This window comes from Moritella sp. 24 (genome assembly GCF_018219155.1).
Lineage (GTDB): Bacteria > Pseudomonadota > Gammaproteobacteria > Enterobacterales > Moritellaceae > Moritella.
This window is the reverse complement of record NZ_CP056123.1, coordinates 1-230,686: the sequence shown is the minus strand read 5'-3', so window position 1 is coordinate 230,686 and position 230,686 is coordinate 1. Positions and strand designations below refer to the sequence as shown.

The following is a 230,686-nucleotide window of genomic DNA, read 5'->3' as shown; positions in this document are numbered from 1 at the left end:
CTGCAATGGACAATCCAAAACTTGATTAACCAGTTCCAGTAACACAGGTAACCAATCAATATCGTAACCTTCACGCTCTAATAATTGTAATATCTGCTCAGTTAATGCGTCTTCATCTACATTGGAAAAATCAATATGCTCAAATACAGTATGTAATAAAGTACCTGCCGCAGCGCCACGTGGAAAACTAAAGATATCCCAACTCATTTCCTGATCTTCATCTTTTTCGGTATTCACTTCAGCATCAAATCCCGGTAACTCCAGAGATGCATCATAACTAGAATGACGGTTCCCATGACTATGTCGTGATAATGCAGAATAACTTGTAACCCACCAGTTCTTACTGATCGGGTTAGTCATCCTTTTAGCTTGATAGGTAACAGCAGGTTCAACAATCGGTTGATAAGCAGGTACAGCAGCTAACGGTGGTTCAACAATAGCAACGCACGCTTGCTGCTCAGCTAATTTTTCAACACTGACTTTAAACTCTGTATCTTTGCACTCTTCACCTTGCTGTAATAAATAGCCCATCGCATTAAGGTGCATTTTATTATGAGAGTTCCCCATTTTAATCGCGCCTAGCCCTAACCATGTTGCATAAACACCACGGGTTAATGCAACATAGAGTAAACGTAAATCTTCCGCTAAACGCTCTTCATCCGCTTGATCTTTCGCTATTTCGAGTGCGTCAGAATCATCTAAATCGAGATGCACATAAGTATGACCATTTTTATGATAAAGCGGTGTTGATGCTTGCCTTGTAGCACAAATGAACGGCAGGAATACTAAGTTATATTCCAGACCTTTAGATTTATGGATAGTAACAACTTGCACTAAGTCAGCTTCACTTTCTAAACGCACTAATTGCTCTTGCGCATCGCCATTAGGGTTTTCAATTTTTTCACCAAACCAACGAAACAAGCTGTATTCACCATCAAGCTCTAAACTCGCTTCTTGCAATAGTTCACCTAAATGCAGTACATCAGTTAAACGTCGATCACCACCTTGTGCTGAAAGCATGATTGCGGCGATATTTTGTTTATTCAGTAACAATCTTAATGCCGGTAAGAAACCTTGCCACTGTAAGGTTTTTTGGTAGAGCTTAAATTCAGCAACCGTTTGCTCCCACACTTTTTCATCATTACTGAGTTGGTCTAGTTCGATTGCAGGTTTTTCAAAAATTGATGTGGCTAGTGCCGCACGTAATAATCCTTCATCTTCAGGATTCAATATTGCTGCGAAAATATGATATAACTCGCGCGCTTCACGACTGGCGAATACACTTTCACGATTCGACATATACACACTAGGAATGGATAAAGCATCAAGCTGATCACGCACTAATTTAGCTTCAGCACCAGTTCGCACAAGAACAGCAATATCACCAGCTTTTATCGGACGCCCCGATAGCATTGCATTACCTTGCTGTGCATCAGTCAATAAGGTCGCAATTTGGTTCGCTGTCGCCTTTGCATAAACTTGTTGATATCGACCCTTTGTGATATTTTTCTGGTCTTCTTCTTCATGTAGCCACAGTTGTAGCGCCGCCGGTTCATTACCATTTAATAATAACGGTTTGCTTTTACCATGTGAATCAACAGGCTGGAAACTAATGCTGTCTTCATAAATAAACGGCTTGTTCGCATGTTCAAATACACGGTTAACCGCACTCACCATTGAACTCGAAGAACGCCAGTTTTTAGCTAACGTATAATGAGCTTCTACATTTTCACGGGCTTGCATGTAAGTAAAAATATCTGCGCCACGAAAACTATAAATCGCTTGTTTCGGATCACCAATCATGAATAAGCCAGCACCATCTTGCTTGCCATAAATGGTATTAAAAATATCGTATTGTTGTTGATCGGTATCTTGGAATTCATCAATCATGGCGATTGGATATTGGCTTCGGATACATTCAGCTAAACTAACGGCTTGCTCACCTGTTAACGCCTCTGATAATCCAGACAATAAATCATCAAACGATAGCAGCTGTGACTGATTTTTGGTTTTCATTACGCGCGCACGCACATATTCAACAGCTTTAACGATGAAACAATCTTTAAGGGATAATGGTTTTTCTAATAAACGCTCAATATCATCAAATACTTGATGTTCAGGTGATACTTTACCCTTTTTAGTTTTAGTCGTTAACGCATGTTGAGAAAACTTAACCAGACAATCAGGCAAATCATTTTGTGTGGTTTCTGATTGCGACCATGTCAGCATTTCATTCAACCATTTCGACACACTCGCTGGACGATAACTATTACCGTTCAAATTACCTGCTTGAATCAATTCACAAAGATCACCGACATTTTTAAACCATAACTCTTTAACCTGCTGAATCGATGCCACTAACTTGTCGTAATCTTCAGTAATATCATCGCTACTTGTTTTAGCAATAAACTCAATATCGGTATTAGATAGGTACCCTGCAATGTCTCGTAATAGTGCTTGAGGTGATGACCAAAAACTATGTACCATATCGACCATTCCATCGTTATAACGATAAAAATGGCTACGCCAGAAATCAGCAACTGCATTAAATTTTAACTGTGATTCATCAGTAATGAATTCACTTTCAAATAATGCACCAGATTCAAATGCATTTTGCTTAAGCATGCGCTGACAAAAACCATGAATAGTATAAATAGCCGCTTCATCCATCTGCCTTTCAGCCGCTAATAATAATTTTGCACAACGTCCATAATCTTGCTTATGAGTATCTGCAAGTAGCAAACTTATTACGGGGTCATTACTATGACTAATACTAAATGCGATACGCGCTTGATGAATACGCGCGCGAATACGATCGCGTAACTCTGCCGTTGCAGCCTCCGTAAAGGTTACAACTAATATTTGCTCAACCGTGAGTAGTTGGCTTTCACCTTCTTTGTTATAAGCATTCTCACCGCCATGCCCTAAAAGTAAGCGCAGATATAAACTGGCGATGGTGAATGTTTTACCTGTACCAGCAGATGCTTCAATCAGACGTTCACCATATAGTGGAAACGTCATTGCATTTAGAATATTTACATCAGCCATTATTCAACATCCTCTAGGTAATCAAATATCGGAAATAGTGTGGTTTCAGAGGATGCTTTCATCAAGTCATAAACGTCATCATTTAAACGTGGAAAACTGCGCTGTAAGTAATCATCCGCATTTTCACCCATACGGTTATAACCACCTTCGAAATTTAACAATGCTTCAGCACGTAATTTATATTCATCAGGTTCAGAACTTGAACACATTGTTTTTGCCCAAACCCAGCCCGTTTTTGGAAATAGAGCAAAAGGCTGACAACAACCATCGTTATAAACTTCAAGTAATTGAAATAATAATTCTCGCGCACGAGATGACTCAACCACTTTAAGACTCTGTACGATGGGTTTACCCGCAGTTAAGTGAACCAAAGTCGTCGGCATCGGATTTTTAACGCTAATACAGAAGCACAAGTGCTCTAACCAAACTTGTAAATAGTCCTTACCATTGAACCCGCTTGGCTTATGTCGCACCAGACCACCGTTATATACTTGTTTTAGCCAACCAACCAATCGGCCTGATACCAGTGGAATATCAACTTCAATATCATCATTATTGTTTGTTAAGAGAGGAATGAGCACCTGAGCAAGTTGGCTCACCGTCGCCACTTCTTTGTTTAATGATATTTGTCCGAATCGACCAAGAGGAAGACTGCCAGAGGCAACTAACCGATCCGTCACTTGCTCAACATCGCCCCCCGCTAATTCAGTTTCTAGCAATTGTGCTTTAAGATGGTATTTTTCTAAATTATCGACATCAAAAGGCTCATCATCCAATACATCAAGACTTGCTTGGTTAAAGTAAACTTTCAAACGACGGTTAAAGAAATATTTGGTTGGGTGACGATAAAAGCGCAATAACTCCGCTAACTCAATTTCTTGAGTATCATCATTAACAATTAATGCGGGTAAGGGTTCACTTAAGAACTCTCTTAACTCAACGTCGGGCGCTAATGCGGGTAACCATTCTTTAGCAAAAGAAGTTGGCGACTCAGGATTGAAATAACGCGCATCAAAAGGTTGTAATGCATGATGAATAATTAAATGGTTAAGTAAACGCTCTGCAGATTCATCAGGTGAAAGATTTTCATCTCCCGTCATACAAAAACTTTGCTGACAATATTGTAATAACTCAGTAATCAATACCGACGGTAAACGTTCACTTTTATCACGAATACTGTTACCAATGTAGCTAATATATAGTTTACTTTGAGCCGAAATCAGTGCTTCTAAAAACAGATAACGGTCATCATCACGACGACTACGATCACCTTGTTTATGATCGTTGGCCATTAAATCAAATCCCATTGGAGGTATTGAACGAGGATAAACACCATCATTCATACCAAGTAAGCAAATAACTTTAAAGGGAATTGAACGCATTGGCATAAGCGTACAAAAGTTAACTTGCCCTGCGAGGAATTTTTGGCTTGAACCCACTTGTGATAATGAATTATTTAAATAATCACGTAAAACGAGCGGTGTGATCAACTTTTCGTAACTGGCACTTTTTAGCTGTTCATCAAGGTGAGAAAAGGCATCACGAATAATTTTTATCGATTGTTCATCATCGACATCAATTTTGTAAAAACTATCGATGAGTGTATTGGCTAACTTAATCCAATCAACAATCGACTTAGGGTCTTGCAATGCCGTAATGCTATCTAATAACGCTTCAATAAATTGAGCCAATTTACCCAGCAATTCGGCTTCAATACCCTGCACTTCTTGATACGGTAAAATACCTTGGTAAATGTCATCACCGCCATATGCATAACCTAACAGCATTCGATGTAAGCCAAACAACCAGGTATTTTGCTTCATACCTGGTAAATCAAAGCGTGTTGCATCATCCTCATCTAACCCCCAACGAATACCCGACTCATCAATCCACTGACGTAAGCGGTTAAATTCATCAGGTGTAATAGCAAAGCGAGCCAGCACTGCAGGTACTTCTAATAACGAAAGTAATTCAGAAACATTACAGCGTGATAAAGGTAGAGCTAGTAACTGTAAAAAGCTAAGTAGGATAGGGTTATCATATTGTGCACCACTATCAGAAACTGAAAATGGAATATAACGTTCATCATAACGGTCAATTGCGCCAAACACAGCTTGAATATAAGGACTGTAGCCATTCACATCTGGCATCATAATAACCACGTCACGTGGGTTTAAATCTGGGTTTTCCGCAAACATAGTAAGTAGATTATTATGTAGAACTTCCACTTCTCTCATCGGGCTGTGGCAGCTATGCAGCTCAAGTGAAGTATCGGAAATATTAACAGGCACTTTATAACTACTGTCACGCTCATTAGTATCATTTAGCGATATATTAAATTCAGCCATACTGCGATCGGACAAATCTAAAATATCACGCTGGATACTAGCCAATAAGCCTTCACTTTCCGGTTCAACAAATACATCTAATTCCTGACAGCCAAATCCAGTTAATAAAGCTAAGTTATCCCGGCCCAGTTTACCCATAGATGCTAATAATGGATTACCAACTTTAAACGCATCATCTTCATCAAATAATGCGCGAACTGTATCTTCATCATTCGCGCTAATTTTATTACTCATCCCCAATTTTTCATTATTGTGATTAAGCATCGTGCGTTGTTTTAGCAACCACTTAGGGTCAATAAGATCCCCCCAATATAACCGACACGGGTTCGATAACATGAAATGAACATCAGTATGTTTACCAAGCGTTTGCAGTGCATCTAAATAGCGCGGAGGCAGTGCTGAAACACCGAAAACAAATATGCGAGCAGGTAAAAGCGTCGCATCAAAATTCGGGTGATTAAGACGCGCAATAAATTGATCGTATAAGTTTGCACGATGATAATGAGATTGACCAAGCTCTTCTGTTTTTGTAACTAATGCGCGCCATAATAGCGGTTGCCAAGGATGTGTATCCGCATGAACATTTTCACCAGACTCCCAAGCAGCAACCCATACCGGTCTATACACTAAATATTGGTCAAAGGTATCCGATATTTTTTTACATAGTTGAAATAGGCGATAGTCATCGGAGTCGTCCGCTAAGTAATGCTTTAAAGATTCGAATTCAATTTGTTCCAATAAATCAGGCAGTATCAGCATTAACTTCCACGACATCGCTTCTTTATTAAAAGCACTTTTATCGGGAATATTAGGTAATACTTTCTGAAACATTTTCCAAATAAAAGAAGCAGGTAATGGAAAAGTAATATTTGCCGATATGCCCATCGACTTAGCTAATTCCATTTTCACCCATTGCGCCATACCCGGGCTTTGCACTAGAACTTGCTCTTCGACAAAAGGATCCGCAAGTGGGTCTTTAGCAATAAAGTGAGCCATAAGCTCTTTTAAAATATCTAACTGATTCGAATGATAAAGATTAAACACGGTAACTCCAGACTGATAACCTACTGGAATTGTGGAGCATACCAACTAACTATGCAATATAGAAAAAACAACATGTTGGTTTTTGCGACAGAAATAGATAAACACCTGCAGATACAAAGATCTTAGATTGTTAAGGCCTGCCATTATACGGCTCCAAATAAAAAACCAGCCGAAGGCTGATTTTTATTGTGTTACTTATCATCGAAATCAGTTCTATCACGTGATTTCACTGCATTTTAGACACAAAAAAGCCGATACCATCACTGATATCGGCTCTCTCTAATTTGGCGCTTGGCGATGCCCTACTCTCACATGGGGAAGCCCCACACTACCATCGGCGTTATTACGTTTCACTACTGAGTTCGGAATGGGATCAGGTGGTACCGTAACACTATGGTCACCAAGCAAATTCTATTTGCTTTCAACTTGAAACACATGGTTTCAATCTTTAAAATTTGAAAAGCTATAAATAAAGAAGTCTTTAAAACATAAAGTGTTCAATCTATTCTTAAGTCGATATTTCAATTAATCATACTTTAATTTGTATGGTTAAGCCTCACGGGTAATTAGTACAAGTTAGCTCAATGCCTCACAGCACTTACACACCTTGCCTATCAACGTTGTAGTCTCCAACGGCCCTTCAGGGGACTTAAAGTCCCAGTGAGAACTCATCTCGAGGCCTGCTTCCCGCTTAGATGCTTTCAGCGGTTATCAGTTCCGAACTTAGCTACCGGGCAATGCTATTGGCATAACAACCCGAACACCAGTGGTTCGTCCACTCCGGTCCTCTCGTACTAGGAGCAGCTCCTCTCAATTCTCAAACGCCCACGGCAGATAGGGACCGAACTGTCTCACGACGTTCTAAACCCAGCTCGCGTACCACTTTAAATGGCGAACAGCCATACCCTTGGGACCAACTTCAGCCCCAGGATGTGATGAGCCGACATCGAGGTGCCAAACACCGCCGTCGATATGAACTCTTGGGCGGTATCAGCCTGTTATCCCCGGAGTACCTTTTATCCGTTGAGCGATGGCCCTTCCATTCAGAACCACCGGATCACTAAGACCTACTTTCGTACCTGCTCGACGTGTCTGTCTCGCAGTTAAGCTGGCTTATGCCTTTGCACTAACCACATGATGTCCAACCATGTTTAGCCAACCTTCGTGCTCCTCCGTTACTCTTTGGGAGGAGACCGCCCCAGTCAAACTACCCACCAGACACTGTCCGCAACCCCGATAAGGGGCCTACGTTAGAACATCAAACGTACAAGGGTGGTATTTCAAGATAGACTCCACATCATCTAGCGACAATGTTTCACAGTCTCCCACCTATCCTACACATGTAGGTTCAATGTTCAGTGCCAAGCTATAGTAAAGGTTCACGGGGTCTTTCCGTCTAGCCGCGGGTACACTGCATCTTAACAGCGATTTCAATTTCACTGAGTCTCGGGTGGAGACAGCGTGGCCATCATTACGCCATTCGTGCAGGTCGGAACTTACCCGACAAGGAATTTCGCTACCTTAGGACCGTTATAGTTACGGCCGCCGTTTACCGGGGCTTCGATCATGAGCTTCGACCTAAGTCTAACCCAATCAATTAACCTTCCGGCACCGGGCAGGCGTCACACCGTATACGTCATCTTTCGATTTTGCACAGTGCTGTGTTTTTAATAAACAGTTGCAGCCACCATTTCTCTGCGACCAACAATAGCTTACGGAGCAAGTCCTTCACCATCATTGGCGTACCTTCTCCCGAAGTTACGGTACCATTTTGCCTAGTTCCTTCACCCGAGTTCTCTCAAGCGCCTTAGTATTCTCTACCTAACCACCTGTGTCGGTTTGGGGTACGATTCTCTTATATCTGAAGCTTAGAGGTTTTTCCTGGAAGCCGGGTATCAACTACTTCATCTCCGTAGAGACTCGTCATCAGTTCTCAGCCTTAATGTATTCCCGGATTTGCCTAAGAATACAGCCTACAACCTTAAACATGGACAACCATCGCCATGCTAGCCTAACCTTCTCCGTCACCCCATCGCAATATAAGTGAGTACTGGAATATTAACCAGTTTCCCATCGACTACGCCTTTCGGCCTCGCCTTAGGGGTCGACTCACCCTGCCCCGATTAACGTTGGACAGGAACCCTTGGTCTTTCGGCGTGGAGGTTTTTCACCCCCATTATCGTTACTCATGTCAACATTCGCACTTCTGATACCTCCAGCAAGCTTCTCAACTCACCTTCAACGGCTTACAGAACGCTCCTCTACCATGCAAGAACAAGTCTTGCATCCGTAGCTTCGGTGGTATGTTTAGCCCCGTTAAATCTTCCGCGCAGACCGACTCGACCAGTGAGCTATTACGCTTTCTTTAAAAGATGGCTGCTTCTAAGCCAACTTCCTGGCTGTCTGAGCCTTTCCACATCGTTTCCCACTTAACATACACTTTGGGACCTTAGCTGACGGTCTGGGTTGTTTCCCTTTCCACGACGGACGTTAGCACCCGCCGTGTGTCTCCCGCGATTGAACTTATTGGTATTCGGAGTTTGCAAAGGGTTGGTAAGTCGGGATGACCCCCTAGCCTTAACAGTGCTCTACCCCCAATAGTTAGACGCGAGGCGCTACCTAAATAGCTTTCGAGGAGAACCAGCTATCTCCCGGTTTGATTGGCCTTTCACCCCCAGCCACAAGTCATCCGCTAATTTTTCAACATTAGTCGGTTCGGTCCTCCAGTTGATGTTACTCAACCTTCAACCTGCCCATGGCTAGATCACCGGGTTTCGGGTCTAATCCCAGCAACTATTCGCGCAGTTAACACTCGGTTTCCCTACGGCTCCGCTATTCGCTTAACCTTGCTACTGAAATTAAGTCGTTGACCCATTATACAAAAGGTACGCAGTCACAGAACAAGTCTGCTCCCACTGCTTGTACGTATACGGTTTCAGGTTCTATTTCACTCCCCTCACAGGGGTTCTTTTCGCCTTTCCCTCACGGTACTGGTTCACTATCGGTCAGTCAGTAGTATTTAGCCTTGGAAGATGGTCCTCCCATATTCAAACAGCATATCACGTGTGCCGTCCTACTCGATTTCACAGTAAGGTCGTTTTCATGTACGGGACTATCACCCTGTATCGTGAAACTTTCCAGAATCTTCCACTAACTTCCAAACTGCTTAAGGGCTAGACCCCGTTCGCTCGCCGCTACTAAGGGTATCTCTATTGATTTCTTTTCCTCGGGGTACTTAGATGTTTCAGTTCTCCCGGTTCGCTTCGTAACGCTATGTATTCACGTTACGATACTCTACAAAGTAGAGTGGGTTCCCCCATTCGGAAATCTGTGGATTAACGCTTTTTATCAACTCCCCACAGCTTAACGCAGATTAACACGTCCTTCATCGCCTCTGACTGCCTAGGCATCCACCGTATACGCTTAGTCACTTAACCATACAATCTAAAGTCGACCGTACAATTGAAATAACTAGGTATTATCTAGTTTTTTTCGCCTCAAGAATACTCAAGAACACTATATTGTTATTGCCGAAGCAATAACGTGTTTTAAGAACTTCTTTATTTATTCAGCTTTCCAAATTTTTAAAGAGCAATTTGCTAAAAAGCAAAGATAAGTAGTAATACTTAGCTTTGATTTTTAATCAGAAAGAAAAGTGGTATCCCGTACGAGATTTGAACTCGTGTTACCGCCGTGAAAGGGCGGTGTCCTAGGCCTCTAGACGAACGGGACACAATTTACTTTCGACGTTTGGATTTCATCCCAAACGTTGTCTTTAACGTTTCTATTCAAGCAATTTGTGTGGGCACTTACAAAAATTAACAACTTTACGTAAGGAGGTGATCCAGCCCCAGGTTCCCCTAGGGCTACCTTGTTACGACTTCACCCCAGTCATGAACCACACCGTGGTCATCGCCCTCCCGAAGGTTAAGCTAATGACTTCTGGTGCAGCCCACTCCCATGGTGTGACGGGCGGTGTGTACAAGGCCCGGGAACGTATTCACCGTGACATTCTGATTCACGATTACTAGCGATTCCGACTTCATGGGGTCGAGTTGCAGACCCCAATCCGGACTACGACGCACTTTATGGGATTCGCTTACCATCGCTGGTTTGCAGCCCTTTGTATGCGCCATTGTAGCACGTGTGTAGCCCTACTCGTAAGGGCCATGATGACTTGACGTCGTCCCCACCTTCCTCCGGTTTATCACCGGCAGTCTCCTTAGAGTTCCCACCATTACGTGCTGGCAAATAAGGATAAGGGTTGCGCTCGTTGCGGGACTTAACCCAACATTTCACAACACGAGCTGACGACAGCCATGCAGCACCTGTCTCATAGTTCCCGAAGGCACCAATTCATCTCTGAAAAGTTCTATGGATGTCAAGAGTAGGTAAGGTTCTTCGCGTTGCATCGAATTAAACCACATGCTCCACCGCTTGTGCGGGCCCCCGTCAATTCATTTGAGTTTTAACCTTGCGGCCGTACTCCCCAGGCGGTCTACTTAATGCGTTAGCTTAAGAGCCCAGTTCTCAAGGAACCAAACTCCGAGTAGACATCGTTTACGGCGTGGACTACCGGGGTATCTAATCCCGTTTGCTACCCACGCTTTCGCATCTGAGCGTCAGTTACTTGCCAGGTGGCCGCCTTCGCCACTGGTATTCCTTCAGATCTCTACGCATTTCACCGCTACACCTGAAATTCTACCACCCTCTCAAGAACTCTAGTTTGCCAGTTCGAAATGCAGTTCCCAGGTTGAGCCCGGGGCTTTCACATCTCGCTTAACAAACCGCCTGCATGCGCTTTACGCCCAGTAATTCCGATTAACGCTTGCACCCTCCGTATTACCGCGGCTGCTGGCACGGAGTTAGCCGGTGCTTCTTCTGCGAGTAACGTCACAGTAAGCAGTTATTAACTACTTACCTTTCCTCCTCGCTGAAAGTACTTTACAACCCGAAGGCCTTCTTCATACACGCGGTATGGCTGCATCAGAGTTTCCTCCATTGTGCAATATTCCCCACTGCTGCCTCCCGTAGGAGTCTGGACCGTGTCTCAGTTCCAGTGTGGCTGATCATCCTCTCAGACCAGCTAGGGATCGTCGCCTTGGTGAGCTCTTACCTCACCAACAAGCTAATCCCACTTGGGCTCATCTAGTCGCGAGAGCTTTCAAGAAGAGGCCCCCTTTCACCCGTAGGTCGTATGCGGTATTAGCAGTCGTTTCCAACTGTTGTCCCCCTCGACTAGGCAGATTCCCAAGCATTACTCACCCGTCCGCCGCTCGACGCCAGAATAGCAAGCTATTCTTCGTTTCCGCTCGACTTGCATGTGTTAAGCCTACCGCCAGCGTTCAATCTGAGCCATGATCAAACTCTTCAATTAAAGTTTTTTGACTGATGCCTAAAATCATTACTGATAATAAGTATAAAGTCGGCTCAATGAATTCTGTACTTCAACAACAAACCGAAGTTTGTTGTTTATAAAACCAAATCTTTCGATTTAATTTAATGTTCATAATTACATTGATATAATTTTTGGTCATTATATCTCTGTAAGTACTCACACAGATTGCTTGAATAAATTGTTAAAGAGCATTGACCTTACGGTCTGATTGTGTGCATTTAGGCACTACAATTTTAAAATAACACTCATTGAATGTTATTTAAGAATTGTTGGCGGAGCGGACGGGACTCGAACCCGCGACCCCCGGCGTGACAGGCCGGTATTCTAACCAACTGAACTACCGCTCCGCACAATCTGTGCTGATAAATATCAGTCTTAATTTGGCGCTTGGCGATGCCCTACTCTCACATGGGGAAGCCCCACACTACCATCGGCGTTATTACGTTTCACTACTGAGTTCGGAATGGGATCAGGTGGTACCGTAACACTATGGTCACCAAGCAAATCTAGTTTGCTTTCAAGTTATATCTCTAAAATCTGAAAAGCTATAAATAAAGAAGTCTTTAAAACATAAAGTGTTCAATCTATTCTTAAGTCGATATTTCAATTAATCATACTTTAATTTGTATGGTTAAGCCTCACGGGTAATTAGTACAAGTTAGCTCAATGCCTCACAGCACTTACACACCTTGCCTATCAACGTTGTAGTCTCCAACGGCCCTTCAGGGGACTTAAAGTCCCAGTGAGAACTCATCTCGAGGCCTGCTTCCCGCTTAGATGCTTTCAGCGGTTATCAGTTCCGAACTTAGCTACCGGGCAATGCTATTGGCATAACAACCCGAACACCAGTGGTTCGTCCACTCCGGTCCTCTCGTACTAGGAGCAGCTCCTCTCAATTCTCAAACGCCCACGGCAGATAGGGACCGAACTGTCTCACGACGTTCTAAACCCAGCTCGCGTACCACTTTAAATGGCGAACAGCCATACCCTTGGGACCAACTTCAGCCCCAGGATGTGATGAGCCGACATCGAGGTGCCAAACACCGCCGTCGATATGAACTCTTGGGCGGTATCAGCCTGTTATCCCCGGAGTACCTTTTATCCGTTGAGCGATGGCCCTTCCATTCAGAACCACCGGATCACTAAGACCTACTTTCGTACCTGCTCGACGTGTCTGTCTCGCAGTTAAGCTGGCTTATGCCTTTGCACTAACCACATGATGTCCAACCATGTTTAGCCAACCTTCGTGCTCCTCCGTTACTCTTTGGGAGGAGACCGCCCCAGTCAAACTACCCACCAGACACTGTCCGCAATCCCGATAAGGGACCTACGTTAGAACATCAAACGTACAAGGGTGGTATTTCAAGATAGACTCCACATCATCTAGCGACAATGTTTCATAGTCTCCCACCTATCCTACACATGTAGGTTCAATGTTCAGTGCCAAGCTATAGTAAAGGTTCACGGGGTCTTTCCGTCTAGCCGCGGGTACACTGCATCTTAACAGCGATTTCAATTTCACTGAGTCTCGGGTGGAGACAGCGTGGCCATCATTACGCCATTCGTGCAGGTCGGAACTTACCCGACAAGGAATTTCGCTACCTTAGGACCGTTATAGTTACGGCCGCCGTTTACCGGGGCTTCGATCATGAGCTTCGACCTAAGTCTAACCCAATCAATTAACCTTCCGGCACCGGGCAGGCGTCACACCGTATACGTCATCTTTCGATTTTGCACAGTGCTGTGTTTTTAATAAACAGTTGCAGCCACCATTTCTCTGCGACCAACAATAGCTTACGGAGCAAGTCCTTCACCATCATTGGCGTACCTTCTCCCGAAGTTACGGTACCATTTTGCCTAGTTCCTTCACCCGAGTTCTCTCAAGCGCCTTAGTATTCTCTACCTAACCACCTGTGTCGGTTTGGGGTACGATTCTCTTATATCTGAAGCTTAGAGGTTTTTCCTGGAAGCCGGGTATCAACTACTTCATCTCCGTAGAGACTCGTCATCAGTTCTCAGCCTTAATGTATTCCCGGATTTGCCTAAGAATACAGCCTACAACCTTAAACATGGACAACCATCGCCATGCTAGCCTAACCTTCTCCGTCACCCCATCGCAATATAAGTGAGTACTGGAATATTAACCAGTTTCCCATCGACTACGCCTTTCGGCCTCGCCTTAGGGGTCGACTCACCCTGCCCCGATTAACGTTGGACAGGAACCCTTGGTCTTTCGGCGTGGAGGTTTTTCACCCCCATTATCGTTACTCATGTCAACATTCGCACTTCTGATACCTCCAGCAAGCTTCTCAACTCACCTTCAACGGCTTACAGAACGCTCCTCTACCATGCAAGAACAAGTCTTGCATCCGTAGCTTCGGTGGTATGTTTAGCCCCGTTAAATCTTCCGCGCAGACCGACTCGACCAGTGAGCTATTACGCTTTCTTTAAAAGATGGCTGCTTCTAAGCCAACTTCCTGGCTGTCTGAGCCTTTCCACATCGTTTCCCACTTAACATACACTTTGGGACCTTAGCTGACGGTCTGGGTTGTTTCCCTTTCCACGACGGACGTTAGCACCCGCCGTGTGTCTCCCGCGATTGAACTTATTGGTATTCGGAGTTTGCAAAGGGTTGGTAAGTCGGGATGACCCCCTAGCCTTAACAGTGCTCTACCCCCAATAGTTAGACGCGAGGCGCTACCTAAATAGCTTTCGAGGAGAACCAGCTATCTCCCGGTTTGATTGGCCTTTCACCCCCAGCCACAAGTCATCCGCTAATTTTTCAACATTAGTCGGTTCGGTCCTCCAGTTGATGTTACTCAACCTTCAACCTGCCCATGGCTAGATCACCGGGTTTCGGGTCTAATCCCAGCAACTATTCGCGCAGTTAACACTCGGTTTCCCTACGGCTCCGCTATTCGCTTAACCTTGCTACTGAAATTAAGTCGTTGACCCATTATACAAAAGGTACGCAGTCACAGAACAAGTCTGCTCCCACTGCTTGTACGTATACGGTTTCAGGTTCTATTTCACTCCCCTCACAGGGGTTCTTTTCGCCTTTCCCTCACGGTACTGGTTCACTATCGGTCAGTCAGTAGTATTTAGCCTTGGAAGATGGTCCTCCCATATTCAAACAGCATATCACGTGTGCCGTCCTACTCGATTTCACAGTAAGGTCGTTTTCATGTACGGGACTATCACCCTGTATCGTGAAACTTTCCAGAATCTTCCATTAACTTCCAAACTGCTTAAGGGCTAGACCCCGTTCGCTCGCCGCTACTAAGGGTATCTCTATTGATTTCTTTTCCTCGGGGTACTTAGATGTTTCAGTTCTCCCGGTTCGCTTCGTAACGCTATGTATTCACGTTACGATACTCTACAAAGTAGAGTGGGTTCCCCCATTCGGAAATCTGTGGATTAACGCTTTTTATCAACTCCCCACAGCTTAACGCAGATTAACACGTCCTTCATCGCCTCTGACTGCCTAGGCATCCACCGTATACGCTTAGTCACTTAACCATACAATCTAAAGTCGACCGTACAATTGAAATAACTAGGTATTATCTAGTTTTTTTCGCCTCAAGAATACTCAAGAACACTATATTGTTACGAACTTAATCGTAACGTGTTTTAAGAACTTCTTTATTTATTCAGCTTTCCAAATTTTTAAAGAGCATATGCTAAAAGCATAGTTTTCGTCTCTAACTCTGAATTTCAGAGTTAAAAAAACCAAAGTTAAGTCGCTTGCTATTCTAAGCAGATTTAACTTTGGTCTCTTCCTGAGAACATGATGTGGTGGAGCTATGCGGGATCGAACCGCAGACCTCCTGCGTGCAAGGCAGGCGCTCTCCCAGCTGAGCTATAGCCCCACATCATTGTGGCTAGTAAAATTGGTAGGACTGAGTAGATTTGAACTACCGACCTCACCCTTATCAGGGGCGCGCTCTAACCAACTGAGCTACAGTCCTACTGACATTTTACTATGTCTTTAATTTCTCTATTCAAGCAATTTGTGTGGGCACTTACAAAAATTAACAACTTTACGTAAGGAGGTGATCCAGCCCCAGGTTCCCCTAGGGCTACCTTGTTACGACTTCACCCCAGTCATGAACCACACCGTGGTCATCGCCCTCCCGAAGGTTAAGCTAATGACTTCTGGTGCAGCCCACTCCCATGGTGTGACGGGCGGTGTGTACAAGGCCCGGGAACGTATTCACCGTGACATTCTGATTCACGATTACTAGCGATTCCGACTTCATGGGGTCGAGTTGCAGACCCCAATCCGGACTACGACGCACTTTATGGGATTCGCTTACCATCGCTGGTTTGCAGCCCTTTGTATGCGCCATTGTAGCACGTGTGTAGCCCTACTCGTAAGGGCCATGATGACTTGACGTCGTCCCCACCTTCCTCCGGTTTATCACCGGCAGTCTCCTTAGAGTTCCCACCATTACGTGCTGGCAAATAAGGATAAGGGTTGCGCTCGTTGCGGGACTTAACCCAACATTTCACAACACGAGCTGACGACAGCCATGCAGCACCTGTCTCATAGTTCCCGAAGGCACCAATTCATCTCTGAAAAGTTCTATGGATGTCAAGAGTAGGTAAGGTTCTTCGCGTTGCATCGAATTAAACCACATGCTCCACCGCTTGTGCGGGCCCCCGTCAATTCATTTGAGTTTTAACCTTGCGGCCGTACTCCCCAGGCGGTCTACTTAATGCGTTAGCTTAAGAGCCCAGTTCTCAAGGAACCAAACTCCGAGTAGACATCGTTTACGGCGTGGACTACCGGGGTATCTAATCCCGTTTGCTACCCACGCTTTCGCATCTGAGCGTCAGTTACTTGCCAGGTGGCCGCCTTCGCCACTGGTATTCCTTCAGATCTCTACGCATTTCACCGCTACACCTGAAATTCTACCACCCTCTCAAGAACTCTAGTTTGCCAGTTCGAAATGCAGTTCCCAGGTTGAGCCCGGGGCTTTCACATCTCGCTTAACAAACCGCCTGCATGCGCTTTACGCCCAGTAATTCCGATTAACGCTTGCACCCTCCGTATTACCGCGGCTGCTGGCACGGAGTTAGCCGGTGCTTCTTCTGCGAGTAACGTCACAGTAAGCAGTTATTAACTACTTACCTTTCCTCCTCGCTGAAAGTACTTTACAACCCGAAGGCCTTCTTCATACACGCGGTATGGCTGCATCAGAGTTTCCTCCATTGTGCAATATTCCCCACTGCTGCCTCCCGTAGGAGTCTGGACCGTGTCTCAGTTCCAGTGTGGCTGATCATCCTCTCAGACCAGCTAGGGATCGTCGCCTTGGTGAGCTCTTACCTCACCAACAAGCTAATCCCACTTGGGCTCATCTAGTCGCGAGAGCTTTCAAGAAGAGGCCCCCTTTCACCCGTAGGTCGTATGCGGTATTAGCAGTCGTTTCCAACTGTTGTCCCCCTCGACTAGGCAGATTCCCAAGCATTACTCACCCGTCCGCCGCTCGACGCCAGAATAGCAAGCTATTCTTCGTTTCCGCTCGACTTGCATGTGTTAAGCCTACCGCCAGCGTTCAATCTGAGCCATGATCAAACTCTTCAATTAAAAGTTTTTTGACTGATGCCTAAAATCATTACTGATAATAAGTATCAAGTCGGCTCAATGAATTCTGTACTTCAACAACAAACTAAGTTTGTTGTTTATAAAACCAAATCTTTCGATTTAATTTAATGTTCATAATTACATTGATATAATTTTTGGTCATTATATCTCTGTAAGTACTCACACAGATTGCTTGAATAAATTGTTAAAGAACATTGACCTCAACGCTTTGCGTCGTAGTCAGGCTGCGTATTTTACACAAGCCAATTTTGAAGTCAAGCACATATTTGCACTTTATTTCAGGAAGTTTAATAAGTAACTTTCGATACTGATAAACACCTTTACTTAGCGGCTATTGCCGTGTCAGTGAGGTCGCATTATAGAGAACTAATCACTTCAAGCAAGGATTTTAATCTATTAACAACTAAAACCCCAAAAAAACCAGTTAAAAGTAGTAAAACACATCTTAATGTACGAAAAACAACCTACTTCGTATTATATTCATTATAAACGTACTGCATGCCAGCTTTATTAAACGCAACGACTTGATATGTATCTGTTGCGCCAGGGACATCCATACCAGGAGCACTCTGCGGCATACCGGGAGTTGCAATACCTTTCATTCTTTTGTTTTGAGCTAGGAGCTTTTTAATATCAGCAGCGGGAACATGCCCTTCAACGACAAAGCCATTAATTATAGCAGTATGACAAGAACGCAAATTCGTTGGAACTCCATACTGGTTTTTCACATCATTCATATATTCACTATTAATAACGTTCAATGTAAAACCTGCATCTTCCATTTGATCTACCCACTCAGTACAACAACCGCAGTATTGAGATTTATACACCGTCATCTCTTCTGCTATTGCAGCACTACCAACTAAAGTGAAAGTAATTAACGCCGGCTTGAGAAGTTTAGTTAAAAGTGTCATAAGAAATTCCTTACCTAAATAATGTGATGATAAACATTACAGTTAAGGTAAGGTCAATTGTGTTCCTGCTGATGTTGTGTAAGTAGGTTTTTATATTCACTTAAATATTGTCGACTCATATGAAGATAATTGAACTCATGCATAACACGATCATAAGCAAACGCTGTTTTTATTTGACTTCGGCTATGGATGAGGCTTTTAGCTATTGCTGACTGTAAGGCTGATGGATCTTTAGGTGGTACAATCCAGCCTCCATTATCATGCGATAGCATATGCGGCATGCCGCCAACATTAGTAACAACACAAGGCACTCTTGCTTGCATTGCTTCAAGTAAAGCAATTGGCGTTCCCTCTGTAATAGAAGGCATGATGAAAACATCAAAATGGCTAAAGTATCCAACGAGTGATTCAACAAAACCAAATAGTAAAACATGATTAGCCAAACCTAATTGAGTTATCTTCTCACGTAAACGATGTTCTTCACTTCCAGCTCCAAAGATAACAAGCACTGTATTCTGATCATTCTCAATTAATTTAGGTAAGGCATCTATAAGCGTATCAAAACTTTTTTCCACTGCAAGTCGGCCAACAGCCATCAATCTTGTTGTTTTATTTTGAAGAAATACCATTAAACGCTTTTCGATAGTACAACGAGGGGTATAGCCACCGATACCATTCTCAATGACAGTATATTTATCAGATGCTAATTCTTGGATACTTGATAGCCTTTCCATATTCTTGCTAACAAGAAAGATTTTATTTAACTTCTTTAATGATTGCTTATCTAGATATTGATACAGTGCCATCTTGCTAAATTTAGGTGCTGAAACATATCCATGCACAGTTGCACAATAGCATTTAAAACGATTCCGTTTGGACATTAAACCAAATAGTATATTGAACTTATAACCATGTGAATGAACAACATCAAAATCGTGTTTCTCTGCAAAATATTTTGTGTAACGACTAATACCAAGAGACTCCATTTTCTTCAACCGAATAGCATTAACCGTTATGCCATGCTGGCGACAAATAACTTCAAACTCTTTATCTCCTTGGCCTTTATAACCAAAGCTAAGTAATGCAGCTTCATGACCAAGCACTCTTAATCCAAGTATCAGCTCAATTAAAACTCTTTCAGCGCCATAAAAACCTCCACTTTCGATTACATGTAGAATTTTCATTGTAATTTCCCTATGTTAACTAACGCAGCGTCCCTTCCTGTTTTTAAAACTATTTAACTGTAATATTTTATGTAGATATATATCGCTAATTTTTTGCCAACCATATTCAGAAAATAACTGGTGTAAGATAAGAGGGGCTTCTTTTGTTCGATAACGATGAAGCCATTCATTTAATAAACTGTCGCCTCTAATATTCGGCTGTAAATTATCCATCAACCAAGTGGATATGTTACCTAATACAGGTGTTTTCGTATCTTCTATATGACGGCTAACTAACTTACGTGTTGATTCATATCTTCTAGTTCGAATACTGTATGTATTAATAATGTCGACAGGTCTCGTTAACACTTGGTGAGTTGAAATATGTATATGCTGAAAGTTATCATCAAGACTCGGTATTAATACTTTAGGAGCTTTCATTTTTTTTGCATGATTTTCACAGCTGTATTCATAGCCAGCTAAGATTAATTCATCCGATAACCAATCTGAGGTTAAATCGCATAACTCAGAACTGCACCGGAAACCCGTGACTCGTTGGCCACCGATTTGAGCGAGTAGATCTTTATATCGCTTAATATCATCGATAATTTTATATTGATTAAAGTGTAGGGATTCAGGGGGATTATAGTGTCGATAAGCAAGTTCATGCCCTTGCTCAACAATCTTTTTTAACATTGAAGGAAATTGGGTGACAGTCCAGCCGTAAACAAAAAATGTGGCCGTCACATGATGATCACTTAATAACAATAATAACTTATCTACTGCATATTCAATACGAGGAGAAAGCAAACCCCAATCACTTTCTTTGATGCTACGTTGAAATGCTGGGGCTTGAAAATAATCTTCCACATTAATTGTTAGCGCATTAATAATTGTCATCACGACCCCCTATCCGATTATCTATTCTATTATCATAAAGAATAGACCATCACATCGTTCTATCAGGGATTTGCTAAACATCTACGTAGATTTTTATGTTACGAGCCAAATTTTGATTTATCTAATGATAATAAAGGCTTAATTTATACGCTAACAGTGCTATGATTTATTGCTAATGACCTAATTCTCTTCACTAAAAGGTGCTGCTCATGGAATACAATACTTCTGAACTATGCGACATTTATGCTGATATGATTGATGTTGTTGAACCGATGTTTATGAATTTCGGTGGAAAGTCATCATTCGGTGGTCAAATAACTACAATTAAATGCTTCGAAAGTTTAGGACTGATTACTGAAACAGTTCAACAAGCCGGACTAGGCAGAGTTCTACTGATCGATGGTGGTGGTTCATTAAGAAGAGCATTGATTGATTCTGATATCGCCCAACTGGCATTCGAGAATGAATGGGAAGGTATTATTGTATACGGTAGTATTAGAGAAGTAGATCAGTTGGATAATATAAATATCGGTATTCAAAGCCTTGCTTCTATTCCAGTCGGTGCCGACGATAATAGAGCGGGAGAGTTAGATGTAGCGGTTAATTTCGGCGGTGTCACATTCTTGCCAGACGATCATGTTTATGCTGATAGCACTGGTATTATTCTATCTGCAGACGCGCTAGATATTGAATAAACCAACAAAACAAGAAACAGAGGTATAAATTAATCATACCTCTGTATCAAATTATGCTTCTTCTTCTAACTCTTCCAGTTCTTGTACTTCGTCCATTCTACCTAACAAAGAACGTAAACGGTCTTGCCATACATCTTGCTGGCTTTTAAGTTCTGAATTGTTTGCTAATAGTTGGTTGTTTTCTTCTTTTAGCTCTTCTAATTCCATTTGTAAAAGGGAAATGGTATCAACTGCTGTTTGAACTTTACTTTCTAATTTATCTAATACGTCAAAATTCATTTTTTCACCCATAATTTAAAAATTCAATATCGTGCTGAGAGGGCTTATCCCTTAGCTAGAAGAATACAACGCTAGTCAATCCACAACAAGTCTTATTAGTCAATTTATGATGCGCTCAGGCAGAATTAACTTTTTGTTTGTGAGCACTGACATTTATACATCAAATTGTTTGATTCATCGCTAGTGAAGGCATCTCAGAATCCGGCCTTCCAACAACTTTAGCAGGAACTCCCGCAACTGTCGTATGTGGAGGTACTGGATCGAGCACAACACTACCCGCTCCGACTTTTGCACCTTTACCAACTTCGATATTACCGAGTACTTTAGCACCAGCACCAATCATCACACCCGCTCTAATTTTTGGATGACGATCACCGCCTTCTTTACCCGTACCACCTAACGTAACACTTTGTAAAATAGAAACATCATCTTCTATAACAGCCGTTTCGCCAATGACGATGCCCGTTGCATGATCAAGCATAATGCCTTGACCAATTCTTGCCGCAGGGTGAATATCTACAGAAAACACGACCGATATTTGATTTTGTAAATAAATTGCTAATGCTTCACGTTTTTGATTCCACAGCCAGTGTGCAATTCGATACGACTGTAATGCGAGAAAACCTTTTAGATACAATAATGGTGTCGAAAAATATTCAACAGCAGGATCTCGCTCTTGTACAGCACATAAATCGGCAGCTACAGTATGTAAAATTGAAGGTTCGGATTTTAACGCTTCTTCAATCACTTCTCGTAATAAGATCGCAGGCATTGTCGCACTATCAAGCTTATTCGCTAATTGAAAACTCAATGAGCACTTTAAACTGTCGTGATTTAATATCGTTGAATGAAAAAAACTAGCTAGCATTGGTTCTTGCTCGACTAATAATTTAGCTTCATCCCTAATCCTAAGCCAAGACATTGAGAGTTTGTCTTCCATGTTCATTCCTTTACAACATTCAGATTTCACGTTTATATTCGTCATTTTTAGTCTTTACAATTGAGATTGGGTCTTGGTGAATAAGCACTTCCGTATTTGCAAATTCACGGAGTAAATTAGTTTCAACACTGTCGGCAATAGCATGAGCTTGAAATAAAGTTAGATGATCATCCAGTTCTATATGCAATTGAATAAAACGCATATAACCTGATTGCCGTGTTCTTAACTCATGCAACCCTAATACATTGTCGGTATTCGTCACAAGCGTTATTATTTTATCGATATCTTCTGCCGGTAACTCATGATCCAGTAATGTCTGAATCGATTCCATACCAATTTCATACGCACTGTATAATATGTAGCAGGATATCAATATTGTCGCTAATCCATCAACCCAATAAAACCCATAAGCAGATAAAGTCAGAGCAATAAGCACTGCAGCATTAAGCCATAAATCTGACTTATAATGTAATGAGTCTGCTTTAATAGCAACACTACCCGTTTTGCTCACGACATATGTTTGATAGCGAATTAAAATAAAAGTAACCAAGAGTGCAAAAATAGAGACTGCGATACCGAGCTCTGAACGCACAATTGGTTCTGGCTCTAATAATGCGCTAATACCATGTAACATTAGCAGGATAGATGAGCCAACAATTAACGCCGACTGAACCAACCCAGCCAAAGATTCTGCTTTACCGTGGCCAAAACGGTGTGAATCATCCGCTGGCTCTAAAGCATATCTAATAGCAAATAAATTGATAATAGATGCACCAATATCTAGAAATGAATCAGTTAATGATGCCAATATCGATGATGATCCAGTTGCAAACCAAACGAATAATTTACTGCATAATAAAATGACAGCTGTCGCAACTGAAGCATAACTGGCTCGTTTAACTAATTGTTCATGATCGGAATCTATCACTAAGGTTACCTTTTGCATTATCTTAAGTTTATTATAAACAGGCGATGTAGAAAAACAACGTGTAGTTATCTATATCTATCATGTGTAATTTAACGAAAATTAACACGATAAATAGATTCTGTTGTTCTTTGGGTATTACAGCTCTTATAGACGTGGATTATATTTTTACATTAGAGATTAAAACTATGTAAACAGCCATAAACACTAAGCTTAATACTGTTATATTATCATTATATTCATTCCGTATTATCATTTACTTATAAACAGATAAATGACGAAATATGATCGCTATCTTTTATTTATCATAGCCAATATATTCTATTATATTGCATAACCTTAGTTAAACGAATTGAACTAAGGGGTATAAGTTGAAGTTAATAAGCAGAAAATGTAAAACAAGGTAAATCTTCAAATTATTTACTGCTTAACCCAGTATCCTAATACGATAATAACAATTAACAGAGTACCTAATATGACTAAATTATTATTAATTGATGACGATAAAGAGTTGGCCGAATTACTCGCAGAGTTTTTGAGTCTCGAAGATTTCGATGTAGATATGGTACATGACGGTGAAGCTGGTTTAGCCGCAATCAGAAACAATCAATACGATATGGTCCTATTAGATGTCATGATGCCAAAATTAAATGGCTTTGAAGTACTTAAAAAGCTCAGAGTTGATAACAGTACGCCAGTGTTAATGCTAACAGCAAAAGGCGATGAAATTGATCGTGTACTCGGTCTAGAAATGGGTGCAGATGATTATTTGCCTAAACCATTTAGTGACCGTGAATTACTCGCGAGAATTAAAGCTGTATTACGCCGTATTGAGCCTGCTGTATCGACTAAAAACACAGAACTACTGACACACTTAGATATTGAAATAAACAGTAGAACCCAAGAAGCATGGTGTCAAAGCCTTCTTCTTGATTTAACCAGTACCGAACTTATGTTGCTAGAAGCGCTGATTTCATCGCCAGGTATTATATTAACCAAAGCAGATTTGAGTGAACAGGTTCTAGGTAAAAAATTGACGCCGTTCGACCGCAGTATTGATATGCATTTAAGTAATTTACGTAAGAAGCTACCAGAAAGAAAAGATGAAAAAATGCGAATTCGCACACTACGTGGTCGTGGATATATGTGGTTAGATACTTAATCCATTTTTCACTTTCTTATTATTCGTAAAATGAGGTTATTAACACGTGCTTAGTAGTAAATTAAGTCATCTGTTCGTTAAAATTTTCGTCTGGTTTTGGTGTATGTTATTACTCGTTGTTGCGGTGGTGATAGCCTTACCAACGCTCGACAGCCGAATAATGAAACAACTAGACCCACGTTCCGTCAATATCTTAAACAGTATTGCCCATAATATTGCGACCTCTGCGGAACGCTATCCTAATATTCCATTACAGGTGTTGATAACCCCTAAAGAAGCACAAACAAAACATTTTTATTTGGTGCGCGCTAACGGAGAGATAATCTCAAGTACAAAAGCGTCTAAAGCTATTCGTCGCTTTATCTTACAAAGCGAAGAATCATTGTCTCCAAAAGTAAAACAATATAAAAATTGGTTAATGACAGGGCCAATACCAGTCAATTTACGAGGAGAACCATTTCAGTTTTATGCTGCGCAGCAATTACCCGCAGAACATAACATTTGGTTAATTAACGTCTTAGACAGGCCGTTTTTATTATTATTTATTACTATGTTTGTCAGCATGCCACTATGTGCATCATTGGCATGGCATATTTCTAAGCCACTGCAAAATTTACAAAAAACCGCATCAGATATTACAGATGGTAATTTAGATGCCGTTGTTCCTGCGACAGAAAGACAAGATGAGATCGGTGAATTGGCGCGGAGTTTACGAACAATGATGTTTTCTATTCGTGAGCATATTTCGCTACAGCATCGTCTATTAAGTGATATATCTCATGAGTTAAGGTCGCCTTTAACACGTTTAAAAATGTCAGTGGCATTATCAAAACGTCGCTATGGGGAAACCAAAGAGATCGTTCGTATTGATAATGAATCAGAGCGCTTAGAAGAAATGATCGCCGCGCTGTTAAATTTATCTAAAACACAATTAAATGCGACAACTAAAGAATCTTTTAATCTTGATTCTCTATTACAGCCGATTTGTGATGATGCGATTTTTGAAGCTGAGCAATTAGAAAAAAACTTTAGTCATCAAGCTATTCCAGATTTGAATATTAAAGGTTTTCCTGCACTGTTTGGTAGTGCAATTGAAAATGTTATTCGCAACGCATTACGCTATGCAAGTAATCAGGTTAACCTTGCCGTAATCAGCGATATGGATAAGATTACATTTGTCATCACAGATGATGGACCAGGTGTTCCGGAAGATGAGATTGAACAAATATTTAAACCTTTTTATCGTGTATCACAAGCGCGAGACAGAGAATCAGGTGGTGCGGGATTAGGGCTAGCGATTACTGAAAATGCAATTCGCCAACATCATGGTGTAATAGTAGCAAGTAATAGAGAAGTACAGGGTTTGCAAATCGCTATTACTATACCGATGAGCTAAATACTAAATTTAATAGCATCAGCAAACAGAAGATAAGTCGTTTATTGTTTATCTTCTGTTTTATTTTCAATAACAACCTGTGGACGTAATGGATCTGTCGTATCTAATTCTGGAAACATCTTTTCTATTTGTCGACGCTGCTCAACCCGCGCTTTTTTCTTCTCATATATTTCTGTATCAAGATCATCAAAGAACATATTAATCAAAATATTTAAGCTAAAAGGTATCGCGCTTAATATAATCAAGCCTGTCACGATCAAAGTACTACGCTTTTTCATCACTTTTACCATTAGGTTGTTAAATTTGCTATTCTACGCAAAGTACCTACGTTATATAACCCTGAACTGAGACTTTATTATGTTACAAGTAGCACTATTTGAACCTGAGATCCCACCAAATACAGGTAATATCATTCGCCTTTGTGCCAACTCTGGTTTCAAATTACATTTAATCGAACCGCTTGGGTTTGAGTGGGATGATAAAAGGGTAAAACGTGCGGGACTGGATTACCATGAATTTGCAGACGTGAAACGTCATGCGAATTACCAAGCATTTTTAGACTGTGTTGGCGATGCACGTATTTTTGCATGCACAACAAAAGGCACTAAATATCATCACGAAGCAGAATACCAAGAAGGTGATGTCTTATTATTTGGTCCTGAAACACGTGGTCTACCGCCAGAAGTACTTGATACATTACCACAAGATCAAAAGGTAAGAATTCCAATGCTACCTGATAGTCGTAGTATGAATTTATCAAATGCCGTATCAGTATTCATCTATGAAAGCTGGCGTCAATTGGACTTTGCTGGTTCAAAGTAACATAAAAAAATCATAAAAAAGGGCAATAGAACTGTGTTCTATTGCCCTTTTATTGTCTTATTCAGACCCGTTATTTATAATCACTACTTAGCTAAATTAGCCGCATGAAAACGCATATGTTTTTCAATAAATGTAGCAATAAAATAGTAACTATGATCATAACCATCATGCATTTCTAGCGTGAGAGGATAACCTTTCTTTTCTGCAGCGGCTGTTAGCATATTAGGTTTAAGTTGTTCATCCAAAAATGAATCATCTTTCCCTTGTTCAACCATTGCTGGTACAAACGTTTCTGCTTTAGCCATAAGTAAACTTGCATCGTATTCTTGCCACGTTGCTTTATCTTTACCTAAATAGTTTTGCAGCGCTTTTTGTCCCCAAGGGCAATTGATCGGATTACTAATCGGGCTAAATGCCGTTACTGAGCGATAACGTTCAGGATTACGTAATGCCATCACTAATGCACCGTGACCACCCATTGAGTGGCCACTGATTACACGCTCTTGTGTAACAGGAAAGTTAGCTTCTATTAATGCAGGTAATTCATTAACCACATAGTCATACATTTGATAATGCGTGTTCCATGGCGCTTGTGTTGCATTCACATAGAATCCAGCACCGAGACCAAAGTCATACGCTTGGTTAACATCATCAGGTACACCTTCGCCACGCGGACTAGTATCAGGTGCCACGATAGCAATGCCTAGTTCTGCAGCAATACGCTGAGCACCGGCTTTTTGCATAAAGTTTTCATCAGTACATGTTAGGCCAGACAACCAATACATCACAGGTACTTTACGCATATTCGATGCTTGCGGTGGTAAATACACAGCAAAACGCATCTGACAGTTTAGTACACTCGACGCATGATTATATTGATGCTGCCAACCGCCAAACATTTTATTACTACTAACAACTTCTATAGACATGACAAACCTTTACTAGTCATCCCGTTACCGACTTTATTAAAAGTAAAATAACGGGATATATTTTAATTACTTATCGAAATGGATTACAGTACGGATACTTTCACCGCGGTGCATTAGATCAAATGATTCATTGATATCTTCTAAGCCCATAGTGTGTGTGATGAAATCGTTTAATGCGAATTCACCTTGTAAGTAACGTTCTACGTAATCAGGTAGCTCTGTGCGGCCTTTAACACCACCGAATGCACTGCCACGCCATACACGACCAGTTACTAATTGGAATGGACGTGTTGAGATCTCTTGACCTGCACCAGCAACACCAATTACAACTGATTCACCCCAACCTTTATGACAACATTCTAATGCAGAGCGCATTAAGTTAACGTTACCAATACATTCGAATGAGTAATCTACACCACCGTCAGTTAGTTCAACGATAACGTCTTGAATTGGCTTATCATAATCTTTTGGATTGATGAAGTCTGTTGCGCCAAGTTTTTTAGCAAGTTCGAATTTACTTTCGTTAATATCGATAGCAATGATACGACCAGCTTTAGCCATTGTTGCGCCGATAACAGCAGAAAGACCAATACCACCTAGACCGAAGATAGCAACAGTTGCGCCTTCTTCAACTTTAGCCGTATTCATTACAGCGCCCATACCCGTTGTTACACCACAACCAAGTAGACATACTTCTTCAAGCGGTGCTTCTTTGTTTACTTTTGCTAACGAGATTTCTGGTAATACAGTGTATTCAGAGAACGTTGAGCAACCCATGTAATGGAAGATTGGCTGACCGTCTTTATAGAAACGTGTAGTGCCATCTGGCATAAGGCCTTGACCTTGAGTCTCACGAATCTGTTGGCAAAGGTTTGTTTTACCAGACTTACAGAATTTACACTCACCACATTCTGGCGTGTATAAAGGAATAACGTGATCACCAACTTGAACACTTGTAACGCCTTCGCCGATTTGCTCAACGATACCGCCACCTTCGTGACCAAGAATCACAGGGAAGATACCTTCTGGATCATCACCCGATAATGTGAATGCATCGGTATGGCATACGCCAGAAGCGATAACCTTAACCAACACTTCACCTTTTCTCGGTAACATCACATCCACTTCTTCAACTGATAGTGGTTGGTTTGGACCCCAAGCAATAGCTGCTTTAGATTTAATAAATTTGTCAGTCATGTTCATCTCCATTGGGATAAAATTAATATGCCGTAATACCTATCTATGTATCCGACCAGTCATACTGTATGGCGCTCATTATATTCAATTGCTATACAATGATAATACCCTTAAAATACAAATTACTTTTACTCAGGTGTAACAATGAGGTTAAAAACAAAATATATTATGATAATTCCAGCTTTATTCCCTAACTATTCCTTTTTAAACTAACAAAGATATTATGAATAATAGCTAAATCTCTTCAGTATAGTTGATGACTCTTATTACGCAGATTTCCCCTTAAGAGAAGGTAATAAGAGCCAAGCAAGTGACAGACCACGGGCTAGCATGAAAGTATTCATCGCTAACCATAAAGCATGGTTCCCTAATCCACTGCTGATAAAATACGTAGGTAAAAATACGCAAATCACACAAAACAACATACTATTACGCATATCTTTTGCACGTGTAGCACCAATAAATACACCATCAAATACGAAACACCACACAGCAGTAAACGGTAATAGCACTAACCAAGGTAAATACTCAACAGCAATAGTGTTAACGGTATCAATATCTGTGATCATCAGCACCATTTTCTCGCCGAATATAAAAAAACCAGTTGAAAACACTACAGAAAATAAACCAGCCCAAATCAATGATGCAATAACAGATTGACGATAAATAATTGTATTTTTCGCACCTATTGCTTTACCGACCATCGCCTCTACCGCATAGGCAACACCATCTAACGCAAAAGAAATAAACATTAAAAAATTGAGTAATACTGCATTTGCTGCAATATATTCATCACCAAGACTTGCTCCTTTGAAGGTCATAAAAGCAAAAGTCAGTTGTAAGCACAACGAACGAATGAAGATGTCGCGATTTAATGATAACAAACCGAATAACTTACTCGATTCAAATAGGTGGCGACGAATGTCAGATTTTTTCGGTAACTCAAATTGATTGAATTGCTTAAATACGAGTAATAATCCAAATAATAATGCGGCATATTCAGCAATAACGGATGCAGCGGCTGCGCCTTCCACGCCCCATTCAAAATACACCACAAACAATACATCTAAACAAATATTAAACACGTTGGCGATAATCAGTAACAGCATCGGCGCTTTCATATTTTGTAATCCGATTAGCCAACCTAATATCGCAAAATTAAATAGCGCTGCAGGGATCCCCCACATTCGAATAGATAAGTATGCCTGCGCATTAAGCTGAACATTGTCACTCGCATTCGTCAGCATAAACGCGAGTTCGACAATATATTCCTTCGCTAATAGCAGGACAACCGACAAGCCAAAAGCGATTAATAACGCATGAGCAAGTGTCATTAAAATAGCAAGGCTGTCTTTCTTACCAAAGGCCTGCGCAGTTAACCCTGTCGTCGACATCCGTAAAAAGTTACACATCGACACAATAAACATCACAACCGTTGAGCCGAGGGCTACACCACCGAGGTACCATGCTTGTTCAAGATGTCCAATGACGATACTGTCAACTAGCCCCAATAGCGGGATACTAATATTTGACAAAATCATTGGTAATGCCAATGCAATTATTTTTCGGTGTACAGAGGCGGGAATAGATAACCACATAGACTCATTCAACTTTATTAAGGAGGGGATAAAAGTGTTTGAGTCTATCTAACTTCAATTATGAAGACAAAATATTATCGACTGAATAATCAAAACAATTCGATTTCGCCTTCATCCATAGAACCACTACTTATCGTCTTATTTTGAGCCTTCAGTGATTGCTGCTTTAGTTGGTCGGTCGCCACTTTCAGCTTATCTATAAACGAGTGCTGCACCTCATTATTTTCTTCTAATAACAGCTCACTACACGCAAGTAATACTTGTTTCAAGTTTTCAGCTTGATGTAAATTATGCTCTGATAACTGGTTAATAATATCTTCAACTTGTAAATTCCTTACTGAATCGTTAACACACGCTTTAGTATCAACAGATAGACTCATGAGATTATCTAGGTTTATTTCTAAGCTTTGTTCTAATTGCGAAAATTTAACGAGTTCTTGATGTAAGCGTGATTGAGTTTCAGCTGATTTTTCAGCATTACCTGTCGCTAACAGCTCGACCATTGATTTAGCTTCCACAAATGTGGCCATCGCTTGTGTGACTTGGCCTCTGATCTCATCATTAAATTTATTAGAGGTATCAGATAACAGCCTAATTTCTTGTGCAACCACCGCAAATCCACGCCCCATATTACCAGCTCGAGCAGCTTCAATTGCCGCATTTAGTGACAATAAGTTCGTCTGGCTTGCTATCTTTTTCGCATTATCAACGAGATCATTAATATTGACCATCTGACTTTCCATCACTGCAATTTTGTTTACGGCGTCATTACTTTGCGCCGTTATTTCTAACATTAAATCAGAGCAATTATTTAAAAATTGATGCGTTGATTTAATAAATATTTTTAAATCAATCGCATCTGGATCATCGTGCTCAATGCCTGTTAGTTCTGCGGCTTTATCTTTAGAAATACTTAATAATACGTTATATAACGATTCAGATTGTTCTGAAGACATTCTTAATAACTGATAAAAAGCGCTATTGAGCGTTGTAAATGATTCACTATTTATTTGCTGCGTTTTATTTAAATCATCTTTAATCTCATCGATATGTGGAGGGAGTTCTTGCTGGAGCATATTTATCAGCATCACTTTAGTGTGATTAAAATCGACAGGTTCGGGGGTATCATCAACCTTTTTCTCTATCGCTCGCGTTGCTGTCATGAACGAAATAAACATGATAATAAATGTCACCGCTGCAGCAACAGCAGCGACCCACTCCTGGGATATCAACATGAATATAAATGGAACAACCGCTACCCCTTGGAAAAAGCTAAATCGGATCATAAGATTTCCTCTTAATTTTATTAACTTTCTTCTGTACTAACGTCGCTAATTTCGGCGCTATCAACGGTAGACTTAAGATATCGATGGCTGCACCTAATTTGACAGCGGCACCCGGCATTCCCCAAACGACTGATGATGCTTCATCTTGAGCGATTGTTAATGCCCCGGTTTTACGCATCGTTAATAAACCTTCAGCTCCATCTTTACCCATTCCTGTCAGCATGACTCCAATGGCTTTATCACCATAAACTGCAGCAACAGATTCTAATAACACATCAACAGAAGGTTTATGTCGGTTAACGGCAGGGCCATCACACAATTGGCAAATAAAGCGAGTTCCCAATTTATGCACTTTTAAATGCTTATCTCCAGGTGCTATATATACATGATTCAGCTCAATAACTTGCTCGGAATTCACTTCAATAACAGTTAAACGACAATTGTCATTTAGCCTCTTCGCAAATGCACCACTAAAATGTTTAGGGATATGCTGAGTCACTACAATTGGAGGAAAAGGAGGGGTTAACGGTGTTAATAATTCTCTTAGCGCTTCAGTACCTCCTGTTGATGCTCCAATCGCAATTAATTTATCTTCTTGTACAGGTCGGCTGATGAGCTGAGGAAGTACAGGCTCACGTATACTTCGCAAATTTGCATTACTGGCGGACTTAACTTTAGCGCAAAGATCTTCCCCAAAATAACTCAATGACTGTGAACTGTTATCAGTGGGCTTAGCAATAAAATCAAATGCACCTAATTCTAACGCTTTTAATGTCACAGGCGCACCTTGCGACGTAAGGGTTGATACCATAACAACGGGCATTGGACGCAGTCGCATTAAATTATCCAAAAAGGAGAGCCCATTCATCCCTGGCATTTCAACATCAAGTGTTAATACGTCCGGCTGTAACTTTTTTATTTTTTCACGTGCCTCAAAGGGATCTATAGCACTACCAACAACATCAATTAACGGGTCTAAACTCAATAATGTCTCTAGTATTTTTCGCATTAATGCAGAGTCATCGACAACAAGCACTTTTATTTTCTGCATACAATAATTCCTATTACACCGTTAAATAACTAAGAGATAATAAGCTAACGTTGATAAACGGTCTGACCAACAAGCGTAAAATGCGTATTAAAACCTTGCAGACTTTCGGAATGGCCAATAAAAAGGTAACCACCCGGTTTTAGTAATGAGTAAAACCGTTTCACTAACGCCCTCTTCGTTTCATCATTAAAATAAATCAAAACATTACGACAAAATATCGCATCAAAACGTCCTGTCATTGGCCATACTGCAAGTAAATTAAGTTGTTTGAAGGCAATAAGCTGCCTTATTTTTGTATCCATCATGTACTGATGATATTTATCAATATCAGAACAATATTGAGAACGATAGGCCACAGGAATACCGGATAGATCATCATAAATGCCATGATGAGCGAGAGATAACACATCGCTATCTAAATCTGTCGCTAATATCTTTGCATCCCAATTCTGTAGTTTTCTTTCTATACTCATTGCTATGGAGTAAGGCTCTTGTCCAGTTGAACACCCTGCTGACCATATTCTCAATTTTTTATCTACGTTATGACGTTTAAAATGCGGCAAAGCCACTTTCTGTAAAAAATCAAAATGATGGTCCTCACGAAAAAAAGCGGTCAAATTAGTGGTGATGGCATTAATGAATTCACTCACTTCGCCACTGTAACTATCCTGTAATAACTGACAGTACGATACAAACCCGTTTAATCTGAGATGCCGTATTCTTTTCATGACTCGGCCATAAAGCATATCTCGCTTAGCCTCACTAATAACAATCCCAGATTGCTTAAAAGCAAGGTGCGTTAAATACTCAAATTCAGCATCTTTCATCCTCATGCTATTTAATTTATAGCCTTGAGTATTGCCAAAAATAAGGGGCACTGCGGCCTTAGTCATTAACGGCTATTGCATGTTCAGCTCTCTGTGTATTAATTTGTTCCATATTCTTGAACTGTTCCAAGTCTAATAATAAACTTGAGCTTAATAACACAACCATTTTATTGTTAATTGATACCAGACCTCTAATCACACTCGGCCCATCGCTTTGCCCTAACTGCGGAGGTAAATTGATATCGTGATGTGAGATCGTATGAACATCAGAAACAGCATCAACAACAAGTCCCATTACTTTTGATTTTCCTTCAACCAAGACCATTACGACGATCACCACGGTTGTCGCACTATATTCGATGTTGTTTAAACCAAACTTTTGCCGCAAATCAACAATTGGAACGATAGTGCCGCGTAAATTAATAACACCTTTAACATATTCCGGCATATTTGGAATTTCGGTACAAGGTTCCCAACCTCGAATTTCTTGCACGTCTAATATTTCCACGCCATATTCTTCGTCAGCCATAATGAAGGTCAAAAATTGAGTCGATTTTTCGCCTGTATCAATATCTGTTAATGTTCGATTATCCATACCTATTTCCTTCTATTAAGCTGCTACAGGTGATCGCTGACTTTGCTGTAGATATTGTTTACTGGTTATTCTCTTTATAATATCTGTAATATCTAGAATTAAAGCGACCGTTCCATTACCTAGGATTGTGGCTCCAGAAACACAGCCCACCTTCATAAAATTATCTTCTAGATTCTTGATTACGACTTGCTGTTGCGCAGCTAAATCATCCACTAATAAACCATATTTATTAGCGCCACTTTCGACCACAACTAATAGTCCATCACTGATTCGTTCAAGACTCGTTTCATGATTTAGCACTTGGTAAAGTCGAATAATTGGAATAAATTCATCTCGCAATTTAAATACTTCAGTTTGGTCTGCTAGTTTCGTCACCATGCCATCTTTTAACTGTAGGGATTCAATTATCGACATGATAGGTAAGACATACGTTTTATTGCCAATCTTAATTAATTGTCCATCCATAATAGAAAGTGTGAGCGGTAATCGGATCGAAAAGCAACTGCCCTCACCATCATTAGACTCAACCTGAATATCACCACCAAGCGACTCAATATTATTTTTTACTACATCCATTCCGACACCACGACCTGAGATATCACTGACAGTTTCAACGGTTGAAAATCCCGGAGCAAAAATAAGCTCATCGATTTGGCTATGATTGTAATGCTGGCCTTCTTTCGCTATGCCTTTTTCAATTGCTTTTGCATGGATTTTAGCGCGATTTAATCCTCGGCCATCATCTCGGATCTCGACAATTATTTCACCGCCTTGATGAAAAGCACTAATATCAAGACAAGCAACATCACTTTTACCTGTCAGCTTTCTTTCTTCAATTGTTTCAATACCATGATCTAAAGCGTTACGGACAAGATGCACAATCGGGTCAGAGAGTTTTTCCAGCATGATTTTATCCAATTCCGTTTCTTCCCCGTGCATACGAAGCAATACATTTTTACCTAATTGTTCACTTAGATCTCTGACCATTCGAGGTATCCGGTTAAAAGCAAATTGAATTGGTAGCATCCGAATTTTCATCACGCTATCTTGCATTTCACGGGTATGTTGAGATAACTGAATAAGACCCTTCTTTAAGGCTGGAAGTTTATCTGCAGAAAAGTCCTGCCCAAGTTCACCCAGCATCGCTTGAGTGATAACCAGCTCGCCGACCATATTAATTAAGGCATCAACTTTATCGATAGAGACTCGAATGGAACTTGTTTCTGTTGATTTGTTATTCGTTATTTTCTGGGGGGAAACTTGAGTACTTAGCACTGCTAAAGTAGATTCTTTATTATCTGCAGTAGGTACAATGTTCTGACATGATGCTGGGATTACAGCTTGTATTGCACTAGAGTGTGTAATAGTAATAGTAGAGTCATCCTCAACCCACTCAAATGCTTCTTTTATTTGTAATTCACTCACTTGACTAATTAATTCAAGATCCCAACTAACATAAATATCTTCGGGTAATACATCACTCCATCGTGGAATAGCCGTGAGTTTAGGCGTGACCTTAAGCTCTCCCATGTCTTGTAATTCAGCAAACATTAAACGCGGTTCGTTGCCTTGTTTCAGAATATCCTTGCCAGGGATAAAATTAATTAACCAATAACCGCCCTCTAAATGATTAATTATTGGTAACACGACTTCAGGCGTTATTTCTTCATTACTTGCTAATATTTGTTGCTGATATTCATCGACCTGTAAAAACGAATTGTATTGCAGCTTAAGTGCTTCAGCCTCCTCAGGTATCGACTCTGAATCACTCGCTAATCGTAATATCCACTCTCTTAAACAATCAACCGTTTTGAAAAAAAGGCGAATATGTCCATCGATAAGCGTTAATTTTCCTGCACGTAGATCATCTAATAATGCTTCAGCAACATGCGTAAATTCGGTTAACTGATTAAAACCAAACGTCCCTGCACCACCTTTAATTGAGTGAGCGACTCGAAAAATGGTGTTAATAACTTCACTATCAACAGCACCTGGATTTAATTTTAGAAGCTCAGTCTCCATCACCTCTAATCCTTCTACGCACTCTTCAATAAATACATGATGGAACTGTTTAAGATCGATATCCATGACTACCTCAACACTTTTTGAACGGTAGCAATAAGTTTTTCTGGATTAAAAGGTTTCACTATCCAGCCAGTCGCACCCGCAGATTTACCCGTCATTTTTATATCACTACCTGATTCAGTCGTTAACATTAAAATGGGGGTAAATTTATAAGTACTTTCATTACGTAAGTGGCGAATTAAACTAATGCCGTCCATGCGTGGCATATTAATATCAGAGATAATAAGGTCAAACTGCCCAGTTTTAGCTTTGGCTAATCCATCCACACCATCAACAGCCGCATCAACATGATAGCCAGCCTGCTTTAACGTGAATTGAACCATTTCGCGGATAGATAGCGAGTCATCTACAGCTAATATTCTCTTCATTAGAACACCTCATATTTATGCGTAATTAAAATAAGATTCGAATCCTAACGCTTTCACTACAGCCATAAATTTATCTGATGGTGATAAAAAAACGAGACTCGAATTATGTATCATTAGATGTTGAGCATAAGCATGAAATAGCTGACAAGACGCACTATCGATATGAGTAACACGATGCGCATCAAAAACTTGAGAATGAGAGTTAATAGGGAGTGTATCAAGCGTTACTTTAAGCAGCGCGATAGAGGTAATATCAATTTTCTCACCTAATTCCATGGCGATAGAGCGCTGTTCCATAATCGCTAATCCTACATTGTCTAAAACATACCATCACAAAAACTTAATTATTTTTCTAACTAATGTTGAGTATAGGAAAGGATTAAATAAAGAAGTAAAAGATGATCAAAACTGTGACGTTAGAGCAAAATTAGAAAATGATTTTTAGATTTGGGGGAACGAAAAAGAAGGAAATAAGGAAGATAAGAGAGATAAGAGAGATAAGAGAGATAATGAATAATCAGATTATTTATTATCTCTCCTCAGAAGTATGGACGAAAAATGTGATTACATCCAATCAGTATTACGGATAATACCAACAGCAACACCTTCTATATCAAAATGTTGAAAGTTTAGATCAACACGAATAGTGCTCATTTCATCGTTCTCTGGATGCAGCAAAATTTCACAGCCTTGTTGTTCAAAACGTTTCACTGTTACTTCATCATCTACACGTGCAACAACAACTTGGCCTTTACTAATATTCTTCGTTTTATGTACCGCTAATAAATCGCCATCCATAATACCAATATTACGCATACTCTCACCGCGTACACGCAGTAAAAAATCAGCTGTCGGTGTAAACATTGAAGGATCGACATTGTAGTGCGCTTCAATGTGTTCTTGCGCTAAAATTGGCTCGCCGGCTGCAACCTGCCCGATTAAAGGTAAACCGCTATCATTGCTCGCGTCTTCGGCATCAACCAACAAACGAATACCTCGAGAAGTGCCCGCTAAAATTTCAATATGGCCTTTTCGTGCTAATGCTTTTAAATGTTCTTCTGCTGCATTAGGAGAACGAAAACCAAGCTCTTTCGCGATTTCAGCTCGAGTAGGTGGCATACCTGTATTTTTAATATGTTGCTTAACTAATGCAAATACTTCTGCTTGTCTTTGTGTTAATGCTTTCATCATGAACCCTAACTGGTTTTATATACAGTTTCTTGTAATTATATACAGTAATAATCAGTTTGCAATATCAGCAGTGATGATATCCGCATAATAATGAATTAATCGTTTGCAGGTGCTTAAACACAGATTTATGCCTACACATCTGATATTATTGGAGTAAGCACTCTCGCATTTTTAACAACAGAATGATAACTCCTATGCAACAAACACCGTCAATGTTAAGTCGAAGTTTCGTTAATGGCTTAGTTAAATCTCAATATGTTCCAGATAATCCAGTTAATGCGCTGAATTTAGATTTAACACGTCCTATCGTGTATGCATTAAAAACTAAATCAATGACCGATCTGGTTGCATTGCAACGCGCCTGTAAAGAACTAGGCTTACCGGATCCACTCACACCAATAAAAGTTAACGGGGTTATAATTCCCAGTTATGTTTGTCTAGATAACCCTGCGCCACTCTTTGGCCAAGTGAAAGATACCGATGTGTTTTTCAATGAGTTTCAGCAATTATTACGCTTGCATAAAGACGACAAAGCACTTGATATACAGTTAATGCCAGTCGCTCTTTTTTGGGGCCGCGCACCAGGTAAAGAAGGTCAGGTACCGTTACTGTCATTAGCGAATAGTATTTCTCCAAGCCGTTTACGTAAAACGTTCATTGTTGGTCTTAACCGTAAAGATAATTTAGTTCGTTTTAACAAACCCGTATCATTGCGTTTCATGGCAGATCAACACGGTACTGATGAAAAAATTGTTCAAAAATTAATTCGTGTTGCAAAAATTCATTTCAGCCGTCAAAAACTAGCGGCATCGGGACCAAAACTACCTAATCGCTACCAACTTTTTGAGCAATTACTGCGTAACCCTGAAGTGAAAAAAGCGATTCAAGTAGAGATCGCAGAGCAAAATATTTCCGCACAAAAAGCTGAAAAACGCGCCAATGATTATATTGATGAAATCGCGAGTGATTTCTCATATAAGCTAGTTAAAAATACAAGTAACTTCATGACATGGCTATGGAACAAAATCTATAGCGGTATCAAGGTTAACAACGCAGAACAAGTACGTAAACTTGCTGCCGACGGTCATGAAATTGTATTCATGCCTTGCCATCGTAGCCACATGGATTACTTACTTATTTCTTACGTTATTTATAACGAAGGCTTGATACCGCCACATATCGCAGCTGGTATTAACCTTAACTTCTTCCCTGCGGGCCCCATGTTCCGTCGCGGTGGTGCGTTCTTCTTACGCCGTACATTTAAAGGCAATAAACTTTACGCGACCATTTTTAGAGAATACCTCAGCTTATTATTCTCTAAAGGTTATTCGGTAGAATTCTTTACTGAAGGTGGTCGAAGCCGAACAGGTCGTTTATTACCACCAAAAACAGGTATGCTTAATATGACGTTACAGGCAATGCTAAGAGAGCAAAGCCGACCAATAACCTTGGTTCCTGTATACCTCGGTTACGATCATGTAATGGAAGTAAGCACTTACGTAAAAGAATTGTCTGGTGCGAATAAGAAAAAAGAAAGCATGTTCCAAGTATTTGGGATCGCTAAAAAATTAAAAAACTACGGCCAGGCATTTGTGAACTTTGGCGAGCCAATTAACCTTAACCAATATTTAAATAAACACGTTGAAAATTGGCGTGATGATATGAATATGCCGGTTGAAGAGCAGCCTCAATGGTTACACCAAACGACACGCGATCTTGCTAATCAGGTAATGGTGAAAATTAATAATGCGGCGGCTGTAAATGCATTAACGATTTGTGCATTAATTTTACACGCGGCACCACACAAGGCGTTAAGCCGAGAAATTTTAGTGAAGCAAATTGATAGCTACCTAAAATTACTGCGTAATAACCCTTATAGTGAATTCAGTACTTTGCCAGAAAACAGTGCCGAAGAAATTCTGGACCAAGCAATCTCACTGAAAAAGTTCACAGTGCGTGAAGATAGTTTAGGCCAGATGCTGTCGATGTCATACGAACAAGCAGTACTGTTAACCTTCTATCGTAATAATATTTTACACCTGTTTGCAGTACCTTCATTAATCGCGGCTATCGCGTCAGAAAGACCACAAATTAATGTGCAAGAAATTAACGCGAAAGTACGTCAACTTTATCCTTTAATTCAAGCTGAACTGTTCTTAAAATATTCAGATGATGAATTGGATGATTGCGTTACTGACACGTTAAGTGAAATGCAGCAACAAGGTCTAATTGAAAATAATAATGATGTGATCACGCCAGTAGCTGAACGTTTAATGTCACTGAAATTACTTGCTGCAAGTATCCAAGAAACATTACAACGTTACTCTATTGTACTGACTGTATTAGAGCATGACCAAGTTATTGAGAAGAAGAAACTTGAAGACCGTAGCCAGCTCATTGCTGAACGTTTATCGTCACTCAATGGTGTTAGTGCACCAGAATTCTTTGATAAGAAAGTGTTTGCTATCTTTATTGAAAAGCTACAAGAGTTGGATTACTTATCTGATACAGGTACAGCTAAAGCGGATAAGATCGCTAAATTATCAAATACAGTAAGAAGCCTAACGACTCTAGAAGTTAAGCAAACGATATCTGATGTAATGCTTAGCCAACAGACTAATGATGCCTAAACTAACATAATAAAATCTCATTATTGTACGTAATAAAAAAGGAGCCTCGGCTCCTTTTTTATTTATCTACTTTTCATTAAGCTAAAAACTTAAACATAACTTAAAAAAATACCTGCAAAAATAGCCATTCCAACATAGTTATTATGTAAGAAAGCTTTAAAACAAGATTCTCTATCACGATTCACAATCAAACTTTGTTGATATACAAACAAGCCAGCTACAACTGTTAACCCAACAAAATACACCGTCGGCAATACTAATAACCAACCAAGAATACCAAGGCATAATAATGATGATAATTGCAGTAAACCAACAATCAACTTATCTTTATCACCAAACAAAATAGCTGTAGATTTGATGCCAATTTTTAAATCATCATCTCGATCTACCATCGCATACAAGGTGTCATAAGCGACTGTCCATAAAATATTGGCTACAAACAATAACCATGCATAGCTCGGTACTGTGTCTAACTGCGCAGCAAACCCCATCGGAATAGCCCAACCAAATGCCATCCCTAATACAACTTGAGGAAGATGAGTATAGCGCTTCATGAAGGGGTAGCTCGCAGCCAGCACAACTGCGACAAACGATAACATTATCGTCAGCGTATTCATGGTTAACACAAGTAGAAATGCTAATAGCGTGAGAGCAAAGAAAAATATCAATGCTGCACGACTTGAGATCCGCCCTGCTGCAAGTGGTCTATTTTCAGTGCGTTTTACATGTCCATCAACACGGCGGTCTGCAAAATCATTAATGACACAACCTGCTGCACGCATAAAAATAACGCCCAATGTAAATACAAGTAGAACATCTAATTTAGGCATTCCTTCAGCTGCAATCCATAATGCCCAAAGTGTTGGCCACATTAACAGTAAAGTACCAATCGGTTTATCCATACGAGTAAGCTGTATGTAATCTTTCATCTTTGATGTCATAATCGACATGTAGTTAACATCCTTCTATTATTTATATGCCAAAGCATCAGGTAAAAAAACTTCAGCAACAAGCAATGATTTTCCGCCTAATAAAAAACATGAACGACGACCAAATAAAGATGCTTTAGGCTCTGAAGAAAATAAATGAGACAGGGAATATATCTTACTCTGAGAATCAAACTCAGCAATTTCAATTTCACTACGCTGCATGTCTGGCGCGTTAAATAATACGCTACCGAGTGAACGATTACCCAATTTATCGAGTTCAGCGCCTGGTGCAGTCAGTGTATTTGACGGCATAACACTACGTGCAAAGACCCAAGCCGTACCATCAAGTTTCAGTAAAACTTCGCGTACAAAACCGATATTATCCGTTAGATTTAATTTTATTTTTTCGTCGTCGGACAGTGGATAATGACCCTCCGTTAATACTTCAACTGTAAACGTCTGGCAATATTGCTTCAACCTTGTCGTTAATGAACCAGTATCAACTAACCAATCATAAAGCCGCGTAGATAGAGTTTCTTCTAATATGGTTGGCCATCGCCATTTTGAATCGCACCCAATAGGGCCGCTTGATAATGTAGGTTCACACATCTGAGTATTATTTATATTATCTGACATATTATAAATTGCTTTTTTACAACGAAATCTGGCGTAATTATCTGCTATTCAGACCAAGATTGTAAGCAGGGACACAACTTGTTGACTGATTTATTTAATTAATCATTTGAAAGTGAGTATACTGACCATCAATCTAACTTCTTTCACGCCTCATTTAACTAAGGATACGGTCAATGAAAAAATTACTCTGGCTCTTATGCATGATAACAGCATCGCTCTCATCCGCAGCCGTATCAGCCAACGATAGTAATAAGCCCGTGTATATTTATTTTGGCTTAGAGCCTGATATTATTACGAACTATATCAGTGAAACGAACAAGATTGGTTTTATCAGTGTATCAATAGAATTTATGCTCGCAGATAATAAAAGCTTAGATGTAATAGAAAAACATGAACCGTTAATCAGAGATAAAATAATTTCATTATTAGGCCAACAATCACCACAGCATTTACGCTCTCTGACTGGTAGAGAAGAGGTCCGAAAGATGATTCAAAATGAAGTTAATAGTTTATTAAAGCAAGAAAGCGGTGAAGCGGTTATCGAGAATTTATTATTTACCAAATATTTATTAATGTAGTTATTACAATAAACAGTAACTGAACCAATACCACACTCATAAAAAAGGAGTTAGCCATTTAGCCAACTCCTTTATCAATTTAATTTGTTAACAACCCAGGTAAATGGCTAATTAACTTTTGATTGCGTTAATGATCGCAGTCGTTGAACAACCATCTTCAAACTGTAAAATATTAACTTTACCGCCATTCGCAAGCACTTGCTTATGACCAGCAATCTCTTCAACTTTATAATCGCCACCTTTCACTAATACATCAGGTAACAACTCTGTAATTAAACGCTCCGGAGTTTCTTCCGTAAATTCAACAACCCAATCAACAGCACCTAACGCTGCAAGTACTGTCATGCGACGGTCACAAGTATTAACCGGACGACCAGCACCTTTTAGGCCACGAACTGATGCATCAGAGTTAACAGCAAGGATTAAACGTTGTCCCAATTTACGTGCTGAGTTTAGATAAGAAACATGACCAGCATGAAGAATATCAAAACAGCCATTTGTCATGACAATATTCTCGCCACGTAATTTAGCTGATTTAACCGCGATCTTTAGTTGCTCTTCAGTCAGCACACCAAAGCCGCTTTCATGAGAGCCATACACTGAATTAGCTAATTCAATAGGGCTAACTGTCGAAGTACCAATTTTAGCAACAACAACACTTGCTCCTGCGTTTGCTAATGCACATGCTTGTTCCAATGAAGAACCTGCAGATACTGCAGCGGCTAACACAGAAATAACCGTATCACCGGCACCAGTTACATCATATACTTCTTGCGCTAGTGCAGGCAGATGGAATTCATCTTGCCCAGCTCGAATTAACGTCATGCCCTTTTCACTACGTGTAACCAATAACGCTTCGAAGTCGTGTTCAGCAATTAATTTTCGGCCTTTCTCAACCAAATCCTCTTCACTTTTACAATGACCAACGACCGCTTCAAATTCAGATAGATTTGGCGTTAATAATGTTGCACCACGGTACTTCTCAAAGTCACACCCTTTTGGATCAACAAAAACTTTCACACCCTGCTGTTTTGCAGCTTGGATCATCTGCTGAACTTCAACCAATGCGCCTTTATTGTAGTCTGACACGATCATGACTTTATGCGTCTGTAAACCAGTTGCAACTTTAGCTAATAATGGTTGATGATCGATACCTTCAAAACCATTTTCAAAATCTAAGCGAATAAGTTGCTGATTACGACTTAAAACACGTAATTTAGTAATCGTCGGATAATTATCAAGTTGCTGAAAATCACAACGAACATTAACAGCATCCATTTGATTCGTTAATGCCTGTGCAGCTTCATCCTTACCCGTTAAGCCTAGTAATGTTGAATTCGCACCAAGAGCCGCAATATTAAGCGCAACGTTTGCCGCCCCACCCGGACGCTCTTCAATATGTTCAACCTTAACCACCGGGACAGGTGCTTCAGGTGATATACGACTAGCATCACCATTCCAATAGCGATCTAACATTACATCGCCAACGACCAAAATACTTGCTTGAGTAAAATCAGGTAAAATGACTTCCATTATTCTCTCGATAATTTCTAATTAAAAGATTTAAATTTATGATCTAAAAATGCTTGGCCACACCCAACAACTAAACCAAGTACATGCGCCGCATTCGCCACATTAAGACCAAATAGTGGGAAAAACCCGAGTACTAACCACACCAACATAAAACCAATATACGGTTTTGGTAAACTAATACCTTGCTCTGGCGCTAACCAGCCAGTCCACCAAATATAACCGACTAAGGCATAAACTACACCCGATAAACCACCAAAATTGGGCCCAGATAATAAAAACTGACCAATATTAGGGATTAACGCAGCAACTAAAAACAACAGCAATAATTTCTTACTGCCCATTTTATTTTCAATCAAGCCACCAAGGTACCACCACCATAATAAATTAAATACTAGGTGTAAGACTGAAAAATGCATGATAGCAGGCGTAAACAAACGCCAAAATTCAGCCAGTGACGTAAAGCTCAAATCAAAAGGAAAGTGTAACGCCGCATAAATAAATTCATTTTGGGTCAGCATGCTAAAATACATGGCAGCAAATACAAGTAGGCTCAATGTAAAAATAACTAAAGTAACCTTACCCGCATGCATTAGAAAATTGGCAGCCATATTACCCGAAGTATAATTAAAATTTGCCGTACGCGTATCTGCAACATCCCAAGATGCTGCTTGGTACTTATCTTGATACGGGTTAGCTAAAAACAAATCTAATTCTTCTGATGCCATCTCAACATGTGTCATTGCAGGCAAACAAATAGCAAAACCTTCTTCAGTTTGAGCTACTTTTGCATCTATTTTTTTTACTGCTAAATAATCCACAAACGCTTGAGCCATACGCGGATTATTAATTACGCCTATTTCTATCATGCTATTACCTATTTTGTTACAAACGCATATTCTCTGCGCCACGCTTCAAAACCGCCATCCATGCTATATACATTTTCAAAACCTTGTTCCACGAGGTATTGTGCCGCGCCTTGGCTACTACGGCCATGATAGCAAACCACAACAACTGGCGTCTCAAAATCAGTTTCCTGCATAAACAGCCCTAAAGTTGAATCCGTTAAATGTAATGAATCTTCTATATGGGCATCTGTGAATGATTGTGGATCACGGATATCGACAATTTTAGCGCCAGTGCTATCACTGACTAATTGTTGAACTTCGTTAATTGAAATATGTCTAAATTGCATTGTTGAATTATCCTTACATATTCATAAAATATTGCATTATCTCTGAGCATAGTTAAAGCATAAAACTACTTTAACCCTTAGTGAGCCATACAGAAACTTATGATAAGATAATAACATATTAATCACTTAAGTACTCCGCCTCACAAAGAGCGTAAATAAAGAGAGAATTGAACATGATAGTAGTCACTGGTGGTGCAGGTTTTATTGGTAGTAACATAGTTAAATCACTTAATGAGAAAGGTAGAACAGATATCCTTGTTGTTGATGATCTTTCTGATGGCACTAAATTCGTTAATATTGTTGATCTCGATATTGCCGACTATTTAGATAAAGATGAATTCCGCTCACGTATTAACGCTGGTGATGATTTCGCTCTTTTAGGTGGTATTGATGCAATTTTCCATGAAGGCGCTATCTCTGCAACAACAGAGTGGGATGGTAAATTGATGATGGAAAATAATTATGAGTACTCTAAAGACCTTTTACATTATTGCTTAAAACGTAAGATCCCTTTCCTATATGCATCATCTGCTGCAACTTATGGCGGCCGTAATGCTAACTTCATTGAAAACCCTGAATTTGAAAAGCCATTAAACGTATATGGTTACTCAAAACTACAATTTGATAACTACGTTCGTCGTTTACTACCACAAGCACAATCACAAATTGTTGGTTTCCGTTATTTCAATGTATACGGTCCAAGAGAGCAACATAAAGGCTCTATGGCAAGTGTTGCATTCCACCTAAATACACAAATGAACAAAGGTGAAAATCCAAAATTATTTGCTGGTTGTGATGGCTATGGTGATGGCGGACAGATGCGTGATTTTGTTTATGTTGGTGATGTTTGTAAAGTTAACCTATGGTTCTTAGACAATCCGAATATATCAGGTATCTTTAATCTAGGTACAGGTCGCTCAGAACCTTTCCAAGCTGTAGCAGATGCTGCAATTAAGCATCACGGTAAAGGGACTTCTGAATATATTCCGTTCCCTGAACATTTGAAAGGTCGCTACCAGAGTTTCACTCAAGCTGATTTAACTAACTTACGCAAAGCTGGTTACAGCGATGAATTTAAAACTGTTGCTGAAGGTACTGCCGAATATTTAGAATGGTTAAATAATTAGTATGAAAATATTAGTGATCGGCCCGTCATGGGTCGGTGACATGGTAATGTCACAAAGTTTATACATATCTTTAAAACAGCAGTATCCAGACGCTATTATTGATGTAATGGCGCCAGACTGGTGCCGACCGCTATTATCTCGTATGCCAGAGGTAAATAAGGCAATAAAAATGCCGCTAGGTCACGGTGACTTTGAATTTTTCAAGCGTCGTGCGATAGGCAAGTCACTCGCGGCTGAGAATTATGATTGGGCAATTATTCAACCTAATTCTTATAAATCAGCGCTTATTCCTTGGTTTGCAGGTATTCCTAAACGCACCGCGTGGAAAGGAGAAAGTCGTTACGGGATTATCAATGATATCCGCACGAATAAAAAAGACTTTCCATTAATGGTAGAGCGTTACGACGCACTCGCTTATGCAAAGGAATTAATGTCTGATCACAAACAAATTCCTAATTTACCTAACCCTGTATTTAAAATAAACGTGAGTGATCAAGTTGACGCATTACAAAAAATGCAGCTGAATACCGAACGTAAAGTGCTAGCTTTGTCACCAGGCGCTGAATTTGGACCAACAAAAAAATGGCCAGCAGCATCCTATGCACAAGTCACAGAGCATATGATTCAATTGGGGTGGCAAGTCTGGATATTTGGTTCTAATAAAGATACTGCGGTTGGTGATGACATCATCGCTAAACTGTCTACTGAGAAAAAACAACATTGTCATAATTTAGCAGGCACAACATCGCTATCTGAAGCGATTGACTTAATGGCTTATGCAGAGAAAACAATTAGTAATGATTCAGGTCTAATGCACGTTGCAGCAGCTCTAGGTAATGAAGTAATTGGTGTTTATACCTCAACATCACCACTTTATACGCCACCGTTAACGGATAAAGCCACAGCGTTACAGGCAGACATAGAGTGTAGTCCTTGTTTCCAAAAACAATGTAAATATGGTCACTTGAACTGTTTAGAGAAAATTACTGCGGATATGGTTATTGATATTATAGATAACAGTAATAATTAAACTCATTTATACAAATAAAAAGCATTAGAACATAATGAAAAAACTACACTTTAAAAAAAATAATAAGCTTACATTTTATATAAAAAGCTTAGTTAGCACGGCAGTTCCTCGCGCTTTACATATTATTCGTAGAAATAAATCAATAAAAAATATCAATGCGAAGCAGGAAAATTATCTACATAGCCGAGTTGATTATTATTTAAAACACAAAACTGCTTTTTCTCTTTCAGAAAATGCAGTCCAAATTAAAGACTATAAACTCAAAGGTAATAGCGCTTATTTTTTTGACCTACAAAGAGTTCTGAATTCCTTCTCTTTAACGTTAAAGTTTAGCTATTTATTTGGCGATGTAATCACCATCGAAGATACTGCGACAATAGTAAAATCTAGGCCTATTGCGGATAATAATGAAAACTCAGTAATAATGAAGCTAGATAGTGTCAGACACTTTAACTTTATTAACGATAAGCTGTCTTTTTCAGAAAAATCAAATACCGCAGTATGGCGAGGTAAAGTGCATGAAAAGCATCAACTACACCGCGTTACTATGTTTAACGAACTTTACGAAAATAAATTTTGTGACATAGGAAAAACAAATAAAACAGGCTCTATTTCAAAGTGGGAAAAAAATGAGCTATCTATTGTAGAACAATTACAGCATAAATTTTTATTATGCGTAGAAGGTAATGATGTTGCAACTAACTTAAAATGGGCTATGTCATCAAACTCACTATGTATGATGTGTAAACCTGTTTATGAAACCTGGTTTATGGAAGGTAAATTAGAAGCTGGTGTACACTATGTTGAATTAAAAGATGATTATTCCAATTTTAACGAAAAGGTCGAATACTACATCGCACATCCAGATCAAGCTCAAAAAATTATAGATAATGCACATCAGCATGTCATGCAATTTAAAGATGAAAAACAAGAATTATTAATATCACAGTTAGTATTAGAAAAATATTTTAAATTATCGGGCCAATGTTAGAACGCCTATACCATATAACCAAGTATAGTTTACAATTATACTGAGCTAAAAAAGACGAGACGATGCTAAGCCGAACTCTTTACACCACATTACTTTATGCAACATCACCGTTAATATTTTCTTTATTATTAAAGACAAAGAAAGGTAAACCGCCCGTTGGTAATCGCTGGAAAGAGTTCGTTGGCATCTGTCCTGAATTAACTAATTCAAAAAAACCTATCTGGGTCCATGCTGTATCGGTAGGGGAAGTTATTGCTGCAACGCCCATTATTAACGCCTTACAGCAACACTACCCAGAGCTACCATTACTCATAACCACCACTACAAGTACGGGTGCAGAGCGTGTTGAAGCTTTATCTGGCAATATAGAACACAGATACTTCCCCGCCGATTATCCCTGTGCAATAAAACAATTCATTGCTCGTATGCAACCCTCGCTTTGTTTGATCATGGAAACAGAGCTATGGCCAAATATGCTGACGATTTGTGAGAATAAAAATATTCCTACAATTGTGGTTAATGCACGATTATCTGAAAAGTCACAACAAAAATATCAACGTTTTCAATCTTTGTTCTCAGCACCATTACAAAAAATAAACCATATATTATGCCAGGACGAAGACGATCAGCACCGTTTTAAAACATTGGGTTTAAACCCTGATAAGTTGTCTGTAACAGGCACAGTTAAATTTGATATTCAATTCTCTGATGACATCATTAATCAAGGATTATTGCTACGTCAACAACTTGGGCAACAACGCGCAGTCATAATAGCCTCAAGTACACATAAAGGTGAAGATGAAATCGTATTAGCTGCATTTGAAAAAGTAAAACTGCAACATGCTAACGCGCTATTAATACTCGTACCTCGCCACCCAGAGCGTTTTGACGATGTTACTGCTCTTTGCTCAGAGAAGTTCCCTTGCACCCTACGACGTAGTCACACACGCCTTACAGATGACCTAAGCAACACCGATATTTATGTCGGGGATAGTATGGGTGAAATGCCAATATTACTCGCCGCTAGTGATATTTGTTTTATGGGAGGAAGTTTAATTGGTGATAAAGTCGGTGGACATAATTTATTAGAACCAGCAGCATTATCTAAGCCGTGCATCACGGGACCCAGTTATTATAATTTCGCAGATGTAACAGCACAACTACTCAACAGTAATGGTGCCGCAGTTATAAATAATGAGATTGAATTAGCGAACAAGATAAATGAGTTAATATCACAACCTGACACTGCGATAGAAATGGGATTACAAGCCAAGCATGTTGTTGATAAAAATAAAGGCGCTTTAACAAGGATAATGCAAAAATTAACCGACTTAATTGATCAAATAATTGCGCCTACACAGTCTAAATAATCCAATGTATTTCAATAATCAATATGGTTTCTGCTCTCACTTTGTCGATAACAGAAATCATATTAAGGTTATTTACCGTTATTTAAAAACTTAACTATTTATTTCAGGCGTCACTGTATCCACATTTGCTAAACGTAAATAGTAATCACGCATATGCTGATAATCGACTAATGCTTTTTCTGTAAAATACGGTTTCATCATAAAGATTGACTTCAAAATACCGCGATAAATATCCGTCTTATATACTTTTGCATCTTTACTGATTGTTGTGCGATAACTAACCCAAGAAACAAGCACAACTTTAATTGAATTAGCTAATTCATCTAAATCTTCTATCGGTACGTTTACCACGTTATTTTTCTGTAAAGAGAATAATAAATCCACTTCTCGTTGTGCAGAAACCTCTTGAAACTTTAAATATTTTTTATGTAAGTTAGGATCACGAGATAACAAAATAGGCAGGCTGTAATAAAAAAATCGGAACCGCCACATCGTTTCAAACATAGAATCTAAATAACGCATCATCACTTCTAACGTCACCTCACCTTCTCGATGAGGCTGAAAGTTTTCAGCTAGATAATTCACATACTGCTCAAAAATAGAGTCAATAATGTCTTCTTTATTACGAAAATGATAATAAAGATTACCGGGGCTTATGCCTAAATGCGCGGCAATATGATTAGTGGTAATGTTACGTTCACCACATTCATTAAACAGCTCGAGTGCAGAATGAATGATCTTATCTCTAGTTTTCATTAAAACGACCGCTTTGATTTATACAATTGATTATTCCATACTCGCACACTTATGACTAAATGACACAGTGTAATGTCTAATTATTAGAATGTTAGCTCAATTATCATAACCCGCAAGCAACAAATCCCAATCAGATGACTGCCATTTAAATGCAGAGTCCTTATTTTTCTCTTTTACAAAGGAACGCTGTAAGCGTGCCAGATTCGCTTTTTTCCATGAGTCTGCCGCAGACTTAAATTTACAGCGGTCAAAGTCAATCAGCCACCACTTCCCATCACCATCTAAAATAATATTATGGGTATTCAAATCAGCATGCCATAACTCAACATCATGAAATCGTCTAATCATAGCGCCAATTTGCTTGTAATCATCGTTCGCTAAAGCGCGATCTTTAAGTACGGCAACTAAATCGTTTGCGCCCTCAATTTTTTGAGTAATTAAATCCGCTTGATAAAAAAGCCCTTTTTTAATAACCTGACCTGCAATCGGTTTTGGCGCAGGCAAACCTTTATCGATTAATTTTTGAGTGACAACAAATTCTTGATAAGCCCGTGTACTTTCAAGGCCTGTATAGAAATATGCATCTTTAATTAATTTACCAATCAAACCACCGCGGTGGTAATGTCTTAATACAAATTCATCATGATTTATTTTAAAAAACCATGTAATACCACGACCAAATGCCGAACCAATAATGGCATTATTACGTTGCCAATATGCACCGTCAAAGTATTCAGGCGTGATCTCGTCTTTTAATTCATCCTGAAAAAATAGAACCCGCGTGTCTTGTGTTTCTATTAACATGTATTCTCCAAAAAAAACTTCGCCGATAAATTTTACATTACCTCAAACGATTTGCATAATAGCCTTTTACATTCAACAACTAGAAATGATGAATATGACCCCTCCACAGAGTATCTGTATTTTACGTTTTTCCGCTATTGGCGATGTTTGCCATGCTGTCGCAGCAGTCCAAGCAATTCAACGTCACTACCCTTTAGCAAAGATAACCTGGATTATAGGTAAAGTAGAAGCCATGCTAGTCGGGGATATCCCAAATGTTGAATTCATTATTCTTGATAAAAAAGCAGGATTTAACGGCTACCTATCATTATATAAGCAATTAAATCATCGAAAATTTGATGTATTACTTAATATGCAAGTGTCACTAAGAGCTAATATTAGTAGCTTATGTATCAGAGCAAAACAACGTTGGGGCTTTGATAAATACAGAGCAAGAGAAGGCCAATGGTTAGTGAGTAATCGACAAATACCAGCTCAAGATAAACCTCATGTACTAGATGGCTTTATGGCATTTGCCGAAGCGATTGGCGTTCCAAAGCAAGAGCCGACATGGAATATACCAATTAGTAGAGAAGATAGCTTATGGGCGTTATCACAGATAAGCCATACTCAGAAAAATTTTATTATTTGCCCAGCAGCAAGTAAGGCAAGTAAAAACTGGACAGCCATAGGTTATGCAGAAGTAGCAGATTATATGGAAAAACAAAATTTCCAAGTCAGTATTTGCGGAGGACACTCAGATATAGAAAAAGAGCTCACCGCTGAAATTATAAAATTAAGTAATGCGAATATTAATAATTTAGTGGCAAAGACAACACTAAAACAACTGCTAGCTATCATAAAAAATGCAGATTTAGTACTTGCTCCTGATACAGGTCCTACTCATATGAGCACAACGGTAGGGACGCCGGTTGTTGGACTTTATGCTTTGCATAATCCAGGGAGAACAGGTCCTTATAATAACCTTGATGATGTCGTTGAGGTATATACTAAACATATGCCAAACGCTAACTGGGGAACTAAATCAAAAGATAAAGAACTAATGCTAAAAATAACGGTAGAACAGGTAAAAAACAAATTAAACCCACTTATAGATAGAATCACAAAATGCTGAATTTAAAAAAAGAACAATTATTAAATTATTGTGCCTTTATAGTCCCAATTACAATGATGATGACAAGTGCCACAATTTCATTAAGTATTGCGATAATGTTTTTCATGTCCTTATATTTATGGAAAACACAAGACGATAATACGTTCAAGTCAAACGATCTAAAATATTTATGTTTTCTTTATATCGCTGTTTTTATATTAACAATACCGCACGTCATTATGGATGATTTCAAGGCTAATGCTCTCGATACACCATCTCGCTATCTCTTAGCGGCTGGTGTTGTATATGGTTTCAGACATTATCAAGTTAAATTTGAGACATTTCTAAAGGGTTGTATTGTTGGTTCCTTTATAGGCTTTTTAATCTATATAGTTTATGGCGATATGTATCTTCATAGCTATAGGTTAGATTTTAAAGGCGGTATGGGGATATTGCATATCGCTTATATTTCATTAGCTATATTTTCTATTACACTTGTTGGTAGTAAATATTTTTTCAATAAGAAAATGTACACTTTATCTTTACTAAGTATAGTGGGTGCTATTTTCACTAGTTATATAATATTACGAACTGGTACTCGAGGAGCATTTGTCGGTTTAATTATATTACCTCTGCTGTTCGTAGTATTAGCAACAGAATTTAAAAAAATAAAAAAAAGCCATATGATAATTACTTTCATCTTATTATTTTCCTCTATCTTTATTATATTTAAGCAACTCCAAAATACTGATTCAGCAATGTCTAAGTCTTATATGGTGAAAAGAATGCTCGGTGAAAAAGATATTCTCAACTATACACCGGGTACAGGTGAAACGTCATTAACCATTCGCTTCGAAATTTGGAGAAGTTCAGTCTATCAATTTATGGACAGTCCTATTTTTGGTCTTGGCTATAAAGAAAGAAAAGTATTTCATAATAACTTAATAAAAGAAGGCATAATTGAAGACTGGGTGTGGTCGCGTAATGGCGAAATATCAGGTCACAATGAAATTTTCAATATTATAGGCACTAAAGGCTTGGTAGGTCTTTCATTTATCCTAGCCTTATATCTATTACCTTTAAGATTTTTTTATCGTCGATTAAAAAATACTAATGAGCAACAATTTATAGCTATGGCAGGTATCATGCTAATCGTCAGTTTCATGATTACAGGGTTAACAGAAGCACCTCTAATGAAACATAAAACCGCCGTATTATATAGCTTATTTATATTCATACTCTACCGAGCTTGTCTAACTCTAGATACAAACAGAAAGGATATATCAGAAAATGCATAGTGTAAGCGTAGTCTTAACCAGTTGTGATCGATTTGATTTACTTGAACTCACACTTGAAAGTTTCTTTGAGTTTAATACTTATGCGATTAAACAGTTCATTATCATCGAAGATAGTCCTTACATTGATAAGTTAAAAGACTGTCTAAATAAGTTTGATTATGATTTCACTGTAATTTGGAACAACCCAAGGTTAGGTCAACTAAAATCGATTGATAAGGCTTATTCTGAAGTCACTTCTGACTATATTTTCCATTGTGAAGATGACTGGAAATTTCATAAAAAAGGGTTTATAGAGGCTTGCTTAACCCCTCTTATCAGTAATGATAAAATACTTAACGTATGGCTAAGACATCGAAGTGAACTTAAAGATTCATTATTTGGTGAAAGTGAAGTAACTGTATCAGATACTTCTTATTATCTTGTTAACGATGAGATATTTAGTTTTAATCCGACCATTATCAGAATGAGTGATTATAAAAAAGTAATGCCTTATTTTAACTTTACTAAAACTATGGAGCCAGGTTTGTCTAACTTCTTCATGGAACAAGGATACTTTTCCATTCTAGTAAAAGATGGGTTTGTTGAACACGAAGGTTGGCATCGACATGTACTGAACGAAGAAAAAAAGCATCGTTCTAACATGTCTCATAAATTTCATAATATAAGTAAGAAATATAAATCAAAAGTATATAAATTTTTTAAACTAAAACATTTTAAAAAATAGATACTTCTTTTAATCCATCTTTGCATTCTATTAACTTTAGTTCACTTGCTTCCTGTAAAAGTAAATCATTTTCAGGAAGCATCGTCCGTTCATTTTCTGGATGGTAAAGATGGAAAGCACACCCTCCTAGTTTTAAATTTTTTCGCTTAATACCTAAATTATAGAGTCTGCAAACAAGTTCGCTATCTTCTCTTCCCCAACCTATAAATTTATTATTAAAGCCATTAACCTTTTCTAGGTCAGTTTTCCAAAACGCTATATTACAAGTTTTAATACCCCGCATAGAAAAAGACTGACTACGATACAGAGGAGTCAATAAAGGTAAATGTATTGCATTAAATCTATTTTTTATTCCTTTCGAAAAAAAACTAATTTTTTTATTTCTTAAAACTTTTTTACTCTCTTCTTTATCCAATATTACTCTAGAACCTTGTACAAAAAAACCATCTTCAGCGAATTTATGATGAGATAATAAAAACCCCTGATGTAAAACCATATCACCATCAATCATTACGATATAATCACTACTCGCTTTAGATATAGCTAAGTTCCGACTTCTAGCTGCACGAAAACCATCATCTTCCTGCCAGCTATGAAGTAAAGTTACTGGTAGTTTCTTCTGCCACTCTTCAATTAATAAACGAGTCTCATCTGTAGAACCATCATCAGCAATAATAACCTCATGAGGTAACTCAGTTTGTTTAGAAACACTGTCTAAGACTCTACCCAAAGCTTCAGGCCAATTATATGTCGTAATTATTAGTGATATTTTCATTATGAGCTCAACTTCAAAGTCCAGTGATAAGTTTATAATTCTTGAAAAAAATACATAAAGTAGGTAGTTTAAATTTAATATAAACTTTAAGCAAACTGGTACTTCGAACATGACAGTAAAAGTAATTTATCCAGGCACATTTGATCCAATCACAAATGGTCATACAGATTTAATTGAACGCGCAGCAAAATTATTTGATCACGTTATTGTTGGCGTGGCATTTAACGCAACAAAAAAACCCTTCTTCAGCCTTGAAGAGCGAGTACAACTCGCAAAAGAGGTGACGGCACATTTGGATAATGTCGAAGTGGTTGGGTTTAGCGGCTTATTGGTTGATTTCGCGAAGGAATATGATGCATCAGTGCTCGTTCGTGGCTTACGTGCTGTATCTGATTTTGAGTACGAATTTCAACTAGCAAATATGAATCGTCGATTAAGCCCAGATCTCGAAAGCGTATTTCTAACCCCATCAGAAGAGAACTCATTTATCTCTTCTACGCTGGTTAAAGAAGTCGCAATTCACAACGGTGACGTTGCTCAGTTTGTTGCCCCTATTGTATGCCAGGCTATTTTAGCTAAAATCGCAGAAAAATAACCTACCACATACATCAAGATCGAGTTAGCGTTGACATTGATTACAATAAATCGTGTTGCGCTGACCAATCTTAACCGCTTGTAATTCTTCACCACATTTGGGACATGGCTTTCCACCTTTTCCGTACACCTGTAATTCCTGCACAAAATAACCCGGCTTACCATCTGTCTGTGTAAAATCTTTCAGCGTCGTTCCACCTTGCTCAATTGCTTTCGCTAATACCGCTTTCACTTCTTCCACGAGTATTTTGTATCGCTGTAAAGACACATTACCCGCAGCACGTTTTGGGCTTATCCCTGCAGAAAACAATGCCTCATTGGCATAAATATTCCCAACACCAACCACATTATGGTTATCCATCAGAAATGATTTCACAGGCATTTTTCGTGAACGAGAACGATCAAACAAACGCTTTGCCGTAAAATCATCCGTTAATGGTTCTGGTCCTAAGCTGGCCAGTAACTTATGCTCAAGCACATTACCGGACTCCCACAATACCGAACCAAAGCGCCTAGGATCGTTTAAGCGAAGACATTTACCCGAATCCAACACTATGTCTACATGATCATGCTTTTCAACGGCTACGCTTGAATCAAGTACTCTTAAGCTACCAGACATACCAAGATGAATGATAATCGTGCCCTTTTCAGTTTCTAATAGTAAATATTTAGCACGGCGACGCACGCTAATGACTGTACAACCTAAAGCGTCCTGTAGAGACATAGGCACAGGCCAGCGCAACTGCGCATTACGAACGATTATCTTGGTGATCTTCGCATTCTCAAGATAAGGCGCGATGCCTTGACGGCTGACTTCAACTTCGGGTAATTCAGGCATGCTTAAATCCAGTAGAAATATAAATTAATTGAAAATAAATAAGAATCGTCGACAGACAACTAGCGAACAAACTATCGAGGTAGTAATACCTGCAGTTCTGACTCATCGATTTGCAACAATTGATCCTGCCAATTCTGCAACAGGTAACCATTTTCAATTTGGTATAAAATCAATGTGATAGGTTCAGCTAGGTTAGCTAATTCAAAAGAAATATTAATGCCATAAGCTAAGTTAGCAATCACAATATCGCGAGGTACAGGTTTAAAGGTCGCGCTTTCCCACGCTTTAATAATTTGCTTCAACTGAGGCTGTGATAGCCCCAACTCTGGTACAGAGGCAAGTTGGCTACCGACTCGCTGAATTTGAATATTATCAAACAGCATTGATAGCACGACTGCATTAGCAGGTAATGCAGATTGGTATTGGCTAGCGGAATCATCACCCTCTAACTTTTTACCTGAATATTGAAACACCAGCATCATTGCCAGCACTGCAAATATCAATACATTATTCCAACCTCGTCGCGATAACTGCACGCTATAACCCTTCTAATTTAGTCATTGATTTAACAATAAGTATATGCAAATTACGTGAAAACGCCGAATTGGGCAAGTGTCGTGGAGAAGAATTTTAGGCAAAAAAAAACCCAGCAAAGCTGAGTTTTCAATATTTGAACATAAAATCAAGAATTACTTGATTTTACCTTCTTTGTACATAACGTGCTTACGAACAACTGGATCAAATTTTTTGATTTCCATTTTTTCAGGCATGTTTTTTTTGTTTTTGTCTGTGGTATAGAAGTGACCTGTACCAGCAGATGAATTCAAACGAATTTTATCGCGCATAATATAGTTCCTTAAACCTTCTCACCACGGGCACGCATTTCAGCTAAAACTGAATCAATACCCTTTTTATCGATAATACGCATACCTTTACAAGTAAGACGTAATTTAACAAAGCGGTTTTCGCTCTCAACCCAAAAACGGTGTGAATGTAGGTTTGGCAAAAAACGGCGACGTGTGCGGTTTTTTGCGTGAGAAACGTTATTACCAACAGCTGGTTTTTTACCAGTGACTTGGCATACTTTAGACATGTCGTCTTCTCCAAATATTTTTCTTGCTCGAGCAAATATACAGCGTCTTGTTGGCCGTCGCCCAAGACGCGTGCTAAAGGCCGCATTTTATACAGTAAATAGAAACATAGAGCAAGCTTTTTATATTTTAAAGATGGATTGAAATAGCAATTTCACACCCACCCTCGCTCTGCAAAGCTTGCTATATCACTGTCGCCTATAACAAAATGATCGAGTACTTTAACATCAATTAATTGTAAGGCTGAGATAAGTTTATCTGTGATCATACGATCTGCACGGCTGGGTTCAGCAATGCCAGAGGGATGATTATGGGCAAAAATTACTGCCGCAGCATTTCTTTCTAACGCTTTTTTAACCACCACTCTCGGATAAACACTAGCACTGTCTATTGTGCCATAAAACAACTCCTCAAAGCGAATAACTCGGTGCTTATTGTCTAAAAATAATACCGCGAATACTTCATGAGGCTGATCACGTAATTTTGCTCGGATATAATCTCGACTTTCTTGGGGGTTAGTTAACGCATTACTACGTTCTAATTTCTCGGCTAAAAAACGTCGAGACATTTCGACAGTGGCTTGCAATTGCACGTATTTCGCCACTCCTAATCCTTTCGTTTGGCAAAACTCATTTTCACTTGCGGCAAGCAAGGACCTTAACGTGCCGAATTCAGTTAAAATATGTCGAGCTAGCATGACAACATTCGTCCCCTTAATTCCCGTTCGTAGAAAAATAGCCAATAACTCAGCATCTGATAATGATTGCGGGCCGAATTTAACCAGTTTTTCTCGCGGCATTTCATCTGTTGGTAATGCTTTCAATTTCATCTCATTCACACCATTTAACATAACATCTTGTTAGCTTAGTAATGCGGTGAATAAAAGAACACGATAATGATAAAACAGTGACTGAGTTCAAAAATCTGAATTTGATAATTTCGTGTATAAAATTAATAACAAACCTTAGCATCTGATAATTTAATTATGGTATTGTTATTGCGTTATTAGAATATCCTTTCAGATTTTAACGTGGAATACACAATGACTGCTATTGCCAACAAACGAATTTTGCTCGGTATCACAGGCGGCATAGCCGCTTACAAATGTGCGGAATTAACCCGTCGATTAACGGAACAGGGCGCAGAAGTTCGCGTCGTGATGACCCAGTCAGCACAAGAGTTTATTACCCCGCTTACCATGCAAGCAGTCTCTGGATTTCACGTTGCACACAGTTTATTAGATCCTGCAGCCGAAGCTGGTATGGGTCATATAGAACTCGCTAAGTGGGCCGATTTAGTCTTAATCGCACCTGCAACAGCCAACTTTATTGCCAAGTTCACCGCTGGGATTGCAGATGATTTACTATCAACATTATGTTTAGCAACACCATCACCAATTGCCATTGCTCCCGCAATGAATCAAGTCATGTATCAAGCCCAAGCAACGCAAGCTAACTTAGCAACACTTAAGCAACGTGATATTACGCTTTGGGGCCCAGCTGCAGGTGTACAAGCGTGTGGCGATGTTGGACTAGGTCGAATGGTCAATCCAGATGAACTTGTGGCGGCTGTTGTTGATTACTTTAGTGAGAAAACACAACCGCAATTGTTAGCGGGAAAAAATATCATGATCACAGCTGGACCAACTCGTGAAGCGATTGATCCAGTTCGTTACATCAGTAATCACAGCTCAGGTAAGATGGGTTACGCCCTTGCCCAAGCTGCGCGCTCATTAGGCGCAAATGTCACTGTTGTCAGCGGCCCTGTTGCATTATCAGCACCTGAACAATGCCACCTCGTAAAAGTGGTCAGCGCGCTTGATATGCATGATGCTGTTATGTCTGATATTAATAAACAAGACATTTTCATTGCCTGTGCAGCTGTTGCAGATTACCGCCCAGAAACGATTGCAGAACAAAAAATCAAAAAGACCAATAGTGATGAAATGGTCGTTCACATGATCAAAAACCCCGATATTGTTGCCAGTGTAGCTGCGCTCGAAAATTCTCCTTTTACTGTCGGTTTTGCTGCAGAAACACAAGATGTTGAGCATTATGCGCGCGACAAAATGCAACGTAAAAATCTTGCTATGATCGCCGCAAATGACGTGGCACAATCCGGCCAAGGCTTTAACGCAGAAGATAATGCTTTAACCGTATTTTGGCCACAGGGTACAGCCCAAATTGCATTAGCTAGTAAGCAAGATGTTGCAACACAACTACTGCAATTAATTGCGACTCAGTTCAACGCAAATACATAACCATAAGTAAAAATTATATTCGACATTTTACCTTGTCTTGCGCTAACGCAATGCACGGTTAAGTCATCCATTGATATAGTCAGCGAAATAAATAATGAAGCAAATAGAAGTTAAAATTTTAAATCCACTGGTAGGCACTCAATTCCCTTTACCAAGTTATGCAACACCCGGTTCTGCTGGTTTAGATCTGCGCGCTTGCCTTGAACAACCATTGACGGTTAATCCAGGTGAAACGCATTTGATTCCAACCGGTATCGCTATTCACATTGCAGATCCAACAATGGCAGCAACCATTTTACCGCGCTCAGGCCTAGGTCATAAACACGGTATTGTATTGGGTAATTTAGTGGGTTTAATTGATTCTGATTATCAAGGAGAGTTAATGATCTCATGTTGGAACCGAGGTCAAGATAGCTTCAGTATTCAACCGGGTGATCGTATCGCTCAAATGATGATAGTGCCAGTAATTCAAGCACAATTAACCATCGTTGAAGAGTTTGATAGTAGTGAACGTGGCGAAGGTGGCTTTGGCCATTCGGGTAAGCAATAACGGTTAACACCATTCTAGGATGAAAAAGATGTCAACAAGTACTAAAAAGAATCGTCGAGAACAAATTTTACAAGCGTTAGCACATATGTTGGAAACCAGTCCTGGTCAGCGTATTACTACCGCGAAACTTGCCAAGGAAGTCGGTGTTTCTGAAGCTGCGCTCTATCGCCACTTCCCAAGTAAAGCACGTATGTTTGAAGGGCTAATTACCTTTATCGAGGATTCAATCTTAGCGGGTATTAATCAAATCTTAAATGAAGAGAAAGATACCATAACCCGTTGTCATCACATCCTGCATTTATTGCTCGTATTTACCGAGCGTAACCCAGGTATCACTCGAATTATGACGGGCGATGCACTGCAAGGTGAACACGAACGTTTAGGTGAGCAAATCAGCGCGCTATACGCAAAAATTGAAACGCACTTAAAACAGTTACTACGTGAAAAGAAAATGCGTGACGGTATTGGCTTTACCTTAGATGAAGGTATGTTAGCAAACTTATTGCTGGCGTATGCAGAAGGCCGTATTAATCAATATGTACGTACTCGTTTTGCATTAAAACCAACAGCAGATTTTGATCAACAGTGGGCATTTTTAAATAAGCAGCTACTGCAGAGCTAGCAATAGCAAAGCTAATAATTGTAAAGTTAATCGCTTGCTTACTCACAACAAAATATAAAAACAAAAAAAGGCTACCTCGGTAGCCTTTTTATTATTCAATTTAGAACGAGACTCGCGCTAATTGTTAAGCCTATAAATTAGATACCGTAATTTTCACGGTATGTTTTTACAGTCTCAAGGTGCTGTTGCATTTCTGGCTTATCCGCTAAGAAAGTTACAAGATCACCTAACGTCACGATTGATAATACGTTACAGCCATAATCACGTTCAATTTCTTGGATTGCAGACAATTCGCCCTTGCCTTTTTCTTGGCGGTCTAGCGCGATTAAAACACCAGAAAGTTCAGCGTTGTGTGCTTGAATGATATCCATTGATTCACGGATTGCAGTACCCGCAGTGATCACGTCATCAACTAATACGATACGACCTTCAAGTGCAGAACCCACTAATGAACCACCTTCACCGTGGTCTTTTTTCTCTTTGCGGTTAAAGCAGTAAGGTGCATCAATATCATGATGATCGTTCAGTGCAACAACTGTCGTAGTCGCGATTGGGATACCTTTGTAGGCAGGACCAAATACCACATCGTATTCGATACCAGAATCAACTAAAGCAGCCGCATAAAAACGACCAAGACGTGATAAATCACGACCTGTGTTAAACAGACCTGCGTTGAAGAAATAAGGGCTAGTACGACCAGACTTTAGTGTGAATTCACCAAATTTAAGCACTTCTTTTTCTAAAGCAAACTCAATAAACTCGCGTTGGTAATCTTTCATCGTTTTCCCCTATTATGATTAATTAGATAGTATAGGCTAAAAGCCACTTCACCTAAAAAGCCTAATAATATGGGGCATATTATTAGGCAATTAATATTGTTAGTGCTTGGCGACTAACGATAAGCGCCGCTATTCTAACAAGCTTTACGCTTTAATCAAGCTATCACCGAGTGCTTTCTTTTGTTCAACAATGATCATTTCGATGCCATCTTTCGCTAATGCCAGCATGTCTAACATCTCTTCATGACTAAACGGAACACCTTCAGCTGTCCCTTGAATTTCGATGAACTTACCAGTTTCAGTCATCACCACGTTCATGTCTGTTTCAGCGTCTGAATCTTCTGCGTAATCTAAATCGCAAACAGCTTCACCTTTATAGATACCAACAGATACAGCAGCGATCATAAATTTGATTGGGCTAATTTTTAATTTACCTTGGCGGATCAGAAATTCAACCGCATCAGCCAATGCCACACAAGCACCTGTAATAGCAGCGGTACGCGTGCCACCATCAGCTTGAATTACATCACAATCAATTAAAATTGTGTGTTCGCCTAATGATTCAAGATCGATACAAGCACGTAGTGAGCGCGCGATCAAACGTTGAATTTCCATTGTACGTCCAGTTTGTCCACCACGCGCGGATTCACGATGCATACGCTTATGCGTAGAGCGCGGTAACATGCCATATTCAGCGGTTACCCAACCTTGGCCTTTACCTTTTAAGAAGCGTGGAACCCCTCTTTCTACAGTCGCAGTACACAATACTTTCGTACCTCCGAATTCAACTAATACAGAACCTTCTGCATTAGCGGTGAAGTTACGGGTAATTGTTACAGGTCGAACTTGACCTAGTGTTCTTTGACTTGGACGCATTATTTTAACTCTTCAATGATGATTGCCCAATATTATATGAGCTAAGCTAAACTATCGCTATAGCAAGTTGTAATAACCTACAGGTATAATTGGCTTAATTTACTTTAATTAACGGATTCAACATGATTCATAGTATGACGGCATATGCCCGTAAAGAGTTTAAAGGCGATTGGGGTACAGCAGTATGGGAGATCCGTTCGGTTAACCAGCGTTACCTTGAAACTTACATCCGATTACCAGAACAATTTCGCGGTTTAGAAGCAGTATTACGTGAACGTTTCCGTAAAAAATTACAACGCGGTAAAGTAGAATGTAACCTGCGTTTTGAAGCCAATGCTGCCAACCGCGGTGAATTACAGTTAAACGAAGTGTTAGCTGAAAAATTAATTGAAAGCGCAAACTGGGTATCTAAAAAAGCCGGTAAAGCGAAATTAAACCCAGTTGATATTCTACGCTGGCCTGGTGTTATGGAAGCGGCAGAAAAAGACATGGGTGAGTTATCAACTGACTTATTAAGCTTCTTTGATGAAACCCTCACTGAATTTTTAGAGTCTCGCGCATCTGAAGGTGAAAAACTGCAAGCGATGTTAGAACAACGCTTAACAGGTATCTCTGAACAAGCTGATTTCGTGCAAAGCAAAATGCCAGAAATCATCGGATGGCAACGTGAGCGCATTCAAAAGAAATTTACCGATGCGAAAATCGAATTAGACGAAACTCGCGTAGAGCAAGAACTGATCTTAATGGCACAGAAATTAGATGTGGCAGAAGAAATTGATCGTTTAAATGCGCACGTAACTGAAACACGTAGCATTTTAACTAAAGGTGGTGCTTGTGGCCGTCGTCTTGATTTCATGATGCAAGAATTCAATCGTGAATCAAATACCCTAGGTTCAAAATCGATTAGCACAGACATCACCAAGTCTGCAGTAGAACTTAAAGTATTGATTGAACAAATGCGTGAGCAGTTACAAAACATTGAGTAATTTTTTAAATCATTATCACTAAGAAAAAACACTGAAAAGCCTCGTGATAACGGGGTTTTTTTCTTCCTAGCATCATGTATATTTAATAATGTAAGTAAGGAAGTTGGAATATATCCGATGGTATAGAAGACTCGATCTTTCCCTCGCATTTAAACACGTAGCCAAGCAAAATCACCATAAATCATCCATACTACCTCTAGGTTCCTTTTAAATTTGTAGACTGGTATCCACCTCCAATGTCTACAAAGGAGGTCAACATGGGTCATGCGTATGATTATACTAAACAGCAGTTTAGCAATCCTGCGGGTACCGAAGGCTTCGAGTTTGTCGAATTCTCCTCTCCCGATCCAAAGCAACTCACAGCACTTTTTAAACAATTGGGTTTCCATCCTTTTGCCCAACATCAAACACGTCCTTTAACTTGGTTTAAACAAGGTAAAATTCACTTTTTGGTTAGTACTGAAGGTCGTGGTTTTGCGTCAAAATTCTCTAAACAACATGGTCCTTCCGCCTGTGCGATGGGTTTTAAAGTCACTGATGCTGAAAAAGCCTATCAACATGCATTAAGCCGAGAAGCTCAACCTTGTAAGCGTAAAATTCTAGAGTTCGGTGTGCCAGCAATCTACGGTATTGGCGAAAGTCTGCTTTATTTGGTCGACGATGATGTGAGAAAACGACTTTATCAGGAACAATTTGAGTTAACAGGCGAAACGGAAGACCCGTCTAAATCAGCAGGACTCACTTATATCGACCACCTCACACATAATGTGCATTGTGGCCATATGGATCCGTGGGCTGAATTCTATGAGCGTATTTTTAACTTTCGTGAGATACGTTATTTTGATATCAAAGGTGCGATGACCGGGTTACGTAGCCGAGCGATGACCAGTCCTTGCGGTAATCTGCGCATCCCCATTAATGAAAGCAGCGATAATAAATCACAAATAGAAGAGTTCTTACAGGAATACCACGGCGAAGGGATCCAGCATATTGCTTTAGGCACAGATAATATTTATCAAACTGTCTCGGCGTTAAGAGCTAACGGTATCGAGTTTATGGATATACCCGACACTTATTACGACATGATCTCAGCGCGCTTACCCGGTCATCATGAAGCAATTGAACAACTAAGAAAAAATCGCATCCTCATTGATGGTCATATGGAATCAGGTAAATTAGTTCTACTGCTGCAAATTTTCACTAAAACAGTCATCGGCCCTATCTTCTTCGAAATTATCCAACGTAAAGGAGATGAAGGGTTTGGCGAAGGTAATTTCCAAGCCTTGTTCGAATCCATTGAAAGAGACCAACTCGCACGTGGTGTACTTTCGTCGAAAGATAAATAAAAACAGTGCTCCAGAGGAAAAGATATGATCCGTAGAATCAGTTTCCCACTACGTAAAGGCACGTATTCTCGGCAGGCGCATGCCGATCTACCCGAACAAGGTGTGTTTGAGCGAGAAGTCAGTCGCGAAGGTTTCTACGGGCCTGCCACACAACTACATCATAAACACCCTCCCACAGGATGGAGTGATTGGTCAGGCGAACTACGACCAAGAGCCTATAATTTATTAAAACTGCCTTACACACAATTATCGCCGTGGGATGCTCCGCTATTGTTAAGTAATGCCCATTGCCAAATACGTTTCTGGCAGTGCAACGAAAACATGCAAACCTTGGTCAGAAATGCCGATGGTGATGACCTCATTTTCATTCACCAAGGACATGGCGATTTGTTTTGTGACTACGGACATTTGAGTGTAAAAAAAGGTGACTACCTGCTTCTTCCACGTTCCTGTTTATGGCGATTAGAGCCGACTATCCCGATGACATTACTCATGATCGAAGCTACCAATGATTATTATGGTTTACCGGATAAAGCCGTGGTGGGACAACATGCTATATTCGATCAAACCGTATTAGATACCCCCGAAATAAACGATATTTATCTACAGCAACAAGATGAAAAACCGTGGCAAGTAGTGATTAAACGCAGCAATAAACAATCTATTATCACCTATCCATTTAACCCCCTTGATGTCGTGGGTTGGCATGGCGATGTCTCAGTAGTCCGGCTTAATTGGCAAGATATCCGCCCTTTAATGAGTCACCGAGTACACCTCCCCCCCTCTGCACACACAACGTTTGTGACTCGACGTTTTGTAGTTTGTACCTTCGTGCCAAGGCCGATAGAAAGCGATCCTGGTGCACTTAAAGTTCCTTTTTATCATAGCAATGATGATTTTGATGAAGTTATCTTTTATCACCTTGGCGAGTTCTTTAGTCGTGATAATATTGAACCCGGTATGCTGACCTTTCATCCTTGTGGGTTTACACACGGTCCTCATCCCAAAGCCTATCGTGCCAGTTGTAATTCAGTAAAAAAAGAAATCGATGAAGTAGCGGTGATGATTGATACTCGAGATGGATTAAATATTGGTACATTGATGCAAGGCGTTGAATGGGACGGCTATGTCGACAGCTGGAAAGCGAAATGAAACTAGCAACATTACGAGATGGCACAAGAGATGGCAGCCTACATCTCGTCAGTAAAAACTTACAATCTGCATATTGTGTGGCATCGATAGCCCCAACATTACAGTATGCCGTAGAGCATTGGGCCACCGTCGAACCCCAGCTAAAAAAATGCTATAACCTATTAAATAGTGGTGCGCTAAGCAACATTATTGCATTTACCAATTGCCAACTGGAGTCTCCGTTACCTCGAACATACCAATGGGCAGACGGTAGTGCTTACGTTAATCATATCGAGTTAGTACGTAAGGCAAGAGGCGCAGAAATGCCTAACTCATTTTGGTCTGAACCATTAATGTATCAAGGCGGCGGAGATAGCTTTTTAGGTCCCAACGATAATATCCCCCTACGAGACTCGACTTGGGGATTAGATTTTGAGGCCGAAGTTGCGGTGATCACCAACGATATAGACATGAACATAAAAATATCTGCCGCTAGTGAATCTATTTTATTAATCACATTGGTTAATGATGTATCGCTGCGAAATTTAATCCCCGCAGAATTAGCAAAAGGCTTTGGTTTTTTTCACAGTAAACCCTCGACCGCATTTTCTCCTGTTGCAGTGACTCCCGATGAACTCGGTGATGCTTGGGATGGTGCTAAGTTGCACCTCCCTTTATACAGTTATCTCAATGGCCAGTTATTTGGAAAGCCCAATGCGGGAACCGACATGACATTTGATTTCACCCAATTGATAACCCACGCAGCGAAAACCAGAATATTAACCGCAGGAACAATTATTGGCTCAGGAACAGTCTCTAATTGCGATCGCTCAGTTGGTTCATCCTGCATTGCCGAACAAAGAATGTTAGAAAAAATAGCGAAAGGCACGATCACCACGCCTTTTTTACAAGTGGGTGATCGGGTCAAAATTGAAATGTTAGATCATGAAGGAAAATCTATTTTCGGCGCTATCGAGCAATCGGTGATATGCCATATCTAAGTGCCAATCCAAGCCAAGAAAATCATATTAATAAATACGTTTTCTTTCTTCATCAAGGCCTTGCCAAAACGCATAAACGCCATCAAGCATTTCGTTACCACTCTGAATAAAGTGCGCTTCATCCACCTCATTATTAAAATAATAAGCCTCAAGCTCTTCTTGAGTATGATTGGCGTGATTAGCTTCGAGCTTTGCATGCCAAGTAAAAAAGGTCAGTGGTAGCCCTTTCAAATCCCGTGTTTGACGATAATTGTTAAAGCCCGCGACCAGTTCATCCCAGAACCCTGCTGCAGCCCAGTTCTCAACCGCATAAGAGGCTGCTGTTGATGTTGCATAACTTGCCGAACCATAAAGTCGTACTAACTCATCACAAAAGAATAAAGTCTTGGCAGAGCCAAACTGACGGCGACCTATTTGATTAAAAGCGATACCAAAATAATCCGCTAACTGACTTAATAGTTCAAAATGTGCCGCTTTAAAATGAAAAGACCCGCCATCAATACTGCCTTCGATATCACCAAAGTCACGTTCATCTTGTGTTAATTGAGAATCTCGATTTCTCTTCGGATTTTTATAAACGACACCAATTTCATTCGCTAAAATTTCTTTCGACGCACGCATCTCTTCAATCGATTCTGCATTAAGCATTTTCTCTAATTGCGCGACAAGAAATTGATTTGAAAAAACGGAGAATTGCACGATTAACTGTTTAATTTGAGCATCATTCAGTGACGATTCGCTAAACCACTTAGTGTAAGGGTTTGCAGTAATCACTTTATGATTCAGTAATTCGTTATTGATGCGGGCTTGAAAGGCTATAAAAGCCTGTGCTTTATCTAAGTCAAAGTGTCCAGATTGAATCTCTTCAACCGTGTGATAAGTGAGTTTTTCCAATCCATTATTTTTACGATAGGTTTCAACGGCAGAATTATCTCTCATACTAACCCTCCTCCCGAATGTGTAACGCTAAGCTGTTAATTTCATCTTGCGCATATATACACCTCAGGAACGATAAAATGGTGATCGTATTTATACCCTAGTTGCTAATAGTTTAGTTGCTAATCTCTCTTGTGTCAGTTTGAGGTAGTTCGCTTCTTATAACAGAAAGCATCATTATTTCCGTCATCTATACGAAAAACTATCGCTGCATATATAGATAAAAGAATAACGAATCTACGCCTTAGCTTCATTTGAAATAAGCGCTATTTATATTTGAAGTGACCACTTATTTATTATATTACTATTTATCAGAGTTACCCCTTACAGGACGATAATCGCTTCGTAATCGGTATCGAACAAGGCCAACATATAGAGGTACGTTATGAAAGTAGTTGTGGAATTTATGGAAACAGGTCGATACAAAGATAGAGCTTGGGAACCGTCGTTCCACACAGGAAAAGGTAGCTTACGCTCAATCTCACCTTCTTATGCCGCGCAATTAATAAAACAATGTAAAGCCAAACTTCACATTAATGAAGACGGTTCAGCAGCGCTTGAACATTAAATAAAATTCTACAATTTAAACATTTAGACATGTGTGGGGCTAAGCTGTATATACAACTTAGCCTCTTTTATTACGTTGCTATTTTCAATCGGCAAGCGCGGCGAAGATGACGCACACGACGTGTCGCAGCTACATCACGAGGTGCCGAGCTGCACAGTGGACGTCCATCTGCATTCAAACCGATGTCTTTTAGCAGGTAAGTATTACCCAGTGGGATTTCATTTTTTGCACGACGGACTTTTGCTAACCACACGCGCTCTTCACGACGAATATCGGCACGAACAAATAAAACCGCAAGGTGTAAATAGATTGAATGACGCATAATAATTCTCCAGTGTATAAATTTAAGTATTAAAAAATATACTGGGAAAAATGGCGTGAAACATTTCGGATTTTCAAGAGATCTAAATGAAGTAATCTCCCTATCAAGCTGCCATTTTTCCGCAGCCTTTAAGGGTACGGATTAGTTAGTTATTGGTTGCCGGTTTTCGATCGGAACAGGTCATAAAGGCGTAGTGCAAGGCCATCATGGGACTCGTATGATCAAAGGATACACAGACGAATTGAACAAGATTTAAATTTTTCATATGTACCTCCAGTTAACTAATTAATCCAAAAATTAAATGTGATCTAAATGTTAAATCACATAAAGGAGTCTAAGCTAAATAAGCTATTCCGCAACCGTAAATTACCACTTAAGAGTAAAACAACTTTTTATTCTAACAATGCGTTTAATTATGTATTTTGACAAAATATCCAACTAGCTAACGTCAATTACATATTCTGCAGTCAACATACCAATTCAAAGCATAACCCTTTCAAAATTAGAGCTTAAACACTAATAGATCTCATCGTACCACTTTCTTGAATCATAAGGCTCCTATATTGAAACAAGGAAAACCATAACATTTATTATGAATACAACCCGCCTTATATAATTCTAAAAAGAACTAAATTTGCAATCTAATATAGAAAATATCTTGCTTGATAGCAGTACTTTAAACCGCATAATACGGCCAGAAATAATATTTAATGTCATCAATAACACATATTTCAGGCATTAATAGTATTTAATCCACTTGGTAATGAGGTTGAAAAAGTAATGACTAAAAAAATGGTGTTAACAACACTTGCAATAAGCTGTGCACTAGCGACGACATCTCACTCTGTATCAGCGGCAGGTTTTCAAATTTCAGAACACTCAGCTTCTGGATTAGGACGCGCCTTTGCAGGTGAAGCAGCCATTGCCGATAACGCCGCTACATTAGCGCGTAATCCAGCCTCATTAAGCATGTTAGAAGGTACTCAAGTATCAAACGGTATTACTTATATCGATCCAAATGTACAAGTTGAGTTTAGTAAAGGCCAGTTTGTCGATGCAGTTGAAGACTCAGCAGCACCCTATGCTCTAGTGCCAAGTGCATTTATGAGTCACCAACTAAATGACAAATTTACAATTGGTTTTGGTTCGTATGCTGATTTTGGTTTAGCGTCTGATTATAGCGATGAAGTAAACGAAGAATTTGGTGCTATCGCAGGTGATACTGCGATCACAGTAGTTAACTTAAATACAAGTTTGGCCTATCAAATTAATGAACACTTCGCTATTGGCGCTAGTGGTAGCATCTTATTGGCTAAGGCGGAGCTTAACCGTTATTCCAACATGGCAAAATTAGTCAGCGACAGTAACGTACTAGCAAGTATGGAAGGTCAAGGTATCGGCTTTGGTTATAAAGTCGGTGGCTTATACAAACTAAATGAAAACCATCGTTGGGGTATTGCTTATACAGGCGCATCCGATATCGATATGGAAGGTGAATTTACTGGTGTTCAAGCAAACACAGATAATGGCCTACTAGATTATGTCGAAGGTATTGACGGTGAATTAACCCTAAACCTACCTTCTATTTTAGAAATTTCAGGTTACCACCAACTAACCGATCAGTTTGCGATGCATTACAGCTGGGTACGCACAGGTTGGAGTTCGTTTGAAGAAATCTTAGCTACCTCTGTTAATGGTGAATGCAGCACCAAAGGTCAAGATGATAATGTTTGCTTACAAAAAACTGAAGATTGGAAAGACTCAAACCGTTACGCAGTTGGTGCAACTTATCAAGTAAATGATAACTGGGCGGTACGCTCTGGTGTTGCTTATGATGAGACCCCTACCGATGAACACCTAACAGCAAGTATCCCTGATTCAAATCGTATCTGGTATTCAGCAGGTATGTCTTATTACACAGGTCAACACGCCTTTGATCTTGGTGTCACTTACCTTGTAGGTGAAGACGGTACAGTTTCTGAAGAAGAAGGTCAGTACTTCAAAGTAACTAAAAGTACAGCCATGCTTTACGCGGTTCAATACTCTTATACTTTCGAATAATACTTTGCTCTGCTAGTCGAGCAGAGTATTAACAGAGATAATAAAAATGAAACTTAATTTAATTTCTAAAGCACTACTGGTTGCCCTATCTGCAACAAGTTTAGTTGCATGTAATTCAGATAGTAGTAATGATAATACAGGCCAGCAACCCGTAGCAGATCTGCAATTTTCATTTGGTTTAGAAAATACGAAAGAGATTGCTAATAATAATAATATTCCTATGCCAAATGATCTGTATTTTATTGGTGAAGATGGTTCAACCAGAAACAGTAATATTATTATTTTTGGCTGTGGTAGTGCTGAAAGTGGCCCTAATAATGATGGTAATGAAGATCCAGAAAATATTGAGAATGCCACTAAGTGTTCTTTAGAAGATTTAGATGGTTGGTCAACAACAGCACCATTTACTCTACCGATGTCTGGTGATGTAGACCAATTAGATATTTCTACATTTGCAAAAAGCATCCATATTTTTGAAAAACGTTCTGTGCCTATTCCTGGATATAGCGAACTGAAATATGACGAAGACTTTACAGTTCGAGTTACTAAATTTAATCATTTACAAATATTACCATTAAAACCATTATCTCCTAACACTCAGCATATTCTAGCTATAACAAAAGATTTAGCGTCTACATCTGGTGATATAGTCAAACCAGCAGATAGTTTTAATATATTATTGCAAGATGACACACCAGAAAGCCCTTACAAAGAAGCAGTAAACTCTTTATTTACTAAATTAGATAATGAAAAAATCACAACCAAAACCGTGTTGTATATTGCAGGTATTAAAACCCAAAGCATTGGCGAAATATTAACAAACTTAGCCCAAAACCCTGATGCTGACGTAGCTGGAATTAAATCTAGTGATATTCCAGAGGAGCACTTAGTTGGCGCTGGTTTACCTCCGGCAGTTTTAGATGGTATCGTAGGCGGTATTGTCGGCGGCATTATAGGCGTACCAGATGTAGATCCTAACTTCTGTGAAAGTAGTATCGGCGATGGTCTCTTTGTGGAGTGTGTGCGAAAACTACAAGCAGCGGTGACTCTGCCTTATTACCTGGATGATTCAACAGCCATTACATCGGCAAACTGTAAGGCAGATACAAATAATCAAGATAATGCTAAATTTTGGTTCAACATAGACGGTATCAATGTTGCAAACAATGAGAGCTATTTTGAAAGCTACCGTTATACAAATACCGCTGAAGGTTGTCCCTCGCTACACAGTTCATGGACATTAACAAGCGGCCGTACGCCTAAACCAGATAATCAAGGTGTTACACAAGAACTAGCAGTACAAGTCGTATTACCAAATCCAGATCGCACTCCAATGCCAACAAATGGTTGGCCTGTCGTGATCTTCTCACACGGTATTACAGCTGCAAAAGAGTTTGGTAATGGTGGTATGTTATTACTTGATAACTTCGTCCAGGCTGAATTAGCTAATCAAGGTTATGCAGTACTTGCGATAGATCACCCGCTACATAATTCTCGCGCTGTAGATTTAAATGATGATGGCATTTATGACATTAACGTTAGCCAGTCGTTACGAGGATTATTCCCAGGGCACGATGAAGCCGATGTGAAAAATTTCTTGAAAGCAGACTCACTATTAACATCACGTGATAATTTACGCCAAAGTATCGCGGACTTAATTAACTTACGAGCATCTATAACCAATGGATTCACATTAACAAATCCAGCAATACCATCTTTTGATCAACTAGATAACGACAATGTGTATGTAATGGGACACTCTATGGGTTCAATTGCAGCAGCGTCTTTCAGTGGTATCGTTGAGAAAACACCGACAGAAATTAAAGGTGCTATTTTAGCAAACCCAGGTGCTGGTATCGCCGGTATTCTAATGAATTCAGTGTGGTTAGGTTACAGTGAAGTACCTCCCGCGATTAAAGCTCTGCCTGAATTTCGTTTACGAATGGCAAAAGAGCTTGGGTTGGCTACTGATGATTCAGATGAAACGCTAGCAGCTGTTCGTGCATACGCAGAGCAAAATCCTTCAGAGTACAAGCAAACATCAGATAAAATTTCACCAGAATATTTCAGTGAATTCCAGTATCTAATGCAAGCTGTTGTCGATACTGTAGACCCATTAAACTACACAGAAGCATTACAAGATAAACCAATTTTATCTTTAACAGTAGCTGGTAGTGTTTCAGAACAACCAGCTCTAAAAGATATTCAAGGAGGCTTCCTAACGACCGCCGATCAAACAGTGCCAATTAAAGTGGAGCTAGATGGTCAAACAACGTATGAAGTTTGTAATAAAATGTCTGCAGGTGCAGTAGCAAGCCAAGATATGGGCTGCTTTAACGGTTCAAGTGCGAAACCTTACTACTCACTTGATAATACTGAGTTTCCACTCTCTGGAGCGGAGCCACTAGAAACACAGCTTGGCTTACGTAATGTATTGAACAGTACAGACCGTTCTTACACTCGCTTCCTAACTGGTACACATAATATTGGTGCTGGTACGCTTACAGGTTCAGAAACAGAAGGTAATGCTGATTACGCTTCTGTGGATAGCGCAGCAACAGAGTTAACAATTCAAGCGGCATCGTTTGTTGAATACTCACTAGGTAGTGATGGTGAATATGTACAAGGTTCTAACCGCGTAGCACCTGAAAATCTAACTATTATTGAAATTGAAAAACAATAATTAGAGATCAGATAGCAAAGCCCAAGTCATCATGACTTGGGCTTTTTATTTTCATTCCATCGCCCCTTCAACATTTTGGCAAATCATATCTCTTACCCACTTATGCCCCGGTTCATCATTATTACGTTTGTGCCACAGCAATACATAAACTAATGAAGAAAAATTGATCGGTAACGTTAACTCAACGAGATCATATAATTTCTGCGCATGTGGGACAAAGCTAGACGGTAAAGTAAAAACTAAATCACTGTGTGCACAAACACTCGCAGCCCCATAAAAGTCCGGTAATGTGGCACAGATATGACGATGTTGACCTGATTCTGCTAACTGATAATCCAATAACCACCAATCATTACCTTCGCAACGCACCTGTACATGCGACATATTTAAGTAAGCTTCAACATCCCAATTCCCAGCATGAATACTCGCTAACATCGGATGTCCACTACGGACAAGGCATACTTGGTTGTCAGTAAATAAACGTTGATGAGCAATACCATCGGGTAAATTATTCAGACGGAAATCAGCCGTAGGATGCAGTTCTCTTGCGGTGATACCGAAATCAATTTGCCCTTGCTGCAAGCCGAGCAAGGATTTTTCATCCCAGCCATAAATGCTTAAATTAAGCTTAGGTGCTTGTGACAAAATAGGGCCGATATAATAAGGCAGCAATGTTTCATACGCACTTTCAAGCATCGCAAACGAGAACTGTCGATAACTTTTTTCGGGAATAAAACTCGGTGGTAAGCTGATCTGATACAGGCCCTGCAGTATGGTTGGCAGTTGCGCTTTTAACTGCAACGCATGCGCAGTTGGTTTGAGTCCGTGTGCTGTACGTAAAAATAATGGGTCATCTAAGGTATCACGTAATCGGGTGAGACTCTTACTGAGTGCAGACTGGCTGAGGTGCAAGCGATTTGCAGCACGAGTGACGCTTTCTTCTTCAAGCAAGATCTGCAAGATAACTAATAGGTTTAAATCTATTTTGGCAAGATTATCTAAATTCACAAGATATTCCTCAATGGAAATTCAATACTGAAATTATACCACTTCCATTCATATCATGCTTTACGTAAACTGCCCCGCATTAAACTAGCCTTTATTCGAGAATAACAATGCGCCGAAATATATTACCTATTTTGATGGCAATGGTGGTGCTCAGCCCCCTCGCTATCGATATTTATCTTCCTTCAATGCCTGCAATGGCTGCAGAATTTCAGGTCTCATCAAGTGACGTACAATCAACATTAGTATTGTTCTTATTTGCTATGGGTGTTGGCCAGATATTAATAGGACCACTAGCAGACCGATTTGGTCGCCGTCCAGTCGCTATTGGCGGTGTTATGCTGTATTGCTTAAGCAGTATTCTTGCTGCTGGTGCAATTGAATTTCACTGGTTACAAATAGCCAGAGTACTACAAGGTATCGCAGCATGCGCAACATCTATCGTAGTATTTAGTGCGGTACGCGATAGCTTTGACTCTAAAAAAGGCGCGCATTATTACAGTTATTTAAATGGCGTCATCTGTGTTATTCCAGCGCTTGCACCAACTTTAGGCGGTCTATTAGCCCTGCAGTTTGGCTGGCGTTCGACTTTTATTTTTATGACGTTATACGGATTAATCATATTAGCGCTAATCATCAATAAACTACCAGAAACACGCCCAGAAAATACAGATACATCGGGGTCGCTATACCACTGGTCACGCTTCAAGCCCGTATTATACGATGCACATTTCATGTTTTACGCTATCGCTTGTATGGTAGGTATGGCATCAATTCTAGCCTATGTGTCGTATGCACCAGACTGGTTAATCAGCCATTTAGGCATCGCAGAATTAGAATTTAGTGGCTTGTTTGGCCTTAATGCCATCGTCAATATTGCCGCTTGTTTTGCTGCACCAACAGTAATTAAACGCTTTGGTAATCGCCCTACAGTTATCATTGCCTTTACCGCATTACTATCATCCGCAGCACTGCAATTAGCGGTACAACAATGGGGTCCAACAGCAGGAATGGCAGCAGCCTTTGCCTTCATGCTACCAATGATGCTGTTATGTGTTGGCTTTGCATTATTACTGGGTCCAGCAACAAGTATGGCACTCGCTGCATTTGGTGAACGCGCTGGCACAGCCGCAGCAATGTTAGGCTGTATTCAAATGAGTGGCGCCGCACTGCTTGTTGGTTTAATACAACAAACGAACTTAACAGCCCCTTACGCGGTTATCATATTAATGGGTGGTTTATCTGCAATATTATTAGCAATGATGCTAATGCCACGTCTTAATCATTGGCACCAAGAACAAGTTTCACATTAAATGACGCAATGAACGGGTTCGACTACACTCAATGAACCCGTTCATCACTAAGGTCATCATAATGCAGAATGAAAAACACCCGATCACGCATGAATTTCCCGAACACGCTATCGACATCGCTAAATTAAAAAGTGATGATCCAGAATTTGCCGATCTTGCCAAAGAATACCACAAACTCGATCACCATATTTACGTCCTTGAAGCCAGTAATATTCCAACCACAGACAGCCATTTTGTCGAATTAAAAAACCGTCGATTAACCTTAAAAGATCAACTTTATCAAAAACTAATTAATGGTGATTTTTAATTTATCCACTTCCATTTAGCCATAAAAGCCTTACACTGAAGTCTATAACACTAGGTATTAAAGGAATGCGTAATGACGGAAGAAAACAGTCAAGATAAGCATCAACAGAAGATGCAAAAAATCCAAGAAACAGTCACCAAACGCGTGAATAAAGCCACTGAAGAACGTGGTATTCTGATCGTAATGACAGGTAACGGTAAAGGTAAAACCTGTGCTGGTTTTGGTAATGTGATTCGCTGTATTGGCCATGGTTTTAACGCAGGTGTTGTACAGTTTATTAAAGGGACATGGGAAGCTGGAGAAGTAAAATTTATCCAACAAGTGCGCCCCGACATGCCTTATCACGCAATGAAAACAGGTTTTACTTGGGACACACAAGATAAAGCCGCTGATATTGCAGCAGCAGAACAAGCATGGGAACATGCTAAAGCGATGCTCGCTAATCCCGATCTAAAAATGGTGTTATTAGATGAACTGACTTATATGCTCAGTTACCAATACTTAGATCTGGAAGAGGTATTAAGCGCTATTCGTCATCGTCCTGTCGATCAAACCGTGATTGTCACAGGCCGAAGTGCACACAAAGATTTAGTCGCAATCGCAGACACCGTAAGTGAAGTGAGAGAAGAAAAACACGCATTTCGCTCAGGCATTAAAGCTCAAATAGGAATTGACTGGTAATGGATGAACTATCACTACATGAAACCCGCGTATTAGGTGCGTTAATTGAAAAAGAACACACCACACCCGACAATTACCCGCTATCACTAAATTCGTTAACATCAGCCTGCAATCAAAAAAGCAGTCGAGAGCCCGTACTCTCACTTAGCCAAGACGAAGTACAAAACATTGTTGATGATCTAGTGAAGAAGCACTTGGTTATCAATGATGAAAACGGCGGTAAGCGCAGTGCTAAAATTCGTCATCGTTTTGGTAATACTGAGTTCAGTAAACTACGTTTTACCCCACAACAATTAGCTATATTAACATTGCTATTTTTACGTGGCCCACAAACACCCGGTGAATTACGAACTCGCTCAGCACGTCAATGTCAGTTTAATGATGTCCACGAAGTTGAAACGGCATTAGATCAGCTACTCAACCATGAGCAGGGGCCATTTATCGTTAAACTTGCACGTGAGCCGGGGCAAAGTGCTTGCCGTTATGCCCACTTATTTAGCGGTGAGGTAACCTCAACAGCAGGAACAGGAGCTGAAGAAAAGAGTGCAGCACAAACGATAAATCAGCGTTCCGATGAAAATGACGCATTATCGAGTCGAGTAAATGAACTTGAACAGGAAGTCGCTACGCTTAAAGCCCAGCTAGCTGAATTGCAAGAAACCGTTAGCGCATTAATCGACTAACACTATAAGCATTGAATGATGACAATAGGGAACCGCTAACTATCGGTTCCCTATTTCACTCATATAAGAAAGTAATATCCGTGTTTTACAAACTAACTTATCGCGAGTTCTTTCGCTAAATAGTCCACTAACATACGTACTTTCGGCGACAGATGGCGATTTTGCGGGTATAAAGCCCACACAGCATCATCCGGCTCTCGATAGTTAGGTAACACTTCAATAAGCTGGCCCTGATTAATATATTCCTGCACATAATAATCGGGAAGTTGCACAATACCGACACCTTTCAATGCCGCATCTACTAATACTGGACCACTGTTACAACTAAAATTACCCTTCACACGAATATTACGCGCCTTGCCTTTTTCTTGAAAGCGCCAATAATCCAACGTGCCAGATAAACAGTTATGACGATCTAGTTCTGACAAGGTATGTGGCGCACCAAACGCACTTAAATATTCAGGTGCTGCACACACATATTGTTTACGGGTAGCCAGTCGCTTACCAATCATTGATGAATCACCTAACTGTCCTAAGCGGATCGCTAAATCGAATCCTTCATCAATTAAATCAATTTGTTGGTTTGATAATACTAACTGTACTTCGAGTTCAGGATATTGCGTCACAAAGTCATTGACTAAGGGTGCAACACTTCTTTCACCATAAGTAATAGGGGCTGTTATTTTCAGCTTACCTTTAGGTGTACTTTGCAAATTACTGATCGCACGTTCGGCATCCGCTAAACCATCCATCACCTGACGGCAATGCTGATAATAAATACCCCCAACCTCAGTTACCGATACTTTACGTGTTGTACGATAAAACAATTTTGCCGATAACCGTTCTTCAAGGGCAGAAATCTGTCGACTCACTTGTGCTGTAGAGATGCCTAAGCGTTTTGCCGCTGCGGTAAAACTTTCTGTTTCTGCAACAGCAACAAACTCACTGACGCCGGACCAATCACTCATCAATACACTCTCTTATTCTACAGTTAGGTAACAATTATAAGTTATTCCGTACAATAAACCTAAATTATTACTAACCAGTAAAAGTGATTTGCTTATCAGGCTAATTATCATCATCGAATAACTCCAATATAATCGCCCCTCATTTTAGCCTAAGCCTCCTAACGAGAAATATGATGTTATCAACTATCAAGCGTTCATTGCCGTTGCAATTACTCACCGCCGCTATCTTAGCTTGGGTTTTTGCCACCATCATACCTGCAGTCGCCAATATTACAGAACCAGTGACAGAACAAACTTGGTATCAATTAATCTTGTTAGGAAAGACCACGTATATCGGCTTACTCAAAATGGTCATCGGATTCGTGGTAATGCTGTCGTTAATGCAAGGCATTACCAATATTGGTTCAACATTAAAATTAAAAACACTGGGTGTAAGCACGCTAATTTTTTATAGCCTAACATCCATTATTGCAATCAGCTTAGGACTGGGTGCTGCGTTATTAATGCCAGAATGGCAACCACTTGTGGAGCCAGTGACGGTCAGTGATAACATCAAACTTATCGAACAAGGTGCAGTAACCGGTTCAACCATCACGACAAAACTACTTGCGATGGCATTAGTTAATCCTTTCTCAGCATTAGTAAACGGTAACCTATTAGCGATTGTATTATTTTCGCTGTTATTTTCAGTGTCGTTATTACTCTCATTACCTCAAAAACACGTGGTATTTGATGTTATCGCGGGCTTGAATACAGGCATGAATAAATTAGTTCAGGGCATTATTCGTCTCGCACCCATTGCTGTATTTGCGATCGTGTTTGAGTTTACAGTCACAGGCAACACAGGGTTATTTGGTCAATTAGCATTATTCGCCCTACTGGTCTTTGTACTCACGCTTATCCACGGTGTCATTGTATTACCCACCTTAGCCAAGATTTTTACTGGCATTAAATTCAGCACCTTATTTAAAGCGATATCCGCACCGCTAGCAATGGCATTTGCAACATCGTCAAGCTCTGCAACACTGCCCCTTTCAATGCAAGCCGCAGAAAAAGATCTCGGTGTATCGCAAAGCACCAGTAGTTTTGTGCTGCCCCTTGGCGCAGTGATGAACATGGACGGTACCGCTTTATTTGAAGGTGTTGCTGCTATCTTCCTTGCACAATTATTTGGTATAGATTTAAGTACTACTGGCATCATTATGATTTTCATTATGGCGATGGTTTCATCTGTCGGCGCACCAGGTATGCCATCAGGCTCGATGTCTGGTATGCAGTTAGTGATGTTAGCGGCTGGTATTCCATTAGAAGGGATCGCAATCTTACTTATTATCGAACGTCCACTCGACACATTCCGTACCGCAGTGAACGTCGAAGGTGACCTTATTGCAGCACTGGTTGTTGATAAATGGCAGCAGAATAAAGGTTAAACAGAATTGAAGACGCTGAAGGAACTATTTCTTCAGCGCGTCATGATTTATAGGACTTAACAAACACGGATGATTTAATAATTGAGGTTACAATGAATATAGAAATCACTCCAAATTTGTCTCACGATGCATATCAAATTGACACAGCCAAGCAAAATAATTCAGCCATTTTAAAAACAGTACAAAACATAATGATAACGACGTTATTGTGCTTAGTCGTTATTGCAGTACAAAGACTCGATTATTTCTGGTTAGAAAATTCACTGGGTGAAGAGTCCGTTACTGAATTATTGCAGGCCGTATTATTATTATTTTCAGTTGTCTGTTTTTATCAGCTAAAACATCTTAATGTCCTACCAAAAGCAGCAATGTTGGTCGGTGGTTTTTTTAGTGTTTTATTTATTAGAGAACTTGATGGCTATTTTGATCTCATTTTCCATGGCTTTTGGGTTTACCCTGCTTTAACCGTCGCTTTTGGAGCTATCGTATACGCAGCACAAGGTGGTCAATTACACACACAAATGTCGACATTATTAGAGAATAAGTACATGCAGACACTGATTACGTTTATTGTTCTATTGTTCGTATTTTCAAGACTTTATGGTATGGGTGATTTCTGGGAAGGCGTGATGGGGAATCAATACGTTCGTGATGTAAAAAATATTTCAGAAGAAACAATGGAATTACTTTTTTATACTTTCATTGCCTTTTACGCACATAAAACCAAAACCTCTCTAACTCAAAAACAGGCGTAAACATAACGGCCGTCGTCTTAATTGCAATCCTTATAATAATTGCATTTCAAGACGATCGGTCATAGAATGAGCAAATGCCAAGACCTAAACAAAACGAACATACACGCGAAGCCCTGATTGAAGTTGGTATCAAACATATCTCTCAACACGGCTATCACGGTACTGGGATAAAACAGATCCTAGATGAGCTGAAAGTACCTAAAGGGTCCTTTTATAATTATTTTAATAGCAAAGAAGCTTTTGTTGCCGAGCTTATCGAAGCCGATATGCACGCTAATGCAAAGGAAATTCAACCGCTATTGGATGACGCAAACCTGAACCCAATAGAAAAATTGCGTGCTCTTTTCGAAAAAGGTCGTCAAAAATATACCGAAAATCAAGGTAAGCAAGGTTGTTTAGTCGCAAGTGTCGCTAACGATATTGGTGACTCGAGTGCATTATGCCAACAAGCAATGCAGCGTTCGGTTAAGGCCCTCAACCAATTATTATCTGGATTAGTTAGCGATGCGCAAGCACAGCAATTAATTCGTACTGACTTACCCGCGAAACAGCTTGCTACATTAATGTGGACAGCATGGGAAGGCAGTTTAATCGAAATGAAGATTGCTGGTAATACCGATAACCTTACTCAGATCACTGATTTCATTTTTGATGACATTTTAAAAGCAAACTAACTTAACAAGCTGACCGCGATATTATGACTCTCATTGTAATATCGTTTTTTTCGAACTGAAGTTAAGACGACCGGTCTAATGATTTTATAAGCAAGGATTAATAATGACAACAATTACATTACAACAAGGTTTTACCTTAAAAAATGGCACTCATATTAAAAACCGTTTATTTAAATCGGCTATGAGTGAACAGTTAAGCGATATTAACCATAATCCATTACCTGGGCTAGCAACGCTTTATCACGCTTGGGCTTTGGGTGGTTTAGGACTATCAATCACTGGTAATCTCATGGTTGACCGCAAAGCACTTGGCGAGCCAAAGCAAGTCGTACTCGATGAACAGAGTGACCTTACAGAATTCAAACACTGGGCACAGCAAGGCAGTGTTAATGGAACTCAACTGTGGGCGCAGTTAAATCACCCGGGTAAACAAACCCCGAATTTTATTAATGCAGAACCTGTCGCGCCATCCGCTATCGCATTAACCAATGGCTTAGAAAAAGGGTTTAATACTCCTCGTGCACTAAGCGAAACAGAGATATTAAACATTATTGGCCAATTCCAAACCAGTGCAAAACTCGCTAAGCAAGTTGGTTTTACAGGGGTTCAAATTCATGGTGCCCACGGTTATTTAGTCAATCAGTTTCTCTCTCCACGTCATAATCAACGTGACGATCAATGGGGCGGTTCGATCGAGAATCGCATGCGTTTTGTATTATCAATCTATCAGGCAATACGTGCCGAAGTGGGTGATGAATTCCCTATTGGCATTAAACTTAACTCAGCAGACTTTATGCGTGGTGGCTTTACCGAAGAAGAGTCAATGCAGGTAGTAAAAACATTATCTAATGCAGGCATCGACCAAATCGAGATCAGTGGTGGTACTTATGAAAGCCCGACGATGACCGGTCATAAAGTGAAGAAGTCAACGTTAGAACGTGAAGCTTACTTCCTTGCTTATGCAGAAAAAGTACGTGCAATTACTGACACGCCGCTAGTTGTAACAGGTGGTTTCCGTTCAAGTAAAGCCATGCTATCAGCACTACAAAGTAACGCGACAGACTTTATTGGCATAGCACGTCCTATGTCGTTAGATACCCAGCTACCAAATAAATTAATGGCATCGGATGACCATAAAATCAGTTTACCAAAACTAACTACGGGCGTTCGCGCGATTGATAAAATCGCGATGCTAGACATTACTTGGTACGAAGCACAGCTCGCGCGTATTGCTAAACGACAGCAACCAAAAGCAAACTTAGGTACTTGGCCAGTATTCTTCAAAACCATCTATGGTGCAGGCATTTACGCATTCAGAAAACGCCGTGCTTAACCGCAACGAATACACTATTTATAAACCTGATTATAAAGAATAACTAATCAGGTCTGTGCATCGCCTCTTAGCTATTCTGTATCGGGGTAGCGCTGGGCGTCGCTTAACGGGCTATAAATGTGATAGCATACCGAAAAACTAACCCTATTTTCACAAGGTACTTATTCATGAAAGTTGTTCGCTGGCTACTAGGCCGTCTTATTTTAACGCTTAACTTTATCTTCACGCCAAAAAGCATGAAACGCCCAGCTGATGCACAAGCAAAAGTTGATAGCGAGATCAATAACATGTCTCTTTACCAATTTGAGGCTTGCCCATTTTGTGTAAAAGTACGTCGTAGCATGAAGCGTTTAAACTTAGATATCACCGTACGCGACGCGAAAAACGATGCAACGTTTGGTAACGAACTTGAGCAACAAGGCGGCAAACGCAAAGTACCTTGCCTACGTATTGAAGAAAATGGTCAAGTACAATGGATGTATGAATCAAGCGACATCATTGCTCATTTAGAAAAGAAATTTGCTTAATTTAGTCTGCTTTAACTAAATAAGTCTCTTTTTTAACTAAATAAGTGATCAACCAATTGCAATAAACCAGCGGATGACTGTTTGTTGCAATTGGTACAATAGATATAATTTAAACACTCGCTAAACAAGGATTGTGATAGCAATGTTTTATAAATTCCTGATCTCATTAATGCTCGGTGCCGTCATTTCGCTATTTTTTATTAGCAAGCCCGATGGTCAAAAAATACTAACGACCACAGTTATACAGCAAGATGTTATCCACGCCTTTGAACAAATTAAAAGTCATATTACACATCTCAGTTTAGATACCATCTCCAACATATCTGCTTTTACAAAAACAAGTGACAACACAGAATCTGTCACGCTTTATCAATGGCAAGATAAACAAGGTCAATGGCACTTTTCGAATAATGAAGGCAATCCCTCACAAACTGATAATAAGATAAATCGACAAACAATCACGATTATCCCAAATACCACCCTTATCGCGCCCCGAAAACCCGCCATCACGACACCAGCGCGTAATGTAGAAAAAGCACAGCAGTTAGAAGAAAAACCGTCTCCTACATTACCAATAGCAAACACTTTAAATACCTTACAAAACGCACAAAATATTCAAGCCTTGATGGATAACCACAGCCAAAAACTCGATAGCACCATTAAAAATATCGGAAAATAACACCTCCCTAACCAACATTCAGCGCCTATTAAACCCAAATCAGCACTTACCAGCCCATATTGTTACTACACAGTAAAAGTAATTTGTAATTTAATGGGATTATCAATATCACAGAAATAACTATAATGGCTCCAACAAAACGAGGGGACCTCAGTGTTACCTCCCAAATGACAATATAAATTAGAGAGAACAACATGACTGACAAATTTATTAAATCAAAAGCGGCTATTGCCTGGGGCCCTAACCAACCACTTTCTATTGAAGAAGTAGATGTGATGTTACCCCGCGCTGGTGAAGTATTAGTTCGCATCATCGCAACTGGCGTATGTCACACAGACGCATTTACAATGTCAGGTGATGATCCAGAAGGTATCTTCCCTGTGATTCTTGGTCATGAAGGTGGTGGTATCGTTGAACAAATCGGCGAAGGCGTAACAAGCGTTGAAGTTGGCGACCATGTTATCCCGCTTTACACGCCAGAATGTGGCGAATGTAAGTACTGTAAATCAGGTAAAACTAACCTTTGCCAAAAAATTCGTGAAACGCAAGGCCAAGGCCTAATGCCAGATGGCACAACTCGTTTTTACAAAGACGGTCAGCCAATCTTCCATTACATGGGTTGCTCAACATTCTCTGAATACACTGTATTACCAGAAATTTCGTTAGCAAAAGTAAATAAAGAAGCCCCATTAGAAGAAGTTTGTTTATTAGGTTGTGGCGTAACAACGGGTATGGGTGCAGTACTTAATACAGCTAAAGTTCAAGAAGGCGACACTGTTGCTGTATTTGGTCTAGGTGGTATCGGTCTTTCTGCAATCATCGGCGCACAAATGGCAAAAGCAGGTCGTATCATTGCTATAGACATTAACGAAAGCAAATTCGAACTAGCACGTCAATTAGGCGCAACCGACTGCATTAATCCAAAAGACTATGACAAACCAATTCAAGACGTCATCGTTGAATTAACTGACGGTGGTGTTGATTACTCATTCGAATGTATCGGTAACGTTGACGTAATGCGCTCTGCATTAGAATGCTGCCATAAAGGTTGGGGTGAATCAGTTGTTATTGGTGTAGCCGGTGCAGGTCAAGAAATCTCAACGCGTCCGTTCCAACTAGTAACGGGTCGAGTATGGCGTGGCAGTGCATTCGGTGGTGTTAAAGGTCGTTCAGAATTGCCAGAAATTGTAGAACGTTACATGGCTGGTGACTTCAAACTAAACGATTTCATCACTCACACAATGGGCTTAGAAGACATTAACGAGTCATTTGAATTGATGCACAAAGGCGAAAGTATTCGTACTGTTATTCATTTCGATAAATAACCTTTATTAAAATACTTTCAACAAGAATACTGTCGATGCAATTCTCTATAACGAATCGTATCGACAGCTTTAAATTATAAAATTTCTATATTAATCGTGAGCAGGTATCGTTATGGGTTGGTTATTTCTTTTATTAGGCGTATTAGCAGAAGCAACATCGCATGTGGCTCTAAAAGCGACCAATGGATTTAGCAACTTTTGGCCAAGTGCAATTGTTGTATTTGGTCACCTACTCGCGTTTCTATTTTTAGGCCAAGCCGTTAAAAACTTACCAGTCGGTATTGTTCATGCTTCATGGGCAGGATTGGCTATTATTTTAGTAACTTACATGTCTAGCTTAGTTTACAAACAGCACCTTGATACAAAAGTTTGGATCGGCATGTTATTCATTGCTGTTGGTATTGCGCTAATCAACCTTTCGTCAACACCACATACCCACTAAACCGATCAACTAATCAGTTTACAGCTCTTTTTTGTGGCTGTTATTGAGTAAAATATTAAAGCTGTTTAATTTCCCCGCTTATTTATGCTATCTTGGGCCGCTTTTAAATCTCATCAAAGGCTCACCATGGCACGTAAAGGCACTCTATTCATTGTATCCGCTCCAAGTGGCGCAGGTAAATCAAGTCTTATCAAAGCACTTTTAGATGCAAACCCAAGCAGCGATATGAAAGTGTCTGTATCTCACACGACTCGCGCAATTCGCCCTGGTGAAGTTGACGGCATTCATTATCACTACATTCCAGTAGCAGACTTTAAGCAACAAATCGAAAACGATGAGTTTTTTGAATGGGCTGAAGTATTCGGTAATTACTACGGTACATCACGCGTAATGATTGAAAAAACGCTGGAACGTGGCATTGATATTTTCTTAGATATCGACTGGCAAGGTGCGCGTCAAATCAAAGAACAAATCGCAGGCGCGCGTGGTATTTTTATTCTGCCACCAAGCCGTGAAGAACTAGAACGTCGTCTAAACAGTCGCGGACAAGACAGTGAAGAAATAATTGCAAGTCGAATGGCTGAAGCAGAAGCTGAAATGTCACACTATAATGAGTATGATTACCTTATTATTAATGACGATTTTTCGACTGCATTAGAAGATTTACACGCGATAGTTCGTGCAGAAAGACTTGGCTCAGCAAAGCAAGCCGCAAAAAACAGTGTAATAATGAAAGATTTGCTGGTTAAATAGACTAAAATAAAGTATAGTTTCTCGTCATTTTTTAGACTTAATTCACTGGGAGTTCCTGCATGGCACGCGTAACCGTAGAAGATGCTGTACAACAGGTTGGTAATCGTTTCGACCTAATATTAATGGCGGCACGTCGCGCTCGTCAATTACAGATTAATGGTAAAGAACCTCTAGTTGCACCAGAGAATGATAAACCGACTGTAATCGCCCTTCGTGAAATTGAAGCAGGTCTAATGAGCAACGAATTAATGGATGCTGGCGACCGCCAAGAACAGCAAGAACACGAAGCACAGCAAATTGCAGCAGTTGCAGCAATTGCTGAAGGTCGTGGCTAATACCGAATCATCTTTCTTGATGATTTTATAAAAAAGGTGCTTATTGCGCCTTTTTTAATATCTAGAATTCGCTATATAAGCATTTTTATAGAATCTTAGATTCAAAATTCCCAAATTGCTAATTCACCATAGAGTTGGCATAAATATGACGAAGATGTAAATTTAAAGGTGCAATTAGTTCCACTTTTGATTATCTTGCTAATATTATCATCTTATTTATATCTACTTTTTAGTGACGAGGCAGTACTTGCATATATTCGCAAATTTAAAAGCAACGACATCAACCTACCTGTCGGTTGAACAAGTCGAACTCATTGAACATGCTTATTTAGTCGCGCGGGAAGCGCACCTACCTCAAAAAAGAAGTACGGGCGAACCTTATATTATTCACCCGGTTGCCGTCGCTGAAATTCTTGCCGATATGCGTCTTGACCATAAAACAATTATGGCGGCGCTGCTTCATGATGTGATTGAAGACACGCCAACTACGCAAGAAGATCTCGCGTCATTATTTGGTAATACCGTTGCCGAACTCGTTGAAGGTGTCTCTAAGCTTGATAAGCTCAAATTCCGCGATCGTAAAGAAGCACAAGCTGAAAACTTCCGTAAAATGTTCATGGCAATGGTACAAGACATTCGTGTTATCTTAATCAAATTAGCCGACCGTACACATAACATGCGTACCCTCGGTGCATTAAGACCAGATAAACGCCGCCGTATTGCCCGTGAAACGTTAGATATTTTTGCCCCAATTGCTAACCGTCTTGGTATTCATAATATTAAAAATGAATTAGAAGAACTGGGTTTAGAAGCAATGTACCCAATGCGTTATCGTATTCTAAGTGAATCAGTAAAAGCAGCACGCGGTAATCGTAAAGAAGTGATGTCTAACATCCGTCAAGAAATTGAAGGGCGTTTAGAAGAAGCGGGTGTACCAGCAGAAACCCATGGCCGTGAAAAATTGATTTTTAGCATCTACAACAAGATGCAGAAAAAACGTGTTCAGTTCCATGAAGTTGTTGATATTTATGCATTTAGAATTATCGTTGAAGACCTTGATACTTGTTACCGTGTACTTGGTCAAATGCACAGCTTGTACAAACCAAAGATAACTCGCTTTAAAGATTATATCGCCATTCCAAAAACCAATGGTTATCAATCTTTGCATACTTCATTAGTCGGTCCACACGGTGTACCACTAGAGATTCAAATTCGTACTAAAGATATGGATCTGATGGCTGACCGTGGTGTTGCCGCGCATTGGTCATATAAACAAGGTGCAGACAAGATTAATACCAATGCACAACTGCGTGCTCAGAAGTGGATGCAAAGTCTACTTGAGCTACAGCAAAGTGCGGGGTCATCGTTTGAATTTATTGAAAGTGTGAAAACCGATCTGTTCCCAGATGAAATTTATGTGTTCACGCCAAAAGGTAAAATCATCGAATTACCACGTGGTGCAACACCGGTAGATGTCGCTTATTCAATCCATACCGATGTGGGTCATACTTGTGTTGGTGCACGTGTGAATCGTCAACCTCATGCGCTGAGTCAACCATTGAAAAATGGTCAAACGGTTGAAATTATTACCGCACCGGGTGCACGTCCAAATGCCGCATGGTTAAACTTCATAGTGACAGGCAGAGCCCGTGGCCGCGTTCGTCAACAACTGAAAAACATGCGTACCGAAGATTCCATCATTCTTGGTCGTCGTCTATTAAATCATGCTCTAAACGGTGTGAAAATTGATGACATTGCTGCAGATAATCTAGCGCAAGTACTTGAAGATACAAAATCTGAAAACCTCGATGCTTTGCTTATCGAAATTGGTTTAGGCAACATCATGAGTATTCTTGTTGCGCGTCGTTTACAAGGCCGAGTTGATGAACTAACCGATCTTGCGCCACGCTCAGAAAACCAAGATAAAATGCCAATTAAAGGGGCCGAAGGCATGCTGGTTAGTTTTGCTAACTGCTGTCACCCAATTCCAGGTGACCCGATTGTTGCGCATTTAAGTCCGGGTAAAGGTTTGGTCGTTCATATTGAAACTTGTCGTAATATTCATGGTTATCAAAATGAACCTGACCGTTATATCCCAGTTGAATGGGATGACCACATCGATCCAAGCCAAGAGTTTAAAACAGAAATTCGTATTCAAGTTGTTAATCACCAAGGTGTATTAGCAAAATTAACCAATACGGTAGCCGCAACAGGTGCCAATATTCACAATATTGTAACTGATGAGAAAGATGCGCGTGTTTATAATGTTGATATTCTCATTACCGCTAAAAACCGTAAACATGTCGCGGATGTAATGAAAAAAATACGTACCTTACAAGACGTATTAAAAATATCACGCAGCTATAACTAAACCACGAGTAGCGAGACACAATTACTCGCTATTACGTTGATAGCCAAGGCATTGCCCATAATGCCTTGGCTATATATTTATCATTCAATTATCCCAGACCCATTTAAGCTAACTCCAGATACTCGCATTAGCCGGTTATTTGGGTATAATACCTCGCCAATTAAATCTTATAGAGTAAGACCATGACCCCAGAACGTTTAGAACGCATTACTAAAATGCTACAACACCGCCAACCAGACCTAACTGTTTGTATGGAATCAGTGCATAAACCACATAACCTTGCTGCTGTAGTGAGAACTTGTGATGCTGTCGGTGTCAACAATGTTCACGCGGTATGGTCAGTACGTCCAACAAAAGTATCTGGTGGCACTGCAACTGGCAGCCAAAACTGGGTAAAAGTACACTCTCACGACAACATTGCAGAAGCAATTAAAGAGTTGAAAGCACAAGGCATGCAAGTACTTGCAACAAACCTGTCTGATACTGCTGTTGATTTCCGCGAGATTGATTACACGAAACCAACTGCAATCTTAATGGGTCAAGAAAAAACAGGTATCAGTGCTGAAGCATTGGCACTTGCCGATCAAGATATCATCATCCCGATGGTTGGTATGGTGCAATCATTAAACGTATCAGTAGCGACTGCAACGATTTTATATGAAGCACAACGTCAACGTGATAATGCAGGCATGTATCAAGGCGAAAGCAAATTATCAGCAGAAGAACAGCATAAAACTTACTTTGAAGGCGGTCACCCTATCTTCGCTAAAGCATGTAAGCGTAAAGGTTTAGCTTACCCAGCATTAGATGAAGAAGGTCAAATCGTTGCTGACGAAACTTGGTGGGATGCTCTGCGTAGCGCCAACTAGACAAGTTGAATTAGGCTTTGCATTTAATCAAAAAATGCAAAGCTAGCACAATCTATATCGTAGTAGCTTGAGTATAAATCTTCTGATAATATATGTTTATATGTACAGTGATTCTTGAGTAATTATGCGATTAGATAAAATCCCGGTTATCGAATTAAAGGGTGTAGGGGCCAAAATGGCCGAGAAGTTAGCCAAGCTGAACTTAGTTACCGTTCAGGATTTGCTATTTCACCTGCCAAGTCGATACCAGGACCGCACCACTATCTATCCTATTCAGGATCTATTACCTGGCTTGCACGGTACTATCGAAGGCGAGATCGTTAGTTGCGATGTCACATTTGGTAAACGTAAAATCATGTCTTGTAAAGTAAACGACGGTACAGGGATTATCACCTTACTGTTTTTCCACTTTAACGCCGGACAAAAAAACAGTTTCAGCGTAGGTAAAACAATCACCGCATTTGGTGAGTTTCGCCGTGGTCGCTTTGGCTATGAGATCGTTCATCCAGAATATAAAATCGCAAATACAGCCAACTCTGAAATGAGTGAAGAAACACTGACGCCCGTGTACCCTTCAACTGATGGATTAAAACAGCTCACCTTACGTAACCTAACAGACCAAGCCCTGCAACACCTCACACAAACCACATTACAAGAACTGCTCCCCAAAGGTTTATACACCGGACAGATTGAATTAAACCACGCGATTCAATTATTACATCGCCCTACACCCGATGTTTCGCTGGAATTATTAGAGCAAGGTCAACACCCCGCTCAACAACGCTTAATTATTGAAGAACTGCTCGCGCAAAATATCAGCATGCTGCAGTTACGTCAGAAAATGCAGCTACATCCCGCGGTTAAGTTACAACCGAGCAAAGTGATGACCGATAAGTTTTTAGCGCAATTGCCCTTTACGCCAACGAATGCACAACAGCGTGTTGTAGCAGAGATCCAACAGGACCTCCAGAAAGCCTACCCTATGATGCGCTTGGTGCAAGGTGACGTTGGGTCAGGTAAAACCCTTGTTGCAGCCTTAGCGGCGCTTCAGGCTATCGGTAATGGCTATCAAGTGGCATTAATGGCTCCGACTGAAATATTAGCAGAACAACACGCGATAAACTTTAAAGGTTGGTTCAATCAACTTGGAATTAAAGTGGGCTGGTTGTCCGGCAAGCAAAAAGGTAAAGCCCGAGAAGCGGAACTCGAATCTATTGCCAGCGGTGAGACGCAAATGATTGTCGGCACTCATGCTATTTTTCAAGATGCGGTTAAATTCTTAAATCTAACCTTAGTCATTATTGATGAGCAACATCGATTTGGTGTCGAACAACGCCTTGCACTGCGTGAGAAAGGAGCCGTGAGTGGTTTATATCCGCACCAACTATTTATGACGGCAACTCCGATCCCACGAACGTTAGCCATGACCGCTTATGCCGATTTGAATACCTCAGTAATTGACGAACTACCGCCAGGTCGAACCCCGATTACCACGGTCGTGATGCCCGATAGCAAACGCAGTAAAATCATCGAACGAGTTGAACTGTCCGTTAAAAATGAAGGCCGTCAAGTATATTGGGTATGTACACTAATCGAAGAATCAGAAGTACTAGAAGCGCAAGCCGCTGAAGATACTGTCAATGATTTACAAAAACAATTACCCGACTTACGTATTGGTTTAGTGCATGGACGTATGAAAGCCATTGAAAAACAATACGTAATGGATGCCTTCAAAAATAAACAATTAGACTTATTAGTGGCAACAACCGTGATTGAAGTGGGTGTTGATGTACCTAATGCTAGCTTGATGATAATCGAAAACCCAGAACGTTTGGGTCTTGCGCAATTACACCAATTACGTGGTCGTGTAGGTCGTGGTAAAGTGGCCAGTCACTGCGTATTACTTTATCACGCCCCTCTTTCTGATACCGGAAGTAAGCGTCTATCAGTATTACGTGAAACAACGGATGGCTTTCGAATTGCACAACGTGATTTAGAGATCCGCGGACCGGGTGAAATGCTGGGAAGTAAACAGACAGGGATTGCAGATTTAAAAGTCGCGGACTTAGTACGAGACCAACAGCTTATACCATTGGTGCAAAATATTGCCCGTCACTTACTACAGCAGCATCCAGATAATGCCAATGCCATCACTCGACGTTGGATGGCAGACAAAGATATTTATTCGAACGCATAATAGCGATGAATAAAAGTCCTAAATTCGGGATATCCCCCTACATAATACCTTATGCACCAACGGGGATAACAACAAAGGTCGCGCTAAAAATGGCGGCCAACTTCGGACCACTATAAACATCAACTTCAATATCTAGCTTCGCATTACGCCCTTCTAACAATTCCAGTAAACTTCCTTTCACTCGATATTTATGAGCAACCGCAAAAGGCTCTAGATTGATAGGTCGTTTATAATTAATACTGCCTTTAGATAATACAATATTACCCAGTAACCCCTGCTCTTTGAGCATTAGCCACACGAGTCCCCAACCAGTCAATGTTGCCTGACTATAAATACTACCCGCAAACATTGTATCGTGCACATTCACGTTCGCATTCAAGGGCGCGACAGTTTCAAAACGCCAACCACTATACTGACGAATCGTAATACCCATATGATGACTAATCGGGATCTTACTCTGCCACTCTTGCTGTAACTCAGCACACCAATCAGGATGTCGTAAAATCTTATCCATGGCGTTCACTTCTTTGATCATCTGACGATGACGAACACCTTCAGATATCTGTCCGCTACCAACCAAAGAAAAACCACATTTTTCATAGAAAGGCACAGCTTCAACACGCGCATTCATGACAATACGTTCACTACCCGCTTTATATGCTTCATCTTCCAATGCAGAGATCAGCAGACTCCCCAAACCTTGTTTCCGATGCTTCGGGTCGACAGCCATATAATGAATTTGAGATTCATCAGCGCCAGCAGTATAAATTCGACCACAGGCAATCGGGTTACCTGTATTATCGAGAATCATACGATGCTCACTGTGCTCATCATATATATCCTTTTCAGTACCACGCGGGCGCTGTAATGGCGCTCTTAATAGCGACCAACGCAAATGATAATAATCTTCTAACTCTTGTTCCGTCTCAGGTATATACACGTGAAACATATTCCCTCCTTGTCTATTATTATCACCCTAACTACAAATACGATTTATACTTGCAGCCAAAAAGTAACTGGTCCATCATTAACTAATGACACTTGCATATCTGCAGCAAAGCGTCCTGTTTCTGTCGTTATTTCTTTGTGACGACATTGACCAACAAAATACTCATATAAATGATTTGCATCTGCAGGAGCAGCGGCCGTTGAAAAGCTTGGTCGAGTTCCAGAATTCGTATCCGCAGCTAAGGTAAACTGCGACACAACTAATAGCTCACCGTTCACTTGCTGCACATTTAAATTCATTTTATCGTCAGCATCGCCAAACACACGATACGCTAATAGCTTCTCGCATAAACGTTTTGCTTTCGCTTCTGTATCCCCTTTTTCAACACCTAGTAGTACAACTAAGCCTTGATCTATTTTACCAATTATTTCATTTTCAACGCTGACATCCGCTTTGCGCACACGTTGGATCAATGCAATCATGCTTTTCCTCAATAATCATTATTAAACTTTAATGTTATTGATAATACCCAAAGTGCTTAAATTAATCACTGACAAACTCAAAGTCGATAATTTCAGCCATTAACTCTGTCGATTTTCGTAGCGCATCAATCATGCCCGGCTCACAATCAAAATGGCCAGCGTAAGGGACAATGAATAGTTGCGCTAACGGTAAGCGTTCACATAACTCATAAGCAGGACCTAACGGATTCGAAATATCAAAGCGTCCATGCACCATGATCATTGGCACAGGCACTAACGCATCTGAACACTTTAAAATATAATTATCACTAATAAAGCAATTATTCGAAAAATAGTGACACTGTAATGTCGACATACTCAATGCCACATCAGCATCAATCAAATCAACCTTACTACGAAATTCAGGATGTGGATTACCAATTTGCGCCTGCCATTCCACCCACGCTTTTGCTGCTGCCATTTTCTCAATATCATTGTCACTGACTAATAACTGGCTATATGAGGATAGCAGTGCAGCATAGTCCGTGCCATTAGCACGACTTATCAAATGGTTAAAATGCTCAGGAAATAATTGTGCGGCACCGCCAGAAGCTGAAAACTGCCAAGTGAGATCTTGATTACGCGCGAGAAATAAACTGTGTAATATGAGCCCCTGCACCTTATCTCGATGAATCAAACTGTACAGTAATGCTAAAGTCGCGCCCCACCCTTCGCCAAACAATACGCAACGATGAATATCGAGTAAGGTTAAGATAGCACTAATATCCTGCAATAAATCTTCGGTGGTATTATTTTCAATGCAGGCATACGGTTGAGAGCGCCCACAACCTCGTTGGTCAAACAAAACTATCCGGTATACCTTAGGGTCAAATAGGCGTCTATCATCTTCTAGAACCCCTTTACCGGGACCGTCATGAAGAAATAATAAAGGTATGCCATCAGGATTACCCACTTCTTCAATATAAAGATTGTGCTGGGGACTTACAGATAAATGATGTTCAGCATAATGCTGGATGGCGGGGTACAGTCCAATCATAACAATATCAACCTCCTCTTTTGCAACAAAGTACACGAGAGGCTGATAGGTAAACCCTAGATAAGCAGACACAAAGTCAACACTTTAACGTGCTGACCTTAAGTCACTTAGTTAGGCTGTCATCCATAAAACTGTGTGCTTTTGCTAATCTTGTGGCTGTTTTTGTAATTCCAACTGTGCTTTTTTTGCTTTCAATTGCTCATCAAATTCTGTTAATGCAGCCGTCACTTCAGCCCCTAACAAAACAATCAGCCAACACAGATAAATCCAAACCAATAAGATAGGTATAGTTGCTAATGCGCCATAAATCACTTCATAAGATGGAAATTGTACTAAATACCAAGTGAAGAGACGTTTAATACTTTCAAACATTAAAGCACTAAAACAAGCACCAACAAATGCATAACGCAATGGTACGCTTCGATGTGGAATAACCACATACATAACAAATAAGCCCAACGTACCTAATACTGCAGGGACCAGTTTTAATAAGCTAACAGCTCCCGTAACCTCAGTGACATCAGACACAAATGACAGTGATAATAGGTAAGAAGAAACACCTAAGCTAATGCCAATAAATAGTGGGCCAAACGTTAATATCAACCAATAAACGGCAAAAGAGAGAAAGAACCCTCGCTCAATTTTACAACGCCAAATATGATTAATGTGCTTATCGATGGTGTTAATCAGCAGCAGTGCCACCATAAATAACGCCCCAGAACCAATAGAGGTCATCTTACCGGTATTAGCAATAAAACCTTCGATATGCCCCTGTACAGCACCCGTCGCATTCGGTACTAAATTGGTATATAAAAAAGACTCTACGCTTTGCTGCCATGTATCAAAAACAGGAAACGCAGACATGACAGAAAATAAAACAGTAATTAAAGGTACGAGTGACAGCAGCGTTGTATAGGCCAAGGAACTCGCGTTAACCGTGATCCGATCATCACTCACACGTTTACCCAGATACCGTAGAAAGGAAAAGCAATTTAATAGAAATAAACGTACGCTGTTTTTTACTCGTTCAAATAATTCCAACGATTGATGATAGCGAGATGTAACCACAGGTTCCTTCCTTGGTAATTTTAGGATAAAAAAAAGGTGATACCTAAGTATCACCTTTTTTCGTAATAGCGCCAAGATTATTAAATAATAACCTGGTTAACTATTATTATTTAGCTGGACGGCCAGCACGTTTACGTTCGTTTTCAGTAAGGAAACGCTTACGGATACGAATGCTTTGTGGTGTAACTTCAACTAATTCGTCATCATCGATGAATTCTAGAGCTTGCTCTAGTGTCATTTTGATTGGCGTAGTTAGTGTTTGAGCTTCATCAGTACCAGAAGAACGTACGTTAGTTAGCTGCTTACCTTTCAAGCAGTTAACTGTAAGATCGTTAGAACGAGAGTGAATACCCACGATTTGACCTTCGTAAACTTCTTGAGCGTGTTCGATGAATAGACGACCACGTTCTTGTAAACCGAACAGAGAGTAAGTTAGTGCTTTACCCATTGCGTTAGATACTAATACACCATTTTGACGTAGTGCAAAAGAACCGCCTTTATGTGGGCCATACTGTAGGAATGTATGGTACATAAGACCAGAACCAGACGTGATAGTCATGAATTCAGTTTGGAAACCGATTAGACCACGGCTAGGAACGATGAAGTCCATACGGATACGGCCTTTACCATCTGGTGCCATATCTGTAAGTTCAGCTTTACGAACACCCATTTTTTCCATTACTGGACCTTGATGCGCTTCTTCAACATCAATAGTAACAGTTTCATACGGTTCTTGAGTTTCGCCATCTTTTTGAATCATGATCACTTCAGGACGAGATACAGCTAGCTCGAAACCTTCACGACGCATGTTTTCAATTAAGATACCTAGGTGAAGTTCACCACGGCCAGATACTTTAAATTTATCTGGATCGTCAGTTTGTTCAACACGTAATGCAACGTTGTGAACAAGTTCAGCTTCAAGACGTTCAAGGATGTTACGTGAAGTAACAAACTTACCTTCTTTACCACAGAATGGAGAGTTGTTCACTTGGAACGTCATTGTTACTGTTGGTTCATCAACAGACAATGCAGGTAGTGCTTCAACAGCAGAAGGCGCACAGATAGTGTCAGAAATCTTAAGTTGACCTAGACCTGTGATTGCGATGATATCGCCAGCTTGCGCTTCTTCAGTTTCATGACGATCAAGACCCATGTAACCAAGTACAGTACCTACTTTACCGTTACGGATATGACCATCAGCACAAACAACGCTAACTTGTTGGTTTGGTTTAACAGAACCACGTGTTACACGACCAACACCGATCACGCCAACATATGAGTTGTGATCAAGTTGAGAGATTTGCATTTGGAATGTACCGTCACGATCGCCTTCTGGTGCAGCAACACCATCAACGATAGCTTGGAATAACGGTTCCATGTTTTCAGTTTCTTCTTCTGATTCAGCGTTAGCCCAACCATTAAGTGCAGATGCGTAAACAACTTTAAAGTCTAGCTGTTCATCAGTTGCGCCTAGGTTGTCAAACAGATCGAAGATTTGATCCATTACCCATTCAGGGCGAGAACCAGGCTTATCGATTTTGTTGATAACAACAATTGGCTTAAGACCATGTGCAAATGCTTTTTGCGTTACGAAACGCGTTTGTGGCATAGGACCATCAACAGCATCAACGATTAAGCAAACACTATCAACCATAGACATAATACGCTCAACTTCACCACCGAAATCGGCGTGTCCTGGAGTATCTACGATGTTGATACGGTAATCTTTCCATGTAATAGCAGTATTCTTAGCAAGAATTGTAATACCACGTTCTTTTTCAAGATCGTTAGAATCCATTACACGTTCTTCATTACCACCACGTTTCTCTAAAGTACCTGACTGTTCTAATAACTTGTCAACTAAAGTAGTTTTACCGTGGTCAACGTGAGCGATAATCGCAATGTTGCGTAGTTTATCTAGCACTGTGATGCCTCTATATATTTTATATGGGTAAAAATTAGGCGGTATTGTAACCGCCTCCTTGTGATCTACCTAGCAAAATTTTGGCACAGAGTAAAATGATTGCAATTTATTTTATTAAAAAACCGTGCGATAGGCAGGATATGGGGGTTTAGCAGCCAAAAAATAAATGAATTAAAACCCCATTTATTGAGCCTTTATTCAGTTTATAGATGTTGTATTTTATCAATTATATTTGAATACGATTTTGCTGGTAATCACTGAAAATAAACCATAATATCGATATTAGTAATACCAAATGTATGAGTTTACCCATTGCACCAAAAAAGTGCACTTAGCGCACTAAGTTCGTGCACACTAGAATTGCAATGACGAATAACAAGTACATTAAAACTTTAAAATCAACAACTTAAATAGTTGGCACATATATGGCATTATTTAAATTATGATTGTTTACAGTCAACAACTTTAAATGAAGCCATCATATTGATGACACCGGAGGTTATTTTATTATGTCAGCAGAAAGCGTATTAGCTCTAATTAAAGAACAAGACGTTAAATTTGTAGATTTACGTTTTACGGATACTAAAGGTAAAGAGCAGCACGTTTCTCTACCACATCATCAAGTTAATGCCGGCTTCTTTGAAGAAGGTAAAATGTTTGATGGTTCTTCAATTCAAGGTTGGAAAGGCATCAACGAATCTGACATGATTTTAATGCCAGATCCTGCAACAGCCGTACTTGACCCGTTCACAGAAGCAACAACACTGAACCTTCGTTGTGACGTACTAGAGCCTGCAACAATGCAAGGTTATAGCCGTGACCCACGTTCAGTAGCAAAACGCGCACTTGAGTACTTGCGTTCAACAGGTATCGCTGATGATGTATTCTTCGGTCCTGAACCAGAATTTTTCCTATTTGATGACGTTAAGTACAAAACAGACATGTCAGGTAGTATGTACAAAATTGACGCTGAAGAAGCTTCTTGGAACTCTGATAAAGAGTACGAAGGCGGCAACATGGGTCACCGTCCAGGCGTTAAAGGTGGTTACTTCCCAGTATCACCAGTTGACTCTGCACAAGACATCCGTAGCGCAATGTGCTTAGTAATGGAAGAAATGGGCTTAACAGTTGAAGCACATCACCATGAAGTAGCAACAGCGGGTCAAAACGAAATCGCAGCACTATTCAACTCTATCGTTGAAAAAGCAGATGAAGTTCAAATCACTAAATACGTTATCCATAATGTTGCACACGCTTACGGCAAAACAGCAACATTTATGCCTAAGCCACTTGTAGGCGATAACGGTTCAGGTATGCATTGTCACCAATCTCTACAGAAAAATGGCGAAAACATTTTTGCTGGTGATCAATATGGCGGTCTATCTGAAACTGCACTTTATTACATTGGCGGTATCATCAAGCACGCAAAAGCAATTAACGCATTTGCTAACCCAGCAACTAACTCGTACAAACGTTTAGTTCCAGGTTTTGAAGCACCAGTAATGTTAGCTTACTCTGCACGTAACCGTTCAGCATCAATCCGTATCCCAATCGTACCATCGCCAAAAGCGACACGTATTGAAGTACGTTTCCCAGATCCAGCGGCAAACCCATACCTAGCATTCTCTGCTATGTTAATGGCAGGTATCGACGGTATTAAAAACCGTATCCACCCTGGTGATGCAATGGATAAAGATTTATACGACCTTCCAGCGGAAGAAGCAGCAGAAATTCCACAAGTTGCATCTTCATTACAAGAAGCTCTATCAGCACTAGACGCTGACCGTGACTTCTTAACAGCTGGCGATGTTATGGCGAACGATACTATCGACGCTTACATCGAACTTAAAGAAGAAGAAGTTGAGAGACTGAACATGACAACTCACCCAGTTGAGTTTGAAATGTACTACAGCGTATAAATTAGCAAATACAGAACTGTCATTATGATGAAATCATGATACTGCTCTGATTGTTAAATCTTATATAAAAAAACCCGCTATTTAGCGGGTTTTTTATTTGTTAAATAAATGTAATTAGGTGAAAATAACTATACAAATTAAGTAACCATAGACAGGATGTCGCCATGAAACACATAATGCTATTAGCCTTATTAATAACAAGCTTTGCCAGTGTTGCCGCTATTTATCAATGGACTGATGAACAAGGCATTACCCACTTTTCAGATGATGAAAGTAAACCAGCTTCAGCAAAAAAGATTGACGTTAAACTCACCCCGCCTTCTATTAGTTCACTCACTCAATCATTGCCTCAAGAAGCCAGTGTAGCCTTGCCAACAGTTAACGATACATCTTTACCGCTGAGCATATCGATCAAAGCACCAATCGATCAGCAAACATTACGCAGTAACAACGGCGAAATTATCGTATCCGCAACACTGAGTTCAACGCTGCAATATGGCTCTAATATTCGTTTACTGATTGATGGGGTTATTCACAGTGAGCAAATTGAAAGTCAATTTAATGTACTTAACATTCCCATCGGCACACACCAACTACAGTTACAAATAGTTAACAATTCAGGCAAGGTAATTGCATCATCAGAGCTAATTACTATTTATTTACACCGTTTTAAGGCCAACTAAGCATTACTGCTTTAATTTCAACACGCTGTGCAGTAATATTTTAGAGTTAGCACCTATTTGGTGCATTTGGTCAGAGGATATTTATCCAACAAAGGAAGTGCCATGATAATGATCCCAGAGCCTCAGCAATCATTAATGAATAACCTCGTGTCTTCAGTATTCGTGCTCAATAATGATCTGCATATAAAATATGTCAATCCGGCAGGTGAACAACTGCTAGGCTTTAGTGCAAGTCGTATCTTGGACGCTAAAATAACGGATATTATCGAACACACCACACTCGACCTCTCATTATTGACGAGTACAATAAAAACGGGACAAGGGTTTACAGATAATGAAGTGTCATTAATCATTGATGATCGCCAATTGTTAGTCGAAATATCAGCGACTCTAACTAACTTTGGTTCTGAGACCTGCATTCTAATTGAAGCAAGACAGATCGATTTACAAAAAAAGATCAGCCAAGAGCTTTATCAACACGTACAGCAACAAGCGGCACAAGAATTAGTTCGAGGGCTCGCCCACGAAATCAAAAATCCATTAGGCGGGCTACGTGGTGCAGCGCAATTACTGGAAAAAGAACTACCAAGTGCTGAATTAAAAGAATTCACCGGTATTATCATCGAACAAGCCGACCGATTACGCGCATTAGTCGACCGCTTACTCGGTCCGCAAAAACCCGGTAAGCAAACCATTTTAAATATTCACTCTGTGATTGAAAAGGTAAAACAGTTAGTCGAATTTGATTTACCACCAGGTATTATCATCGAGCGAGATTACGACCCATCAATTCCTGACTTTGAAATGGAACCCGACTTATTACAACAAGCACTGCTGAATATAATTAGCAATGCCATTCAAATACTCAAAGAACATGGCACAATTAAAATAATTACTCGAACAGCGCATCAAGTGAATATTCAAGGACAGAAATATCGCTTATGTGCTGAAATAAAAATCATCGATAACGGACCCGGTATCCCTGAACATATTAAGGATACCCTGTTCTACCCGATGGTCACCGCACGTGAAGGTGGCACCGGACTTGGCCTCTCTATTGCTCAAAACCTAGTGAAGCAACACAAAGGTAAAATTGAGTGTCATAGTTGGCCAGGGCATACCGAATTTGCCATCTATCTGCCACTAAGAAAATAAAGGATTAGACTATGACAACAGCTACAATTTGGATTGTCGACGACGATAGTTCAATCCGCTGGGTTCTCGACAAGGCGCTAAAATCACAAGATTTTGAAACATCTGCATTTAGTGATGCGCGTACTTTATTGACAAAATTAGAGTTTGAGCAGCCTGACATTATCATTTCAGATATTCGAATGCCTGAAATGACAGGGTTAGAGTTAATGGATAAGGTCCATACCGCTCACCCCGATTTACCGATAATCATCATGACTGCACATTCAGATTTAGACAGCGCAGTGAATGCTTATCAGTCTGGTGCATTCGAATATTTACCAAAGCCATTCGATATCGATGAAGCAGTTTCTCTCGCGACACGCGCAGTGACTCATGCTAAAGAACAAAGCAAAAATCGTCGTAAGAATAATAAAGTCGAGCCTGTGACTGAAATCATTGGTGAAGCCCCTGCTATGCAGGAAGTTTTTCGCGCGATTGGTCGATTATCTCGCTCATCGATCAGCGTACTCATCAATGGTGAATCAGGTACAGGTAAAGAGTTAGTCGCACAAGCGTTACATAAACACAGTCCGCGTGTGAATAACGAATTCATTGCATTAAACATGGCCGCTATTCCTAAAGACTTGATTGAATCGGAATTATTCGGTCATGAAAAAGGCGCGTTCACGGGCGCAGCAGGCGTACGTAATGGCCGCTTTGAACAAGCAAATGGCGGTACGTTATTTTTAGATGAAATTGGTGATATGCCAATTGATATCCAAACTCGATTATTACGGGTGCTTTCTGACGGCCAGTTTTATCGTGTTGGTGGCCACTCACCTGTGAGTGTTGATGTGCGTATCATTGCAGCAACACATCAAAATTTAGAAAAGAAAGTAGCCGATGGTAGTTTCCGCGAAGATTTATTTCACCGCTTAAATGTGATTCGGATTCATATCCCATCATTAAACGAACGCCGAGAAGACATCCCGAAATTAGCGAATCACTTTTTAATTAGAGCGGGTAAAGAGCTCGGTGTCGAAACCAAAATTCTCAGTAAGGAAGCGCAAACTTATTTAGCAAACCATCATTGGTCGGGTAACGTTCGCCAACTCGAAAATATATGTCGCTGGCTAACTGTAATGGCCAGTGGCCAAGAGGTGTTTATTGCTGATCTGCCTTCAGAGATCACCGAAGAACAGTCTAGTTTAGTCTCTAATGATGTAAGTCAAAATGGAGATTGGCGCAGTCACCTTAAAACCTGGACAGCCCAACAACTTGCATCAGGGCAAAGTGATATCTTGGCAGAAGCGATGCCTGATTTTGAACGTATCATGCTACAGACGGCATTAGAATATACTCAGGGTCACAAGCAAGATGCCGCTAAATTACTGGGCTGGGGTCGTAATACCCTCACCCGCAAGCTAAAAGAACTCGATATTAGCTAATCACGTTCGCGACCATCGTCAGCACGTTCAATCATTGAATTGATTGCTGATGATGGCGTTAATCCAAAATCAATTTCAGCGTGAAACTCACTACCGCTATCAGTGATATTAATTTGCCAATTCATGCGCTCACAAATCCGCTCCACAATAATCAAGCCGCAACCATAGCCCGCATTAATGCCGATCTGACTATCATAAGGGTTGCTCACAGTGAGCGTTTGATTAATAAGACGAATAGAGATCTCACCGGTACTATAGTCCAACGCATTCTTCATTAAGTTGTTAATGATAACCACTAAGAAACTTTCAGGTGCCAGAATCAGCAACGTATTATCAATCATCAACTCATAATGAATAAGTTGCTTGTTAAATATCAATTCCATCTCATTCAGTTGCCGTCTTAGTAACAGTTCCAATTGACAAGATTGTAGATGATGACTAGAAAGTACTTTACGTCCAAGTAATAAAAATGTGTCTGTTAATATAGTCAAATCATCACAGGCAAAATCGAGACGAGTAAGTGCTTTCCTAGCCACTTTAGACTCATTTGGCATTTTTTTTAGCAATTCGGTCGAGCCCTTAATGACCATAATAGCCGTACGCATTTCATGTGACGAAAAACGAGTGAACTCCTGCTCTCGCTGAAAATACTTAGCAATATCCATTTTACTTTGTAGTAATGCAAATTCTATTTCACGACTTTCTGAATAGGCGCTATCAATTGAAAATAATGCATTCCCCGGTGGCATGAGACTAATTTTACGCTGAATCTCATCAAGCGGTTTAGAAATAGCGCGGGTCAAATAAAACCCATATAACAGCATAAGCAAGGTCGTGATAACCCCGACAGATATCATAAATAAGTGCAGTTGTTTTTCATAATGATCTAAATAATCATCTGCATCGTCTTTAAATACAATGTAAAAAAAACCTTGCCCAGAAGGATGAGGAACGATTTTAAAATGTTTATCCTCACTGCCTAATAGATGTTCATAGAACCCAGGTTGTTGGTAAGCTTGTAGCCATGTAGGCAAGCCTTGCAGGTCCCAATAGCTAATAAATTCATTAGAATCTGGTAATGCAGCATCGCTCCCGAAAACCTCATAATCACGCTGATATTTCGTTGCGATCGTATCTAACCAATGGTGTAAACTGATCACCTCTAATTGCTCTTCAGCAATGTAAATTACCGACCAATACAACACAAATATCGCAAATGTCAGTAAGCCAAAGCTCCAACAGATCCGCTTATATAAACTAGGAAAAAGATTAATTTTTAATTCGGTAACCTTGGCCATGAACAGTCTCTAGTCTGGAATCAGTAAAACCGCGATTTAACGCATTACGTAAGCTATAAATATGGCTTCGAAGTGCATCACTCGAAGGTGGCTGGTCCCCCCAAATAGAGCTAATCACTTCTTCTCTGGTTACAATTTGCGGGGCTTTTTTTACTAATAAATGTAGTATTTTAAATTGAATACGACTTAATTTAACCACATAACCCGCTCGAGTCACACGCTCAGATTTACTATCAACAGTAATATCCGCAAAGGTTAATTCAGCAATATCTTGACGAGCCCCACGGCTAGATAATGCCTGAACTCGCAGCAATAGCTCTTCCATCGCAAAGGGTTTTAATAAGTAATCGTCACCACCGGCTTTGAAAGCTGCAACTTTATCAGCAAGACTATCTTTCGCAGTCAAAAATAAAATAGGCGTATCGCATCGAAGTTCATCACGTAATTTCGTTACCGTCGCAATACCATCAAATTTAGGCATCATAATATCCATGATGATGACATCAAACCGTTCACTCTCAAGTAACTTAATTGCCGCTAATCCGTTATAGGCAAAATCAACAGTAATGTCTGTAAGAGAAAGGTAATCAGCAATCGTCTCTGCAATATTGTAATTATCGTCAACAATTAAAACTTTCATATTGTTCCTTCACGAATGCTTCACATGCTTGCCTATATTATGCGCTCAAATCTTAAAGCCAACTTATTTGAATCAGGACAACCATGAAAAAATTATTTTTAGCGACCGTAATCTCAGCATCATTAATGGCATGTAATAGTGATGATAGCAGTCCATCAATTACTGAGCCAACACAGCAAGGTGTAGAAGGGACAATTGAACTGGTTGATCTCAATACTAATCAAATCACTGTAAACGGCCACAACTACAGCGCTAACAACATTGTTTATAACGGCACACAACTAGACATTGTCGACTTGAAAAAAGACATGACTGTAACAATTTCGACAGCAGATCAAGACGGAACCCAAGTTAGATTAAATCCAACTATCGCAGGTGCAGTAACAAAGATTAACCACACGAATAAAACATTTACAATTAATGGTGTTGACCTTCAGTTTGCCAATTTATCTGATGATATTGATGTTGGTGACTGGGTAATGGTGTCTTCTCTACCAGCTGCAGATGGCGGTTACACTGTACTTTCTGTTGTTGAGTTTGATGATGTAGATTTAATTGGCCAATCAGAAATAGAAGGATTAATTTCTAATCTGAATTCTAATACATTCGAATTGACTAACATTACAGTGAACTACAGTAGTGCTGAGATTGACGATAATGAAACACTCTTAAATGGCCAATGGGTTGAAGTAAAGGGTGAATTTACGAATGGTACGTTCAACGCAACAGAGATTGATGTTGAAGATTATGATGACCTAGGTGATAACAATGAAGTTGAAGGTGTAATCACTTGGGTTGCGAACGATAAAACGAGCTTTGAATTAAACTCACGCGTTCGCTTCTTAGTAAACAATCAAACAGAGTTTGATGACGGTAGCCGTAATAACTTAATTGCAGGTCAAATGGTCGAAGTGAGTTCAGTGCGACAAGGTGATAATCGATTAGCAACAGATATCGAGTTTGATGAAAAAGATAATGATGAATGGGATAAATTTGAGTTTGAACTAGATGGTACAGTGAATAACGTAGTCAAAACACCAACAGGCAAGGTGACTTCATTTAGTATCAATGGCCAAACGGTATTAACGGATGCTAAAACAACATATGACGACGGTTTAAATCAGGTTAACTTTATCGACGGCATCAATGTTGAAGTTGAAGGCGTGAAAATTGATGGTAACCGTGTTGCTCGTGAAATAGAGCTAAACGATTAATCATGACTTAAGCAGTTAACTTATATTTAAGTTAGCTGCTACTTTCATCATTCAATGAATCATGTTTTTCAATAATATAGTTATGTAATATCAACGCTAACTCATTATTAATATCAAAATTTAACGCCAGTCCTTTCGCATGATTATTTTCATTTTCAATACGTACAACGTTAGCGTTAACTAAATGAAAACCACGTTGTGGGATCTTTAAATAAAAATGCAGACTATCCCCTTTCTTAAGGTTCAAATCGATAGACAAGAGTTGCTCTGCACTGCAGTGCATAAACAAACCCGATGTCGATATATTCATTACCACACCTAATACAATTTCACCTTGATGGTCAAATACCTTTAAACCTTTGGGATCAGATAAACGCCAATAACGTCCTTCCCCCCCCTTATGATCAATAATATCAGGCGGACCAAGTTCTTTTAATTCATCGCTATAACCATCACTAAGCAAGTAAAGCGGAAAGCGAAACTCCTCTTTCTCATTCTGCGCAACTAAAACAATATCATCTGATTGGGCTAATACATTAAGCATCTGTTTGGAAATATGTGAAATAGACACATCCTGACTCGTATCATCAGCCTGACTATCGATTACTTCCTGTAATAAATTAAGTTCATCTTCGGTCAAAATATCTGTCATTTTATTGGGCATGAAATAACCTTTATTACTCTGTTTATAAACATCCTGTTTACGATAGAAGAGTAAGTTTAATTTGAGCTACATTTTCATCTAGTTATACTAATCTTAGTAAACCAGAACAGGTTTAACCTTGCAAATATAAAAATAATCAGCAGAGAGTTAAACTATGAAATCAATGATTAACGAGTCGTTGTTTCAATATAACAACAAGTGAGTGAAGCATGGAAGCAAACATAGAACAAATAAATAAAGACACAGAGGTAATAGAAACTATTGAAGTAGAGGGAGAGTTTATTATGGAACAACGTCATCGCCATGAGCGGCGACAACGTCAGCTAAATCATTGCTCTCGCTACGAGCGTCGTTCAACTAGTCGACGCAACGCTCGTAAAAACAAGATTGATATTACAATTTAATGGTGATGATGATGTGGTTTCGCATTTCTAAAGCTATGCGGTAATAACTCCAACATGAAACTACGAGCGCCACGACGTAAAATACTTATCGAGAATAATACGGTGACCACAATCAAGCTCAAGTAACGCCACCAATCATCTTGCCAATGCGGTGCTACTGTTAACCAAGGCTTCGGTAATTCAGGTACCCAATACATAATACCAAGACCTAGAAGTAGCGCCACCGTGACAATCGCCATCACTACAGCCATTGCAATATGCTTACCTTGATTGTCTTTAATAAAACGATACAAGTCTAAGTTAAGCGTTGGTCCAACCAAACTAAACGCAACAACGGCACCTGGAGATACACCAGCTATCAGCATAATAGCTAATATAGGGGTGATACCAGTTGCACAGAAATGGAACGGCAAGGCAATCAAAATTGCGAGCACGACCTGCAACCAAGGTTCTTGCTGTAAGAACTCCCAACCAATTGTCGGTGTAAATGTCGCAGCCGCAATCAAACCAAACAATACCCAAGGTGCTGTATGATCGATTAGATGTGAAAAGCCATGTTCAAATGCACGTTTAAGGCGCGATGTAGATTGCTCTAATGCCTCAGTTGTCACACTCGTATCGCTATTCAAATCATGCTTTTTAAACAATAAGCCAATAAGTAATCCTAATGTCACCGCTAATATAACAGCCATCACTAGACGTATACCAACCCATTCAGCACCCAATAACGGCAATGAAATAAGTAGCGCATCAAAACCGATAACAGGTGATGCAACTAAAAATGACACCGCCAACGCAGACCCACAGCCAGCTTTGATTAATTGCTTATACATCCCCGACGCATCAGGAATACAAATAGGTAATGGTAAACCAATCAGTGTACCTTTTAGTGCACCAGCAACCGGGCCAGAACTGCGTAACTGTCCAACCATGTTGAATGCTGGTTTAACAATGTTAATGAGCCAAGTTAAAATATAGGCGAATAACAATGCAGGAGCAGCATGCAAAGATAAACTCACAAATCGTAATAATGTTTCTGCCGTTTCACTTCCATGAGCGTGTCCAGCATGATCATCATTTCCGGCATGGTCATCATGTCCTGCATGGTCATCGTGCCCTGCATGGTCATCATGTCCTACATGGTCATCGTGCCCTGCATGGTCATCATGTCCTGCATGGTCGTCATGTCCTGCGTGGTCATCGTGCCCTGCATGGTCATCATGTCCTGCATGGTCGTCATGTCCTGCGTGGTCATCATGTTCTACATGGTCATCGTGCCCTGCATGGTCATCGTGCCCTACATGGTCATCGTGTCCTACATGGTCATCGTGCCCTGCATGGTTGTCATGTCCCGCGTGGCCATCATGTCCTACATGGTCATCGTGCCCTGCATGGTCAGCGTGTCCGGCGTGGTCGTCATGTCCAGTGTTGTCGTCATGTCCTGCATGTCCTGCATGTCCTGCATGTCCTGCATGTCCTGCATGTCCTGCATGTCCTGCATGTTCTTCATGTTCTTCGTGATCATTTGTCAGTTCAGTTGAAGTCACAACTTGCGGTACAACTTGCGATACAACAGCCGTTTCTTCCGGACCGTGATTATGCGGTGCATAGCCCAACCAATGCGGTAGTAATACAGCAAGCAAACAGATAGCACCAATTAGGCTACCAGTTCCTGCTGCAAATTTATCACGTTGCGTTTCTTTACCATGTTCTTGTTTATACGGTTGGTGAAAGACCACATGTAAAATAGAGCCCATCACTAACGCTTGGAACCAAATTAACCAGCTTCCGCTATCATGGGCAATTAATTCGCCACCGAGCCAAGTACCAGCCACGGTTGCAAGCGACATCGCAGTTAACACTGCTAACGGTAACGCTCGGCCATAATGTGGACGTAATAACCACCATACAGTTAAGCCAACAGGAAAACGGTGTAACACAACGCCTATCGCTAACAGGTAAGCGGTTTGATCATCTTCAATTGCCAGTGCGCCACCATCAGTGATCGCGTGTAAAACAAGACCTAAAACACCTAATATTAAGGTAACAGAATGGGTTTGTTTAGCGACTTTATGAAATACTTTTTCCACCATACCTGGGCCAAATAAGCCCACAAGCATCAGTCCTAAAACGGCAATACCACCACTTTCCAATAATTCAGGCAGGATATGGAATAGCACCAAACCACCGATGGAAACAAAAATGAAGCTATCGAAGAAAGCAAAACGATCGGATTTAGAGCCAACAAATTTACATAAATAAGGGCCAAGGAAGAGAGTCGCAATGCTCAAAAATAAAAGTAAGGACATGATATAAATAAGTGGTCAGAGAACAGTTGTTATAATATAACATAACAGTCGCCTCAGATACTAGTTAGAATTGTTATAACATAACACTTCTAACTAGTAGGTACCGCCAGAATGGCAGTTCTGATGTGTAACGTATTATTTTATTACTTTAATATTATGCTTTTCTAACAAGCTTACATATTCTAATGACGCATCTTCATCAGTAATAACCATATCAACTTGTTCGAACTGGTATAGCGGTGTGTTATGCACTTGACCAAATTTAGACGAGTCTGTGATGACAATATTCTGAGCACCCTTTTCTAAAATTGCCACGCCAACATCAGCACGCATCATGTTGCGGCTTGTAAAACCAGTATTCGGGTGTAGACCATCGATACCTAAAAACGCTTTAGTAAAATGAGTATGTTTGATGCAAAGGCGCGTCAACGTACCGACCATACTTTCACTTTCATGCTGATAAAGACCACCCAGCACAATTATTTTAACATCCGTTTCTTTCATTAAATGCGCGATATAGCTGCTTGGTGTAATGATAGTAACATCACTACGTTTACCCAGTTCTTTCGCTAATAATGCGTTAGCACTGCCGCCTTCGATCATCACAGTTTCGCCATGCTCAACCAGACTTGCAGCGCACATTGCCATTTTACGTTTGTGCTCATAATTTACAGTAATACGATGAGACACATTATCGGTATTATGTGGTGTAGCACCACCATGAACACGACGAATAAATCCTTCTTTTTCTAACTTGTTTAGGTCATGACGGATTGTGACCTCTGAAACACCCAGCTTATTCGACATTTCGCCAACTGAAGCACGCCCTTTTTCATTTACAAGATTAATAATATCAGTATGTCGTTGCTGCATGATTTCTCATATCCCACACAATTTAAGTTACCTATTAAGTAGATAGTACCACTTTCATCTGAAAGTCATAAGTACTAATTAAAGCTACAAATTGAAAAACTCAGATACATATCATATCTGAGAACTTAGTCGCTAATATTAAGTCTAGCTTATTGTACCGACCACGTTTTTTGGTGCCATGTTTGAATAATATGTGAAATTTCATACCAATCATGTGCACAAGTTACTTCATCTCTAAACACCTTGTTATGCGGCTGTTTTATCATAATACAGTGCTCGATTCCCGCATTTTTCGCGTCGACCAAGTTGTCATATTTATCATCAACAAATGCATGAATATCGTGTGTTTGTTTAATTTTATTTAAATAAGTCGCTTTTGACTCACCAAACTCCACAAAAAAGATATCTTGAAAAATATTACCGAAGCAATGATACATGTTCGCTCGACGCAATGCTTCCACTTGTGGGTCGCGACTACAGGCTGTAATACAAAAAATATCATAACCTTCTTGCGTTAACTTAGTGAGGATACGTGAAGCGCCTGGCAACGCATCCAATGCGCCAAACTGCCAGCTAGATGCAAATTCTTTTAATATCTTAACATCCTGACCTTCTTTAATGCCTAACCATTCACATAAGTCCCATGCTAAAGGTTTACCCGTCACTTGTTTATCATATTGATGATTTACAAACTCGCGTAACCGAGAACCAAAATCCAATACTGTATCATCAATATCAATGACAATCGCTTTCATAGGCGTACTTCCATTTTGAGTGATCATTGCAATCATTAGTCGTTATATAAAATAAGATAATGCTAATCGAAGCACAATACTACATAGGAACCAAGCTATGTATATTAATCTTCTATTAAATCAGGTAACAAATACTAACTTAATAGTCAGAAAATCGAGAATACTATTTTATTAAAAACGTAATAACAATTTATAGGCATAAAAAAGGCACCCTCAGGTGCCTTAATATTCGCGCATGCCTATCTACATGATTAGATCACACGAGAAAATTGCTGCTGGCGTGCTCGCTGACGTAAATACACATCGAAACACATACAAATATTACGGATCAACAATTTACCTTTCGGTGCAACCTGTAACATATTACCTTCGATAATAACGAGTTCATCATTAATGAAAGTTTGTAATAATTCCATGTCTTCCGCAAAGTAGCTCGCAAAATCAAGTTCAAATGTATCTGCAATTTTTTGCATATCTAGCTCAAAATTACACATTAATTGCTTAATCACAGCACGGCGAATCGAGTCATCATCATTCAACCCAACACCACGCCATTGCGCATGACCAAGTTCTTCAACTTGCTTGTAGTAAGTTTTAAGCTCTTTTTGGTTTTGCGAGTACGCATTACCAATTTGGCTAATCGATGACACACCCAGTCCCAACAAATCACTTTCACCCTGAGTTGTATAACCCTGGAAATTACGGTGTAAGATGCCTTCTCGCTGTGCAACGGCTAATTCATCATCCGGTTTAGCAAAGTGGTCCATGCCAATAAATTGGTAACCGTTGTCAGTTAAAAATGAAATCGCATCTTCTAAAATCGCTAGACGATCTGAAGGTGACGGCATATCTTCTTCTTTCATTTTACGCTGACCAGCAAACAAGCTCGGTATATGCGCATAGTTAAATACGGTTAAACGAGCAGGATCTAAATCAAGCACACGTTCTAATGTATTATGAAATGTCTCTTTAGTTTGGTGTGGTAAGCCGTAAATTAAATCAATGTTAGTCGATTTAAAACCAAGTTCATGTGCGCGTTTGATAATAGCAAAAATGAAATCTTCATCTTGATCTCGATTAATCGCAGCTTGTACTTTTTTATCAAAATCTTGAACACCAAGACTTAGGCGGTTAAAACCAACTTTAGATAATAAATCGATAGTACTGAGTTCAATTTCACGCGGGTCAACTTCAATCGAAATTTCAGCATCGTCAGCAAAAGTAAAACTGTCTTTTAACACATCAATCAAACGTTGAATTTGCGGCTGTGTTAAGAACGTTGGCGTACCACCACCCCAATGTAGTTGCGATACATTACGGTCTTTAAAAAATGGCGCTTGTAGTTTAATTTCAGCTTCGAGTACATCAAGGTACTTATCCGCTTTATGCAGATGGCGAGTAATAACCTTATTACAACCACAGTAGTAACAAAGCTTATGGCAGAAAGGAATATGCACATACAATGACAACGGCTTATCAGGCGTTTCCTCGCAAGCAAAGCGAAAATCTTGATAACCAAAAGATTCATCAAACTCCAATGCTGTTGGATAAGATGTATATCTTGGACCACTGTAATTATATTTTTCGATCATAGCCTGATCCCAGACTAATTTTTGATTTAGCATATTCATCCCCTAAGACAACTCACGGCAGTATGCCGAAAATAAACATCCTGCCGTTTGTCTTACATCATAATATTAACGATTAATACCGTAATTTATTAACACTCAAACGTCGTTAAGCGTGCAACATCTTTCTGCACACGTTCTGCATATTCGCCTTCAAAACGAAAACGGTTTAAATCGAATTGCATACGTGCTTTTTTTGATAGTTCACTACGTGCATCCATGATTGGCATGTGTTTTATTTTGTCATAAAACGCATGTAGTTCAGGATACTGAACAGCCCAATCAACGGGCTCTGCCGCTGGAATAGCAGCCAATAATTTACTGATACGAATGGTTCCTTCTGACAGGTCACACTCTTCACTTTTCATCGCTTTCGCAATAATCTGTACACTTTCAGTAATACGGACTTTTCGTGCAGCAATCGCTTCATTTTGTTGATTCAGTTGCTGCACTTGTTGTGCTTTCACACGATACAGTAAACGCCCTGCATACACTGCTAATGCCAGAATGATCAGGCATCCTATGCCCATTAATATCATCCAACTAGCTTGCATGATTATCCCTCAGCGTCGTTATTCTTTAACTTCTTCTCGGTAGCTAAGAAGCGTTCGTATAATTCATCTTCAGATAATTGCTCAGAATTAGTCTGTAGTGATTTAGCATCAAGTTCTGCCATCATCTCTTCATCCCACTCATCTTCGTCGTAATCATCTTCAAATTCTTCGTCATCTGCATAACCAAGTTCTTCAAGTAAGAACTCATGACGTTCTACACGTTCATCTACGTATGCTTGGTCATCGCCGTTTAATACTTCGTTGTTATCTAGACGTAGTAATAAACCATTTAGACGAGCATCACTTTCTAACTTATCTAGTTCTTGTTCGAACGTTAATACAGGTGCAACAGGTTTAACTTCTGCTTTTGGCTGTTTAACTTTAATAATTGCTGGTTGTGCTACTGGTGTTGGCGCAGCAACTAATTGAATAGGCGCTTTACTACCTACACGTGGGTCACTTGATTTACGTGGACCGCCCGTGCGTTTTTTGCCTTTTTCAGCTTCAGTTGTTTTATTTCCTGATACTAAACCTTTACGTTTTTTTAGACGTTTTTGCTTACGCGCTTCTACTGCTTGAGTATTCGTTTCACGTTTAGCGCGGTCTGATTTAGCAATCGCTAACGGGCCGCCTGAGCGTTCTTTTCTTTTACGAGTCATAGTATTCTCTGTTTTAAATCTGTCTAACAATAATGTCTGGCATGATCGTATTAATGACATTAACTATTAGCGGGTATCGTATTTCGCCTTATTTAAAGATAGTCAATTTACTACTCTTTATTAAGGGCATAATTCGGCAATTCTTTAAGTGAGCGCAGACTATCAAAAAAGCGGGGAAGAAAAAAGATAATTTAGTTCTGATGAAAATAAAAAACTCAGCCGAAGCTGAGTTTTTTACGATATTAAAATGAACTCACCAACCAAAAACGATTAGTGTAAACCACCAAGATATTTAGAAATAATTTCCATATCTGCCGGTTTCATTTTATATGCAATATCATGCATCATACCATTTTGATCGTTTGCACGTTCTTGGCTACTAAATTTCTCTAGTTGCGCTTTAATATAATCTGCATGTTGACCTGAGATTTTCGGGAATTTAGCTGTTTCGCTACCATTACCACGCGGGCCATGACATGCAGCACAACCAGCGATACCACGTTCGATATCACCACCACGATATAATTGCTGGCCAGCAGCAACAACTTCTTCTGGTGTTTCTTCAGGTTTCATCGTTTGTGCTGAATAAAATGCAGCAAGGTCCTGCATATTTTCTTCAGTTAACATTGCAGACATACCCATCATGGTTGGATCATTACGACCCTTTTCACCACCCGTTTGCATCGCAAGTTGAAAATCTTTCAACTGCTTAACAATATACGAAGCATTCTGCCCCGCTAGTTTAGGGTAGATACTTGCTGGGCTATTACCATCAGCGCCATGACACGCAGCACACGTACCAGAAATAGCTTCACCTGCAGCAGCATCCCCTGCTGCTTGGGCGGTACTCATTAATCCAATTAACATTGCAAAAGATAAGACAAGACTTTTCATAGCATTCCACTTGTTATTTTCAGCTTCCGATCCCATGTCACGGCGTGACATGTTACACTTATTATTATTCTTTTTGACTATTTTACACATTTTCAAAAAAAAGTAATCATTTAACACAATTTCAATGAGAGATATTAAATTGGATAACAAAAAGATACACTTCGAAAACGCTGCATTTAGGATTAGTGCGCCAGACATTAGTCACCTAACAGATGATTCGGGCATTGAAATTGCTTTCGCTGGGCGATCTAATGCAGGTAAATCAAGTGCATTGAACACTTTGACTCGTCAAAAAAGTTTAGCGAGAACCAGTAAAACACCCGGTCGTACGCAACTTATCAACGTATTTGAAATTGAAGAAGGCAAACGCCTAATTGATTTACCCGGTTATGGTTTTGCTAAAGTACCTTTTGAAGTAAAAAAGAAATGGCAAAAAGCCTTAGGTGAATACCTACAAAAACGCGATTCGTTAAAAGGTATCGTGGTATTAATGGATATTCGTCACCCGCTAAAAGATTTAGATAAACAATTAATTCTTTGGGCTATTGATTCTGACATTCCAGTAATGGCGTTATTAACGAAAGCAGATAAATTAAAACAAGGCGTTCGTAGTAAAACCGTGAAAGAAGTAAAAGAAGCGGTTAAAGAGTTTGGTGGTGACGTTACAGTAGCACCATTTTCATCATTGAAACACACAGGTATCGATGTACTGAAAAACAAACTATGTGAATGGTATGCACTAGAACCAGCAACTGGTATTCCAAGTGAAGACGACGAAGAGTTTGACGATAGCGACTTTGAGTACATTGACGAAGACTAATTCAAACACTGAATTTTAGGCAAAAAAAACGCCTCGTCAAAAAGTGACGTGGCGATGAATAATAAATTCAATTTGAAACAAAAGGTTTGAAATATAATTTCGAACCTCCATACCCTACCCCGCTAATATACTTCAAACTCATTTCATACGAAAGTAAAATACGTTATTTTGTTACATTTTTTGTGACAAAGCGCACTTAGCCAAACAATTTATGTATAAAAACAACAAAACCAGCCTTAAGACTGGTTTTATTTTTCATATAGCCTATAAGAATATAGTGGTATTAACGCTTAATTTAATATTAGTGCGCTTCATCCCAGTTATTACCAATACCAGCTTCTGCTAATAATGGTACATCTAGCGTCATTGCTGCTGCCATTAATTCTTTAATTTTAGCTACGTAATCATCAACATGTTCTTCTTTAATTTCGAATACTAATTCATCGTGAACCTGCATTAACATGTGAATAGAATCCACTTCAACAGTATCAATCCAGTGGGCAACATTAATCATCGCCTTTTTAATAATATCTGATGCTGTGCCTTGCATTGGCGCATTAATCGCAGCACGCTCAGCAGCCATTTGGCGCATTTTATTACGCGCATTAATTTCAGGTAGATATAAACGACGTCCTAATAACGTTTCCACATAACCTTTATCTTTGGCAGTTTTACGCGTGTCATCCATGTACGTCAATACACCAGGATAACGTTCGAAATAACGCGCCATGTATTGCTTCGCTTCTTTTTGCGGAATATTTAGCTGACGGCCTAAACCGAATGCACTCATACCATAAATAAGACCGAAGTTAATTGCTTTCGCACTACGACGTTGATCAGTCGTTACGTCATCAAGTTCAACGGCGAATACTTCAGCAGCCGTTGCTTTGTGAATATCTTTACCTTCAGAGAACGCTGTAAGTAACCCTTTATCTTGCGATAAATGCGCCATAATACGTAATTCAATTTGGCTGTAATCCACTGCGACATATTTGTAACCTGCTGGCGGTATAAACGCCTGGCGGATACGTCGACCTTCTCCAGCACGTACTGGAATATTTTGTAAGTTTGGATCGCTTGAAGATAAACGACCGGTAGCAGTAACAGCTTGATGGTAAGAAGTATGTACACGACCTGTTTTCTCTTCGATCAAGGTTGGCAGCTTATCCGTATACGTTGATTTTAGTTTACTTAAACTACGGTATTCTAAAATCAATTTTGGTAATGGGTAATTAAGCGCTAATTCTTGCAGTACTTCTTCAGCTGTCGAAGGTGCACCTTTTGGTGTTTTCTTAATGACAGGCAATTCCATTTTCACAAATAGAATTTCTTGCAATTGTTTTGGCGAACTCAAATTAAATGGCTGTTCTGCAATTTCATGTGCTTTAGCTTCAAGCTCCAGCATACGAGAACCAAGTTCAACACTCTGCGCATCAAGTTTTGATTTTTCAATCAATACACCTTGGCGTTCAACACCAGATAGAATACTAACGAGTGGTAGTTCAACCTCATTAAATAACGTAACGAGCGTTGGCTCTGCTTCAATTTTTTGCCACAGTACATTGTGTAAACGTAACGTAACATCCGCATCTTCAGCCGCATAAGGTGATGCTTGTTCTAATTCAATCTGGTTAAAGGTTAGTTGCTTTTTACCTTTACCCGCGATCTCTTCAAAACTGATCGTTGTATGATTTAAATATTTACTCGCTAAGCTGTCCATGTCATGACGTGTCGCGATACTGTTATAAACATATGATTCAATCATGGTGTCATACGCAATACCCGCTAACTTAATACCGTAATTTGCGAGCACTGATGCATCATATTTTAAGTTCTGGCCCACTTTCTTCGCGTTGCTATCTTCCAATAGTGCTTTTAACGACGCGAGAACATGGTCACGATCTAATTGCTCGGGAGCATCAATGTAATCATGTGCAACAGGTAAATAAGCCGCTTCGCCTTCAGCAACCGCAAATGATAGGCCGACTAATTCAGCCTGCATATAATTAAGGCTGGTTGTTTCCGTATCGAGTGCAAACAGATCCGCTTTTTGTAATTTTTCTAACCAGCGATCAAAATCGGCTTGGGTTAAAATTGTTTCATACTTGCTGCGATCTATCGTGCATGCCGCAACTGTATTATCGCTGTCAGATCCATTATCTGAACTCGATTTTGTTGCTTTACCAGCATGCGCATGTTTTGTTGCATCGGCACCACCAAGTAGCGCTGCTAACCAACGTTTAAAGCCCATTTGCTTATATAGTTCAGCCAATGCATCTACATCAGTTTCTGCGATCGCAAGATCATCCAAGGTAACGCCAGTATCAACATCCAATTTGATCGTCGCTAATGCATAAGACATTTCAGCATTGTCTTTATGTTCGATCATTTTCTTAGCTAGTGTTTTAGAACCACGGAAACCTAATGGTGCAATATCATCTAAGTTATTGTAAATGTCTTTAATACTGCCTAATCCTTGTAACAGGCCTAGCGCAGTTTTTTCGCCTACACCTGGTACACCAGGAATATTATCGGCAGCATCACCCATGAGTGCTAACAGATCAATGATCAGCTCTGGCGGTACACCAAATTTATCTTGAACGCCTTGCGGATCTAATACGACATCAGTCATGGTGTTGATCAGTGTGACATTTTCGTCCACTAACTGCGCCATATCCTTATCACCCGTACTGATCAATACCGCACGACCTTCTGCACTTGCTTGTTGTGCGATCGTACCGATCACATCATCAGCCTCTACACCTGAAATACAGATCAGCGGTAAACCCAGTGCTTTAACTGCGTTATGCACAGGTTCGATCTGACAGCGGAGATCATCAGGCATAGGTGGACGATGCGCTTTATAATCTGGATACATTTCATTTCGGAATGTCGGGCCTTTTGCATCAAAGACAACGGCAATATGACTTGGACTAAACTGTGTTAATAAGCTCTTTAACATGTTAACGACACCATACACAGCGCCTGTCGCCATGCCTTCAGCATTAGTCAAATGCGGGGGTGAATGATAAGCACGAAACAGATACGAAGAGCCATCGACAAGCACGAGGGGATTGCTAGGGATCGTAGACATAAAAATAAAACTCAATGAAATAAATGATGAATAGACTAAGCATGCCACAAGCCGTGAATTCTCGCTATGTTGATGATAAAAATATATCTCAAGATCAGATCTTAACCACCAGATCGTAGATCTTGATCCAACTGTGGATAACTCTGTTGACAATGACGATCAAAAAAACGAATAACATGTGAAGATCATTAACATAAGAACATAAAGACGAGTTATAACATGCACTTACACCGTTTAAAGGTAAGATCTAAAATTATCTTATACTTTTAGCATATGTGGAAAAGAATCTTAAACCGATGAATGATATGTGTAAAAAGGAAGCATGGTGATTAAAAATAATACATTACTTAGGAAGTAAAATGTTTGATTTATGTTAATAAAAGAGGAATGTAGCAGAAAATAAAAAGCCGGTAATAATCAAACTTCCCTATAATCGAGGGATAAGAAGTTTGATCTACCGGCCCGAAAAAATTCGGTTTACCCTGCAAGGAGTAATGGATTAAAATTAACCCGGAAGCAATGTGAGCAATGTCTTGTCCATCCGAAATAAATAATGACTTCCTGAAGAACAAGGTAATAATAATCATTCTCATTTAGGTTTGCAAGTGTTTATTATGAATATTATTAAAATAATCGTATTTACGGTCAGACAAAAAGTGAAAAGCCCAGTCATACTGGGCTTTCGCTAACAAATAAATATCAAGAATATGATTAGCTAATTGTTTTTATTTTCTTCTCAACTGATTTTGCATAACCTGACAATACCGCTTTATGTAACGTTGCAGGTATTGATTGCAAATGTGCAGCGAACTTAGCACGCTGCTCTACTGTTACCGAACTTGCAGCTTGCTTATATTCAGCTGTTTCGTGTAATTGTTCTGCAGCTAATAAGTTCGTTGCATGTAGGTGATAGTTATTATCTATCGTTTGGTCAATACGCAACGCTAATTCATTTGCATCTACAAAGTCATCAACAATCACATCACCAAAGGTGATATTTACATGGCCTTTAAAGCCGATAATCCCCTGAACAATACTATCAAGGTCTTCAAACTCTGCTTTATTGTACTCACCCGTTGTTGCTAATTGCGAAAGCTCATTGGCTTTTGCTGCATCATTTGGATCGTATTCATAAGAAATCGTCACAGGCACGATATTTAATGATTTCATATATTCAGGAAAACTAATTTTCTGTCCCTTACCATTCATATACATCATTTTTAAAATAGCGGGATCAGTTTGGTCATTACCGTCTTTTGCACGCCCTTCTTTTTGCGCAATCCAGATCGACTGTTGTTCCGTTTTAATAGAATGAGAAATATAACCAGACAATGATTTAAATGCCGCCATCATTTCACGCACGCCTTTCGCAGAACGTTTCACAATGAAGCTTTTATTTAATCGCATCAAATCTGATACGAATGGTTTTTTCAATAAATTATCACCAATCGCAATACGGACAGTATCGAGACCATTCTGATGTAAACCCCAATTCACAAATGCTGGGTCCATCGCGATATCACGGTGATTGGAAATAAACAGATAATTTTTATCCTGATCTAACTTCTCAATACCATTAAAGGTTATTTGAGTTGTTGTCGTTGCGATCATTTTTTCCATATATGAAATCACTTTGTGCTGAATTTCTTTCACACTGGTGACTTTGCGGCATTGACGACGTAATACCATACGGATCATTGGGAATAGCACCCAACTAAAATGCTTGCTCAAGCGCGGAAATTGGAAATGCGCAATCGCCGTAATAAATTCCTTATCATTAACTAAGCGTTCAACAACACTTGTTATTTCGTCATCATTAAAAGGACGAATATCATCGTATAAACCCACGTCTGTTGCCATTCGGCACCTCAATTGCGTGTAAATTAAAAGCGTAAAATCTCAAACGTCGCGATTATACCTTAAACTGCTCGAACAATTACTGTAATAAAACAAAAAGGCGCTAAACAATGAAGTTTAGCGCCTTTATCCCCCTCAAAAATATAAGTTAAATTAACTCAATTTTGGCGAAGTTTTATTTATTTTATGACTTGATTCGAAGGTGATAACACCTGCAAGCTTCGTTAATAACACACCGTATAGTGGTAGGAAGATAGCTAAACTAATCAATAATTTAAATCCATAATCTACCGTTGCGATTTCTACCCAGTTAGCAGCCATAAATGGATCTACACTTTGATAAAACGCCACAAAGAAGAAAATGATAGTATCGAGTAAGTTACCGAACACGGTTGATGATACAGGTGCAACCCACCACGTTTTTAATTGTCTTAAACGATTAAAAACAATGATATCGAGTGCTTGTCCAAATAAGTAAGCCAAGAAGCTTGCTAGCGCGATACGGCCGACAAAAGTATTAAACTCACTTAATCCACCCACACCTTGATAGCTACCTTCAAAAAACACCACCGATAGTGCATATGAGATCAATAAGGCCGGTAACATCACTTGCGCAATAATACGTTTCGCCATGCCAGCACCAAATACACGAATCGTCAGATCTGTTGCCAGAAAAATAAACGGAAACGTAAATGCGCCCCACGTAGTATGGAAGCCAAAAATATTAATAGGAAGTTGGACTAAATAGTTGCTCGCTGTGATCACTAAAATATGAAAACAAGAGAGACAGATCAACGCTTGACGCGTCTGCATTGCAGTTAATTCACGCATAATAAACCTTTTTAGTTAAATTCATGGGGTGAGGGAACCCATGCAAATTGTTTTCGACCTAAGTCGGACGCGCATTATACCCAAGCCAGATAGGAATGCAAAAACAAGTCGTTATCACACTTTAAAAATAACATAACAGTAACAAAAGCATTCCTGATCTGGATCAGTTTATCAAACGAGAATATCCGTACTATTACCTATAAATAAGTAAGCCATGTTAACTCAATATAACCACACTGACTTGCTGATATCATCAAGAATAAGAGGACTAATACAATGGAAATTTGGACTAAACTTTTAAGCGATCTTTTTTCTGATACTGTTGGCATTGCCTCGTTTAGTGTTATCGCCCTCACCCTTATTATTGTCAGCGTGCTGATCAGTATGTTTATTGTGAAAAGTCGATAATCGCGATAAGTTAACCGCGCAAGATTAATAACTATCAGTAAAAGCGACTATAATTAATGCATCATCATGAATGTTAGCCGCTTTGCGCCCCTTAATTAACGTCTTTACGCTAAATGAAGGACATTCAGCCACTCGGAGATGTCCATGATCACAATCATTAATCTATCTGAAGCCAACCTCTTTATTAATCTTTCCAAAACGATCACACACAGTGATTATGAGAATGTATTAGAACCCGTTATCAGTGATATTCTAAAACAACATAGCCAACTGAATGTCTGCGTTATATTTGCAGATGATTTTACCGGATTCGAACTGCATGCTTTAGTCGATGATGCCATGATGGGAATAAAATATTGGCAATACTGGCATAAAATTGCGCTGATTTCTGAGCCTAAATGGCTACACTCGGTTGCAGCAGCCATTGACGCGATTAACCCTATCACTGTCGAAAGTTTCGCAACTACTCTACAGGCGGAGTTATGGTTTAATGAAGAAGAATATTTCTAATTTCTACCCGTTAGCAGCTAAGACCGCTCACCTCTAAGCAAGTATGTCAGCTATTTCGGCTAAGATGCCTTTTTCTTCTTCGCGTGCAACAGCAAGCCATGCACAACAAGTGTAATCTTCAAATTCAAATAGCAAATTAATATCTTTGTATTCAAGAACCCAAGCGTGGCGATCTGCGCCCCAATTTTTATCGCATAAGCGCGCATCCAATACGCTAACTAATTTAGGCGCAAGAGAGGTGAAATTCTCAAAATCTAATCCATCATGCTCTAACATTAAAATATTATCAGTCGCTTGTTGCTTTGCGAGAGTCCAGCTCATTATTTTCCCTTAATACGATGAATCGTAAGATGCTATTTTAGTTAAAAATTGACGACCAAAACGCTCTAATTTAACGTGACCAACACCGTTAATATCCAGCATTTCAGCTTCACTCTGTGGTTTGATTTCTGCCATTTCAGCTAACGAAGCATCATTAAAAACAACGTAAGGCGGTATATTTTCACTGTCCGCAATGTCTTTACGTAGCTTACGCAGTGCAGCAAACAGTTTACGGTCATAATTAAAGTTAGCAATACGACTACTGCGTTTTGGTGCTTTGTCTACATTCGTCATTGGCTGCAAGCGTGGTTCCGCTAATTCAAGTTCTTGTTCGCCACGTAATACCGGACGCGCCGCTTCCGTTAATTGTAATACCGAACTACGGGTAATATTTTGTAATAATAATCCGCTATGAACTAATTGACGCAATACACTTAACCAATGTTCTTGTGACTTATGTTTACCAATACCAAACGTTGTTAATTTATCGTGACCACGTTCTTTCACCCGCTGATTCTGTGAACCTCTTAATACGTCAACAACGTACGCCATACCAAATGCCTGACCAACACGATACACACACGATAATGCCATTTGTGCATCTTTTGCGCCGTCATAGCGTTTTGGCGGGTCTAAACAAATATCGCAGTTACCACATGAACCATCATTAAATTCACCAAAGTAATTGAGCAGTACCTGACGGCGACAAGTCTGCGCTTCAGCAAAAGCGACCATGGTATTGAGTTTATGCATTTCCACACGCTGCTGCTGCTCATTCTCGGTTTGCTCAACCATGTAACGAACGCGCATAATATCTGCGGGATCAAACATGAGTAAGGCCTCTGCGGGCAAACCATCACGTCCTGCTCGGCCGGTTTCTTGATAATAAGATTCGATATTTTTTGGTAAATCATAATGCACAACAAAACGTACATTCGGTTTATTGATGCCCATACCAAATGCCACAGTTGCAACCACGATATCCAGTTCATCACGAATAAATGTTTCTTGGGTATCTTGGCGTTCTTGCTGCGATAAACCAGCATGATACGGTTTCGCATCAAACCCAGCACGAGCTAAACCTTCAGCAACTTCTTCAACTCGTTTACGACTAGTGCAATAAACAATACCACTAACGCCATCTTGCTGTTTTACATAACGCTTTAATTGATCTAAGGCTTTAAATTTTTCTACCAATGAATAACGAATGTTAGGGCGATCAAAGCTCGACATGCTGACTTTAGGGTCATTCATTTGTAACTGATTTAAAATATCACAGCGCGTAGCGTCATCAGCAGTGGCCGTTAATGCCATAACAGGAACATGTGGAAAAAGTTGTTTAAGCTTACCTAACTCGTTGTACTCCGGTCTAAAATCATGACCCCAAGAGGAAATGCAATGGGCTTCATCAATGGCAAACAAACTGATTGGTAATTGTTGAAGCGACTGCAAAAAATCCCCCAACATCAAGCGTTCTGGCGATAAATACAAAACTTGAAGTCGATTGTTGTGCATGTCATTAAAGATTTGAGCAGATTCTTGACGCCCCAATGTCGAATTCATATAAGCGGCTGAAACACCACTCGCACGCAATGCATCCACCTGATCTTTCATTAATGAAATGAGTGGGCTAAGCACGATTGTTAAACCACCGCGTACCAATGCAGGTACTTGATAGCACAATGATTTACCGCCACCAGTGGGCATGATAACCAGACTATCTAGACCAGCAACAGTGTGTGCGATGACATCTTCCTGACCCATACGAAATTGTTGATAACCAAAAACAGTCTCAAGCACATTTTGAGCTGAGGGTAAGGTAGATACAGGTGCAGTCATGATAATTCGATCTCAGGTTAAATAAGTCGCTATAGCAATTATGTGAATAACGCAGTCAGTAATTTTAACAGTATACCAGTGTAGTAAACAAACTCTAACAGAAACAAAATTATCGCAAATAATATCAACGACCCCTCAATCTACAAAATATTGCCTACACTGGATTATAACAGCATAGAAATTAGTTATATATTTCTGAATACCCACATTCAAGGAGAGTTTATTGTGGAACAAATTAGCCCAGCCGTAGCCGCATTTCTACCAAATGAAGTCCAGGACATGTTCTTCCCTTTTGCCAGTGTCATGCTAGCGCCATTGTTACTCAACCTCATCATAGGTTTTATATTATCTTGGGTTATTGGCGCCCATTTCCGGTATTTTGCCTCTTCATTTTGTAACCGACAAGATTTCTCGCGCTTGTTTCCTCTTCTAATGCTGACGGTAATCTTAATTATTTCCATCGTAAAAGCCTCTCTCGCATTGGCATTAGGCTTAGTTGGTGCACTCTCAATCGTCCGTTTCCGTACGCCGATTAAAGAACCAGAAGAACTATTATATTTATTTTTAAATATTGGTATCGCTGTCGCACTCGGTGCAGGACAAACAGTTGCCGCGATCACCGCCTGTATTACAACATTGATATTAGTGAGTTTTATCAAACACTCAAAAACAGAACATCATGGTGAGAAAGGGATTTTCTTATCGTTACGCCACCAACATGAAGGCGAAGCTGAAATTAGTATTAGCGAACTGCAGGACATTTTTACCACCCACACAACACGGAGCGATTTACGACGCTACGATCATGAACAGCAGCTCATTGAGGCCACGTTCTTTATTTCTTTTGCCAATAGCGAGCATCTCGATAATCTATTTGAAGCGTTAAAACAACGTTATCCAGGGGTGGCGTTATCATTACTCGAACAACATAATATTGCAGGAGTATAATTATGCTCCTATCGGAAAACAGATCGCGGTTTGCAAAACGCGATCGTTGGTACACAATTGGTGGGGTATTATTGGTATTAGTACTTCTAATTCCGTCACCACAAACCGTAAAGCAAATGCTTATTCAGCATGGTTTTGTTGCACACAGTACTGATAGCAGCGCTAAAAATACGCAACTATTAAATGCTGTCATTGATGCACCATTGAAATACCTCAACGCTGATACAAATATCCCTAATTTACAACTCGATATTAAGTATCAAGATTGGATGCGTTTGGTGGCCGACCGTAAACAAGCATTGCAAGAAGGTCAGATTCCTGACAAACGTGCCGAAGTTAAAGCTAATGTGAGCTATCTAGAAGATAAGTATGTCGCAAAAGTACGCTTACAAGGGGACTTGCTTGATCACGTGGAAGCGCCACAACGCTGGTCATTACGCGTTGAGCTAAAAGGTAAAAGTAGCTTATTAAAAGTGAAACGTTTCGCCTTACTCAGCCCAAATGTACGCGGTAATCATGCACCGTTATTATTTAGTAAAACCTTAGATATTGCTGGTTTTGATATCATCTCACCACAGCATATCCCAGTTAATTTAACCGTTAATGGGACGCCTTGGGGACTGATGCTATTAGAAGAAGTATTTGCCAAAGAGTTACTCGCGAATAATAACCGCACCGAAGGGCTCATCTTAAAATTAGAACAAGCCGTACAGAATGAAGATAATAATCTATTACATAAAGTGTTTCGCCCTAAAGTATTTCAACAAAGCGACGCAATTAGTAACCCTGGCTTAAATCAACAACGTAAGATCGCATTAACTCTGTTGAGTGACTTTCTCAATCAACGCCGCAGTGCATCCGATGTATTTGATAGCCGTAAACTTGGACAGTATCTAGCAACTGTCGATCTTTGGTCTGCATGGCATGCGTTTAGTTGGAATAATTTACGTTTTTACTATAACCCGCATACAGCTAAACTTGAACCAATCCAAAGTGATGAAGCATTATCGCCAGTACCTGATAAGATTTTATTACAACCTGTTAGTACACAATTTCCTTTGATTCAAGCAATGCTTGCTGATAACAAAGTGAAAGACCAATACGACCAATCGTTAAACCATTTAATCACCTTAGTTAAAAATAAGCAGTTACCCGAACAACTAGAATCTTTACAGCAGCAGGTTCTAAAGAAAATGCAGCATGGCTCGCCACTACTGCAGGGTTATAAATTTGATAGTTTAATTGCACATGCACAATGTTTAGCAGACGGTTGTCGTTCATTACCTACAATGCCCACAGACTGGCATCGTCATGTGAATACATTTAGTGCTGAATTACCGTGGGATCTCGCGAGTGAATTCCGCTATAGCAATAATGAAAAACAACTACAATTACGTAATAACAATCAAGTTCCAGTATCCATTATTGATTTAATTGTTAGTGATAAATGGGGTAGTGAAATCAGTTTAACTGATAGTCCTGAGTTGCCGTTCACCCTCACGAGTAATCAAGCTGATGACAGTTTAATCATTGATAATGCTGAAGCCTACAACATTCAATTACTCAGCCGCCAAGGAGATAAAAAGCTCCAGACGTATCGCTTTAACCTCGGAGAATCAGCAACCAGCTTTTTACCTCGACCTTTGCCGATGCAAGACGAAGCCGATGTACTTGCTAAATACGATTTTATTCAAGCTCAACAAGATGGTTGGTATTTTAAACCAGGTAATTGGCAAATAAATGACTACCTCATTACCCCAGCAGACACACGTGTTTATATGCCTGCGGATACAAAACTAAAATTTAGTAAACAAGGCGGCATGCTTATTTTTGGTCAACTTGATATTGAAGGTAGCGCTCAATACCCTGTTACATTAGCCGGAAATAGTAACAATACGTGGCAAGGTATTGCGGTATTTGGGTCAGGTAGTAAGTCCAGTATCCACCATTTAAATATGACGGCAAGCGCGAGCCCGAAACAAGGTAACTGGCAACCAAGAGGCGCCTTGTATATGCATGATGTCGACCTTGAAGCCAGCGATATGACGTTACGCGATAATCGTTCTGAAGATGCTTTGAACATGATAAACAGCACGTTTAATTTGACTAAGCTAGTCATTGAAAATGCGTATTCTGACGGCTTTGACTGTGATTTCTGTAAAGGTAGAATTAGTGACAGTCAATTCAATACTGTCGGTGTGAGATCCGGTGGTGATGCTATTGATATTAGCGGTTCTGACATTATCGTCCGTAACAGTCAATTCAGTCAAATTCGCGACAAAGCCATATCTGCAGGTGAGCATAGCAGCGTTGATGCAGCCCAAATTCAACTTAATAGTGCAGCATTCGGTATTGTGGCTAAAGATGGCTCGCAGGTTATCGCCGCAGATATTAACGCCGTAGATATTAAACATTACCTCTTCATGTCTTATATGAAAAAGCCCTTTTTTGGTGGCGCAAGCTTACAAGCGTCAAGCTTTAACTGTGATAACTGCAGTGATATTAGCATGCTCCAAAAAAACAACTTTCTTTCATTAGATGGGCAAAAACAAACCGCTAAAAAATTAAACGTGAAGAAACTTTACACTAGCTCCATGCGCTCGGACAAACCAAAATGACCCAAGACTATCGCTTTGAAATTAAAATACCAATTCCGCTTAATCGCTTAGAATATATGTTGTCTTGGTTACGCTTATCATCGATGGGGTTTCGCCAACATCATCCAGACCAATATGTGAATAGCGTTTATTTTGACAGCCATCAAATGGCGTGCTTTTCCGAGAACCTTACCGGTATTAGCAATCGTAATAAAATGCGTATTCGCTGGTATCACGATATTACGAACGCAGGTAAAGCGCAGCTCGAATTTAAACAACGCCGAAGTGGTAAAGGCTGTAAGGTCATTTATCCTTTGCAATTAAACTTCGATGATCCTGATATTAGCTGGTCTGAACATATTAAACATTGTCAGTCTCAATTATCTTTGCAGGCTCTATCAGAGTGGGATAGCCAGACTTACCCTATATTATTGGGACGCTATAAACGCCAATACTTGGTGAGTTTCTGTGGGCGAATACGGGCAACACTTGATTCTAATATGGAAGTATATGATCAGCGCTATTGGAGTAGACCAAACACCACTCGATCACGAAAAGTGGGTGACTATGTACTTTTAGAATTAAAATGCCAAGACCAACATGAGCGACTACTTAGCGAACTTGTTAGTCATTGTCCACTCAACCCATCACGGCACTCAAAATACGTAAATGGCGTGAGACACATGATTTATGTATAAATATATTCTCGACTACTGCTTTGGACTCGTTATTTTTATTCTATCAACATCCACTGCAGTCAGTCAGGTATACCCTTCAGCAGGAACGGCATGGGTTATTAACGGCCAACAACAAGCCGCTACATCACCTGATTGGCAGCAGCAATTCAGTTCAGCCCATGCAGTATCACAATGGGAAGATAATCATGCTGATATTAGTATTGGTGGTAGTTATGACCAATACGAAGCCGAAAAGACAACTCAACTCGGTTATATGTATAGCCAGAAACTAGATTGGAAAATGGGTAATAAAGAACAATACCTACGCCACTTAATGACACTTGCACAACAAGATTACGAAACGTTATTTCTGCATTTTCAACACGATACAAAAATTGAAATACCCGATAATAGCCATGGCCATAATACCCCACTCTACGGTATCCCTGAGTTAGTTGCGATTCAGCAGCCTTCGACACTGACTCGACAGGGCAGCATCAAACGTCTGAATCTACCAATGGAACAGCCGTTAACATTCATTAAAAACCAAACCTTATATTTGTTTTCATCAGAAAAATTAACGGGTCTCGATATAGGGTTTAATGGTCATAAGCTAAATGACAGCAATATTACAATCTCCTACGCAACACGGGACATCACCCAAAATACACTTCAGTACGCTTGGCAACCATTGATAACTCAACCCTTATCATCAACATTAAATAGTCGCTGGGTCCCGCCCCAGCACTGGCCGAGGGTAAGTATTTCATCACAACTCAGTTCGCAATTAGGCGCACAATTACAAATTAAAAATGCACGATTTTTTGTATTGAAAATAACCATAGATAATCCCATAAAAGGGTTAACGATTAACAACCTAAATTTACCACGTTGGTATCAATTTACCGAAGAATCGGGCAAGCATTACGTTACAATTCCAGGATGGGATCCGGTGAACGATACGAATAAAGACGGTTATATCGATGCCCATGAATATCAACAACGACCAAATACCGAAGCCAGTGCTCGACTTCCCTATCAAGCTCGCTTAATACCGCTTGGTAGAATGTGGAATGAACAGTCAGCAATGTGCTACGTTAACTTGTTTAGCGCAGGTAACCGCACCTTGTTAAGTGATTACCTTTATCAACATTGGCTAGGGCAAGGCCATCAAGGCGCTTATAATGATTCTCTTTACCATATTCCCAATGCTTCACAGTTCCAAACCGTGAGTGGTGGGCAAATTCTCGAATTACAACTGCCCGTTCGCCAAGCAGGAAAATTCTACTGGCAAAGTCTCAGCGCCTTTAATGAGCACCTACAACAAACTAACCCACGAACGTGGATTGGTGCCAACATCTCTGACTTAAATCTATTTAGTGAATCCGGCTTGCAACCTTTGGTAACAGGGTTTAATTTCTTTGTTCGTGAAGACTATATCCACCCGAGTTTAGGGCTTTCACAACAGCGAGGTTTATTACAGCGTTGGGAGCATTTCCTATTAAGCGCACAGAATAAGCGCAGTGTACTAATGGCTCACATGCGTAAGGGCGGAAAAGTACACTGGCAAGGACATAGCAAAGCAAACTGGCAACACGATCAAACAACTAATCTTGCTATATTCTATTTGCTTAATAATCCACAATTAGATTTTTATCAGCAGTGGAATAACAGTTTTTATTACTCCAGTAAAAATACAACCGAAAATAATTATTACCAATCAGGCGTACCGCTAAATGTCGCCTACCAACCCACTGCGATGCTGAAACATGACATTGGTAAACCGATCCCCGCTCCTACTGATTATCCAGCAGTGCACTATGTCGATGCTCGTAATAATATGATTGCGAGTAGCACTGACACCCAATTAACCATCAATAACCAAGCATTACCTATCACGCCGAGCCATTGGTTTTACCTTCATAGCCAAACCGCTAACACCCTTCCTTGGCAACAATCAAAGCCACCAAAGGTCGCTGTTATAGCTCGACAATACCAACAAGGGTTAATTCTTTACTACACCGACCATAGTGGTAAAAATAAAACATTTGGTGAGCAATCCACTGCAACCTTTGATTTACCGGGTCAATACCGACGCCTTAATACCGACGGAAACCTAAGCCAGATAATGAATAAAATCACATTAACCGGTTATCAAGGTGTCATCCTGATCCCAGAAAACAAATCAATATAAAATAAAATCCGTTGAATAAGCAATTTCAGGTGTATTTACCTCGAAACTGAGTTACCTTAACGTAACTCAGTTAATAACAGCAACGAAAAGCTTAAGCAGGATGCATGCGAACAATGACCGAACAAGATGTAATTGACCAAGAACTTACAGAGCAACAAATGTTAGATTTCATTAGCGATATGTTTATGAATCAGATGCCATTTAACGATCTCCTCGGCATGCGCATTACGAACTACACGACTGATAGCATTGAATTACGTATCAATATGGATGATAAATTAATTGGTAACCCAATTCGAAAAATACTGCATGGAGGTGTAACTGCAAGTCTGCTTGATGTTGCTGGCGGTATGTTAGTAGCGGCGGCCGCAATTCCACAGATGAAAGTGAAAAACTCCGAGAGCTTTCACAAAAATCTAAAGTCACTAGGCACGATTGATTTACGCGTCGATTATTTACGTCCTGGTTGGGGTGATGAATTTACCGCAACCGCACATGTTATTCGTTCAGGTAATAAAGTCGCGGTCACTCGCATGGAATTACATAATCAAGAAGGGGTGCATATTGCCTTTGGTACAGGCACCTATCTGGTCGGCTAAACGAGCATTAAAGATTATTAATATCACTGTCCCTGTTTACACATCATTGTTATGCTAGCCAATCAATTTTTTTCTATCCAAATAACTGGCCTAAGCAATGACAACCAACAATGATACTAAGCACGGGGTGATATTCGCCATTCTTGCTTATGTAATGTGGGGGCTCGCTCCTCTTTATTTTAAACAATTACATGAAGTACCAGCCTATGAAATCTTAGCCCATCGAGCACTGTGGTCTTGCATTTTTGTTGCTGTATTAGTCAGCCTATTTAAATTTTGGCCGATGGTTAAGTCCGTGCTATCAACGCCTAAGAATATCTTCTTACTGCTTTGTACTTCATTACTCATCAGTATCAATTGGCTAACTTATATTTGGGCCGTAAATAATGGCCATCTACTCGATGCGAGCTTAGGCTACTTCATTAACCCTATTATTAACGTATTACTTGGCATGGTATTTCTGTCTGAAAAACTGCGTAAATTACAATGGGTCGCCATTTTACTGGCTATCGTTGGTATCTTAATTCAAGTTATCTCGTTAGGTTATTTACCTTGGGTTGCCTTGGTATTAAGTTGTAGTTTTGGGTTTTATGGTTTGATGCGTAAGAAGTTAAAACTCAATCCACTTGTTGGATTATTTATTGAAACGATGATTATGCTACCAGTCGCTGCCATCTATTTATTCTTGATTGCAGACTCTGCGACAGCTGACTTAGCCTCAAATAGCATGAGCTTAAACCTATTATTAATCAGTGCTGCCTTTGTCACGACCATACCATTATTGTGTTTTAATCATGCAGCGGTACGCCTGCCACTATCAACGCTTGGCTTCTTCCAATATATTGGTCCAACATTACTCTTTATTATGGGTGTGACGCTCTTTGATGAAGCGATAAATACTGAAACATTAATGACATTTGCGTTTATTTGGGCGGGATTAGTATTGTTCAGTGTGGATGGTATTAAACATAACCGTTATCAGCGTGCACTCTTAAAAACGTCATCGTAATAACACAGAGTAATGACATTACGTAATATCATAATAAGCATCCTAAAATATATCAACTAAGCAGGATGCTTATTACTTTCTCTACTCACTCAGCTTATAATCTTCAAGCTTTAGAAAAGTAACGGGTATATCAAGTCTGCCTGGAACAAGATTTCCAAACTTATCATAACCGCCATCTAAGAATGAAATATTCGCTTCCGACACGGCAAAAAATGTCGTGATTAGCGATGAAGAATGACTCGTAGTAATACATGAGTTAGAGTCTGTTTCACCCACAAATGTATTTGTTATTTTCAGCTCAATTAATAGCTCACAGTTATTACTAATACTAAGTTGAGATTGCGTTAAGCTCATCAATACCTTCGGTGTATAATAAGCACCAGCAAAGTCAGAAGCACGTGGAATTGAATAACTGTATAGACGGATAAGACCGTTTGGTGTCGCCACTAATTGCAAAATACGTTGGCGAAATGGTTTGTTCGGCGAGCCAACAATACGGCTCTCCATATATAACCATTCACCATCAAAACGATCTTGCCAAATAGGAAAAATGCGTAGATCGATGTTAACGTCTCGTCCTTGAATAACATCATTCGTCGATCTATGTACGCCTGATAGCCACTGCGTTAATAACTGCGTATTGTCTGATTTGAATATAGCAGAATAAGCAAATGAGCTAAATAAGCACATCAGCGCGATGATAAACCGTGATATCAAAATAACTCCCTGTAACCACATGAGTAGCGCTAACATCCAAGTTAGCGTTGAGTATGCAGTGATACTATCCTAAAAAATCGCGCAACTATACTATAAAAAGTTAAGCCTTACTATAGAGCCTGTAATCTAGCGTAAGAAACGACAAGCCATTTACTGCCAAGTTGATCAAACTCAATTTGAATACGACATTGTGGACCACTACCTTCATAGTTCATCACGATGCCTTCACCAAATTTTGCATGCAATACACGCTGACCTAATTGATAGCCCGTCGACTCAAATGACATTTTTTCAGCACCCGCACTAAAACGACCAAATTGTGTTGGTTGGCGGATTTGTGTTTTTAAACGGATCTCTTCAATGTATTTTTCAGGTACTTCGCGAATGAAACGTGATGGACGATGATTCATTTCTTTACCGTATAAACGGCGTGATTCAGCATAACTGATATACAGTTTCTTCATTGCGCGCGTAATACCGACATAACAAAGGCGGCGCTCTTCTTCCATGCGTCCAGCTTCTTCAGTCGATTGCTGACTTGGGAACATGCCCTCTTCCACACCGACCATAAAGACGACTGGGAATTCCAGACCTTTTGCCGAGTGTAGCGTCATCAACTGTACCGCATCTTCAAACTCATCCGCTTGGCCTTCAGCTGATTCCAATACAGCAAATGCTAAGAAGGCTGATAGCTCAGTCATCTCTTCACTGTCATCTGGAATTTTAAAACCACGTGCAGCAGAAACCAGTTCCTCTAAGTTTTCAATACGTGATTGGGCTTTTTCGCCTTTCTCAAGTTGATACATAGATTTCAGACCAGAGTATAAAACCACATGATCGATTTGTTCATGCAAGGCTAACTCAGCAACATCATTATCTAGCTCTGTGATGAGTTCAACGAACTTACGGATTGAACTCGCAGCACGTCCAGCAATCAAATTATTATCCAATAAATAGATCGCGGCTTGCCACAATGTCGAACCTTGTTCACGACTCGCATCACGCAATAATGATAAAGCACGCTCACCAATACCACGAGTGGGTTTATTCACAATACGTTCAAATGCGGCATCATCGTCACGGTTGTTCTTCAGACGCATATACGCCATTGCATCTTTAACCTCAAGACGATCGAAGAAACGTAAACCACCATAAATACGATACGCGAGTTGTTCTTGTAATAACGCATCCTCGAGTACACGCGATTGAGCATTACTACGGTATAAGATCGCACAGTCACTCAGAGAGCCACCTTGATCTTGCCATTCTTTAATACGGCCTATTACAAAACGCGCTTCATCCACTTCATTGAATGACGCATATAATGAAATCGGCTCACCTTCGCTATCTTCAGTCCAGAGTTCTTTACCCATACGCTCACTGTTATTCACAATAAGGGCATTGGCAGCATTCAAAATATTACTGCTCGAACGGTAGTTTTGTTCTAGTTTAATCGTTTTAGCGCCATTAAAATCCGTCAAGAAGCGTTGAATATTTGCCACTTGCGCACCACGCCAGCCGTAAATAGACTGATCATCATCACCAACGATCATCAAGTTTCCGCGATCACCCGTGAGCATACGTAACCACGCATATTGGATGTTATTGGTATCTTGGAATTCGTCCACAAGGATATTAGAAAAACGATCTTGGTAATGCGATAAAATATGCGGTTTGTTCAACCACAGTTCATGAGATCGTAATAGCAGCTCACCAAAATCAACAAGACCAGCACGATCACAAGACTCTTGGTAAGCTTGATAGATCTTGATCCAGTTACGTTCAATCGGGTCATATGCTTGCAAATGTTCAGGGCGTAGACCTTCATCTTTTTTACCGCCGATGTACCACATTGCTTGTTTTGCTGGCCATTGCTTCTCATCAAGATTCATGGCTTTGATCAAACGCTTTAATAAACGTAATTGATCATCACTGTCGATAATTTGGAACTCAGCAGGTAAGCCCGCATCCAAATGGTGTGCGCGTAATAGACGGTGAGCGATGCCGTGGAAAGTACCTATCCACATGCCTTGTTGGCGCCCTTCTAATAGCTTATCAACACGCCCACGCATTTCTGCAGCCGCTTTATTGGTAAAGGTAACAGCCAATAATGAATAAGGTGAACATTGTTCAACTTGCATTAACCATGCTAAGCGATGTACCAATACTCTGGTTTTACCACTACCAGCACCCGCTAAAACCAGCATACTCGATGGTGGAGCCGCGACAGCGTCACGCTGTTTATCGTTGAGGCCGTCCAGTAAGAGAGATACATCCATAATTTAGTCACCTTAGACTGTATATTTAATCAGTAGAATAGAGGGATTATAACAGGCTTGTTAATTCATCCAAGTGAGTTATTTCAATATCAGGTAAATGAGTTGCCTTGTTACTCGTCATGAGTGACTTTTGCTGGTCATTAAACCACGCAGCCATGAATCCATTCGTCACAGCACCCGCGACATCCGATTTAAGATGATCTCCCACATGGAGAATATTTTGTGGTGATACATCCAACTGCTTCGCGGCCAGTGAAAACAGATCCGGGTAAGGTTTCATTCTCAAACCATTACCGGGTTTTATCACTGCACTAAAATACGGTGTTAACCCTATTTTATCGGTATCGACATTACCATTTGTGACTGCAATCAAAGGGATCTTGTCTGCTAACCTTGATAGTACTGCGAACGTATTTTCAGGTACGATAAAATCACTACGTACCGCAAGTACCTGCGTAAAAATACGATGAGCAACAGACTTAGCATCTTGTTCACTGTAGCCGTGACGTAAGAACAGTGCCGTTAAACAAGCAACACGGATAGCACTCACATCATGGATCAAACTGGGTTGTTGATGAATGACATGACGCTTCAACTGCAACCAGCCACTCTCATCTAAATGTGTAATATGTGGATATTGACTGCGCAAATGCATATGCATCCATGCTTCGGCTCGACGAACCACAGGATAGTTATCATATAAGGTATCGTCGAGATCGAAACTCATGGCTTTAATTGACTTTAATCGTCGATAGAATTTCATCAGTCTTCTCTTTTCTTTTTTGCACGAGGATGAGCAGCATCATACACTTTCGCTAAATGTTGAAAGTCTAAGCTGGTGTAGATCTGAGTTGTACTGATATTAGCATGCCCTAATAATTCCTGAACGGCACGTAAGTCGCCACTCGATTCAAGCATATGAGTGGCAAATGAATGGCGTAATTTATGTGGGTGAACATGGCTCGTTAATGTTTGTTGTTGTCCCCACTTAGCCATACGACTTTGTACACTTCGATGTGAAATTCGACGTCTAAGTTGACTGACAAATAACGCAGGTTGCGCACTATCAGCATATTCATCACGTACAGCTAACCACTCTTTTAAGGCAGCAATCGCAACGCTACCAATAGGCAATTGGCGTTGCTTATCACCTTTACCAATCACGCGCATGGTTTTTTCACGTAACTTAACGTCTTTTAAGTCGAGATTCACTAATTCATCTAATCGTAATCCCGCAGAGTACATTAGCTCCATCATCGCTTTATCACGTAATACGAGAAACGGATCGTCAGCCTCTTCACTATTACTTACCGCCAATAGTTGATGTATTTCATCAACATCTAAGTTCTTCGGTAACGGTTTACTTTGGCGTGGTGCAGAAACCCCTTTTGCAGGATTTGCAGTTAAGTCACCTTGTAATACTAAGTAATCACAGAAGCTACGTAGCGCGGAAAGTTTCGTCGCAAGACTGCGTGGCGACAAACCTTGTTTATGGTTTAACGTGGCGAGTTTTCGCACTTGGGCAGCATCAAGCAAGCGCCATTCGGTTATGGGGAACGTGAGCATTTGCTCGGCAAATAACGTCAAATGACGGCGATAATTACGAGCAGTATGCAGACTTAGTTGTCGTTCACTGGTGATATAACGTAAAAATAGGTCAATAGGTTTCAGTAATTTAGCAGGTAATTCTTCACTACCTGCAGCAGTATTATTTTTTGATAGCGTTGTCACGTGAAGGCATCAGTTGCGGTAACAGGGTAGAGATAATGCGACAAAGCTGACCTAACAGCAAGTTATCCATGCCAGCTTGGTAATGTTCCGCGTTTGCACTGCCAATAGCGAGTAAACCGTATTCACCTCGCTCACCCAACGCCATTAGCGCAACAGAGTTAACGAGAGCATCCTGTCCAAACAATAACGCTTTATCAACACCAGACACGGGACCAAAATAATGATCACCGCCAGCGAACTGTTTTTGACGAATTCGGACCAGTTGTCCCGCAGATATTGCCAGCGGTGCATATTGAGATTTAAGGTGAAAATATGCTTCGTTTAAATGTAATTTAACTGCGGCGAGAGGTAATTGAGATTGAATTTGAGTCACTAAAATACGTTGCATTTGCATGACTGACGTACAATTAAAGAGTGCCGTATAAATATCTGCATAAATACGAAATAGCTTATCGTTATCAGCAGCAATCGCGACTAATTGCTTTAATTGTAGTTCTAATTCAGCGATACGCTGGCGTTGGCGCTCTAGACGTAAAGTAACTAAAGACACACTGCCTTGAGAGCCGTGAGAAATAGGTAAAGAATCAACCAAGCTATTATTACGGACAAAAAAATCCGGATCCGCCTGTAAAAAAGCAATGACATCTTGCTCTGAAATAGCAGGCGTTTCCACATTTTGGCTCAATGGTTCGATGCCCGTCATATATTAATTTGGCCATCGTAAACATGTGTCGCAGGGCCAGTCATAAATACAGGTTTACCTGGACCTTGCCATGATATTTGCAATTTACCACCCGGTAATTCTATGCACACATCTTGGCCTAGTTTACCTTGTAATTGACCAACAACAGCGGCAGCACAAGCGCCTGTACCACATGCTTGCGTTTCACCAACACCACGTTCATAAACACGTAACTTAGCGTGGTCGGGCGATAATACTTGCATGAAACCAGCGTTAACACGATTAGGAAATCGTTCATGATGCGCAATCGCATGACCAAGATCTTCTAATGGCGCAGTCTCAATATCATCCACTAATGTCACACAATGAGGATTACCCATCGATACAGCGCCACAGAAAACAGTACTGTCTAATGCACGTAAAATATAGGTTTTTTCTTGCTTCGTTGCACGAAACGGAATTTTATCCGGCGCCAATTCTGGCACGCCCATATTTACCGTTATCTGACCATCATATTCAACTTGTAAGGTGATCTTGCCAGAACTGGTACTTACCGCAATTTTGTTCTTATTCGTTAGCCCTTTATGGCGAACGAAACTGGCAAAACAGCGAGCGCCATTACCACACTGTTCAACTTCACTTCCGTCCGAATTAAAGATACGGTAATGAAAATCAAGGTCAGGGTCATAAGGAGCTTCAACGACTAATAGTTGATCAAAACCAATACCGGTATTTCTATCCGCCAAACGACGAATATTGTCATTATTAAAAAATACATTTTGAGTAACACAATCTACGACCATGAAATCATTACCCAGACCGTGCATCTTTGAGAACTGTATAAACATATGAACCTGTAACCCCCCTATTTCATTCAGTAGGTAAAATATTATTCTGCAGGTAAAATTGCTTCATCTTTCCATATTTCTGCAAGCTCTTCTCGGCGACGAATTAAATGCGCCACATCACCATCAACCATCACTTCTGCAGGTCGACTACGAGAATTATAATTAGAACTCATGGTTGAACCATAAGCACCCGCAGAGCGTACAACAATATAATCATTCATCGCGATCGCTAAATCACGATTTTTACCTAAGAAATCACCAGTCTCACAAATTGGACCAACAACGTCATAGTTTAAGCACTCGCGCTCTAATGATTTATTCACCGGCGCGATAGCTTGCCACGCGCTATATAGTGCAGGGCGAATAAGGTCATTCATTGCAGCATCAACGATAGCAAAGTTTTTATGCTCAGTAAGTTTAATATACTCAACTTTACTCACTAAAATACCGGCATTCGCCATAATCGCACGACCAGGCTCAAAAATAAGCGCCAATTTACGACCCGCTAATTTATCTTTTAATGCCTGTGCATATTCGGCGGGTTGTGGTGGTGTTTCACCATCATAAGGAACGCCTAAACCACCACCAACATCAAGATGTGCAAGCACAATACCTTGCGATGATAATTTATCAATTAGTAGTAATAGCTTATCAACAGCATCTAAGAAAGGTGATAATTCTGTCAATTGTGAACCAATATGACAATCAACACCTTTTAATTTAATACCCGGCATTTTACTCGCGGTTTGATAAACACCTTCCGCTAAATCAATATCAATACCGAATTTATTTTCTTTTAGACCCGTAGAAATATAAGGGTGCGTACCCGCGTCAATATTTGGGTTAACACGAATAGAAACAGGGGCCTGTTCGCCACGACTCGTCGCAATGTCATTAATGCGTTCAAGTTCTGATATAGACTCAACATTAAAACAATGGATATGATGATCAAGCGCGAGATTAATTTCTTCAACCGTTTTACCAACGCCAGAAAATACAACTTTACTTGGATCACCACCGGCAGCAATAACACGCAATAACTCACCACCTGAAACGATATCAAAACCAGAGCCTAAGCGTGCCATGACATTTAGAACAGCGATATTTGAATTAGCTTTTACGGCATAACAAACCAGATGTGGATGCTCACCAGCGGCGTCATTAAATGCATGCCAATGACGTTCAATTGTCGCTCGACTATATACATACGTTGGTGTGCCAAATTTCTCTGCTACTTCGGCAACCGCACATTGTTCCGCAAATAACTGGCCATCATCCTGATAATTAAAGTAATCCAATGCTCTATTCCTTTTCTTTTAATTCGTAAACTAACTCATTCACTGCACATCATGTGTCAATGTTATGTTTATTTCTCGTCACTACTTGGCATCTTGCTCGCCACACCATTATCTGCGCTTTCGGTTGTTTGTGTTGGCGCTGGGGTTTGCTGTACTTCTTTAGCATCAGGTCCCGTTCCAGGTGCATATAAAGGCCCTGAAATACCACAACCACTGAGTAAACCAGCGCTAAGCACAAATGCTAATGTAATAAATGTTGTTTTTCTTACTTGGCTCATAACCGACTCAATGATAAATTAATTCTATCCCTTATAATCGCACTGACAAAATTAAAAGCAATAGGATTAATAAAAAATGACTGATTCAGAATTCCATCAACAGGTTGATGAACTATTAATAAGCTTTGAAGAGCTCATTGACGACAGTGATGTTGAGCTTGATTATGAAAACAGTAACAGTATCCTGACTTTATACTGCCGTGATGGCTCACAAATCATTTTGAACAAACAAGCACCATTACATCAGCTATGGGTAGCAACAAAGGCCAATGGCCATCATTTTGAATTTATAAATGATGTGTGGATTGATAACCGAACTCAACAATCTCTATCAGCAGTACTGACAGAAGCGGTTAAAAATCAAGGAAATGAAGTAGTTAACTTCTAAAGTAGAATTAATTTTAGGCAAAAGAAAAGGGCTGCACTAGAAACTAGTGCAGCCCTTTTACGTTGTCATAATAGCTCATATCCTTGAACTGATTGTGCTCCCTGCACTTAGACATTTTACCTAATCCATTAGGTGATTTACTTTTCCCCAATCCTTTGAGTTGTTCCTTTGGCAATCCTAGCCTAACAAGTCATCCTAACCTGTTTCTCATCTCCATCCTGGAGGTGTCCTTTATTCACTCTTAATCCGTGAGTGCTATCCTTGTAATCCACCACATCCTTGCAGTTTCATGTAGAGAGCCAAGTCATCATCCTGATGAACTTCCTGCGTCTCTGGAAACAAATATAACAAACCTAAAAACAATAAATAGCGAGAAAAAACAAATATAATTAGAGTTTAAACACTAACCCTTTAGCACAAATTACTACAAATACCGTGAGAATAGGCTTTAACAATTAAATGAATAGAAATACATTCATTTATCATCTAGGATCACACCTTAATATAAGTACTTTATCTACAATCAAGAATAGTCGATCTCTTACACGCTAAAAATAGCGATAAAATAAATAATAGTAATCGTGTACATAAGCATGAGTGCAACAGTAATAAATATGTGATCGTGATCATATCACCTGATTAATCACCACTGATTATTAATCCAAAGGGTTCTAATAGTTGTTCCTGCTGCCAAGTACAAATCGTTACGCCATTTAAATTAACCCGCCTTGGATCGAGACCTGTTAAATCAACATAACTTAAATTACAGTGCTGCAAATTAAACTGCGACCACATATCGGCAGAAAACTCACCTCGAGTCAGATCTGAACCTTGTAATGACGCACCCAGTAAATTACAGCCAGTCCAACGATTCTCATATAAATCGCACTTCTCAATACGCTGATCGGAAAAGTTCGCATAACTCAAATTACATTCCGTTATATAAGCAGAACAAAAAAACGTTTTTTGCGTAATATAATTAGCAAAACTTGCACGACTAAAATCAGCACCTTTTAAATTACAGCTGCGAAATTCAATACCAAAGCATTCCGCACCAATAAAGCTAGTCATGCTTAAATCACAATTTTTAAAACTCGCACCTTTTAAATCAGCGTAATCAAATCGACATCCAGTAATATTACCGCGCTCAATAAACTGACAATCAATAAATTCTACATCGCTTAATTGGGCATGATTAAAATCACAACGATAAAAATAGCAGCGTGTAAATTTCATCGACTCTAAGTCTAAATCAGAAAAATCTTCTTCAATGAATGTATTATCAGTCGTCTTCATAATCTTGTTCTCCTGCTCGAATTAGCATCAGATTACTACCAATACGCTCATCAAACCTAGCACTATTTCAGTCTATTTATTAAATAAAAAGAGGTCGTTATAACGCGCGTTTAAAGGGGTCTAAAGTTGTAAATGAGTAGATAAAATAAAGATAATTCAATGGCAGCAAGATATGAGTGAAGAGAGAGCAGACGTAAGATACGGCGCTTTTATTGACGGTGGTAATAAATGAACGACAACAGGTTCGGGTAGTATAATAAATGAGCGATACAAGCACTGTATTTAAAGAATAAAAGTGACGGGTGGATAAACTGCAGATAAAAGAAAAGGACGGCATAAATGCCGTCCTTAAGTAGTCATGTAGCCCTATCCTTGAACTAATTTTGCTCCCTGCAAATTGACTAACCTAATTTCCTTTAGGTTTAACTCCCAATCCATCGGGTTTTTTTTATTACCATCCTGGTACAATAAATCATTCCGATTTATTTCCTCTCCATCCTAGAGGTGTCCTTTAACCCAAATCCTTTGAGTGTCCATCGCATCTTCATCCTGAAGACTTTTCCTTGCGACCACATCCTGTGGTAAATCCTATTCGATAATCCATCATCAAGTTAGTAATCCTTACCAACTACTTCGTGCGTCCTTTCGAATACACACTATAAAGTAATCCCATTTCGCCGCAATACAGAAATCTTACTTTTTCCAATTTAATAACGAGATCTAGATCACGCGAAAATATAATCCATATAAAATCAATAACTTAAAAACAGCGACAACGTGTATCACATAGACGAAAACGAATACACCCACAATGATAGAACAGCATATTCCCACATAGCTAATAGTCGATCTCTTACGCGCTAAAAATGAAATTAAAAAATAATAGTAGCAATTTAGATAAAATCGACTAAGAAATGTGGATTATTAAAAAATAAGGTAGGTTATTTAGCGGATACGTAAGGAATTACTTCTAATTCTTTACTTTCTGAATACACGATGTCGTAAAATTGCGGTAAATTAAAGTTTGCAAACGCACCTTCACTTCGCGATTCTTCTTGGGAGTTAGTATAAAAACGGTGTACACCTTTAATCAGCTCATCTTTATTACCACTAAGATGTTGATAAGTTTCCACACGGTTAGCTTCATCGACTATATAGACATTGAAACCATTTTTATAATTTTCAAAAAAGAATTGTACTAACCCTTCTGATGAATGTGACTCTACAGCTAACGGCGTACCTTCAGCCGTCGTCGTTTTATCAATTCGTAGCGGCATTTGTTCCAGCTTACGCTCTGAAATATGATGATACAGATCGAGTGATGTTTCGAGTTTACGGATAGATACACCGCGACGCTCAAAATAAATGCCAAAACGGTCATCACTAATAGTAAGAACTTTAACAACCTGATCTTTATCGCGCTGTAATCGAGTACTAATACAATCTCGAACTAAACGCTCGAAACTATGACGGATCAAGCCACGGAAATGTAAGCTATAGCAAAATACCTTTATAGAATCGGGTTCTGTGGCATCTTGATGCATCTTGCCCATGATCGTCGTTAACGCATCAACAATACGCTCTTCGCCTGAAAAATGCAGTGTTCTCACTTCATTCCAAGAGTTACGATAAATCAGATCAATACTACCAACTAAGCAAGCTTTACAATCACCAAACGAGAATACATCACTGGTATTAGTATCAAATTCAATAATTCGACCTCCCCAGTGGTTAGTCGGATCATATTCTAAATTCAGAAAAATAGATAAATCGCGGATCTCACAAGGTCGACTAAGCGCCTGGTTTGATGCAGGCTTCGCTCGAAGTGGGAATTTATTCTTTAGATCTTTACAGAACGAATCCAACACATCGATATTCATATCTGAATCTTGATTAAATATATCGACTTGCGTCTTATTAACCATCAATCCATTAAAATAGCTCCAAGCGACTAACTTGCTCAAATAACCATTATGTTCCAATGGCTTACGACCAACTATTTCAATCGGTTCTAAAGACGAATTATATAAATACCAGCCAGAGTTATTAAAACGACCATCTGGTACTTGTACAAAACTTAATTGTTGTTCAGATAAATCGGGAGAAATTTGTGGATTAATCGATGTGACTTTACCTGGTAATGACTCAAATGCCGCATATAGCTTACGTGACAAAATACCGATATCAGCGGGATTAATTGATTCACTGATATTATTCCGACGAGCAAAACCGATCAGATTTCGATAGCCTTTCATCATTGCATCAAGTAGTTCTGGATGTGCTTCTTGTACTTGCTCGATCTTCCAGTTATCACGGTTATCTAAATGAGCAATGCGATCTGGATGCCAACCCCACTCACTGATAATCTCAGCCACTGACGTGCGATGCCATTCTGGACGAGCCAGTTTTTCATTAGCACCATTACCACTGAACATTTTTAAATAAAAACAACGGCGCAATAAATCAACACGCGCATTATCACCCATCTTTTCGAGATAACCCGTTACCTTAACTAGAATCTGATAGTAGGTATCGTGCGATAACTCCAATTGTTGTGAAGACCCCAATTGAAAGTTTTCTTTCATGATTTGTGACAACAAACGGTTATGCGGGTACTCAGCTGAGTAAGCTTCCATTAATAAGGTTTTCAATACAGCCTTATAAGGTGAATCAATCCCTTTATAGAGCTGCCACAATGCCGAGCCAAAATATTCTTCAGCTGGAATACAAGGAAAACCACCTAAATCAACCCATTCTTTACGGTCAATAATGCCGCCAGCAACCAATTCATCAACATAATCATCATAATTATTATCAAATTCAACCGGTAAAATATGCCATAAGCTTGGTTTACCTGCGATCCGCAAGGCACTGCGATAAAATTCATCGAGCAATAAGAAATGTTGAGCACTACCACAACTTTCTTTCGTCATTACCGCATTATTAACTTTTCTAAACTTATCTTCAGCAATAAGGAAAAAATTAACTTCAACATTATAGGTTTCTGCCCATGCCGTTATTAGTGTGCACTTTTGCTCTAATAACGCAGCATCCGTTTCACTCATTGCCGGATCATGACAAACCCAAATATCTAAATCACTACGCCAGTTTTGACCAATCGAGCCCGTACTTCCCATTGCGTATAAACTGTATATAGGCGAACAAGTCGTGCATTTTTCATCATCTAATGACACGTTTAGTGAGGTCAAATAATCTTGTTGTTGCTCGTCCGGTGTAAATAAACAGATGCCATATGGCACTGCACTATCTAGATAAACAGGTAGGTTTGGATGATTACAGTGCAGTAAAAGAGGTAAAATAGCTGTCACTTCGCGCCCATGATCATCCATTAAGGATAAGGCACGATCAAGTCTAAGCTGATTGAACCGCTTAGCTTTATGTTTCAGTTCAACAATCTTATCCTGCAAAATAAAACCTTAAATGGGAGAAACCATGCTTAAATTTTATTGATTTTTTACAATAAAAGTTGGCCGATATGGCAGGCATAGAAGTGTGATGATGCTAACAGTTTTCTAGATAATGGTAAACTTATAGCGCCGAAATAGTCACATTATTAATATTGATAAACAGGGTCTGTCACTAAAATCGAGTAGCCATTCATAAATTTGTTCTCTACTATTAGTTATTCTGAAGAAAATAAATCAATTGCGAACACTTTATAGACAATAAGTAGCAAAAAAGATCGCAACCAAACAATTTAAATAAAATAATTGAATTAGGGGTTGCATAAACATTAGGTTCTGGATAATATCTGCCACCTCGATTAGGGGCGCTGCTTCAAAACAACGTTTCCAACATTAATCGAAAGTATGGGGTCCTTAGCTCAGTTGGGAGAGCATCGCCCTTACAAGGCGAGGGTCACTGGTTCAAGCCCAGTAGGACCCACCATATATTAAGTCTGGTTATATCTTTATAAGATTATTAACGGGATTTACTATAAAGAAAGAATTTGGGGCTGTTAGCTCAGTTGGTAGAGCAGTTGACTTTTAATCAATTGGTCGAAGGTTCAAATCCTTCACAGCCCACCACTTTCTTTATAACACAGCATTGTCGCGGGATGGAGCAGTTTGGTAGCTCGTCGGGCTCATAACCCGAAGGTCGTTGGTTCAAATCCGGCTCCCGCAACCAGTTATAACGATAGACACAACTATCGATAAAAAAATAATGTGGGTCCTTAGCTCAGTTGGGAGAGCATCGCCCTTACAAGGCGAGGGTCACTGGTTCAAGCCCAGTAGGACCCACCACTATTATTGTGGTGATAATGTCATTAGACATACACAACAAAGTTTCTTGTAAAAGAAACAATAAAGTAAAGGGCTGTTAGCTCAGTTGGTAGAGCAGTTGACTTTTAATCAATTGGTCGAAGGTTCAAATCCTTCACAGCCCACCACTTTACTTTTTATAAGTAATATGGACTTTATATTATACAGAATTGTCGCGGGATGGAGCAGTTTGGTAGCTCGTCGGGCTCATAACCCGAAGGTCGTTGGTTCAAATCCGGCTCCCGCAACCAGTTAAAACGATAGACACAACTATCGCTAAAAAATAATGTGGGTCCTTAGCTCAGTTGGGAGAGCATCGCCCTTACAAGGCGAGGGTCACTGGTTCAAGCCCAGTAGGACCCACCACTATTGTGGTGTTATGTCATAAGACATAAACTATAAAAAGAAAGAATACGGGGGCTGTTAGCTCAGTTGGTAGAGCAGTTGACTTTTAATCAATTGGTCGAAGGTTCAAATCCTTCACAGCCCACCACTTTCTTACAAAGAATAAATAAAGAAACCTCGTTTATCGAGGTTTTTTTATACCTAAAATTTACCACCTTAAGTTCCCACTAATACTTGACCTTCCCCTAGTGGTAAAGCTTACTCTCTCAATCATCTTCATCATTTACTTTTCAAACGACTTTATGCGCATAGTACTATTCATTTTATTAGTATTAATAAATACATTCTCATTACCGCTTCAGGCAATGAGCATGCATACTATGCCAAGCAATATTCCTTGTGATATGAAAAAAATGTCACCAACTCAAAAACATGAGATGGTGAAAGTCACAGAAGCGAATCATTGCCTTAATCCCTCAGACTCCAATAACGAAAATAATAATCATGATTGCAATGGTCCCAAAGCCTGTAATGACTGTAATACCACCTGCGTAATTTCATTTATCAATACGCATAAATTGATTATAGATACATATAAACAAGCAAGTGCCGTACATGACGAATCCAACTTCCTCTTAATAAAATATCAAGATAGCCTCTATCGCCCTCCTCTAATTAGCTGATTTAAATAATTTTAAAATCAACTAATTAAGGAAATATAATGCCATCCAAAATTTATTTGGGGCTATTCGCATTGATCACATTAAATGCGAATGCTCAGCAATTAACGCTATCTGTTGCAGAAGATATTGCGCTACAACGCGATCCTTCCGCCAACTTATATCAAGCACAACAAACGAGCTTTAAAGCCCAAGCAATCAGTCAATCACAACTTGCAGATCCGATGATTAAATTAGGTTTAGCAAATGTGCCTGTTGATAGTTTTTCACTGTCAGATGACCCCATGACACAATTTAGTCTTGGCCTATCACAACAATTTTCACGTGGTGATACACTCGCGTTAAATGCAAAAAGTTTTACATTACAAGCGCAACAAAGCAGGGATCTAGCTGAAAACCGTCAATTAGAACTGAAACTTCAAATTAGAGAGTTATGGTTTGATATTCGCTTTGCCAATATAGCGCAAGTTATATTAAATAAAAATAAGCAGTTATTCAGTCAACACGTGAATAATCTATATCGTGAATTTGAATTAGGTTATCGCCAGAATCAAGACCTCATTAAAGCCGAATTAGAACTGGCTAAATTTGATGACAAAATTGCAGCCTTTGCTCAGCAAGAGCAAGCATTACGTGGACAGCTCGTTACTTGGGTTGGCGCACAAGCATTTGATGATTTAGATCAGCAGCTACCAACATGGCCACAAAGTCTTGAGTATTCAAAACAAAAAAGCATCGCGCATTATGCTTTACTCGCTAATCACCCACAAGTATTGGCAGCCCAGCAAGCTATTGATGTGGCGCAAAACAAGATTGCCACCGCGAATGAATCTTATAAACCTGCTTTCAAAGTAGATATTGGTTACGGCCATCGCGAGTCAATCGATATGAATAGCGGAGCAAGTCGCAGTGATTTAATCAGTGGTTCTGTCACGCTTAATATTCCCTTATTTACACATAATCGCCAAGACCAAGTCGTCATAGCAGCTACCCAAGGTAAAGGAATAAAACAAGCTGAAAAAGATCTGCTACTCATAAAGTTCAATGGCATATTAAATGGTGCTATCGCTAACGTCAGTAATACAACTTCCAGAATGCAGCGCTATCAAGACACCCTACTTGTCCAAGCCAAATCGAATAGCGATGCTGCAATGCAAGGTTATCAATCTAACACCAATGATTTTGAACAGGTCATTAAGGCCTTGATGGACGAACAAGCCCTTACGCTTGAATACCAACAATTACGCTTTCAAAATTTGAAAACCTTAGCCCGCATTCGTTATTTCCAAGCATTATAGAGGTCTATATGAAAACATTACTTACCAGTTCAATTACACTAGCACTGGGTATTGCCGCTGGTGCTTGGTTCACAACACAAGCAGCAAACGATGTCACTAGCGCAGAGCCTGAAATACTTTACTGGGTTGCGCCAATGGATGCTAATTACCGCCGAGACACTCCAGGTCAATCACCAATGGGTATGGATTTAGTCCCTGTTTATGCTGAAGAAGCACGCAGTACCGCTACCCAAGAACCGCTATATTGGGTAGCACCAATGGATGCGAACTACCGCCGTGATAAACCAGGTCAATCACCGATGGGCATGGACTTAGTCCCTGTATATGAAGACGCTGCCACCGAAAGTGACGCGGGGTTAGTCACCATCTCTCCACGGGTCGAAAATAACTTGGGGGTACGAACACAAGCTGTCCAGTACCGCCCTTTTTCAAACGAAATAAATACAGTCGGCATGTTAGAGTTTAATCAAGATTCACTCTGGCAAATTAACAGCCGCGTATCAGGTTGGGTAGATGAACTTTATATCAATAATACAGGTGAGTTCGTTCAGCAAGGACAAGCACTATTAACCCTTTATTCACCCGAGTTGATTAAAGCACAAGAAGAACTGCTTAATAGCTTACGTATCGGTAATAAAACTTTAATTAGTTCAGCAGCCCAGCGTTTATCTGCATTAGGCATTAACCAAACTCAAATTGATCAAATCATTAAACGTAAAAAAACAATCCAAAATGTCACGATATCAGCACCCGAATCGGGCTATATCACTAAGCTGGCAATTCAAGAAGGCGCTTATATTACGCCTGCAACTCAAATTGTAGAAGCTGGACTGCTCTCCGAAATATGGTTACAAGCTGAGATATTTGAATCTCAAGCTGGTTTAGTGGCCGTTGGTGACAATGCACAGATACAAATAGCCAGTTTCCCCGGTCAAACTTGGGTAGGAAATATTGATTACATTTATCCAGAACTCAACGCAACAACACGTACGCTAAAAGTCAGAGTCAAAATAGCCAATGCAGATGAAAAATTAAAACCTAATATGTTTGCAACGGTTACATTCAGTAACCAGCAACAACATGATTCGATACAAATCCCACGTGAAGCAGTCATTCGTTCAGGTACATTCGATCGCGTCGTACTCGCGAAAGGTAACGGTCAATACCAGTCCATAAAAATAACATTAGGCAAAGAATCTGCTGGCTATGTTGAAATACTCGTCGGACTTAATGAGGGTGATAACGTCGTAACCAGCGCACAATTTTTGCTGGATTCAGAATCAAGTCTAACCGCTGATTTTAGCCGTATTGGCGCGCCTGATTCAAACTCACAAACAAGTATGAAGATGGATCATAGCAGTATGAACCATGCGTCAATGGACCACAGTAAAATGGACATGGGAAACATGAACGCAGATACGATGCAGCAATCAAACAAGCCTAAATCAGAAGATGATTTATCTTGGTTAGATTTTGATGATGAAGGAGCGCTGTAATGATGATAAAAAAAATAATCTCGTGGTCGATTAACAATCGTATCATGGTGCTACTCGCCACCTTAGTCGTACTCATCTACGGCAGCTTCGTACTCAAAAATACGCCCATTGATGCGATCCCCGATCTATCTGATGTACAAGTTATTATCAAAACGAGCTATCCAGGACAAGCGCCACAAGTAGTCGAAGATCAAGTCACCTACCCGCTAACAACAGCAATGCTCTCTGTGCCGGGAGCCAAAACCGTACGAGGTTATTCATTCTTCGGCGATTCCTATGTTTACGTTATCTTTGCTGATGGCACTGATATGTACTGGGCTCGTTCACGGGTGTTGGAATACCTTTCACAAGTAACGCCAAATTTACCAAACTCAGCAAAACCTGCACTGGGTCCAGATGCAACGGGTGTAGGTTGGGTGTATTCTTACGCATTAACAGATACCAGTGGTAATCATGACTTAAGCCAATTGCGGAGCATTCAAGATTGGTTTTTAAAATATGAATTACAAACAGTGGCAGGCGTATCTGAAGTTGCTACCGTCGGCGGTATGGTTAAGCAATATCAGATAAGCGTTGATCCAAACAAATTACGCAGTTATCAAATTCCCCTGTCATTAATTACGCAAGCTATTAAAGCAGGTAATCAAGAAGCGGGTGCCAGCGTTATTGAGATGGCCGAAGCTGAATATATGGTACGTGCTAATGGTTATATAAGTTCGATTGATGATTTGAAGACTATCCCTCTAAAGCTCAATGAATCAGGTACACCATTATTACTCGGTGACGTAGCAGATATTGTACTTGGCCCACAAATGCGTCGTGGCGTATCAGAACTCGATGGTGAAGGCGAAGTCGTTGGTGGCATTATCGTCATGCGTTATAGCGAAAACGCACGTGAAGTAATCGCGGCCGTCAAAGACAAACTACAAACCCTACAAGCTTCGTTACCCGAAGGTGTCGAGATAGTCCCTACTTATGATCGTTCAGCATTAATCGACAATGCTGTCGAAAACCTTTACTTAAAATTATTAGAAGAGTTTCTTGTTGTTATTGTTGTCTGTGCTTTATTTTTATTTCACATTCGCAGTTCTTTAGTTGTGCTAGTCAGTTTACCTATCGGTATTCTGGTCGCCTTTATTGTGATGTCATGGCAAGGAATTAATGCCAACATTATGTCATTAGGTGGAATTGCGATTGCCATTGGCGCCATGGTCGACGGTGCAATTGTAATGGTCGAAAATGTGCATAAACACATGGAGAAAACACCTCTAACGAATGAAAACCGTTGGCAAGTCATCGGCACAGCCGCCGCAGAGGTGGGACCAGCCTTATTTTTCTCTCTGCTTATTATTACCTTTAGCTTTGTACCTGTGTTCGTATTAGAGGGGCAGGAAGGCAAAATGTTTGCTCCTCTTGCTTTCACTAAAACCTATTCGATGGCTGCAGCTGCTGGGCTTGCGGTTACGTTAGTACCAATCTTAATGGGTTATTTCATTCGCGGTAATGTATTACCTGAACATAAAAATCCAATCAATCGTGGGCTTATTGCTTTATACCGTCCCGTATTAGCATTGAGCCTCAAAGCCCCCGTGCTACTGCTTTGTATTGTGATGGGATTTGTTGCAGTTGGGTTTTACCCCGTCAATAAGATAGGTAGTGAATTTATTCCACCGCTTGATGAGGGCGACCTCATGTATATGCCAACCACCTACCCCGGTATCAGCATAGGTAAAGCACGAGAACTATTACAACAGACCAACAAGTTGATTAAAACAGTTCCCGAAGTAGAGCGCGTATGGGGGAAAGCGGGCCGTGCAGAGACTGCCACCGATGCAGCACCACTAACCATGATCGAAACTTTCATCACTTTAAAGCCAAAAGCACAATGGCGTGAAGGATTGACCTCTGAAGGCTTACGCCAAGAACTTGATCAGTTAGTGCAATTTCCTGGACTCACGAATGCTTGGGTTATGCCAATTAAGACACGCATAGATATGTTAGCTACTGGCATCAAAACACCGATTGGAATCAAAGTTGCTGGTGAGAAACTTGTCGAAATTGAAAAAATCGGTAAACAAATCGAAAAAATATTACAAAATGTGCCAGGTACCGCATCAGCTTATGCAGAACGTGTTGCAGGTGGTCGTTATGTGAAAGTTGATATTCAACGTGAAAAAGCAGCACGGTATGGACTTAATATTGCCGATGTTCAAGCCGTTATTTCCGCTGCAGTAGGTGGTGTAAATGTCACACAAACGATCGAAGGACTAGAACGTTATCCGGTCAATATCCGTTATCCACAATCCTACCGCGACAGTATCGAGAAAATGAAGTTATTGCCCCTGATTACTCCTCAAGGCGCGAGAATATCATTAAGTGATGTAGCAAGCGTATATGTCGAAGACGGCGCTCCGATGATTAAAACTGAAAATGCGCGTCCAAATGGTTGGATATACGTGGATATCGAAGGTCGAGATCTTGGCTCTTATGTGGCAGATGCTCAACAAGCCGTTGCCGAACAACTCCTATTACCTGCTGGTTACTCACTCACATGGTCAGGTCAGTATGAATACATGCAACGCGCTAAAGAGACATTGTCCGTGGTGATCCCAGCTACACTCGCAATTATCGTCTTACTGCTATACCTCGCCTTTAGACGCGTTGGTGAAGTACTGCTTATTTTAGCCACGCTTCCCTTAGCGATGATAGGTGGTATCTGGTTGCTATACCTGCTTAATTACAACTTCTCAATTGCCGTTGGTGTCGGCTTCATTGCCCTTGCAGGTGTTGCCGTCGAGATCGGAGTGATCATGCTGGTTTATTTAAATCAGTCATTAGAAGCAGCTCAAGCAACTGGTCGTTTAACTAAAGCCAAGTTACAGCAAGCAGTGATCGATGGTGCTGGATTACGCGTTCGTCCCGTTATGATGACTGTCGCGACAGTCATCATTGGCTTAATTCCAATCATGTATGGAGATGGTACAGGATCACAAGTCATGCAACGTATTGCAGCACCTATGATTGGCGGCATGGCGTCAGCAGTAATACTGACATTATTAGTATTACCGGCAACCTTCTATCTGTGGAAATCAATCAGCTTAAAATCTCAATTTGTCACTGAACCTGATACAACAAATATAAATAAAATAGAAATATAAAAGGAAGCAATACAATGTTTAAACAGATCACATTAGCAATCGCACTAAGCGCAGCACTCAGTTCACCAACCTTCGCCCACGGCGATGACCACTGCAAAGACACTCAACTTGGTGGTGTAATGAAAGAAATGAGTGATGACTTAAAATCTTATGTCGGTGCATTTAAACGCAATGACCAAGCCTTAATGCAAGCACAAGTCGCTAAATTGTTGAATAACACTAATAAAGCGAAAGATGAAATACCATTAAAACTACAGAAAGACATGTCGAATATGAAAGGCATGGACCACAGCAACATGGCCGATATGCCAAACATGAAAGGTATGGACCACAGCAACATGGTTAATATGGAAGGTATGGATCATGCTACACATATGCAGCATATGGCTTATCTAGAAAGCATGGATAAACTAACGCAATTGTTTAATCAATTACAAAACACCACATCAAAAAATGAAGTCAAAGCAATACTTGGAAACATCAAACAGCATATTAAAAAAAGCCATAAAACCTTCCGTCTGAATTGTGATTAATTCACGTTAACGAATAAATTAAGCTACAGCCAAGCAGTGCTGTAGCTTAATCATCAAATAAAATATTCTACGCTTAATCTTTCTATCCTTCTCGTTAGCCAAATTACACATAAATAATGGATTACTTTCAACATTATTTATTATGTTATACGGCGGTTAAATATCGTTTATTTTTCACAAATAACCCCATCTTAGATCAACCATTAATGGATGAAATCTGTTAATATTTAGTCAATCTCGTTAAATTTGGAAATAAAATGACTACTGAAACTCTAAGAATTGCGACTCGTAAAAGCCCATTAGCAATGTGGCAGGCTGAATTTGTAAAAGCCCGTCTAGAAGCGATCCATCAAAACCTGACTGTTGAATTAATTCCAATGGTAACAAAAGGTGACATCATTTTAGATACGCCTTTAGCAAAAGTGGGTGGTAAAGGTCTTTTTGTAAAAGAACTTGAAGTAGCAATGCTTGAAAACCGTGCTGATATTGCAGTCCATTCGATGAAAGATGTTCCAGTTGAGTTTCCTGAAGGTTTAGGCTTAGAAGTCATTTGTGAGCGTGAAGACCCACGTGACGCTTTTGTTTCAAATACTTACCGCCAAATAGAAGAACTACCACCAGGCGCAATCGTTGGTACATGTAGCTTACGCCGTGAATGCCAACTCAGTGAAGCGCGTCCAGATCTAAAGATCATGAACTTACGTGGTAACGTTAATACGCGTTTGAACAAACTTGATAACAAAGATTATGATGCGATTATTCTAGCTGCAGCTGGTCTAAAACGTCTCGATATGGAATACCGTATCGCGAGTTATATTGAACCAGAGCAAAGTTTACCAGCAGTAGGTCAAGGCGCTGTAGGTATTGAATGTCGCGTTGATGATGAACGTGTAAAAGCACTATTAGCCCCTTTGAATCACCCTTTAACCAGTGATCGTGTATGGGCAGAACGCGCAATGAACTTAGCACTTGAAGGTGGTTGTCAGGTACCAATCGGTAGCTACGCACTTATCGATGGTGATGAATTATGGTTACGTGGACTTGTTGGTAAGCCTGATGGCACTGAAGTTATTCGTGCAGAAATCCGCGGTGACCGCAAAAATGCGCGTCAATTAGGATTAGCACTTGCTGACGACTTACTTTCACAAGGTGCAAAAGAAATTTTAGCTGCAGTTTATAACCCAACTGACGCATGAAAATAAGGGCGTTAATCACTCGCCCACGCGCTAAAGGCGAGCAATTAGTTCGCCTGATTGAGGCAGCCAACGGGGCTGCCTTATGCTGCCCTTTTATCGAAATATCAGCAGGAGGACAGTTCGATAAAGTCAGTTCATTACTGGAAAAATTGCAACCAGATGACTATATTATTGCCATAAGTGATAATGCTGTAAATTATGCTAATACCAGTTTAATCAATGCAAATAAAGCTTGGCCACAGCAAGTTAACTATATTGCAGTGGGTCCAACAACAGCAAAATGCTGGCATAAATACGGTATAGACCACGCTAAAATACCCCGAACACACGACAGTGAAGGCGTATTAGCGCTCCTCACTAACACACAAGTAGAACACAAAAACATTGTTATTCTACGTGGTAATGGTGGTCGAGAAACGATGGCTGAAGATCTCACTAAACGTACCGCTAACGTGACATATTGTGAAGTTTATCAACGCACTGCTCCCTATTATGAACCAGAGCAACTGGTTAATAAGTGGCAACAATTCGCTATTAATAGTGTTATTATCACTAGTGGTGAAATCCTAGGTAACCTAATAAAAACGATACCCTACACAGCGTTACCTTGGATACTAAACTTACACTTTATTGTTCCTAGCCAACGAATAGCAGCTCTTGCTAATGAGTTAGGAATAGAACACGTCACCATTGCTAGTGGTGCATCAAATAATTCATTATTTAATGCTGTTAAGCAATTGGATATGCAGATAGGAATAAGCTAAATGACAGACAAAAAGAATAGCAGTCAAAGTGCCAACACTAAAACAACAAACAAAGGCACGACTGACACATCAAACACGATTACAACGGAAGGTAAATCAGCAAGTAAAGCTGGTGTTGTCACCGGGGCAATAGCAATTTTATTAACGCTAGGTCTTGGTGCTGGTCTTTATTATCATAGTCACCAACAAAATCAGCTGCAGCAACAAGTATTATCAAAGCTACAAGCCCAGCTTCAAGATCAAAAAGACACGCAGCAATCATTACGTTTAGAATTAAACGAAGATAAGCAGACCGTTGCAAGTCAATTAAAACAAACAACAGAACAGCTAAGTAAGATCCAAAATAGCGAAAAGCTAACAGCGGCTCAATTAGAAACCGTACAGCTCGCGATTGCGAATCTTAAAATGCGTAACCCCAATGAATGGATGCTGGCAGAGGCGGAATACTTAATCCGTATCGCTGGACGTAAAATAGCACTAGAACAGGACATTGATACGAGCCTAGCGTTATTATCTTCAGCAAGCCGTCGTCTGACACAACTCAATGATCCAAGCTTATTACCACTACGTAAAGTGATTGAGCAAGATATTACAACACTGAGTAAATTAGAGCGTATTGATCATGATGGCTTAGCCCTAAAACTGGCTGTTCAAGCAGAAGAAGTTGATAACTTAGTATTAGCAGGCTTCACTCGTCCTGAAGTCGTTAAGACTGACACCGCATTATCAAGTAATAGTGCTGACTGGAAAGCAAACTTAAGCAAGTCTTGGAAATCATTCAGTGATAACTTCATCACTATCCGTCGCCAAGATAACTCTGTCGATGCTTTACTATCACCACAAACAGCATGGTATTTAACTGAAAACTTAAAAACTCAGTTATTACAAGCTGAGCTAGCAATATACCGCCAAGACCAAGCCAAATTTAAGCACTCTCTGAAGACAGCTGAAACTTGGATTAAGCGCTACTACGATGTAAACCAGCCAACGACAAAAAGTATGCTAGCGAGCCTAGAAACATTAAGCAAAGCGACAATCACAACAGCATACCCAACCAAATTAAACAGTGCGGCACTGATTCAAACCACAATCAGAGATCGTAAAATCAAAGCATTAGCTGATAACACTGGTGCTGAATAAGCGGAGGCAGACAACAATGGTTAGATTTATAATATTACTCGCTCTGCTTCTTGCAGGTGCAATCGGTGCTCCTTATTTAATGGGCAATAAAGGTTATGTCATGATCGCTGCCGGTGACTATGTTATTGACGCAACAGTCAGTAGCGCAGTCGTCATGGTGATTGCTTTTTACTTTTCTTTATTAGGTTTAGAAGCGCTAATCAACAAGTTAACTCACAGCTTAGGTTGGTTTAATCGCTACCATCAAGCACGTGCGAAAATACAAACTGAAAAAGGTATTTTAGCGCTGGCAAGTGGCGACTTTAAAAAAGCAGAAACGTTAACAGTAAAAGCCGCAAAGAAAGCACAAGTACCAGTATTGAACTACCTTGCTGCAGCAGAATCTGCCCAAGGATTAGGTAACGAAGAAAAGCGTGATAAGTATTTATTATTAGCGCACGAAAATGCAGATAAAAACACATTCGCTGTTGAATTAACGCAGGTTAAATTACAAATTAAACAACAGCAATTTGAACAAGCTTTTGCATCTCTATCAACATTACATGAAAAACATCCAAAACATAAAGTCGTACTGGCGCTGTTTAAAGATGTATGTATTGAACGAAAAGAATGGGGTCAATTACTTGCTCTTGTTCCACAACTGCAAAAACAAAAATTACTTAACGCTGCAGAAGCAGATGAATTAAGTAAAAATAGTCACTTCCAACATTTAGGTGAAATAGCAAAACAACAAGGTAGTACAGGTTTACTTGATACTTGGAGCTCTCTACCTAAAGCCCTTAAACATGATGGTCGCTATTTAGCTGAAACAGCAAATCTATTGATGGGTCGTAATGATCATCAATCAGCTTACCTGCTGATGATGGATGCATTAAGTAATGAACTATATCCGGAATTAATTAGCTTAACGCCAAAATTAAATCTCAGTGATTACCATGCGTTAATCGAACGACTAAAACGTTTACAGAAAACACGTGAAGGTTCAGGTCTATTAGCTGTGTCTATCGGCCAGTTAATGGTGAAAGAAGGCCGCTGGAAGGAAGCTGTAGAAGAGTTAAAGCAAGGTATAAACCAATCGCCGTCTACCTCAGCTTATTGCGCTCTAGCACACGCTTACGAGAAACTTGGTCTTGTTAACGATGCGAACTCAACCTATAAGCAAAGCTTAAGTTACCATCAGCAAGCCTAATCCTGTTGATGATATTTAAATATAAAAAAAGCCGTAACATCAGTTACGGCTTTTTTATACGAGTCATTTATTATCGTTTAAATAAATTCAAATGCATCGCCGTATAAATGTTCTTTTACACCAAGAGGAGCAAAATCATTACGTGCAGCACCGGCCATTTCAAAACGACCTGCAATATAAATATCACATGCAGCTAAATCAGTAACATCATCCATTACAACTTTATGAACCTGACCGACTTTACCTGACCATTCTTCTGGTGCAATTTCCACAACAGGGATAAATGTCACCTGTGGGTTAGCATCAGCAAGTTCTTGTGCTAATGAAAATGCATATAGATGTGATGCTTCACGTGCACCCCAGTATAATGAAACTGGGCGTTTGCTCACTTCAACAGCGCGTTCTAAAATAGATTTTGTATAAGAAAAACCAGTACCGCCAGCAATAAGTACTAAAGGACGCTCTGATTCTTCTCTTAGCCCTGCATTACCACCTGGTAATTCAACTTCAATAGAACCTGTTTTTAGTCTTTCCACCACTTGCATTGCATATGAATTTTGTTCAGATGCACCAATGTGTAATTCTAAAATATCATCATTACTTGGGTTTGAAGCAATAGAAAATGGGCGCTTGTCGTCTTCAGCCATGACCACCATTAGATATTGTCCAGCTTGAAACTCAACCTTCTGCTCAGGTTTTAATTTCACATTAAATACAGTATCTGTATACGACTCTAATAACGTCACTTCACACTTAATTCTTAACATACATTCCCTTTAAATCTTAATCTCTGACAAGCACGAATTTTTATGATCTAGCTCATTTATATCACAAAATCGCTAATTCGTCCCATAAATCATCGACTCGCTGCTTAACCTTCTCATCCATCACAATTGGCTCACCCCATTCGCGATCTGTCTCACCAGGCCACTTATTAGTTGCATCCATGCCCATTTTAGAGCCTAGTCCAGAGACTGGTGACGCAAAATCGAGATAATCAATTGGTGTATGCTCAATCATAGTCGTATCACGTGCAGGGTCCATGCGTGTCGTAATCGCCCAAATAACATCATTCCAATCACGCGCATTAATGTCATCGTCACATACGATCACAAACTTGGTATACATGAATTGACGTAAGAACGACCACACACCCAACATCACGCGTTTCGCATGTCCTGGATACTGCTTCTTAATTGTCACAACAGCCATACGGTATGAACAACCTTCAGGCGGTAAATAAAAATCTACAATTTCAGGAAATTGCTTTTGCAAAATAGGCACGAACACTTCGTTTAACGCCACACCTAATACCGCAGGTTCATCAGCAGGACGACCAGTATAAGTTGAATGATAGATGGCATCTTTACGCATCGTTATATGCGTAACTGTAAATACAGGGAATGAATCCGTTTCATTATAATAACCAGTGTGGTCACCATACGGACCTTCTTCAGCCATCTCACCCGGTGCAATATACCCTTCTAAAATAATTTCTGCGCCAGCAGGCACTTCTAAATCATTTGAGATAGATTTAACCACTTCGGTACGACTGCCACGTAACAGTCCGGCAAAGGCATATTCAGATAACGTATCAGGCACAGGAGTTACCGCACCTAAAATAGTTGCAGGATCAGCTCCTAATGCCACAGACACTGGATAGTTTTCACCAGGATTTAGTTCTTGGAATTCTTTAAAGTCTAACGCACCACCACGATGTGATAACCAGCGCATAATAACTTTGTTTTTACTCAATACTTGCTGACGGTAAATACCTAAATTCTGGCGTTTTTTATAAGGCCCTTGGGTAATCGTTAAACCCCAAGTAATAAGCGGCGCAACATCACCAGGCCAGCAATGCTGTACAGGAATTTTAGATAAATCGACATCATCACCCGTTAATATAATCTCTTGGCAAGGTGCTTTACGCAATTTTTTGGTCGGCATATTCAGTACTTGTTTAAATACAGGTACCTTTTCCATTAATTCTTTAAAGCCTTTTGGCGGCTCAGGTTCTTTCAAATAAGATAACCACTGACCCACTTCACGTAACTCTGACACGCTTTCACGGCCCATCCCCATCGCAACACGATCTGGCGTACCAAAAAGGTTGCCTAACACAGGCATGGTATGACCCTTTGGATTTTCAAATAATAAAGCAGGACCGCCCGCTTTTAATGTCCGGTCACAGATTTCCGTCATCTCTAAATACGGGTCAATCTCTTGATGAATACGTTTTAGTTCACCTTTACTTTCAAGTAAGGCAATAAAGTCTCTCAGATCTTTATACTTCATAAACAGTTCCACGCTATTTTTTGAAAAAAAAACGCCACACACTTGTTATAAAAACAAAATGTATGGCGTTTATTTTAAATATTAATCACAGGCAGTTAGCTTAAGCGATTATGATTTTTGCTTCTTCATTGCTTCGAAGAATTGATCATTGGTTTTCGTCATTGCTAACTTATCAATTAGGAATTCCATCGCATCAATCTCACCCATTGGGTGCACGATTTTACGTAGGATCCACATTTTTTGTAGCTCTGCTTTATCTGTTAATAGTTCTTCACGACGTGTACCTGAACGAGTGAAATCAATCGCAGGATAAACACGACGCTCAGCAATTTTACGGTTAAGGTGTAACTCTTGGTTACCAGTACCTTTAAATTCTTCGTAAATTACTTCATCCATTTTCGAACCAGTATCAATCAATGCTGTTGCGATAATAGTTAAAGAACCACCTTCTTCTACATTACGCGCTGCACCGAAGAAACGCTTCGGACGGTGTAATGCATTAGCATCAACACCACCAGATAAAATCTTACCTGATGATGGCGTCACTGTATTGTAAGCACGTGCTAGACGCGTTACAGAATCAAGTAAGATGATCACGTCTTTCTTGTGTTCTACAAGTCGTTTCGCTTTTTCGATCATCATTTCCGCAACTTGCACGTGGCGGTTAGCTGGTTCATCAAATGTTGAAGCAATTACTTCACCACGAACCAAACGCTGCATCTCTGTTACTTCTTCCGGACGTTCATCGATAAGTAGAACCATCAATGTCGCATCAGGATGATTTAGTGCAATTGAAGAGGCAATGTTTTGTAATAACATTGTTTTACCAGCTTTCGGTGGTGCCACAATTAAACCACGTTGACCTTTACCGATCGGTGCACTTAAATCAAGAATACGTGCAGTGATATCTTCGGTACTACCATTACCACGTTCTAAACGAAGACGTTCATTCGGGTGGATTGGAGTAAGGTTTTCAAAGAGGATTTTATTACGAGAGTTTTCAGGGCGGTCAAAGTTAACTTGGTCAATCTTTAACAGGGCAAAATAGCGTTCGCCATCTTTAGGCGGGCGGATTTTACCACCTACCGTATCGCCCGTTCGCAAGTTAAAGCGACGAATCTGACTTGGTGATACATAGATATCGTCAGGGCCGGCGAGATAAGAGCTGTCTGCTGAACGCAAGAAACCAAAGCCATCTTGTAAAATTTCTAAAACACCATTACCAAAAATGTCTTCACCACTTTTAGCGTGAGCTTTTAGGATAGAAAAGATGATGTCTTGTTTTCTTAAGCGAGCCAGATTTTCTAGACCCATAGATTCGCCCAGTTTTACAAGTTCAGAAACTGGTGTGTTTTTTAATTCGGTTAAATTCATAATGATGAGTTCGAGCTTATGCAACCTTTGCGTAACGGGATGTCAACCAAGGACAATGTGTATTGAACGATGATTGAGTGATGAGCCATTAACTAGTAATGAGCCAATAAATTTGAATTATAGAATCAACGATTGGATCATTGATTATTATGCCTGATTCGGCACGTAGAACAATAAACGAACAGTAAAATTAGCATTTATAATTTTGTTCGTCCACTGAATAATAGCATACTGACGAGATTAAAAAACAAAATCTCGTCAGTATTTTACATGTTACAGGTTCTCTTCAAGAAAACTTTGTAATTGTGCTTTTGATAGTGCACCAACTTTTGTCGCTGCTACAGCGCCATTTTTAAATAACAATAAAGTCGGGATACCACGAATACCAAATTTAGGTGGTGTGCCTGAGTTTTGATCAATATTTAATTTACCGATTGTAACCTTACCCGCATACTCTTCAGCAACTTCGCTTAAGATTGGTGCGATCATTTTGCAAGGTCCACACCATTCAGCCCAGAAATCTACCAGTACTGGTAATTCTGAATTTAAAACGTCCATATCGAAAGCAGCATCAGTTAGCTGAATAATTTTGTCGCTCATTTCTCACTCCAATAAAAAATAATTTTGTTACTACATATATGTGGTGTTCATTGCTCTATTTCAATAGATTTAAGTTCTTAATGCAAGCTTAACCTGATATGCTAATTAAATGAGCAAAAAACATCTTACAGAACATAAGTTCTCCCAGTTTGGTCTTAATGCCAATGTACTTTCTGGGTTAGAAGCGTCAGGCTTCGAATATTGTACACCAATTCAAGCGCTTAGCTTGCCATTTGCCATCCAAGGTAAAGATGTAGCCGGTCAAGCACAGACAGGTACAGGCAAAACTATTGCATTTTTAGCCGCTATTTTTCATCATTTATTGAAAAAGCCGGCCGCCGAAGATAGTCCAAAAAATAAGCCTCGCGCTATTATCTTAGCGCCAACACGCGAACTTGCAATCCAAATTCATAAAGATGCGTTACCTATCGCTAAAGCAACTGGCCTAAAAATGGGTCTAGTCTACGGTGGTGAAAGCTACGATATTCAACGTGAAAACCTTCAAAATGGTGTTGATATCATTATCGGTACTGTTGGCCGAATCATTGACTTTGAAAAACAAAAAGCAATGGATTTATCAGGTGTTGAAGCATTAGTTCTCGATGAAGCTGATCGTATGTTAGATCAAGGCTTCATTAAAGACATTCGTTATTTAATGCGCAAAATGCCAGATCCAAAACAACGCCTAAACTTACTGTTTTCAGCAACCTTTACTTGGGATATTCGTGAGCTTGCTTATCAGCACATGAATGAACCTGAAGAAGTTACCGTTGAAGCAGAAAAAGTAACGGGCAGTTCAATTACTCAAGAGCTATTCCACCCATCGAACGATGATAAAATGGCTTTATTACAAACATTGATCGAAGAAGAATGGCCAGAACGTGCGATTGTATTTGCTAATACGAAGCACAAATGTGAAGACATTTGGGGCCATCTTGCTGCTGATAAGCACCGTGTTGGTTTATTAACAGGTGATATTCCGCAGAAAAAACGTAACAGTATTCTAGAACAGTTTACTCAGGGTAAATTAGATATTCTTGTTGCGACAGATGTTGCAGCGCGTGGTCTACATATTCCTGCCGTAAGTCATGTTTTTAACTACGACTTACCAGACAACTGTGGTGATTACGTTCACCGTATTGGCCGTACTGGTCGTGCTGGTGCAAAAGGTCATTCAATTAGTTTCGCTTGTGAAAAATATATCTATAATTTACCTGCGATTGAAGAATACATTGAACATACAATTCCTGTTTGTCATTACGATAAATCAGCATTATTAACTGACTTACCTCGACCAGTTCACACTAAACGTGCACGTCCGGGTAACTCAAGAACAATGAATGATCGTAATAACAAAACGCGTCGTACTGGCCAACGCCAGCATAATACGCATAATAAAACCCATTAATTAAATAGCTTGTTTATATAAAGTGGTCAGTGTGAGTAAAAAAAGTTCGTCAAATTTATATGCTGTTATTGACCTTGGTTCAAATAGCTTTCATATGCTGGTTGTTCGTGAAATTAACAACAGTCTACAAACTGTTGCTAAAGTGAAGCGTAAGGTAAGACTTGCCGCGGGCCTTGATGCAAACAATAATCTTAATCAAGCCGCATTGCAGCGAGGTTGGGATTGCTTAAGTTTGTTTGCAGAACAGTTACAGGATATTCCAACAGCGAATATTCGAATTGTAGGGACAGCGACATTACGCTTAGCCAAAAATGTCGCGGTATTTCTCGCAACAGCAGAAAAAATATTGGCTCATCCGGTGAATATCATTTCCGGTGAACAAGAAGCTGCGCTTATCTATAAAGGTGTTGCCTATACCAGCAGTGGTCAAGGTAATCGCCTAGTCGTAGATATAGGCGGAGCAAGCACTGAGCTCATTATTGGTGAACAAGCACAAGCAAAGTTACTTTATAGCTTTAAAATGGGTTGTGTGACGTGGTTAAATAATTACTTTGCAGACGGTAAGCTCAATCAACACAACTTTACGCAGGCCATTAATGCTGCAAAAGCGGTCTTGAACCCTCTGCAAGATAAATACTTAACCATTGGCTGGGAAACATGTATCGGAGCTTCCGGTACTATCCAGGCACTACAAGAAATCATGGTAGCACAGGGTGAGAATGAACAAATCACACTGACTAAGTTACACCGGATCCAACAACAAGCGATTGCCTGTGGTGATATTGAAAACCTCAATATTAAAGGTTTAGCTGCAGAGCGAAAACCTGTATTCACAAGTGGCTTAGCCATTTTAACCGCTTTATTTGAAAGCCTTTCAATCAACAACATGTTTTTAGCCGGTGGTGCATTAAGAGAAGGCGTCATTTATGAAATGACCGGACTTCGCGCCAGCAATAACGTACGCCAACAAACGGTTAATGGCTTGATGGTCAAACATCAGTTAGATCTAAAGCAAGCCGAGCGCGTTAAAAACACCGCATTGAAAGCTTTTGATCAAAGCAAAATGCTTATTTCAGAAGACGATGCACAAGCAGGGCCTTTACTTGCTTACGTTAGTAGCTTACATGAAATAGGCCTCTCGATTGATTATAAGAATGCACCACAACATGCCGCTTATATTATCGATCACACAGATATGCTTGGTTTTACCAAAGCACAAAAACAACTGCTTTCTGCATTATTGATTAATCAACGCGATGAATTAAATCTTTCTCTGTTAGAAAAACAATCCGCATTGAGTTATTCGGTTGCACTACAACTATGCCGTATTTTAAGAGTGTCATACTCATTAGCGTTACGTCGTACCGATGGTACAATTCCAGAGTTCTCACTTGCACTCGCTGACGATAACAGTATGTTAATCACGCTACCTAAACAGTGGTTAGCACAGCACCCATTACGTGCAGCAGCATTAGATAGTGAACAGAAATTACAGGCTAAACATAATTTAATCTTAGAAGTTGAAGAGCAATAGCAATATATAAAAATAAAAAAACCGAGCATAAAAGCTCGGTTTTTTATTACTCATTTTTCATCACAAACGTTTGTTACTAATCGTTTAACGACAAAAATTATTAAGCATTATTTTCTTTCAGCCAGATAGCGACACGTTTTGCAAAATACGTTAAGACACCGTCAGCACCCGCACGCTTAAAGCATAGTAACGACTCTAATACGCACTCTTTCTCTTTTAGCCAACCGTTTTGAATAGCAGCCATATGCATCGCATACTCACCACTCACTTGGTACGCAAACGTTGGTACACCAAATTCATCTTTAACACGACGAACGATATCCAGATAAGGCATACCCGGTTTTACCATCACCATATCTGCCCCCTCTTCAATATCCATCGCTACTTCATGTAACGCTTCATCAGAGTTTGCCGGATCCATTTGATAAGTAACCTTGCTGCCACCTTTCAAATTGCTTGCAGAACCAACCGCGTCGCGGAAAGGCCCGTAATAGTTCGATGCATACTTTGCAGAGTAAGCCATTATTTGTGTATTTACATGACCCGCTTCTTCTAAGGCAGCACGAATAGCGCCAATACGACCATCCATCATATCTGAAGGTGCAACAACATCAGCACCAGCAGCTGCATGAGAGAGTGCCTGTTTCACTAAAATATCAGTCGTAATATCATTAAGGATATAACCACTATCATCAATAATGCCATCTTGGCCATGAGTCGTGAACGGGTCTAATGCCACATCCGTCATCACACCTAATTCAGGGAATGACTCTTTTAACGCTCGAACCGCTTTCTGTGCTAATCCATCATGATTATACGCTTCTTCAGCAAGTAAGCTTTTTTGCTCTAATGGTGTTACAGGGAAGATAGCAATCATCGGAATACCCAACGCAACCAACTCTTTCGCTTCTTCTAATAGTAGATCTATCGATAAACGTTCAACACCAGGCATTGATGCGATCGTCTCACGACGGCCTGTACCTTCAAGTACAAACATAGGATAAATAAGGTCATTAACAGTTAATTGATGCTCTGCAACTAAACGGCGAGAAAAATCATTTTTACGATTACGACGAGGGCGACGGTTTGGGAAGCCACCTAGAATAGTTTTACTCACGATATCTCCTTGCGAGGTAGGAATGCGAATTAGGTGACCAAGTACAACAGCTTGTACTTGGTTATATGGTCATCTTACCGCGTGAGTAAGTGAATATCAGCACCTTGTACTGAAATAGCATCAACAATTACATTAATTGACGAATTAATCGCAGCCTTTTGATCTATCTCAGGTAGCGCATACACATAACTCGCCGTCGATAATAAAAAGCTTTCACATGTCGTTAATAGGTAAGGTATAGGTAACTCTTTAATCATTCCGTTACGTATACCCGTAGTCAGTAATTGTGTAAAGAAACCTAACACCTCCTCCCAAATAGCGAGTTGGATCTTTTTATCAAAGTACAACGAATGACTACAGAGAAGAATAAACGCCATCTTTTGTGGATGCGCAACCAACCAATGCACCCCGTTAACCCAAATATCAGTCAAGCGAGACTCTGCATTGCCTTCATTTGGCTGTAATAACGCCTGCGCAAACTCTTTTTTAACCTCAAGGTATAGGGCTTCGATTAATGCTTCTTTCGTGGCAAAATGATGAAATAAGGTACCCGTTGCGACTTTTGCTTCACGCGCAATAGCCGCAGTCGTCGTACCATGAAAACCATTGATCGTGAATAACGCTAATGCGGCATCCAAGATCAGTGTTTTTTTTGATTTAGTCATATTATCTCAAGAAAAATTTCAAAATGATTTTTTGTATCAAACTCCCATAAGGCGCATGAACAAAGCGCGTCGAATGGAATTTACCTTGTTTCAAAATAGTTTTTGATTTTGAAAAAGTACGGAAGCCTTCGATACCGTGGTAATGCCCCATACCTGCTGGACCAACACCACCAAACGGTGCATCTTCAGCTGCTACATGCATAATTGTATCATTGATAGCAACACCACCGGAAATAGTCTCATGTTGGATCTTTTTCTGAGTATTATTATCAAAACTCATGATATACAACGCTAATGGATGTGGGCGCGCCTTGATGTAACTGATTGCATCATCAATCGTATCATAAGGTAGGATTGGTAATAATGGGCCAAAAATTTCATCCTGCATTAGCTGCATGTCATCACTTACGTTTAACAATAAGTGCGGTAACATGCGGTGTCGTTGATCATCAAGACTACTGCCGTCTTGCATTGTTTCTACTTGTACGCCCTTTTGCTTCGCATCTTCTAGCCATGATTTAAGGCGCATATACTGACGGTCATCAACAATATTGGTGTAATCATCATTTTGCATTGCCGCAGGATAACGACGGTTAAACTCCTTGCGGTACTCTTTAACAAACTCTGCAACTTTTGCACGAGGGCAAAGAATATAGTCAGGGGCAACACAGATCTGTCCGGCATTAAGACTCTTACCTAACATAATACGATTAACCGCAGTCTTAATCTCAATATCTGGTGCAACGACAACGGGTGATTTACCACCAAGCTCAAGCGTTACTGGTGTTAGGTTGTCAGCTGCAGCACGCATAACATGCTTACCAACAACGGTAGAACCAGTAAATAACAAGTGGTCAAACGGCAATTTTGTAAATGCAGCGGACAAGGCTGTTTCACCTTCCACAATACAAACGTCTTTACTATCAAATACTGAGGTAATGATCTGCTTTAATACTTGATTAGTCTTTGGCGTGAATTCTGACATTTTAAGCATTGCACGGTTGCCAGCAGCAATGCAGGTGATTAGTGGCACGATAGCAAGATTAATTGGAAAGTTCCAAGGAACAACAATACCGACAACACCAACAGGCTGATAGTGAATAGTGACACTTGCAGGCGCAAGTAACAATCCAGGGCTGCGACGTGTCGACTTCATCCATTTACCCATACGCGATATGGTGTAACCAAATTGTGCAACTGTCGGTAAAATATCAGCAATTAAGGTGTCATGGCGAGCGCGGTGACCATAATCTTCAGAAACAGCTGTCACTAGCGCATCTTTGCTAGCAAGAAAAGCCGCTTTAAATTTAATTAAACGTTTTTTACGTTCTGCAAGGTCCCACTCAGGCTGAGTCAAATAGGCTTCTTTTTGCGTAGTAAAGATCTGCTCCATCGCAGCAATTTCATCAATACTATCACTATTACTCATTTTGGTTTCCGTTACGCTCATAATGCTCTCACCTCAATATAAAAACCGACTAGTTAGTCAATTAAAATAGACTGATTAGTCGGTTTTGTCTACAGTGAGGCAAGAATAAAATAAAAGCAGGTGATAGTGATCACAGCTTTGGCAGCTGAAAGAATTGCTCTGTCACTTTCAAACTACGATTTAATAAGGTCTCAACATCCTCACCACGTGCTCTGGCAATCGTTTCAGCAACATGAGGTAAATGACAAGGTTCATTACGACGAGACTTAGGCTTTGGTTTCAAATCCCGAGGCAATAAATAGGGCGCATCAGTTTCCAACATTAATCGGTCTGCAGGAATATCTCGCACTAACTTGTATAAATCAGCGCCACGGCGTTCGTCACAGATCCAGCCAGTAACACCAATATGCAAATCAAGATCGAGACAAGCAGCCAAATCACTCGCAGAACCAGTAAAACAATGTAATACAGCAGCAGGTAATGCCGAACGGTACTCTTTTAAAATCGCAATAAAACGTTCATTAGCATCGCGTTCATGCATAAATACAGGCATGTTTAATTCAGCTGCGATTTCTAACTGCTTTGCAAAAACAGCTTCTTGTATCGGTCTAGGTGAAAAATCACGATTAAAATCCAAGCCACATTCACCAATAGCAACGACGCTGTCATGTTGAGCTAACACTTTAATTTGCTGCCAGCTATCATCAGTTGCGTGACGAGAATCATGAGGGTGGATACCCGCTGTAGCATAGAGTTGTTGTGGATAATCTTGAGTAAGTTGATAGGCAAGTTGGCTTTCGGAGATATCCGTGCCAGTAACAATTAAACGACGCACCCCTTGGGCAGAGGCGCGTTCAATAACATCAGGTAAATCTTTGTGAAAAGCAGCGTTTGTTAAATTAACGCCAATATCAATCAGTTCCTGCTTCTTCATCTTCTATCTCGTCCTTTTTAACGTAAAAACGAGAAAATAATAAACCTAACTCAAACAATAGCAACATAGGTATTGCTAATAATGTCTGTGAAATAATATCAGGCGGTGTTAATAACATCCCCATGATAAATGCAGCAACGACAATATAAGGACGTTTTTGACGTAAGCTTTCAGGTGTTGTGGCACCAGTCCAACATAATACTAGCGTTGCAATAGGGATCTCAAATGCGAGGCCAAATGCAAAAAATATCTTCAACACAAAATCAAGATAGCTACTAATATCCGGCGCAAATGTCACCCCATCCGGAGCGACCCCAGCAAAGAATTCAAATGCTAAAGGGAACACAACAAAATAAGAAAAAGCGACACCGAGATAAAAAAGAAAAGCACTACTAATCACTAAAGGCGCAATTAATTTTTTCTCGTGTTTATATAAACCTGGCGCAATAAAGCCCCAAATTTGATACAAGACCCAAGGGATCGCAATAAATGAAGAAGCAACCAGTGTTAACTTTATCGGCGTAAAGAACGGGGTTGCAACGTCGGTTGCAATCATACTCGTGCCAGCAGGCAACTGTGCAATCAGCGGCGCTGATACCAACTGGTAAATATCATTAGCAAAATACACTAATGAGATAAAAACTAAGATAATTGCGGCACTAGCACGCAATAACCTATCCCTCAGTTCGATTAAATGTGCAATCAAAGGCTGAGTATTTGGATCTGCTGCCATTTATTTTTTGTCCTGTTCAATTACCTGTTCAGCTATTTTAGGTTCTTGGTCAACAGTCGGTTTTGAAGTTGATTTATCAGCTTCATAAGGACGTGTAACCGACGCAGCAGCATCACGTAAAGAATCGATAGAGTCTTGCAATTCAGGACTGATATTATTCATTCCTTGTTGCTCGGCTTTTTTCAAGTTGTCATGCATTTCTTGAATTTTCAATTCATGTGACAACTCATCTTTAACTGAGTTTGCAGCACCTTTAATCGTTTTTACCCAAGTACTTACCGTTCTGATAGCGACAGGTAAGCGCTCAGGGCCTAATACTAATAGGCCAAGAACTGAAATAACTACAATTTCCCAAAATCCGATATCAAACATAAATTATGCCTGTTCTTTATCTTTTTTTGTTTCTTTTGTTACTTCTGTTTTTGCTACGTTAGCTTCTTCTAACACTTTATTTTCTTCTTTAGTATCTTTAGGCTCATCACTCATGGCTTTTTTGAAGCCTTTAACTGCCGCACCTAAATCACCACCAACATTACGTAACTTCTTCGTTCCAAACAATAAAAGAATAATTACAGCAATGATAATTAACTGAGTAACACTAATTCCGCCCATGATATAACCTTAATTTAATATAATTGAATACGTTATTATTAACATCGATCAGTATACAGTATATAGACTACATATTTACTACACTCTGATCTATGATAAATTTACTTAGCTTAAACACGCTTGTTATTCCGGTTATTTAAGCTTAAACCAGCCAACCAATAAGAGCCCAGTTCCAAGACTTGCCAATGTAGTCGCTAGTGAAGTTGCATCAGGATTGTACACGATTGCAGCACAAAGCATAACTACACCACCACAACTCAGTAAATAACGAGCCTTATTTGATTTACCTTGTTGTTGGGTAAACTGTTCTGCTTGAGAAAAAAGCTTATCTAATTTTGCTTGTTGTTTCGTCGCTTTAGTCAGTGTATCAAACACTAATTCAGGTAACTCAGGAAGCTTTTCAGCCCAAAATGGCGCACGCTGTTTTACAGCCGAAAATACAGCTTGAGGTCCCATTTGCTCTTTAACCCAATGCTCAAGAAATGGCTTAGCCGTATCCCATAAGTCTAGTTGAGGATAGAGTTGACGACCTAATCCTTCAATGTACAACAACGTCTTTTGCAACAATACTAATTGCGGCTGCACTGTCATATCAAACTTACGAGCTGTCGCAAATAAATTAACTAATACATGACCAAAAGAAATTTCTGCCAGTGGTTTTTCAAAAATAGGATCGCATACCGTACGGATCGCAAACTCGAAATCATTCACATCGACATGAGATGGAACCCAACCAGAATCAACGTGTAATTCAGCTACTTTACGATAATCACGATGGAAAAAAGCAAGTAAGTTTTCAGCCAGATAACGCTTATCTTCACGATTTAAAGTACCGACAATACCACAATCAATACCAATCCAGCGTGGGTCTTCAGGTGTCTCATAAGAAACAAATACATTACCGGGATGCATATCAGCATGGAAAAAACTATCACGAAAAACTTGAGTGAAAAAAGTTTCCACACCACGTTCCGCCAATAATTTCATGTTGGTGCCCTGCGCTTCTAACGCGGCAATATCTGATACAGGAATACCATAAATACGTTCCATCACGATCATATTTTTATGGCTGAAGTCGGGATATATTTCAGGTACATATAGTTCTTTAGAATCGAGAAAATTACGACGCAGTTGTATCGCATTCGCCGCTTCACGTTCTAAATTTAATTCATCAAGAATGGTTTTCTCGTAATCAAGTACCACTTCAAGTGGTCTTAATCTTTCCGCTTCCGGCACAAGCGTCAGCAACACTTTCGACAGTCGCTTCATCAACTGGGTATCAGCACGAATAATCGGTTCGATATCTGGTCGAATAATTTTAATAACGACTTCATCACCATTACTTTTTAGCTTTGCAGTATGTACTTGTGCAATTGACGCAGACGCTAAAGGAACAACATCAAAGTCATCAAACACAGCAATAATAGGCTGACCGAGTGCAGATTCAATTTGTTGTATTGCTAATTGACTATCAAATGGGGGAACTTGATCTTGTAACATTGCCAATTGCTCAGCAAACTCTTGTGGTAACAGATCACGTCGTGTTGATAGCATTTGTCCAAATTTAATAAAAACAGGACCTAACTGTTGTAATGCTAACTTAATACGTTCAGCAGACGATTTATCTGTATGCTGATTTTTAAGCCAAAAAATTGATTTTCGAAATAAGCGAGCCGGTAGTGGCTGTAATTGTTCAGGCAGTAACTCATCAAGTCCATATTCTAAGATCACTTTCTGGATATGATAAAAGCGCTTTAGCTCAATCAATGTCATCTATGCATCTTCCTTACGTGACAATAAAGCCAAACGCATTTCAAATTGCTTACACTCCAGCTCTAATTCACTCACTTCATCACAAAAATTAGCTATCTCTAACGCGCCAGGTGCTAAGCGAATTTCTTCAATTAAATACTCGGCTATATTATGGCGCGCAATCGTCATGTTGTTTTGCAGCCAAGCTTGGCTCGACTTTGCACCTTGTAATAACTTATGCGCAGCGATGTCGCCAGTGTAACGAGATAAATGCTCTTCCCAATCAATATCTAATTCTTTTAAGATAATGCTAAACTTACTTGCTACCATAGGATCGCCGCTCATATCCAATTCACCCTCTTTAATCAGAGCTGTAAACTGTGAGCTATCTTGTAAGCGAGAAAGACTCGATAACTTAATATCCATGCAACAATCTGCATTACCATCATATTTAGCTAATACATCTATTTGTGATGAGAAGATAAAATAAAGTGGCTTTGGTAACTCTGCAATATTTACTTGCAGCACTTTACCTTTTAACGATGCGATCTTATCCACGGCATTTGTATCTGCTTTTAATAATTGATTTAATAATGTTTCAATTCCAGCAGTAACTAGCATTTCGATTGGCATAAGCATTCCTTAGAATTTGTAACCGCGATGCAGAGCAACAATACCACCCGTCAAATTATGATATTCAACACTTTCGAAACCAACAGTTTCCATCATACCTTTTAAAGTATCTTGGTTTGGATGCATACGAATTGATTCAGCTAGGTATTGATAGCTATCGCCATCATCAGCAATTAGCTCGCCCATCTTAGGTAAAATATTGAACGAATAGAAATCATAAACTTTATTTAATGCATCAGAATCAGGTTTTGAAAATTCTAAAACAAGTAAACGGCCACCCGGCTTTAATACACGGAACATAGATGCTAATGCTTTATCTTTATCTGTTACGTTACGTAAACCAAACGCGATAGTGATTAAGTCAAAATGATTATCAGGAAAAGGGAGTTCTTCGGCATTCGCTTGAACGTAAGTTACGTTACCAACAATGCCACGATCTCGTAGCTTCGCACGACCGACTTTTAGCATTGAATCATTAATATCAGCAAGCGTTACAGAACCGCTATCGCCAACGATACGTGAAAACTTAGCAGTTAAATCACCTGTACCACCGGCAAGATCTAAAACTTTATGGCCAGGTCTTACACCACTGCAATCAATCGTAAAACGTTTCCATAGACGATGAATACCCATAGACATAAGGTCATTCATTACATCGTATTTAGCCGCTACTGAATGAAACACACTCGCAACCATATCGACCTTTTGGTCTGACTCTACAGTTTTATAGCCAAAATGAGTGGTGTTATTTGATTTATCTGTCATCGAGCTGTCCTTAATATCAGTTTAAGCGGTTAGTTTACTGCAACTCAGTGCCAACTCAAACGAAACAAACCATTAAATTTATAAAAGGCAAAAAAATACCGCCTCGATGGGCGGTATTAGATTAGAACAAACAAATTAACGCTTAAAGTTAATCGTCTCTAATTCATTTAAATGTATTTGCGTCACACTCGGTTTTGTTTCAGCAAGTACTTTACCACCACGAATAACATAACGAGGTGCAGTTTGACGACGAATGGCATCATAACCAGAGTCAGCAGGTAAGATAACTAAGTTACCAGGTTTACCTTCTTCAATACCGTAACGGTCTTGGATATTTAATGTTTGCGCACTGTGATCAGTAATTAATTTTAATGACTGGTCAATTTGCTCATAACCCATGATCTGACAAACATGCAGACCCATATGTGTTACTTGCAACATGTTCGCAGTACCTAATGGGTACCAAGGATCAAAAATATCATCATGACCAAAACAAACATTGATATTTGCCGCTAACATTTCTTTTACGCGAGTGATGCCACGACGCTTAGGGTAAGAATCAAAGCGACCTTGTAAGTGAATATTAACTAATGGATTAGCAACGAAACTAATGCCTGACATTTTCAACAAGCGGAATAAACGAGAAGCGTAGGCGTCATTATAAGAATGCATTGCTGTTGTGTGACTCGCCGTTACACGATGACCCATTTTTTTCTCATGCGCCAACGTTGCAACAGTCTCAACAAAACGAGATTGCTCATCGTCAATTTCATCACAATGCACATCAATCAGACAGTCAAATTCTTGCGCCAAGTCGAAAATAAAATGAAGCGAATCAATTGCATATTCACGACTAAACTCGAAGTGAGGAATAGCACCAATAACATCAGCGCCCATTTCCACAGCTTTACGCATAATTGCTTTACCATTCGGGAAAGAATTAATGCCTTCTTGTGGGAATGCTACAATTTGAATTTCAACGAATTCTTTTAGTTCTTCACGTAATTCAATTAATGCTTTTAGTGCAATCAGATCTGGATCTGAAACATCTACGTGTGTACGAACATGTTGAATACCGTTAGCGATCTGCCATTTTAATGTAGTCGTTGCACGTTGCTTAACATCTTCATGTGTTAGCATCGCCTTACGCTCAGACCAACGTTCGATACCTTCAAATAAAGTACCAGACATATTCCAATTTGGTTCGCCTGCTGTTTGTGTTGTATCTAAATGTACATGTGGTTCAACAAATGGAGGTGTCGCTAGACCACCTTCACCATCAATAATATCGCAATCAGTACTATCTAACTCACCACAAGGCTTGATAGCAGCAAAGATGCCATTTTCAATGCGAATATCTACAAATTTATTGTTACGGTAAAGTTGAACATTTTTAATTAAAGTCGGCATTAAGCTTCACTCTCTTTAGTAGTCTTAATTAATTTATTACCCGTTGCTTTACAACTAATAAGATAAGCAACAGCGCCACCAATAACAGCATTAACAGGTACAACACCTGGTAATAACTGACCAGCAGCAACACCTGCAGCGACAGCAATAAGAGCTTGCCAGCGTACAGTTTGAAATTCAGCTTTAGCAAAATCTACATATTGGCCACGGTGAACCAAGAAGTAATCGGCAATCAGTACGCCACCAATTGGTGGAATCGCGGCACTCAAAAATGATAACCAACCAACGAAGTTGTTGTATAACCAAAGCGCAAACACAGTACCAATAACACCATTTAGCATCGCTAGCTTTTTACTATCAATACCAGTTACATTTGAGAAACCTAAGCCTGATGCATACAATGCATTATCATTTGTAGTCCAAATATTTAAGCCTAGTACGATAATCGCTGGAATTAATAATCCTTGCGTCATCATCACATCAGAAATATCAGCAAAGCCCGTAGCAGCCGCGCCTGCAGCGCCAAAGATAAACATTAACGAGTTACCAATGAAGAATGCAATTAACGTAATAGCAACCGCAGCTTTTGGTTTACGACCAAAACGAACGAAGTCAGCAGTCAGCGTACCAGCACTAATAAATGAACCGATAACAAGAGCAAGTGCTGTATTGAAATCAATTTGCTTATCAACAGCGGGAACAATTTTTTGCATTTCAGTAATGCCACCTAAATCATTTACCGCAAGATAGACTGAATAGCCACCTAGTATCGCAATCGCAGGCACAGCAACAAAGCTTAATACCATCAAAGCAGAAATACCAAAGTAGACGGTTACCGTCATTAATAATCCAGCAACAACGATGATTGTATTAACATCAAGTGTAATACCCATTTCACCGAATAATGCTTTCTGTACTGGTAGTGCAAACATCGCAACACCAACACCAAACCAACCCACTTGTGTACCACCAAGTAATAGAGATGGAACGTATGAGCCTTTAGTGCCAAATGAGTAACGTGCTAATAAATGCGTCGAAAGTCCGGTCTTAGTACCTATATAGCCAAGGAATGCTGTGTATACACCTAAAATTAAGTTACCAAGAAGCACTGCATAGAAAAAATCATCGTAAGAAAGTCCGGTACCTAACGTACCACCAGTCCACATGCTTGCAGAGAAAAAAGTTAATCCCAGCATAACCAATGATAATGCGATGAAACCTTTTCTTTCTGATTTAGGAACAGGTCCTAAAGAATAGTCATTTTGTGCAGCCACGAACTCTCCAATCTTCTTTTTTATTGACAAATTGCGCGGTATTCTAATGGCCAAAAAATTTAAGTCAATAGAAAAAAGTAGCACAAAAAAGACAGTTCGACACGAAATGACACCGCTAACAATATGTATCTTTATAGTTGAAATTAATAAAGATAAACTTCAATAGCTTAGTCGCTACATTGATTTTTAAATTTGGAATAAAGAGTAGGGATAAGCGCAGAAAAATAAATCTAATTTATGTATAACATTAATAATCACATATGTAATTACGTATACATTTCCAGCTATATAGTTTAACAGTGTCTGAATTTCAGGTATAAAAAAAGCCTGAATCGTAAGATTCAGGCTTTTTTTATTTGTTGGCGGAGCGGACGGGACTCGAACCCGCGACCCCCGGCGTGACAGGCCGGTATTCTAACCAACTGAACTACCGCTCCGCACAATCTGTGCTGATATTATCAGTCTAAATTATAGTCTTTCGACATTGTTTGGCGCTTGGCGATGCCCTACTCTCACATGGGGAAGCCCCACACTACCATCGGCGTTATTACGTTTCACTACTGAGTTCGGAATGGGATCAGGTGGTACCGTAACACTATGGTCACCAAGCAAATCTAGTTTGCTTTCAAGTTGTATCTCTAAAATCTGAAAAGCTATAAATAAAGAAGTCTTTAAAACATAAAGTGTTCAATCTATTCTTAAGTCGATATTTCAATTAATCATACTTTAATTTGTATGGTTAAGCCTCACGGGTAATTAGTACAAGTTAGCTCAATGCCTCACAGCACTTACACACCTTGCCTATCAACGTTGTAGTCTCCAACGGCCCTTCAGGGGACTTAAAGTCCCAGTGAGAACTCATCTCGAGGCCTGCTTCCCGCTTAGATGCTTTCAGCGGTTATCAGTTCCGAACTTAGCTACCGGGCAATGCTATTGGCATAACAACCCGAACACCAGTGGTTCGTCCACTCCGGTCCTCTCGTACTAGGAGCAGCTCCTCTCAATTCTCAAACGCCCACGGCAGATAGGGACCGAACTGTCTCACGACGTTCTAAACCCAGCTCGCGTACCACTTTAAATGGCGAACAGCCATACCCTTGGGACCAACTTCAGCCCCAGGATGTGATGAGCCGACATCGAGGTGCCAAACACCGCCGTCGATATGAACTCTTGGGCGGTATCAGCCTGTTATCCCCGGAGTACCTTTTATCCGTTGAGCGATGGCCCTTCCATTCAGAACCACCGGATCACTAAGACCTACTTTCGTACCTGCTCGACGTGTCTGTCTCGCAGTTAAGCTGGCTTATGCCTTTGCACTAACCACATGATGTCCAACCATGTTTAGCCAACCTTCGTGCTCCTCCGTTACTCTTTGGGAGGAGACCGCCCCAGTCAAACTACCCACCAGACACTGTCCGCAACCCCGATAAGGGGCCTACGTTAGAACATCAAACGTACAAGGGTGGTATTTCAAGATAGACTCCACATCATCTAGCGACAATGTTTCACAGTCTCCCACCTATCCTACACATGTAGGTTCAATGTTCAGTGCCAAGCTATAGTAAAGGTTCACGGGGTCTTTCCGTCTAGCCGCGGGTACACTGCATCTTAACAGCGATTTCAATTTCACTGAGTCTCGGGTGGAGACAGCGTGGCCATCATTACGCCATTCGTGCAGGTCGGAACTTACCCGACAAGGAATTTCGCTACCTTAGGACCGTTATAGTTACGGCCGCCGTTTACCGGGGCTTCGATCATGAGCTTCGACCTAAGTCTAACCCAATCAATTAACCTTCCGGCACCGGGCAGGCGTCACACCGTATACGTCATCTTTCGATTTTGCACAGTGCTGTGTTTTTAATAAACAGTTGCAGCCACCATTTCTCTGCGACCAACAATAGCTTACGGAGCAAGTCCTTCACCATCATTGGCGTACCTTCTCCCGAAGTTACGGTACCATTTTGCCTAGTTCCTTCACCCGAGTTCTCTCAAGCGCCTTAGTATTCTCTACCTAACCACCTGTGTCGGTTTGGGGTACGATTCTCTTATATCTGAAGCTTAGAGGTTTTTCCTGGAAGCCGGGTATCAACTACTTCATCTCCGTAGAGACTCGTCATCAGTTCTCAGCCTTAATGTATTCCCGGATTTGCCTAAGAATACAGCCTACAACCTTAAACATGGACAACCATCGCCATGCTAGCCTAACCTTCTCCGTCACCCCATCGCAATATAAGTGAGTACTGGAATATTAACCAGTTTCCCATCGACTACGCCTTTCGGCCTCGCCTTAGGGGTCGACTCACCCTGCCCCGATTAACGTTGGACAGGAACCCTTGGTCTTTCGGCGTGGAGGTTTTTCACCCCCATTATCGTTACTCATGTCAACATTCGCACTTCTGATACCTCCAGCAAGCTTCTCAACTCACCTTCAACGGCTTACAGAACGCTCCTCTACCATGCAAGAACAAGTCTTGCATCCGTAGCTTCGGTGGTATGTTTAGCCCCGTTAAATCTTCCGCGCAGACCGACTCGACCAGTGAGCTATTACGCTTTCTTTAAAAGATGGCTGCTTCTAAGCCAACTTCCTGGCTGTCTGAGCCTTTCCACATCGTTTCCCACTTAACATACACTTTGGGACCTTAGCTGACGGTCTGGGTTGTTTCCCTTTCCACGACGGACGTTAGCACCCGCCGTGTGTCTCCCGCGATTGAACTTATTGGTATTCGGAGTTTGCAAAGGGTTGGTAAGTCGGGATGACCCCCTAGCCTTAACAGTGCTCTACCCCCAATAGTTAGACGCGAGGCGCTACCTAAATAGCTTTCGAGGAGAACCAGCTATCTCCCGGTTTGATTGGCCTTTCACCCCCAGCCACAAGTCATCCGCTAATTTTTCAACATTAGTCGGTTCGGTCCTCCAGTTGATGTTACTCAACCTTCAACCTGCCCATGGCTAGATCACCGGGTTTCGGGTCTAATCCCAGCAACTATTCGCGCAGTTAACACTCGGTTTCCCTACGGCTCCGCTATTCGCTTAACCTTGCTACTGAAATTAAGTCGTTGACCCATTATACAAAAGGTACGCAGTCACAGAACAAGTCTGCTCCCACTGCTTGTACGTATACGGTTTCAGGTTCTATTTCACTCCCCTCACAGGGGTTCTTTTCGCCTTTCCCTCACGGTACTGGTTCACTATCGGTCAGTCAGTAGTATTTAGCCTTGGAAGATGGTCCTCCCATATTCAAACAGCATATCACGTGTGCCGTCCTACTCGATTTCACAGTAAGGTCGTTTTCATGTACGGGACTATCACCCTGTATCGTGAAACTTTCCAGAATCTTCCATTAACTTCCAAACTGCTTAAGGGCTAGACCCCGTTCGCTCGCCGCTACTAAGGGTATCTCTATTGATTTCTTTTCCTCGGGGTACTTAGATGTTTCAGTTCTCCCGGTTCGCTTCGTAACGCTATGTATTCACGTTACGATACTCTACAAAGTAGAGTGGGTTCCCCCATTCGGAAATCTGTGGATTAACGCTTTTTATCAACTCCCCACAGCTTAACGCAGATTAACACGTCCTTCATCGCCTCTGACTGCCTAGGCATCCACCGTATACGCTTAGTCACTTAACCATACAATCTAAAGTCGACCGTACAATTGAAATAACTAGGTATTATCTAGTTTTTTTCGCCTCAAGAATACTCAAGAACACTATATTGTTATTACCTAAGTAATAACGTGTTTTAAGAACTTCTTTATTTATTCAGCTTTCCAAATTTTTAAAGAGCAATTTGCTAAAAAGCAAAGGTAAGCATTAAGCTTGCTTAGCTTTGTATTTTAACAACTATGATGTGGTGGAGCTATGCGGGATCGAACCGCAGACCTCCTGCGTGCAAGGCAGGCGCTCTCCCAGCTGAGCTATAGCCCCACATCATAGAGTTCGTAAGAAGATTGGTAGGACTGAGTAGATTTGAACTACCGACCTCACCCTTATCAGGGGCGCGCTCTAACCAACTGAGCTACAGTCCTATCGCATTTCTTACATGCTTTTTACTTTTCTATTCAAGCAATTTGTGTGGGCACTTACAAAAATTAACAACTTTACGTAAGGAGGTGATCCAGCCCCAGGTTCCCCTAGGGCTACCTTGTTACGACTTCACCCCAGTCATGAACCACACCGTGGTCATCGCCCTCCCGAAGGTTAAGCTAATGACTTCTGGTGCAGCCCACTCCCATGGTGTGACGGGCGGTGTGTACAAGGCCCGGGAACGTATTCACCGTGACATTCTGATTCACGATTACTAGCGATTCCGACTTCATGGGGTCGAGTTGCAGACCCCAATCCGGACTACGACGCACTTTATGGGATTCGCTTACCATCGCTGGTTTGCAGCCCTTTGTATGCGCCATTGTAGCACGTGTGTAGCCCTACTCGTAAGGGCCATGATGACTTGACGTCGTCCCCACCTTCCTCCGGTTTATCACCGGCAGTCTCCTTAGAGTTCCCACCATTACGTGCTGGCAAATAAGGATAAGGGTTGCGCTCGTTGCGGGACTTAACCCAACATTTCACAACACGAGCTGACGACAGCCATGCAGCACCTGTCTCATAGTTCCCGAAGGCACCAATTCATCTCTGAAAAGTTCTATGGATGTCAAGAGTAGGTAAGGTTCTTCGCGTTGCATCGAATTAAACCACATGCTCCACCGCTTGTGCGGGCCCCCGTCAATTCATTTGAGTTTTAACCTTGCGGCCGTACTCCCCAGGCGGTCTACTTAATGCGTTAGCTTAAGAGCCCAGTTCTCAAGGAACCAAACTCCGAGTAGACATCGTTTACGGCGTGGACTACCGGGGTATCTAATCCCGTTTGCTACCCACGCTTTCGCATCTGAGCGTCAGTTACTTGCCAGGTGGCCGCCTTCGCCACTGGTATTCCTTCAGATCTCTACGCATTTCACCGCTACACCTGAAATTCTACCACCCTCTCAAGAACTCTAGTTTGCCAGTTCGAAATGCAGTTCCCAGGTTGAGCCCGGGGCTTTCACATCTCGCTTAACAAACCGCCTGCATGCGCTTTACGCCCAGTAATTCCGATTAACGCTTGCACCCTCCGTATTACCGCGGCTGCTGGCACGGAGTTAGCCGGTGCTTCTTCTGCGAGTAACGTCACAGTAAGCAGTTATTAACTACTTACCTTTCCTCCTCGCTGAAAGTACTTTACAACCCGAAGGCCTTCTTCATACACGCGGTATGGCTGCATCAGAGTTTCCTCCATTGTGCAATATTCCCCACTGCTGCCTCCCGTAGGAGTCTGGACCGTGTCTCAGTTCCAGTGTGGCTGATCATCCTCTCAGACCAGCTAGGGATCGTCGCCTTGGTGAGCTCTTACCTCACCAACAAGCTAATCCCACTTGGGCTCATCTAGTCGCGAGAGCTTTCAAGAAGAGGCCCCCTTTCACCCGTAGGTCGTATGCGGTATTAGCAGTCGTTTCCAACTGTTGTCCCCCTCGACTAGGCAGATTCCCAAGCATTACTCACCCGTCCGCCGCTCGACGCCAGAATAGCAAGCTATTCTTCGTTTCCGCTCGACTTGCATGTGTTAAGCCTACCGCCAGCGTTCAATCTGAGCCATGATCAAACTCTTCAATTAAAAGTTTTTTGACTGATGCCTAAAATCATTACTGATAATAAGTATCAAGTCGGCTCAATGAATTCTGTACTTCAACAACAAACCGAAGTTTGTTGTTTATAAAACCAAATCTTTCGATTTAATTTAATGTTCATAATTACATTGATATAATTTTTGGTCATTATATCTCTGTAAGTACTCACACAGATTGCTTGAATAAATTGTTAAAGAGCGTTGACCTTGACGCCTTTCGTCGTAGTCAGGCTGCGTATTCTACGCAAACCGAATTTGAAGTCAAGCACATATTTATGCTTTATTCAGGACGTTTAAAAAGTAACCTGAGTTGTTTTTAAACACCTTTACTTAGCGGCTGTTGCCGTGTCAGTGAGGTCGCATTATAGAGATCTACCTTTACTTGGCAAGTCTTTATTAACAAAAACCTTAACCAAATAAAACACTGTTCAGATTGCAATCAAACAGGCTGCAATAGGACCCATACAGTTTGATAAATAACATTCAACCTATACTCACAATAGCTATAACCTCCTATATCTATTATTTTAAGCCTACATTTTTATCTCATAGTGAAATTATCATGTCTTTACCTATTGAACATACCCGTTTAAACCTATCCGCGACTGAAAAAACGAAACGTCAACGTCAGTATAAAGCCCAGCTACTTATATTACGCCATGGTGATATCAATATTCGTTTGGGCAAAACACTTATCAGCCTTACTTCTTTATCTGCAATATGGCTGCCGCACGACTGTTTATATGCAATTGAATCGACGACAGATAGTCAAATCGATATATTATCTTTTTCAGCCCGTGTAACCACAGGACTACCGACAACAATAAAGCAAAGTAATATATCGCCGCTATTACCCACATTAATCGATGAGCTAATAACAATAGACAAAAATAGTCCCTCTGCTCAGCATTTATTTCAGGTATGCCTAGATCAAGTGCATAAATTTACAGTTCACAATTAACCGCATATTCTTTTATGGGTAAAATTGCGTATAATTAATTTTTCCATTATTTAAATTGATTATGTTTATTTTCAAATGCGAAGGCTTCAATAAAGAACAAGCAACAATACAAGTTGCATCATTATTATGGACAGAATCAGGTGAAGTCAGCTTCAGTGCGAATGATGATAGTTTTGCTTGCTTATTACTGACCCAGTGCAAAAGTGATAGTGGTGGCTTTTTCAACTTACTCGCAGGTTGTAAACCATTATTAATTGAACAATGGTTGGAATATTTAGAAGAAAAAAAATTAATTAAAAAGATTGTATTACAGCAAATCGATTATAAAGAATCAGAATACCCAACAAAGCTTGCTCTAGATGATGAAAGTGCCAGTACCTTGCTCAATATTCTATATAAAATAGGTAACTTCAATCGATTACAAGTATCTCGCTATCTGAAAAACAGAAATAATATCACCTACCTATCAACTAAATATGATAAAACTGATTTACAGCGCTATCTTCAACTTGGTAAAGCGATTAGTTTTATTTTAAAACTAAAAAAGTAATCTCAGATATTAAAGAAAGATACCGTATTACCCCAGCTCCTTAACGTCCGGCAGATCATCAAACTAAAATGTCTTATAATCTTTTCCGTATTAACATGTGATCATAGCGATCTGAAAACAATAGCCATCCACGTTAACAGAGTGTTAACATACGCAATTGTTAATAACAATAAAAATGACACAAGGAAGTGGTGTTTTATGAAAAGATTATTTGCATTTATCGTATTTAGTGCAGGGTTATACGGATGTCAGTCAACACAAAATTACAAATATCAACCAACAAAATTAGATAATATCACCATCGTACGCTACCAAGAGATGGCTGATAATTATCAACACCTTAAATTTGATCGCTATAATTCGATTTTAACTGTAATTTACCAATTACCTGCCAGTAATCTTGTTTGGCAGCCTGAGCAAATAGAAAAACAAACTCGTCATACTTTGTGCGTAAATAAAAAAGATACGATTTATCGATTAGCGCACGAAGATAATATTGGCGTTAAGTTTGTATATAAAGGTCAAGGGGGTGAGATCATAGGCCCTTGGGCTATTGATATTTGTGAGCCAAATTAATTATGGTAGAAACGGTGGGTATTAAATTAATCCCCACCATTTATATTATTTATGCAGCCATAATCTTTTTGATCGGCTCTAACTGACTCACCGCATTTAATAATGCTGTTAGTGATGCTGTCAAAATATCGTTATGGATCGCGACGCCAATAACCGATTGCGTTGCAGTCTTAACCTGTAAATAAGCGATAGCATCCGCATCTGCACCTTTACTTAATGCGTGCTCATTAAAATTAATAACATCAAACTCAATATCGAAATGCTGTTTCAATGCCTCGATAAAAGCAGTTAATGCACCACTTCCCTCACCACTAATACTTGTTACTGTATCACCATCCCTCAATTGCGCTTGAACTTTATCAATATTCCCATGGCTAACATTATAATCCGCTAATAAATATGACAGCCCATTATCACCATAGGTAGATTTAAACAACGACCATATTTGCGGTGTCATCAGTTCACTAGCAGTAGCTTCAGAGTGTTGCTGAACCACGCCAGAGAATTCAATTTGTAACCAACGCGGTAATTGGACTCCATATTCCTGTTCGAGTAAATAAGCGATCCCCCCCTTACCCGACTGGCTGTTAACTCGGATTACATGCTTTAGCGTTCGGTTTAAGTCGGTAGGATCAATAGGTAAATAAGCTACATTCCAACTACTTCCAGGCTCTCTACGATCGAGGCATTTCTTGATTGCATCCTGATGGCTTCCTGAAAAAGCAGTATAAACTAACTCGCCAACATAAGGGTGGCGTGGGTGAATAGGTAGCTGCGTACACTCAGTTATAGTCGCAATAATATTATCAATATCGCCTAAATTTAACTCAGGGTCGATACCTTGACTATAAAGATTCATAGCCATCGTAATGATATCCATATTACCAGTACGTTCACCATTTCCTAATAATGTGCCCTCAATACGGTCTGCACCAGCCATTACAGCAAGCTCAGCAGCTGCCACAGCACAACCTCGATCATTATGAGTATGGATACTCACCTTAATCGTATCTCTGTTTTTTACATGTTCACAAAACCATTCAACTTGATCTGCAAACACATTTGGCGTTGACATCTCTACCGTCGCAGGTAGATTAATAATAACAGGGGCCTCAATCGTAGGCTCCCAAACAGCATTGACGGCATCGCAAATATCAACAGCAAAATCCATCTCAGTTCCCGAAAAGCTTTCTGGGGAGTACTCAAACTGCCAACGAGGACCAGGGTTTGCATCTGCATGTTGCTTGACCCAAGTCGCACCTTGTACTGCTATATCTATAATACCTTGACGGTCTTTTTGAAAAACAAGTTCTCTTTGGACTGTTGATGTAGAGTTATAAACATGAATAATGGCTTGTTTAACCCCTTTCAACGCTGCAAACGTTTTTTCTATAAGACTTTCACGCGCCTGCGTGAGTACCTGAATTGTTACATCATCCGGTATTTTATTTTCTTCAATTAACCAACGAACAAAGTCAAAATCCATTGTCGATGCAGCAGGAAAACCAACTTCTATTTGTTTAAAGCCCATTTCTAACAATAATTCGTAGTAACGACGTTTTTGAGAAACAGTCATTGGCTCAATAAGCGCCTGATTGCCATCACGTAAATCAACGCTACACCATTCTGGCGCTTTAGTTATTGTATTATTTGGCCATTGGCGATTAGGCATATTTAGAACGGGGAAAGCTTGGTACTTACGGTGATTAAACGTTGTCATATTAAGATCCTTTTACGTATTTATAGTAACATCGTCATGATGAATACTTATCTTCGAACTGTGGCCGTATCAGCAAACTAAGCACCACATTCAAGGCTTAGCTGCTGTATCCAAGTCGCATACGTAATAAGAATTTATTTAACTGTTCCGTCATCACAGCACCTAATATCTATTTATATTAAAATGTTAATAGATAAAGTATACGTAAAAACGATCAGTTGATGATTGTTTTGTTGATGGTAATAACATCACAGACAGCAATATATCGCCACAATATTAAATAAATAAGCTAGATATCACCAACCTTACTTTTAATAGAGCAATATAGTTGAATTAATGCGTCTATTAATTCACAAATAAACTGTCACAAATAGCTTCTTCCAAACTCTGCCAAGGTAATTCAGACATACTAATAATTTCGATTTTACTTTCAGCAAGGTCTGTCACTGGCATAAAGTCACATTCACCATTAACGCTATTAATCGTAAAACAGCCTTGTTCGGTCTTAATCGCAGCTTTCAGTCTAATAACATCTAAGGGTTCTAATAAAGTCGCTAAAGTCATTAAGTTAAAAACTTGCTGTTGATTAAAAATCCAGCCATAACTAAATAATCCTTGCCCTTCACCATGATTACGCTCAAAGCGCGGGTCTATTTCTAGCTTAGAACCTGCAGCTTCATGATGATGGGTATGCTTTAGATGTGCAGATAAATGTAGGGAACGACGGTCATGATTTAGCGGGGTATCTAATGCTGCAATTGTTATCTCACCATAATTGGTCCACAAAACTGTCGCTTTGTGTGGTAATAACTCCGAACTAAAATGCATAAAGTCATCTTTATCTTCTTCATTTAATTCTTCAGTTCTATTTGCAACAAGTACATCCGCTAAACTAATTTGATCTTGAAAATGGTTGTTCTCAACATATTTACGATCATTAAGATGGCGAGGGTCAACTAAACAAACGGTTGCCTTAAGGTCTAAAACATCACAATAGAACTCACCCGATAAGTCAGTAATAACTTGTTGTAAATGCCCAAGTCCAGTTGGTTCGATCAGAATACGATCAGGCTTTGCTTTACTGATTAGCATGTTCAAGCCCATTTTCATCGGTAAACCAGCAACACAACACAAGCAACCACCAGGTACTTCTTTAATAACAATATTACTTTTTGGTTCAGCTAACGTCTCGGTAAATACAGATAATAAAGTACCATCAATACCGATTTGACCGAACTCATTAACTAATATTCCCCACACCTCACCCTCTGGTTTTTGTTTTAATAATTGTTGAATAGCAGTCGTTTTTCCGACACCGAGAAAACCAGTGATGATATTAGTTGGAATTTTATCTGCTTGTTTAGACATGAAACTTCCTATGTATGATTACAAAACTCAAAAATAACGTTAAAGCATCATAATGGATCAAGTGTTTTTATAACACAGGGGCAAGGAGATAAATGACAGGAAAAAGAGGGGGGACGTACAGAGGATATTGTTACACCGTGAACAATATGGCATGTTCACGGTTATTCAAATTAAAGATTAATCGATCAGTTCGTCATCGTTCCAATCGTCATCATCAAAGTTTCCGCTTGCCAGTGCCGCTTGCTCAATAACATCAGCATAGGCAACGATAAAGTCTGGCATCATATCAAAAACAGTTTCCGTAAATGTTTCCCATTCACTTTGTTGTAATTCTGCGATTTGCTGTGCAGTACCTGCGCACGAGAAATAGCTTAAACACAAATATGCCATTTGTAATGCTTGGCTCATTTCATTATTATCAGCAACAGAGTTAACTAGACTTTCATAATAAAAAGCAGCGCCAATTGCAAAGCCAATCGACCAATCATTTAAAGCTGCACCTGATTTAAAGTTATCAGCAAAGCTTGTAGTTGCAATACATTCAGCTGGTAATTTAGCGCCAGTTTCATATACCTGTTCACTGATTTCATTATAAACAGAGATTATCGCGAATAATTTATCATCAGAGATATTTTGAGGGGCTGCACCACCAAAAATCATGTCCATCCAATCTTCTGTTTCTACTGGTGCAGGAGCTGCTACTAAACCAAAAAAGAAACCTTTCATCGCAATTAATGATAATGTTTCTTTTGGTGTTTCATCACCTGATAACCAATCTGATAATAAAATTTCGTCTTCGCGTGATAATGCTGAATCAGTCATATAAAACCTTGTATGTCGCAATTATTTTGTCTTGTTATTTACCGCGTAGTTTACTGGAAAGTAAGCCACAGTGATAATTATTCAGTAGAAAGCTGATCTAAAATAGCGCAGTCTGAAGAGTTATCGCCCTTACAAGATGACGCTAATGATAATAAAGTACTGTGCATTCCTTGTAATATCGCGATACGAGCCTCGATATCAGTAATTTTTTCTAGCGTTAGTGCTTTCACTTGCGCAGCTGTACGCTCTTCACTTTTATAAAGGAGTACTAACTCTTTACACTCTTCAAGGTTAAAGCCAGCATCACGAGCTCGCTTAACAAAACAGAGCTCCGCTATAATTCGTTGATTGTAATAACGATAGCCATTATCGCCGCGGATCGGTTCAGACGTTAAGCCAATACTTTCATAATAGCGTACCGTTTTAGTCGATAATCCGACTTCTTTTGCAACTGCACTAATATTTTTCATCATATAACCTGTTTTTTAACTGATATAAAATAATTTAAACACTGTATTTCAGGATGCTTCTGCACTTAAGTCTCTTGAGTAAACTTAGGAACCCAACGCTTAATCAACAGTGAATTGGACAATACTGCAATACTACTAAACGCCATCGCTGCACCCGCTAATTCAGGACTAAGATAGCCCGTTGCAGCTAAAGGAATTCCGATAAGATTAAAAATAAATGCCCAAAATAAATTTTGCTGAATCTTGCGCCAAGTAAGCTTTGAGATATCCATAGCAGCAGAAACCAAACGAGGATCACTTCTTAATAAAGTAATATTAGCCGTTTCCATTGCAACGTCCGAACCAGATCCCATCGCAATACTAATGTCAGCTTGTGCTAATGCTGGAGCATCATTAATACCGTCTCCAACCATAGCAACGGTTTTTCCCAAGCTTTGTCTGTCCTGCACATAATGAGATTTATCTTCAGGTTTTACCTGTGCATAATAATGATCAATTTTTAATGTTTGCGCAATCTTTTCAACTACAAGCTCATTATCGCCACTAAGCATAGTAGTATTAATTCGAGCCTGTTTTAATAACGAGATCGCGGAACAACTTTCGACACGAAGCATATCAGCAATAATAAATAACCCAACAAGATTACCTGCAACTGATACCCACATTTCTGAACCTGAGTTCTCACTTAAGTCAGCAAGTAACGCATCTCCAACTTCAATAACAACCCCTTCCGCCAGCATCAATTGACGGTTACCAATTATAACCCTTGCCCCCTCAACAGTTCCTTTAATCCCATAACCAATGATAGTTTCAACATTAGAAGCAGATAATAATTTGAATTGTTTATCTTGCGCATAGGTAACAATTGATTTAGCTAGAGGATGATCACTCAACTGCTGTACAGCTGCCGCATTGTTAATTAGCTTAGTCTCATCATAATCAAAGCAATGGACAGCCGTAACCTTAGGCTTACCTTGGGTTAGAGTCCCAGTTTTATCTAGCATGACATCGGTAATTTTATGCGCTTTTTGCAGTGTATCAATATCTTTAATTAAAATACCTTGGCGAGCAGCAGCCCCGGTACCAGTCACTAATGCTGCAGGTGTCGCAAGCCCCAAAGCACAAGGACAAGCAATAACTAAGACTGCAACGGCGGAAATCAAACCACTTTCAAAATCACCAAATCCTAAATACCAGGTTAAAAACGTCAATGTCGCGATCACTAACACGACTGGTACAAAAATATTACTGATCCTATCAACCAGCTGTTGAAAAGGAGCTTTACCCATTTGCGCAGCTTCAACAAGCATAATAATTTTATTCAAGCTCGAATCTTTACCAACAGCATTAACTCGTAATAATAAAACCCCAGTGCCATTAATTGAACCGCCAATAATTGTTTCCCCAGGCTCTTTAAGCACGGGTAAGCTTTCCCCAGTAATCATCGATTCATCTAGTTCACTTTTCCCATCAACGACAACACCGTCAACCGGAACCTTTTCCCCAGCTAATACCCTAACTTCATCACCAACAATAACTTCTTCAATAGGTAACTTTAACCATTCATGACCACGTTTGACATTCGCAACCTCCGGTCTCAACATCATTAATTCATGAATAGCCGAAGCCGTATTTTGTTTCGCATTTTCTTCTAAATACTTACCTAGGCTAATTAACGTTATCACAACCGCGCTTGCTTCAAAATACAACAAGCCTTGTGCCATTTCGCCTAGGGTTAGAAATAAATATAAACTATAGAAATAAGCTGCACTTGTACCAGTAGCGACAAGTACATCCATATTGGCAGAACGATTCTTTAATGCCTGATAAGCACCTAAATAGTAACGACGTCCGATAATGAATTGAACTGGTGTCGATAATAATAACTGTAACCAAACCGGAACCACAAAATCAAAACCGGCAATAAACATAGTTAACATACCAATCACTAACGGTAATGTTAATAAGGCAGCAATAATAACGGATAACAGCTGCTTCTTATTTTTATTTTTTAATTCAGCTTTACGAGAAATTAAACTTTCAGTCTGATTCTCAACGCTACCACGATTAAGTGTCGGTTTATAACCCAGTATCGTAATCTCATTAATAATATCAACAGGAAATATCGCACCAGAAAAATATGTTAAGGTTATTTTTTCACTGGAAAAATTAGCATCGACAGTTAATATATGTTTATTTGCTAGTAATTTAGATACTGTTTTTGCAGCACAATTCGCACATGACCAACCACTAATAGACAGTGATAAAGACTCTGTTTTATAGTCATAGTTCTTACCATCTAAAACAGATTTAATACTATGGCTTGTTCCAAGGTCAGTTATATTTATCTGCGCGCTAGCAAGAGCAAAGTTAACCCTTGCTTCTATGCCATTCTCGGCATTCAAAGCAGACTCTAACTTCGATGCACAGCCCGCACATGACATACCATCGATACCTATTGAAAGTGTTTTAGACATAACAAAAAACCTTATTAATGATAATATAGGTAAAATATAACCTTTACCCTAAGTGTAAGGTCAAGTATCAAGTTATACGATTTTTATTAGATTTTTTGTAACAAGGTGTAACATCAAGTAAAAACGCGATAAGCCTAACAATAACGATAATTTTTTTATGAATAATACCTATTATGTAATAAAATTACTTATATAGTTAAGCTACATCCGAATCAATCACCTTTAAGTGGCTTTACCAGCTCAACATGTAGATTAATTACCACATTCCATTTAGTTAAAAGTGAAAAATAACATCATGAATCCAACAGAAACGAATGCTTGGCATGCTTTAACAGCACATTACTCAGACATGCAGAAAACCAATATTAGCGAGTTATTTGCTAATGATACAAATAGATTTGAGCAGTTTTCTAAGCAATTTGATAATAATATTTTATGTGACTTCTCTAAAAATATTATTACCCAATGCACACTAAAAAAACTGACAGCACTTGCTCATGAAGTTAATTTACCAACTGCTATTAAAGCAATGGTTACAGGTGAGCAAATTAACCAAACTGAAAAAAGAGCGGTGTTACACACAGCACTTAGAAATCGTAGTAACACTCCGATTTTGGTTGATGGTAAAGATGTGATGCCTGCTGTTAATGCAGTGTTAGCACAAATGAAAACATTCTGTCATGAAATTATTAGTGGTAACTGGAAAGGCTATACCGGTAAAGCGATTACAGATATTGTAAACATTGGCATAGGTGGTTCTGACTTAGGTCCTTACATGGTAACTGAAGCATTAAGACCTTACAAAAATCATTTGAACATGCATTTTGTTTCTAATGTTGACGGTACCCATATTGCGGAAACACTTAAAAACTTAGATCCAGAAACCACGCTTTTCCTAATTGCATCAAAAACCTTTACGACACAAGAAACAATGACTAACGCACACAGTGCAAGATCATGGTTCTTAGCAAGTGCAGAAAATGAAGCGCATGTAGCCTCTCACTTTGCCGCATTATCTACAAATGCAACCGCTGTTCAAGCATTTGGTATTGATACTAAAAACATGTTCGAATTTTGGGACTGGGTTGGTGGTCGTTACTCACTTTGGTCAGCAATTGGTTTATCTATCGCTTTAAGTGTTGGTTTCGACAATTTTGAGGAATTACTTAGCGGTGCTCATGAAATGGATAAGCATTTTGTTGAAACACCACTAGAAGATAACATTCCAGTGATCCTCGCATTAATCGGAGTTTGGTATAACAACTTCTTTGGTGCAGAAAGCGAAGCTATATTACCTTACGATCAATACATGCACCGCTTTGCCGCTTATTTCCAACAGGGCAACATGGAATCAAACGGTAAGAGTGTAGATCGTGATGGTAACGCTGTTGATTATCAAACTGGTCCTATTATTTGGGGTGAACCAGGTACAAATGGTCAACATGCTTTCTATCAATTGATTCACCAAGGTACTAAATTAATTCCATGTGATTTTATTGCTCCAGCGCAATCACATAATAAGATCTCTGATCATCATGTAAAACTAATGTCTAATTTCTTTGCGCAGACAGAAGCGCTCGCTTTTGGTAAATCAAAACAAACAGTTATTGATGAACTAACAAGCTCAGGTATGTCTGAAGCTGATATTGCAGCACTGGCTGAATTTAAAACCTTTACAGGTAACAACCCAACAAACTCTATTTTGTTCAAACAACTTACGCCAAAAACACTTGGCTCATTATTAGCTATGTATGAGCATAAGATTTTCGCGCAGGGAATTATCTGGAATATTTTCAGCTTTGATCAATGGGGTGTGGAATTAGGCAAGCAATTAGCAAATCAAATTCTACCAGAGTTAGCTGACGAGCAATCGGTTGATAGTCACGATAGCTCTACTAACGGCTTAATCAATACCTTCAAAGAATGGCGTTAAGCTATTAGATAAATATCTAGCGAAACGTAATGCTAAAGTAAAAAACCAGCCGACGGCTGGTTTTTTATTTTCTGATGTACAGCTACTGCTGCTTAATCGTATTACGTTACTTGTGCCTGTCATTTTACAAGCTGGAACGTCCTTTTTCCTTAAATTTTAGACACAAAAAAGCCGATACCATCACTGATATCGGCTCTCTCTAATTTGGCGCTTGGCGATGCCCTACTCTCACATGGGGAAGCCCCACACTACCATCGGCGTTATTACGTTTCACTACTGAGTTCGGAATGGGATCAGGTGGTACCGTAACACTATGGTCACCAAGCAAATCTAGTTTGCTTTCAAGTTGTATCTCTAAAATCTGAAAAGCTATAAATAAAGAAGTCTTTAAAACATAAAGTGTTCAATCTATTCTTAAGTCGATTATTTCAATTAATCATACTTTAATTTGTATGGTTAAGCCTCACGGGTAATTAGTACAAGTTAGCTCAATGCCTCACAGCACTTACACACCTTGCCTATCAACGTTGTAGTCTCCAACGGCCCTTCAGGGGACTTAAAGTCCCAGTGAGAACTCATCTCGAGGCCTGCTTCCCGCTTAGATGCTTTCAGCGGTTATCAGTTCCGAACTTAGCTACCGGGCAATGCTATTGGCATAACAACCCGAACACCAGTGGTTCGTCCACTCCGGTCCTCTCGTACTAGGAGCAGCTCCTCTCAATTCTCAAACGCCCACGGCAGATAGGGACCGAACTGTCTCACGACGTTCTAAACCCAGCTCGCGTACCACTTTAAATGGCGAACAGCCATACCCTTGGGACCAACTTCAGCCCCAGGATGTGATGAGCCGACATCGAGGTGCCAAACACCGCCGTCGATATGAACTCTTGGGCGGTATCAGCCTGTTATCCCCGGAGTACCTTTTATCCGTTGAGCGATGGCCCTTCCATTCAGAACCACCGGATCACTAAGACCTACTTTCGTACCTGCTCGACGTGTCTGTCTCGCAGTTAAGCTGGCTTATGCCTTTGCACTAACCACATGATGTCCAACCATGTTTAGCCAACCTTCGTGCTCCTCCGTTACTCTTTGGGAGGAGACCGCCCCAGTCAAACTACCCACCAGACACTGTCCGCAATCCCGATAAGGGACCTACGTTAGAACATCAAACGTACAAGGGTGGTATTTCAAGATAGACTCCACATCATCTAGCGACAATGTTTCACAGTCTCCCACCTATCCTACACATGTAGGTTCAATGTTCAGTGCCAAGCTATAGTAAAGGTTCACGGGGTCTTTCCGTCTAGCCGCGGGTACACTGCATCTTAACAGCGATTTCAATTTCACTGAGTCTCGGGTGGAGACAGCGTGGCCATCATTACGCCATTCGTGCAGGTCGGAACTTACCCGACAAGGAATTTCGCTACCTTAGGACCGTTATAGTTACGGCCGCCGTTTACCGGGGCTTCGATCATGAGCTTCGACCTAAGTCTAACCCAATCAATTAACCTTCCGGCACCGGGCAGGCGTCACACCGTATACGTCATCTTTCGATTTTGCACAGTGCTGTGTTTTTAATAAACAGTTGCAGCCACCATTTCTCTGCGACCAACAATAGCTTACGGAGCAAGTCCTTCACCATCATTGGCGTACCTTCTCCCGAAGTTACGGTACCATTTTGCCTAGTTCCTTCACCCGAGTTCTCTCAAGCGCCTTAGTATTCTCTACCTAACCACCTGTGTCGGTTTGGGGTACGATTCTCTTATATCTGAAGCTTAGAGGTTTTTCCTGGAAGCCGGGTATCAACTACTTCATCTCCGTAGAGACTCGTCATCAGTTCTCAGCCTTAATGTATTCCCGGATTTGCCTAAGAATACAGCCTACAACCTTAAACATGGACAACCATCGCCATGCTAGCCTAACCTTCTCCGTCACCCCATCGCAATATAAGTGAGTACTGGAATATTAACCAGTTTCCCATCGACTACGCCTTTCGGCCTCGCCTTAGGGGTCGACTCACCCTGCCCCGATTAACGTTGGACAGGAACCCTTGGTCTTTCGGCGTGGAGGTTTTTCACCCCCATTATCGTTACTCATGTCAACATTCGCACTTCTGATACCTCCAGCAAGCTTCTCAACTCACCTTCAACGGCTTACAGAACGCTCCTCTACCATGCAAGAACAAGTCTTGCATCCGTAGCTTCGGTGGTATGTTTAGCCCCGTTAAATCTTCCGCGCAGACCGACTCGACCAGTGAGCTATTACGCTTTCTTTAAAAGATGGCTGCTTCTAAGCCAACTTCCTGGCTGTCTGAGCCTTTCCACATCGTTTCCCACTTAACATACACTTTGGGACCTTAGCTGACGGTCTGGGTTGTTTCCCTTTCCACGACGGACGTTAGCACCCGCCGTGTGTCTCCCGCGATTGAACTTATTGGTATTCGGAGTTTGCAAAGGGTTGGTAAGTCGGGATGACCCCCTAGCCTTAACAGTGCTCTACCCCCAATAGTTAGACGCGAGGCGCTACCTAAATAGCTTTCGAGGAGAACCAGCTATCTCCCGGTTTGATTGGCCTTTCACCCCCAGCCACAAGTCATCCGCTAATTTTTCAACATTAGTCGGTTCGGTCCTCCAGTTGATGTTACTCAACCTTCAACCTGCCCATGGCTAGATCACCGGGTTTCGGGTCTAATCCCAGCAACTATTCGCGCAGTTAACACTCGGTTTCCCTACGGCTCCGCTATTCGCTTAACCTTGCTACTGAAATTAAGTCGTTGACCCATTATACAAAAGGTACGCAGTCACAGAACAAGTCTGCTCCCACTGCTTGTACGTATACGGTTTCAGGTTCTATTTCACTCCCCTCACAGGGGTTCTTTTCGCCTTTCCCTCACGGTACTGGTTCACTATCGGTCAGTCAGTAGTATTTAGCCTTGGAAGATGGTCCTCCCATATTCAAACAGCATATCACGTGTGCCGTCCTACTCGATTTCACAGTAAGGTCGTTTTCATGTACGGGACTATCACCCTGTATCGTGAAACTTTCCAGAATCTTCCACTAACTTCCAAACTGCTTAAGGGCTAGACCCCGTTCGCTCGCCGCTACTAAGGGTATCTCTATTGATTTCTTTTCCTCGGGGTACTTAGATGTTTCAGTTCTCCCGGTTCGCTTCGTAACGCTATGTATTCACGTTACGATACTCTACAAAGTAGAGTGGGTTCCCCCATTCGGAAATCTGTGGATTAACGCTTTTTATCAACTCCCCACAGCTTAACGCAGATTAACACGTCCTTCATCGCCTCTGACTGCCTAGGCATCCACCGTATACGCTTAGTCACTTAACCATACAATCTAAAGTCGACCGTACAATTGAAATAACTAGGTATTATCTAGTTTTTTTCGCCTCAAGAATACTCAAGAACACTATATTGTTATTACCTAAGTAATAACGTGTTTTAAGAACTTCTTTATTTATTCAGCTTTCCAAATTTTTAAAGAGCAATTTGCTAAAAAGCAAAGGTAAGCATTAAGCTTGCTTAGCTTTGTATTTTAACAACTATGATGTGGTGGAGCTATGCGGGATCGAACCGCAGACCTCCTGCGTGCAAGGCAGGCGCTCTCCCAGCTGAGCTATAGCCCCACATCATAGAGTTCGTAAGAAGATTGGTAGGACTGAGTAGATTTGAACTACCGACCTCACCCTTATCAGGGGCGCGCTCTAACCAACTGAGCTACAGTCCTATCGCATTTCTTACATGCTTTTTACTTTTCTATTCAAGCAATTTGTGTGGGCACTTACAAAAATTAACAACTTTACGTAAGGAGGTGATCCAGCCCCAGGTTCCCCTAGGGCTACCTTGTTACGACTTCACCCCAGTCATGAACCACACCGTGGTCATCGCCCTCCCGAAGGTTAAGCTAATGACTTCTGGTGCAGCCCACTCCCATGGTGTGACGGGCGGTGTGTACAAGGCCCGGGAACGTATTCACCGTGACATTCTGATTCACGATTACTAGCGATTCCGACTTCATGGGGTCGAGTTGCAGACCCCAATCCGGACTACGACGCACTTTATGGGATTCGCTTACCATCGCTGGTTTGCAGCCCTTTGTATGCGCCATTGTAGCACGTGTGTAGCCCTACTCGTAAGGGCCATGATGACTTGACGTCGTCCCCACCTTCCTCCGGTTTATCACCGGCAGTCTCCTTAGAGTTCCCACCATTACGTGCTGGCAAATAAGGATAAGGGTTGCGCTCGTTGCGGGACTTAACCCAACATTTCACAACACGAGCTGACGACAGCCATGCAGCACCTGTCTCATAGTTCCCGAAGGCACCAATTCATCTCTGAAAAGTTCTATGGATGTCAAGAGTAGGTAAGGTTCTTCGCGTTGCATCGAATTAAACCACATGCTCCACCGCTTGTGCGGGCCCCCGTCAATTCATTTGAGTTTTAACCTTGCGGCCGTACTCCCCAGGCGGTCTACTTAATGCGTTAGCTTAAGAGCCCAGTTCTCAAGGAACCAAACTCCGAGTAGACATCGTTTACGGCGTGGACTACCGGGGTATCTAATCCCGTTTGCTACCCACGCTTTCGCATCTGAGCGTCAGTTACTTGCCAGGTGGCCGCCTTCGCCACTGGTATTCCTTCAGATCTCTACGCATTTCACCGCTACACCTGAAATTCTACCACCCTCTCAAGAACTCTAGTTTGCCAGTTCGAAATGCAGTTCCCAGGTTGAGCCCGGGGCTTTCACATCTCGCTTAACAAACCGCCTGCATGCGCTTTACGCCCAGTAATTCCGATTAACGCTTGCACCCTCCGTATTACCGCGGCTGCTGGCACGGAGTTAGCCGGTGCTTCTTCTGCGAGTAACGTCACAGTAAGCAGTTATTAACTACTTACCTTTCCTCCTCGCTGAAAGTACTTTACAACCCGAAGGCCTTCTTCATACACGCGGTATGGCTGCATCAGAGTTTCCTCCATTGTGCAATATTCCCCACTGCTGCCTCCCGTAGGAGTCTGGACCGTGTCTCAGTTCCAGTGTGGCTGATCATCCTCTCAGACCAGCTAGGGATCGTCGCCTTGGTGAGCTCTTACCTCACCAACAAGCTAATCCCACTTGGGCTCATCTAGTCGCGAGAGCTTTCAAGAAGAGGCCCCCTTTCACCCGTAGGTCGTATGCGGTATTAGCAGTCGTTTCCAACTGTTGTCCCCCTCGACTAGGCAGATTCCCAAGCATTACTCACCCGTCCGCCGCTCGACGCCAGAATAGCAAGCTATTCTTCGTTTCCGCTCGACTTGCATGTGTTAAGCCTACCGCCAGCGTTCAATCTGAGCCATGATCAAACTCTTCAATTAAAGTTTTTTTGACTGATTACCTAAGTAATCAAGTCGGCTCAATGAATTCTGTACTTCAACAACAAACCGAGGTTTGTTGTTTATAAAACCAAATCTTTCGATTTAATTTAATGTTCATAATTACATTGATATAATTTTTGGTCATTATATCTCTGTAAGTACTCACACAGATTGCTTGAATAAATTGTTAAAGAGCGTTGACCTTGACGCCTTGCGTCGTAGTCAGGCTGCGTATTCTACGCAAACCAATTTTGAAGTCAAGCACATATTTACGCTTTATTCTGGAAGCTTAAAAAGTAACCTAAGTCATTTAAAACACCCTACTGAACGACGTTTGCCGTGTCAGTGGGCGCTATTATAGGGAAAACGAATTTATAGGCAAGCATTTCATTGAAAGGAACTAAAAACCATATTCCAAGGCCACTTTACACACGTAAAACGGTTAATTTAAACGCTAAACGTACATTAGAGTGCTATAAGTAAAGAATAAACTATAACTGTTTAGCAAATGCAGTGACTTTATCCCAGTCTGTAAACTCAATATCTTTCGTTTTGTCAGTACTACCACCCGTTATTTTCATAATTAGCTGGATAATGAGTGTTTGCCACCAATTATATTTCGAATATAACAATGCGCCTGCAAATACAGCTTGCTGCTTAGGTACCCAATTCGACTTTTCTAAAAACGCCTGCATATATGCATTTGTTTCAGGTGTATTCTTTTCTGCTTTTCTTGCCGTTAAGTTAACACAGAAAAAAGCATTATCTTTTGCTTCCAACTCTGCTTTATGTGCAGCAACAAATTTATATAGTTTTTTATTTAAATGACCATAACGAACAGAGGCTCCGATAATGACCTTATCAAATATCGCCATATCAATATGCTGACATTCTTCAATGCTCATCACTTCACAGTGGTAGTCGTTCGCGATAGTCTTTTCAATTGCGTTAATTATTTTTAACGTTTGACCATCTACCGTAGAATACAGTACTAACATTTTTTTCATTATAGGTTCCACTTAACTACGCCAAAAAGCTGGAGTAAATAAAATTAATAAGGTAAAGACTTCTAAACGACCAAATAACATAGCAACAACTAATATCCATTTTGCACTATCATTCACATCACCAAAATGAACAGCAACTTGACCAAGGCCTGGGCCTAAGTTGTTTAAAGTCGCGACCACTGCAGAAAATGCCGACAGTTCATCCATTCCTGTTGCGATCAATGCCAACATGCAAATAACAAAAACCAGTGCGTAAGCCGAAAAGAATCCCCAGACAGCATCGATAACACGATCGGGTAAGACTTTTTTACCTAGTTTAATTTTGTATACCGCACGTGGGTGAACCAATCGCTTCATCTCACGCATACCTTGTAAATACAGCAATAGAATACGAACGACTTTCATGCCGCCACCAGTCGAGCCAGCACAACCACCAATGAAACTTGAAAATACAAGTAATACGGGTAAGAACAATGGCCAATCTTGAAAGCTAGTCGTAGTGAAACCAGCGGTAGTTGAAATAGAGACGGCCTGAAACAGTGCTTTATCTAACGCCATTTCTGGAGAGTCGTAAACACCGTGTGCTAACAGTATAAAGAAACAAATAGCAACGAGTGCCAACTGCACAAACAAGAATGCGCGTAATTCCGGATCTCGTAAGTACGCACCGGGCTTAAAACCTTTAATAGAGAATGCAGCAAAATGTAATGAAAAGTTAATACCCGCGATAATTAAGAACACCACAGTGATCATATTAATAACTGAACTGTCAAAGTGCCCCATACTACTATCGTGAGTTGAGAACCCGCCAATCGCGATTGTTGAAAAACTATGTGAGATAGCATCAAAGATCGTCATACCTGCTAGCCAAAATGCCATAGCACAAACAACGGTAAGGCAAAGGTAAATATACCATAGCGCTTTTGCGGTCTCAGCTATTCGGGGAGTCATCTTAGAATCTTTAACCGGTCCAGGTGTTTCAGCACGATAGAGCTGCATACCACCAATACCTAAAACAGGTAACACCGCGACAGCAAGTACAATGATACCCATACCGCCTAGCCACTGTAGAAACTGACGATAAAATAAGAGCGCTTTGGGTAATTCATCAAGACCAACAATAACGGTTGCTCCCGTTGTTGTTAAACCCGAAAACGATTCAAAGAAGGCACCCGCGACGCTAAGGTCAGGCTTTTCGGAAAGGATAAAAGGTAATGCACCAATACTCCCCAGTACAGTCCAAAACAAAACTACAATCAGAAACCCGTCTTTTGCTTTTAATTCTTTTTTATAATTACGGTTTTTGTACCATAAAATACTGCCTAGCGTTACACAGAATGCAAAAGAATTAATGAAGACTAGACCACCACCATCCTTGTAAATTGCGGCGATCAGTGCAGGGAAAACCATTGTTACACTAAAAATAGTAACTAATATCCCAACAATTCTTAAAATTGCCCTGAATTGCATTATTGTTTTTATCCCTAAATATTAATCGACCACAGTGACATTAACTTGGCCATTTGTTTTATTTTTAACAGCTACAATAAACGCTTGTGTATGCCTTGCATCAACATCAAGCTGCATTATTACTTGCTCGCCATATTCAGCATGCTTTAATTTACCATTATATACTGAAAATAAACTCTCTATTGCGGCTATTTGAGCATAATTGCAAGTTAGATTAAGTTCTACATATATAAGACATTCAATAGGATCTATTAATTTTAAAACTTGTTGTACACCGCCAGCATAAGCACGAACGAGCCCACCTGTTCCTAATTTTATACCGCCATAATAACGTACAACAACTGCCGTCATTTCTCCGACATTACTTCCAACTAAGCAGTTTAGGATGGGTTTACCCGCTGTACCAGATGGTTCTCCGTCATCACTGAAGCCATATTGCTGACCATCACTTGGACGACCGGCGACAAATGCCCAACAATGATGACGCGCATCAGGGTGCTGAGCTTTAATATCCCGAACAAATTGTTCAGCTTTTTGGCGTCCTTTAGTTGGAGCAAGATAAGTAATAAATCGGCTTTTTTTAATTTCTTCGGTATAGTCATAAGCCTGCTCTAAAACAAAGTAAGGGCTATTTGCTGTCATTTATATCCTATCTATATTCTACTATCGAAATATTCATCGCTATTCTACTGCTATATGCCTGTTGATAATAGCAGGTTCAGGATCACAAATTTTAAAAGTTAAATGCTAGTTAACTTTTTATTATTAAAGATTCAACAACAAACACCTAACAATTAAAAACAGTTGTAAGCCGAATGTTTTACAGTTAATAAAACTAAAAGCCACAACAAAACAAGCGTGAAAAGCTATTAAACAGCCAAATCCAAGTCCCAGAGGCCAACACGAAACATAAATAACTTATTTTACCAAAATTACACCTTACTCTATTCAATATATAAACAATACTACTTAGTGAATAGTTTGTTGTCACCACTGCTACAAAAAGTTAAACAGTCGTTTAAAATAAGTGTTGAAATCTTGTTAGATTATCGACAGAATGAGATTAACCAGTACCCTACATCACTGGTAAATAGCAAACGGAGCTGATGATCACCATCGCTTTAGCAAGGAGAAACGTAATGATTTACCAAGCCGAACAACTCTCGGTCACTCTATTAGAAGATGGCATCGCAGAATTAAAATATGACGCGAAAGGCCCAGTTAATAAATTTGATCAAGCAACATTACAAGCATTAACTGAAGCTGTAAAAGTACTACAGACTAATTCAGACATTAAAGGACTAATTCAAACATCAGGAAAAGGTGCATTCATCGTTGGCGCTGATATCACTGAATTCCTTGAGCTGTTTAAACTACCTGAAGCTGAATTACTTGGTTGGTTGGAACAAGCAAATGCAGTATTCAACGCGATTGAAGACCTGCCTTATCCAACAATTTCAGCTGTTAACGGTCATGCTCTTGGCGGTGGTTGTGAAGCAATTCTTGCTACGGATTTCCGTGTAGCAGACACAACAGCACGTATCGGCTTACCTGAAACTAAATTAGGCATCATGCCTGGTTTTGGTGGCACAGTACGTTTACCACGTCTGATCGGCGCAGATAATGCAGTTGAATGGATCACAACAGGTAAAGATTATAAAGCACCTGCAGCCCTTAAGTTTGGCACTGTAGATGCAGTTGTAGCACCAGAAAAATTACGTGATGCTGCACTATCTATGATTAAAGATGCGATTGCAGGCAAACTTGACTGGCAATCACGTCGCGCTCAAAAACAAGCGCCACTAGGTTTAAACAAAATTGAAGCAACAATGAGCTTCTCTACTGCACTTGGTATGGTATACGCAAAAGCGGGTAAACATTATCCAGCACCAACAGCAGCAGTTAAAACAGTTGAAGCAGCAGCAAGAATGGACCGCACTGGTGCACTTGGTGTAGAAGCAGCAACATTCATTAAACTTGCTAAAACAGATGCAGCGCAAGCATTAGTTGGCTTATTCCTAAGTGACCAAGCATTAAAAGCTGGCGCGAAGAAAGCAGCAAAAGCAGGTAAAGCAACAAATAAAGCAGCCGTACTTGGCGCTGGTATCATGGGTGGCGGTATCGCTTACCAATCAGCAGTAAAAGGCACGCCTGTTATCATGAAAGATATCAACGATGCAGCACTTGATCTTGGTATGAGTACTGCGTCAGGTTTATTAACAACACAGCTAAAACGTGGCCGTATTGATGGAACTAAACTTGCGAAAGTTATTTCTTCAATCACACCGACGCTAAGCTATAACTCAGTTGATGAAGCTGACATTATCGTTGAAGCGGTTGTTGAAAATCCAAAAATTAAAGCAGCTGTACTGGCTGAGTTAGAAGATAACGTAAGTGAAGACACTGTAATCACTTCAAACACGTCAACGATTCCAATTAATGTACTTGCGAAGAGCTTAAAACGCCCAGAACAATTCTGTGGTATGCACTTCTTCAATCCTGTACACAAAATGCCACTTGTAGAAATCATCCGTGGTGAGAAATCATCTGATGAAACAATTGCTACAACAGTTGCTTACGCTGCGAAAATGGGCAAAACACCTATCGTTGTTAATGACTGCCCAGGTTTCTTCGTTAACCGCGTATTATTCCCTTACTTCTTCGGCTTCTCAAAATTAATCGCTGACGGCGCTGACTTTGTTGCTGTTGATAAAGTAATGGAGAAAGAATTCGGTTGGCCAATGGGTCCTGCATATCTGTTAGATGTTGTTGGTATTGATACTGGTCACCATGCTGCAGCAGTTATGGCAGATGGTTTCCCAGAACGTATGGCTAAAACAGGCAAAGATTCTATCGATGTTATGTTTGAAGCAACACGTTACGGTCAGAAAAATGGCATTGGTTTCTATTCTTACGCTAAAGATCGTCGTGGTCGCGTTCAGAAAACACCTGATGCGAAAAGCTATGAACTACTTGCTGAAGTAGCTAGCGAAAAAGCTGATTTCACTAAAGATGAGATCATTGCTCGTTGTATGATCCCAATGATTAACGAAGTTGTTCGTTGTCTTGAAGAAGGTATTGTTGCTACACCAGGTGATGCTGATATGGCACTTATCTATGGTATTGGCTTCCCTCCATTCCGTGGTGGTGTATTCCGTTACCTAGATACTATGGGTCTAGATAAATACATTGAATTAGCAGATTCACTTGCTGATTTAGGACCTCTTTACCAAGTAACTGATGGCTTGCGTCAACGCGCAGCTGACGGCAAAACTTTTTACTAAGACACGAACGAGGATAATAAAATGAGAGATGTAGTTGTAGTCGATTGTCTACGTACACCTATGGGTCGTTCTAAAGCCGGTGCATTCCGTAACGTTCGTGCTGAAGATCTATCTGCAAAATTAATGAAAGGCTTACTTGACCGTAACCCTGAAGTCGATCCAAATGACATCGAAGATGTTTATTGGGGTTGTGTTCAGCAAACGCTAGAGCAAGGTTTTAATATCGCCCGTAATGCTTCATTACTTGCTGGTATCCCAATCACAGCAGGCGCAACAACAGTGAACCGTCTATGTGGTTCATCAATGCAAGCTATCCATGATGCTACACGTGCGATCGCAATGGGCGACGGCGACGTGATGATCATTGGTGGTGTTGAACACATGGGTCACGTTCCAATGAATCATGGTGTTGATTTCCACGTTGGTCTTGCTAAATCAACAGCGAAAGCTGCTGGTATGATGGGCCTAACAGCTGAAATGCTAGGTAAATTACACGGCATTACACGTGAACAACAAGATGCATTTGCAGTACGTTCACACAAATTAGCGCAAGCCGCGACAGTTTCAGGTCGTTTCAAACGTGAGATTCTACCAATTGAAGGTCACGATGCTGATGGCATTTTAAAATTGTATGATTTCGATGAAGTAATTCGTCCAGAAACATCAATGGAAAGCCTAGGTGGTTTACGCCCAGTATTTGATCCAGTAAACGGTACAGTAACAGCGGGTACATCATCTGCATTATCAGATGGCGCTTCTGCAATGTTACTTATGTCTGCAGACAAAGCGAAAGAACTTGGTCTTAAGCCTCGTGCTAAAGTTGTTTCTATGGCTGTTGCAGGTTGTGATCCATCAATCATGGGTTACGGTCCAGTTCCAGCAACGAAGAAAGCACTTAAGCGTGCAGGTCTAACAATTGACGATATCGATGTATTCGAATTAAATGAAGCATTCGCAGCGCAATCTTTACCTTGTGTTAAAGATTTAGGCTTAGAAGATGTTGTTGATACTAAGATCAACCTTAACGGTGGTGCTATCTCACTAGGTCACCCTCTAGGCTGTTCTGGTTCACGTATCTCTACAACGCTAGTTAACGAACTTGAAGTTCAAGGCGGTAAATATGGTCTAGCGACTATGTGTATTGGTCTTGGTCAAGGTATCGCGACTATCTTTGAGCGTATCGAAGACTAATAACCGCATACAAAAAATACGGTTAGTTAATCTATATCAAGCCAACTATGACGATAGTTGGCTTTTTCTTATCTTCTTCTTGAAATTTCCCCCTCCAAGCTGTTCAATACGAGTTCGCAATGTAAATAACGGACTGGCACATGAGCACAAAAAAGCAAATATTAGTCGTTGATGACGATGTTGAGATTAAAGAACTACTCAGTGAATACCTTAATCAAGCAGGTTTTTCAGTGCTAACTGCCGGTGAAGGTAAAGAAATGCAACGCGTCTTAGCCACCAATACCCCCGATCTGATCGTATTAGATGTGATGATGCCAGGCGATGATGGGTTTACATTGTGTCAAAAAATTCGTCGAACCTCACAGGTTCCTATTATTATGCTGACAGCCAATTCAGATGAAGCAGATAGGATTGTTGGATTAGAAATTGGTGCTGATGATTACATGGCTAAACCGTTTAGTCCGCGTGAATTACTCGCAAGAATAAAAGCGCTATTACGCCGTTCCAGTTATACCAAGCCAACGCAAGGGCGTTATTTTGTCTTTGCTCACTGGAAATTGGATACCTTAACGCGCCAACTCATTAGCTTAACGGACAATAGTGCAACAGAGTTATCAGGCAGTGAATTTAATATGCTTAAACTATTTGTATTAAATCCGAATCAAGTTCTCAGCCGGGATGCCTTGTCTGATGCAACCCGAGGACGAGAAGCATTACCGCTAGAACGAGGCATTGATATTCAGCTTAGCCGCTTACGTCAAAAACTAGGTGATAGCAGTAAAAATCCGACGTTAATTAAAACGATTCGTGGGCGTGGCTATGTGTTGATCACTGAAGTCTCTTATGACGATTAAAGAATATATTTACCGACAATTACCCAGTTCTTTAGTTTCCAGAATGTTACTGCTGACGCTGTTATCAATCGCTACAGCGCAGCTCATCTCAACCAGTATTTGGTATAACTTCAGTAAAGACCAAGAACTTGAAGGATTAAAAAACACAGCTGAAAGCATGGCGCAAAATATTGCTTCAACAGCGACATTTTTTAATTCTTTACCACTCCAGTATCGTCACATTGTTTTAGAACAACTACGTGATTTTGGTGGTAGCCGTTATTTTGTATCATTAAATGAAGTCGAAATTGATATAGACCCTGTTCAAAACAGTGATATGAAACGCGTTGTTCTTGATGAATTCCAACGCGTGCTCAGTGATAAACTGGGGAATAATATCACCTTAAAAATGGAATTTTCGCACCCAAAAACACTACATGTTTTAAATAACGATACCTTATTATCAGAACTTCCTCGTTCTTGGGCACATTATTCATTAACGTTAGAACCTCTAAATCCACCGGTGTTAGTCATACAAATGATGCTTGCGCCTGATGAATGGCTATACATTGCAGCGTTATTACCTGCACCTTATGTGTCACTCAACGATAACATGGTGAACAATGAACAAATATTTTTCATCTTCTTAATCACCGCAAACTTAATGTGGATGATCTATGTGTTAGTTCGCTGGCAAACAAAGCCGCTTAAAAACCTTGCAGCCGCAGCGGCAACGTTAAGCCAAGATTTAGACCAGCCACCACTTGCGGAAACAGGCGCCTCTGAATTAGTCATCGCAACCAAAGCATTTAACCGTATGCATTTGCGTATCAAGCGTTATATCGACGATCGAGAGCGCTTATTTAGGTCCATATCACATGATTTAAAAACGCCAATAACACGATTACGGTTACGCGCAGAGTTACTCAATGATGATGCTAAAACAGCAAAGTTTAATAACGATCTAGATCAGTTAGAAATGATGGTAAAGGGTGCCTTACAATGCGTAAAAGATACTGATATTCATGAAAACAATGCTCTGATTGATATCCAAGAATTACTCTACGAAATAACTGAACACCATAATCATGATGAAGAAAAGGTGACCTTTGAGTTCCCTAATATTGCGGTTCATTATCGTGGAAAGCCACTGGCGATAAAACGCTGTTTAACAAATTTGGTTGAAAATGCGATTAAGTATGGTGACTTTTTACACCTCATTGTTGAACAACAGCAAGAGCACATTGTTATATGTCTAATTGATTCAGGTCCCGGTATTCCAGAAGCCATGCTAGAAGATATATTCACGCCTTATACACGAATAGCCCAAGATACCGAAGGCTCTGGGCTCGGACTCAGCATTGCACGTAATATTGCCAGTGCCCACGGCGGTACATTAACTTTACATAACAGACAAAATTCAGGGCTGAAAGTCATCTTACGACTTCCCCATAAACCTTCTTCACGAGCACACGCATGAACAACAAGTTCCAACATCTACTCGCACTACTCTGCCTATTATTAACAGCACCGGCAATGGCCAGCCAAGTTGAAGTATTACATTGGTGGACTTCTGGCGGCGAGCTCGATGCACTAAGTGAATTAAAAGAAAAAGTAGAAGAAACAGATAATACTTGGTTAGATTTTGCCATTGAAGGTGGTGGTGGTAATACAGCACTAACAGTATTACGCTCTCGAGCAGTATCGGGGAACCCACCGACAGCGGCCTTAATTAAAGGCCATAATATTCAAGAATGGGCAAAATTAGGATTCCTTACATCGCTAGATGATATCGCGACACGTGAAAAATGGGATGACAAACTACCCGAGTTCATTAAGCCAATAATGAAATATCAAGGTCATTATGTGGCGGTGCCAGTTAACATTCATCGAATTAACTGGTTATGGCTTAACGAAACTATATTTAACAAAGCCAAGATCGCTGTTCCAACAGACCTCAGCGAACTCATCGCTGTATTACCACAATTAGAAGCTGCTGGTTACTTACCAATAGCGCATACTTCAGAGCCTTGGGCTGATGCGATCTTGTTTGAATCAATTAGCTTATCTGTTTTAGGCGCAGAGCAATACAAGCAAGCATTTGTCGATCTTAATCCACAAATATTAGCCTCACCAGCAATGATCAATGCCTTTGCTCAATTACGGGCCATGTCTTTATATATTGATAAAAACGCCAAAAATCGAACTTGGGAACAATCGACTAAGCTACTTATCGACGACCAAGCTGCAATACAAATAATGGGTGATTGGGTCGCTGGTAAATTACTTCAAGAAAAGCAGCAGCTAAATACAAAGATCCGCTGTATTGAATTTCCTGGTAGTGAAGGTATATTTAGCTATAACGTTGATAGTTTTGCTTTTTTTAAATTAAAAAGTGTATCATCAGAAGTAAAAGAAGCACAGAAGACCCTGGCGAGTATTATTCTAACGCCTGAATTACAACGGGAGTTTAACGCTAAAAAAGGTTCGTTACCTATTATTAATACAGTGAATAGTAACAATTTTAACCCCTGTACACAGCAAGCATATACAGACTATCAACAAGCAATGCGTGATAACACATTAGTACCAACTTTTGCGCAGGCAATGGCAACCACAACCTATGTACAGTCAGCAATCGCGCGGGTTATTAGTAACTTTATTTATGATAAAAGCATCAGTAATGAAGCCGCAGTAGTACAACTAACCAATGCAATTAAAGCAGCACAGTAGATATAACTATCTACAATACTTTTTATACGGAGCGCAGTTCACATGCTAATGTCATGGCAAAAGTTGGCTTACTTAACAGCCAACAGTAATTTTTTTATTGCCTTAAAAGCATTTTTAGCCTCAATCACATTATTGGTACCAGGTTATTTTTTCGGTCTATCAGAACTATCAGTGACAGCGGTGCTCGGTATTGTTGCCGCAGTGATAGCTGAAGGTGATGACAGTATTAAACAACGAATTATAAATAGCCTATTAACGCTTGTCTGCTTTACTCTATCATCCTTGCTCGTCAGTCTATTATTTCCTTATCCGCTGTTCTTTTTACTCGGTAGTTGCTTATTTAGCTTTGCTATCATTATTTTAGGATCGCTAGGTAAGCGTTATGTCACCATCAGTTTTGCGACACTGATGATTGCTGTGTATACCATGCTGGGGCTTAGTCACGATGCCGAATCTGCAGCAATTCTAATCAGTGAGGTAGATTTTAATCCCGACTCATTATTACTGATTGCTGGCGCGGCTTGGTATTTTGTTATCTCGACAATATTGCTTAAAGTCACGTTATACAACCCAATCCGAGAACGGTTGGCTGACATTTATTTTTCATTAGGGTTATACCAACAAGAAAAAGCCAAATTTTTCTCACAAACAAAGCATGATCATAAAACCATTCGCCATACCTTATCGACACTAAATATTAATATCGTCAATGCCATGTCGGAATGTCGGACTAATATTGATTACCATGTCGATGAAAAAGATATTTCTCATGAACTGCAGCACTTGATTCACCTCTATCAAGAAGCCCAAGAATTACATGAAAAAATGACCTCAAGCCATTTTCACTACGACTCATTAAAACGTAATTTAAATAATGACTTAATTATTAACGGCTTCGAGCAAGTATTAAAACAACTCGCAGCAGCATGTACCCAACGTGGTAACGCGACTCTATATAAGCAAGCCTATTTACATGATCATGGTCTAACCTGGTCACTCGCGATTCTTAAACAAGAGTTACTAGCATTAGAAAAATCGCTAAAATCGCAACTATTTGGTCCATTAAAACTATTATTTAGAAATTTATGTAAAGCAGATGAGCTATTAATTAACAGCGAACCGCAAAACGATCAAGCGTACTTAGTGATGGCACCACGTGAACGCCTACCGATAAAACAACGTCTCGGTAATGCATTGCATTTATCTAGCCCTGTATTTCGCCATGCGATCCGTTTAACCATTGGTTTTGCATTCGGCATTGGTATTATTTTAGTCTCAGATCTACATGGCTACTGGGTAGTATTAACGACTCTTTTTGTATTGCAGCCTAGCTATAGTGCTACTCGCGTAAAGTTAAAACAACGAATTACAGGAACCTTGATAGGGATTATCATAGGTGCGAGCTTGCTATACCTGTTCCCAACAGAGCGTGGCCAATTATTTTTATTAGCCATATCAGCATTCCTATTCTTTTATTATTTACGTCAAAATTATAGCCGAGCGGTTACTTTTATTACCATCTTGGTTTTATCGGCATTCAATGTACTTTATCAGCAAGGTTATGTGGTTACCGTCCCACGTATCATAGATACATTAACCGGCTGTAGTATTGCCTTCTTACTCGCAAAGTTAGTACTTCCAAACTGGCAATATAAGCAATTTCCTAAGTATTTGGTTGAAGCGATCACTGCTAATCAAAATTATTTTCACGAGATCATCAAGCAATACGTTTCTGGGAAGAATAACGAATTACCGTACCGAGTCTCCCGCCGTAAAGCTTATGTCGCAGATAGTCACTTAATTGCGTCGTGGAAAGATATGCAAGTAGAACCCAACGATAAGCGCCATAAACTCAATCATGTTTACGATATTTCACGTCGAAATCATGCCATGTTATCGGCATTATCTGCATTAGGGGTACACAGAAATAAAATTATTGATGCACAATTACAGCAAGATTTAGCTTTGGTTGCGCAATTAATTAGCCACGCGTTAGAGCAAACACAAAGTACAATTTTATCGCCAGTGAGTGTCGATAAATCTTATATTAACGAGATAGAGACATTACTTAAGCGCTATGAAAATGATAACCATAAACATACGTTATTATTAATTCAAAAGCTAAAGCAGATAGTTGAGATCACAGGGGAATTACAAGTAATGGCGGATGAGATGAACCTGACTGAAAATGCCCTTGCACGAACTTAACGTGCAAGGGCAATAGCTATTAGCTATTAGCTATAGTCCTGATACGGATTATCTTGCGCTAACTGAATCGCGTTTGCAAAACCTTGCAGGCGCACTTCATGCTCTGAAATATCAACACCGCTCTCATCGATAACAGCATTACCAAACTCATAACGAATGGTTTCATCACCAAGACATGCATTGCTATCTTTATCTGTAGCGCGCTGCTTAACTGCGATATTCTTATTTTTGTAAGCACTCACTACTTCAGCGCCGTACTTCGCCTCTAACATCGTTAATGCTTGTGTTGGAGACAAGACTAAACCAGTAGCATTATTACCACCAAAGCCTTTTGCATTTAAGATCACCGCTTTCATATCTTGACCTTTATCACCAACAAACTGATGGTCAGTTAAGATATTCAAGTTAGCTTGATGTACATCACCAGCAATATGATCAATAGTCTGAATACCTGGGATCCAACCATGCTGCCACACGCCTAGTGATGCAACTAACTGATCACCAGCGGCTGCGCCCATAGAGTGACCTACATATGATTTAATCGCTGTCACAGGCCAATTTTTAATATTAAAGCTTGCTGCTACTTCACTCAAAATGTGGCTTTCAGTAACACGGTTTTGTGGTGTGCCAGTTCCGTGAGCTTGGACAAATGTATGCTGTAAACCACCCTCGCCTAGAATAGCTTTGGCTAATGCAGTCGCTTTAGCCACTGTCACATAGTTACCAATACCTGGTGCTGATATCGATTTTTTATTCGCATCCGCGTTAACAAAAACATCAGCGACGGCACCATAAATAGTAACACCAAGTTCTAATGCTAACTCATCATCCATTAACACGACAAATTGCGCAGACTCTGCCATGGTAAAGCCCGCATTTGATGAGAATGGACGACAAGCACGACGATTATCGACCGTATCACTGTTATCCAATGCTTTTAACTGATCATCTTCAGCAAGCGCGCCCATCACACGGAAACCTTCCATCACACCAGTTTCAACGGGTGCTTCCGCATTACCGACAATTGCAACTTTAGCTTTACCGGTTTGAATATCCAACATGCCTTGACGCAAGTTATAAAGAAAACTCGCACAAGCCCCCATATTAGTGCCCGTCGTTCCTGCACTATTAATGACATAGCTGTTAATAAAATCAGCAGGCATTTCAGCTAATGACATTGCCATCATTTTAGAACTAACACGGCCACCTTTCGCATAGGCAGAAAGCATGCCACTAAATGAATTATCATCCACTTGGCCAAGCGCACTGCCCGCATAAACAGACACTTCATCGGGATTAATTAATGTCAGGATATTATCCCAATCAATGCCTAATGAGTTAAGTGCATCAGAGGCACCATAGACAGTTAGCTTTAGACCGCGAGGATGTGATCGTGCATTATATAATTTATCTAAATCAAAACCTGTTGGGATATTACCTGCGCTTGATACAGGGTAAGCAATTAAATCATTAATTAACGCATCGAAGTCACCATCAATAGTTACTTCAACTGTCTTATTATCAATTTCATTCACTAACCAGTTAGCAGGAATAGTATGTGGTAACTTTGATTTTTTTAACTCGAATTTAATTGGCGATCCGGCTGGCGCTAGTTTTGCTTTTCGTTGAAAAGGAACCGCATCAGGATCAAATGTTGTTGTACGGCGAACTAACGTACCCGCTTTAATTTTCGCAATAATATCTGCATTGATATCGCTAGTATCTAATCCCATACGTTGTGCGAGATCTTGCCATGTACTTGCCATAACATCATCTTGTAAAGCATCACACACTAAACGCTTATAACTATGGAAACCAGAACTACGTCCGGCTGCATTAATACCACCTAAACCAACAATTAACGGTAACTTCGCCATTTTATTACATCTCATTCGAATCTCAGCTATTGCTAGATAGTCTAGCAAGTTATACTAACAATACACTTTCATCTGTGCCATTTACCCTGACGAACATGCCACGATAGATGATTTATCTATATAGAGAAGATACTGAACCATAAACAAACAGATATACTAAGTTTAGATCGCCATAACACGGGAGCTTAATGTGAAAATTGGATTTGTACTGTATGACAAAGCACTGGTAACAGGAATTTCTCTCGCCGCAGAAATGCTATCGGGCGCATCTCGGCTGCGCGATCGAAAAACACAGCATCAAGATCCACTTGAAATAAAATTAATTTCAACCACATTAACAGCAAAACCTCTCACAGCAGGGTTGCGCTTACAGCCTGATTTAACCTTCTCCTGTGAAGAAGAGTTTGATCTTGTGATCTTCCCTCCAATGTGGGGAAACCCTCTAGTATCAATTATTAAACATCCAGAAATATTACCTTGGTTACATCAGCAATATAACAGTGGAGCCAAAATTTTATCAACAGGTACAGGCGTCTGTTGGTTAGCTGAAGCAGGTTTACTTGACGGGTTGCCCGCGACAACACATTGGTACTTCTACGATCAATTTAGCCAGCAGTACCCAAAAGTAAAACTGAACCGTCAGGCATCTATCACGGCAGCAAATGGCTTGTATTGTGCGGGTAGTATTAACTCCCAATCTGAAATGATGTTGTTTTTAATTAATGAAATGTTTGGAAAGAAAATTACGAGCGTAATAGAAAACCATTTTTCTCATGAAATTTCACGCACCCAGCAACAGCCTTTTTATCAAATTGGTGGTCAAATACAATTTGATGAATCCATTGCACTCGCGCAAGATTGGATGCAACGCAATATGGCTAAAACGATCACTAATCAAATGATTGCCGATATTTGTCAATTGCCACTACGCACCTTCAACCGTCGTTTCAAAGAACAGGTAGGACAAACTCCAAATCAGTTTTTGTTAACGCTTAGGCTAGAGACGGCACAGGTACTATTACGGGACTTTGGCTTAACGATATGTGATGTAGCAGAACAAATTGGTTTTCGTGATGCATATTATTTCAAAAAAAAATTCGAGCAACACTTTGATATGGCTCCAAAACAATATAGGGACATGGTAAAGGCGAAAGTTTTCGCCGTTTAACGTCTTGATAATCATTCTCATTCATATTAACATCAACATAAATTCAAGCTTAGAACAATTATTATGTACGTATGTATTTGTCACGGTATCACCGATAAAACCCTCATCAATGCGATTGATACAGGCGCAACAACAATGAAGCAATTAAGCAGCGAACTTAATATTGGTAGTCAATGTGGCAAGTGCTGCCAGTGTGCAAAGAAGTTATTAAACCAAACTTTATGCAAGCGAGCACAACAACAACCACAAGTTGCTTAGTAAACGAAAGGGTTACATTTGTGACTGTAAGTAATTATCTAGGCCAGCATGACGAATCAGATACTCCTGGCTTTCGATCCAATCAATTTGCTCTTCGACTTCTTCTAATATCTCAGCCGTCATATCACGACTAACGAAGTCTTGAGTTTTTTCACATTCAGCAATTAACGTTTGTAACGTGACTCGGATACTCAATTCAAGTTCCATATTCAGATGTAGCATTTCTGGCGCATCTTCACCGATAGACAGACGACCTAAATCTTGTAAATTAGGTAACCCTTGTAAAAATAAGATCCGATTAATAAATTTATCCGCTTGTTTCATTTTTAGAATTGATTGCTTGTAATCCGCTTTATCAAGATGCACTAACCCCCAATTTCGATACATACGCGCGTGTAAAAAATATTGATTAATCGCCACTAATTTACATGCTAATGCTTTATTTAGCAGTGTAATAATTTGGTTATTCCCTTGCATAAGTCACTCCACCATATAAACAAATTAAATACCAATATGAGATTGGATATAATTTTCTAAGCTGATTTTGTTGATCAAGCCTAATTGCTGTTCTAGCCAATAAACATGATCTTCTTCCGTATCAGCTAACAAGGGTAATAATACTTGCCGAGTTTGATAATCACCTTCATCCTCACATAACTTAATGCTCGCCCTTAATGCAGCAACCACTTCCATTTCTAGTACCAAATCATTCTTTAACATACTTGGCACATCACTGCCGATCAGCAGGTCTCGTCGATCTTTAAGGTTAGGCGTTCCTTCCAAAAATAGAATACGTTTGATCAAGGCATCGGCATGAGTGATTTCCTCTTGCATCTCATGATCCAATTGCTGATAGAGTTTTTCTAACCCCCAGTCTTGATACATTCGTGAATGTGTAAAATATTGATCAATAGCGGCCAATTCATTGTGTAATAAACCATTTAAGCTGGCAATAACCTTCGTGTTGCCTTTCATAATAAACTCCAATATGCAGGTAGTAGAATTAAGCTTAGATAACAATCGTGGTTTTACAATTACAAGGAAGGAAATGTCGGTGTAGTTAACAAAAAAGAGAGCAAGCGCTCTCTTTAAATTTATTCATTATCGTCTTTTTGTTCTGAGCTTTCGGCTTTATCTTCTTCAGTAAAATAATCACTTAACTCAACCCAAACTGCGATGGCAACAATGCTGATAACCCCGAGCCAAGTGCCCGTGTCAGCGATAGGTATTTCCATAAGCATGATTAATAAAGAAAAAAAAGCGATTGAAGAATATACTTTTAGTCTGCCACTGGCTTGTAGTAACATACACACTCCTTGTTGATGGTTACTTAACGGCGTTATGATTAACGCAACGCGATTATTAACAATTTAACAACATATTAGTGATTTACCAATATTTTATTGTGATCACCTATTAATATTAGTCTATTAACGTATATTGACCACATAGAGAAAGCCTGATGAATGCATTATTTTCCAACCCAGAACATGAACTTGACGCTCTTGGTTTACGTTGTCCAGAACCTGTGATGATGGTAAGAAAAACAGTCAGAAAACTCGACGATGGTCAGACGTTATTAATTATTGCCGATGACCCAGCAACAGTTCGTGATATTCCAAGCTTTTGTCAATTTATGGATCACACCTTGGTGGCAAGCCAAACCGAACAATTACCCTATCAATACTTGATCAAAAAAGGCGTTAATTAGCCAACTTAAAACGCGAATATCAGCTAAAGAATATTCGCGTATCAATTATCCTACAGGCAACTTTTCTAACATCAAATTGCTACCTCAACGCAAATACCTGAAAAAACCACACTAACAAGACCAAATATTGTAATTTATCCTATATTCATATCTGCTCAGCAGGTATACTTTGATGATTATTTCTTTGCTTTATTGTGCAGATATCATGTCAAAATACAATGTTAAAACTTTCCAAGGGCTGATCCTAGCACTGCAGGATTACTGGGCTCGTCAAGGTTGTGCAATCGTTCAACCATTCGATATGGAAGTAGGTGCCGGCACCTCTCACCCAATGACGTTTTTACGTTCATTAGGTCCTGAGCCAATGGCATATGCTTACGTTCAACCATCACGTCGTCCTACCGATGGCCGCTATGGTGAAAATCCAAACCGTTTACAACACTACTATCAGTTCCAAGTAGTTATCAAACCATCACCAGCGAACATCCAAGAACTATACTTGGACTCACTGAAAGAAGTTGGTCTTGATCCATTAGTTCACGATATTCGCTTCGTTGAAGACAACTGGGAAAACCCAACATTGGGTGCCTGGGGTCTAGGTTGGGAAATCTGGCTAAATGGTATGGAAGTATCACAGTTTACTTACTTCCAAGCAGTTGGTGGCCTTGAATGTACACCTGTTACTGGTGAAATGACTTACGGTCTTGAACGTCTTGCGATGTATATCCAAGAAGTAGACAGCGTATACGACCTTGTATGGACTGATGGTCCACTAGGTACAGTTAAATACGGTGACATTTTCCACCAAAATGAAGTTGAACAATCAACTTACAACTTCGAACATGCCGATGTTGATTTCTTATTTACTCTCTTTGATGAAAGTGAAAAAGAAGCGCAAAAGCTACTAGATTTAGAAGTGCCGCTACCACTACCAGCATACGAACGTATTCTTGATGCTGGCCATGCATTTAATATGCTAGATGCGCGTCATGCAATCTCAGTGACTGAACGTCAACGTTATATTTTACGTATTCGTACCCTTTCTAAAGGTGTTGCTGAAGCGTATTACGCATCTCGTGAAGCGTTAGGCTTCCCGCTATGTAAAAAAGAAAAATAGGAAGTAGCATGGCAACTGAAAATTTATTAATCGAGATTGGTACTGAAGAGTTACCACCAAAATCGTTACGCACATTAGCAGAAGCATTTGCAGCAAACTTCCAAACTGAGCTAGAAAAAGCGGGTTTAGAATTTGCAGACGTTAACTGGATGGCAGCACCTCGTCGTTTAGCATTAACAATCACTGCACTTGCTGATTCTCAAGCTGATAAAGTAATTGAAAAACGCGGTCCTGCGATTTCAGTTGCATTTGATGCTGATGGTAATGCAACAAAAGCGGCTCAAGGTTGGGCGCGTGGTAATGGCATTACTGTTGAGCAAGCTGGTCGAATTAAAACAGACAAAGGCGAATGGCTACTTCATAAATCAGAAGTTAAAGGTCAATCAACACAAGCGCTTGTTGCAGATATGGTTGCAACGGCACTTGCTAAGCTACCAGTAAGCAAGCCAATGCGTTGGGGTGATAGCCCGATTCAATTCATTCGCCCAGTGCATACAATCACAATGCTATTTGGTGATGAAGCGCTTGAAGGCGAAATCTTAGGCATTAAAGCGGCACGAACTATTCGTGGTCACCGTTTCCTAGGTAAAGGTGATTTCGAATTACCGCACGCAGACAACTATGTTGATCTACTTGAAGATCACGGCATGGTAATGGTTGATTACGAGCGTCGTAAAGATGTTATCCGTAAACAAGTTATTGCTGCTGCAGAAGAACATGGCGGTGTTGCTGAAATCGAAGAAGACCTACTTGAAGAAGTAACGTCTCTAGTAGAATGGCCAGTAACATTAGTAGGTAACTTTGAAGAACGTTACCTAGACGTACCAGCGGAAGCTTTAATCTATACGATGAAAGACAACCAAAAGTACTTCCCAATGCTAACTAAAGACGGCGAGCTTTTACCTAAATTTATCTTTGTTTCAAACATCATCAGTAAAGATGTTCGACAAGTAATTGAAGGGAACGAAAAAGTTGTACGCCCTCGCCTAGCGGATGCTGAATTCTTCTTTAACACAGATAAGAAACGTACTTTAGAAAGTCGTCTTGCTGATCTAGAAACTGTTTTATTCCAAAAACAACTAGGTACGTTAAAAGAGAAGTCACAACGTATTTCAGATTTAGCTGCCGCAATTGCAGGTAAAATTTCAGCAAATACACAGCACGCACAACGCGCAGGTCTATTAGCTAAAGCTGACTTAATGTCAGACATGGTTGTAGAATTCCCTGACGTTCAGGGTGTGATGGGCATGCACTATGCACGCAATGACGGTGAAGCAGAAGAAGTAGCTGTAGCACTTAACGAGCAATACATGCCTCGTTATGCTGGTGACCGTCTACCTGAATCACTCGTTGCTTGTTCAGTAGCACTTGCAGACAAACTCGATACGCTAGTTGGTATCTTCGGTATTGGTCAAATCCCTAAAGGTGATAAAGACCCGTTTGCACTTCGTCGTGCAGCGATTGGTACACTGCGTATCATTATCGAAAAAGACCTGCCTTTAGATCTTGTTGATTTAGTTGAGACAGCTAAAGCACTATTCGGTGACAAACTATCAAACGAAAACGTATCAACAGATGTTGTTGCATTCGTTCTTGGTCGTTTCCCGGCATGGTATAAAGATGCGGGTATCAGTGTTGATGTGATTCAAGCAGTACTTGCTCGTCGCCCAACTAAACCTGCTGATTTTGATAAGCGTGTTAAAGCAGTAAATCACTTCCGTGGTTTAGATGCTTCTGCAACATTAGCAGCTGCAAACAAACGTGTTGGTAATATCCTCGCTAAATTTGAAGGTGAACTAAACACAACTGTTGATGCATCACTACTGCAAGAAGATGCCGAAAAAGCATTAGCTTCTGCAGTAGATGCTAAAGTTGAATTGCTAGCGCCACTATTTGCCGCTGGTGATTATCAACAAGCACTAACAGAGTTATCAGAACTACGTGATGTTGTAGATACATTCTTCGACAACGTAATGGTAATGGCTGATGATGAAGCGCTTAAAATTAACCGCTTAACATTACTAAATACACTGCGTAACCAATTCCTAAATGTTGCTGATATTTCCGTACTACAGAAGTAACACTTAATTTAGAATTGAACGATCAAAAAAGCCAGTATCATTGATACTGGCTTTTTTATTATCGCGACTTTTAAACACTACCACACAACAACGATATTCAAGAAAACAGATGTTCCACGTGGAACATTCATTATTTCACTTTTTTCAACTTCGCTTTTAAACCTGCAGAATAACGCCAAACATGATCAAAAATAGCCATCAATTCAGGATTACCTTGTGGTGATAATGAAATAGCATGATAACGATTTTGTTGTGATTTTATCGCCCTCACTCGCTCAGCTAAATGACTCGGTAATTTCTGCGCTATAAAATCAGAAATAATTAACGTATCTGCATTCTTAAATTGCGACGAGCTCATCAAATCTAATGACTTCTCAATAACGGGTTGTAAATCCGTCCCCCCTCGAAAACTCGACGATAAAAAAGTCAGCATCGTTGAAAGACTCGTACTTTGTGTTACCGGAAATGTAATAACCTCATTAGAGAACATCATCAAATAACATTGTCTACGCTGTTCAAAAGCAACTTGTAATAATGCATAACAAATCGATTTTGCTGTTAGTTCTGGAAAACCTTGCATCGATGTAGAACTATCAACACAGATAATAAATGGTCCGCCAGTTTGTTCATCAGCATCTGTAACATCTCGATACTGAGTGACTTTCTTATATTGCTGCAGAGTGCCCTGATATTGATAACTTAATAAATGTCGCTCGATATAGCGCTTATAAAAAATAATTTCAAGTTCAGGAAACGTGAGATTAACAGCTTCCGTCTGTAACATCCGAGATATTTCATCACTATAAGTCACCCCCTGCATATCATCAGGAATGTTATCTTGATAGCTATTATCTAACACCCATGTTTCATAACTGTTTGGGGTTTCTTCTGGATTGATATGAGCCAATGCCATACGTCCAAGTTCGGACGCTATTTGCTTGACCTCTTTGTTCTTGCGTAAGTTAGTGGCATAACGCTGTAGTAGTTTCGTATCTAAATGGGTCAACTTACCTTTAGCTAGATCCCACAAGCGCTCACCATTACACAATAAATCACTGTCTAACAACCCTTCTAACTGCTCAATGGTTTCTTCACGAGCAGCCAATTCCGTCAGTAACTCTTCACGCTTTTCTTCAATCAATCGACTTTGTTCTTGATACATCATGAGCTCTATCGCTTGTTGCCAGCTATCTAAGAATACCGCAAAAAAAACATCATCAGGCATACTTCTATTTTGTTGATAGATAGTGAGGCCAGTTTCATAAAATGAAGAATCCGCTTTTATCTTAGCTAGAATACCTTCAACTTTATTTCTAAAATTAGCAGGACTCAGTAAACGGGCGGTATCACATAAATGGACCTCATTACGTAGCCCTGCAGGTAATGGCATATCTGCTAATAAGCTCGAAACCTGCACCTTCCAATCATTAATATAAGCGAGCTTTATATCACTCGTTACCCGATTCTTGGCAGTAACATCCAATAACGCATCATCAACTAATTGACGAACTACCGCTGTTGTCGAGCTTTGATTATAAGAATTAGCCATCAGAAATTAGCTCTGTTCAAATAGATTGGCGATTGCATTTAAGCGATCTAATAACGATGCTTTATGCTGAACCAAATTATTCAGTTCGAGTGATAACGAGCCAAGACTGCTCGCAACATCTTCCATAAAGTCATCACTGACAAAAATATTATGATTGGTTAAGCTAAACTCTCGCTGACTTTTCTTCAGTTTATCAGCGATAACCGTTATTTCCTTATCAATGTCGGCAAGCGGCTGTAGCCAGTTTTCATCAATGTTTAGCGCTGCATCAGAAACAATAACAGCCACAGGAATACTTTTATTAGCAAAGTTTTGAACCTGTAAATGCTGATTGGCATCAACAGAAAAGTTTAGCCACACATCGTTACGATGATCATTTACATAGCCTTTCACGAGGCAAGAACCTGAACGGATCTGTTTTTGAAAATCATCCAAGCCAACATGTACCCATTTAGCCGTTTCTTGCGACCCTTGTTCAAGTACATCGTACTCACCAAGTAAGGCTATTTTACATAGACCAGGGATACCATTAAGACTCGAGGTACTAACAAATTCACGCTCTAATTTATAACGCAGTTTAGTCAGCAGCACATCTGATGTTAGACGCGTAGCAAAGCGATCAATAAACTCGGCATCAAGTTTAATTAATCTGTTTTTGATACTGCTTAGTGCAAGGTTAACTTCATCCTGATCGCAAAAACGCTTGCTCGCAAATTGATGCGTCGCTTCAATAATGACATCTCGCGACTCTAGGTCATGCCAGATACAATCTTTTAGCACAAACAGATCTGTCTCAGTGACTTCGTCTCGACCGTTAAAATAAGCACATGCTTGTAATAAACGCATCGATTTTTTCCAGCGGCGATCTGAAACATAAACAGCTTCTTCGATCATGTCGCCACTCGTATTTCGCTGTTCTAGAAATAGCTTAAGCTCGTAGATGATTTCAAAACAATGTTCACTTAAACGAACCTGATTAATTTCTTCCTGCCAAAGTTCAAACTCATCATTACTTACCTTCACGATCTTATCGTTTACTTGGCGTAATGGTTTTTGAATTAACATGGCTTTAAAATTACGCTTGTCTTGAATTGGCTCTAAATACAAACGCAATAACATACGATCATAAAGCGCTTCTAAACCTGAATCTGCACTCGGTAATTCATTTGATGCAGAGACAATAACACGCATTGGTACTTTCTGATGGTCGATGCCATTATGAAAGGTTCGCTCATTAATAACAGTTAATAAGGTATTCAAAATGGCTGGACCCGCTTTCCAAATTTCATCAAGGAATACGACTTCAGCTTCTGGTAAATAACCTTTAGTTAAACGCAGATACTTACCTTCATCTTTTAATGCTTTAATTGATAGCGGACCAAAGATCTCTTCCGGTGTTGAAAATCGTGTCATTAAATATTCGAAATAACTTTCGTCTTCAAAAATCTCAATCATGCGCTTGGCAATCAGACTTTTAGCAATCCCTGGGGGGCCAAGTAAAAATACGCTTTCGCCACTTAGGGCTGCTAATAAACATAATCTTATGGCATCTCGGCGTTCATAAATACCATAAGAAAGATGATCTATTAGTGTTTCAATACGTTCTGACAACAAATTCCTTTGCATAATAAAATCTCTTCGTACCTTTTTTAAAGGTTATTATAAGAATGATTAAGTTAACCTTACCTTATCTATCGCACACAATAAATACATAATTAGTGGACCGTTTTTTTTGTTATTAGCCGTTAATTATTCAGTTCTTTTTGCTATAAGTCTTTCCCATTTAAAATGATGTTCCACGTGGAACATTACGCAGTTAACCAACGTTAAATAAGCATTGTTTCACGTGAAACATCTCCGAAAATAAAGTTTAATTTGCCTACATCAGACTATCGACAACTATGCTAAGTTCAGCTATGTTGGTTGTTTACCCTTTAAATAATTACAAGAAGTGTTGATATGGAATTCTCATTGTTTGGTCAAAGATTTACTCAATTCTCAGGGATCACGCAGCTAATGCATGATCTAAATGAAGGTATTCGTAGTGGTGATAACGTCATTATGCTGGGCGGTGGCAATCCAGCACAAATACCTGAGATGCTGGAGCGCTATAACAGTGAAGCACAACAATTATTAAGTAGTGGCGATCTTGTGGCAGCAATGTCTAACTACGATGGTCCACAAGGTAAAAACAGTTTTACTTCCGCACTGGCGACATTATTAAATAAAACCTACGGCTGGGAGTTAACCGATAAAAACATAGCCTTAACCAATGGCAGCCAAAATGCTTTCTTCTATCTATTCAACTTATTCGCAGGTGACTTTGCAGGCAATAAGAAAAAGAAGGTACTTTTCCCATTAGCACCAGAATACATAGGTTATACCGATACCGCATTAAGTGATGATTTTTTTGAAACCGTAAAACCAAAAATTGAATTACTCGATGATGGTTTATTTAAATATCATGTTGATTTTGACAACCTACATATCACCGATGACATTGGTTTAATCTGCGTATCACGTCCAACTAATCCAACAGGTAATGTGCTAACGGATGAAGAGATGCAACGCCTAGATGCCTTAGCAAGACAGCATAATATTCCCCTACTGATCGACAACGCTTACGGCACTCCATTTCCAAACATCATTTTTGAACCCGTAGAACCCATTTATAACGACAATACTATTTTATGTATGAGTCTATCGAAACTGGGTTTACCCGGTACTCGCTGTGGTATCGTCATTGGCAACGAAGAAGTTATTTCAGCTATCTCGAATCTAAGCGGTATTATTAATTTAGCTCCAGGAAGTTTAGGGCCAATGCTGGCTCAAAACTTAGTGGAGTCTGGTGACATCATTAGTTTAAGTGAAGATGTGATCAAGCCTTACTATCATGGTAAAGCACTTCAAGCTGTTAATTGGTTACAAGAAAATATTACCGATGAGCGCTTCCGAATTCATAAACCTGAAGGCGCTATTTTCTTATGGCTATGGTTTAAAGACCTACCGATCACTAGCCAAGAACTATATGAGCGATTAAAAGCACGCGGTGTTCTTATTGTATCTGGCCATCACTTCTTCCCTGGTTTAGAAGAAGACTGGCGTCATACCCATGAATGTATCCGTATGAATTACTCACAACCAGATGATGCAGTGCAACGTGGCATTAAAATTATCGCAGAAGAAGTACAGAAAGCCTATGCTGAAACAGTAGTAATAAGCACAGCCAACGCTTAAGTTATATCTACAAATAACAGTCTGGTATCTTAAGACAATAGATAATTTATCTCAGATACAAAAAAGGAGCCGTTAGGCTCCTTTTTAATACATACAAATTATAGCAATATTAGAAATCTAAGTTAGCTACTTTCAATGCATTCTCTTCAATGAAGTCACGGCGAGGTTCAACATGATCACCCATTAAAGTAGTGAATAGTTGATCTGCTGCAACAGCATCTTCAATACGTACTTGTAACATACGACGTGTTTCAGGATCCATTGTAGTTTCCCACAGCTGGCTAGGGTTCATTTCGCCTAGACCTTTATAACGTTGAATGTAGCTACCACGTTTTGATTCAGCCATTAACCAATTAAGTGCTTCAACAAAGTCACTTACTTCACGAGATTTTTCACCACGTTTAATGTAAGCGCCGTCTTCAAGCAAGTTAGCAATACCTAAACCTGTAATCGTTGCATACTCTTTCGAGTTAAAGAATCCTGCCGAGAAGTCGTAATCAGTATCTAGACCATGCTGACGCACAGAGAACACCGGACTAAACAGCTGGCTTTCTTCATCTTTAGCAACGCGAACAGAATACAAAGTACCCGTTACTTCTTTCGCTGTTAATGTCGCAACAATTTCATCAGCCCATGCTTGAGTCGCAGCTTCATCAGCCATCATCTCAGCAGTAAGTGGTGCTTGATAAATCATTTCGTTAGTGAATACTTTTGGTAAGCTACGATTTAACTTAGCCATTAAGCGTTCAATTTTACGATAACCATTAACTAACTCTTCTAACGCAGCGCCTTGAATTGCAGGTGCATCAGCATTAACAAATAAGCCTGCGCCATCTAATGCGATAGTCGTTAGGTATTGTGTTAAGTCAGCGTCATCTTTGATGTAGCGTTCTTGCTTACCCTTCTTCATTTTATAAAGCGGTGGCTGTGCAATATAAATATAACCACGCTCGATCAGTTCCGGCATTTGACGGAAGAAGAAAGTTAATAATAACGTACGGATGTGTGAACCATCCACGTCGGCATCGGTCATGATAATGATTTGATGATAACGCGTTTTATCCGGGTTATATTCATCACGGCCAATACCACAGCCCATTGCTGTAATTAGCGTTGCAACTTCCTGTGAAGATAGCATCTTATCAAAACGTGCTTTTTCTACGTTTAGAATTTTACCTTTCAACGGTAGAATTGCTTGGTTTTTACGATTACGTCCCTGCTTGGCAGAACCGCCAGCAGAGTCACCTTCCACAATATAAAGTTCAGAAAGTGCCGGATCTTTTTCCTGACAATCCGCAAGTTTACCAGGTAGACCAGCTAAATCTAATGCACCTTTACGACGTGTCATTTCACGCGCTTTACGCGCAGCTTCACGTGCTCGTGATGCATCGATAATTTTAGTCACAACCGTCGCAGCTTCTTTCGGGTTTTCTAGCAAGTATTCAGCTAGTTTTTCACCCATAGCTTGTTCTACAGCTGATTTAACTTCCGAAGAAACCAGTTTATCTTTAGTCTGTGAAGAGAACTTAGGATCAGGTACTTTCACTGAAATAACAGCAGTCAAACCTTCACGTGCATCATCACCCGATGCCGTTGTAGTTTTTGCTTTTTTCAAGAAGCCTTCTTTTTCCATGTAGTTATTTAACGTACGTGTTAAAGCACCACGGAAACCAGCAAGGTGAGTACCACCATCACGTTGTGGGATATTATTGGTAAAGCAGTAAATGCCTTCTTGGAAACCATCGTTCCATTGCATAGCTACTTCAACAGTAATGCCATCTTCACGTTCACTAGAGAAGTGGAAAGCATCTTTGTTAATTGGCGTTTTGTTCACGTTTAAGTAATCAACAAATGCTTTGATGCCGCCTTCGTAAACGAAATGATCCGATTTACCATCTTCACGTTCATCAATTAATTTGATTGAAACACCTGAATTTAGGAAAGATAATTCACGTAAACGCTTAGCAAGAATATCGTAATGGAACAATGTATTCGTAAACGTCTCATGACTAGGCCAAAAGCGTAATTCAGTACCCGTTGTATCAATATCACCAATCACGGCGATCGGCGCTTGTGGTTCACCATGACGATAAATTTGCTGATGGATATGACCATGACGATGAATGGTTAATTCTAATTTTTCTGATAATGCATTTACAACAGAAACACCTACACCGTGTAAACCACCCGATACTTTATATGAATTATCATCGAATTTACCACCGGCATGCAGTACCGTTAAAATAACTTCGGCAGCAGAGACACCCTCTTCTTCATGAATATCAACAGGAATACCACGGCCATCATCGCTAACAGATACAGAACCATCTTCGTGTATCGTTACCACAACATCTGTACAATGACCCGCTAGTGCTTCATCGATAGAGTTATCAACAACTTCAAATACCATGTGGTGTAAACCTGAACCATCATCAGTATCGCCAATATACATACCGGGGCGCTTACGCACCGCGTCCAAGCCTTTCAGTACTTTAATACTTGAAGAGTCGTAATTATTTTCAGACATAGTTAGCTCTCGCGCCTTTATATTTAAAATTCAATTAATTTGCCATGTTCCACGTGAAACATTTTACAGCTTTCTGTTAAAAGAGCTGTTACCTGACTTTTCTCAATAGCCGTAACAAATACTTGAGCCTTACTCTCAATCAGATACTGCGCCAGCAACTTCCGTTTACTGTCATCAAGTTCTGAGGAAAAGTCATCGATTAAAAAAGTGCATCGCTTATTGCTATGCTGACTTAAAAAAAGTCCCTGACTTAATCGCATTGCGCACACAGCCAACTTAAGTTGACCTCTAGATAAGATATCGTGTGCCGGTACTCCGTTCGCTCTAATTCGGATATCCGCTTTTTGCGGACCTAAGCTAGTGTAACCCAGCTGTTGATCGCGCATAAAATTTTGTTTTAATAATTCAGCTAACTCAATATCACTATCCCATCCAGGGTGGTAGCGGATATCAAAGTCATATTCGGGTAAGAAGTCTGCCAAGGCAGATTTAATTATCGGATTAAGCTGTTCAAGGTAACGTCCGCGCATTTGCGCAATAATAGTTCCTTGGACTGCAAACTCCTTATCCCAATATGCTAGCTCAGCATAACGCTTGCCTGATTTTAAAATAGCATTACGCTGTTTTAATAATCGAGTCAATTTTGCCCACGTTGCAAAAAACTCAGGTTCCACATGGAACACCCCCCAATCAACAAACTGTCGACGTAATTTAGGGCCACTGGAAAGTAAGGTAAAACTTTCTGGGTGAATTAATTGTAGCGGTAATATACCCGGTAACTCTGCAAGTCTCTCTGCCTTTTGTCCGGCAATTTTTAATTCAGTATCACTATTTTTTGATTTCTTTAAACCAATCGTCGTGAGTTTTTCATCGTTTAATAATTGCTGACATTGTGAGAATAGCGTGAAATCCTTCTCACCATGTTGAACAACGCGACTGGTTAAATGAGTACGAAAAGAACGCCCCAATCCTAAGTAATGAATCGCTTCTAATACACTCGATTTACCACTGCCATTCTCACCAAGAATAATATTAACCCCCGCTCCCGGTTGAATGGATGCGTGTTTAATATTTCTAAAATCAGTAAGGTTTAGCTTAACCAGTCCCATGTAAAATTATAACCGCATTGGCATAACAACATACAATGCTTGATCAGATTGTTCATCTTCGATCAACGCACTGCTGTTTGCATCTAATAACGATATTTTAATTTTTTCACATTTGAGTGTATTGAGTACATCCAGCACATAGCTGACGTTAAAACTGATCTCTAACTCATCATGTGAAAACGCCACATCCAATAACTCTTCAGCTTCTTCTTGCTCAGGATTATTAGCCGTAATTTTAAGTAAGCCCTGATTCATGTTCAGACGTACACCACGGAATTTTTCATTCGATAAAATAGCTGCACGTGAAAATGCTTGTTTTAATTCTTCACGTCCCGATATTAACATCTTATCGGCATTTTTTGGTAATACGCGACGGTAATCAGGAAAACGACCATCAACCAGTTTACACGTAAAAACAAAACCGCTAGTAATGGCACGGATGTTATTCGACCCGAGTTGGATCTTAACCATGTCTTCTTCACTGTCGAGCAAACGAACCAGTTCAAGCACACCTTTACGTGGCACAATCACTTGTTGCTGCGCTAAGTTTGCATCATGTTCACAACTCGCCACAGCAAGACGGTGACCATCGGTTGCCACTGTACGTAATATATTACCTTCCGTTTCAAACAGCATACCATTAAGATAATAACGTACATCCTGGCTTGCCATCGAGAACTGGGTATTATCAATCAATCGACGTAATGAACCTTGCAGCAGTTCAAATTCAATATCGTTATCCCAATCTTCAATATTTGGAAATTCCGTTGCCGGTAATGTTGATAGTGAAAAACGACTACGGCCTGACTTCACTACAATACGATCTGCAGCATAAGTCACTTGAATTTGAGCACCATCGGGTAAGCCGCGACAAATATCGAGAAACTTTTTCGCAGGCACAGTCGTACGGCCTTCAGTGTAGTCACCTTCAAGATTAACTTGACCAATTAACTCCACTTCCAGATCAGTACCAGTTAAAGATAACTTACCTTCTTTAGCGTCAAGTAACACGTTACCTAATATCGGCAGAGTTGGGCGGTTACCCAAGGCTCCAGATACTAATTGTAACGGTCGCAATAATGCTTCTCGATTAATTGTAAACTGCATTTAATATAACCTTTTTTACGACGATTCTTTACGACGCTTTTACGACGATAGGGTTCTAATCAAATTAGAATAATCTTCTTTAATATCGTGACTTTCTTCTTTGAGCTGAACGATCTTACGACATGCATGCAATACAGTCGTGTGGTCACGGCCACCAAACGCATCACCAATTTCCGGTAAGCTGTGATTGGTTAACTCTTTTGCTAATGCCATCGCCACTTGGCGTGGTCTTGCAACAGAACGACTACGGCGCTTCGACAATAAATCAGCTACTTTAATTTTATAATACTCTGCCACTGTTTTTTGAATATTATCAATGGTCACTAACTTTTCTTGCAGTGCTAATAAATCACGTAATGCTTCACGCACAAAATCAATATTAATCGCACGGCCAGTAAAGTTAGCATTAGCAATTACACGATTCAATGCCCCTTCAAGCTCACGTACATTTGAACGTAAACGTTTCGCAATAAAGAATGCAACTTCATCAGGTAAGTGGATATTACTTTCTACCGCTTTACGCATTAAAATCGCAACACGCGTTTCTAACTCAGGCGGTTCAATCGCAATGGTTAAACCCCAACCAAAACGTGATTTCAATCTATCTTCAACACCATCGATTTCTTTTGGATAGCGATCCGACGTCAAAATGATTTGCTGATTACCTTCAAGTAACGCATTAAAAGTGTGAAAAAACTCTTCTTGTGAACGTTCTTTTTTAGCAAAGAATTGAATGTCATCAATCAATAGTGCATCCACACTACGATAATAGTTTTTAAATGCTTCAATCGCATTGTTTTGCAATGCTTTAACCATGTCCTGAACAAAGCGTTCTGAATGCATGTATATTACTTTTGCATTGGCTTTCTGCGCTTTAATACCATTACCAACAGCATGTAATAAATGCGTTTTACCTAGACCTGTACCACCATATAAAAACAGCGGGTTATAAGCACCACCAGGATTATTAGCGACCTGTTGAGCAGCTGCACGTGCTAATTGGTTCGATTTACCTTCAACAAAGTTATCAAACGTGTACGTCAAATTAACATTACTGCGGTGGTTGATTGCAGGCTGTTGAGGTGAGCTCGATTCCCACGGGTCGGTTTGAGGCATCGCAATGACCTTTTGAGTCACAACACGATCAACCCTCGTTGTTGTTTGCTTAACAGTTGTAGCCTTACCGCCAATGTCAAAACGTAAAATAGGCGCATCTGCACCACAAAATTCATCAAACAATGCTGTGATTGAATTAAGGTACTTGTCACGAACCCAATCAAGTACAAAACGGTTCGGAGCATACAAGGTGAGAGTACTATCGGTAAGTTCGGCTTTCAGTGGGCGTAACCACATACTGAATTCAGTAGAGGAAAGCTCATTTTGTAAGCGCGAAAGGCATTGCTGCCAAAGAGAAACTGACAC

The 230,686-nt window shown here is 40.1% G+C and carries 186 protein-coding genes, 17 tRNA genes and 12 rRNA genes (1 of these 215 cut by a window edge); 91 read left to right on the top strand and 124 right to left on the bottom strand.

Going from position 1 to position 230,686, the window contains the following annotated elements:
* The 15 genes from recB to HWV00_RS01005 all read right to left on the bottom strand — a co-directional run.
* A protein-coding gene (gene recB, locus HWV00_RS01075; protein WP_211684324.1) for an exodeoxyribonuclease V subunit beta crosses the window boundary here: on the bottom strand, window positions 1-3,048 show its 5' portion. It extends 522 nt beyond the left edge of the window; the window shows 3,048 of its 3,570 coding nt (coding positions 1-3,048); its start codon is at window positions 3,046-3,048; its stop codon lies off the left edge, out of view.
* A complete protein-coding gene (gene recC / locus HWV00_RS01070) occupies window positions 3,048-6,440 on the bottom strand; it encodes an exodeoxyribonuclease V subunit gamma (protein WP_211684323.1) in 3,393 nt (1,130 codons plus the stop codon). The genes recB and recC overlap by 1 nt, the downstream gene beginning before the upstream one ends.
* Window positions 6,441-6,729: 289 nt before the next feature.
* Window positions 6,730-6,845, bottom strand: a 5S ribosomal RNA gene (gene rrf, locus HWV00_RS01065).
* A gap of 140 nt (window positions 6,846-6,985) precedes the next feature.
* Window positions 6,986-9,877 (bottom strand): 23S ribosomal RNA (locus tag HWV00_RS01060).
* A 219-nt stretch (window positions 9,878-10,096) separates the two neighbouring features.
* Window positions 10,097-10,172, bottom strand: a tRNA-Glu gene (locus HWV00_RS01055).
* Between the two features lie 100 nt (window positions 10,173-10,272).
* Window positions 10,273-11,817, bottom strand: a 16S ribosomal RNA gene (locus tag HWV00_RS01050).
* Between the two features lie 291 nt (window positions 11,818-12,108).
* Window positions 12,109-12,185 (bottom strand) — tRNA-Asp (locus tag HWV00_RS01045).
* A 38-nt stretch (window positions 12,186-12,223) separates the two neighbouring features.
* Window positions 12,224-12,339: ribosomal RNA gene (rrf, locus tag HWV00_RS01040) — 5S ribosomal RNA — on the bottom strand.
* A gap of 126 nt (window positions 12,340-12,465) precedes the next feature.
* Window positions 12,466-15,357: ribosomal RNA gene (locus HWV00_RS01035) — 23S ribosomal RNA — on the bottom strand.
* Between the two features lie 274 nt (window positions 15,358-15,631).
* Window positions 15,632-15,707 (bottom strand) — tRNA-Ala (locus tag HWV00_RS01030).
* A gap of 22 nt (window positions 15,708-15,729) precedes the next feature.
* Window positions 15,730-15,806 (bottom strand) — tRNA-Ile (locus HWV00_RS01025).
* A 77-nt stretch (window positions 15,807-15,883) separates the two neighbouring features.
* Window positions 15,884-17,428, bottom strand: a 16S ribosomal RNA gene (locus HWV00_RS01020).
* The 16S, 23S and 5S rRNA genes sit together here with 4 tRNA genes alongside, the layout of an rRNA operon.
* 482 nt (window positions 17,429-17,910) lie before the next feature.
* Window positions 17,911-18,360 carry a DUF411 domain-containing protein gene (locus tag HWV00_RS01015; protein ID WP_211684322.1) on the bottom strand — a complete coding sequence of 150 codons (450 nt, stop codon included), beginning with the start codon at window positions 18,358-18,360 and terminating at the stop codon, window positions 17,911-17,913.
* A 53-nt stretch (window positions 18,361-18,413) separates the two neighbouring features.
* Window positions 18,414-19,544 (bottom strand): glycosyltransferase, encoded by a 1,131-nt coding sequence (locus tag HWV00_RS01010; RefSeq protein WP_211684321.1) that lies wholly within the window; start codon window positions 19,542-19,544, stop codon window positions 18,414-18,416.
* Between the two features lie 15 nt (window positions 19,545-19,559).
* Window positions 19,560-20,423 carry a polysaccharide deacetylase family protein gene (locus tag HWV00_RS01005; RefSeq protein WP_211684320.1) on the bottom strand — a complete coding sequence of 288 codons (864 nt, stop codon included), beginning with the start codon at window positions 20,421-20,423 and terminating at the stop codon, window positions 19,560-19,562.
* A gap of 209 nt (window positions 20,424-20,632) precedes the next feature.
* Between HWV00_RS01005 and rraA the strand changes: the two genes are divergently transcribed.
* Window positions 20,633-21,118: a ribonuclease E activity regulator RraA gene (gene rraA, locus HWV00_RS01000; RefSeq protein ID WP_211684319.1), complete on the top strand. Its 486-nt coding sequence runs from the start codon at window positions 20,633-20,635 to the stop codon at window positions 21,116-21,118.
* A gap of 51 nt (window positions 21,119-21,169) precedes the next feature.
* Here rraA and zapB read toward each other — a convergent pair whose 3' ends face one another.
* The 3 genes from zapB to HWV00_RS00985 all read right to left on the bottom strand — a co-directional run bounded on the left by zapB (window position 21,170) and on the right by HWV00_RS00985 (window position 23,265).
* Window positions 21,170-21,397 carry a cell division protein ZapB gene (zapB, locus tag HWV00_RS00995; RefSeq protein WP_211673375.1) on the bottom strand — a complete coding sequence of 76 codons (228 nt, stop codon included), beginning with the start codon at window positions 21,395-21,397 and terminating at the stop codon, window positions 21,170-21,172.
* 160 nt (window positions 21,398-21,557) lie between these two features.
* Window positions 21,558-22,319: a serine O-acetyltransferase gene (gene cysE, locus HWV00_RS00990; RefSeq protein ID WP_370630516.1), complete on the bottom strand. Its 762-nt coding sequence runs from the start codon at window positions 22,317-22,319 to the stop codon at window positions 21,558-21,560.
* Window positions 22,320-22,356: 37 nt separating this feature from the next.
* Window positions 22,357-23,265, bottom strand: a complete 909-nt coding sequence (locus HWV00_RS00985; RefSeq protein ID WP_370630474.1) for a cation diffusion facilitator family transporter — start codon at window positions 23,263-23,265, stop codon at window positions 22,357-22,359.
* 472 nt (window positions 23,266-23,737) lie between these two features.
* On the opposite strand from HWV00_RS00985, the gene HWV00_RS00980 reads away from it, so the two are divergent.
* Both HWV00_RS00980 and HWV00_RS00975 read left to right on the top strand, forming a co-directional pair.
* On the top strand, window positions 23,738-24,424 hold the full coding sequence (locus HWV00_RS00980) for a response regulator (protein WP_211684317.1): 687 nt from the start codon (window positions 23,738-23,740) through the stop codon (window positions 24,422-24,424).
* 103 nt (window positions 24,425-24,527) lie between these two features.
* On the top strand, window positions 24,528-25,820 hold the full coding sequence (locus HWV00_RS00975) for an ATP-binding protein (protein WP_255554863.1): 1,293 nt from the start codon (window positions 24,528-24,530) through the stop codon (window positions 25,818-25,820).
* A gap of 41 nt (window positions 25,821-25,861) precedes the next feature.
* On the opposite strand, the gene HWV00_RS00970 is transcribed toward HWV00_RS00975, so the two are convergent.
* Entirely contained in the window at window positions 25,862-26,098 is a 237-nt protein-coding gene (locus HWV00_RS00970) for a hypothetical protein (RefSeq protein WP_211684315.1), read from the bottom strand.
* A 79-nt stretch (window positions 26,099-26,177) separates the two neighbouring features.
* On the opposite strand from HWV00_RS00970, the gene trmL reads away from it, so the two are divergent.
* Window positions 26,178-26,642 carry a tRNA (uridine(34)/cytosine(34)/5-carboxymethylaminomethyluridine(34)-2'-O)-methyltransferase TrmL gene (gene trmL / locus HWV00_RS00965; RefSeq protein WP_211684314.1) on the top strand — a complete coding sequence of 155 codons (465 nt, stop codon included), beginning with the start codon at window positions 26,178-26,180 and terminating at the stop codon, window positions 26,640-26,642.
* 83 nt (window positions 26,643-26,725) lie between these two features.
* On the opposite strand, the gene fghA is transcribed toward trmL, so the two are convergent.
* The 11 genes from fghA to lexA form a co-directional block, all read right to left on the bottom strand.
* Window positions 26,726-27,571: an S-formylglutathione hydrolase gene (gene fghA, locus HWV00_RS00960; RefSeq protein ID WP_211684313.1), complete on the bottom strand. Its 846-nt coding sequence runs from the start codon at window positions 27,569-27,571 to the stop codon at window positions 26,726-26,728.
* A 66-nt stretch (window positions 27,572-27,637) separates the two neighbouring features.
* Window positions 27,638-28,768 carry an S-(hydroxymethyl)glutathione dehydrogenase/class III alcohol dehydrogenase gene (locus HWV00_RS00955; protein ID WP_211684312.1) on the bottom strand — a complete coding sequence of 377 codons (1,131 nt, stop codon included), beginning with the start codon at window positions 28,766-28,768 and terminating at the stop codon, window positions 27,638-27,640.
* 266 nt (window positions 28,769-29,034) lie between these two features.
* A complete protein-coding gene (locus HWV00_RS00950) occupies window positions 29,035-30,366 on the bottom strand; it encodes an MATE family efflux transporter (RefSeq protein ID WP_211684311.1) in 1,332 nt (443 codons plus the stop codon).
* A gap of 89 nt (window positions 30,367-30,455) precedes the next feature.
* Window positions 30,456-31,652 carry a methyl-accepting chemotaxis protein gene (locus HWV00_RS00945; RefSeq protein WP_211684310.1) on the bottom strand — a complete coding sequence of 399 codons (1,197 nt, stop codon included), beginning with the start codon at window positions 31,650-31,652 and terminating at the stop codon, window positions 30,456-30,458.
* Entirely contained in the window at window positions 31,639-32,703 is a 1,065-nt protein-coding gene (locus HWV00_RS00940) for a chemotaxis response regulator protein-glutamate methylesterase (protein WP_211684309.1), read from the bottom strand. Before HWV00_RS00940 ends, HWV00_RS00945 begins: the two co-directional genes overlap by 14 nt.
* Before the next feature lie 44 nt (window positions 32,704-32,747).
* Entirely contained in the window at window positions 32,748-33,596 is an 849-nt protein-coding gene (locus HWV00_RS00935) for a protein-glutamate O-methyltransferase CheR (RefSeq protein ID WP_211684308.1), read from the bottom strand.
* Window positions 33,589-34,125 (bottom strand): chemotaxis protein CheW, encoded by a 537-nt coding sequence (locus HWV00_RS00930; protein ID WP_211684307.1) that lies wholly within the window; start codon window positions 34,123-34,125, stop codon window positions 33,589-33,591. The genes HWV00_RS00935 and HWV00_RS00930 overlap by 8 nt, the downstream gene beginning before the upstream one ends.
* Before the next feature lie 15 nt (window positions 34,126-34,140).
* Window positions 34,141-36,213: a chemotaxis protein CheA gene (locus HWV00_RS00925; protein ID WP_211684306.1), complete on the bottom strand. Its 2,073-nt coding sequence runs from the start codon at window positions 36,211-36,213 to the stop codon at window positions 34,141-34,143.
* A gap of 2 nt (window positions 36,214-36,215) precedes the next feature.
* The gene (locus HWV00_RS00920; RefSeq protein ID WP_211684305.1) at window positions 36,216-36,578 is read right to left on the bottom strand and encodes a response regulator; all 363 of its coding nucleotides are present in this window, start codon (window positions 36,576-36,578) and stop codon (window positions 36,216-36,218) included.
* Between the two features lie 15 nt (window positions 36,579-36,593).
* Entirely contained in the window at window positions 36,594-36,875 is a 282-nt protein-coding gene (locus HWV00_RS00915; RefSeq protein WP_211684304.1) for an STAS domain-containing protein, read from the bottom strand.
* 267 nt (window positions 36,876-37,142) lie between these two features.
* Window positions 37,143-37,766: a transcriptional repressor LexA gene (lexA, locus tag HWV00_RS00910; protein ID WP_211686261.1), complete on the bottom strand. Its 624-nt coding sequence runs from the start codon at window positions 37,764-37,766 to the stop codon at window positions 37,143-37,145.
* A 197-nt stretch (window positions 37,767-37,963) separates the two neighbouring features.
* Between lexA and plsB the strand changes: the two genes are divergently transcribed.
* Window positions 37,964-40,399 carry a glycerol-3-phosphate 1-O-acyltransferase PlsB gene (gene plsB / locus HWV00_RS00905; protein WP_255554862.1) on the top strand — a complete coding sequence of 812 codons (2,436 nt, stop codon included), beginning with the start codon at window positions 37,964-37,966 and terminating at the stop codon, window positions 40,397-40,399.
* A gap of 89 nt (window positions 40,400-40,488) precedes the next feature.
* Here plsB and ubiA read toward each other — a convergent pair whose 3' ends face one another.
* Both ubiA and HWV00_RS00895 read right to left on the bottom strand, forming a co-directional pair.
* Window positions 40,489-41,349 carry a 4-hydroxybenzoate octaprenyltransferase gene (gene ubiA, locus HWV00_RS00900; RefSeq protein ID WP_211684302.1) on the bottom strand — a complete coding sequence of 287 codons (861 nt, stop codon included), beginning with the start codon at window positions 41,347-41,349 and terminating at the stop codon, window positions 40,489-40,491.
* Window positions 41,350-41,367: 18 nt separating this feature from the next.
* A complete protein-coding gene (locus tag HWV00_RS00895) occupies window positions 41,368-41,964 on the bottom strand; it encodes a chorismate lyase (protein WP_211684301.1) in 597 nt (198 codons plus the stop codon).
* 173 nt (window positions 41,965-42,137) lie between these two features.
* On the opposite strand from HWV00_RS00895, the gene HWV00_RS00890 reads away from it, so the two are divergent.
* Window positions 42,138-42,542, top strand: a complete 405-nt coding sequence (locus HWV00_RS00890) for a flagellar basal body-associated FliL family protein (protein WP_211684300.1) — start codon at window positions 42,138-42,140, stop codon at window positions 42,540-42,542.
* A 111-nt stretch (window positions 42,543-42,653) separates the two neighbouring features.
* Here HWV00_RS00890 and hldE read toward each other — a convergent pair whose 3' ends face one another.
* The 3 genes from hldE to glpE are packed head-to-tail and all read right to left on the bottom strand — an operon-like array spanning window position 42,654 to window position 45,267.
* Entirely contained in the window at window positions 42,654-44,075 is a 1,422-nt protein-coding gene (hldE, locus tag HWV00_RS00885) for a bifunctional D-glycero-beta-D-manno-heptose-7-phosphate kinase/D-glycero-beta-D-manno-heptose 1-phosphate adenylyltransferase HldE (RefSeq protein ID WP_211684299.1), read from the bottom strand.
* Between the two features lie 17 nt (window positions 44,076-44,092).
* Window positions 44,093-44,941, bottom strand: a complete 849-nt coding sequence (gene glpG / locus HWV00_RS00880; RefSeq protein WP_211684298.1) for a rhomboid family intramembrane serine protease GlpG — start codon at window positions 44,939-44,941, stop codon at window positions 44,093-44,095.
* 8 nt (window positions 44,942-44,949) lie between these two features.
* On the bottom strand, window positions 44,950-45,267 hold the full coding sequence (gene glpE / locus HWV00_RS00875) for a thiosulfate sulfurtransferase GlpE (protein WP_211684297.1): 318 nt from the start codon (window positions 45,265-45,267) through the stop codon (window positions 44,950-44,952).
* Window positions 45,268-45,440: 173 nt separating this feature from the next.
* On the opposite strand from glpE, the gene rfaD reads away from it, so the two are divergent.
* The 4 genes from rfaD to waaA all read left to right on the top strand — a co-directional run bounded on the left by rfaD (window position 45,441) and on the right by waaA (window position 49,785).
* Window positions 45,441-46,394 carry an ADP-glyceromanno-heptose 6-epimerase gene (gene rfaD / locus HWV00_RS00870; RefSeq protein WP_211684296.1) on the top strand — a complete coding sequence of 318 codons (954 nt, stop codon included), beginning with the start codon at window positions 45,441-45,443 and terminating at the stop codon, window positions 46,392-46,394.
* Window position 46,395: 1 nt separating this feature from the next.
* Window positions 46,396-47,424 carry a lipopolysaccharide heptosyltransferase II gene (gene waaF, locus HWV00_RS00865; protein ID WP_211684295.1) on the top strand — a complete coding sequence of 343 codons (1,029 nt, stop codon included), beginning with the start codon at window positions 46,396-46,398 and terminating at the stop codon, window positions 47,422-47,424.
* A gap of 34 nt (window positions 47,425-47,458) precedes the next feature.
* Window positions 47,459-48,415: a glycosyl transferase family 90 gene (locus tag HWV00_RS00860; RefSeq protein ID WP_211684294.1), complete on the top strand. Its 957-nt coding sequence runs from the start codon at window positions 47,459-47,461 to the stop codon at window positions 48,413-48,415.
* A gap of 62 nt (window positions 48,416-48,477) precedes the next feature.
* Complete coding sequence (waaA, locus tag HWV00_RS00855; protein ID WP_211684293.1) at window positions 48,478-49,785, top strand: lipid IV(A) 3-deoxy-D-manno-octulosonic acid transferase; 1,308 nt, start codon at window positions 48,478-48,480, stop codon at window positions 49,783-49,785.
* A 90-nt stretch (window positions 49,786-49,875) separates the two neighbouring features.
* Here waaA and HWV00_RS00850 read toward each other — a convergent pair whose 3' ends face one another.
* On the bottom strand, window positions 49,876-50,541 hold the full coding sequence (locus HWV00_RS00850) for a TetR/AcrR family transcriptional regulator (protein ID WP_211684292.1): 666 nt from the start codon (window positions 50,539-50,541) through the stop codon (window positions 49,876-49,878).
* Window positions 50,542-50,637: 96 nt separating this feature from the next.
* Window positions 50,638-51,345 carry a 3-deoxy-D-manno-octulosonic acid kinase gene (locus HWV00_RS00845; RefSeq protein ID WP_211684291.1) on the bottom strand — a complete coding sequence of 236 codons (708 nt, stop codon included), beginning with the start codon at window positions 51,343-51,345 and terminating at the stop codon, window positions 50,638-50,640.
* 94 nt (window positions 51,346-51,439) lie between these two features.
* On the opposite strand from HWV00_RS00845, the gene HWV00_RS00840 reads away from it, so the two are divergent.
* Genes HWV00_RS00840 through HWV00_RS00830 form a run of 3 tightly spaced genes read left to right on the top strand, consistent with a single transcriptional unit; the run spans window position 51,440 to window position 54,460 of the window.
* Window positions 51,440-52,459 carry a glycosyltransferase family 9 protein gene (locus tag HWV00_RS00840; protein WP_370630473.1) on the top strand — a complete coding sequence of 340 codons (1,020 nt, stop codon included), beginning with the start codon at window positions 51,440-51,442 and terminating at the stop codon, window positions 52,457-52,459.
* A complete protein-coding gene (locus HWV00_RS00835; protein WP_211684290.1) occupies window positions 52,453-53,736 on the top strand; it encodes an O-antigen ligase in 1,284 nt (427 codons plus the stop codon). Before HWV00_RS00840 ends, HWV00_RS00835 begins: the two co-directional genes overlap by 7 nt.
* Window positions 53,729-54,460, top strand: a complete 732-nt coding sequence (locus tag HWV00_RS00830; RefSeq protein WP_211684289.1) for a glycosyltransferase — start codon at window positions 53,729-53,731, stop codon at window positions 54,458-54,460. The genes HWV00_RS00835 and HWV00_RS00830 overlap by 8 nt, the downstream gene beginning before the upstream one ends.
* On the opposite strand, the gene HWV00_RS00825 is transcribed toward HWV00_RS00830, so the two are convergent.
* On the bottom strand, window positions 54,450-55,235 hold the full coding sequence (locus HWV00_RS00825) for a glycosyltransferase family 2 protein (protein ID WP_211684288.1): 786 nt from the start codon (window positions 55,233-55,235) through the stop codon (window positions 54,450-54,452). The genes HWV00_RS00830 and HWV00_RS00825 overlap by 11 nt on opposite strands.
* Before the next feature lie 109 nt (window positions 55,236-55,344).
* Here HWV00_RS00825 and coaD point away from each other — a divergent pair, with 109 nt between their 5' ends.
* A complete protein-coding gene (coaD, locus tag HWV00_RS00820) occupies window positions 55,345-55,830 on the top strand; it encodes a pantetheine-phosphate adenylyltransferase (protein ID WP_211684287.1) in 486 nt (161 codons plus the stop codon).
* A gap of 24 nt (window positions 55,831-55,854) precedes the next feature.
* On the opposite strand, the gene mutM is transcribed toward coaD, so the two are convergent.
* The 5 genes from mutM to radC all read right to left on the bottom strand — a co-directional run bounded on the left by mutM (window position 55,855) and on the right by radC (window position 58,587).
* Window positions 55,855-56,667: a bifunctional DNA-formamidopyrimidine glycosylase/DNA-(apurinic or apyrimidinic site) lyase gene (mutM, locus tag HWV00_RS00815; protein WP_211684286.1), complete on the bottom strand. Its 813-nt coding sequence runs from the start codon at window positions 56,665-56,667 to the stop codon at window positions 55,855-55,857.
* A gap of 71 nt (window positions 56,668-56,738) precedes the next feature.
* Window positions 56,739-57,203, bottom strand: coding sequence for a hypothetical protein (locus HWV00_RS00810; protein WP_211684285.1), 465 nt, complete (start codon window positions 57,201-57,203; stop codon window positions 56,739-56,741).
* A 153-nt stretch (window positions 57,204-57,356) separates the two neighbouring features.
* Window positions 57,357-57,512 carry a 50S ribosomal protein L33 gene (rpmG, locus tag HWV00_RS00805; protein ID WP_211684096.1) on the bottom strand — a complete coding sequence of 52 codons (156 nt, stop codon included), beginning with the start codon at window positions 57,510-57,512 and terminating at the stop codon, window positions 57,357-57,359.
* Between the two features lie 11 nt (window positions 57,513-57,523).
* Window positions 57,524-57,760 carry a 50S ribosomal protein L28 gene (rpmB, locus tag HWV00_RS00800; protein ID WP_019441194.1) on the bottom strand — a complete coding sequence of 79 codons (237 nt, stop codon included), beginning with the start codon at window positions 57,758-57,760 and terminating at the stop codon, window positions 57,524-57,526.
* A 152-nt stretch (window positions 57,761-57,912) separates the two neighbouring features.
* The gene (gene radC / locus HWV00_RS00795) at window positions 57,913-58,587 is read right to left on the bottom strand and encodes a DNA repair protein RadC (RefSeq protein WP_211684284.1); all 675 of its coding nucleotides are present in this window, start codon (window positions 58,585-58,587) and stop codon (window positions 57,913-57,915) included.
* A gap of 213 nt (window positions 58,588-58,800) precedes the next feature.
* On the opposite strand from radC, the gene coaBC reads away from it, so the two are divergent.
* From coaBC to slmA, 3 genes are all read left to right on the top strand, one after another.
* On the top strand, window positions 58,801-60,018 hold the full coding sequence (coaBC, locus tag HWV00_RS00790; RefSeq protein ID WP_211684283.1) for a bifunctional phosphopantothenoylcysteine decarboxylase/phosphopantothenate--cysteine ligase CoaBC: 1,218 nt from the start codon (window positions 58,801-58,803) through the stop codon (window positions 60,016-60,018).
* A gap of 91 nt (window positions 60,019-60,109) precedes the next feature.
* A complete protein-coding gene (gene dut, locus HWV00_RS00785; protein WP_211686257.1) occupies window positions 60,110-60,568 on the top strand; it encodes a dUTP diphosphatase in 459 nt (152 codons plus the stop codon).
* A 28-nt stretch (window positions 60,569-60,596) separates the two neighbouring features.
* The gene (gene slmA / locus HWV00_RS00780; RefSeq protein ID WP_211684282.1) at window positions 60,597-61,190 is read left to right on the top strand and encodes a nucleoid occlusion factor SlmA; all 594 of its coding nucleotides are present in this window, start codon (window positions 60,597-60,599) and stop codon (window positions 61,188-61,190) included.
* Window positions 61,191-61,327: 137 nt separating this feature from the next.
* Here slmA and pyrE read toward each other — a convergent pair whose 3' ends face one another.
* Window positions 61,328-61,969 (bottom strand): orotate phosphoribosyltransferase, encoded by a 642-nt coding sequence (gene pyrE, locus HWV00_RS00775; RefSeq protein WP_211684281.1) that lies wholly within the window; start codon window positions 61,967-61,969, stop codon window positions 61,328-61,330.
* Between the two features lie 144 nt (window positions 61,970-62,113).
* Entirely contained in the window at window positions 62,114-62,845 is a 732-nt protein-coding gene (gene rph, locus HWV00_RS00770; protein ID WP_211684280.1) for a ribonuclease PH, read from the bottom strand.
* Window positions 62,846-62,967: 122 nt separating this feature from the next.
* Between rph and HWV00_RS00765 the strand changes: the two genes are divergently transcribed.
* The 4 genes from HWV00_RS00765 (at window position 62,968) to HWV00_RS00750 (ending at window position 67,309) form a co-directional block, all read left to right on the top strand.
* Window positions 62,968-63,831 carry a YicC/YloC family endoribonuclease gene (locus HWV00_RS00765; protein ID WP_211684279.1) on the top strand — a complete coding sequence of 288 codons (864 nt, stop codon included), beginning with the start codon at window positions 62,968-62,970 and terminating at the stop codon, window positions 63,829-63,831.
* A gap of 257 nt (window positions 63,832-64,088) precedes the next feature.
* The gene (gene hppD / locus HWV00_RS00760) at window positions 64,089-65,177 is read left to right on the top strand and encodes a 4-hydroxyphenylpyruvate dioxygenase (protein ID WP_211684278.1); all 1,089 of its coding nucleotides are present in this window, start codon (window positions 64,089-64,091) and stop codon (window positions 65,175-65,177) included.
* Between the two features lie 24 nt (window positions 65,178-65,201).
* Complete coding sequence (locus HWV00_RS00755; RefSeq protein ID WP_211684277.1) at window positions 65,202-66,329, top strand: homogentisate 1,2-dioxygenase; 1,128 nt, start codon at window positions 65,202-65,204, stop codon at window positions 66,327-66,329.
* Complete coding sequence (locus HWV00_RS00750; protein ID WP_211684276.1) at window positions 66,326-67,309, top strand: fumarylacetoacetate hydrolase family protein; 984 nt, start codon at window positions 66,326-66,328, stop codon at window positions 67,307-67,309. The genes HWV00_RS00755 and HWV00_RS00750 overlap by 4 nt, the downstream gene beginning before the upstream one ends.
* Window positions 67,310-67,336: 27 nt before the next feature.
* Here the strand turns inward: HWV00_RS00750 and HWV00_RS00745 are convergent, their stop codons facing one another.
* Window positions 67,337-68,248 carry a hypothetical protein gene (locus HWV00_RS00745; protein ID WP_211684275.1) on the bottom strand — a complete coding sequence of 304 codons (912 nt, stop codon included), beginning with the start codon at window positions 68,246-68,248 and terminating at the stop codon, window positions 67,337-67,339.
* Between the two features lie 382 nt (window positions 68,249-68,630).
* Here HWV00_RS00745 and HWV00_RS00740 point away from each other — a divergent pair, with 382 nt between their 5' ends.
* Window positions 68,631-68,813 (top strand): hypothetical protein, encoded by a 183-nt coding sequence (locus HWV00_RS00740; protein ID WP_211684274.1) that lies wholly within the window; start codon window positions 68,631-68,633, stop codon window positions 68,811-68,813.
* Between the two features lie 70 nt (window positions 68,814-68,883).
* On the opposite strand, the gene HWV00_RS00735 is transcribed toward HWV00_RS00740, so the two are convergent.
* The gene (locus tag HWV00_RS00735) at window positions 68,884-69,135 is read right to left on the bottom strand and encodes a DUF1127 domain-containing protein (RefSeq protein WP_211684273.1); all 252 of its coding nucleotides are present in this window, start codon (window positions 69,133-69,135) and stop codon (window positions 68,884-68,886) included.
* 780 nt (window positions 69,136-69,915) lie between these two features.
* Here HWV00_RS00735 and HWV00_RS00730 point away from each other — a divergent pair.
* Both HWV00_RS00730 and HWV00_RS00725 read left to right on the top strand, forming a co-directional pair.
* The gene (locus tag HWV00_RS00730) at window positions 69,916-71,196 is read left to right on the top strand and encodes an OmpP1/FadL family transporter (protein ID WP_211684272.1); all 1,281 of its coding nucleotides are present in this window, start codon (window positions 69,916-69,918) and stop codon (window positions 71,194-71,196) included.
* A 46-nt stretch (window positions 71,197-71,242) separates the two neighbouring features.
* Window positions 71,243-73,879, top strand: coding sequence for a hypothetical protein (locus HWV00_RS00725; protein ID WP_211684271.1), 2,637 nt, complete (start codon window positions 71,243-71,245; stop codon window positions 73,877-73,879).
* Window positions 73,880-73,930: 51 nt separating this feature from the next.
* Here the strand turns inward: HWV00_RS00725 and HWV00_RS00720 are convergent, their stop codons facing one another.
* The gene (locus tag HWV00_RS00720) at window positions 73,931-74,887 is read right to left on the bottom strand and encodes a LysR substrate-binding domain-containing protein (RefSeq protein ID WP_211684270.1); all 957 of its coding nucleotides are present in this window, start codon (window positions 74,885-74,887) and stop codon (window positions 73,931-73,933) included.
* Window positions 74,888-74,994: 107 nt separating this feature from the next.
* Between HWV00_RS00720 and HWV00_RS00715 the strand changes: the two genes are divergently transcribed.
* From HWV00_RS00715 to HWV00_RS00700, 4 genes are all read left to right on the top strand, one after another.
* Entirely contained in the window at window positions 74,995-76,197 is a 1,203-nt protein-coding gene (locus HWV00_RS00715) for a multidrug effflux MFS transporter (protein WP_211684269.1), read from the top strand.
* A gap of 61 nt (window positions 76,198-76,258) precedes the next feature.
* Window positions 76,259-76,504 (top strand): YdcH family protein, encoded by a 246-nt coding sequence (locus tag HWV00_RS00710; RefSeq protein WP_211684268.1) that lies wholly within the window; start codon window positions 76,259-76,261, stop codon window positions 76,502-76,504.
* A gap of 72 nt (window positions 76,505-76,576) precedes the next feature.
* The gene (cobO, locus tag HWV00_RS00705) at window positions 76,577-77,185 is read left to right on the top strand and encodes a cob(I)yrinic acid a,c-diamide adenosyltransferase (protein WP_211684267.1); all 609 of its coding nucleotides are present in this window, start codon (window positions 76,577-76,579) and stop codon (window positions 77,183-77,185) included.
* On the top strand, window positions 77,185-77,868 hold the full coding sequence (locus HWV00_RS00700) for a YceH family protein (protein ID WP_211684266.1): 684 nt from the start codon (window positions 77,185-77,187) through the stop codon (window positions 77,866-77,868). The genes cobO and HWV00_RS00700 overlap by 1 nt, the downstream gene beginning before the upstream one ends.
* Before the next feature lie 92 nt (window positions 77,869-77,960).
* Here HWV00_RS00700 and HWV00_RS00695 read toward each other — a convergent pair whose 3' ends face one another.
* Window positions 77,961-78,836, bottom strand: a complete 876-nt coding sequence (locus HWV00_RS00695; protein WP_211684265.1) for a LysR substrate-binding domain-containing protein — start codon at window positions 78,834-78,836, stop codon at window positions 77,961-77,963.
* Between the two features lie 173 nt (window positions 78,837-79,009).
* Here HWV00_RS00695 and HWV00_RS00690 point away from each other — a divergent pair, with 173 nt between their 5' ends.
* The 13 genes from HWV00_RS00690 to recG all read left to right on the top strand — a co-directional run bounded on the left by HWV00_RS00690 (window position 79,010) and on the right by recG (window position 92,526).
* Entirely contained in the window at window positions 79,010-80,266 is a 1,257-nt protein-coding gene (locus HWV00_RS00690) for a dicarboxylate/amino acid:cation symporter (protein ID WP_211686255.1), read from the top strand.
* A 92-nt stretch (window positions 80,267-80,358) separates the two neighbouring features.
* On the top strand, window positions 80,359-81,021 hold the full coding sequence (locus HWV00_RS00685) for a hypothetical protein (protein ID WP_211684264.1): 663 nt from the start codon (window positions 80,359-80,361) through the stop codon (window positions 81,019-81,021).
* 74 nt (window positions 81,022-81,095) lie between these two features.
* The gene (locus HWV00_RS00680; protein ID WP_211684263.1) at window positions 81,096-81,695 is read left to right on the top strand and encodes a TetR/AcrR family transcriptional regulator; all 600 of its coding nucleotides are present in this window, start codon (window positions 81,096-81,098) and stop codon (window positions 81,693-81,695) included.
* A 103-nt stretch (window positions 81,696-81,798) separates the two neighbouring features.
* Window positions 81,799-83,028, top strand: coding sequence for an NADH:flavin oxidoreductase/NADH oxidase family protein (locus HWV00_RS00675; protein ID WP_255554860.1), 1,230 nt, complete (start codon window positions 81,799-81,801; stop codon window positions 83,026-83,028).
* Window positions 83,029-83,195: 167 nt separating this feature from the next.
* Window positions 83,196-83,555: a glutathione S-transferase N-terminal domain-containing protein gene (locus HWV00_RS00670; RefSeq protein ID WP_067040799.1), complete on the top strand. Its 360-nt coding sequence runs from the start codon at window positions 83,196-83,198 to the stop codon at window positions 83,553-83,555.
* Between the two features lie 142 nt (window positions 83,556-83,697).
* Window positions 83,698-84,234: a hypothetical protein gene (locus HWV00_RS00665; protein WP_211684262.1), complete on the top strand. Its 537-nt coding sequence runs from the start codon at window positions 83,698-83,700 to the stop codon at window positions 84,232-84,234.
* Window positions 84,235-84,428: 194 nt separating this feature from the next.
* A complete protein-coding gene (locus HWV00_RS00660) occupies window positions 84,429-85,559 on the top strand; it encodes an S-(hydroxymethyl)glutathione dehydrogenase/class III alcohol dehydrogenase (RefSeq protein ID WP_211684261.1) in 1,131 nt (376 codons plus the stop codon).
* A 112-nt stretch (window positions 85,560-85,671) separates the two neighbouring features.
* Window positions 85,672-86,001, top strand: coding sequence for a multidrug efflux SMR transporter (locus HWV00_RS00655; protein ID WP_211684260.1), 330 nt, complete (start codon window positions 85,672-85,674; stop codon window positions 85,999-86,001).
* 126 nt (window positions 86,002-86,127) lie between these two features.
* Window positions 86,128-86,754: a guanylate kinase gene (gmk, locus tag HWV00_RS00650; protein WP_211684259.1), complete on the top strand. Its 627-nt coding sequence runs from the start codon at window positions 86,128-86,130 to the stop codon at window positions 86,752-86,754.
* 59 nt (window positions 86,755-86,813) lie between these two features.
* Window positions 86,814-87,089 carry a DNA-directed RNA polymerase subunit omega gene (gene rpoZ, locus HWV00_RS00645; protein ID WP_211684258.1) on the top strand — a complete coding sequence of 92 codons (276 nt, stop codon included), beginning with the start codon at window positions 86,814-86,816 and terminating at the stop codon, window positions 87,087-87,089.
* Window positions 87,090-87,336: 247 nt separating this feature from the next.
* Window positions 87,337-89,460 carry a bifunctional GTP diphosphokinase/guanosine-3',5'-bis pyrophosphate 3'-pyrophosphohydrolase gene (gene spoT, locus HWV00_RS00640; RefSeq protein WP_211684257.1) on the top strand — a complete coding sequence of 708 codons (2,124 nt, stop codon included), beginning with the start codon at window positions 87,337-87,339 and terminating at the stop codon, window positions 89,458-89,460.
* A 182-nt stretch (window positions 89,461-89,642) separates the two neighbouring features.
* Entirely contained in the window at window positions 89,643-90,329 is a 687-nt protein-coding gene (gene trmH / locus HWV00_RS00635; RefSeq protein ID WP_211684256.1) for a tRNA (guanosine(18)-2'-O)-methyltransferase TrmH, read from the top strand.
* A gap of 124 nt (window positions 90,330-90,453) precedes the next feature.
* Window positions 90,454-92,526 carry an ATP-dependent DNA helicase RecG gene (gene recG, locus HWV00_RS00630; protein ID WP_211684255.1) on the top strand — a complete coding sequence of 691 codons (2,073 nt, stop codon included), beginning with the start codon at window positions 90,454-90,456 and terminating at the stop codon, window positions 92,524-92,526.
* A 49-nt stretch (window positions 92,527-92,575) separates the two neighbouring features.
* On the opposite strand, the gene HWV00_RS00625 is transcribed toward recG, so the two are convergent.
* The 5 genes from HWV00_RS00625 to typA all read right to left on the bottom strand — a co-directional run bounded on the left by HWV00_RS00625 (window position 92,576) and on the right by typA (window position 97,985).
* Window positions 92,576-93,475 (bottom strand): bifunctional GNAT family N-acetyltransferase/hotdog fold thioesterase, encoded by a 900-nt coding sequence (locus tag HWV00_RS00625; protein ID WP_211684254.1) that lies wholly within the window; start codon window positions 93,473-93,475, stop codon window positions 92,576-92,578.
* 44 nt (window positions 93,476-93,519) lie between these two features.
* Window positions 93,520-93,957 carry a D-aminoacyl-tRNA deacylase gene (gene dtd, locus HWV00_RS00620; RefSeq protein WP_211684253.1) on the bottom strand — a complete coding sequence of 146 codons (438 nt, stop codon included), beginning with the start codon at window positions 93,955-93,957 and terminating at the stop codon, window positions 93,520-93,522.
* A gap of 61 nt (window positions 93,958-94,018) precedes the next feature.
* Window positions 94,019-95,065: a prolyl aminopeptidase gene (pip, locus tag HWV00_RS00615; RefSeq protein ID WP_255554859.1), complete on the bottom strand. Its 1,047-nt coding sequence runs from the start codon at window positions 95,063-95,065 to the stop codon at window positions 94,019-94,021.
* A 72-nt stretch (window positions 95,066-95,137) separates the two neighbouring features.
* Window positions 95,138-96,061 carry a virulence factor BrkB family protein gene (locus tag HWV00_RS00610; RefSeq protein ID WP_211684252.1) on the bottom strand — a complete coding sequence of 308 codons (924 nt, stop codon included), beginning with the start codon at window positions 96,059-96,061 and terminating at the stop codon, window positions 95,138-95,140.
* Between the two features lie 106 nt (window positions 96,062-96,167).
* The gene (gene typA / locus HWV00_RS00605) at window positions 96,168-97,985 is read right to left on the bottom strand and encodes a translational GTPase TypA (RefSeq protein WP_211684251.1); all 1,818 of its coding nucleotides are present in this window, start codon (window positions 97,983-97,985) and stop codon (window positions 96,168-96,170) included.
* A 509-nt stretch (window positions 97,986-98,494) separates the two neighbouring features.
* On the opposite strand from typA, the gene glnA reads away from it, so the two are divergent.
* The 4 genes from glnA (at window position 98,495) to glnG (ending at window position 103,169) form a co-directional block, all read left to right on the top strand.
* Entirely contained in the window at window positions 98,495-99,904 is a 1,410-nt protein-coding gene (gene glnA, locus HWV00_RS00600; RefSeq protein ID WP_211684250.1) for a glutamate--ammonia ligase, read from the top strand.
* Window positions 99,905-100,068: 164 nt separating this feature from the next.
* Entirely contained in the window at window positions 100,069-100,587 is a 519-nt protein-coding gene (locus tag HWV00_RS00595) for a DUF4124 domain-containing protein (RefSeq protein WP_211684249.1), read from the top strand.
* Window positions 100,588-100,689: 102 nt separating this feature from the next.
* Window positions 100,690-101,742 carry a nitrogen regulation protein NR(II) gene (gene glnL, locus HWV00_RS00590; RefSeq protein ID WP_211684248.1) on the top strand — a complete coding sequence of 351 codons (1,053 nt, stop codon included), beginning with the start codon at window positions 100,690-100,692 and terminating at the stop codon, window positions 101,740-101,742.
* Window positions 101,743-101,753: 11 nt separating this feature from the next.
* Window positions 101,754-103,169 (top strand): nitrogen regulation protein NR(I), encoded by a 1,416-nt coding sequence (gene glnG, locus HWV00_RS00585; RefSeq protein WP_211684247.1) that lies wholly within the window; start codon window positions 101,754-101,756, stop codon window positions 103,167-103,169.
* Here the strand turns inward: glnG and HWV00_RS00580 are convergent.
* Both HWV00_RS00580 and HWV00_RS00575 read right to left on the bottom strand, forming a co-directional pair.
* Complete coding sequence (locus tag HWV00_RS00580) at window positions 103,166-104,467, bottom strand: HAMP domain-containing sensor histidine kinase (protein ID WP_211684246.1); 1,302 nt, start codon at window positions 104,465-104,467, stop codon at window positions 103,166-103,168. The two genes, glnG and HWV00_RS00580, sit on opposite strands and share 4 nt — an antisense overlap.
* Window positions 104,439-105,107 (bottom strand): response regulator transcription factor, encoded by a 669-nt coding sequence (locus tag HWV00_RS00575; protein WP_211684245.1) that lies wholly within the window; start codon window positions 105,105-105,107, stop codon window positions 104,439-104,441. Before HWV00_RS00575 ends, HWV00_RS00580 begins: the two co-directional genes overlap by 29 nt.
* A gap of 83 nt (window positions 105,108-105,190) precedes the next feature.
* On the opposite strand from HWV00_RS00575, the gene HWV00_RS00570 reads away from it, so the two are divergent.
* Window positions 105,191-106,321 (top strand): DUF5666 domain-containing protein, encoded by a 1,131-nt coding sequence (locus HWV00_RS00570; RefSeq protein WP_211684244.1) that lies wholly within the window; start codon window positions 105,191-105,193, stop codon window positions 106,319-106,321.
* 31 nt (window positions 106,322-106,352) lie between these two features.
* On the opposite strand, the gene HWV00_RS00565 is transcribed toward HWV00_RS00570, so the two are convergent.
* Window positions 106,353-106,985, bottom strand: coding sequence for a PilZ domain-containing protein (locus HWV00_RS00565; RefSeq protein ID WP_211684243.1), 633 nt, complete (start codon window positions 106,983-106,985; stop codon window positions 106,353-106,355).
* Window positions 106,986-107,194: 209 nt separating this feature from the next.
* Between HWV00_RS00565 and HWV00_RS00560 the strand changes: the two genes are divergently transcribed.
* Window positions 107,195-107,389: a hypothetical protein gene (locus HWV00_RS00560; RefSeq protein ID WP_211684242.1), complete on the top strand. Its 195-nt coding sequence runs from the start codon at window positions 107,195-107,197 to the stop codon at window positions 107,387-107,389.
* Here the strand turns inward: HWV00_RS00560 and HWV00_RS00555 are convergent.
* The 7 genes from HWV00_RS00555 to HWV00_RS00525 all read right to left on the bottom strand — a co-directional run bounded on the left by HWV00_RS00555 (window position 107,386) and on the right by HWV00_RS00525 (window position 115,061).
* Window positions 107,386-109,698, bottom strand: coding sequence for a permease (locus tag HWV00_RS00555; RefSeq protein ID WP_211684241.1), 2,313 nt, complete (start codon window positions 109,696-109,698; stop codon window positions 107,386-107,388). The two genes, HWV00_RS00560 and HWV00_RS00555, sit on opposite strands and share 4 nt — an antisense overlap.
* Before the next feature lie 135 nt (window positions 109,699-109,833).
* Entirely contained in the window at window positions 109,834-110,571 is a 738-nt protein-coding gene (locus HWV00_RS00550) for a DNA-binding transcriptional regulator YciT (RefSeq protein ID WP_211684240.1), read from the bottom strand.
* Window positions 110,572-110,720: 149 nt separating this feature from the next.
* A complete protein-coding gene (locus tag HWV00_RS00545) occupies window positions 110,721-111,353 on the bottom strand; it encodes an HAD family hydrolase (protein ID WP_255554858.1) in 633 nt (210 codons plus the stop codon).
* 224 nt (window positions 111,354-111,577) lie between these two features.
* Entirely contained in the window at window positions 111,578-112,951 is a 1,374-nt protein-coding gene (hemN, locus tag HWV00_RS00540; protein ID WP_211684239.1) for an oxygen-independent coproporphyrinogen III oxidase, read from the bottom strand.
* Window positions 112,952-113,046: 95 nt separating this feature from the next.
* Window positions 113,047-113,508 carry a DUF2489 domain-containing protein gene (locus HWV00_RS00535; protein ID WP_211684238.1) on the bottom strand — a complete coding sequence of 154 codons (462 nt, stop codon included), beginning with the start codon at window positions 113,506-113,508 and terminating at the stop codon, window positions 113,047-113,049.
* A gap of 2 nt (window positions 113,509-113,510) precedes the next feature.
* Entirely contained in the window at window positions 113,511-114,167 is a 657-nt protein-coding gene (yihI, locus tag HWV00_RS00530; RefSeq protein ID WP_211684237.1) for a Der GTPase-activating protein YihI, read from the bottom strand.
* A gap of 270 nt (window positions 114,168-114,437) precedes the next feature.
* Entirely contained in the window at window positions 114,438-115,061 is a 624-nt protein-coding gene (locus HWV00_RS00525) for a cytochrome c (protein WP_211684236.1), read from the bottom strand.
* Window positions 115,062-115,200: 139 nt separating this feature from the next.
* Between HWV00_RS00525 and yihA the strand changes: the two genes are divergently transcribed.
* Window positions 115,201-115,881, top strand: coding sequence for a ribosome biogenesis GTP-binding protein YihA/YsxC (gene yihA, locus HWV00_RS00520; RefSeq protein WP_211684235.1), 681 nt, complete (start codon window positions 115,201-115,203; stop codon window positions 115,879-115,881).
* Window positions 115,882-116,182: 301 nt separating this feature from the next.
* On the opposite strand, the gene polA is transcribed toward yihA, so the two are convergent.
* From polA to HWV00_RS00505, 3 genes are all read right to left on the bottom strand, one after another.
* A complete protein-coding gene (polA, locus tag HWV00_RS00515) occupies window positions 116,183-118,975 on the bottom strand; it encodes a DNA polymerase I (protein WP_211684234.1) in 2,793 nt (930 codons plus the stop codon).
* Between the two features lie 711 nt (window positions 118,976-119,686).
* A complete protein-coding gene (locus HWV00_RS00510) occupies window positions 119,687-120,835 on the bottom strand; it encodes a 1-acyl-sn-glycerol-3-phosphate acyltransferase (protein WP_211684233.1) in 1,149 nt (382 codons plus the stop codon).
* Between the two features lie 150 nt (window positions 120,836-120,985).
* Window positions 120,986-121,663 carry a 7-cyano-7-deazaguanine/7-aminomethyl-7-deazaguanine transporter gene (locus tag HWV00_RS00505; protein ID WP_211684232.1) on the bottom strand — a complete coding sequence of 226 codons (678 nt, stop codon included), beginning with the start codon at window positions 121,661-121,663 and terminating at the stop codon, window positions 120,986-120,988.
* Window positions 121,664-121,939: 276 nt separating this feature from the next.
* Between HWV00_RS00505 and HWV00_RS00500 the strand changes: the two genes are divergently transcribed.
* Together HWV00_RS00500 and HWV00_RS00495 are read left to right on the top strand one after the other, a co-directional pair.
* Complete coding sequence (locus HWV00_RS00500) at window positions 121,940-122,071, top strand: DUF3149 domain-containing protein (RefSeq protein WP_211684231.1); 132 nt, start codon at window positions 121,940-121,942, stop codon at window positions 122,069-122,071.
* A gap of 144 nt (window positions 122,072-122,215) precedes the next feature.
* Window positions 122,216-122,581 carry an STAS/SEC14 domain-containing protein gene (locus HWV00_RS00495; RefSeq protein WP_211684230.1) on the top strand — a complete coding sequence of 122 codons (366 nt, stop codon included), beginning with the start codon at window positions 122,216-122,218 and terminating at the stop codon, window positions 122,579-122,581.
* Between the two features lie 33 nt (window positions 122,582-122,614).
* Here the strand turns inward: HWV00_RS00495 and HWV00_RS00490 are convergent, their stop codons facing one another.
* A complete protein-coding gene (locus tag HWV00_RS00490; protein ID WP_211684229.1) occupies window positions 122,615-122,902 on the bottom strand; it encodes a DUF3630 family protein in 288 nt (95 codons plus the stop codon).
* A gap of 9 nt (window positions 122,903-122,911) precedes the next feature.
* Window positions 122,912-124,741, bottom strand: coding sequence for a DNA helicase RecQ (gene recQ, locus HWV00_RS00485; protein ID WP_211684228.1), 1,830 nt, complete (start codon window positions 124,739-124,741; stop codon window positions 122,912-122,914).
* Window positions 124,742-124,966: 225 nt separating this feature from the next.
* Between recQ and HWV00_RS00480 the strand changes: the two genes are divergently transcribed.
* The 6 genes from HWV00_RS00480 to rarD all read left to right on the top strand — a co-directional run bounded on the left by HWV00_RS00480 (window position 124,967) and on the right by rarD (window position 132,765).
* Window positions 124,967-125,689, top strand: a complete 723-nt coding sequence (locus HWV00_RS00480; RefSeq protein ID WP_211684227.1) for a DUF4956 domain-containing protein — start codon at window positions 124,967-124,969, stop codon at window positions 125,687-125,689.
* Window positions 125,690-125,691: 2 nt separating this feature from the next.
* On the top strand, window positions 125,692-128,307 hold the full coding sequence (locus HWV00_RS00475; protein WP_211684226.1) for a CotH kinase family protein: 2,616 nt from the start codon (window positions 125,692-125,694) through the stop codon (window positions 128,305-128,307).
* Window positions 128,304-128,984 carry a polyphosphate polymerase domain-containing protein gene (locus HWV00_RS00470; protein ID WP_211684225.1) on the top strand — a complete coding sequence of 227 codons (681 nt, stop codon included), beginning with the start codon at window positions 128,304-128,306 and terminating at the stop codon, window positions 128,982-128,984. The genes HWV00_RS00475 and HWV00_RS00470 overlap by 4 nt, the downstream gene beginning before the upstream one ends.
* Entirely contained in the window at window positions 128,977-131,157 is a 2,181-nt protein-coding gene (locus HWV00_RS00465) for a hypothetical protein (RefSeq protein ID WP_211684224.1), read from the top strand. The genes HWV00_RS00470 and HWV00_RS00465 overlap by 8 nt, the downstream gene beginning before the upstream one ends.
* Window positions 131,158-131,261: 104 nt before the next feature.
* The gene (locus HWV00_RS00460; RefSeq protein ID WP_255554857.1) at window positions 131,262-131,756 is read left to right on the top strand and encodes a thioesterase family protein; all 495 of its coding nucleotides are present in this window, start codon (window positions 131,262-131,264) and stop codon (window positions 131,754-131,756) included.
* 97 nt (window positions 131,757-131,853) lie between these two features.
* Window positions 131,854-132,765, top strand: a complete 912-nt coding sequence (gene rarD, locus HWV00_RS00455) for an EamA family transporter RarD (RefSeq protein ID WP_211684223.1) — start codon at window positions 131,854-131,856, stop codon at window positions 132,763-132,765.
* A gap of 81 nt (window positions 132,766-132,846) precedes the next feature.
* Here the strand turns inward: rarD and HWV00_RS00450 are convergent, their stop codons facing one another.
* The 8 genes from HWV00_RS00450 to HWV00_RS00415 all read right to left on the bottom strand — a co-directional run bounded on the left by HWV00_RS00450 (window position 132,847) and on the right by HWV00_RS00415 (window position 140,598).
* Window positions 132,847-133,482, bottom strand: coding sequence for a chromophore lyase CpcT/CpeT (locus HWV00_RS00450; protein ID WP_255554856.1), 636 nt, complete (start codon window positions 133,480-133,482; stop codon window positions 132,847-132,849).
* 110 nt (window positions 133,483-133,592) lie between these two features.
* A complete protein-coding gene (gene uvrD / locus HWV00_RS00445; protein WP_211684221.1) occupies window positions 133,593-135,761 on the bottom strand; it encodes a DNA helicase II in 2,169 nt (722 codons plus the stop codon).
* 46 nt (window positions 135,762-135,807) lie between these two features.
* Window positions 135,808-136,524 carry a 5-amino-6-(5-phospho-D-ribitylamino)uracil phosphatase YigB gene (gene yigB / locus HWV00_RS00440; protein ID WP_211684220.1) on the bottom strand — a complete coding sequence of 239 codons (717 nt, stop codon included), beginning with the start codon at window positions 136,522-136,524 and terminating at the stop codon, window positions 135,808-135,810.
* Entirely contained in the window at window positions 136,524-137,492 is a 969-nt protein-coding gene (gene xerC, locus HWV00_RS00435) for a tyrosine recombinase XerC (RefSeq protein WP_304610845.1), read from the bottom strand. The genes yigB and xerC overlap by 1 nt, the downstream gene beginning before the upstream one ends.
* Entirely contained in the window at window positions 137,470-138,195 is a 726-nt protein-coding gene (locus HWV00_RS00430; RefSeq protein ID WP_211684219.1) for a DUF484 family protein, read from the bottom strand. Before HWV00_RS00430 ends, xerC begins: the two co-directional genes overlap by 23 nt.
* Complete coding sequence (dapF, locus tag HWV00_RS00425; protein ID WP_211684218.1) at window positions 138,192-139,022, bottom strand: diaminopimelate epimerase; 831 nt, start codon at window positions 139,020-139,022, stop codon at window positions 138,192-138,194. The genes HWV00_RS00430 and dapF overlap by 4 nt, the downstream gene beginning before the upstream one ends.
* Window positions 139,023-139,063: 41 nt before the next feature.
* Complete coding sequence (lysA, locus tag HWV00_RS00420; RefSeq protein ID WP_211684217.1) at window positions 139,064-140,320, bottom strand: diaminopimelate decarboxylase; 1,257 nt, start codon at window positions 140,318-140,320, stop codon at window positions 139,064-139,066.
* 68 nt (window positions 140,321-140,388) lie between these two features.
* Window positions 140,389-140,598 carry a lipoprotein gene (locus HWV00_RS00415; RefSeq protein WP_211684216.1) on the bottom strand — a complete coding sequence of 70 codons (210 nt, stop codon included), beginning with the start codon at window positions 140,596-140,598 and terminating at the stop codon, window positions 140,389-140,391.
* A 76-nt stretch (window positions 140,599-140,674) separates the two neighbouring features.
* Between HWV00_RS00415 and cyaY the strand changes: the two genes are divergently transcribed.
* Complete coding sequence (gene cyaY, locus HWV00_RS00410) at window positions 140,675-140,986, top strand: iron donor protein CyaY (RefSeq protein WP_211684215.1); 312 nt, start codon at window positions 140,675-140,677, stop codon at window positions 140,984-140,986.
* Window positions 140,987-141,625: 639 nt separating this feature from the next.
* Here the strand turns inward: cyaY and HWV00_RS00405 are convergent.
* Together HWV00_RS00405 and HWV00_RS00400 are read right to left on the bottom strand one after the other, a co-directional pair.
* Window positions 141,626-142,282 (bottom strand): Qnr family pentapeptide repeat protein, encoded by a 657-nt coding sequence (locus HWV00_RS00405; RefSeq protein WP_211684214.1) that lies wholly within the window; start codon window positions 142,280-142,282, stop codon window positions 141,626-141,628.
* 941 nt (window positions 142,283-143,223) lie between these two features.
* On the bottom strand, window positions 143,224-145,710 hold the full coding sequence (locus tag HWV00_RS00400) for a class I adenylate cyclase (RefSeq protein ID WP_211684213.1): 2,487 nt from the start codon (window positions 145,708-145,710) through the stop codon (window positions 143,224-143,226).
* Window positions 145,711-146,115: 405 nt separating this feature from the next.
* Here HWV00_RS00400 and HWV00_RS00395 point away from each other — a divergent pair.
* From HWV00_RS00395 to HWV00_RS00320, 16 genes are all read left to right on the top strand, one after another.
* Window positions 146,116-146,191: transfer RNA gene (locus tag HWV00_RS00395), tRNA-Val, on the top strand.
* Between the two features lie 64 nt (window positions 146,192-146,255).
* Window positions 146,256-146,331: transfer RNA gene (locus HWV00_RS00390), tRNA-Lys, on the top strand.
* Window positions 146,332-146,354: 23 nt separating this feature from the next.
* A tRNA-Met gene (locus HWV00_RS00385) sits at window positions 146,355-146,431 on the top strand.
* Window positions 146,432-146,471: 40 nt separating this feature from the next.
* A tRNA-Val gene (locus tag HWV00_RS00380) sits at window positions 146,472-146,547 on the top strand.
* A 70-nt stretch (window positions 146,548-146,617) separates the two neighbouring features.
* A tRNA-Lys gene (locus HWV00_RS00375) sits at window positions 146,618-146,693 on the top strand.
* A 46-nt stretch (window positions 146,694-146,739) separates the two neighbouring features.
* Window positions 146,740-146,816: transfer RNA gene (locus tag HWV00_RS00370), tRNA-Met, on the top strand.
* A 39-nt stretch (window positions 146,817-146,855) separates the two neighbouring features.
* Window positions 146,856-146,931, top strand: a tRNA-Val gene (locus tag HWV00_RS00365).
* Window positions 146,932-146,982: 51 nt separating this feature from the next.
* A tRNA-Lys gene (locus tag HWV00_RS00360) sits at window positions 146,983-147,058 on the top strand.
* Window positions 147,059-147,631: 573 nt separating this feature from the next.
* A complete protein-coding gene (locus HWV00_RS00355; RefSeq protein ID WP_211684212.1) occupies window positions 147,632-148,888 on the top strand; it encodes a TolC family protein in 1,257 nt (418 codons plus the stop codon).
* 8 nt (window positions 148,889-148,896) lie between these two features.
* A complete protein-coding gene (locus tag HWV00_RS00350) occupies window positions 148,897-150,384 on the top strand; it encodes an efflux RND transporter periplasmic adaptor subunit (RefSeq protein ID WP_211684211.1) in 1,488 nt (495 codons plus the stop codon).
* A gap of 2 nt (window positions 150,385-150,386) precedes the next feature.
* On the top strand, window positions 150,387-153,542 hold the full coding sequence (locus HWV00_RS00345; protein ID WP_211686242.1) for an efflux RND transporter permease subunit: 3,156 nt from the start codon (window positions 150,387-150,389) through the stop codon (window positions 153,540-153,542).
* A 14-nt stretch (window positions 153,543-153,556) separates the two neighbouring features.
* The gene (locus HWV00_RS00340; protein WP_211684210.1) at window positions 153,557-154,075 is read left to right on the top strand and encodes a copper resistance protein CopA; all 519 of its coding nucleotides are present in this window, start codon (window positions 153,557-153,559) and stop codon (window positions 154,073-154,075) included.
* Window positions 154,076-154,332: 257 nt separating this feature from the next.
* The gene (gene hemC / locus HWV00_RS00335) at window positions 154,333-155,271 is read left to right on the top strand and encodes a hydroxymethylbilane synthase (protein ID WP_211684209.1); all 939 of its coding nucleotides are present in this window, start codon (window positions 154,333-154,335) and stop codon (window positions 155,269-155,271) included.
* Window positions 155,268-156,035 (top strand): uroporphyrinogen-III synthase, encoded by a 768-nt coding sequence (locus HWV00_RS00330; RefSeq protein ID WP_211684208.1) that lies wholly within the window; start codon window positions 155,268-155,270, stop codon window positions 156,033-156,035. Before hemC ends, HWV00_RS00330 begins: the two co-directional genes overlap by 4 nt.
* Window positions 156,036-157,175, top strand: coding sequence for a uroporphyrinogen-III C-methyltransferase (locus HWV00_RS00325; protein ID WP_211684207.1), 1,140 nt, complete (start codon window positions 156,036-156,038; stop codon window positions 157,173-157,175). It abuts the gene before it with no gap.
* Window positions 157,176-157,191: 16 nt separating this feature from the next.
* Complete coding sequence (locus HWV00_RS00320) at window positions 157,192-158,364, top strand: heme biosynthesis HemY N-terminal domain-containing protein (RefSeq protein ID WP_211684206.1); 1,173 nt, start codon at window positions 157,192-157,194, stop codon at window positions 158,362-158,364.
* Between the two features lie 77 nt (window positions 158,365-158,441).
* On the opposite strand, the gene fre is transcribed toward HWV00_RS00320, so the two are convergent.
* The 4 genes from fre to trxA form a co-directional block, all read right to left on the bottom strand.
* The gene (gene fre, locus HWV00_RS00315) at window positions 158,442-159,131 is read right to left on the bottom strand and encodes an NAD(P)H-flavin reductase (protein ID WP_211684205.1); all 690 of its coding nucleotides are present in this window, start codon (window positions 159,129-159,131) and stop codon (window positions 158,442-158,444) included.
* Window positions 159,132-159,192: 61 nt separating this feature from the next.
* The gene (gene ubiD / locus HWV00_RS00310; RefSeq protein ID WP_211684204.1) at window positions 159,193-160,659 is read right to left on the bottom strand and encodes a 4-hydroxy-3-polyprenylbenzoate decarboxylase; all 1,467 of its coding nucleotides are present in this window, start codon (window positions 160,657-160,659) and stop codon (window positions 159,193-159,195) included.
* Window positions 160,660-160,767: 108 nt separating this feature from the next.
* Window positions 160,768-162,033, bottom strand: a complete 1,266-nt coding sequence (rho, locus tag HWV00_RS00305; protein WP_211684203.1) for a transcription termination factor Rho — start codon at window positions 162,031-162,033, stop codon at window positions 160,768-160,770.
* A gap of 273 nt (window positions 162,034-162,306) precedes the next feature.
* Window positions 162,307-162,633, bottom strand: a complete 327-nt coding sequence (gene trxA / locus HWV00_RS00300; protein ID WP_211684202.1) for a thioredoxin TrxA — start codon at window positions 162,631-162,633, stop codon at window positions 162,307-162,309.
* A 109-nt stretch (window positions 162,634-162,742) separates the two neighbouring features.
* Between trxA and rhlB the strand changes: the two genes are divergently transcribed.
* Entirely contained in the window at window positions 162,743-164,041 is a 1,299-nt protein-coding gene (gene rhlB / locus HWV00_RS00295) for an ATP-dependent RNA helicase RhlB (protein WP_211684201.1), read from the top strand.
* A gap of 31 nt (window positions 164,042-164,072) precedes the next feature.
* Entirely contained in the window at window positions 164,073-165,575 is a 1,503-nt protein-coding gene (gppA, locus tag HWV00_RS00290) for a guanosine-5'-triphosphate,3'-diphosphate diphosphatase (RefSeq protein WP_211684200.1), read from the top strand.
* Window positions 165,576-165,675: 100 nt separating this feature from the next.
* On the opposite strand, the gene hemB is transcribed toward gppA, so the two are convergent.
* The 18 genes from hemB to HWV00_RS00200 form a co-directional block, all read right to left on the bottom strand.
* Window positions 165,676-166,692 carry a porphobilinogen synthase gene (gene hemB, locus HWV00_RS00285; protein WP_211684199.1) on the bottom strand — a complete coding sequence of 339 codons (1,017 nt, stop codon included), beginning with the start codon at window positions 166,690-166,692 and terminating at the stop codon, window positions 165,676-165,678.
* Between the two features lie 74 nt (window positions 166,693-166,766).
* The gene (locus HWV00_RS00280) at window positions 166,767-167,357 is read right to left on the bottom strand and encodes a TetR/AcrR family transcriptional regulator (RefSeq protein ID WP_211684198.1); all 591 of its coding nucleotides are present in this window, start codon (window positions 167,355-167,357) and stop codon (window positions 166,767-166,769) included.
* A gap of 1 nt (window position 167,358) precedes the next feature.
* Entirely contained in the window at window positions 167,359-168,807 is a 1,449-nt protein-coding gene (locus HWV00_RS00275; protein WP_211684197.1) for a coniferyl aldehyde dehydrogenase, read from the bottom strand.
* Window positions 168,808-168,916: 109 nt separating this feature from the next.
* On the bottom strand, window positions 168,917-169,720 hold the full coding sequence (locus HWV00_RS00270) for a TatD family hydrolase (RefSeq protein WP_211684196.1): 804 nt from the start codon (window positions 169,718-169,720) through the stop codon (window positions 168,917-168,919).
* Window positions 169,698-170,453: a twin-arginine translocase subunit TatC gene (gene tatC, locus HWV00_RS00265; protein WP_211684195.1), complete on the bottom strand. Its 756-nt coding sequence runs from the start codon at window positions 170,451-170,453 to the stop codon at window positions 169,698-169,700. The genes HWV00_RS00270 and tatC overlap by 23 nt, the downstream gene beginning before the upstream one ends.
* Window positions 170,454-170,825, bottom strand: a complete 372-nt coding sequence (gene tatB, locus HWV00_RS00260) for a Sec-independent protein translocase protein TatB (RefSeq protein WP_211684194.1) — start codon at window positions 170,823-170,825, stop codon at window positions 170,454-170,456.
* Window positions 170,826-170,828: 3 nt separating this feature from the next.
* Window positions 170,829-171,065, bottom strand: a complete 237-nt coding sequence (gene tatA / locus HWV00_RS00255; protein WP_211684193.1) for a twin-arginine translocase TatA/TatE family subunit — start codon at window positions 171,063-171,065, stop codon at window positions 170,829-170,831.
* Between the two features lie 132 nt (window positions 171,066-171,197).
* Window positions 171,198-172,838, bottom strand: coding sequence for a ubiquinone biosynthesis regulatory protein kinase UbiB (gene ubiB, locus HWV00_RS00250; protein ID WP_211684192.1), 1,641 nt, complete (start codon window positions 172,836-172,838; stop codon window positions 171,198-171,200).
* Window positions 172,839-173,450, bottom strand: coding sequence for an SCP2 domain-containing protein (locus tag HWV00_RS00245; protein ID WP_211684191.1), 612 nt, complete (start codon window positions 173,448-173,450; stop codon window positions 172,839-172,841).
* 9 nt (window positions 173,451-173,459) lie between these two features.
* Window positions 173,460-174,215, bottom strand: coding sequence for a bifunctional demethylmenaquinone methyltransferase/2-methoxy-6-polyprenyl-1,4-benzoquinol methylase UbiE (ubiE, locus tag HWV00_RS00240; RefSeq protein WP_211684190.1), 756 nt, complete (start codon window positions 174,213-174,215; stop codon window positions 173,460-173,462).
* A 135-nt stretch (window positions 174,216-174,350) separates the two neighbouring features.
* Window positions 174,351-175,625 carry a cytosine deaminase gene (locus HWV00_RS00235; RefSeq protein WP_211684189.1) on the bottom strand — a complete coding sequence of 425 codons (1,275 nt, stop codon included), beginning with the start codon at window positions 175,623-175,625 and terminating at the stop codon, window positions 174,351-174,353.
* The gene (codB, locus tag HWV00_RS00230; protein ID WP_211684188.1) at window positions 175,625-176,899 is read right to left on the bottom strand and encodes a cytosine permease; all 1,275 of its coding nucleotides are present in this window, start codon (window positions 176,897-176,899) and stop codon (window positions 175,625-175,627) included. Before codB ends, HWV00_RS00235 begins: the two co-directional genes overlap by 1 nt.
* Before the next feature lie 360 nt (window positions 176,900-177,259).
* A tRNA-Asp gene (locus tag HWV00_RS00225) sits at window positions 177,260-177,336 on the bottom strand.
* A gap of 56 nt (window positions 177,337-177,392) precedes the next feature.
* Window positions 177,393-177,508, bottom strand: a 5S ribosomal RNA gene (rrf, locus tag HWV00_RS00220).
* A 126-nt stretch (window positions 177,509-177,634) separates the two neighbouring features.
* Window positions 177,635-180,526 (bottom strand): 23S ribosomal RNA (locus HWV00_RS00215).
* A 220-nt stretch (window positions 180,527-180,746) separates the two neighbouring features.
* Window positions 180,747-180,822: transfer RNA gene (locus tag HWV00_RS00210), tRNA-Ala, on the bottom strand.
* Window positions 180,823-180,846: 24 nt separating this feature from the next.
* Window positions 180,847-180,923: transfer RNA gene (locus HWV00_RS00205), tRNA-Ile, on the bottom strand.
* A gap of 77 nt (window positions 180,924-181,000) precedes the next feature.
* Window positions 181,001-182,545 (bottom strand): 16S ribosomal RNA (locus tag HWV00_RS00200).
* Between the two features lie 574 nt (window positions 182,546-183,119).
* On the opposite strand from HWV00_RS00200, the gene HWV00_RS00195 reads away from it, so the two are divergent.
* The 3 genes from HWV00_RS00195 to HWV00_RS00185 all read left to right on the top strand — a co-directional run bounded on the left by HWV00_RS00195 (window position 183,120) and on the right by HWV00_RS00185 (window position 184,644).
* Window positions 183,120-183,518, top strand: a complete 399-nt coding sequence (locus tag HWV00_RS00195; protein ID WP_211684187.1) for a hypothetical protein — start codon at window positions 183,120-183,122, stop codon at window positions 183,516-183,518.
* Window positions 183,519-183,579: 61 nt separating this feature from the next.
* Window positions 183,580-184,068 carry a hypothetical protein gene (locus tag HWV00_RS00190; RefSeq protein WP_211684186.1) on the top strand — a complete coding sequence of 163 codons (489 nt, stop codon included), beginning with the start codon at window positions 183,580-183,582 and terminating at the stop codon, window positions 184,066-184,068.
* A 198-nt stretch (window positions 184,069-184,266) separates the two neighbouring features.
* Window positions 184,267-184,644 carry a hypothetical protein gene (locus HWV00_RS00185; RefSeq protein ID WP_211684185.1) on the top strand — a complete coding sequence of 126 codons (378 nt, stop codon included), beginning with the start codon at window positions 184,267-184,269 and terminating at the stop codon, window positions 184,642-184,644.
* Window positions 184,645-184,693: 49 nt separating this feature from the next.
* On the opposite strand, the gene leuA is transcribed toward HWV00_RS00185, so the two are convergent.
* From leuA to HWV00_RS00160, 5 genes are all read right to left on the bottom strand, one after another.
* Window positions 184,694-186,364, bottom strand: coding sequence for a 2-isopropylmalate synthase (leuA, locus tag HWV00_RS00180; RefSeq protein ID WP_211684184.1), 1,671 nt, complete (start codon window positions 186,362-186,364; stop codon window positions 184,694-184,696).
* A 345-nt stretch (window positions 186,365-186,709) separates the two neighbouring features.
* Entirely contained in the window at window positions 186,710-187,732 is a 1,023-nt protein-coding gene (locus HWV00_RS00175) for a GTP-binding protein (protein WP_211684183.1), read from the bottom strand.
* 177 nt (window positions 187,733-187,909) lie between these two features.
* The gene (locus HWV00_RS00170; RefSeq protein WP_211684182.1) at window positions 187,910-188,554 is read right to left on the bottom strand and encodes a UPF0149 family protein; all 645 of its coding nucleotides are present in this window, start codon (window positions 188,552-188,554) and stop codon (window positions 187,910-187,912) included.
* A 77-nt stretch (window positions 188,555-188,631) separates the two neighbouring features.
* The gene (gene cueR, locus HWV00_RS00165) at window positions 188,632-189,027 is read right to left on the bottom strand and encodes a Cu(I)-responsive transcriptional regulator (protein ID WP_255554853.1); all 396 of its coding nucleotides are present in this window, start codon (window positions 189,025-189,027) and stop codon (window positions 188,632-188,634) included.
* Window positions 189,028-189,089: 62 nt separating this feature from the next.
* A complete protein-coding gene (locus HWV00_RS00160; RefSeq protein ID WP_211684181.1) occupies window positions 189,090-191,501 on the bottom strand; it encodes a heavy metal translocating P-type ATPase in 2,412 nt (803 codons plus the stop codon).
* A 295-nt stretch (window positions 191,502-191,796) separates the two neighbouring features.
* On the opposite strand from HWV00_RS00160, the gene pgi reads away from it, so the two are divergent.
* Complete coding sequence (gene pgi / locus HWV00_RS00155) at window positions 191,797-193,434, top strand: glucose-6-phosphate isomerase (RefSeq protein WP_211684180.1); 1,638 nt, start codon at window positions 191,797-191,799, stop codon at window positions 193,432-193,434.
* A 209-nt stretch (window positions 193,435-193,643) separates the two neighbouring features.
* Here pgi and rrf (HWV00_RS00150) read toward each other — a convergent pair.
* The 8 genes from rrf (HWV00_RS00150) to HWV00_RS00115 all read right to left on the bottom strand — a co-directional run bounded on the left by rrf (HWV00_RS00150) (window position 193,644) and on the right by HWV00_RS00115 (window position 201,916).
* Window positions 193,644-193,759: ribosomal RNA gene (gene rrf / locus HWV00_RS00150) — 5S ribosomal RNA — on the bottom strand.
* Window positions 193,760-193,886: 127 nt separating this feature from the next.
* Window positions 193,887-196,778 (bottom strand): 23S ribosomal RNA (locus HWV00_RS00145).
* Between the two features lie 220 nt (window positions 196,779-196,998).
* Window positions 196,999-197,074, bottom strand: a tRNA-Ala gene (locus HWV00_RS00140).
* Window positions 197,075-197,098: 24 nt separating this feature from the next.
* Window positions 197,099-197,175: transfer RNA gene (locus HWV00_RS00135), tRNA-Ile, on the bottom strand.
* 77 nt (window positions 197,176-197,252) lie between these two features.
* Window positions 197,253-198,797 (bottom strand): 16S ribosomal RNA (locus HWV00_RS00130).
* Between the two features lie 491 nt (window positions 198,798-199,288).
* On the bottom strand, window positions 199,289-199,804 hold the full coding sequence (gene hemG, locus HWV00_RS00125; RefSeq protein WP_211684179.1) for a menaquinone-dependent protoporphyrinogen IX dehydrogenase: 516 nt from the start codon (window positions 199,802-199,804) through the stop codon (window positions 199,289-199,291).
* Window positions 199,805-199,816: 12 nt separating this feature from the next.
* Window positions 199,817-201,274: a TrkH family potassium uptake protein gene (locus tag HWV00_RS00120; protein WP_211684178.1), complete on the bottom strand. Its 1,458-nt coding sequence runs from the start codon at window positions 201,272-201,274 to the stop codon at window positions 199,817-199,819.
* Between the two features lie 21 nt (window positions 201,275-201,295).
* Window positions 201,296-201,916, bottom strand: coding sequence for a YigZ family protein (locus tag HWV00_RS00115; protein WP_211684177.1), 621 nt, complete (start codon window positions 201,914-201,916; stop codon window positions 201,296-201,298).
* A gap of 497 nt (window positions 201,917-202,413) precedes the next feature.
* Here HWV00_RS00115 and fadB point away from each other — a divergent pair, with 497 nt between their 5' ends.
* From fadB to yccS, 6 genes are all read left to right on the top strand, one after another.
* Complete coding sequence (gene fadB / locus HWV00_RS00110) at window positions 202,414-204,558, top strand: fatty acid oxidation complex subunit alpha FadB (protein WP_211684176.1); 2,145 nt, start codon at window positions 202,414-202,416, stop codon at window positions 204,556-204,558.
* Window positions 204,559-204,579: 21 nt separating this feature from the next.
* Window positions 204,580-205,749, top strand: a complete 1,170-nt coding sequence (gene fadA / locus HWV00_RS00105; protein ID WP_211684175.1) for an acetyl-CoA C-acyltransferase FadA — start codon at window positions 204,580-204,582, stop codon at window positions 205,747-205,749.
* Window positions 205,750-205,889: 140 nt separating this feature from the next.
* Window positions 205,890-206,603: a response regulator gene (locus tag HWV00_RS00100; protein ID WP_211684174.1), complete on the top strand. Its 714-nt coding sequence runs from the start codon at window positions 205,890-205,892 to the stop codon at window positions 206,601-206,603.
* Complete coding sequence (locus tag HWV00_RS00095; protein WP_211684173.1) at window positions 206,593-208,062, top strand: ATP-binding protein; 1,470 nt, start codon at window positions 206,593-206,595, stop codon at window positions 208,060-208,062. Before HWV00_RS00100 ends, HWV00_RS00095 begins: the two co-directional genes overlap by 11 nt.
* Window positions 208,059-209,315, top strand: a complete 1,257-nt coding sequence (locus HWV00_RS00090; protein ID WP_211684172.1) for an ABC transporter substrate-binding protein — start codon at window positions 208,059-208,061, stop codon at window positions 209,313-209,315. The genes HWV00_RS00095 and HWV00_RS00090 overlap by 4 nt, the downstream gene beginning before the upstream one ends.
* Before the next feature lie 42 nt (window positions 209,316-209,357).
* Window positions 209,358-211,523: a YccS family putative transporter gene (gene yccS, locus HWV00_RS00085; RefSeq protein ID WP_211684171.1), complete on the top strand. Its 2,166-nt coding sequence runs from the start codon at window positions 209,358-209,360 to the stop codon at window positions 211,521-211,523.
* Between the two features lie 26 nt (window positions 211,524-211,549).
* On the opposite strand, the gene HWV00_RS00080 is transcribed toward yccS, so the two are convergent.
* Window positions 211,550-213,415 (bottom strand): beta-ketoacyl synthase, encoded by a 1,866-nt coding sequence (locus HWV00_RS00080; RefSeq protein WP_255554852.1) that lies wholly within the window; start codon window positions 213,413-213,415, stop codon window positions 211,550-211,552.
* Window positions 213,416-213,590: 175 nt separating this feature from the next.
* Between HWV00_RS00080 and HWV00_RS00075 the strand changes: the two genes are divergently transcribed.
* Window positions 213,591-214,568, top strand: a complete 978-nt coding sequence (locus tag HWV00_RS00075) for a GlxA family transcriptional regulator (RefSeq protein WP_211684170.1) — start codon at window positions 213,591-213,593, stop codon at window positions 214,566-214,568.
* Window positions 214,569-214,631: 63 nt separating this feature from the next.
* Entirely contained in the window at window positions 214,632-214,826 is a 195-nt protein-coding gene (locus HWV00_RS00070; RefSeq protein WP_211684169.1) for a (2Fe-2S)-binding protein, read from the top strand.
* Between the two features lie 12 nt (window positions 214,827-214,838).
* On the opposite strand, the gene bfr (HWV00_RS00065) is transcribed toward HWV00_RS00070, so the two are convergent.
* The 3 genes from bfr (HWV00_RS00065) to HWV00_RS00055 form a co-directional block, all read right to left on the bottom strand.
* Window positions 214,839-215,303, bottom strand: a complete 465-nt coding sequence (gene bfr, locus HWV00_RS00065) for a bacterioferritin (RefSeq protein ID WP_211684168.1) — start codon at window positions 215,301-215,303, stop codon at window positions 214,839-214,841.
* A 24-nt stretch (window positions 215,304-215,327) separates the two neighbouring features.
* On the bottom strand, window positions 215,328-215,801 hold the full coding sequence (bfr, locus tag HWV00_RS00060; protein ID WP_211684167.1) for a bacterioferritin: 474 nt from the start codon (window positions 215,799-215,801) through the stop codon (window positions 215,328-215,330).
* Window positions 215,802-215,920: 119 nt separating this feature from the next.
* Window positions 215,921-216,133: a hypothetical protein gene (locus HWV00_RS00055; protein WP_211684166.1), complete on the bottom strand. Its 213-nt coding sequence runs from the start codon at window positions 216,131-216,133 to the stop codon at window positions 215,921-215,923.
* Between the two features lie 155 nt (window positions 216,134-216,288).
* On the opposite strand from HWV00_RS00055, the gene tusA reads away from it, so the two are divergent.
* The 3 genes from tusA to glyS all read left to right on the top strand — a co-directional run bounded on the left by tusA (window position 216,289) and on the right by glyS (window position 219,735).
* Window positions 216,289-216,537, top strand: coding sequence for a sulfurtransferase TusA (gene tusA, locus HWV00_RS00050; protein ID WP_211684165.1), 249 nt, complete (start codon window positions 216,289-216,291; stop codon window positions 216,535-216,537).
* 205 nt (window positions 216,538-216,742) lie between these two features.
* Window positions 216,743-217,654 (top strand): glycine--tRNA ligase subunit alpha, encoded by a 912-nt coding sequence (gene glyQ, locus HWV00_RS00045; RefSeq protein ID WP_304610844.1) that lies wholly within the window; start codon window positions 216,743-216,745, stop codon window positions 217,652-217,654.
* 8 nt (window positions 217,655-217,662) lie between these two features.
* A complete protein-coding gene (glyS, locus tag HWV00_RS00040) occupies window positions 217,663-219,735 on the top strand; it encodes a glycine--tRNA ligase subunit beta (RefSeq protein WP_211684164.1) in 2,073 nt (690 codons plus the stop codon).
* A 130-nt stretch (window positions 219,736-219,865) separates the two neighbouring features.
* Here glyS and HWV00_RS00035 read toward each other — a convergent pair whose 3' ends face one another.
* Entirely contained in the window at window positions 219,866-221,284 is a 1,419-nt protein-coding gene (locus HWV00_RS00035; RefSeq protein WP_211684163.1) for a hypothetical protein, read from the bottom strand.
* 6 nt (window positions 221,285-221,290) lie between these two features.
* A complete protein-coding gene (locus HWV00_RS00030; RefSeq protein ID WP_211684162.1) occupies window positions 221,291-222,910 on the bottom strand; it encodes an AAA family ATPase in 1,620 nt (539 codons plus the stop codon).
* Window positions 222,911-223,243: 333 nt separating this feature from the next.
* Here HWV00_RS00030 and HWV00_RS00025 point away from each other — a divergent pair, with 333 nt between their 5' ends.
* Window positions 223,244-224,521 carry a valine--pyruvate transaminase gene (locus HWV00_RS00025; RefSeq protein WP_211684161.1) on the top strand — a complete coding sequence of 426 codons (1,278 nt, stop codon included), beginning with the start codon at window positions 223,244-223,246 and terminating at the stop codon, window positions 224,519-224,521.
* A 109-nt stretch (window positions 224,522-224,630) separates the two neighbouring features.
* On the opposite strand, the gene gyrB is transcribed toward HWV00_RS00025, so the two are convergent.
* The 4 genes from gyrB to dnaA are packed head-to-tail and all read right to left on the bottom strand — an operon-like array spanning window position 224,631 to window position 230,686.
* Window positions 224,631-227,048, bottom strand: coding sequence for a DNA topoisomerase (ATP-hydrolyzing) subunit B (gyrB, locus tag HWV00_RS00020; protein WP_211684160.1), 2,418 nt, complete (start codon window positions 227,046-227,048; stop codon window positions 224,631-224,633).
* Between the two features lie 23 nt (window positions 227,049-227,071).
* Window positions 227,072-228,157 carry a DNA replication/repair protein RecF gene (gene recF / locus HWV00_RS00015; RefSeq protein ID WP_211684159.1) on the bottom strand — a complete coding sequence of 362 codons (1,086 nt, stop codon included), beginning with the start codon at window positions 228,155-228,157 and terminating at the stop codon, window positions 227,072-227,074.
* 6 nt (window positions 228,158-228,163) lie between these two features.
* A complete protein-coding gene (gene dnaN / locus HWV00_RS00010; RefSeq protein ID WP_211684158.1) occupies window positions 228,164-229,264 on the bottom strand; it encodes a DNA polymerase III subunit beta in 1,101 nt (366 codons plus the stop codon).
* 39 nt (window positions 229,265-229,303) lie between these two features.
* Window positions 229,304-230,686, bottom strand: a complete 1,383-nt coding sequence (gene dnaA, locus HWV00_RS00005) for a chromosomal replication initiator protein DnaA (protein ID WP_211684157.1) — start codon at window positions 230,684-230,686, stop codon at window positions 229,304-229,306.

What these genes read in the sequence shown, in the direction of transcription:
- HWV00_RS01015 (WP_211684322.1), bottom strand. Translation starts at nt 18,360, where the DNA reads ATGACACTTTTAACTAAACTTCTCAAGCCGGCGTTAATTACTTTCACT.
- HWV00_RS01010 (WP_211684321.1), bottom strand. Translation starts at nt 19,544, where the DNA reads ATGAAAATTCTACATGTAATCGAAAGTGGAGGTTTTTATGGCGCTGAA.
- HWV00_RS01005 (WP_211684320.1), bottom strand. Translation starts at nt 20,423, where the DNA reads ATGACAATTATTAATGCGCTAACAATTAATGTGGAAGATTATTTTCAA.
- rraA (WP_211684319.1), top strand. Translation starts at nt 20,633, where the DNA reads ATGGAATACAATACTTCTGAACTATGCGACATTTATGCTGATATGATT.
- zapB (WP_211673375.1), bottom strand. Translation starts at nt 21,397, where the DNA reads ATGAATTTTGACGTATTAGATAAATTAGAAAGTAAAGTTCAAACAGCA.
- cysE (WP_370630516.1), bottom strand. Translation starts at nt 22,319, where the DNA reads ATGTCTTGGCTTAGGATTAGGGATGAAGCTAAATTATTAGTCGAGCAA.
- HWV00_RS00980 (WP_211684317.1), top strand. Translation starts at nt 23,738, where the DNA reads ATGACTAAATTATTATTAATTGATGACGATAAAGAGTTGGCCGAATTA.
- HWV00_RS00975 (WP_255554863.1), top strand. Translation starts at nt 24,528, where the DNA reads ATGTTATTACTCGTTGTTGCGGTGGTGATAGCCTTACCAACGCTCGAC.
- HWV00_RS00970 (WP_211684315.1), bottom strand. Translation starts at nt 26,098, where the DNA reads ATGAAAAAGCGTAGTACTTTGATCGTGACAGGCTTGATTATATTAAGC.
- trmL (WP_211684314.1), top strand. Translation starts at nt 26,178, where the DNA reads ATGTTACAAGTAGCACTATTTGAACCTGAGATCCCACCAAATACAGGT.
- fghA (WP_211684313.1), bottom strand. Translation starts at nt 27,571, where the DNA reads ATGTCTATAGAAGTTGTTAGTAGTAATAAAATGTTTGGCGGTTGGCAG.
- HWV00_RS00955 (WP_211684312.1), bottom strand. Translation starts at nt 28,768, where the DNA reads ATGACTGACAAATTTATTAAATCTAAAGCAGCTATTGCTTGGGGTCCA.
- HWV00_RS00950 (WP_211684311.1), bottom strand. Translation starts at nt 30,366, where the DNA reads ATGTGGTTATCTATTCCCGCCTCTGTACACCGAAAAATAATTGCATTG.
- HWV00_RS00945 (WP_211684310.1), bottom strand. Translation starts at nt 31,652, where the DNA reads ATGATCCGATTTAGCTTTTTCCAAGGGGTAGCGGTTGTTCCATTTATA.
- HWV00_RS00940 (WP_211684309.1), bottom strand. Translation starts at nt 32,703, where the DNA reads ATGCAGAAAATAAAAGTGCTTGTTGTCGATGACTCTGCATTAATGCGA.
- HWV00_RS00935 (WP_211684308.1), bottom strand. Translation starts at nt 33,596, where the DNA reads ATGACTAAGGCCGCAGTGCCCCTTATTTTTGGCAATACTCAAGGCTAT.
- HWV00_RS00930 (WP_211684307.1), bottom strand. Translation starts at nt 34,125, where the DNA reads ATGGATAATCGAACATTAACAGATATTGATACAGGCGAAAAATCGACT.
- HWV00_RS00925 (WP_211684306.1), bottom strand. Translation starts at nt 36,213, where the DNA reads ATGGATATCGATCTTAAACAGTTCCATCATGTATTTATTGAAGAGTGC.
- HWV00_RS00920 (WP_211684305.1), bottom strand. Translation starts at nt 36,578, where the DNA reads ATGAAGAGAATATTAGCTGTAGATGACTCGCTATCTATCCGCGAAATG.
- HWV00_RS00915 (WP_211684304.1), bottom strand. Translation starts at nt 36,875, where the DNA reads ATGGAACAGCGCTCTATCGCCATGGAATTAGGTGAGAAAATTGATATT.
- lexA (WP_211686261.1), bottom strand. Translation starts at nt 37,766, where the DNA reads ATGAAAGCATTAACACAAAGACAAGCAGAAGTATTTGCATTAGTTAAG.
- plsB (WP_255554862.1), top strand. Translation starts at nt 37,964, where the DNA reads ATGCAACAAACACCGTCAATGTTAAGTCGAAGTTTCGTTAATGGCTTA.
- ubiA (WP_211684302.1), bottom strand. Translation starts at nt 41,349, where the DNA reads ATGTCGATTATGACATCAAAGATGAAAGATTACATACAGCTTACTCGT.
- HWV00_RS00895 (WP_211684301.1), bottom strand. Translation starts at nt 41,964, where the DNA reads ATGTCAGATAATATAAATAATACTCAGATGTGTGAACCTACATTATCA.
- HWV00_RS00890 (WP_211684300.1), top strand. Translation starts at nt 42,138, where the DNA reads ATGAAAAAATTACTCTGGCTCTTATGCATGATAACAGCATCGCTCTCA.
- hldE (WP_211684299.1), bottom strand. Translation starts at nt 44,075, where the DNA reads ATGGAAGTCATTTTACCTGATTTTACTCAAGCAAGTATTTTGGTCGTT.
- glpG (WP_211684298.1), bottom strand. Translation starts at nt 44,941, where the DNA reads ATGATAGAAATAGGCGTAATTAATAATCCGCGTATGGCTCAAGCGTTT.
- glpE (WP_211684297.1), bottom strand. Translation starts at nt 45,267, where the DNA reads ATGCAATTTAGACATATTTCAATTAACGAAGTTCAACAATTAGTCAGT.
- rfaD (WP_211684296.1), top strand. Translation starts at nt 45,441, where the DNA reads ATGATAGTAGTCACTGGTGGTGCAGGTTTTATTGGTAGTAACATAGTT.
- waaF (WP_211684295.1), top strand. Translation starts at nt 46,396, where the DNA reads ATGAAAATATTAGTGATCGGCCCGTCATGGGTCGGTGACATGGTAATG.
- HWV00_RS00860 (WP_211684294.1), top strand. Translation starts at nt 47,459, where the DNA reads ATGAAAAAACTACACTTTAAAAAAAATAATAAGCTTACATTTTATATA.
- waaA (WP_211684293.1), top strand. Translation starts at nt 48,478, where the DNA reads ATGCTAAGCCGAACTCTTTACACCACATTACTTTATGCAACATCACCG.
- HWV00_RS00850 (WP_211684292.1), bottom strand. Translation starts at nt 50,541, where the DNA reads ATGAAAACTAGAGATAAGATCATTCATTCTGCACTCGAGCTGTTTAAT.
- HWV00_RS00845 (WP_211684291.1), bottom strand. Translation starts at nt 51,345, where the DNA reads ATGTTAATAGAAACACAAGACACGCGGGTTCTATTTTTTCAGGATGAA.
- HWV00_RS00840 (WP_370630473.1), top strand. Translation starts at nt 51,440, where the DNA reads ATGACCCCTCCACAGAGTATCTGTATTTTACGTTTTTCCGCTATTGGC.
- HWV00_RS00835 (WP_211684290.1), top strand. Translation starts at nt 52,453, where the DNA reads ATGCTGAATTTAAAAAAAGAACAATTATTAAATTATTGTGCCTTTATA.
- HWV00_RS00830 (WP_211684289.1), top strand. Translation starts at nt 53,729, where the DNA reads ATGCATAGTGTAAGCGTAGTCTTAACCAGTTGTGATCGATTTGATTTA.
- HWV00_RS00825 (WP_211684288.1), bottom strand. Translation starts at nt 55,235, where the DNA reads ATGAAAATATCACTAATAATTACGACATATAATTGGCCTGAAGCTTTG.
- coaD (WP_211684287.1), top strand. Translation starts at nt 55,345, where the DNA reads ATGACAGTAAAAGTAATTTATCCAGGCACATTTGATCCAATCACAAAT.
- mutM (WP_211684286.1), bottom strand. Translation starts at nt 56,667, where the DNA reads ATGCCTGAATTACCCGAAGTTGAAGTCAGCCGTCAAGGCATCGCGCCT.
- rpmG (WP_211684096.1), bottom strand. Translation starts at nt 57,512, where the DNA reads ATGCGCGATAAAATTCGTTTGAATTCATCTGCTGGTACAGGTCACTTC.
- rpmB (WP_019441194.1), bottom strand. Translation starts at nt 57,760, where the DNA reads ATGTCTAAAGTATGCCAAGTCACTGGTAAAAAACCAGCTGTTGGTAAT.
- radC (WP_211684284.1), bottom strand. Translation starts at nt 58,587, where the DNA reads ATGAAATTGAAAGCATTACCAACAGATGAAATGCCGCGAGAAAAACTG.
- coaBC (WP_211684283.1), top strand. Translation starts at nt 58,801, where the DNA reads ATGACTGCTATTGCCAACAAACGAATTTTGCTCGGTATCACAGGCGGC.
- slmA (WP_211684282.1), top strand. Translation starts at nt 60,597, where the DNA reads ATGTCAACAAGTACTAAAAAGAATCGTCGAGAACAAATTTTACAAGCG.
- pyrE (WP_211684281.1), bottom strand. Translation starts at nt 61,969, where the DNA reads ATGAAAGATTACCAACGCGAGTTTATTGAGTTTGCTTTAGAAAAAGAA.
- rph (WP_211684280.1), bottom strand. Translation starts at nt 62,845, where the DNA reads ATGCGTCCAAGTCAAAGAACACTAGGTCAAGTTCGACCTGTAACAATT.
- HWV00_RS00765 (WP_211684279.1), top strand. Translation starts at nt 62,968, where the DNA reads ATGATTCATAGTATGACGGCATATGCCCGTAAAGAGTTTAAAGGCGAT.
- hppD (WP_211684278.1), top strand. Translation starts at nt 64,089, where the DNA reads ATGGGTCATGCGTATGATTATACTAAACAGCAGTTTAGCAATCCTGCG.
- HWV00_RS00755 (WP_211684277.1), top strand. Translation starts at nt 65,202, where the DNA reads ATGATCCGTAGAATCAGTTTCCCACTACGTAAAGGCACGTATTCTCGG.
- HWV00_RS00750 (WP_211684276.1), top strand. Translation starts at nt 66,326, where the DNA reads ATGAAACTAGCAACATTACGAGATGGCACAAGAGATGGCAGCCTACAT.
- HWV00_RS00745 (WP_211684275.1), bottom strand. Translation starts at nt 68,248, where the DNA reads ATGAGAGATAATTCTGCCGTTGAAACCTATCGTAAAAATAATGGATTG.
- HWV00_RS00740 (WP_211684274.1), top strand. Translation starts at nt 68,631, where the DNA reads ATGAAAGTAGTTGTGGAATTTATGGAAACAGGTCGATACAAAGATAGA.
- HWV00_RS00735 (WP_211684273.1), bottom strand. Translation starts at nt 69,135, where the DNA reads ATGCGTCATTCAATCTATTTACACCTTGCGGTTTTATTTGTTCGTGCC.
- HWV00_RS00730 (WP_211684272.1), top strand. Translation starts at nt 69,916, where the DNA reads ATGACTAAAAAAATGGTGTTAACAACACTTGCAATAAGCTGTGCACTA.
- HWV00_RS00725 (WP_211684271.1), top strand. Translation starts at nt 71,243, where the DNA reads ATGAAACTTAATTTAATTTCTAAAGCACTACTGGTTGCCCTATCTGCA.
- HWV00_RS00715 (WP_211684269.1), top strand. Translation starts at nt 74,995, where the DNA reads ATGCGCCGAAATATATTACCTATTTTGATGGCAATGGTGGTGCTCAGC.
- HWV00_RS00710 (WP_211684268.1), top strand. Translation starts at nt 76,259, where the DNA reads ATGCAGAATGAAAAACACCCGATCACGCATGAATTTCCCGAACACGCT.
- cobO (WP_211684267.1), top strand. Translation starts at nt 76,577, where the DNA reads ATGACGGAAGAAAACAGTCAAGATAAGCATCAACAGAAGATGCAAAAA.
- HWV00_RS00700 (WP_211684266.1), top strand. Translation starts at nt 77,185, where the DNA reads ATGGATGAACTATCACTACATGAAACCCGCGTATTAGGTGCGTTAATT.
- HWV00_RS00695 (WP_211684265.1), bottom strand. Translation starts at nt 78,836, where the DNA reads ATGAGTGATTGGTCCGGCGTCAGTGAGTTTGTTGCTGTTGCAGAAACA.
- HWV00_RS00690 (WP_211686255.1), top strand. Translation starts at nt 79,010, where the DNA reads ATGTTATCAACTATCAAGCGTTCATTGCCGTTGCAATTACTCACCGCC.
- HWV00_RS00685 (WP_211684264.1), top strand. Translation starts at nt 80,359, where the DNA reads ATGAATATAGAAATCACTCCAAATTTGTCTCACGATGCATATCAAATT.
- HWV00_RS00680 (WP_211684263.1), top strand. Translation starts at nt 81,096, where the DNA reads ATGCCAAGACCTAAACAAAACGAACATACACGCGAAGCCCTGATTGAA.
- HWV00_RS00675 (WP_255554860.1), top strand. Translation starts at nt 81,799, where the DNA reads ATGACAACAATTACATTACAACAAGGTTTTACCTTAAAAAATGGCACT.
- HWV00_RS00670 (WP_067040799.1), top strand. Translation starts at nt 83,196, where the DNA reads ATGAAAGTTGTTCGCTGGCTACTAGGCCGTCTTATTTTAACGCTTAAC.
- HWV00_RS00665 (WP_211684262.1), top strand. Translation starts at nt 83,698, where the DNA reads ATGTTTTATAAATTCCTGATCTCATTAATGCTCGGTGCCGTCATTTCG.
- HWV00_RS00660 (WP_211684261.1), top strand. Translation starts at nt 84,429, where the DNA reads ATGACTGACAAATTTATTAAATCAAAAGCGGCTATTGCCTGGGGCCCT.
- HWV00_RS00655 (WP_211684260.1), top strand. Translation starts at nt 85,672, where the DNA reads ATGGGTTGGTTATTTCTTTTATTAGGCGTATTAGCAGAAGCAACATCG.
- gmk (WP_211684259.1), top strand. Translation starts at nt 86,128, where the DNA reads ATGGCACGTAAAGGCACTCTATTCATTGTATCCGCTCCAAGTGGCGCA.
- rpoZ (WP_211684258.1), top strand. Translation starts at nt 86,814, where the DNA reads ATGGCACGCGTAACCGTAGAAGATGCTGTACAACAGGTTGGTAATCGT.
- trmH (WP_211684256.1), top strand. Translation starts at nt 89,643, where the DNA reads ATGACCCCAGAACGTTTAGAACGCATTACTAAAATGCTACAACACCGC.
- recG (WP_211684255.1), top strand. Translation starts at nt 90,454, where the DNA reads ATGCGATTAGATAAAATCCCGGTTATCGAATTAAAGGGTGTAGGGGCC.
- HWV00_RS00625 (WP_211684254.1), bottom strand. Translation starts at nt 93,475, where the DNA reads ATGTTTCACGTGTATATACCTGAGACGGAACAAGAGTTAGAAGATTAT.
- dtd (WP_211684253.1), bottom strand. Translation starts at nt 93,957, where the DNA reads ATGATTGCATTGATCCAACGTGTGCGCAAAGCGGATGTCAGCGTTGAA.
- glnA (WP_211684250.1), top strand. Translation starts at nt 98,495, where the DNA reads ATGTCAGCAGAAAGCGTATTAGCTCTAATTAAAGAACAAGACGTTAAA.
- HWV00_RS00595 (WP_211684249.1), top strand. Translation starts at nt 100,069, where the DNA reads ATGAAACACATAATGCTATTAGCCTTATTAATAACAAGCTTTGCCAGT.
- glnL (WP_211684248.1), top strand. Translation starts at nt 100,690, where the DNA reads ATGATAATGATCCCAGAGCCTCAGCAATCATTAATGAATAACCTCGTG.
- glnG (WP_211684247.1), top strand. Translation starts at nt 101,754, where the DNA reads ATGACAACAGCTACAATTTGGATTGTCGACGACGATAGTTCAATCCGC.
- HWV00_RS00580 (WP_211684246.1), bottom strand. Translation starts at nt 104,467, where the DNA reads ATGGCCAAGGTTACCGAATTAAAAATTAATCTTTTTCCTAGTTTATAT.
- HWV00_RS00575 (WP_211684245.1), bottom strand. Translation starts at nt 105,107, where the DNA reads ATGAAAGTTTTAATTGTTGACGATAATTACAATATTGCAGAGACGATT.
- HWV00_RS00570 (WP_211684244.1), top strand. Translation starts at nt 105,191, where the DNA reads ATGAAAAAATTATTTTTAGCGACCGTAATCTCAGCATCATTAATGGCA.
- HWV00_RS00565 (WP_211684243.1), bottom strand. Translation starts at nt 106,985, where the DNA reads ATGCCCAATAAAATGACAGATATTTTGACCGAAGATGAACTTAATTTA.
- HWV00_RS00560 (WP_211684242.1), top strand. Translation starts at nt 107,195, where the DNA reads ATGGAAGCAAACATAGAACAAATAAATAAAGACACAGAGGTAATAGAA.
- HWV00_RS00555 (WP_211684241.1), bottom strand. Translation starts at nt 109,698, where the DNA reads ATGTCCTTACTTTTATTTTTGAGCATTGCGACTCTCTTCCTTGGCCCT.
- HWV00_RS00550 (WP_211684240.1), bottom strand. Translation starts at nt 110,571, where the DNA reads ATGCAGCAACGACATACTGATATTATTAATCTTGTAAATGAAAAAGGG.
- HWV00_RS00545 (WP_255554858.1), bottom strand. Translation starts at nt 111,353, where the DNA reads ATGATCACTCAAAATGGAAGTACGCCTATGAAAGCGATTGTCATTGAT.
- hemN (WP_211684239.1), bottom strand. Translation starts at nt 112,951, where the DNA reads ATGCTAAATCAAAAATTAGTCTGGGATCAGGCTATGATCGAAAAATAT.
- HWV00_RS00535 (WP_211684238.1), bottom strand. Translation starts at nt 113,508, where the DNA reads ATGCAAGCTAGTTGGATGATATTAATGGGCATAGGATGCCTGATCATT.
- yihI (WP_211684237.1), bottom strand. Translation starts at nt 114,167, where the DNA reads ATGACTCGTAAAAGAAAAGAACGCTCAGGCGGCCCGTTAGCGATTGCT.
- HWV00_RS00525 (WP_211684236.1), bottom strand. Translation starts at nt 115,061, where the DNA reads ATGAAAAGTCTTGTCTTATCTTTTGCAATGTTAATTGGATTAATGAGT.
- polA (WP_211684234.1), bottom strand. Translation starts at nt 118,975, where the DNA reads ATGTCTACGATCCCTAGCAATCCCCTCGTGCTTGTCGATGGCTCTTCG.
- HWV00_RS00510 (WP_211684233.1), bottom strand. Translation starts at nt 120,835, where the DNA reads ATGGCAACAGACGTGGGTTTATACGATGATATTCGTCCTTTTAATGAT.
- HWV00_RS00505 (WP_211684232.1), bottom strand. Translation starts at nt 121,663, where the DNA reads ATGCGTGAATTAACTGCAATGCAGACGCGTCAAGCGTTGATCTGTCTC.
- HWV00_RS00500 (WP_211684231.1), top strand. Translation starts at nt 121,940, where the DNA reads ATGGAAATTTGGACTAAACTTTTAAGCGATCTTTTTTCTGATACTGTT.
- HWV00_RS00495 (WP_211684230.1), top strand. Translation starts at nt 122,216, where the DNA reads ATGATCACAATCATTAATCTATCTGAAGCCAACCTCTTTATTAATCTT.
- HWV00_RS00490 (WP_211684229.1), bottom strand. Translation starts at nt 122,902, where the DNA reads ATGAGCTGGACTCTCGCAAAGCAACAAGCGACTGATAATATTTTAATG.
- recQ (WP_211684228.1), bottom strand. Translation starts at nt 124,741, where the DNA reads ATGACTGCACCTGTATCTACCTTACCCTCAGCTCAAAATGTGCTTGAG.
- HWV00_RS00475 (WP_211684226.1), top strand. Translation starts at nt 125,692, where the DNA reads ATGCTCCTATCGGAAAACAGATCGCGGTTTGCAAAACGCGATCGTTGG.
- HWV00_RS00470 (WP_211684225.1), top strand. Translation starts at nt 128,304, where the DNA reads ATGACCCAAGACTATCGCTTTGAAATTAAAATACCAATTCCGCTTAAT.
- HWV00_RS00465 (WP_211684224.1), top strand. Translation starts at nt 128,977, where the DNA reads ATGTATAAATATATTCTCGACTACTGCTTTGGACTCGTTATTTTTATT.
- HWV00_RS00460 (WP_255554857.1), top strand. Translation starts at nt 131,262, where the DNA reads ATGCGAACAATGACCGAACAAGATGTAATTGACCAAGAACTTACAGAG.
- rarD (WP_211684223.1), top strand. Translation starts at nt 131,854, where the DNA reads ATGACAACCAACAATGATACTAAGCACGGGGTGATATTCGCCATTCTT.
- uvrD (WP_211684221.1), bottom strand. Translation starts at nt 135,761, where the DNA reads ATGGATGTATCTCTCTTACTGGACGGCCTCAACGATAAACAGCGTGAC.
- yigB (WP_211684220.1), bottom strand. Translation starts at nt 136,524, where the DNA reads ATGAAATTCTATCGACGATTAAAGTCAATTAAAGCCATGAGTTTCGAT.
- HWV00_RS00430 (WP_211684219.1), bottom strand. Translation starts at nt 138,195, where the DNA reads ATGACGGGCATCGAACCATTGAGCCAAAATGTGGAAACGCCTGCTATT.
- dapF (WP_211684218.1), bottom strand. Translation starts at nt 139,022, where the DNA reads ATGTTTATACAGTTCTCAAAGATGCACGGTCTGGGTAATGATTTCATG.
- HWV00_RS00415 (WP_211684216.1), bottom strand. Translation starts at nt 140,598, where the DNA reads ATGAGCCAAGTAAGAAAAACAACATTTATTACATTAGCATTTGTGCTT.
- cyaY (WP_211684215.1), top strand. Translation starts at nt 140,675, where the DNA reads ATGACTGATTCAGAATTCCATCAACAGGTTGATGAACTATTAATAAGC.
- HWV00_RS00405 (WP_211684214.1), bottom strand. Translation starts at nt 142,282, where the DNA reads ATGAAGACGACTGATAATACATTCATTGAAGAAGATTTTTCTGATTTA.
- HWV00_RS00355 (WP_211684212.1), top strand. Translation starts at nt 147,632, where the DNA reads ATGCCATCCAAAATTTATTTGGGGCTATTCGCATTGATCACATTAAAT.
- HWV00_RS00350 (WP_211684211.1), top strand. Translation starts at nt 148,897, where the DNA reads ATGAAAACATTACTTACCAGTTCAATTACACTAGCACTGGGTATTGCC.
- HWV00_RS00345 (WP_211686242.1), top strand. Translation starts at nt 150,387, where the DNA reads ATGATAAAAAAAATAATCTCGTGGTCGATTAACAATCGTATCATGGTG.
- HWV00_RS00340 (WP_211684210.1), top strand. Translation starts at nt 153,557, where the DNA reads ATGTTTAAACAGATCACATTAGCAATCGCACTAAGCGCAGCACTCAGT.
- hemC (WP_211684209.1), top strand. Translation starts at nt 154,333, where the DNA reads ATGACTACTGAAACTCTAAGAATTGCGACTCGTAAAAGCCCATTAGCA.
- HWV00_RS00330 (WP_211684208.1), top strand. Translation starts at nt 155,268, where the DNA reads ATGAAAATAAGGGCGTTAATCACTCGCCCACGCGCTAAAGGCGAGCAA.
- HWV00_RS00325 (WP_211684207.1), top strand. Translation starts at nt 156,036, where the DNA reads ATGACAGACAAAAAGAATAGCAGTCAAAGTGCCAACACTAAAACAACA.
- HWV00_RS00320 (WP_211684206.1), top strand. Translation starts at nt 157,192, where the DNA reads ATGGTTAGATTTATAATATTACTCGCTCTGCTTCTTGCAGGTGCAATC.
- fre (WP_211684205.1), bottom strand. Translation starts at nt 159,131, where the DNA reads ATGTTAAGAATTAAGTGTGAAGTGACGTTATTAGAGTCGTATACAGAT.
- ubiD (WP_211684204.1), bottom strand. Translation starts at nt 160,659, where the DNA reads ATGAAGTATAAAGATCTGAGAGACTTTATTGCCTTACTTGAAAGTAAA.
- rho (WP_211684203.1), bottom strand. Translation starts at nt 162,033, where the DNA reads ATGAATTTAACCGAATTAAAAAACACACCAGTTTCTGAACTTGTAAAA.
- trxA (WP_211684202.1), bottom strand. Translation starts at nt 162,633, where the DNA reads ATGAGCGACAAAATTATTCAGCTAACTGATGCTGCTTTCGATATGGAC.
- rhlB (WP_211684201.1), top strand. Translation starts at nt 162,743, where the DNA reads ATGAGCAAAAAACATCTTACAGAACATAAGTTCTCCCAGTTTGGTCTT.
- HWV00_RS00280 (WP_211684198.1), bottom strand. Translation starts at nt 167,357, where the DNA reads ATGACTAAATCAAAAAAAACACTGATCTTGGATGCCGCATTAGCGTTA.
- HWV00_RS00275 (WP_211684197.1), bottom strand. Translation starts at nt 168,807, where the DNA reads ATGAGCGTAACGGAAACCAAAATGAGTAATAGTGATAGTATTGATGAA.
- HWV00_RS00270 (WP_211684196.1), bottom strand. Translation starts at nt 169,720, where the DNA reads ATGAAGAAGCAGGAACTGATTGATATTGGCGTTAATTTAACAAACGCT.
- tatC (WP_211684195.1), bottom strand. Translation starts at nt 170,453, where the DNA reads ATGGCAGCAGATCCAAATACTCAGCCTTTGATTGCACATTTAATCGAA.
- tatB (WP_211684194.1), bottom strand. Translation starts at nt 170,825, where the DNA reads ATGTTTGATATCGGATTTTGGGAAATTGTAGTTATTTCAGTTCTTGGC.
- tatA (WP_211684193.1), bottom strand. Translation starts at nt 171,065, where the DNA reads ATGGGCGGAATTAGTGTTACTCAGTTAATTATCATTGCTGTAATTATT.
- ubiB (WP_211684192.1), bottom strand. Translation starts at nt 172,838, where the DNA reads ATGACATTGATTGAGCTAAAGCGCTTTTATCATATCCAGAAAGTGATC.
- HWV00_RS00245 (WP_211684191.1), bottom strand. Translation starts at nt 173,450, where the DNA reads ATGCCAATCGAAATGCTAGTTACTGCTGGAATTGAAACATTATTAAAT.
- ubiE (WP_211684190.1), bottom strand. Translation starts at nt 174,215, where the DNA reads ATGACAGATAAATCAAATAACACCACTCATTTTGGCTATAAAACTGTA.
- HWV00_RS00235 (WP_211684189.1), bottom strand. Translation starts at nt 175,625, where the DNA reads ATGCCGACTTTAATTAAAAATGTTCAACTTTACCGTAACAATAAATTT.
- HWV00_RS00195 (WP_211684187.1), top strand. Translation starts at nt 183,120, where the DNA reads ATGTCTTTACCTATTGAACATACCCGTTTAAACCTATCCGCGACTGAA.
- HWV00_RS00190 (WP_211684186.1), top strand. Translation starts at nt 183,580, where the DNA reads ATGTTTATTTTCAAATGCGAAGGCTTCAATAAAGAACAAGCAACAATA.
- HWV00_RS00185 (WP_211684185.1), top strand. Translation starts at nt 184,267, where the DNA reads ATGAAAAGATTATTTGCATTTATCGTATTTAGTGCAGGGTTATACGGA.
- leuA (WP_211684184.1), bottom strand. Translation starts at nt 186,364, where the DNA reads ATGACAACGTTTAATCACCGTAAGTACCAAGCTTTCCCCGTTCTAAAT.
- HWV00_RS00175 (WP_211684183.1), bottom strand. Translation starts at nt 187,732, where the DNA reads ATGTCTAAACAAGCAGATAAAATTCCAACTAATATCATCACTGGTTTT.
- HWV00_RS00170 (WP_211684182.1), bottom strand. Translation starts at nt 188,554, where the DNA reads ATGACTGATTCAGCATTATCACGCGAAGACGAAATTTTATTATCAGAT.
- cueR (WP_255554853.1), bottom strand. Translation starts at nt 189,027, where the DNA reads ATGATGAAAAATATTAGTGCAGTTGCAAAAGAAGTCGGATTATCGACT.
- HWV00_RS00160 (WP_211684181.1), bottom strand. Translation starts at nt 191,501, where the DNA reads ATGTCTAAAACACTTTCAATAGGTATCGATGGTATGTCATGTGCGGGC.
- pgi (WP_211684180.1), top strand. Translation starts at nt 191,797, where the DNA reads ATGAATCCAACAGAAACGAATGCTTGGCATGCTTTAACAGCACATTAC.
- hemG (WP_211684179.1), bottom strand. Translation starts at nt 199,804, where the DNA reads ATGAAAAAAATGTTAGTACTGTATTCTACGGTAGATGGTCAAACGTTA.
- HWV00_RS00120 (WP_211684178.1), bottom strand. Translation starts at nt 201,274, where the DNA reads ATGCAATTCAGGGCAATTTTAAGAATTGTTGGGATATTAGTTACTATT.
- HWV00_RS00115 (WP_211684177.1), bottom strand. Translation starts at nt 201,916, where the DNA reads ATGACAGCAAATAGCCCTTACTTTGTTTTAGAGCAGGCTTATGACTAT.
- fadB (WP_211684176.1), top strand. Translation starts at nt 202,414, where the DNA reads ATGATTTACCAAGCCGAACAACTCTCGGTCACTCTATTAGAAGATGGC.
- fadA (WP_211684175.1), top strand. Translation starts at nt 204,580, where the DNA reads ATGAGAGATGTAGTTGTAGTCGATTGTCTACGTACACCTATGGGTCGT.
- HWV00_RS00100 (WP_211684174.1), top strand. Translation starts at nt 205,890, where the DNA reads ATGAGCACAAAAAAGCAAATATTAGTCGTTGATGACGATGTTGAGATT.
- HWV00_RS00095 (WP_211684173.1), top strand. Translation starts at nt 206,593, where the DNA reads ATGACGATTAAAGAATATATTTACCGACAATTACCCAGTTCTTTAGTT.
- HWV00_RS00090 (WP_211684172.1), top strand. Translation starts at nt 208,059, where the DNA reads ATGAACAACAAGTTCCAACATCTACTCGCACTACTCTGCCTATTATTA.
- yccS (WP_211684171.1), top strand. Translation starts at nt 209,358, where the DNA reads ATGCTAATGTCATGGCAAAAGTTGGCTTACTTAACAGCCAACAGTAAT.
- HWV00_RS00080 (WP_255554852.1), bottom strand. Translation starts at nt 213,415, where the DNA reads ATGAGATGTAATAAAATGGCGAAGTTACCGTTAATTGTTGGTTTAGGT.
- HWV00_RS00070 (WP_211684169.1), top strand. Translation starts at nt 214,632, where the DNA reads ATGTACGTATGTATTTGTCACGGTATCACCGATAAAACCCTCATCAAT.
- bfr (WP_211684168.1), bottom strand. Translation starts at nt 215,303, where the DNA reads ATGCAAGGGAATAACCAAATTATTACACTGCTAAATAAAGCATTAGCA.
- bfr (WP_211684167.1), bottom strand. Translation starts at nt 215,801, where the DNA reads ATGAAAGGCAACACGAAGGTTATTGCCAGCTTAAATGGTTTATTACAC.
- HWV00_RS00055 (WP_211684166.1), bottom strand. Translation starts at nt 216,133, where the DNA reads ATGTTACTACAAGCCAGTGGCAGACTAAAAGTATATTCTTCAATCGCT.
- tusA (WP_211684165.1), top strand. Translation starts at nt 216,289, where the DNA reads ATGAATGCATTATTTTCCAACCCAGAACATGAACTTGACGCTCTTGGT.
- glyQ (WP_304610844.1), top strand. Translation starts at nt 216,743, where the DNA reads ATGTCAAAATACAATGTTAAAACTTTCCAAGGGCTGATCCTAGCACTG.
- glyS (WP_211684164.1), top strand. Translation starts at nt 217,663, where the DNA reads ATGGCAACTGAAAATTTATTAATCGAGATTGGTACTGAAGAGTTACCA.
- HWV00_RS00035 (WP_211684163.1), bottom strand. Translation starts at nt 221,284, where the DNA reads ATGGCTAATTCTTATAATCAAAGCTCGACAACAGCGGTAGTTCGTCAA.
- HWV00_RS00030 (WP_211684162.1), bottom strand. Translation starts at nt 222,910, where the DNA reads ATGCAAAGGAATTTGTTGTCAGAACGTATTGAAACACTAATAGATCAT.
- HWV00_RS00025 (WP_211684161.1), top strand. Translation starts at nt 223,244, where the DNA reads ATGGAATTCTCATTGTTTGGTCAAAGATTTACTCAATTCTCAGGGATC.
- gyrB (WP_211684160.1), bottom strand. Translation starts at nt 227,048, where the DNA reads ATGTCTGAAAATAATTACGACTCTTCAAGTATTAAAGTACTGAAAGGC.
- recF (WP_211684159.1), bottom strand. Translation starts at nt 228,157, where the DNA reads ATGGGACTGGTTAAGCTAAACCTTACTGATTTTAGAAATATTAAACAC.
- dnaN (WP_211684158.1), bottom strand. Translation starts at nt 229,264, where the DNA reads ATGCAGTTTACAATTAATCGAGAAGCATTATTGCGACCGTTACAATTA.